Source organism: Enterobacter cloacae complex sp. S1 (genome assembly GCF_014930525.1).
In the GTDB taxonomy this organism is placed as follows: Bacteria; Pseudomonadota; Gammaproteobacteria; order Enterobacterales; family Enterobacteriaceae; genus Enterobacter; species Enterobacter hormaechei_C.
In genome coordinates this window covers 147,008-377,693 of the sequence record NZ_JADBRE010000004.1, presented here as the reverse complement: position 1 = coordinate 377,693, position 230,686 = coordinate 147,008, and the positions used below count along the sequence as shown (strand labels likewise).

General features: G+C 56.7%; 215 protein-coding genes, 2 tRNA genes, 2 other RNA genes, 1 pseudogene and 1 riboswitch (1 of these 221 only partly in view). Of the genes and pseudogenes, 110 read left to right on the top strand and 110 right to left on the bottom strand.

The features are described from left to right. Positions 1–167: non-coding RNA, 6S RNA (gene ssrS, locus IM290_RS04285), on the top strand (it extends 17 nt beyond the left edge of the window). Positions 168–191: 24 nt separating this feature from the next. Continuing rightward, the gene (locus IM290_RS04280) at positions 192–788 is read left to right on the top strand and encodes a 5-formyltetrahydrofolate cyclo-ligase (RefSeq protein ID WP_193041488.1); all 597 of its coding nucleotides are present in this window, start codon (positions 192–194) and stop codon (positions 786–788) included. 256 nt (positions 789–1,044) lie between these two features. Here the strand turns inward: IM290_RS04280 and serA are convergent, their stop codons facing one another. Both serA and rpiA read right to left on the bottom strand, forming a co-directional pair. After that, on the bottom strand, positions 1,045–2,277 hold the full coding sequence (serA, locus tag IM290_RS04275; protein WP_017692705.1) for a phosphoglycerate dehydrogenase: 1,233 nt from the start codon (positions 2,275–2,277) through the stop codon (positions 1,045–1,047). Positions 2,278–2,543: 266 nt separating this feature from the next. Continuing rightward, positions 2,544–3,203 carry a ribose-5-phosphate isomerase RpiA gene (gene rpiA / locus IM290_RS04270; protein ID WP_003860091.1) on the bottom strand — a complete coding sequence of 220 codons (660 nt, stop codon included), beginning with the start codon at positions 3,201–3,203 and terminating at the stop codon, positions 2,544–2,546. A gap of 127 nt (positions 3,204–3,330) precedes the next feature. Here rpiA and argP point away from each other — a divergent pair, with 127 nt between their 5' ends. Further along, complete coding sequence (gene argP, locus IM290_RS04265) at positions 3,331–4,224, top strand: DNA-binding transcriptional regulator ArgP (protein WP_003860089.1); 894 nt, start codon at positions 3,331–3,333, stop codon at positions 4,222–4,224. A gap of 42 nt (positions 4,225–4,266) precedes the next feature. On the opposite strand, the gene IM290_RS04260 is transcribed toward argP, so the two are convergent. Together IM290_RS04260 and argO are read right to left on the bottom strand one after the other, a co-directional pair. Further along, positions 4,267–4,989, bottom strand: coding sequence for an oxidative stress defense protein (locus tag IM290_RS04260; RefSeq protein WP_032654935.1), 723 nt, complete (start codon positions 4,987–4,989; stop codon positions 4,267–4,269). Between the two features lie 92 nt (positions 4,990–5,081). Continuing rightward, entirely contained in the window at positions 5,082–5,717 is a 636-nt protein-coding gene (gene argO, locus IM290_RS04255; RefSeq protein WP_193041489.1) for an arginine exporter ArgO, read from the bottom strand. A 200-nt stretch (positions 5,718–5,917) separates the two neighbouring features. Between argO and IM290_RS04250 the strand changes: the two genes are divergently transcribed. Further along, on the top strand, positions 5,918–6,976 hold the full coding sequence (locus tag IM290_RS04250) for an ABC transporter substrate-binding protein (RefSeq protein WP_193041490.1): 1,059 nt from the start codon (positions 5,918–5,920) through the stop codon (positions 6,974–6,976). Between the two features lie 46 nt (positions 6,977–7,022). Here IM290_RS04250 and mscS read toward each other — a convergent pair whose 3' ends face one another. The 11 genes from mscS to tkt form a co-directional block, all read right to left on the bottom strand. Then, positions 7,023–7,877, bottom strand: coding sequence for a small-conductance mechanosensitive channel MscS (gene mscS / locus IM290_RS04245; protein WP_040118073.1), 855 nt, complete (start codon positions 7,875–7,877; stop codon positions 7,023–7,025). 186 nt (positions 7,878–8,063) lie between these two features. Continuing rightward, positions 8,064–9,143 (bottom strand): class II fructose-bisphosphate aldolase, encoded by a 1,080-nt coding sequence (gene fbaA / locus IM290_RS04240; protein ID WP_017692704.1) that lies wholly within the window; start codon positions 9,141–9,143, stop codon positions 8,064–8,066. Positions 9,144–9,235: 92 nt separating this feature from the next. Then, positions 9,236–10,399 carry a phosphoglycerate kinase gene (gene pgk / locus IM290_RS04235; RefSeq protein ID WP_015571809.1) on the bottom strand — a complete coding sequence of 388 codons (1,164 nt, stop codon included), beginning with the start codon at positions 10,397–10,399 and terminating at the stop codon, positions 9,236–9,238. Between the two features lie 49 nt (positions 10,400–10,448). Then, positions 10,449–11,468, bottom strand: coding sequence for an erythrose-4-phosphate dehydrogenase (epd, locus tag IM290_RS04230; RefSeq protein ID WP_015571810.1), 1,020 nt, complete (start codon positions 11,466–11,468; stop codon positions 10,449–10,451). Between the two features lie 293 nt (positions 11,469–11,761). Continuing rightward, positions 11,762–12,472 (bottom strand): nucleoside/nucleotide kinase family protein, encoded by a 711-nt coding sequence (locus tag IM290_RS04225; RefSeq protein ID WP_193041491.1) that lies wholly within the window; start codon positions 12,470–12,472, stop codon positions 11,762–11,764. Then, positions 12,469–12,978, bottom strand: a complete 510-nt coding sequence (locus tag IM290_RS04220; protein WP_015571811.1) for an MltR family transcriptional regulator — start codon at positions 12,976–12,978, stop codon at positions 12,469–12,471. Before IM290_RS04220 ends, IM290_RS04225 begins: the two co-directional genes overlap by 4 nt. A gap of 15 nt (positions 12,979–12,993) precedes the next feature. Then, a complete protein-coding gene (gene glpX / locus IM290_RS04215) occupies positions 12,994–13,965 on the bottom strand; it encodes a class II fructose-bisphosphatase (RefSeq protein WP_193041492.1) in 972 nt (323 codons plus the stop codon). Then, entirely contained in the window at positions 13,962–15,239 is a 1,278-nt protein-coding gene (locus IM290_RS04210) for a zinc-binding dehydrogenase (protein ID WP_193041493.1), read from the bottom strand. The genes glpX and IM290_RS04210 overlap by 4 nt, the downstream gene beginning before the upstream one ends. Before the next feature lie 23 nt (positions 15,240–15,262). Further along, a complete protein-coding gene (locus IM290_RS04205; protein WP_126291047.1) occupies positions 15,263–16,642 on the bottom strand; it encodes a PTS mannitol transporter subunit IICB in 1,380 nt (459 codons plus the stop codon). Positions 16,643–16,669: 27 nt separating this feature from the next. Further along, entirely contained in the window at positions 16,670–17,113 is a 444-nt protein-coding gene (gene cmtB, locus IM290_RS04200; protein ID WP_023295399.1) for a PTS mannitol transporter subunit IIA, read from the bottom strand. A gap of 315 nt (positions 17,114–17,428) precedes the next feature. Continuing rightward, positions 17,429–19,420, bottom strand: a complete 1,992-nt coding sequence (gene tkt / locus IM290_RS04195; protein ID WP_015571818.1) for a transketolase — start codon at positions 19,418–19,420, stop codon at positions 17,429–17,431. A gap of 270 nt (positions 19,421–19,690) precedes the next feature. On the opposite strand from tkt, the gene IM290_RS04190 reads away from it, so the two are divergent. After that, complete coding sequence (locus tag IM290_RS04190; protein WP_119936175.1) at positions 19,691–20,449, top strand: M48 family metallopeptidase; 759 nt, start codon at positions 19,691–19,693, stop codon at positions 20,447–20,449. A gap of 210 nt (positions 20,450–20,659) precedes the next feature. Beyond that, positions 20,660–21,928, top strand: a complete 1,269-nt coding sequence (locus IM290_RS04185; RefSeq protein WP_032669259.1) for an OprD family outer membrane porin — start codon at positions 20,660–20,662, stop codon at positions 21,926–21,928. Positions 21,929–22,010: 82 nt separating this feature from the next. Here IM290_RS04185 and IM290_RS04180 read toward each other — a convergent pair whose 3' ends face one another. The 14 genes from IM290_RS04180 to IM290_RS04115 form a co-directional block, all read right to left on the bottom strand. After that, positions 22,011–23,651: a thiamine pyrophosphate-binding protein gene (locus IM290_RS04180; RefSeq protein ID WP_193042163.1), complete on the bottom strand. Its 1,641-nt coding sequence runs from the start codon at positions 23,649–23,651 to the stop codon at positions 22,011–22,013. 13 nt (positions 23,652–23,664) lie between these two features. Continuing rightward, positions 23,665–25,134: an aldehyde dehydrogenase gene (locus IM290_RS04175; RefSeq protein ID WP_193042162.1), complete on the bottom strand. Its 1,470-nt coding sequence runs from the start codon at positions 25,132–25,134 to the stop codon at positions 23,665–23,667. A 9-nt stretch (positions 25,135–25,143) separates the two neighbouring features. Then, a complete protein-coding gene (locus IM290_RS04170) occupies positions 25,144–25,914 on the bottom strand; it encodes an aspartate dehydrogenase (RefSeq protein WP_023295404.1) in 771 nt (256 codons plus the stop codon). Positions 25,915–25,923: 9 nt separating this feature from the next. Further along, positions 25,924–26,718 carry an SDR family oxidoreductase gene (locus IM290_RS04165; RefSeq protein ID WP_015571822.1) on the bottom strand — a complete coding sequence of 265 codons (795 nt, stop codon included), beginning with the start codon at positions 26,716–26,718 and terminating at the stop codon, positions 25,924–25,926. Then, positions 26,702–27,472, bottom strand: a complete 771-nt coding sequence (locus IM290_RS04160) for an alpha/beta fold hydrolase (protein ID WP_045347324.1) — start codon at positions 27,470–27,472, stop codon at positions 26,702–26,704. Before IM290_RS04160 ends, IM290_RS04165 begins: the two co-directional genes overlap by 17 nt. 9 nt (positions 27,473–27,481) lie before the next feature. Then, entirely contained in the window at positions 27,482–28,012 is a 531-nt protein-coding gene (locus tag IM290_RS04155; RefSeq protein WP_193042161.1) for a cupin domain-containing protein, read from the bottom strand. 10 nt (positions 28,013–28,022) lie between these two features. Further along, positions 28,023–29,279, bottom strand: coding sequence for an MFS transporter (locus IM290_RS04150; protein WP_102990567.1), 1,257 nt, complete (start codon positions 29,277–29,279; stop codon positions 28,023–28,025). Positions 29,280–29,304: 25 nt separating this feature from the next. Further along, entirely contained in the window at positions 29,305–30,492 is a 1,188-nt protein-coding gene (locus tag IM290_RS04145; RefSeq protein WP_111962325.1) for an NAD(P)/FAD-dependent oxidoreductase, read from the bottom strand. After that, positions 30,489–31,415: a VOC family protein gene (locus tag IM290_RS04140; protein ID WP_015571827.1), complete on the bottom strand. Its 927-nt coding sequence runs from the start codon at positions 31,413–31,415 to the stop codon at positions 30,489–30,491. Before IM290_RS04140 ends, IM290_RS04145 begins: the two co-directional genes overlap by 4 nt. 78 nt (positions 31,416–31,493) lie before the next feature. Beyond that, positions 31,494–32,282, bottom strand: a complete 789-nt coding sequence (locus tag IM290_RS04135; protein ID WP_045910781.1) for an IclR family transcriptional regulator — start codon at positions 32,280–32,282, stop codon at positions 31,494–31,496. A 12-nt stretch (positions 32,283–32,294) separates the two neighbouring features. Beyond that, the gene (locus IM290_RS04130; protein ID WP_193042160.1) at positions 32,295–33,044 is read right to left on the bottom strand and encodes an SDR family oxidoreductase; all 750 of its coding nucleotides are present in this window, start codon (positions 33,042–33,044) and stop codon (positions 32,295–32,297) included. Next, a complete protein-coding gene (locus tag IM290_RS04125) occupies positions 33,044–34,066 on the bottom strand; it encodes an aromatic ring-hydroxylating dioxygenase subunit alpha (RefSeq protein ID WP_193042159.1) in 1,023 nt (340 codons plus the stop codon). Before IM290_RS04125 ends, IM290_RS04130 begins: the two co-directional genes overlap by 1 nt. A 10-nt stretch (positions 34,067–34,076) precedes the next feature. After that, positions 34,077–34,385 carry a recombinase-like helix-turn-helix domain-containing protein gene (locus IM290_RS04120; RefSeq protein WP_193042158.1) on the bottom strand — a complete coding sequence of 103 codons (309 nt, stop codon included), beginning with the start codon at positions 34,383–34,385 and terminating at the stop codon, positions 34,077–34,079. Then, positions 34,382–34,705 carry a non-heme iron oxygenase ferredoxin subunit gene (locus IM290_RS04115; protein WP_003860044.1) on the bottom strand — a complete coding sequence of 108 codons (324 nt, stop codon included), beginning with the start codon at positions 34,703–34,705 and terminating at the stop codon, positions 34,382–34,384. Before IM290_RS04115 ends, IM290_RS04120 begins: the two co-directional genes overlap by 4 nt. Before the next feature lie 415 nt (positions 34,706–35,120). Here IM290_RS04115 and IM290_RS04110 point away from each other — a divergent pair, with 415 nt between their 5' ends. Next, positions 35,121–36,332: an MFS transporter gene (locus IM290_RS04110; protein WP_193042166.1), complete on the top strand. Its 1,212-nt coding sequence runs from the start codon at positions 35,121–35,123 to the stop codon at positions 36,330–36,332. Positions 36,333–36,335: 3 nt separating this feature from the next. Here the strand turns inward: IM290_RS04110 and speB are convergent, their stop codons facing one another. The 3 genes from speB to yqgB all read right to left on the bottom strand — a co-directional run bounded on the left by speB (position 36,336) and on the right by yqgB (position 39,659). After that, a complete protein-coding gene (speB, locus tag IM290_RS04105) occupies positions 36,336–37,256 on the bottom strand; it encodes an agmatinase (protein WP_017382921.1) in 921 nt (306 codons plus the stop codon). A gap of 286 nt (positions 37,257–37,542) precedes the next feature. After that, complete coding sequence (speA, locus tag IM290_RS04100; RefSeq protein ID WP_017382922.1) at positions 37,543–39,519, bottom strand: biosynthetic arginine decarboxylase; 1,977 nt, start codon at positions 39,517–39,519, stop codon at positions 37,543–37,545. Between the two features lie 8 nt (positions 39,520–39,527). Beyond that, on the bottom strand, positions 39,528–39,659 hold the full coding sequence (yqgB, locus tag IM290_RS04095; protein ID WP_057979949.1) for an acid stress response protein YqgB: 132 nt from the start codon (positions 39,657–39,659) through the stop codon (positions 39,528–39,530). A 660-nt stretch (positions 39,660–40,319) separates the two neighbouring features. On the opposite strand from yqgB, the gene metK reads away from it, so the two are divergent. The 8 genes from metK (at position 40,320) to ruvX (ending at position 47,459) form a co-directional block, all read left to right on the top strand. After that, a complete protein-coding gene (gene metK / locus IM290_RS04085) occupies positions 40,320–41,474 on the top strand; it encodes a methionine adenosyltransferase (RefSeq protein WP_003860037.1) in 1,155 nt (384 codons plus the stop codon). 416 nt (positions 41,475–41,890) lie between these two features. Beyond that, entirely contained in the window at positions 41,891–43,288 is a 1,398-nt protein-coding gene (galP, locus tag IM290_RS04080) for a galactose/proton symporter (protein ID WP_015571832.1), read from the top strand. A 58-nt stretch (positions 43,289–43,346) separates the two neighbouring features. Beyond that, complete coding sequence (locus tag IM290_RS04075) at positions 43,347–43,844, top strand: SprT family zinc-dependent metalloprotease (protein WP_015571833.1); 498 nt, start codon at positions 43,347–43,349, stop codon at positions 43,842–43,844. 94 nt (positions 43,845–43,938) lie between these two features. After that, positions 43,939–44,646, top strand: a complete 708-nt coding sequence (endA, locus tag IM290_RS04070) for a deoxyribonuclease I (RefSeq protein ID WP_193042157.1) — start codon at positions 43,939–43,941, stop codon at positions 44,644–44,646. A 51-nt stretch (positions 44,647–44,697) separates the two neighbouring features. Continuing rightward, entirely contained in the window at positions 44,698–45,429 is a 732-nt protein-coding gene (rsmE, locus tag IM290_RS04065) for a 16S rRNA (uracil(1498)-N(3))-methyltransferase (protein WP_017382923.1), read from the top strand. 31 nt (positions 45,430–45,460) lie between these two features. After that, entirely contained in the window at positions 45,461–46,408 is a 948-nt protein-coding gene (gene gshB, locus IM290_RS04060; RefSeq protein WP_015571835.1) for a glutathione synthase, read from the top strand. A 74-nt stretch (positions 46,409–46,482) separates the two neighbouring features. Further along, positions 46,483–47,043, top strand: a complete 561-nt coding sequence (locus IM290_RS04055; protein WP_006811924.1) for a YqgE/AlgH family protein — start codon at positions 46,483–46,485, stop codon at positions 47,041–47,043. Then, the gene (ruvX, locus tag IM290_RS04050; RefSeq protein ID WP_006811925.1) at positions 47,043–47,459 is read left to right on the top strand and encodes a Holliday junction resolvase RuvX; all 417 of its coding nucleotides are present in this window, start codon (positions 47,043–47,045) and stop codon (positions 47,457–47,459) included. The genes IM290_RS04055 and ruvX overlap by 1 nt, the downstream gene beginning before the upstream one ends. A gap of 10 nt (positions 47,460–47,469) precedes the next feature. Here the strand turns inward: ruvX and IM290_RS04045 are convergent, their stop codons facing one another. Continuing rightward, positions 47,470–48,450, bottom strand: a complete 981-nt coding sequence (locus IM290_RS04045; RefSeq protein WP_077580089.1) for a type IV pilus twitching motility protein PilT — start codon at positions 48,448–48,450, stop codon at positions 47,470–47,472. 17 nt (positions 48,451–48,467) lie between these two features. Here IM290_RS04045 and IM290_RS04040 point away from each other — a divergent pair, with 17 nt between their 5' ends. Genes IM290_RS04040 through IM290_RS04015 form a run of 6 tightly spaced genes read left to right on the top strand, consistent with a single transcriptional unit; the run spans position 48,468 to position 52,207 of the window. Further along, positions 48,468–49,169 (top strand): YggS family pyridoxal phosphate-dependent enzyme, encoded by a 702-nt coding sequence (locus IM290_RS04040; RefSeq protein WP_063933121.1) that lies wholly within the window; start codon positions 48,468–48,470, stop codon positions 49,167–49,169. A gap of 21 nt (positions 49,170–49,190) precedes the next feature. Beyond that, the gene (locus tag IM290_RS04035; RefSeq protein ID WP_015571838.1) at positions 49,191–49,757 is read left to right on the top strand and encodes a YggT family protein; all 567 of its coding nucleotides are present in this window, start codon (positions 49,191–49,193) and stop codon (positions 49,755–49,757) included. Continuing rightward, a complete protein-coding gene (gene yggU / locus IM290_RS04030; protein ID WP_023304404.1) occupies positions 49,754–50,050 on the top strand; it encodes a DUF167 family protein YggU in 297 nt (98 codons plus the stop codon). The genes IM290_RS04035 and yggU overlap by 4 nt, the downstream gene beginning before the upstream one ends. Positions 50,051–50,053: 3 nt before the next feature. Beyond that, a complete protein-coding gene (locus IM290_RS04025) occupies positions 50,054–50,647 on the top strand; it encodes an XTP/dITP diphosphatase (RefSeq protein WP_193042156.1) in 594 nt (197 codons plus the stop codon). After that, positions 50,640–51,788, top strand: coding sequence for a radical SAM family heme chaperone HemW (gene hemW, locus IM290_RS04020; protein WP_193042155.1), 1,149 nt, complete (start codon positions 50,640–50,642; stop codon positions 51,786–51,788). The genes IM290_RS04025 and hemW overlap by 8 nt, the downstream gene beginning before the upstream one ends. Before the next feature lie 56 nt (positions 51,789–51,844). Next, the gene (locus IM290_RS04015; protein WP_193042154.1) at positions 51,845–52,207 is read left to right on the top strand and encodes an endonuclease domain-containing protein; all 363 of its coding nucleotides are present in this window, start codon (positions 51,845–51,847) and stop codon (positions 52,205–52,207) included. Positions 52,208–52,275: 68 nt separating this feature from the next. On the opposite strand, the gene IM290_RS04010 is transcribed toward IM290_RS04015, so the two are convergent. Genes IM290_RS04010 through trmB form a run of 3 tightly spaced genes read right to left on the bottom strand, consistent with a single transcriptional unit; the run spans position 52,276 to position 54,094 of the window. Further along, positions 52,276–52,992: a DUF2884 domain-containing protein gene (locus IM290_RS04010; protein ID WP_015571842.1), complete on the bottom strand. Its 717-nt coding sequence runs from the start codon at positions 52,990–52,992 to the stop codon at positions 52,276–52,278. A gap of 56 nt (positions 52,993–53,048) precedes the next feature. Beyond that, complete coding sequence (locus IM290_RS04005) at positions 53,049–53,375, bottom strand: YggL family protein (RefSeq protein WP_003862421.1); 327 nt, start codon at positions 53,373–53,375, stop codon at positions 53,049–53,051. After that, on the bottom strand, positions 53,375–54,094 hold the full coding sequence (gene trmB, locus IM290_RS04000) for a tRNA (guanosine(46)-N7)-methyltransferase TrmB (RefSeq protein ID WP_015571843.1): 720 nt from the start codon (positions 54,092–54,094) through the stop codon (positions 53,375–53,377). The genes IM290_RS04005 and trmB overlap by 1 nt, the downstream gene beginning before the upstream one ends. A gap of 144 nt (positions 54,095–54,238) precedes the next feature. Between trmB and mutY the strand changes: the two genes are divergently transcribed. The 4 genes from mutY to IM290_RS03980 all read left to right on the top strand — a co-directional run bounded on the left by mutY (position 54,239) and on the right by IM290_RS03980 (position 58,299). After that, positions 54,239–55,291 (top strand): A/G-specific adenine glycosylase, encoded by a 1,053-nt coding sequence (gene mutY, locus IM290_RS03995; RefSeq protein ID WP_169802915.1) that lies wholly within the window; start codon positions 54,239–54,241, stop codon positions 55,289–55,291. Positions 55,292–55,317: 26 nt separating this feature from the next. Continuing rightward, the gene (locus IM290_RS03990) at positions 55,318–55,590 is read left to right on the top strand and encodes an oxidative damage protection protein (RefSeq protein ID WP_003862425.1); all 273 of its coding nucleotides are present in this window, start codon (positions 55,318–55,320) and stop codon (positions 55,588–55,590) included. A 124-nt stretch (positions 55,591–55,714) separates the two neighbouring features. Continuing rightward, a complete protein-coding gene (gene mltC, locus IM290_RS03985) occupies positions 55,715–56,791 on the top strand; it encodes a membrane-bound lytic murein transglycosylase MltC (RefSeq protein ID WP_017382930.1) in 1,077 nt (358 codons plus the stop codon). 251 nt (positions 56,792–57,042) lie between these two features. Beyond that, entirely contained in the window at positions 57,043–58,299 is a 1,257-nt protein-coding gene (locus IM290_RS03980) for a nucleoside permease (protein ID WP_015571846.1), read from the top strand. Positions 58,300–58,378: 79 nt separating this feature from the next. Here IM290_RS03980 and citG read toward each other — a convergent pair whose 3' ends face one another. The 8 genes and pseudogenes from citG to IM290_RS03940 all read right to left on the bottom strand — a co-directional run bounded on the left by citG (position 58,379) and on the right by IM290_RS03940 (position 65,652). Beyond that, positions 58,379–59,182, bottom strand: coding sequence for a triphosphoribosyl-dephospho-CoA synthase CitG (gene citG / locus IM290_RS03975; RefSeq protein ID WP_033487650.1), 804 nt, complete (start codon positions 59,180–59,182; stop codon positions 58,379–58,381). Next, the gene (gene citX, locus IM290_RS03970; RefSeq protein ID WP_126498765.1) at positions 59,160–59,699 is read right to left on the bottom strand and encodes a citrate lyase holo-[acyl-carrier protein] synthase; all 540 of its coding nucleotides are present in this window, start codon (positions 59,697–59,699) and stop codon (positions 59,160–59,162) included. The genes citG and citX overlap by 23 nt, the downstream gene beginning before the upstream one ends. Next, on the bottom strand, positions 59,696–61,219 hold the full coding sequence (citF, locus tag IM290_RS03965) for a citrate lyase subunit alpha (protein ID WP_023295416.1): 1,524 nt from the start codon (positions 61,217–61,219) through the stop codon (positions 59,696–59,698). The genes citX and citF overlap by 4 nt, the downstream gene beginning before the upstream one ends. A 10-nt stretch (positions 61,220–61,229) precedes the next feature. Next, positions 61,230–62,105 carry a citrate (pro-3S)-lyase subunit beta gene (gene citE / locus IM290_RS03960; RefSeq protein WP_023306921.1) on the bottom strand — a complete coding sequence of 292 codons (876 nt, stop codon included), beginning with the start codon at positions 62,103–62,105 and terminating at the stop codon, positions 61,230–61,232. Then, complete coding sequence (gene citD / locus IM290_RS03955; protein ID WP_017382935.1) at positions 62,102–62,395, bottom strand: citrate lyase acyl carrier protein; 294 nt, start codon at positions 62,393–62,395, stop codon at positions 62,102–62,104. Before citD ends, citE begins: the two co-directional genes overlap by 4 nt. Before the next feature lie 16 nt (positions 62,396–62,411). Beyond that, a complete protein-coding gene (gene citC / locus IM290_RS03950) occupies positions 62,412–63,434 on the bottom strand; it encodes a [citrate (pro-3S)-lyase] ligase (protein ID WP_193042153.1) in 1,023 nt (340 codons plus the stop codon). Between the two features lie 13 nt (positions 63,435–63,447). Beyond that, entirely contained in the window at positions 63,448–64,311 is an 864-nt protein-coding gene (locus IM290_RS03945) for a fumarylacetoacetate hydrolase family protein (protein WP_193042152.1), read from the bottom strand. A 17-nt stretch (positions 64,312–64,328) separates the two neighbouring features. Beyond that, positions 64,329–65,652: pseudogene (locus tag IM290_RS03940) on the bottom strand (2-hydroxycarboxylate transporter family protein). 345 nt (positions 65,653–65,997) lie between these two features. Here IM290_RS03940 and IM290_RS03935 point away from each other — a divergent pair. After that, the gene (locus IM290_RS03935; protein ID WP_015571853.1) at positions 65,998–67,635 is read left to right on the top strand and encodes a sensor histidine kinase; all 1,638 of its coding nucleotides are present in this window, start codon (positions 65,998–66,000) and stop codon (positions 67,633–67,635) included. Next, a complete protein-coding gene (locus IM290_RS03930) occupies positions 67,625–68,317 on the top strand; it encodes a response regulator (protein WP_015571854.1) in 693 nt (230 codons plus the stop codon). The genes IM290_RS03935 and IM290_RS03930 overlap by 11 nt, the downstream gene beginning before the upstream one ends. Before the next feature lie 75 nt (positions 68,318–68,392). On the opposite strand, the gene IM290_RS03925 is transcribed toward IM290_RS03930, so the two are convergent. After that, positions 68,393–70,531, bottom strand: a complete 2,139-nt coding sequence (locus IM290_RS03925; RefSeq protein WP_058687341.1) for an ornithine decarboxylase — start codon at positions 70,529–70,531, stop codon at positions 68,393–68,395. 181 nt (positions 70,532–70,712) lie between these two features. Here IM290_RS03925 and IM290_RS03920 point away from each other — a divergent pair, with 181 nt between their 5' ends. From IM290_RS03920 to IM290_RS03910, 3 genes are all read left to right on the top strand, one after another. After that, a complete protein-coding gene (locus tag IM290_RS03920; protein WP_017692680.1) occupies positions 70,713–71,426 on the top strand; it encodes a DUF554 domain-containing protein in 714 nt (237 codons plus the stop codon). A gap of 95 nt (positions 71,427–71,521) precedes the next feature. Continuing rightward, a tRNA-Phe gene (locus IM290_RS03915) sits at positions 71,522–71,597 on the top strand. Between the two features lie 521 nt (positions 71,598–72,118). Continuing rightward, positions 72,119–72,937 carry a DUF4225 domain-containing protein gene (locus IM290_RS03910; protein ID WP_063134835.1) on the top strand — a complete coding sequence of 273 codons (819 nt, stop codon included), beginning with the start codon at positions 72,119–72,121 and terminating at the stop codon, positions 72,935–72,937. Here the strand turns inward: IM290_RS03910 and IM290_RS03905 are convergent. The 3 genes from IM290_RS03905 to IM290_RS03895 all read right to left on the bottom strand — a co-directional run bounded on the left by IM290_RS03905 (position 72,915) and on the right by IM290_RS03895 (position 76,060). Continuing rightward, on the bottom strand, positions 72,915–73,241 hold the full coding sequence (locus tag IM290_RS03905) for a hypothetical protein (RefSeq protein ID WP_023298582.1): 327 nt from the start codon (positions 73,239–73,241) through the stop codon (positions 72,915–72,917). The two genes, IM290_RS03910 and IM290_RS03905, sit on opposite strands and share 23 nt — an antisense overlap. Before the next feature lie 402 nt (positions 73,242–73,643). Next, positions 73,644–75,431 (bottom strand): hybrid sensor histidine kinase/response regulator, encoded by a 1,788-nt coding sequence (locus IM290_RS03900; protein WP_086626176.1) that lies wholly within the window; start codon positions 75,429–75,431, stop codon positions 73,644–73,646. After that, on the bottom strand, positions 75,428–76,060 hold the full coding sequence (locus IM290_RS03895; protein ID WP_017382736.1) for a response regulator transcription factor: 633 nt from the start codon (positions 76,058–76,060) through the stop codon (positions 75,428–75,430). Before IM290_RS03895 ends, IM290_RS03900 begins: the two co-directional genes overlap by 4 nt. Positions 76,061–76,235: 175 nt before the next feature. Between IM290_RS03895 and IM290_RS03890 the strand changes: the two genes are divergently transcribed. Together IM290_RS03890 and IM290_RS03885 are read left to right on the top strand one after the other, a co-directional pair. Next, positions 76,236–76,550 carry a lipoprotein gene (locus tag IM290_RS03890; protein ID WP_017382737.1) on the top strand — a complete coding sequence of 105 codons (315 nt, stop codon included), beginning with the start codon at positions 76,236–76,238 and terminating at the stop codon, positions 76,548–76,550. Positions 76,551–76,666: 116 nt separating this feature from the next. Then, positions 76,667–79,699, top strand: coding sequence for an autotransporter outer membrane beta-barrel domain-containing protein (locus IM290_RS03885; protein WP_193042151.1), 3,033 nt, complete (start codon positions 76,667–76,669; stop codon positions 79,697–79,699). Positions 79,700–79,760: 61 nt separating this feature from the next. Here IM290_RS03885 and IM290_RS03880 read toward each other — a convergent pair whose 3' ends face one another. Then, positions 79,761–80,288: a LuxR C-terminal-related transcriptional regulator gene (locus IM290_RS03880; protein ID WP_045324834.1), complete on the bottom strand. Its 528-nt coding sequence runs from the start codon at positions 80,286–80,288 to the stop codon at positions 79,761–79,763. A gap of 668 nt (positions 80,289–80,956) precedes the next feature. On the opposite strand from IM290_RS03880, the gene pgaA reads away from it, so the two are divergent. Genes pgaA through pgaD form a run of 4 tightly spaced genes read left to right on the top strand, consistent with a single transcriptional unit; the run spans position 80,957 to position 87,096 of the window. Next, complete coding sequence (gene pgaA, locus IM290_RS03875; protein ID WP_193042150.1) at positions 80,957–83,395, top strand: poly-beta-1,6 N-acetyl-D-glucosamine export porin PgaA; 2,439 nt, start codon at positions 80,957–80,959, stop codon at positions 83,393–83,395. An 8-nt stretch (positions 83,396–83,403) separates the two neighbouring features. Further along, the gene (gene pgaB / locus IM290_RS03870) at positions 83,404–85,341 is read left to right on the top strand and encodes a poly-beta-1,6-N-acetyl-D-glucosamine N-deacetylase PgaB (protein WP_193042149.1); all 1,938 of its coding nucleotides are present in this window, start codon (positions 83,404–83,406) and stop codon (positions 85,339–85,341) included. After that, positions 85,334–86,665, top strand: coding sequence for a poly-beta-1,6-N-acetyl-D-glucosamine synthase (pgaC, locus tag IM290_RS03865; RefSeq protein WP_015571860.1), 1,332 nt, complete (start codon positions 85,334–85,336; stop codon positions 86,663–86,665). The genes pgaB and pgaC overlap by 8 nt, the downstream gene beginning before the upstream one ends. After that, positions 86,662–87,096 (top strand): poly-beta-1,6-N-acetyl-D-glucosamine biosynthesis protein PgaD, encoded by a 435-nt coding sequence (gene pgaD / locus IM290_RS03860; protein WP_015571861.1) that lies wholly within the window; start codon positions 86,662–86,664, stop codon positions 87,094–87,096. The genes pgaC and pgaD overlap by 4 nt, the downstream gene beginning before the upstream one ends. Positions 87,097–87,148: 52 nt before the next feature. On the opposite strand, the gene gss is transcribed toward pgaD, so the two are convergent. Beyond that, a complete protein-coding gene (gene gss / locus IM290_RS03855; RefSeq protein ID WP_193042148.1) occupies positions 87,149–89,011 on the bottom strand; it encodes a bifunctional glutathionylspermidine amidase/synthase in 1,863 nt (620 codons plus the stop codon). A gap of 183 nt (positions 89,012–89,194) precedes the next feature. Here gss and yghU point away from each other — a divergent pair, with 183 nt between their 5' ends. Together yghU and fucR are read left to right on the top strand one after the other, a co-directional pair. Then, entirely contained in the window at positions 89,195–90,061 is an 867-nt protein-coding gene (gene yghU, locus IM290_RS03850; RefSeq protein WP_003862465.1) for a glutathione-dependent disulfide-bond oxidoreductase, read from the top strand. A 76-nt stretch (positions 90,062–90,137) separates the two neighbouring features. Then, positions 90,138–90,899 (top strand): L-fucose operon activator, encoded by a 762-nt coding sequence (fucR, locus tag IM290_RS03845; RefSeq protein WP_015571863.1) that lies wholly within the window; start codon positions 90,138–90,140, stop codon positions 90,897–90,899. Here fucR and IM290_RS03840 read toward each other — a convergent pair. Continuing rightward, positions 90,889–92,436 carry a methyl-accepting chemotaxis protein gene (locus IM290_RS03840; RefSeq protein WP_110293060.1) on the bottom strand — a complete coding sequence of 516 codons (1,548 nt, stop codon included), beginning with the start codon at positions 92,434–92,436 and terminating at the stop codon, positions 90,889–90,891. The genes fucR and IM290_RS03840 overlap by 11 nt on opposite strands. 151 nt (positions 92,437–92,587) lie before the next feature. Here IM290_RS03840 and IM290_RS03835 point away from each other — a divergent pair, with 151 nt between their 5' ends. Then, positions 92,588–93,628, top strand: coding sequence for an aldo/keto reductase (locus tag IM290_RS03835; RefSeq protein WP_032649519.1), 1,041 nt, complete (start codon positions 92,588–92,590; stop codon positions 93,626–93,628). Between the two features lie 113 nt (positions 93,629–93,741). On the opposite strand, the gene IM290_RS03830 is transcribed toward IM290_RS03835, so the two are convergent. Together IM290_RS03830 and IM290_RS03825 are read right to left on the bottom strand one after the other, a co-directional pair. Next, the gene (locus IM290_RS03830) at positions 93,742–94,230 is read right to left on the bottom strand and encodes a TIGR00645 family protein (RefSeq protein WP_006811956.1); all 489 of its coding nucleotides are present in this window, start codon (positions 94,228–94,230) and stop codon (positions 93,742–93,744) included. 43 nt (positions 94,231–94,273) lie between these two features. Beyond that, on the bottom strand, positions 94,274–94,777 hold the full coding sequence (locus tag IM290_RS03825) for an ESA_00282 family adhesion-associated protein (RefSeq protein ID WP_033487658.1): 504 nt from the start codon (positions 94,775–94,777) through the stop codon (positions 94,274–94,276). A 103-nt stretch (positions 94,778–94,880) separates the two neighbouring features. Between IM290_RS03825 and IM290_RS03820 the strand changes: the two genes are divergently transcribed. Further along, complete coding sequence (locus IM290_RS03820; protein WP_032649523.1) at positions 94,881–95,285, top strand: hypothetical protein; 405 nt, start codon at positions 94,881–94,883, stop codon at positions 95,283–95,285. A 1-nt stretch (position 95,286) separates the two neighbouring features. Continuing rightward, entirely contained in the window at positions 95,287–95,712 is a 426-nt protein-coding gene (locus tag IM290_RS03815) for a cytoplasmic protein (RefSeq protein ID WP_077580040.1), read from the top strand. 78 nt (positions 95,713–95,790) lie between these two features. Here IM290_RS03815 and exbD read toward each other — a convergent pair whose 3' ends face one another. Continuing rightward, positions 95,791–96,216, bottom strand: coding sequence for a TonB system transport protein ExbD (exbD, locus tag IM290_RS03810; RefSeq protein ID WP_001251472.1), 426 nt, complete (start codon positions 96,214–96,216; stop codon positions 95,791–95,793). Between the two features lie 4 nt (positions 96,217–96,220). After that, on the bottom strand, positions 96,221–96,952 hold the full coding sequence (exbB, locus tag IM290_RS03805; RefSeq protein ID WP_003862482.1) for a tol-pal system-associated acyl-CoA thioesterase: 732 nt from the start codon (positions 96,950–96,952) through the stop codon (positions 96,221–96,223). A 251-nt stretch (positions 96,953–97,203) separates the two neighbouring features. On the opposite strand from exbB, the gene metC reads away from it, so the two are divergent. Further along, positions 97,204–98,391, top strand: a complete 1,188-nt coding sequence (gene metC, locus IM290_RS03800) for a cystathionine beta-lyase (protein WP_193042147.1) — start codon at positions 97,204–97,206, stop codon at positions 98,389–98,391. Between the two features lie 142 nt (positions 98,392–98,533). Further along, complete coding sequence (gene yghB, locus IM290_RS03795) at positions 98,534–99,193, top strand: DedA family general envelope maintenance protein YghB (RefSeq protein WP_015571869.1); 660 nt, start codon at positions 98,534–98,536, stop codon at positions 99,191–99,193. A gap of 45 nt (positions 99,194–99,238) precedes the next feature. Here the strand turns inward: yghB and IM290_RS03790 are convergent, their stop codons facing one another. After that, complete coding sequence (locus tag IM290_RS03790) at positions 99,239–100,138, bottom strand: AraC family transcriptional regulator (protein ID WP_017382749.1); 900 nt, start codon at positions 100,136–100,138, stop codon at positions 99,239–99,241. A gap of 195 nt (positions 100,139–100,333) precedes the next feature. Between IM290_RS03790 and yqhD the strand changes: the two genes are divergently transcribed. Together yqhD and dkgA are read left to right on the top strand one after the other, a co-directional pair. Continuing rightward, a complete protein-coding gene (gene yqhD / locus IM290_RS03785) occupies positions 100,334–101,497 on the top strand; it encodes an alcohol dehydrogenase (protein WP_193042146.1) in 1,164 nt (387 codons plus the stop codon). A 105-nt stretch (positions 101,498–101,602) separates the two neighbouring features. Then, the gene (gene dkgA / locus IM290_RS03780) at positions 101,603–102,430 is read left to right on the top strand and encodes a 2,5-didehydrogluconate reductase DkgA (RefSeq protein WP_193042145.1); all 828 of its coding nucleotides are present in this window, start codon (positions 101,603–101,605) and stop codon (positions 102,428–102,430) included. 86 nt (positions 102,431–102,516) lie between these two features. On the opposite strand, the gene IM290_RS03775 is transcribed toward dkgA, so the two are convergent. The 5 genes from IM290_RS03775 to IM290_RS03755 all read right to left on the bottom strand — a co-directional run bounded on the left by IM290_RS03775 (position 102,517) and on the right by IM290_RS03755 (position 109,975). Next, positions 102,517–104,691, bottom strand: a complete 2,175-nt coding sequence (locus tag IM290_RS03775) for a YgiQ family radical SAM protein (protein WP_226876023.1) — start codon at positions 104,689–104,691, stop codon at positions 102,517–102,519. Between the two features lie 130 nt (positions 104,692–104,821). Continuing rightward, positions 104,822–106,234, bottom strand: coding sequence for a cell division protein FtsP (ftsP, locus tag IM290_RS03770; protein ID WP_017384056.1), 1,413 nt, complete (start codon positions 106,232–106,234; stop codon positions 104,822–104,824). A 61-nt stretch (positions 106,235–106,295) separates the two neighbouring features. Continuing rightward, positions 106,296–107,033: a 1-acylglycerol-3-phosphate O-acyltransferase gene (gene plsC / locus IM290_RS03765; protein WP_003862497.1), complete on the bottom strand. Its 738-nt coding sequence runs from the start codon at positions 107,031–107,033 to the stop codon at positions 106,296–106,298. Between the two features lie 163 nt (positions 107,034–107,196). Continuing rightward, positions 107,197–109,455 carry a DNA topoisomerase IV subunit A gene (gene parC, locus IM290_RS03760; RefSeq protein ID WP_015571873.1) on the bottom strand — a complete coding sequence of 753 codons (2,259 nt, stop codon included), beginning with the start codon at positions 109,453–109,455 and terminating at the stop codon, positions 107,197–107,199. Between the two features lie 118 nt (positions 109,456–109,573). Next, a complete protein-coding gene (locus IM290_RS03755) occupies positions 109,574–109,975 on the bottom strand; it encodes a YgiW/YdeI family stress tolerance OB fold protein (RefSeq protein WP_003862501.1) in 402 nt (133 codons plus the stop codon). A 139-nt stretch (positions 109,976–110,114) separates the two neighbouring features. Between IM290_RS03755 and qseB the strand changes: the two genes are divergently transcribed. The 5 genes from qseB to lysM all read left to right on the top strand — a co-directional run bounded on the left by qseB (position 110,115) and on the right by lysM (position 113,743). After that, on the top strand, positions 110,115–110,774 hold the full coding sequence (qseB, locus tag IM290_RS03750) for a quorum sensing response regulator transcription factor QseB (protein WP_022649409.1): 660 nt from the start codon (positions 110,115–110,117) through the stop codon (positions 110,772–110,774). Beyond that, on the top strand, positions 110,771–112,120 hold the full coding sequence (gene qseC / locus IM290_RS03745) for a quorum sensing histidine kinase QseC (protein WP_193042144.1): 1,350 nt from the start codon (positions 110,771–110,773) through the stop codon (positions 112,118–112,120). Before qseB ends, qseC begins: the two co-directional genes overlap by 4 nt. Before the next feature lie 104 nt (positions 112,121–112,224). Next, positions 112,225–112,806 (top strand): NAD(P)H-dependent oxidoreductase, encoded by a 582-nt coding sequence (locus IM290_RS03740; RefSeq protein WP_015571876.1) that lies wholly within the window; start codon positions 112,225–112,227, stop codon positions 112,804–112,806. A gap of 30 nt (positions 112,807–112,836) precedes the next feature. After that, positions 112,837–113,151 carry a putative quinol monooxygenase gene (locus tag IM290_RS03735; protein WP_003862506.1) on the top strand — a complete coding sequence of 105 codons (315 nt, stop codon included), beginning with the start codon at positions 112,837–112,839 and terminating at the stop codon, positions 113,149–113,151. 151 nt (positions 113,152–113,302) lie between these two features. Continuing rightward, complete coding sequence (gene lysM, locus IM290_RS03730; protein WP_014885249.1) at positions 113,303–113,743, top strand: peptidoglycan-binding protein LysM; 441 nt, start codon at positions 113,303–113,305, stop codon at positions 113,741–113,743. A 32-nt stretch (positions 113,744–113,775) separates the two neighbouring features. Here the strand turns inward: lysM and IM290_RS03725 are convergent, their stop codons facing one another. The 3 genes from IM290_RS03725 to IM290_RS03715 are packed head-to-tail and all read right to left on the bottom strand — an operon-like array spanning position 113,776 to position 118,103. Continuing rightward, positions 113,776–114,963, bottom strand: a complete 1,188-nt coding sequence (locus IM290_RS03725) for a glycoside hydrolase family 88 protein (RefSeq protein WP_015571879.1) — start codon at positions 114,961–114,963, stop codon at positions 113,776–113,778. Positions 114,964–114,991: 28 nt separating this feature from the next. Then, positions 114,992–116,257 carry an oligosaccharide MFS transporter gene (locus tag IM290_RS03720; RefSeq protein ID WP_015571880.1) on the bottom strand — a complete coding sequence of 422 codons (1,266 nt, stop codon included), beginning with the start codon at positions 116,255–116,257 and terminating at the stop codon, positions 114,992–114,994. 31 nt (positions 116,258–116,288) lie between these two features. Beyond that, positions 116,289–118,103, bottom strand: coding sequence for a DUF2264 domain-containing protein (locus IM290_RS03715; RefSeq protein ID WP_193042143.1), 1,815 nt, complete (start codon positions 118,101–118,103; stop codon positions 116,289–116,291). Positions 118,104–118,269: 166 nt separating this feature from the next. Here IM290_RS03715 and IM290_RS03710 point away from each other — a divergent pair, with 166 nt between their 5' ends. After that, complete coding sequence (locus IM290_RS03710; protein WP_023295450.1) at positions 118,270–119,109, top strand: AraC family transcriptional regulator; 840 nt, start codon at positions 118,270–118,272, stop codon at positions 119,107–119,109. A 41-nt stretch (positions 119,110–119,150) separates the two neighbouring features. Here the strand turns inward: IM290_RS03710 and IM290_RS03705 are convergent, their stop codons facing one another. Genes IM290_RS03705 through IM290_RS03685 form a run of 5 tightly spaced genes read right to left on the bottom strand, consistent with a single transcriptional unit; the run spans position 119,151 to position 123,812 of the window. Continuing rightward, positions 119,151–120,026, bottom strand: coding sequence for a MurR/RpiR family transcriptional regulator (locus tag IM290_RS03705; protein WP_015571883.1), 876 nt, complete (start codon positions 120,024–120,026; stop codon positions 119,151–119,153). After that, positions 120,023–120,973 (bottom strand): iron-siderophore ABC transporter substrate-binding protein, encoded by a 951-nt coding sequence (locus IM290_RS03700; RefSeq protein WP_125914783.1) that lies wholly within the window; start codon positions 120,971–120,973, stop codon positions 120,023–120,025. Before IM290_RS03700 ends, IM290_RS03705 begins: the two co-directional genes overlap by 4 nt. Before the next feature lie 9 nt (positions 120,974–120,982). Then, positions 120,983–122,023 (bottom strand): iron ABC transporter permease, encoded by a 1,041-nt coding sequence (locus IM290_RS03695; RefSeq protein ID WP_017692658.1) that lies wholly within the window; start codon positions 122,021–122,023, stop codon positions 120,983–120,985. Further along, on the bottom strand, positions 122,020–123,003 hold the full coding sequence (locus tag IM290_RS03690) for an iron ABC transporter permease (RefSeq protein ID WP_032649559.1): 984 nt from the start codon (positions 123,001–123,003) through the stop codon (positions 122,020–122,022). Before IM290_RS03690 ends, IM290_RS03695 begins: the two co-directional genes overlap by 4 nt. Further along, positions 123,000–123,812, bottom strand: coding sequence for an ABC transporter ATP-binding protein (locus tag IM290_RS03685; protein ID WP_193042142.1), 813 nt, complete (start codon positions 123,810–123,812; stop codon positions 123,000–123,002). The genes IM290_RS03690 and IM290_RS03685 overlap by 4 nt, the downstream gene beginning before the upstream one ends. A 384-nt stretch (positions 123,813–124,196) precedes the next feature. Between IM290_RS03685 and IM290_RS03680 the strand changes: the two genes are divergently transcribed. Next, positions 124,197–126,326, top strand: coding sequence for a TonB-dependent siderophore receptor (locus IM290_RS03680; RefSeq protein ID WP_015571887.1), 2,130 nt, complete (start codon positions 124,197–124,199; stop codon positions 126,324–126,326). Between the two features lie 85 nt (positions 126,327–126,411). On the opposite strand, the gene parE is transcribed toward IM290_RS03680, so the two are convergent. Genes parE through nudF form a run of 5 tightly spaced genes read right to left on the bottom strand, consistent with a single transcriptional unit; the run spans position 126,412 to position 130,820 of the window. Continuing rightward, positions 126,412–128,304 carry a DNA topoisomerase IV subunit B gene (parE, locus tag IM290_RS03675; protein ID WP_017384044.1) on the bottom strand — a complete coding sequence of 631 codons (1,893 nt, stop codon included), beginning with the start codon at positions 128,302–128,304 and terminating at the stop codon, positions 126,412–126,414. A 28-nt stretch (positions 128,305–128,332) separates the two neighbouring features. Next, positions 128,333–128,914 (bottom strand): esterase YqiA, encoded by a 582-nt coding sequence (gene yqiA / locus IM290_RS03670; RefSeq protein ID WP_015571888.1) that lies wholly within the window; start codon positions 128,912–128,914, stop codon positions 128,333–128,335. After that, positions 128,914–129,741 (bottom strand): 3',5'-cyclic-AMP phosphodiesterase, encoded by an 828-nt coding sequence (gene cpdA / locus IM290_RS03665; RefSeq protein ID WP_141414445.1) that lies wholly within the window; start codon positions 129,739–129,741, stop codon positions 128,914–128,916. The genes yqiA and cpdA overlap by 1 nt, the downstream gene beginning before the upstream one ends. Positions 129,742–129,768: 27 nt before the next feature. Further along, the gene (locus IM290_RS03660; protein ID WP_003862516.1) at positions 129,769–130,191 is read right to left on the bottom strand and encodes a DUF1249 family protein; all 423 of its coding nucleotides are present in this window, start codon (positions 130,189–130,191) and stop codon (positions 129,769–129,771) included. Continuing rightward, a complete protein-coding gene (nudF, locus tag IM290_RS03655) occupies positions 130,188–130,820 on the bottom strand; it encodes an ADP-ribose diphosphatase (RefSeq protein ID WP_017384042.1) in 633 nt (210 codons plus the stop codon). The genes IM290_RS03660 and nudF overlap by 4 nt, the downstream gene beginning before the upstream one ends. 203 nt (positions 130,821–131,023) lie before the next feature. On the opposite strand from nudF, the gene tolC reads away from it, so the two are divergent. From tolC to IM290_RS03640, 3 genes are all read left to right on the top strand, one after another. After that, positions 131,024–132,502: an outer membrane channel protein TolC gene (tolC, locus tag IM290_RS03650; RefSeq protein ID WP_017384041.1), complete on the top strand. Its 1,479-nt coding sequence runs from the start codon at positions 131,024–131,026 to the stop codon at positions 132,500–132,502. A gap of 194 nt (positions 132,503–132,696) precedes the next feature. After that, complete coding sequence (locus IM290_RS03645; RefSeq protein ID WP_003862522.1) at positions 132,697–133,362, top strand: DUF1190 family protein; 666 nt, start codon at positions 132,697–132,699, stop codon at positions 133,360–133,362. Between the two features lie 2 nt (positions 133,363–133,364). Then, positions 133,365–134,525, top strand: a complete 1,161-nt coding sequence (locus IM290_RS03640) for a glutathionylspermidine synthase family protein (RefSeq protein WP_017384039.1) — start codon at positions 133,365–133,367, stop codon at positions 134,523–134,525. Positions 134,526–134,607: 82 nt separating this feature from the next. Here IM290_RS03640 and ygiD read toward each other — a convergent pair whose 3' ends face one another. After that, positions 134,608–135,396 carry a 4,5-DOPA dioxygenase extradiol gene (gene ygiD, locus IM290_RS03635; RefSeq protein WP_193042141.1) on the bottom strand — a complete coding sequence of 263 codons (789 nt, stop codon included), beginning with the start codon at positions 135,394–135,396 and terminating at the stop codon, positions 134,608–134,610. A gap of 130 nt (positions 135,397–135,526) precedes the next feature. Between ygiD and zupT the strand changes: the two genes are divergently transcribed. From zupT to IM290_RS03610, 5 genes are all read left to right on the top strand, one after another. Next, a complete protein-coding gene (gene zupT, locus IM290_RS03630) occupies positions 135,527–136,300 on the top strand; it encodes a zinc transporter ZupT (protein ID WP_193042140.1) in 774 nt (257 codons plus the stop codon). A 266-nt stretch (positions 136,301–136,566) separates the two neighbouring features. Then, complete coding sequence (locus IM290_RS03625; RefSeq protein WP_032672010.1) at positions 136,567–137,127, top strand: fimbrial protein; 561 nt, start codon at positions 136,567–136,569, stop codon at positions 137,125–137,127. A 76-nt stretch (positions 137,128–137,203) separates the two neighbouring features. Further along, positions 137,204–139,648 carry a fimbria/pilus outer membrane usher protein gene (locus IM290_RS03620; protein ID WP_193042164.1) on the top strand — a complete coding sequence of 815 codons (2,445 nt, stop codon included), beginning with the start codon at positions 137,204–137,206 and terminating at the stop codon, positions 139,646–139,648. Between the two features lie 9 nt (positions 139,649–139,657). Beyond that, positions 139,658–140,419, top strand: a complete 762-nt coding sequence (locus tag IM290_RS03615) for a molecular chaperone (RefSeq protein WP_193042139.1) — start codon at positions 139,658–139,660, stop codon at positions 140,417–140,419. Then, positions 140,403–141,464 carry a type 1 fimbrial protein gene (locus IM290_RS03610; RefSeq protein ID WP_193042138.1) on the top strand — a complete coding sequence of 354 codons (1,062 nt, stop codon included), beginning with the start codon at positions 140,403–140,405 and terminating at the stop codon, positions 141,462–141,464. Before IM290_RS03615 ends, IM290_RS03610 begins: the two co-directional genes overlap by 17 nt. Positions 141,465–141,508: 44 nt before the next feature. On the opposite strand, the gene ribB is transcribed toward IM290_RS03610, so the two are convergent. Next, a complete protein-coding gene (gene ribB, locus IM290_RS03605; protein WP_015571897.1) occupies positions 141,509–142,162 on the bottom strand; it encodes a 3,4-dihydroxy-2-butanone-4-phosphate synthase in 654 nt (217 codons plus the stop codon). A 105-nt stretch (positions 142,163–142,267) separates the two neighbouring features. After that, positions 142,268–142,418, bottom strand: a riboswitch (FMN riboswitch). A 120-nt stretch (positions 142,419–142,538) separates the two neighbouring features. Here ribB and ubiK point away from each other — a divergent pair. Continuing rightward, positions 142,539–142,835, top strand: a complete 297-nt coding sequence (ubiK, locus tag IM290_RS03600; protein WP_000566823.1) for a ubiquinone biosynthesis accessory factor UbiK — start codon at positions 142,539–142,541, stop codon at positions 142,833–142,835. 77 nt (positions 142,836–142,912) lie between these two features. On the opposite strand, the gene hldE is transcribed toward ubiK, so the two are convergent. The 3 genes from hldE to IM290_RS03585 are packed head-to-tail and all read right to left on the bottom strand — an operon-like array spanning position 142,913 to position 148,562. Beyond that, positions 142,913–144,343, bottom strand: coding sequence for a bifunctional D-glycero-beta-D-manno-heptose-7-phosphate kinase/D-glycero-beta-D-manno-heptose 1-phosphate adenylyltransferase HldE (gene hldE, locus IM290_RS03595; RefSeq protein ID WP_133983232.1), 1,431 nt, complete (start codon positions 144,341–144,343; stop codon positions 142,913–142,915). 40 nt (positions 144,344–144,383) lie between these two features. Then, the gene (glnE, locus tag IM290_RS03590) at positions 144,384–147,239 is read right to left on the bottom strand and encodes a bifunctional [glutamate--ammonia ligase]-adenylyl-L-tyrosine phosphorylase/[glutamate--ammonia-ligase] adenylyltransferase (protein ID WP_045327462.1); all 2,856 of its coding nucleotides are present in this window, start codon (positions 147,237–147,239) and stop codon (positions 144,384–144,386) included. 21 nt (positions 147,240–147,260) lie between these two features. Then, entirely contained in the window at positions 147,261–148,562 is a 1,302-nt protein-coding gene (locus IM290_RS03585; protein WP_047057451.1) for an inorganic triphosphatase, read from the bottom strand. Between the two features lie 237 nt (positions 148,563–148,799). On the opposite strand from IM290_RS03585, the gene IM290_RS03580 reads away from it, so the two are divergent. Together IM290_RS03580 and IM290_RS03575 are read left to right on the top strand one after the other, a co-directional pair. Next, positions 148,800–149,420, top strand: a complete 621-nt coding sequence (locus IM290_RS03580; protein ID WP_001303390.1) for a TIGR04211 family SH3 domain-containing protein — start codon at positions 148,800–148,802, stop codon at positions 149,418–149,420. Positions 149,421–149,480: 60 nt separating this feature from the next. Further along, the gene (locus tag IM290_RS03575; protein ID WP_017384033.1) at positions 149,481–150,722 is read left to right on the top strand and encodes a multifunctional CCA addition/repair protein; all 1,242 of its coding nucleotides are present in this window, start codon (positions 149,481–149,483) and stop codon (positions 150,720–150,722) included. Between the two features lie 13 nt (positions 150,723–150,735). Here the strand turns inward: IM290_RS03575 and bacA are convergent, their stop codons facing one another. Beyond that, positions 150,736–151,557: an undecaprenyl-diphosphate phosphatase gene (gene bacA, locus IM290_RS03570; protein WP_003862545.1), complete on the bottom strand. Its 822-nt coding sequence runs from the start codon at positions 151,555–151,557 to the stop codon at positions 150,736–150,738. A gap of 106 nt (positions 151,558–151,663) precedes the next feature. Beyond that, the gene (gene folB / locus IM290_RS03565) at positions 151,664–152,032 is read right to left on the bottom strand and encodes a bifunctional dihydroneopterin aldolase/7,8-dihydroneopterin epimerase (protein ID WP_015571902.1); all 369 of its coding nucleotides are present in this window, start codon (positions 152,030–152,032) and stop codon (positions 151,664–151,666) included. 107 nt (positions 152,033–152,139) lie between these two features. On the opposite strand from folB, the gene plsY reads away from it, so the two are divergent. The 10 genes from plsY to ureG all read left to right on the top strand — a co-directional run bounded on the left by plsY (position 152,140) and on the right by ureG (position 159,954). Continuing rightward, on the top strand, positions 152,140–152,754 hold the full coding sequence (gene plsY, locus IM290_RS03560) for a glycerol-3-phosphate 1-O-acyltransferase PlsY (protein ID WP_017384031.1): 615 nt from the start codon (positions 152,140–152,142) through the stop codon (positions 152,752–152,754). A 92-nt stretch (positions 152,755–152,846) separates the two neighbouring features. Then, positions 152,847–154,313, top strand: coding sequence for an MFS transporter (locus tag IM290_RS03555; RefSeq protein ID WP_193042137.1), 1,467 nt, complete (start codon positions 152,847–152,849; stop codon positions 154,311–154,313). 155 nt (positions 154,314–154,468) lie between these two features. Beyond that, positions 154,469–155,296 (top strand): urease accessory protein UreD, encoded by an 828-nt coding sequence (locus tag IM290_RS03550; protein ID WP_015571905.1) that lies wholly within the window; start codon positions 154,469–154,471, stop codon positions 155,294–155,296. A 10-nt stretch (positions 155,297–155,306) separates the two neighbouring features. Further along, the gene (locus IM290_RS03545; protein ID WP_003862556.1) at positions 155,307–155,609 is read left to right on the top strand and encodes an urease subunit gamma; all 303 of its coding nucleotides are present in this window, start codon (positions 155,307–155,309) and stop codon (positions 155,607–155,609) included. 10 nt (positions 155,610–155,619) lie between these two features. Further along, entirely contained in the window at positions 155,620–155,934 is a 315-nt protein-coding gene (locus tag IM290_RS03540; protein ID WP_015571906.1) for an urease subunit beta, read from the top strand. After that, positions 155,927–157,630 (top strand): urease subunit alpha, encoded by a 1,704-nt coding sequence (gene ureC / locus IM290_RS03535; RefSeq protein ID WP_193042136.1) that lies wholly within the window; start codon positions 155,927–155,929, stop codon positions 157,628–157,630. The genes IM290_RS03540 and ureC overlap by 8 nt, the downstream gene beginning before the upstream one ends. Before the next feature lie 9 nt (positions 157,631–157,639). Beyond that, positions 157,640–158,104: an urease accessory protein UreE gene (gene ureE / locus IM290_RS03530; protein ID WP_017384028.1), complete on the top strand. Its 465-nt coding sequence runs from the start codon at positions 157,640–157,642 to the stop codon at positions 158,102–158,104. A 9-nt stretch (positions 158,105–158,113) separates the two neighbouring features. Then, positions 158,114–158,653 (top strand): HupE/UreJ family protein, encoded by a 540-nt coding sequence (locus IM290_RS03525; RefSeq protein ID WP_015571909.1) that lies wholly within the window; start codon positions 158,114–158,116, stop codon positions 158,651–158,653. Beyond that, on the top strand, positions 158,653–159,327 hold the full coding sequence (locus IM290_RS03520; RefSeq protein WP_193042135.1) for an urease accessory protein UreF: 675 nt from the start codon (positions 158,653–158,655) through the stop codon (positions 159,325–159,327). Before IM290_RS03525 ends, IM290_RS03520 begins: the two co-directional genes overlap by 1 nt. Before the next feature lie 9 nt (positions 159,328–159,336). Continuing rightward, positions 159,337–159,954: an urease accessory protein UreG gene (gene ureG, locus IM290_RS03515; RefSeq protein ID WP_014071813.1), complete on the top strand. Its 618-nt coding sequence runs from the start codon at positions 159,337–159,339 to the stop codon at positions 159,952–159,954. A gap of 72 nt (positions 159,955–160,026) precedes the next feature. Here the strand turns inward: ureG and tsaD are convergent, their stop codons facing one another. Then, positions 160,027–161,040, bottom strand: coding sequence for a tRNA (adenosine(37)-N6)-threonylcarbamoyltransferase complex transferase subunit TsaD (tsaD, locus tag IM290_RS03510; protein WP_193042134.1), 1,014 nt, complete (start codon positions 161,038–161,040; stop codon positions 160,027–160,029). Between the two features lie 236 nt (positions 161,041–161,276). Here tsaD and rpsU point away from each other — a divergent pair, with 236 nt between their 5' ends. From rpsU to rpoD, 3 genes are all read left to right on the top strand, one after another. After that, a complete protein-coding gene (gene rpsU, locus IM290_RS03505) occupies positions 161,277–161,492 on the top strand; it encodes a 30S ribosomal protein S21 (RefSeq protein WP_001144069.1) in 216 nt (71 codons plus the stop codon). Between the two features lie 115 nt (positions 161,493–161,607). Continuing rightward, entirely contained in the window at positions 161,608–163,353 is a 1,746-nt protein-coding gene (gene dnaG, locus IM290_RS03500) for a DNA primase (protein ID WP_003862574.1), read from the top strand. 152 nt (positions 163,354–163,505) lie between these two features. Next, a complete protein-coding gene (rpoD, locus tag IM290_RS03495; RefSeq protein ID WP_015571912.1) occupies positions 163,506–165,350 on the top strand; it encodes an RNA polymerase sigma factor RpoD in 1,845 nt (614 codons plus the stop codon). A 102-nt stretch (positions 165,351–165,452) separates the two neighbouring features. On the opposite strand, the gene mug is transcribed toward rpoD, so the two are convergent. Beyond that, positions 165,453–165,959: a G/U mismatch-specific DNA glycosylase gene (mug, locus tag IM290_RS03490; protein ID WP_032649590.1), complete on the bottom strand. Its 507-nt coding sequence runs from the start codon at positions 165,957–165,959 to the stop codon at positions 165,453–165,455. Between the two features lie 124 nt (positions 165,960–166,083). Here mug and IM290_RS03485 point away from each other — a divergent pair. Continuing rightward, a tRNA-Ile gene (locus tag IM290_RS03485) sits at positions 166,084–166,159 on the top strand. A gap of 454 nt (positions 166,160–166,613) precedes the next feature. Here IM290_RS03485 and IM290_RS03480 read toward each other — a convergent pair. Together IM290_RS03480 and IM290_RS03475 are read right to left on the bottom strand one after the other, a co-directional pair. Further along, complete coding sequence (locus IM290_RS03480; protein ID WP_017692646.1) at positions 166,614–167,078, bottom strand: hypothetical protein; 465 nt, start codon at positions 167,076–167,078, stop codon at positions 166,614–166,616. Continuing rightward, entirely contained in the window at positions 167,056–167,448 is a 393-nt protein-coding gene (locus IM290_RS03475; RefSeq protein WP_017692645.1) for a polymorphic toxin type 44 domain-containing protein, read from the bottom strand. The genes IM290_RS03480 and IM290_RS03475 overlap by 23 nt, the downstream gene beginning before the upstream one ends. Before the next feature lie 206 nt (positions 167,449–167,654). Between IM290_RS03475 and IM290_RS03470 the strand changes: the two genes are divergently transcribed. Together IM290_RS03470 and IM290_RS03465 are read left to right on the top strand one after the other, a co-directional pair. After that, entirely contained in the window at positions 167,655–168,146 is a 492-nt protein-coding gene (locus tag IM290_RS03470; RefSeq protein WP_045327447.1) for an Hcp family type VI secretion system effector, read from the top strand. Between the two features lie 456 nt (positions 168,147–168,602). Beyond that, entirely contained in the window at positions 168,603–169,772 is a 1,170-nt protein-coding gene (locus IM290_RS03465) for a DNA repair protein (protein ID WP_193042133.1), read from the top strand. Here IM290_RS03465 and IM290_RS03460 read toward each other — a convergent pair whose 3' ends face one another. Next, positions 169,773–170,537 (bottom strand): siderophore-interacting protein, encoded by a 765-nt coding sequence (locus IM290_RS03460; protein WP_058686001.1) that lies wholly within the window; start codon positions 170,535–170,537, stop codon positions 169,773–169,775. 145 nt (positions 170,538–170,682) lie between these two features. Here IM290_RS03460 and IM290_RS03455 point away from each other — a divergent pair, with 145 nt between their 5' ends. Further along, a complete protein-coding gene (locus tag IM290_RS03455) occupies positions 170,683–171,177 on the top strand; it encodes a PadR family transcriptional regulator (RefSeq protein WP_193042132.1) in 495 nt (164 codons plus the stop codon). On the opposite strand, the gene IM290_RS03450 is transcribed toward IM290_RS03455, so the two are convergent. Both IM290_RS03450 and IM290_RS03445 read right to left on the bottom strand, forming a co-directional pair. Further along, complete coding sequence (locus IM290_RS03450) at positions 171,174–172,733, bottom strand: methyl-accepting chemotaxis protein (RefSeq protein WP_023295468.1); 1,560 nt, start codon at positions 172,731–172,733, stop codon at positions 171,174–171,176. The two genes, IM290_RS03455 and IM290_RS03450, sit on opposite strands and share 4 nt — an antisense overlap. Positions 172,734–172,972: 239 nt before the next feature. Beyond that, complete coding sequence (locus tag IM290_RS03445; protein ID WP_193042131.1) at positions 172,973–174,493, bottom strand: PAS domain-containing methyl-accepting chemotaxis protein; 1,521 nt, start codon at positions 174,491–174,493, stop codon at positions 172,973–172,975. 422 nt (positions 174,494–174,915) lie between these two features. Here IM290_RS03445 and ygjG point away from each other — a divergent pair, with 422 nt between their 5' ends. The 9 genes from ygjG to IM290_RS03400 all read left to right on the top strand — a co-directional run bounded on the left by ygjG (position 174,916) and on the right by IM290_RS03400 (position 184,290). Further along, entirely contained in the window at positions 174,916–176,295 is a 1,380-nt protein-coding gene (gene ygjG, locus IM290_RS03440; protein WP_193042130.1) for a putrescine aminotransferase, read from the top strand. 602 nt (positions 176,296–176,897) lie between these two features. After that, a complete protein-coding gene (locus tag IM290_RS03435) occupies positions 176,898–177,440 on the top strand; it encodes a fimbrial protein BcfA (RefSeq protein ID WP_193041876.1) in 543 nt (180 codons plus the stop codon). A gap of 71 nt (positions 177,441–177,511) precedes the next feature. Further along, positions 177,512–178,045, top strand: a complete 534-nt coding sequence (locus IM290_RS03430) for a fimbrial protein (protein WP_193041875.1) — start codon at positions 177,512–177,514, stop codon at positions 178,043–178,045. Between the two features lie 46 nt (positions 178,046–178,091). Beyond that, positions 178,092–178,802: a fimbria/pilus periplasmic chaperone gene (locus tag IM290_RS03425; protein ID WP_193041874.1), complete on the top strand. Its 711-nt coding sequence runs from the start codon at positions 178,092–178,094 to the stop codon at positions 178,800–178,802. Positions 178,803–178,862: 60 nt separating this feature from the next. Continuing rightward, positions 178,863–181,487, top strand: a complete 2,625-nt coding sequence (locus IM290_RS03420) for a fimbrial biogenesis usher protein (RefSeq protein ID WP_193041873.1) — start codon at positions 178,863–178,865, stop codon at positions 181,485–181,487. After that, positions 181,488–182,495 (top strand): fimbrial protein, encoded by a 1,008-nt coding sequence (locus tag IM290_RS03415; protein WP_193041872.1) that lies wholly within the window; start codon positions 181,488–181,490, stop codon positions 182,493–182,495. It abuts the gene before it with no gap. A gap of 9 nt (positions 182,496–182,504) precedes the next feature. Continuing rightward, positions 182,505–183,050 carry a fimbrial protein gene (locus IM290_RS03410; RefSeq protein ID WP_193041871.1) on the top strand — a complete coding sequence of 182 codons (546 nt, stop codon included), beginning with the start codon at positions 182,505–182,507 and terminating at the stop codon, positions 183,048–183,050. A 9-nt stretch (positions 183,051–183,059) separates the two neighbouring features. Further along, on the top strand, positions 183,060–183,581 hold the full coding sequence (locus IM290_RS03405; RefSeq protein WP_193041870.1) for a fimbrial protein: 522 nt from the start codon (positions 183,060–183,062) through the stop codon (positions 183,579–183,581). Then, positions 183,574–184,290 (top strand): fimbria/pilus periplasmic chaperone, encoded by a 717-nt coding sequence (locus tag IM290_RS03400; RefSeq protein ID WP_193041869.1) that lies wholly within the window; start codon positions 183,574–183,576, stop codon positions 184,288–184,290. Before IM290_RS03405 ends, IM290_RS03400 begins: the two co-directional genes overlap by 8 nt. Before the next feature lie 33 nt (positions 184,291–184,323). Here the strand turns inward: IM290_RS03400 and IM290_RS03395 are convergent, their stop codons facing one another. After that, complete coding sequence (locus IM290_RS03395) at positions 184,324–184,926, bottom strand: helix-turn-helix transcriptional regulator (RefSeq protein ID WP_193041868.1); 603 nt, start codon at positions 184,924–184,926, stop codon at positions 184,324–184,326. A gap of 42 nt (positions 184,927–184,968) precedes the next feature. Between IM290_RS03395 and IM290_RS03390 the strand changes: the two genes are divergently transcribed. Continuing rightward, a complete protein-coding gene (locus tag IM290_RS03390; RefSeq protein ID WP_033487681.1) occupies positions 184,969–185,658 on the top strand; it encodes a B3/4 domain-containing protein in 690 nt (229 codons plus the stop codon). 191 nt (positions 185,659–185,849) lie between these two features. On the opposite strand, the gene lsrG is transcribed toward IM290_RS03390, so the two are convergent. The 6 genes from lsrG to lsrA are packed head-to-tail and all read right to left on the bottom strand — an operon-like array spanning position 185,850 to position 191,535. Beyond that, complete coding sequence (gene lsrG, locus IM290_RS03385; protein WP_023295476.1) at positions 185,850–186,143, bottom strand: (4S)-4-hydroxy-5-phosphonooxypentane-2,3-dione isomerase; 294 nt, start codon at positions 186,141–186,143, stop codon at positions 185,850–185,852. After that, the gene (gene lsrF / locus IM290_RS03380) at positions 186,140–187,027 is read right to left on the bottom strand and encodes a 3-hydroxy-5-phosphonooxypentane-2,4-dione thiolase (RefSeq protein WP_017694299.1); all 888 of its coding nucleotides are present in this window, start codon (positions 187,025–187,027) and stop codon (positions 186,140–186,142) included. Before lsrF ends, lsrG begins: the two co-directional genes overlap by 4 nt. 11 nt (positions 187,028–187,038) lie before the next feature. Next, a complete protein-coding gene (gene lsrB, locus IM290_RS03375) occupies positions 187,039–188,040 on the bottom strand; it encodes an autoinducer 2 ABC transporter substrate-binding protein LsrB (RefSeq protein WP_049134857.1) in 1,002 nt (333 codons plus the stop codon). Position 188,041: 1 nt separating this feature from the next. Then, positions 188,042–189,019, bottom strand: a complete 978-nt coding sequence (gene lsrD, locus IM290_RS03370) for an autoinducer 2 ABC transporter permease LsrD (protein ID WP_047365706.1) — start codon at positions 189,017–189,019, stop codon at positions 188,042–188,044. Continuing rightward, positions 189,020–190,051 carry an autoinducer 2 ABC transporter permease LsrC gene (gene lsrC / locus IM290_RS03365; protein ID WP_193041867.1) on the bottom strand — a complete coding sequence of 344 codons (1,032 nt, stop codon included), beginning with the start codon at positions 190,049–190,051 and terminating at the stop codon, positions 189,020–189,022. Further along, positions 190,048–191,535, bottom strand: a complete 1,488-nt coding sequence (lsrA, locus tag IM290_RS03360; protein ID WP_193041877.1) for an autoinducer 2 ABC transporter ATP-binding protein LsrA — start codon at positions 191,533–191,535, stop codon at positions 190,048–190,050. The genes lsrC and lsrA overlap by 4 nt, the downstream gene beginning before the upstream one ends. 215 nt (positions 191,536–191,750) lie before the next feature. Between lsrA and lsrR the strand changes: the two genes are divergently transcribed. From lsrR to IM290_RS03345, 3 genes are all read left to right on the top strand, one after another. Next, positions 191,751–192,722, top strand: a complete 972-nt coding sequence (gene lsrR, locus IM290_RS03355; protein ID WP_015571933.1) for a transcriptional regulator LsrR — start codon at positions 191,751–191,753, stop codon at positions 192,720–192,722. A gap of 32 nt (positions 192,723–192,754) precedes the next feature. Further along, positions 192,755–194,368, top strand: coding sequence for an autoinducer-2 kinase (gene lsrK, locus IM290_RS03350; protein WP_193041866.1), 1,614 nt, complete (start codon positions 192,755–192,757; stop codon positions 194,366–194,368). Between the two features lie 129 nt (positions 194,369–194,497). Beyond that, positions 194,498–196,519, top strand: a complete 2,022-nt coding sequence (locus tag IM290_RS03345) for an NADPH-dependent 2,4-dienoyl-CoA reductase (protein WP_193041865.1) — start codon at positions 194,498–194,500, stop codon at positions 196,517–196,519. 103 nt (positions 196,520–196,622) lie between these two features. Here IM290_RS03345 and rlmG read toward each other — a convergent pair whose 3' ends face one another. After that, the gene (rlmG, locus tag IM290_RS03340) at positions 196,623–197,759 is read right to left on the bottom strand and encodes a 23S rRNA (guanine(1835)-N(2))-methyltransferase RlmG (RefSeq protein ID WP_015571936.1); all 1,137 of its coding nucleotides are present in this window, start codon (positions 197,757–197,759) and stop codon (positions 196,623–196,625) included. Positions 197,760–197,842: 83 nt separating this feature from the next. Here rlmG and IM290_RS03335 point away from each other — a divergent pair, with 83 nt between their 5' ends. The 4 genes from IM290_RS03335 to sstT all read left to right on the top strand — a co-directional run bounded on the left by IM290_RS03335 (position 197,843) and on the right by sstT (position 202,130). Further along, entirely contained in the window at positions 197,843–198,346 is a 504-nt protein-coding gene (locus tag IM290_RS03335; RefSeq protein WP_003862622.1) for a YgjP-like metallopeptidase domain-containing protein, read from the top strand. Between the two features lie 70 nt (positions 198,347–198,416). Beyond that, positions 198,417–199,415, top strand: a complete 999-nt coding sequence (locus IM290_RS03330) for a Gfo/Idh/MocA family protein (protein ID WP_003862623.1) — start codon at positions 198,417–198,419, stop codon at positions 199,413–199,415. Positions 199,416–199,666: 251 nt separating this feature from the next. Then, positions 199,667–200,632, top strand: coding sequence for a TerC family protein (locus tag IM290_RS03325; protein ID WP_193041864.1), 966 nt, complete (start codon positions 199,667–199,669; stop codon positions 200,630–200,632). A gap of 256 nt (positions 200,633–200,888) precedes the next feature. Continuing rightward, entirely contained in the window at positions 200,889–202,130 is a 1,242-nt protein-coding gene (gene sstT / locus IM290_RS03320; RefSeq protein ID WP_193041863.1) for a serine/threonine transporter SstT, read from the top strand. Positions 202,131–202,216: 86 nt separating this feature from the next. Here sstT and IM290_RS03315 read toward each other — a convergent pair whose 3' ends face one another. Next, entirely contained in the window at positions 202,217–203,704 is a 1,488-nt protein-coding gene (locus IM290_RS03315) for a UxaA family hydrolase (protein ID WP_015571940.1), read from the bottom strand. 17 nt (positions 203,705–203,721) lie between these two features. Beyond that, entirely contained in the window at positions 203,722–205,134 is a 1,413-nt protein-coding gene (gene uxaC, locus IM290_RS03310) for a glucuronate isomerase (protein ID WP_017694288.1), read from the bottom strand. Positions 205,135–205,609: 475 nt separating this feature from the next. Between uxaC and IM290_RS03305 the strand changes: the two genes are divergently transcribed. The 11 genes from IM290_RS03305 (at position 205,610) to IM290_RS03255 (ending at position 212,984) form a co-directional block, all read left to right on the top strand. Then, positions 205,610–206,908, top strand: a complete 1,299-nt coding sequence (locus tag IM290_RS03305) for an MFS transporter (RefSeq protein ID WP_003862634.1) — start codon at positions 205,610–205,612, stop codon at positions 206,906–206,908. Positions 206,909–207,105: 197 nt separating this feature from the next. Next, the gene (gene exuR, locus IM290_RS03300; protein ID WP_003862635.1) at positions 207,106–207,882 is read left to right on the top strand and encodes a transcriptional regulator ExuR; all 777 of its coding nucleotides are present in this window, start codon (positions 207,106–207,108) and stop codon (positions 207,880–207,882) included. A 341-nt stretch (positions 207,883–208,223) separates the two neighbouring features. Continuing rightward, a complete protein-coding gene (yqjA, locus tag IM290_RS03295; protein WP_003862638.1) occupies positions 208,224–208,886 on the top strand; it encodes a DedA family general envelope maintenance protein YqjA in 663 nt (220 codons plus the stop codon). A gap of 2 nt (positions 208,887–208,888) precedes the next feature. Then, positions 208,889–209,272: an EnvZ/OmpR regulon moderator MzrA gene (gene mzrA / locus IM290_RS03290; RefSeq protein WP_003862640.1), complete on the top strand. Its 384-nt coding sequence runs from the start codon at positions 208,889–208,891 to the stop codon at positions 209,270–209,272. A 143-nt stretch (positions 209,273–209,415) separates the two neighbouring features. Next, entirely contained in the window at positions 209,416–209,784 is a 369-nt protein-coding gene (locus tag IM290_RS03285) for a DUF1090 domain-containing protein (protein WP_017382428.1), read from the top strand. Positions 209,785–209,813: 29 nt separating this feature from the next. Beyond that, positions 209,814–210,119 (top strand): YqjD family protein, encoded by a 306-nt coding sequence (locus IM290_RS03280; protein ID WP_003862645.1) that lies wholly within the window; start codon positions 209,814–209,816, stop codon positions 210,117–210,119. A gap of 2 nt (positions 210,120–210,121) precedes the next feature. After that, positions 210,122–210,520 carry a phage holin family protein gene (locus IM290_RS03275; protein ID WP_003862647.1) on the top strand — a complete coding sequence of 133 codons (399 nt, stop codon included), beginning with the start codon at positions 210,122–210,124 and terminating at the stop codon, positions 210,518–210,520. After that, complete coding sequence (locus tag IM290_RS03270) at positions 210,517–210,813, top strand: YqjK-like family protein (RefSeq protein WP_003862649.1); 297 nt, start codon at positions 210,517–210,519, stop codon at positions 210,811–210,813. Before IM290_RS03275 ends, IM290_RS03270 begins: the two co-directional genes overlap by 4 nt. A gap of 247 nt (positions 210,814–211,060) precedes the next feature. Then, the gene (locus IM290_RS03265; RefSeq protein WP_006812075.1) at positions 211,061–211,453 is read left to right on the top strand and encodes a DoxX family protein; all 393 of its coding nucleotides are present in this window, start codon (positions 211,061–211,063) and stop codon (positions 211,451–211,453) included. Between the two features lie 72 nt (positions 211,454–211,525). After that, the gene (locus tag IM290_RS03260; RefSeq protein ID WP_039269693.1) at positions 211,526–212,512 is read left to right on the top strand and encodes a glutathione S-transferase family protein; all 987 of its coding nucleotides are present in this window, start codon (positions 211,526–211,528) and stop codon (positions 212,510–212,512) included. A gap of 106 nt (positions 212,513–212,618) precedes the next feature. Continuing rightward, positions 212,619–212,984 (top strand): DUF805 domain-containing protein, encoded by a 366-nt coding sequence (locus tag IM290_RS03255; RefSeq protein ID WP_015571946.1) that lies wholly within the window; start codon positions 212,619–212,621, stop codon positions 212,982–212,984. Positions 212,985–213,022: 38 nt separating this feature from the next. Here the strand turns inward: IM290_RS03255 and yhaJ are convergent, their stop codons facing one another. Next, entirely contained in the window at positions 213,023–213,925 is a 903-nt protein-coding gene (gene yhaJ, locus IM290_RS03250; RefSeq protein WP_003862655.1) for a DNA-binding transcriptional regulator YhaJ, read from the bottom strand. Positions 213,926–214,029: 104 nt separating this feature from the next. On the opposite strand from yhaJ, the gene IM290_RS03245 reads away from it, so the two are divergent. Then, positions 214,030–214,731 carry a pirin family protein gene (locus tag IM290_RS03245; RefSeq protein WP_017382430.1) on the top strand — a complete coding sequence of 234 codons (702 nt, stop codon included), beginning with the start codon at positions 214,030–214,032 and terminating at the stop codon, positions 214,729–214,731. Between the two features lie 90 nt (positions 214,732–214,821). On the opposite strand, the gene IM290_RS03240 is transcribed toward IM290_RS03245, so the two are convergent. The 11 genes from IM290_RS03240 to garL form a co-directional block, all read right to left on the bottom strand. After that, a complete protein-coding gene (locus IM290_RS03240; RefSeq protein WP_126766432.1) occupies positions 214,822–216,123 on the bottom strand; it encodes a serine dehydratase subunit alpha family protein in 1,302 nt (433 codons plus the stop codon). 20 nt (positions 216,124–216,143) lie between these two features. Next, complete coding sequence (locus IM290_RS03235) at positions 216,144–217,475, bottom strand: amino acid permease (RefSeq protein WP_017693942.1); 1,332 nt, start codon at positions 217,473–217,475, stop codon at positions 216,144–216,146. A 274-nt stretch (positions 217,476–217,749) separates the two neighbouring features. Continuing rightward, entirely contained in the window at positions 217,750–220,044 is a 2,295-nt protein-coding gene (gene pflB, locus IM290_RS03230) for a formate C-acetyltransferase (protein ID WP_193041862.1), read from the bottom strand. A 15-nt stretch (positions 220,045–220,059) separates the two neighbouring features. Then, a complete protein-coding gene (tdcD, locus tag IM290_RS03225) occupies positions 220,060–221,268 on the bottom strand; it encodes a propionate kinase (RefSeq protein ID WP_193041861.1) in 1,209 nt (402 codons plus the stop codon). Between the two features lie 30 nt (positions 221,269–221,298). After that, positions 221,299–222,630, bottom strand: coding sequence for a threonine/serine transporter TdcC (tdcC, locus tag IM290_RS03220; protein WP_006812083.1), 1,332 nt, complete (start codon positions 222,628–222,630; stop codon positions 221,299–221,301). Between the two features lie 10 nt (positions 222,631–222,640). Beyond that, positions 222,641–223,630, bottom strand: coding sequence for a bifunctional threonine ammonia-lyase/L-serine ammonia-lyase TdcB (tdcB, locus tag IM290_RS03215; RefSeq protein WP_032655731.1), 990 nt, complete (start codon positions 223,628–223,630; stop codon positions 222,641–222,643). Positions 223,631–223,726: 96 nt separating this feature from the next. Next, complete coding sequence (gene tdcA / locus IM290_RS03210) at positions 223,727–224,647, bottom strand: transcriptional regulator TdcA (protein WP_006812085.1); 921 nt, start codon at positions 224,645–224,647, stop codon at positions 223,727–223,729. Between the two features lie 672 nt (positions 224,648–225,319). Next, an RNA gene (rnpB, locus tag IM290_RS03205) (RNase P RNA component class A) lies at positions 225,320–225,696 on the bottom strand. Between the two features lie 32 nt (positions 225,697–225,728). Next, positions 225,729–226,874 carry a glycerate 2-kinase gene (garK, locus tag IM290_RS03200; protein WP_063158169.1) on the bottom strand — a complete coding sequence of 382 codons (1,146 nt, stop codon included), beginning with the start codon at positions 226,872–226,874 and terminating at the stop codon, positions 225,729–225,731. A 56-nt stretch (positions 226,875–226,930) separates the two neighbouring features. Further along, a complete protein-coding gene (gene garR, locus IM290_RS03195) occupies positions 226,931–227,821 on the bottom strand; it encodes a 2-hydroxy-3-oxopropionate reductase (protein WP_015571956.1) in 891 nt (296 codons plus the stop codon). A 21-nt stretch (positions 227,822–227,842) separates the two neighbouring features. Then, on the bottom strand, positions 227,843–228,613 hold the full coding sequence (gene garL / locus IM290_RS03190; protein ID WP_193041860.1) for a 2-dehydro-3-deoxyglucarate aldolase: 771 nt from the start codon (positions 228,611–228,613) through the stop codon (positions 227,843–227,845). Between the two features lie 367 nt (positions 228,614–228,980). On the opposite strand from garL, the gene garD reads away from it, so the two are divergent. Beyond that, positions 228,981–230,552, top strand: a complete 1,572-nt coding sequence (gene garD / locus IM290_RS03185) for a galactarate dehydratase (RefSeq protein WP_017382436.1) — start codon at positions 228,981–228,983, stop codon at positions 230,550–230,552. Positions 230,553–230,686: the final 134 nt, after the last annotated feature.

Below are 230,686 nucleotides of genomic sequence, written 5' to 3'. Positions count from 1 at the left end.
GCAAGCGGGCCAGTCCCCTGAGCCGATATTTCATACCACAAGAATGTGGCGCTCCATGGTTGGTGAGCATGCTCGGTTCGTCCGAGAAGCCTTAAAACTATGACGACACATTCACCTTGAACCAAGGGTTCAAGGGTTACAGCCTGCGGCGGCATCTCGGAGATTCCCTCTCTTTTCTTCTACCGACTACCATGACTCAACTCCCTGAAGTTTCTGCTTCACGCCAGGACATCCGTCAGCTTATTCGCCAGCGTCGTCGCGCCCTAAGCGCCGAGCAACAGGCACAGTTTGCTCAGCAGGCCGCCGCCCGCATGATGGCCTATCCCCCTGTGGTGATGGCAAACACCGTCGCCCTGTTTCTCTCGTTTGATGGTGAGCTGGATACCCAACCGCTTATCGACCAGCTCTGGCGCGCCGGGAAAAAAGTTTACCTGCCGGTTCTGCATCCCTTTAGCCCGGGCAATCTGCTGTTTCTGCACTACCATCCGCACAGCGAGCTGGTGGTGAATCGTCTAAAAATCACCGAACCCAAACTGGACGTGCGCGACGTGCTCCCGCTTTCCGGGCTGGATGTGCTGATTGCGCCGCTGGTGGCGTTTGACGAGCAGGGCCAGCGATTAGGCATGGGCGGGGGGTTCTACGACAGGACGCTGCAAAACTGGCAGCAGTACGGGTTGCAGCCGGTGGGCTATGCGCATGATTGCCAGGGCGTGGAGGCATTACCCGTAGAGAAATGGGATGTGCCGTTACCGGCGGTAGTGACGCCCAGTAAAACCTGGACCTGGTAGAACAAAGCCGGGTGGCGGCTACGCCTTACCCGGCCTACATAAATCCTCGAACATTGTAGGTCGGGTAAGCGTAAGCGCCACCCGACACACAAACCGCACGACAACTGTAGGTCGGGTAAGGCGCAGCCGCCACCCGACGCCACAGACCGCACGAACATTGTAGGTCGGGTAAGCGTAAGCGCCACCCGACACGCAGACCGCACGAACATTGTAGGTCGGGTAAGCGTAGCGCCACCCGACGCCACAAACCGCACCATCAGTACAACAGGCGCGCGCGAATCGTCCCCGGAATGGCCTTCATGCTCTGCAATGCTTTCTCGGCGATGTCTTCATCCGCTTCGATATCAATCACCACATAACCCATCTGCGAGTTAGTTTGCAGATACTGCGCGGCAATGTTAACGCCCTGCTCGGCAAAGATCTGGTTGATGGCGGTCAGCACGCCAGGACGGTTTTCGTGGATGTGCAGCAGACGACGCCCACCGTGCAGCGGCAGAGACACCTCCGGGAAGTTCACCGCAGAGAGCGTTGAACCGTTGTCGGAATATTTGCTCAGCTTACCCGCCACTTCCAGGCCGATATTCTCCTGCGCTTCCTGAGTAGAACCGCCGATGTGCGGCGTCAGGATCACGTTGTCGAACTCGCACAGCGGAGAGGTGAACGGATCGCTGTTGGTGGCCGGTTCCGTCGGGAATACGTCAATCGCCGCACCCGCCAGATGCTTACGCTTCAGCGCGTCGCACAGCGCAGGAATGTCAACCACAGTGCCGCGCGCGGCGTTGATCAGCAGAGAGCCCGGCTTCATCAGCGCCAGCTCTTCCGCCCCCATCATGTTTTTGGTGGACGCATTTTCCGGCACGTGCAGGCTGACCACGTCGCTCATGTTCAGCAGATCAGAGAGATGCTGCACCTGCGTCGCGTTACCCAGCGGCAGCTTGCTTTCGATATCGTAGAAAAACACGTGCATGCCGAGGGATTCCGCCAGAATACCGAGCTGCGTACCGATATGGCCGTAACCGATAATCCCGAGCTTTTTACCACGCGCTTCGTAGGAGCCCGCAGCCAGCTTATTCCACACGCCGCGGTGCGCTTTAGCGTTAGCTTCCGGAATGCCGCGAAGGAGCAGCAGCAGCTCGCCAATCACCAGCTCCGCCACGGAACGGGTGTTGGAGAACGGCGCGTTAAAGACCGGGATACCGCGTTTGGCGGCGGCATTCAGATCAACCTGGTTGGTGCCGATGCAGAAACAGCCAATCGCCACCAGCTTTTCCGCCGCAGCAATAACGTCTTCAGTCAGTTGGGTACGGGATCGCAGGCCAATGAAATGGGCATCACGGATGGACGCTTTCAGCTCTTCAGTGTCCAGCGCGCCTTTGTGAAATTCGATGTTGGTGTAGCCTGCTGCGCGAAGGCTATCGAGCGCTTTCTGGTGCACGCCTTCAACCAGCAGGAATTTAATCTTGTCTTTCTCCAGTGATACCTTTGCCATTTACCCGACCCTGTTTTTATCTGAACTGATGTTGTGCTGGATTTAAATCCCGTGCAGCCAACATATCAAAAAAAACTATTGCAGCAATATGAACGTTTGCGTCGGCACTCTGAAGAAAAGTCATACAGAGCAAAATGGCAGAGGAAAATGCTGCGGAAAATTACGAACGTGGCAGGATCGGCAAAAGAGGCGGAAAAACGTGACACAAGTCACCGAATTTAGCTTTTCAAAAATTTTTTAGCGGGGGGAGCGTTCCCCCCGTCAGATCATTTTACGATGGTTTTTACACCGTCAGCCGTGCCGATCAGCGCCACGTCCGCGCCACGGTTGGCAAATAACCCTACGGTAACGACGCCTGGAATGCCGTTGATCGCATTTTCCAGCGCAATGGCATCGAGGATCTCAAGGCCGTGAACGTCGAGGATCACGTTGCCGTTGTCGGTCACCACACCCTGACGGTATTCCGGACGACCGCCCAGCTTCACCAGTTGACGAGCCACGGCGCTGCGCGCCATCGGGATCACTTCGACCGGCAGCGGGAAATTCCCCAGAATGTCGACCTGCTTGGAGGCGTCCGCGATGCAGATGAACTTATCCGCAACGGAGGCAATGATCTTCTCGCGCGTCAGCGCCGCGCCGCCGCCTTTGATCATCTGCATATGGCCGTTGATTTCATCCGCGCCATCAACGTAAATGCCCAGACGGTCCACTTCGTTGAGGTCGAAAACGGTGATGCCGAGGCTTTTCAGCTTTTCCGTGGAAGCATCGGAGCTGGAAACCGCGCCCTCGATCTGCCCCTTCATCGTGCCCAGCGCATCGATAAAGTGCGCCGCCGTCGACCCCGTACCAACACCGACAATGGTACCCGGCTGTACGTACTGGAGAGCGGCCCATCCTACTGCTTTTTTCAGTTCATCCTGCGTCATGATCGTTTTGCCTGTGGTGTGAAAACTCAGGGCGCATTATAGAACACGTCGAATGGATTTCGTCTGCCACGAAGGGAAAATTGTGTCATAGTGCAGATTAAGCAAAATTAAGGAGTCAGCCAGAGCAATGAAACGTCCGGACTACAGAACACTACAGGCACTTGATGCAGTTATTCGTGAACGCGGTTTTGAGCGCGCGGCGCAAAAGCTGTGCATCACCCAGTCCGCCGTATCACAGCGTATCAAACAGCTTGAAAACATGTTCGGGCAGCCGCTGCTGGTGCGTACCGTACCGCCGCGTCCGACGGAGCAAGGACAAAAGCTCCTCGCCCTGCTGCGGCAGGTTGAACTGCTGGAAGATGAGTGGCTGGGCGATGAACAGACCGGCTCCACGCCGCTGCTGCTGTCGCTGGCGGTGAACGCCGACAGTCTGGCGACCTGGCTGCTGCCGGCCCTTGCGCCGGTGCTGGCCGACTCCCCTATCCGCCTGAATCTCCAGGTTGAAGACGAAACCCGCACCCAGGAGCGCCTGCGTCGCGGCGAAGTGGTTGGTGCGGTCAGTATTCAGCCTCAGGCGTTGCCAAGCTGTCTGGTGGATCAGCTGGGCGCGCTGGATTACCTGTTTGTCGGTTCAAAAGCTTTTGCCGAGCGCTACTTCCCGAACGGTGTGACCCGCGCCGCGCTGCTGAAAGCGCCTGCCGTCGCTTTCGACCATCTGGACGATATGCATCAGGCCTTCCTGCAACAAAACTTCGATCTGCCGCCGGGCAGCGTACCGTGTCATATCGTTAACTCGTCCGAAGCCTTCGTACAGCTCGCGCGTCAGGGAACCACCTGCTGCATGATCCCGCATTTGCAGATTGAGAAAGAGTTGAAAAGCGGTGAGCTGATTGATTTAACCCCGGGGCTGTATCAGCGCCGGATGCTGTACTGGCACCGTTTTGCGCCGGAAAGCCGCATGATGCGCAACGTCACTGACGCGCTGCTGGCGTTTGGGCATAAGGTGTTAAGACAGGATTGAAAAACTAGCCGGGTGGCGGCTTCGCCTTACCCGGCCTACGGGTTACTGAGCGGGCTTTTCAGTCGGCTCCAGCTGGAACACCACATCAACCTGATCGTCGAACTGAATGGTTGGCTGCTCGTAGGTTTCCTGAGCAGAAACCGGCGCGGCGTCCGCCTTCATCATCCGAACCATCGGGCTTGGCTGGTAGTTTGAAACGTGGTAGCGCACGCTGTAAACCGGACCGAGCTTGGTCTTGAAGCCGGATGCCAGCTGCTGCGCCTGATGAATGGCATCATCAATCGCCGCTTTACGCGCTTCGTCTTTATATTTCTCCGGTTGCGCAACGCCCAGCGAGACGGAACGAATTTCGTTCAGCCCAGCCTTCAGCGCACCATCCAGCAATCCGTTGAGCTTATCAAGCTGGCGTACAGTCACTTCCACAGTACGCACGGCGCGATAGCCTTTCAGGATGCTTTTGCCGTTCTGGTAGTCGTAATCCGGTTGGGTACGCAGGTTCGCAGAGCTGATGTCTTTTTTCGCGACACCGTTCTGTTCCAGGAAAGAGAGGTATTGCGCAACACGATCGTCTGCCTGTTTCTTGGCGGAAGCAGCATCTTTCGCCGCCACGTTCACTTCAATTGCCAGGGTTGCAACATCCGGTACCGCATCCACGCTTGCCGTGCCTGAAGTGACAATGTGCGGGCCGTTTGGCAGTTCATTCGCCTGCACCGACACCGTACCTAAACTTACTAATGCCGCCAGGGCCATCACCTTAAACTTCACTGTCATTCCTCCATGTTGCGAAGAGTGCCCTGTTAACAGGGCTCATGCCAGCAAGCTTAGCGGGTCTTGTTCAGATGTCCATAAGACAACGCTTAGTTGAACAGTCCCTGTACGTGATGAATCCCCTCTTTCGCCAGCAGGAAGGCAATAAACCACATCACCAGCCCCACCAGCGTGTTAATGATGCGCTGCGCTCTGGCAGTCCGCAGCCGTGGCGCCAGCCACGCCGCCAGGATCGCAAGACCGAAGAACCAGAGGAAGGAGGCGCTGACCGTACCGAGCGCAAACCAGCGCTTGGGCTCAACGTCCAGCTGTCCACCCAGGCTGCCGAGCACCACAAAGGTATCAAGGTAGACGTGCGGGTTAAGCCACGTCACGGCGAGCATGGTGACGATAATCTTCCAGCGCCCCTGCTTCATCACTTCGGCGCTCGCCAGCTCAAGATTGCTGCTCATGGCCGTTTTCAGGGCGCCAAACCCGTACCACAGCAGAAACGCTACGCCGCCCCAGGTAACCAGCGCCAGCAGCCACGGCGACTGCATCAGCAAGGCGCTGCCGCCAAAAATCCCGGCGCAAATCAGTAGCAAATCGCTCACCGCGCACAGCAGGGCAATCATCAGATGATACTGGCGGCGAATGCCCTGGTTCATCACAAACGCATTTTGTGGACCAAGGGGAAGGATCATGGCCGCACCTAATGCAAGCCCTTGAAAATAGTAAGTTAACATTGATAACTCTCAGGCAGTTTTCTCTACGTGCAGACTATACTGCGTGACCATCATTAGATAAAATTTAAAATTTTAATGGTTAATTAGAATCACTAATAAAACCCTGCTGTATACAATATTAAGATTTTATAAAACCTGCCCTCTCGCGACCCGGCGTATGCTGTATTGCCCCAGGCCGAAAAATTCTCACAGGAAATCATATGAAACATCAAGGCGTTGCAATGGTCATCTCCGCCATATTTGCGCTCTTAACGGCATTTCCGGCCATAGCGAATGCAGAAAAGATACTTCGCTACACGGACCACGAACCGTACGGCAATATGCGTACGCAATTTATCAAAAACGTTTTCTTTAGTGAGATTGAAAAAGAATCGCAAGGCCGCCTGAAAATTGAAGCCCACTGGAAAGGTGATATATCAAGTAGTTACAATGCGCTAAGTACGCTTGGCCAGGGCACCAGAGCTGATATTGGCATCGTTGTCCCTGAATATACAGCTGAGCAACTGCCGCTTCATCAAATATTCAAAAGCTTTCCCCTGGGGCCTGCAAACGGCGAGGCCCAGGTGCGCTTCTTTCATCGCGTGTTCCAGCAATATCCACAGTTTGCCCGCGAGCTTGGGCAGAATAACCTGGTGAATTTGCAGTTCTTCCTGGGTTATCCGGTCGGGTTCTTTACCCGTCAGCCAGACGTTAAGCTGAAGCAGCTAGAGGGAACAAAATGGCGAACCGCCAGCTTCTGGCACCAGTCATTTTTGCGCAATGCTGGCGGAGCTACCCTGGCAATGCCCTGGAATGACAAGATTACCGACGCGTTGCGCACGGGACAGTTGAATGGCCTTATGGTGAATCTCGACAGCGGAGATGACATACATGCGCAGCGCGCGGCGCCCTACATTCATTATTCTCCTGCGCTCTGGCTGGGGCATGTCTACCTTCTGGTTATAAATAAGGACACCTTAAACGCACTGGACGAGCGGGATCGTCTTGCTATTCGTCGTGCAGCCGAAACCACGGAGAAACAACTCGGTGCGGCGTTGGACAGCGGGCTGGCTTCTCTCACCACGCGTCTGGAAAACGAAGGCGCTAAGCTTCATCTTCTGAGCCGTGATGAGCAATTGGAATGGCAGAAAGCAACGCGATATCAAGAGGTTCAGGAGGAATGGGTACGGCAACAGGAAAGTAAGGGTAATACGGACGCAGGCAAATTGATGCATGAGCTACGTTTATTGCTGGAGGCTAACGCCCGGCAAAAGCGATAGGCTCAACGCCCGCATACAATGCGGGCGTTGTCTGAACTGACGGGCGTTAGTCAGCTTCTTTCACTTTTTTGAAGTTCACATCCATCTGCGGATAAGGGAAGCTGATGCCGTTGGCGTCAAAGTCACGCTTGATGCGTTCCAGCACGTCCCAGTAAACGTTTTGCAGATCGCCACTTTTACTCCAGATGCGCACCACAAAATTAATGGATGACGCGCCTAGCTCGTTCAGGCGAACGGTCATTTCGCGATCTTTAAGAATGCGGTCATCTGATTCGATGATATCGGTAATCAGCTTTTTCACCAGCTCAGTATCTGAATCATAGCCAACCCCGATAATGAGTTCATTACGGCGAACCGGCTCACGAGAGAAGTTAGTAATGTTGCCATCAATCACTTTCTTGTTTGGCACAATGACGATTTTGCCGTCTGCCGAACGCAGCGTGGTGGAGAAAATCTGCACGTTCAGCACGGTGCCCGCAGTGCCACCGAGATCAACATACTCTCCGGCACGGAAAGGACGGAACGTCACTAACAGTACGCCAGCTGCAAGGTTAGCCAGCGAGCCCTGAAGAGCGAGACCTACGGCCAGACCAGCGGCACCAAGTACGGCAATGACCGAAGCGGTTTGTACACCGACCCGCCCCATTGCCGCAATGAGGGTAAACGCAATAATCCCGTAACGCACCAGCGCAGAAAGGAAATCAGCAACGGTTGCATCGATATGACGGGATAGCATTACGCGATTAACGCCCCTGGAAACCGTACGGGCAATAATCATCCCCACGACAATGATGGCAATTGCTGCCGCAATATTCACAGCGTAACTAATCAGGAGCGCCTGGTTGCGCACCAGCCAGGAGCCAGCGTTATTGATGCTATCTACAACACCGAGATCTTCCATTTATCTTTCCTTATGCTCATAAAAACCACAAAATCTATCCCACACGGAGACAGGCAGGTCAGTAAAGGGTAAACAAAAAGCCATGATATTGCCAAACAGATCACAAAAACAGAGGCATCAGGCTATTGAAAAGGCATAAAAAAGGCCCGCATATGCGGACCTTCTTGACGCTATGAACAGCTCAAATTACAGAACGTCAACCGCGTTCAGTTCTTTGAATGCCTGCTCCAGACGAGTAATCATAGAAGTCTGGGCAGCGCGCAGCCATACGCGTGGATCGTAGTATTTCTTGTTCGGCTGGTCTTCGCCTTTCGGGTTGCCCAGCTGACCTTGCAGGTAAGCTTCGTTGGTTTTGTAGTATTGCAGGATACCGTCCCAGGTTGCCCATTGGGTGTCGGTATCGATGTTCATTTTCACTACGCCATAGCTTACGGAATCTTTGATTTCCTGAGCAGAAGAACCGGAACCGCCGTGGAAGACGAAGTTCAGGCTGTTGTGCGGCAGGTTGTGTTTCTTAGACACGTATTCCTGAGAATCACGCAGGATGGTCGGGGTCAGAACCACGTTACCTGGTTTGTATACGCCGTGTACGTTACCGAAGGACGCTGCGATGGTGAAGCGTGGGCTGATTTTGCTCAGCTCGGTGTAAGCGTAATCAACATCTTCTGGCTGAGTGTACAGAGCAGAAGCGTCCATGTGGCTGTTGTCCACACCGTCTTCTTCACCGCCGGTGCAACCCAGTTCGATTTCCAGGGTCATGCCCATTTTGGACATACGCGCCAGGTACTTAGAGCAGATCTCGATGTTTTCTTCCAGAGACTCTTCGGACAGGTCGATCATGTGAGAAGAGAACAGTGGCTTACCGGTTGCTGCGAAGTGTTTTTCACCTGCGTCCAGCAGACCGTCGATCCATGGCAGCAGTTTTTTCGCGCAGTGGTCAGTATGCAGGATAACCGGAACACCGTAGTGCTCAGCCATCTGGTGAACGTGATGTGCGCCAGAGATAGCACCCAGGATAGCAGCGCCCTGAGGAACGTCAGTTTTCACGCCTTTACCTGCGATGAACGCAGCGCCGCCGTTAGAGAACTGAACGATAACCGGTGCTTTAACTTTTGCAGCGGTTTCCAGTACGGCGTTGATGGAGTCGGTACCTACGCAGTTAACTGCTGGCAGAGCGAAGTTGTTTTCTTTAGCTACCTGGAACACTTTCTGTACGTCATCACCAGTGATAACGCCAGGTTTTACGAAATCAAAAATTTTAGACATGTTGCTTAGTCCTGTATCTTCGGCCGTTAGAAAAGGTGCGAGCTCTGATAAGCGCGCTGAAAATTGGGCAGGTTTCCCTGCCCCTGAATGGCTTACTTCTTAGCGCGCTCTTCGAGCATTGCTACTGCTGGCAGGACTTTACCTTCCACGAATTCGAGGAATGCGCCGCCACCAGTGGAGATGTAGGAGATCTTGTCAGCGATACCGAACAGATCGATAGCTGCCAGGGTGTCACCACCGCCTGCGATAGAGAACGCTTCGCTGTCTGCGATAGCATTAGCCACGATCTCAGTCCCTTTGCGGAAGTTCGGGAATTCGAACACGCCGACAGGACCGTTCCACAGGATAGTTTTTGCGTTTTTCAGGATTTCAGCCAGTTTCTGTGCAGAAACGTCGCCCAGGTCCAGAATCTGCTCTTCATCTTTGATGTCGTTAACAGACTTCAGGGTTGCAGTAGCAGTTTCTGAGAACTCGGTAGCTACACGAACGTCAGTTGGAACCGGGATATCACAGGTGCTCAGCAGACGTTTGGCTTCGTCAACCAGATCCGCTTCGTACAGGGATTTACCCACGTTGTGGCCTTGCGCAGCAACGAAGGTATTCGCGATACCACCACCAACGATCAGCTGGTCAGCGATTTTGGACAGGGAATCCAGTACGGTCAGTTTGGTAGAAACTTTAGAACCACCAACGATAGCGACCATTGGACGAGCAGGTTCTTTCAGAGCTTTACCCAGCGCTTCCAGTTCGTCAGCCAGCAGCGGACCTGCACAGGCGACGTCTGCGAATTTACCGATACCGTGGGTAGATGCCTGCGCACGGTGAGCCGTACCGAATGCATCCATCACGAATACGTCGCACAGCGCAGCGTATTTTTTGGACAGGGTTTCGTCGTCTTTCTTTTCGCCTTTGTTGAAGCGAACGTTTTCCAGAACAACCAGCTCACCTTCGGCAACTTCCACGCCGTCCAGGTAATCTTTCACCAGGCGAACCGGGCTGGACAGTTTGTCTTTCAGGTAATTAACAACCGGCAGCAGAGAGAACTCTTCGTTGTACTCGCCTTCAGTTGGACGGCCCAGGTGGGAGGTGACCATCACTTTAGCGCCCTGCTTCAGCGCCAGTTCAATGGTTGGCAGAGATGCACGGATACGCGCGTCGCTGGTCACTTTGCCATCTTTAACCGGTACGTTCAGATCGGCACGGATGAAAACGCGTTTACCTGCCAGATCCAGATCGGTCATCTTAATTACAGACATGGTGAATCCTCTCGTTGATTCTTAAAGTTTTGCAAGCGCAAGGTGCGCTCTACCTGAAACCTTTTGCGGCCATGGCTAACGTGGTGTCGAGCATTCGGTTAGCAAAGCCCCATTCGTTATCACACCAGACCAGCGTCTTGATAAGGTGCGCACCACTGACTCGCGTCTGCGTGCCATCCACGATGGCGCTGTGCGGGTCGTGGTTAAAATCTACTGAGACCAACGGTAATTCCGTATAGTCAACTATACCATGAAATGCTCCCTGTGCCGCTTTTTGCAGCAACAGGTTGACTTCACAGGCTTTTACCGGTTTTTTCACCGTCACGCTAAGATCGATTGCGGTGACGTTTATCGTCGGCACGCGCACGGCAATCGCTTCGAAACGGTCGTTAAACTGCGGGAAAATACGGGTGATCCCGGCAGCCAGTTTCGTATCCACCGGAATGATGGACTGGCTCGCCGCGCGAGTGCGCCGTAAATCCGGATGGTAGGCGTCGATTACCTGCTGATCGTGCATGGCGGAGTGAATCGTGGTCACGGTGCCGGATTCAATGCCATACGCATCGTCTAACAGTTTAATGACCGGAATAATGCAGTTGGTGGTACAGGAGGCGTTTGAGACAATGCGGTGTTCAGCTTGCAGCTCATGCTGGTTGACGCCAAACACGACGGTGGCGTCGAGGTCGTTACTGCCGGGATGGGAGAACAGCACTTTTTTCGCGCCAGCATTCAGATGCGCTTCGCCATGTTCACGGTTACCGTACACGCCGGTACAGTCCAGAACCACATCCACACCCAGTTCGCGCCAGGGCAGCCCTTCAATACTGTTCTCATGCAGCACGCGGATGGCATCGTCACCGACGAACAGCTGTTCCCTTTCCTGGCGAACGTCCCAGGCAAAGCGACCGTGGCTGGTGTCATATTTCAACAAATGCGCCATGCCCGCAGCATCCGCCAGTTCATTGATTGCCACCACGGTGATTTCCGCACGACGCCCGGATTCATATAAAGCACGAACCACGTTGCGTCCGATGCGACCGAAGCCATTAATCGCTACGCGTACGGTCATAGATCTCCTGCAAAGCTATCCCTGAGTTTGAGGTGGCTGAAAGAGTAATCCAGCGACGCCCGAAGGGGAATCCTTGCTGTCACAAACTGCGATTGATTGGTCAATTGTCGAACATTTAATCGACTGAAACGCTTCAGCAAGAATAAGCGAATCGGGGAATAAAAGGAATCTCTGTCCAGATTAAGAGCGATTTTATCTGATCTCCATCACATTTTTCCGGAATAATCCCTTTTCATCCCGCCACGTAAAAACGCGGCGGGTCGACCGGAGCCCCTACTGAAAGCCGCTGAGGATCAGACGAGTCGGTATTCGCCATTTGCCGACATCATCAGTTCAACATTGGCAGGACGGCTGTGACGCAAAACACGCTCCACGTTTGGCCCGTCGGTGCGCGCATAAAACGCGTCGGCGTCGGCCTGAGAGAGTCCGCCGGCCAGCTTACGTCCAACCAGGCGCGTATGTAAGGCTTCGGCGGGGGCGCGAATAAACAATGAAAAATCACAGTATTCCATCAGCGTTCGCCATCGTTCGTCATCAAGCAGCAGCCAGTTCCCCTCAACAATCACGACAGGGGCCGTTACCACGATTGCATCTTCGACAGGGTCGTGCGTTTGCCGGTCATACTGCGGCCAGGTACCGTCGCCCTCTTTTATCTGCCGCAGATGTTGCGCCAGCCTGTCGACATCAAAGGTCTCCGGGGCGCCTTTGTACGCGCGCAGGTTATGCGCTTCCAGCCAGACGTTGTAGTGATGAAATCCATCCATTGGCAACGTCTGAATCGGAGCGAGCCCCTCCATCTGACGAGAGAGATATTCCCAGAAGGCGGTCAGCGTGGACTTGCCCGTACCGGGCGGGGCGCTGAGAAAAACAATCGTACGTCTGCTGGCGCTGGCGAAATGCCGTTTCGCCAGTTGCCGCAGCAAAGGCTTATGAACATTTTCAATTTCGTCGTCAGGATAATGTGCTTCTACATATAGCCCATTGACCGTTAGCCCAATTTTCACGGCGTAAGTTCCTTTAAAATTGTCGTTACCGCCAGGGTGAGCGCCGTCTTGATCATTGCGGTAAAGCGCACCTCAGACCATGCGGCAAAGTCAGCAAATTTCATCGACTCCAGCGCGCTGAATAACGTCGCGTTACGGGTGATGCAATTAACGTTGCTGATAAAATCCCAGGTGATGTCATCGGCGAAGCCAGGGATCGTATCCTGCTCGTTCAGATACTGATAAAACTGCGAAAAATGCGTTATGTCGGCGTAGAGCCATTTTTCCATTTTCCCCAGCGCATAGATCAGGCGTAACGCCACATCGATGTCATCAAGCGGCCCACTCCGGGCGAGTAACGGCTTCACTGCATATTCCACGATCTCTTCATCGTTATCGACAAACAGCGACGGCAGAAAACATTTAATGCCCTGGAGTAAAAAAGACTGTGCCGTCGTCATAAATGCGAGGAGGTTATTCTGAGCATCCAGTTGCTCAAGCACATCGTCTTCTGTCAGTGTCGTCATTTGTATCTCGATAAATCACCGTGAATGCAGAGAGTCTATTATATTACACGTTCGATCTGCGCCGCCGATCAGTAAAGTTTGCGTGCGCACACCCTTCGCAACCTGTTGAATACCTTTAACCAGTTCGCCGCCAGTCACGCCCGTCGCGCTGAACAGGATGTCATTGCCCTTTACCAGTTCGCTAAGGGTATAGATACGATTGACTTCCACCTTCATCTCCGCACAGCGACGGTGCTCCTGCACGGCGACCCTACGGTTCTCAGGACTCTCCCCTTTCGCTTCACAAAAATCGATCAGCTCCGCCTGCATATCGCCACCCAGCGCTTTCACCGCGCAGGCGGAGATCACCCCTTCCGGCGCGCCGCCTGTGGTGTACATCAGATCATAGGGATTATCCTGTAAGCAGGTCAGAACGCTGGCAGCGACGTCGCCATCGGGCAGCGCAAACACTTTCACGCCCAGCCGCGTCGCCTCGACAATTGCATTTTGCAGGCGCGGTTTGTCCAGCGTCACCATCCGCAGATGCTCCAGCGGCTTGCCCAGCGCCCGGGCAACGTTGCGAAGATTCTCTGCCAGCGGGAGAGCGAGGCTGATTGCCCCGGCTGCCGCTGCGTTAACCACCAGTTTTTTCATGTACATATCAGGGGCATGAAACAGGCTGCCCTCAGGCGCAAACGCCATCACAGCCAGCGCATTGCTTTGCCCCATCGCCACCATGCGGGTGCCCTCGATGGGATCGACGGCAATATCCACCGCCGGGCCGACGCCGCTGCCGATCTCCTCGCCAATCCACAGCATTGGCGCATGGTCAATCTCACCTTCGCCGATAACGATACGCCCGCGAATCGCTATCGCGTTTAGCGCCTCACGCATGGCGGTTACCGCCAGCCCGTCGATTCGGTTTTTATCGCCGCACCCGGTTTGCGGCCAGGCGGCCAGCGCCGCCTGTTCGGTCACGCGAAAGAGCGGCCACGCCAGAGACATCATGCCTCAGCCTCCCCAATATCCACCCCAAACTGCGCCAGAAGATAGCGCTCTGCTTTTTCATTCCAGATGCCGTGAGTCTCTTCCACAAGCCTTGCCAGCTCCCGGAAAAGCGGGTCGGTTTTACCCTTTTCGGCAAAATCGGCAATGGCCGTTAACGGCATGGTGACACCGTTATAGATAAGCTTCTTGCCACCAGGAATGTCCGGCAGATTGAGCACCGTATGCGGCACCGCATCAAGGCCGCCGATGTGGGTCACCATAAACGACGGCTGGAGCTGACCCGTTGCACTCAGCGCAATCGCCTCTTTCATGTCTTCCGTCGAACCGCCGGAGGTGCCCACCACGTGGGTACTGTTGTAATGGACGTTGTAAAAATTAAATGGCACCTTGAAATTGCTGTCCGTTGGTCCGGCGAAGAAATTCAGGCACCCGTCCTCGGCGAGAAGATCGTCTGCCAGTTCAATGACCGCCGGAACCGCGGCATAGACAAACACGTCGTCAAAGCCTGCATTGTCAGTTAATGCGCGTAACGTAGCGGCAGGGTTCTCCAGTTCGGAGGTATTGACATAGATAAGCTCAATACCCTTTTGTGCCGCCAGCTCAACCGGCAGTAATTTTTTTGCCTGCGCGAGGCGGGCCTCATCAATATCCACCACCACAACGCGCGACGGCTGAATCCCGCCGTTAATCGCATAATCAATAGCGCCAATTCCCATCGGCCCGGCGCAGGCCAGAAGCGCAATATTACCTCCCGGCTTCACACCCATCCGGTGCTCATAGACATATTGCGTCGTATGATAATTGGCGTTATACGCGCCGATAATGCAGCACATGGGTTCCGCCAGCGAAGCCGCCGCAAAATAGGAGCCGTGATAAGGTAAAACGCAGCCCAGATTAATCGCGACTTCTGGAATAATCATATACGTCGCATTGCCGCCAAAATATTCATAGCTGTAGCCAGCAGAATAACCGGTCGGTAATCCCATTGCCGGTTGTAAAACAAAGCGCTGACCTTTTTTATATTTTCCGGTCAGATTTTTCCCGACCTCAACAATCACCCCGGCGCATTCATGTCCGGTGATGACCGGATGTTTTTCCAGATCGTCCGGCACACGTTTATGTTCACTGCCTAATTTCGCTGCCTTCCAGGTTGATAAACAAACGCTGTCAGAAATTACGCTCACCAGCAGTTCATTGTCGCTTATTTCGGGCAGTTCAAATTCACGGATACGAACATCCTGCTTGCCATAAATGGCAGCCACTTTCGTTTTCATAATGACTCCAGGAACCAGATAGATTAATTCGCCGTTAAATGCTTAAAGAGATCGTCAAGCTGCGGATCGCCGAGATAGTTTTTTATCAGCACTAACGGTTTGTCACTGACCCGTTTAGCGCGCCCTTCCAGGCTGGCATGGGTAACAATAATGTCCGCATCGTCAGGCACATTTTCGATGGCGTAATGTTTTACGTCGATATCTCGCCCGGCCTTTTCCAGACGTTTCCGGAATGTCGTCGCGCCCATAGCGCTGGAGCCCATTCCGGCATCGCAGACAAAAGCGATGCGCTTAATATCCCGATAAGAAAACTTGCCTTCCTGCTTCATGGCTTTTACGGCTTTGGCAGAATCATTGAAAGTATCTTCCGTTTCAGCTTCATGGCTTTTATCCATTTTTAAGATCAGGGAGGTGACTGCAAAAGAGACCAGCGTGCCTGCCGTTACGCCAGCAATCGTTGCGAGAAAAGCACCCTTAGGCGTTAAAGCGAGATAGGCGAAAATCGAACCCGGACTTGGGCCAGCAACCAGCCCGCCGCCCAACAAATTAAATATCCACGTTCCGCTCATGCCGCCAGCGATCATCGCAATCAGCGTCAGCGGTTTCATCAGTACGTAAGGGAAATAGAGCTCGTGAATGCCGCCCAGGAAGTGAATAATCATCGCGCCAGGGGCTGATTTCTTTGCCATCCCTTTGCCAAAAAAAGTAAAAGCCAGCAGCAGACCTAATCCCGGCCCGGGGTTGGAGGCCACCATAAAGAAGATGGATTTACCCGTTTCGGAAGCCTGCTGCATTCCCAGCGGATAATAAACACCCTGATCGATAGCGTTATTTAAAAACAGGATTTTTGCCGGTTCGTTAATCAGCGACAGCAGCGGCAAATAGCCCGCATGCACCAGTGCTTCAATACATTCTTTGATAAAGTTATTGGCAATTAACACCGCAGGGCCGATCACTTCAAATCCCAGCAGGCAGAGGAGCATGCCCGCAATACCCAGCGAGAAGTTGTTGATGACCATCTCAAAACCAGCGGGAATGCGTTTATCCAGCAGCCGATCGATGTGCTTAATCACCAGACCGCCGAGTGGCCCCATGATCATTGAGCCGAGGAACATAGGAATATCCGCGCCGATAATCACGCCGATAGTGCCGATTCCCCCCATCACCGCCCCACGTTTGCCACCAACCAGGTGTCCACCGGTAGAGCCAATCATCACCGGCAATAAATAGGTGATCATCGGACCGACAATTTTGGCAAAATGCTCATTTGGCATCCAGCCGGTTGGAATAAATAATGCGGTAATAAATCCCCAGGCAATAAAAGCGCCAATATTCGGGATGACCATTGCAGTCAAAAAGCCCCCAAAAGCCTGGACCTTTGCACGAGCAGACTTGTGTTCCATAATAATGTCCTGTAAAGGAGAGAATAATTATGCGCGAGCGATAATATCCGCCAACTGCTTTTCTGACTTAGCGGTTAACAACGCCGACAGTTTATCTTCTTCACATAATAATTCGCTTAATGCCTGGATAGCGCCGATATGTGAATCCGCATCCGCCGCCGATAAACCAATGAGTAATTTCACGGGCTCATCGTCGTCGGCAAACTGCACTTCCTGTTTAAGAAGCGTTAATGACATACCTGTTTTTAAGGCACCGCACTCCGGACGGGCATGAGGCATCGCTACACCCGGAGCGAGAATGTAATAAGGACCATTAGTAAGCGTCGAGGTTTTAATTGCTTCAATATAACCAGCGTTAATATAATGATTTTGCAGCAAAGACGACATGGACAAATCAATGGCTTCCTGCCAGTCCTTTGCTGCGGATTTTATTGATATTGAGGATTCAGGGAAATAATCAATTAACCGCATATATCATCCTTATTTTATTTTTAGGGTACAACGTATCGCTAAAAACAAAATACGCCTGCGGTAAAATGAAATCAAACGGGGAGAAAATAGCGAGAGTGTCAGACTGTATTTTAATAAAACGAACAAAAACAAATCGTTAAAAACGAAAAATAAAAAAGCAAGTCTATATATGTGATACCCATTGCAAATTACACACATCACGACTTTACGTATTTGTGATATAAATCACCAAATATGTATTGTTATAACCAAAAAAAATACCAAAGAAATAAAAAACGGGCCGCCTGAGCGACCCGTTCTGCCTCATTGGGAGGTTTACAGCAGTTCTTTCGCCTTAGCGACAACGTTCTCAACGGTGAAGCCAAACTCTTCAAACAGCTGTTCAGCCGGCGCAGACTCACCGAACGTGGTCATACCGACGATAGCACCGTTCAGGCCCACGTATTTGTACCAGTAGTCAGCAATACCCGCCTCCACTGCCACGCGAGCGGAGACCGCTTTAGGCAGTACGGATTCGCGGTACGCGGCATCCTGCTTGTCGAACGCATCGGTAGACGGCATGGAGACCACGCGCGCTTTCACGCCTTCGGCAGTCAGTTTTTCCCATGCGGCAACGGCCAGTTCAACTTCAGAACCGGTCGCGATGAAGATCAGCTCAGGCTGGCCTGCGCAATCTTTCAGCACGTAACCACCGCGCGCGATGTTTGCCAGCTGCTCTGGGGTACGCTCCTGCTGCGCCAGGTTCTGACGGGAGAGGATCAGTGCGGTCGGGCCATCATGACGCTCAACGCCGTATTTCCACGCCACCGCAGATTCAACCTGGTCACATGGACGCCATGTGCTCATGTTCGGGGTCACGCGCAGGGAAGCCACCTGCTCTACTGGCTGGTGGGTAGGACCGTCTTCGCCCAGACCGATAGAGTCGTGGGTGTAGACCATCACCTGACGCTGTTTCATCAGCGCAGCCATACGCACGGCGTTACGTGCATATTCCACAAACATCAGGAAGGTAGAGGTGTACGGCAGGAAGCCACCGTGCAGAGCGATACCGTTGGCAATCGCGGTCATCCCGAATTCACGTACACCGTAATGGATGTAGTTACCGGCAGTATCTTCGTTGATTGGCTTAGATCCGGACCACAGGGTCAGGTTTGATGGCGCCAGGTCAGCGGAGCCACCGAGGAATTCTGGAAGCAGAGGGCCAAACGCTTCGATCGCATTCTGAGATGCTTTACGGCTGGCGATCTTGGCTGGGTTCGCCTGCAGCTTAGCAATGAATTCGTTCGCTTTCGCGTCGAAGTCAGACGGCATGTCGCCTTTCATACGACGGGTGAATTCAGCCGCTTCCTGTGGGAACGCTTTCGCATAGGCAGCAAACTTCTCGTTCCAGGCCGCTTCTTTCGCCTGGCCCACTTCTTTTGCATCCCACTGAGCGTAGATCTCAGATGGGATTTCGAATGCAGGGTGTTTCCAGCCCAGAGCTTCACGGGTCAGTGCAATTTCCGCGTCGCCCAGCGGTGCGCCGTGGGAGTCGTGAGTGCCCGCTTTGTTCGGAGAACCGAAGCCGATGATGGTTTTGCACATCAGCAGGGACGGTTTGTCGGTCACGGCGCGCGCTTCTTCTACGGCACGTTTAATCGAGTCAGCATCGTGGCCATCAACGCCGCGCACAACGTGCCAGCCGTAGGCTTCGAAACGTGCGGCGGTGTCGTCAGTAAACCAGCCTTCAACGTGACCGTCGATGGAGATGCCGTTGTCGTCGTAGAACGCAACCAGTTTGCCCAGCTTCAGGGTGCCTGCCAGGGAGCACACTTCGTGAGAAATGCCTTCCATCATGCAGCCGTCGCCCAGGAAGGCGTAGGTGAAGTGGTCAACGATGTCGTGGCCAGGACGGTTAAACTGCGCCGCCAGGGTCTTCTCTGCAATCGCCATACCTACGGCGTTAGCGATGCCCTGACCCAGCGGACCGGTAGTGGTTTCAACACCAGCGGTGTAGCCCACTTCCGGGTGACCTGGAGTTTTGGAGTGCAGCTGACGGAAGTTTTTCAGCTCTTCGATTGGCAGATCGTAGCCAGTGAGGTGCAGCAGGCTGTAGATCAGCATAGAGCCGTGGCCGTTAGACAGCACGAAACGGTCGCGGTCTGCCCATGCCGGGTTCTGCGGGTTGTGGTTAAGGAAATCACGCCACAGGACTTCGGCGATGTCAGCCATGCCCATAGGGGCGCCCGGGTGGCCGGATTTGGCTTTCTGTACTGCGTCCATGCTCAGCGCACGAATAGCATTAGCAAGCTCTTTACGTGAGGACATTTTAACTCCAGATCGGACTGTTAAAGGCCATGCCCTTGACGACAGCGCGTTTTGGGCTACGCCGGAAAAAAGTGCCAACAATGTAACCCAAGCCGCAGGGCATGTACATGGACCATTCTTTTGCAGCTTAAGAAATCTCTGGATCATGCTCGCATGTTGCGCAATCTGCTCGCCCGCCCCTGTCGATATTCCTTATACTTAGCCTCACCGGCTTCGCTGACGGTGCACTTTTCGGATTTTATTCAGATTAACGAGTACGGAAGCAACATAATGAAAATGCGTGCAATAGTGCTGGCCCTGGGTACAACGCTCCTGCTGAGCGGCTGCCAAAATATGGATTCTAACGGTCTGATGTCGTCAGGGGCCGAGGCCTTCCAGGCGTATTCCCTGAGCGATGAGCAGGTTAAAACGCTGAGCGACCAGGCCTGTAAAGATATGGATGCAAAAGCCACCCTCGCCCCGGCTAACAGTACCTATACGCAGCGTCTGAATAAGATTGCTTCCGCCCTGGGCGACAACATCAACGGCCAGCCGGTGAACTACAAAGTCTACGTGGCGAAAGACGTGAACGCCTTCGCGATGGCAAACGGCTGTATCCGCGTATACAGCGGGCTGATGGACATGATGACCGACAACGAAGTCGAAGCGGTGATCGGCCACGAAATGGGCCACGTTGCACTGGGTCACGTGAAGAAAGGGATGCAGGTTGCGCTGGGTACTAACGCCGTTCGTGCGGCGGCGGCCTCCGCGGGCGGCATCGTCGGCAGCCTGTCTCAGTCTCAGATTGGCGACATGGGCGAGAAGCTGGTCAACTCGCAGTTCTCCCAGCGCCAGGAGTCCGAGGCGGACGACTACTCCTACGATCTGTTGCGCAAACGCGGCATCAATCCATCAGGTTTAGCCACCAGCTTCGAAAAACTGGCGAAACTGGAGGAGGGCCGTCAAAGCTCCATGTTTGACGATCACCCGGCCTCGGTTGAGCGTGCGCAGCATATTCGCGACCGTATGGCGGCAGACGGAATTAAATAATTTCAGAAGGAGGCAGTTTTGCCTCCTTTTTATTTCGCATGAATTGTTAACTTAAAAGCACGTATCGATAACACCCCTGAAAGCCCCGCCAAATCTACCCTGCCACTCTGAAATGTCTGGTCACATAATTATTGCAAAGGTAACTTTTTCCGGTAATTATCTCTTCCGCAGTTATTCAAATTAATATATCCAGACAGAGACGTTCCCTCCGTGAAAAAAGAATTATCATTAATTGCTTTAAGTTTATTTGCCGCATTACCTGCCGCCGCAAGCCAGCAATCCGACAGCAAGGGTTTTATTGACGACAGCCATCTGGATCTGTTTTTACGCAATGCGTATATCAGCCGCGACTACCATCAGGGCCAGCAGGACAAAGCCGAATGGGGTCAGGGGATCATCGCCACGTTTGCATCCGGCTATACCGAAGGGCTGGTGGGCTTCGGCGTGGACGGTATCGCGCAGTATGGCGTGCGTCTGGACGGTGGCCGCGGCAAGAGCGGCGCGGGCGGCATCGACTTCTTTAAGCAGGAAGACGACGGCCGGGCAAAATCCGATCTGGCAAAGTTTGGCGCAACCGCCAAAATGCGCATCTCCAATACCGTACTGAGCTACGGGAATCAGCGCCCTGAGCTGCCCATCGTGAATGCCGACAGCTCCCGCCTGCTGTTTGAAAGCTACACCGGCACCATGCTGACCTCGAAAGAGATCGACGGTCTGGAAGTCAACGCCGGTTACTTCACCGACGAGCAGCGTAAAAGCGATGACCGCCACGACAGCGGACTGAAGAGCCTCTCCTTCGGCGGTGCGAGCTATCAGTTTAACGACCATTTCAGCGGCGCGCTGTACGCCTCTCATAACGAAGAGGTGATGAACAAGCAGTACCTGGGCATGAACTTCAAACAGCCGTTCAGTACCGGGCAGCAGCTGGTGCTCGACTTCAACGGCTATAACTCCCGTCTCGACCAGCATTACGCGGACAGCCTCAACACGGGCCGCAGCAACACCATCTGGAGCCTGGCAGCGAGCTATATCTGGGACATTCACACGTTCAAAGTGGCGTACCAGCAGAGCAGCGGCAGTACCGGCTACAACTACGGCGGCTATCGCGACAAAGGCGGCGTGGGTGACGGCGGTAACACCATCTGGCTGGCGAACTCCTACTGGTCTGATTTCAACGGCGAAGATGAACGTTCCTGGCAGGCATCCTACGGTCTGGACTTTGGCGGCCTTGGTTTACCGGGCCTGAGCTGGACCACCGCCTACGTGCGCGGCGATAACATCAAAACCTCTGAAACCAGCAATGGCAAAGAGCACGAGTGGTTTAACCAGATCCAGTACCAGGTGCAGGATGGCCCGGCGAAAGATCTGAAGCTGAAGCTGCGCTACTCCGTACTGCGCGTCTCCAGCAACGCCAGCGAGTACAACGTGGGCGGGGACGAGATCCGCGCTTACGTGGAATACCCGTTTAACGTGTTCTGATGAAAAAAGCCGGGTGGCGGCTTCGCCTTACCCGGCCTACCGTTTTCTCCCTGTGGAAGAGGGTTAGGATAAGGGGAAACAGCTAGTAAAGCGTCTTCTGCGGCGGCCCCGCAAACTTAAGGGCGCCAATCTGCCCCATCCGCACTTCCACTACCGACGGCCCCGGCATCGCCAGCGCCTCCGTCATCACCGCATCAAAATCCTCTGCCCGCTCAACGCTCCACGCCTGAAGGCCAATCGCCTGCGCCAGCAGGGTAAAGTCCGGCGTATGCAGCTCGTTATAATACTGACGCCCGCCGAAATACTTATCCTGAATACCGCGCATCACCCCGTAGCCGCCGTCGTTCATGACCAGCAGCGTCACGTTGGCTTTCTCCTGCGCCAGCGTCGCCAGCTCGCCTAAATTGAGGCTAAGGCCGCCGTCGCCCACCAGCCCCACCACCTTGCGCTGCGGGTTGGCAATCGCGGTGCCGATCGCCATCGGCAGCCCCATACCAATCGCCCCGGCGAGGGAGTGAATGTTCATCAGCGGACCGTTAGCCCTGAACAGGCGGCTACCCCACAGGCTGCCGGACACGGTGATATCGCGCACCAGCAGGCCATCTTTCGGCAGCGCTTTCTCGATGGCATCGTTGAGCTTCGCGTAGGCGCCGCACTGCTCGCGCAGCCCCTGTTCGGCTTGCTCAACCGCCTGCTGCACCTGCGTATCCCACTGTGCGTTGCCCCACTCGCGGCCCTGAATTTTGTCTGCAAGCGCGCCAAGCACCGCTGAACAATCGGCTATCAACGTGCTATCCATCAGGTAGTTACGGCTTGCTGCCGCCGGGTCGATATCGATCTGCACCCGCGGGGAAGGGAGCTCAAGCGTCCAGGAGCGGGTTTCGTTGCTGCGCAGACGTGAACCGGCGACCAGCATAAAATCACACTGCGCAATGAGCGCCTCCACCGACGGCGAGTTGTGGAACGCCCGCAGGCTGGCGCGGTGGCTGTCAGGCAGCACGCCGCGCGCATGGGTGCTGGAAATCACGGTGATGCCCGCATCCGCCAGCTTTTTCACCGCGTCAACGCTGCCCAGCGCCCCGCCCCCCAGCCACAGCAGCGGCTGTTTTGCCTGCTTCAGCTGCGCCCACAGCGCGTCGACAACGCTCGCATCAACGCTCACACCCGACACCGGTTTCACCGGGGCGGTCACCAGCGACAGCGGAATTTTCGCCCCCTGAATATCAATCGGGATTTCCACCGAGACCGGTCCGCACGGCGGGGTCTGCGCGTCCTGGATAGCTTTATGCAGAATCGCTATCGCCTGATTCGCATTGCTGATGCGGTACGCCCGTTTTGAGCTGGCCTTCAGGAAGGTCAGCTGGTCACGGGTTTCATGGATAAACCCGGTGTCGGCGTCCAGCCAGGCTTTCTCAACCTGCCCGGTTAAATGCAGCAGCGGCGTGCAGGCATTCATGGATTCCACCAGCGCGCCTACCGCATTACCCGCCCCCGCGCCGGTGCTGGTCAGCGCCACGCCGAGGCCGGAAAAGCGCCCGTGGGCATCGGCCATGGTGACGGAACCGGCTTCACCGCGCGCAGGCACAAAGCGGATATTGCCCCGCTGCCCAACCGCATCCGCGATCGGCAGGTTGTGAATAGAGATGACGCCGTAGATGGCCTCAACCTGATACTGCTCCAGCGTTCTGGCGATGGCGTCGCCGACGGTTATCATTTCGCTCATTGCTCACCCTTTCTCAGTCGCACCAGTGGTTGACGCTGTTACCCGTCGCCAGATAAATGCTCTTTTGTTGCATCCAGGCTTTCAGCCCCTGGATACCCTTCTCGCGGCCCAGACCGCTCTCTTTAAAGCCCCCGAACGGGGTCGAAATCGCAAAGACTTTGTAGGTGTTGATCCACACCGTGCCTGCCTCCAGCTGCTCGCTGAGACGCAGGGCGCGCCCGGTATCGCGCGTCCAGATCCCCGCCGCCAGGCCGTAAACCGAGTCGTTCGCCTCGCGGATAAGCGTGGCTTCATCGCCAAACGGCATCGCCACCAGCACCGGGCCGAAGATCTCTTCCTGACAGGCGCGGGCGCTGTTGCTCAGCCCTTCGATAATCGTGGGCAGGAAAAAGCTGCCGTTTGCCAGAGCGGGATCGGCGGGTATCTCACCGCCGCACAGCACGCGGCCCCCTTCACGCTTCGCCAGTTCGACGTACTCGATCACGCTCTGGCGATGTTTTTCGCCGATCAGCGGTCCGACATGCACGCCGTCGGTAAACGGGTGTCCGACGCGCAGCCCGCGAGTTAATTCCAGCAGCCCCGCCATCAGCGGGGCGTAAATGCTCTCGTGGATAAACAGCCGCGACCCGGCGATACACGCCTGCCCCGCCGAGCTGAAAATGCCATAGCAGATCCCGCGCGCGGCCTGTTCGATATCAGCATCCTCCAGCACAATGGTCGGCGATTTGCCGCCCAGCTCCAGCGAGGCCGGGATCAGTTTTTCCGCCGCCACGTGCGCCAGATGACGGCCCGTGGAGGTACCGCCGGTAAAGGAAATTTTGCGCACGCGAGGATGGCGCGCCAGCGCATCGCCAATCACCGACCCTTTGCCCGGCAACACGCTCAGCAGCCCGGCGGGCAGCCCGGCCTGTTCAAAAATCCGCGCCAGCTCCAGCGCCATCAGCGGCGTGGCTTCGGCGGGCTTGAGGATCACCGCGTTACCGGCAGCAATGGCCGGCGCGACCTTCTGCATTTCGCTGGCAATTGGCGAGTTCCACGGCGTGATGGCCGCTACCACGCCGAGCGGCTCATAGCGGCTCAGCGTCAGCAGATCCGGCTGGCGCGGCGTGGGCAGTTCCCCTTCCAGCAGCTCGCAGGCGGCGGCAAAGTAGCGCGCCGTTCCCGCCGCGCTCATCACCAGCCCGCGCGCTTCCGCCAGCGGCTTGCCGTTATCACGGCTCTGCATCTGCGCCAGCGCGTCGACGCGGGATTCAATGAGATCGGCAACCTTATGCAGGATCTTCGCGCGCATATGCGGCAGGCTGTTACGCCATGCGGGATCGCGCCAGGCGCGCTCTCCGGCGGCTACCGCCTCCTCCAGGTCATCCAGACTGGCGGCGTTCAGCGTCGCGTTGATCGACCCGTCTGCCGGGAAGTGGCTCTGCATCGGGTTGCCGCCGCCGTGTCGCCACTGGCCGCCGATAAAAATCTTCAGATCGTCCATCGTCTCTCCTCAGCTCAGGGCCAGCTCGCGGCAGGCGCGCACCGCGCTCAGTGCCGCCAGGGTGGAGGTTTTTGGATTAGAAGCCAGCGGCAGTCCGCTCAGCTCCAGATGAAACTCGCCGAACAATCCTTCCACGTGGAGCGTGTGGGTATTGCGTTTCGTTGCCGGGTCAACCATCAGCTGCACGCGGGTGTCGTCCATCCCGACGCCGCCGAGCGCCACGGTCGCCGCCACGTTGGCGTTCGCCGGGAACAGGCGCGCCGCCTCGCGGGCGCTGCCTTCAAAAAAGACCTTTGCCTCTGACACCGCATTCAGATCGATAAGCTGCTCGGCATAGCTGCCGCGCCAGCTGGCCGGGCTTTTACGCGACTGATAGGTAACGCGCTCAAGGCCGCCCTCTTTCGCCGCCGCCAGCCCGTCGATACCGGCCACCGCACCGGAAAGCAGGGTCAGTTTTCCGCCCGCAGCGAGCAGACGCTGCTCCAGCGCGCTGTCCGCCAGCGCGCCGGTGGAAATGACGGCCAGATGCCAGCCGCGACGCAGGATCTCTTCCCCGTACTGGGCCACCGCCTGCTGGCTGGCGCATTCCAGCACCAGATCCGGCGTTTGTGCGCACGCCATCGGCGACGTCAGCGCCTCAACCGCATCGCCAAACTGGTCGTGAATGGCGGCATGGTGAGACGCGCGCGCCACGATCCAGCCGATAGCCACGCCGGCGGGCAGGCGCTCAATCACCGCCTGCGCCATGGCGCCAAAACCAATCAACATTACCTTTTTCATGATGTGTCCTTACAGATGGCGGCAGAAGCCGCCGGAAACGTCCAGCGCCGCGCCGGTGGTAAACGAGGCCAGCGGCGAAGCGAGGAACAGCAGCGCCTGCGCGGGCTCCTGCGGCTTGCCGAGGCGCGCCATCGGAATGCCGCGCTTGCGCGCGATATCCGCCGTCCACTCCGGCCAGCTCTGGCTTTTGTCCGCCCGGTTTTCAAAGCGGCGCTGCCACTGGCCGGATTCCACCATGCCGAGCAGAATGGAATTGACGCGAATACCTTTGCCCACCAGCTCTTTCGACAGCGTCAGCGTCATGTTCAGCAGCGCGGCACGAGCGGCAGAGGTGGCGATCATGTGCTCCTCCGGCTGTAGCGCCAGCAGGGAGTTCACGCAGGTAACAGAGGCAATGTCGGACTGCTCCAGCAGAGGCTGAAACGCCTGCACCGGGTTAATCACCCCGAACAGTTTGAGTTCGGCTTCGTGCAGCCACGCCTCGCGCGGGGTGTCATGGAAGTGCGCCACGTAGCCCTGCCCGGCGTTGTTGATCAGCATATCCGCCGCGCCAAAACGCGCCTGCACCGCATCCGCGAAGGCCTGAACTTCGTCGGCGTTCAGCACGTCGCAGCGGTAAGCAAAAATCTCCCCGTGAGGAAATTCGTTTTGCAGCGTCGCATGGGCGCTGGCGAGCCGATCCGGGTCACGGCCGCAGAAGGCGACTTTCGCCCCTTCACCCAGCAGCAGGCGCAGCGTTTCAAAGCCAATGCCGGAAGAACCGCCGGTGACTACCGCTACGCGCCCGTCAATTTGTGCATTCATCGCGCACCTCTTCGTTAATGCGTAAAAGCTGTTGGTTGAAAAACGCGTCGTTATCGAGATAGCTGGCGTGCCCGGCCTGCGGAATGGCGATAAACGGCATGCCGTAGCGCAGCGCCAGACCCTGAACCAGTTCCGGCTGGGTGATGGCATCCTGCTCGCCGCACCAGACTTCAAACGTGCCGGAGTAGCGTTTAAGCCAGCCGTGAATGTCGTCATGTGCCAGCATCCACGCGGCAGCGAGATAGCCTTCCGGGCGCAGCGCCCGCATGCCCGACGCGACGGTGGCGATATCTTCCGCGCGCGCGCCGGGGCGCAGCAGCTTCGCGGCGCGGGTCTGGGCGAGGATGTCGCCCCCCAGCGCCATCTGCTGCTCGCGGTTGCGCCAGACCTGCTCCCGCTGCTCCGGCGCGGCATTGCCGTACCCCTGCGCGGCGTCGGCCAGCACCAGATGAATGACGCGATCCGGGAACTTTGCCGCAAAGGCGCTGGCCACCAGCGCCCCCAGGGAATGGCCGACCAGCACTGCCTGCCAGACACCGGCGCGATCCAGCATGGCCGCCAGCGCGTCGGCGTAATCCCCCGCGTTTGCCCGCGCTACGGCCAGCATAGGGCTTTCGCCGTAACCGGGCATGTCCCACGCCAGCACGCGAAAATCGTTCAGCGCCATCTGCTTGTGCCAGGAGGCGGCGCCGGAGCTGATCCCGTGCAGCAGCATCAGCGGAATGCCGCTTCCCTGTTCACGAAAACCCGTCATCATGCCCCCTTAGCTCCGCTTCACTTTCGAAAGCGGATGGTCGGACGGATAGGTCGGGATTTCCGGCTTGTTGGTCCCCAGCATGACGCACATCAGCGCTTCTTCTTCGCCGTGGTTAAACAGCCCGCGATAGATGCCCGGCGGAACGGAGATCAGGTCACGCTCACGCAGCACAGTTTCGGTGTAGTTGTCGCCGTCCTGGATCATCAGCGTGATCTGCCCCTTGAGCATGAAGAACACCTCTTCCACGTCGTCGTGCAGGTGCAGCGGTCCTTCGCACTTCGACGGCAGCACCATGGTGGAGAAGGTAAAATGGTCCGCCTGCACGGTGTTGGTGTCGTTCGCGACGCCCGTTGCGCCGGTGCCGATGTAGCGCATCTGCGCCCGGCGGTATTTCGGGTCAAAATCGGCCTGGAACTTCAGCGCGTTCCAGTCGTATTTACGCCCTTCGAAGCGCGCGATGCGCGACTCGACCCACTCTTCCATCGTCAGATGGTCAGGTTTGATGCCCGTTTTGTTGGTTACGGTTGAATCAGTCATGACACTCTCCTCAGTAACGTCTCAGCAGCGGCAGTAACAGGACGCAGCCCACCGCCGCCATCACCGCCAGAAAAATCAGCCCGGAATCCATGCTGTGGGTGAAGGCGATAAGCGCGCCCATCACCGCCGGCGACAGCGCGCCCGCAAAGTTTCCAAGCCCGTTGAAGATACCGCCCGCCGTGGCGCTCACCCGGGGATGGGTGGCCTTCGCCAGCAGGGCGAAAATGTTGGGTGCGCCGGTGCCCCACATAAAGGTGCTAAAGCTCATCGCCGCGATGATGGTCAGCGGGGTGTCGAGATGCATCACCGCCGTCAGCCCAACGGCCGCCCCCGCCATGGAGATAAAGCAGGCCGCCGCGCGCTTATCGACCCTGTCCGAGAGCCACGCGCCAATGACCTCGCCCGCCAGCATGGCGATGAACGGCATCGACGACAGCCAGCCTGCATGCTCCAGATGAATGCCTTTGCCTTTGATCAGGTAGCCCGGCAGCCAGCCGTTGATGCCCCACAGGTAGGTCAGGAAAGCGATATTAAAGATGCAGATGATCCAGAAGTGCGGGCTGACGAACAGCTCACGCCGCGCCGCGCGCCGCTCGTCCCGGGACGCCTGCGAGGTGCCGGGTTTTGCCTCCAGGCGGATCCCGCGCAGACCAATGCGCACAAAGATAAGCACCGGCACGGTAAGCATGGCCATCACAAAGAAAGTGCTCTGCCAGCCAAAGGTGTTCAGCAGCCAGAGGGAGAGCGGGAAACCAATCGCCGCGCCAACCGGGGTACCCAGCAGCCACAGCATGGTGGCTCGCGCCTGTAAATGCTGTGGGAAGTTGTGACGTACGATGGCAAAGGCCAGCGGGAACAGCGGTCCTTCCGCCACGCCCAGCAGAATACGCAGGACGATCATCAGCGTGTAGTTATGGGTAAAGCCCATCGCCACCATCAGCACGCACCACACCGCCATCATCCCGGTGAGCAGTCGCAGCGGCGCGATTTTGTCGCCTAAACCGCTCAAAAACACCGATGAGAAGCCGTAGCTCAGCAGGAAGGCGCTCATCAAAATGCCGAGGCGCGTGGTGTCGAAATCAATGCCCATCGCCTGCTGGAAATGGGTATCAGAAAAGAGCGCCGCGATGCTGATTTTGTCGAAAAACGCCAGCAGCACGCAGGCCAGCAGCGACAGCGGGATGGCCCAGCGCACCGCTTTTTCAGGCGTGCGGGTTCCCTCACCGCTTGCCTCAACGGGCGCGGTGTTGGTCTCTAATGTGGTCATCTCTCCCCCTACGGGTGCGGTTTAGCTATCGCAGTGACATCAGTGAAAAGGTCGGGTCGGCGAGCGGGACGTCGGACAGATCCCGCCCCGCCGCCATCCAGCGCTTCGCCAGCTTGACGGTACGCGCATCGTCGAACGCCACCAGCTGCGTCAGCCGCCCGTTGTCGTCCAGCGAGAAGTACAGCGCCTCTTCACGCACGACCGTTCTGCTGCCTGGCTGCGGAATACCGAGGATCTGAATATTGTGCTGGTATTGATCCGACCACAGCCACGGCGCGTCGTCGTAGCCTGGCGCATCGGGGTTGAGCATCGCTTTCGCCGTCGCCGCAGCCTGATTCTGGGCGAAGGCCCAGGACTGGATGCACAGCCCGTAGTGATGGTGCTGGGCGACATCTCCTGCGGCAAAGATGAACGGATCCGACGTGCGTCCCTGGGCATCCACCACGATCCCGCGCCCGGTTTTCAGCCCCGCATCGCGCGCCAGCTCCAGATTGAGATCGACGCCGATCCCGACCACCACCGCATCAAAGGTTTCACGCTGGCCGTCGCAGTGGATGACCGGCAGGCCGCCGTCGTCCTCCAGCTCCAGCGCGCCGCAGCCGGTACGGATCTCCACCCCCTGCTCGCGGTGGATGGCCTCCAGGCGCTGCGACACCTCGCCGCTCACCGAGCGCATGCAGAGCGCGGGCTGCTGCTCGAACAGGGTGACCGCCACGCCGCTTTTCCGCGCCGAGGCAGCAATCTCCAGTCCGATCCAGCCGCCGCCGACGATCGCCAGTTTTTTACTTTCCGCCAGACGACTTTTCAGGCGCTGCGCGTCCTGCCAGTGGCGCAGGGTATAGACCTGCGGATGGCTGGCCCACGCCTGCGAAGGCAGGCGCGCCCGACCGCCGGTAGCGATTAAAAGGATGTTGTAACTAAGCCGCTCGCCGTTGCTAAGAACGACTTTTTTCTCATCGCGATCGACAGATTCAGCGCGCAGTGGCCGGTACCAGGCCAGGTTCAGCGCCTGCTGCACCTCGTCGCTAAACAGCCTTGGGAGCGCCGCGTCCGGCTCCAGCAAAGACGCTTTCGACAGCGGCGGGCGCTCGTAGAAATCCCACTCTTCTTCCGCTACCACGCAAATCTCGCCGTCGAAACCCTCATCGCGCAGGGTTTTCGCCGCCCAGCCGCCCGCCTGGCCGCCGCCGATAATGACAATGCGCGACGTCATACCGCCTCCGGCTTTTTCTGCTGACGGCGCGTGTCGTGGTCAATCCCGCCTTCCACCGCCCACTCGGTAAAGGAGACCAGCGAATGCTCCAGCTCACGCGGCTGCCAGTTTTCCGTCAGATAATCATCGTTGGTGTAATACTCAAACGCCCCGCCGGTCGGGCTGTTGACGTACCAGAAGTACGCCGACGACACCGGATGACGGCCCGGCCCGATAAAGGTGCTCCAGTCATGTTTATTCATCGCGATACCGCCGCCGATCACCTCGTGGATGTCGCGCACGGTGAAGGCCACGTGGTTGAGGCCGCGCTTGCGGTTCGGCAGTTGCAGCAGGAACAGGTTGTGATGGCCGCCGCGCACGCCGCAGCGCAGGAATACGGCGCGGTTGATATAGCGGTCCGAGACCTGGAAGCCGAGCACCTCGCGGTAGAATTTCTCCACTGCCGCCAGCTCTTCCACGAAGAACACCACATGCCCCACGTTGATCGGCTGGGCGCGATCGTAAACCGGGCTGGGGGTGTCGATACGGCGGGCATCGCCCCACTGGTTAATCGGCTCGACGTTCAGCTCCACGTCAGTTTGCTGGGTCACCTGCACGCGCAGCGTCATGCCGTTCGGGTCCAGGCACTCCAGCGCGTCGCCCACTTCACGAAAACCTGGCTGTTGCGCCAGCTTCGGGCGCAGCGCGTCCAGATCAGACTGGCTGGCAACCGCCCAGGTCATGCGGCGCAGGGTGTTGCCCGCTTCAAACGCGGGCGGCAGGTCGGGGCTGTCGATCGGGTTAAGCTCCACGCGCGCGCCGCTCAGGGTGGTGAAACGCTGGCCGCTGGCATCGCCCGTCAGGCCAAAATCACGCATAAATTTGGCGCAGTGCGTCAGGTCTTCCACACCAAATTCCAGCTTTTCAATTCCGGTTACACTCATCGTTCGTTGCCTCATCTGGCCCAGATTGGGCGTAAAACATGCCCGACGCAGTCAAGCGCCTGACGTTAACTCACTGATTTAACTGGCCTGTGACAAATACCCTAAGAAGCCAGAAATTTTATCCGCCGCGAGGCGAACCTCGTTTTGCAGGCGCTCGCGGTCGCTCTGCGGGATCTCCTCCGACGGCACCAGAATGCTGACCACCGCCGCCACGCGGCCGCTTCGGTCATACACCGGGTAGACGATGGAGGAGATGCCGTGGCGGAAGAAGGATTCGCCGATGACATACCCGCGGGCTTTGTCCTGCTGCACCATCTGCCACAGGGCTTCGCGGTCGTGAAGCTGCCCCGGCGTGTTGCCCGGCAGACGCTCATGCGGGAACAGCTGTTCGAAATCAGCGCGGGAAATATCGGTCAACAGCATGCGGCCCAGCGAGGTGCAGTGCACCGGCAGGCGGGTACCAATGCTGACCTGGTTGATGCGCGACCCGGCGGCGCTGACGCGGGCGATGTAGATAATGTCGCGCCCGTCGCGGATCGCCAGGTGGCTGCTGCACTGGCTCACGTCGCGCAGCTGCTCGATGACCGGCTGGCCAACCTGGGCCACGTCAAGCGAGGCGATGTACTCAAAGCCCAGGCGCAGCACGTTCATGCCCAGCGAGAAGGTATTGGTGCGCGCGTTGCGCTCCAGAAAGCCCATGAACTCCAGCGTCTGTACCACGCGGTAGGCGGTGGCCTTCGGCATATCCACCAGCCGGTGCAGCTCGGCAAAGGTCAGTTCGCGATGCTGCTCGCCAAAGGCCAACAGCAGCTGTAAACCGCGCTCCAGCCCCGGCACCAGATACTTCACTTCCCGATCGTTTGCCATCATCGCCCTACCTCAATTAAAGACAAAACCGCCGTTGACCGGGATCAGCTGTCCGGTGATGAACCGCGACAGATCGCTTAACAGCCAGACCACGCTGCCGGTGACGTCTTCCGGCTGCTGCGCCCCCGCGAGCGCGCGGCCGTTTTCGTAGAGCTGATGCCGCTCGGCCGGCACATATTCGGTTGCCTCGACGCGGGTCAGGCCCGGCGCGATGGCGTTGATTCGTATGCGCTTTTCACCCAGCTCGCGCGCCATTGAACGCGTCATGGCAATGACGGCCCCCTTGCTGGCGACGTAGGCCATCAGGCGCGGCGCGCCCCACAGCGCGGTGTCGGACGCGACGTTCACAATGCCTGCCCCTTCGCGCAGCAGCGGCACGGCGGCGCGCGTCACCAGCCAGGTGCCTTTGACATTGACGCTCATCACCCGATCCCAGAGATCCGGATCGTAATCGAGCATGTTTTTGCCGCCCACACCCGTCGCCATCGCCGCGTTGTTCACCAGGCCGTCAATCTGCCCTTGCTCGCCAATGGCGCTGAACACCTGGTCGATAGAGTGCTGATCGGCCAGATCGATAACGTGCGATTCGATCGCATAGCCCTGCTCGAGTAGCCGGTGGGCGCTCTCGGCCAGCTCGCCTTTGAGGATGTCGCACATCACCACCGCCGCGCCCTGCTCCGCGCAGGCTTTGGCAAAGTGGTAACCCAGCCCGCGCGCGGCGCCGGTCACCACGATGCGCTTTCCGCTCAGCAGCCCGTTCATCAGGCGGCTCCCTGCTGTGCTTCACGCATCGCCAGCTGCTCTTTGGCGGCCTTTTGCATCATGCGGCGCAGGCGCGAGAGGCCAACGTCGTGCTGATACAGGTACTCATGATCGCGCGCGTTTGGCGCCAGGCTCTCCAGCACCACGCGGTCCTGCTCCAGCACTTCCCAGTGCAGTTTTTCCAGCCGGTTGCGGTACATGAAGCGCCACATATCGCGCTGCCAGCCCTGTACGCGGCGGATGCGCCAGAAGAAGACGCGGCAGTTGTCGTTATCTTCCGGCACCACCATGCCGACGATAAAGAAGTGGCCGCCCGGTCCGAAGCGCTTCTTGTACGGAATGGAGAGGCGCATCCAGCAGGTGCCGCTGTTGCCGAGCTCAACCCAGTCGAAGTTGACGCCGCTCTGCCCTTTCTTCTCGAAAATAAAACCGGTTTTGGTCGGCTGGAGCACCATGTCGGCCTTGCGATCCCCTTCCGCCATCGAGTGCGACGAGGAGTGCAGATAGGTGCCGTGCATCGGGTCCATCACGTTTTCCAGCGCGTACTGGTAATTGCATTTCCACGCGGCGGTGCAGAGGAAGTTGCTGAAGTTTTCCGTGTCGGCGAGTTCATCCGGGAAGGTCAGTTCGTCCGGCTGCTGGTCCGCGGTGACGCCAAACCACAGGAAGATAGCGCCGTGCGCCTCCTGCACGTTATAGCTGCGCACGCACTGCTGGCCGACCAGCGGACATTTATCCACGGCGGGCATGTCTTTCACTTCGCCGTTGCCCGCCACCTCAACGCCGTGATACCAGCAGGCAATGCGGTCCCCGAGGTTCCAGCCCATCGACAGGCGCGCACCGCGATGCGGACAGCGGTCCTCCAGCGCCTGAACCTGGCCATCTTTATTGCGCCAGACCACAATCTGCTCGCCCAGGCGGGTGATGCCCACCGGCGCAGACTGCACTTCCCAGCTCGCCAGCACCGGATACCAGAGGCCACGCAGGCCTCTATCGAGATAGTTTTGTACGGTCGTCGTCATCGCGTTGTCCTCAGTAGCCGTTAACCTGTAAGAATGCCTGGAAGCTGGCGTTGCTCCACGGCTCGCCCTGCTGGTCGTGCATACGCACTGCGTTCAGCCCGCTTACCAGCTCCGGCAAGGTTTCAACGCCCTGTTCGAAGAGATCTTCCAGCGTGGCAATCAGGTTCACCTCCCAGCTTTCCGGCTCGCGGCTGCGGGTTTGCCAGATCAGATTCTGGTAATCACCCGGCTTATGAATGGCGCCATTACCGCCCTCTGCCGGTGGGGTAAACTGGCGGCTTTCCGGCAGCGCCGGGTTGTAGTTCAGGGTGTCGCTCATGCCACGGTCTCCTCGACGAAGGTAATCTGAATCTGGTTTTCAAAGACCCGAACCGGGTAACGATTGAGGTTGCGTCCTCCGGGGCCGTGCAGACACTGGCCGGTTTTGACGTCGAACACCGCCTCGTGCAGCGGGCATTCCACCTTGCCGTCTTCCACGAAGCCCTGACTCAGCAGGGCATAGGCGTGCGGGCATACGTCCTCCAGCGCGTAATACTCACCGTCGATCAGGTAAACGCCGATCTCTTTACCGTCGACGTTGCCGCTAAAAGGGAAATCTTCCTGTACTTGCTCTGCGTCACATACGCCTATCCAGCTCATCACGATCCTCCAGGCTTTTGTTTCATATATGAAACTCTGTTTCTTATTTAATACGGTCAATATAAAAGCGATGAATGTTTCGTCAAGCGACAATGTGACGAATTTGTTAATAGATCGGCAATTAATTAACTAAGTGTGCAAGGGATCACGAAAAAATGCAGCGATATGAAATTTTCATTATTGCAGCGTGAGAAATACGTTTTTTTGATGGTCTCTTATTTTCAATAAAACAGATTGACTTCTTTTCTTTTTACTCTCTAAAAATAAATGAACGTTACCTCTATCGCGTTTCACCTGTGAAACTTATTTTTTATTTATCTTTATTAAACAAAGAGTTTCACTGGTGAACCATTTTAGCTCCGTGACAATCACATTGATGAAAAATATAAGTTACAAAAAACGTAAGGCGGACATGATGACGGCAAGATGGCAAGGCACGATTGCGCTTTTATTACTCATTATTATTTCCTACGTCGATCGGGTAAATATCTCGGTAATGATTTTAAACCCGGAATTTGCCGAACATTTTCAGTTAAATGAAAACAGAATGTTACAGGGAATGCTGATGACCTGCTTTCTGCTGGGTTATGGCTTTTCGGCTTTATTATTAACGCCGGTTATTGAAAGCAAGCTCCATTACCGGCAGGGATTGTTAAGCAGCATTGCGATTTGGGCCGTGGTCTGCGCGGTTTCACCGCTGCTTGGCTCGCTGATGGGGATGCTCGTCGCACGCCTGATTTTGGGCATTGCCGAAGGGCCGCTTTTTTCACTGAAAACGTGCTTTATCAGCGATAACTTTAGCGCGCAAGAGATCGGCAAACCCAACGCCGTGACCGCGCTGGGCGTCTCGCTCGGGCTGGCCGTGGGCTTTCCGCTGGTGACCTGGCTGATGTCGCATCTGGGCTGGGCCGGATCGTTTTATACACTGGCGGCAATCAACCTTCTCCTCGGCGGCGGCTTAATCTGGCGTTTTCTGCCCGCGCCGCGCAAGCTCCCGACCGCGAAAAAGCCGGGGTTTGTTCACACCTTCACGCTGGCCTGGCAGACGCCGCTGCTGGGCTGGATCCTGCTGGTTGAAATCGCCACCCTGAGCTATCTGTGGGGCAGCAGCGCGTGGCTGCCCGCATGGCTGCGTGACGAGCACCACTTCTCGCTGCATGCCACGGGCATGCTTGCGGCGGTCCCCTTCCTGCTGAGCCTGGGGTCAAAGTTTCTGGGCGGCGTGCTGCTCGACAAAATGCGGCCGGAACAGGCGCCGGTACTGTTTGTGGTGGGCGGTACGTTGACGGCGCTGTCCGTGGTCGCGCTGATGCTCAGCCATCAGCCTGCCTGGCTGGCGCTGTTTATGCTTTCGGCTAACGTCTTCTGGGGGCTACAGGGAGCGGCTATTCCGGCGGTGATCCAGCATCACGCCGCGCGGGAAGCGGTGGGCAGCGCTTACGGCATAATCAATGGGATCGGCAATATCTGCGCGGCGTTTATTCCGCTGCTGATGGGGATGGTGATGAGATCGGTGGGGTCGGTCAGTTCAGGCTTTTCGGTGCTGGTCGTCTCGCAGGTTGTCACCCTGCTTGCCGGGGGAATGTTGCTGCTGCGCATGCGGCGCGCAGCAGCAATCAGCGCGTAAGGCTTATTCGCCTTTTTTCGCCGCCTGGATGTAGAGCATTTCCAGCGCCAGGGTCGCCGCGGCCAGCGCGGTGATCTCGGACTGGTCATAGGCCGGAGCTACTTCCACCACGTCCATCCCGACGATGTTCAGATCCTTCAGGCCGCGCACCAGCTTGATGGCGCGGTCTGATGTCAGGCCGCCGATCACCGGCGTACCGGTACCCGGTGCGAATGCCGGATCCAGGCAGTCGATGTCGAAGGTCAGATAGACAGGCATGTCGCCGACGATCTGCTTAACCTGAGCCAGAATATCGTCCACGCCGCGATCGTTCACCTGGCCCGCGTCGAGTACGGTGAAGCCGTTGTCTTTGTCGAACTCGGTGCGGATGCCGATCTGCACGGAGTGGTTTGGATCGATCAGGCCTTCTTTCGGCGCGGTGTAGAACATGGTGCCGTGGTCGAATTCACAGCCGTTCGCGTAGGTGTCGGTGTGCGCATCGAAGTGTACCAGCGCCATTTTGCCGAAGTGCTTCGCGTGGGCGCGCAGCAGCGGCAGGGTCACGAAGTGGTCACCGCCGAAGGAGAGCATGCGTTTACCGGCCGCCAGCAGCTTCTCGGCGTGCGCCTGCAATTTTTCGCTCATCTCACGCGCGTCGCCGAAGGCGTACACCAGATCGCCGCAGTCCACCACGTTCAGGCGCTCGCGCATGTCGAAGTTCCACGGGAAGCGGTTGTGCTCCCAGGCCAGGTTGGTGGAAACCTGACGGATCGCCGCCGGGCCATGACGTCCCCCCGCGCGACCGGACGTTGCCATGTCGAACGGTACGCCGGTGATCACCCAGTCCGCATCGCTGTCGTACGGCTGGAAGTTCATCGGAAGGCGTAAAAAACCAAACGCGTTAGATACCAGAGAGTTATCGTACTGATGACCTAAAGTGCTCATGTCCTGACCTCTTATAAAGTCGATACATTAAAAACAGATGAAAAAAAATCCCCTCCGCGTCGTTAAACCCGACGAGGAAGGGATTGATTCGTAAATTGCATATTGGGGCGAATTATCGCCGTTAATCCATACGGGTTCAAGTGAGTATAGCATTCTGCCGGATGGCGGCTTCGCCTTCTCCGGCCTACATTCGTAGGCCCGGTAAGCGCAGCGCCACCGGGCATCGGCGGCACAGCGGCCTGATGCCCTCACCCCGACCCTCTCCCTGTGGGAGAGGGAGGTTTTCTTACTCGTCTTCCAGGTAGGTGTACCCGTACAGACCCGCTTCAAACTCTTCCAGGAACTGCTGCTGCAAGGCATCGTCCAGACCGGTGTTTTTCACCTGATCGCGGAACTGGGTGAGCAGTTTTTTCGGATCGAGCTGAACGTATTCGAGCATGTCCGCCACGGTGTCCCCTTCGTCGGACAGCTCAACCTCCACGCTGCCGTCAGGGAAGACAAACACGTCAACCGCTTCGGTATCACCGAACAGGTTGTGCATGTTGCCGAGGATCTCCTGATACGCACCCACCATAAAGAAGCCCAGCATTGGCGGGTTCTCCGGATCGTACTCCGGCATTGGCATCGTCGTTGCGATACCGTCGCCGTCGACGTAGTGGTCGATTGCGCCGTCGGAGTCACAGGTGATGTCCAGCAGCACGGCGCGGCGTTCCGGGGCGTGGTTCAGCCCTTCCAGCGGCAGAACCGGGAACAGCTGGTCGATACCCCAGGCATCCGGCATCGACTGGAACAGGGAGAAGTTGACGTACATTTTGTCCGCCATACGCTCCTGCAACTCGTCGATAATCGGACGGTGCGCGCGGTTGCTCGGGTCGAGCTGTTTCTGCACTTCGTGGCACATATTCAGATAGAGCTGCTCGGCCCACGCGCGCTCTTGCAGGCTGAAGGTGCCTGACGAGTAGCCGACGTGAATATCGTGCAGGTCCATCTGGCTGTCGTGCAGCCATTCGCGCAGGGAACGACGCGTGCCCGGCTCGTGCATCTCCTGCCAGGTTTCCCACATGCTTTGCAGGGAACGTGGGGCATCGTCTGCCGGAGGCGTGGCTTCGGTGATTTCGCTACGCTCAACGCCGATGATGTTAGAGACCAGCACCGTATGGTGCGCGGTGACCGCGCGGCCGGATTCGGTGATCACCGTCGGGTGCGGCAGGCCGTGCTCTTCGCAGGCATCGCCAATCGCCCAGATGATGTTGTTGGCATATTCGTTCAGGCCATAGTTTACCGAGCAGTCAGACTGCGAGCGGGTCCCTTCGTAGTCCACGCCCAGGCCGCCGCCCACGTCAAAGCACTGAATATTCACGCCGAGCTTATGCAGCTCAACGTAGAAACGCGCGGATTCACGCACACCGGTGGCGATGTCGCGAATATTGGCCATCTGCGAGCCGAGGTGGAAGTGCAGCAGCTGAATGCTGTCCAGACGACCGCGCTCGCGCAGAATTTCCACCAGCTGAAGCACCTGGTTCGCCGCGAGGCCGAACTTGGATTTTTCACCGCCGGAAGACTGCCATTTACCGGAACCCTGCGACGCCAGTCGCGCACGCACGCCAAGGCGTGGGATCACGTTCAGACGCTCGGCCTCTTCCAGCACGATCGCGATTTCGGTCATCTTCTCGATCACCAGATAGACCTTGTGGCCCATCTTCTCGCCAATCAGCGCCAGACGAATGTATTCGCGATCTTTATAGCCGTTACAGACGATCACCGACCGGGTCATGCCCGCGTGCGCCAGAACCGCCATCAGCTCCGCTTTAGAGCCTGCTTCCAGGCCCAGCGGCTCGCCGGAGTGGATCAGGGACTCAATCACGCGACGGTGCTGATTGACCTTGATCGGGTAAACGAGGAAATAGTCGCCGTTATAACCATACGATTCCCGCGCGCGTTTGAACGCGGCGTTAATAGAACGCAGGCGATGTTGCAGGATCTGCGGGAAGCAGAACAGTGCAGGCAAGCGCTGACCCTGCGCTTCACGGGTTTTCACCAGTTTAGCGAGATCCACGCGCGCTTCCGGGACGTCCGGATCCGGGCAGACACTGATGTGGCCCAGCTCGTTAACGTCGTAGTAGTTATTGCCCCACCAGGCAATATTGTAAGTGCGCAGCATCTTGCTGGCTTCCTGGGAGCTCATCGCAACCTCCTGCATAGAACGTAGTACACCCTGTTCGCCTGCTGACGAAGGCGAAAGCGAAGACATGTCGTCAGACATAGCGAACCTCAACTCTTTGTATTAAGTGTAAAACAGTTGACTACTATCGCAGCGTTATACGGCGATAACAACCCATTAACGGCTCCATTTCCCAGCAGAGTATGCTGAAATCCAGACCGTGCGACCGGTTTCTTATTCATATCATTGTAAAACACGTATCCGAACTCTGTATGACAAGGTTCGGCGAAACCACGAGAAAACTCCTGTATTAACAAGAGCGCCCTTGTTCAGTTTTCACAAAGCGTGACCGGCTCTGGAATCCTGAGAAGCACCGAGATGGGTATAACATCGGCAGGTGTTTAGACCAGAAGTGCGGGTGGGAATCAAATGCGCGCCAGAACGGCTGCGCTGAATGAGCGGAAAACGATGGTTCATTATCTCGTATCACCTCCACGGCCGCCTCTGCTGAAACGGACCACAAGCCAAAGCTAAAAGTTCACTGCTTAACCCGGCTGGAAGTGGCGACACGATGTGTTCATCGAGCGCTTATTTTATATGAGCCGCGCGCCGCGTTTTATACCGAGAAGGTCGCTAAAAAGCAAAACAAAAATGCGCATGTTGCCAGCGTCGTCAGGAAAAATTTCCAGCAGCGTCTTCAACGCAGTGAGAGGTGAGTCAAAAAAAACTGGAAATCGGGTGAAGAAGTGACCTAAAATAGACGTCCAGATGTTAATCCATCCATACCGATTAACACTCAGACTGCCAGTGTCAAAATCCTGTAGGCCTTGGTAGAATTATCTCCTATGGCTATTCCACACAGCAGCTTGAGCTAACCAAATTCCTCTTAGGTGAAATAAAACATGGCAAAACACCTGTTTACGTCCGAGTCCGTATCAGAAGGACATCCTGATAAAATTGCTGACCAAATCTCCGATGCGGTGCTGGATGCGATCCTCGCGCAGGATCCAAAGGCGCGCGTAGCGTGTGAAACCTATGTCAAAACCGGCATGGTTCTGGTTGGCGGTGAGATCACCACCAGCGCATGGGTTGATATCGAAGAGATCACCCGTAACACGGTGCGTGAGATTGGCTATGTACATTCTGATATGGGCTTTGATGCCAACTCCTGCGCCGTACTGAGCGCGATTGGCAAACAGTCTCCGGACATCAACCAGGGCGTTGACCGTGCCGATCCGCTGGAACAGGGCGCGGGTGACCAGGGCCTGATGTTCGGCTACGCAACCAACGAAACCGACGTGCTGATGCCAGCGCCGGTAACCTACGCCCATCGTCTGGTGCAGCGTCAGGCTGAAGTGCGTAAAAACGGCACCCTGCCGTGGCTGCGTCCGGATGCGAAAAGCCAGGTGACCTTCCAGTATGACGACGGGAAAATCGTCGGTATCGATGCAGTGGTTCTTTCCACGCAGCATGCTGAAGAGATTGACCAGAAATCCCTGCAAGAAGCGGTGATGGAAGAGATCATCAAGCCGGTTCTGCCAACTGAATGGCTGAGCTCTGCGACCAAATTCTTCATCAACCCAACCGGACGCTTTGTTATCGGCGGCCCAATGGGTGACTGCGGTCTGACCGGTCGTAAAATCATCGTAGATACCTACGGCGGCATGGCACGTCACGGCGGCGGCGCATTCTCCGGTAAAGATCCGTCTAAAGTTGACCGTTCTGCGGCGTACGCTGCACGTTATGTGGCGAAAAACATCGTTGCTGCCGGTCTGGCTGACCGCTGTGAAATTCAGGTTTCCTACGCCATCGGCGTGGCTGAGCCAACCTCCATCATGGTGGAAACCTTCGGTACTGAAAAAGTGCCTTCTGAACAGCTGACCCTGCTGGTGCGTGAGTTCTTCGACCTGCGTCCATACGGTCTGATTCAGATGCTGGATCTGCTGCACCCAATCTACCAGGAAACCGCAGCGTACGGTCACTTTGGTCGCGAACATTTCCCATGGGAAAAAACCGACAAAGCTGCCCTGCTGCGTGATGCTGCCGGTCTGAAATAATCGACTGCCAGCAGTTTAAACAGGCCAGCCTTTGTGCTGGCCTTTTTTATGTCGGATGGCGGCTATGCCTTACCCGACCTACGGGTAGTGCGTTTTTGTAGGCCGGGTAAGGCGCAGCTGCCACCCGGCAATGTTTGGAACCGTTTACACCTCACTCTCTATACCCCGCTTTCAGAATATTCTCTTTGCATGATCGCATTTCTTCTGCTGTTACATTCCCTTTCAGTTAAGTCTGAAATTTGTGCAAACGCGATGCACATCAATTAATTTACCTCTATATTTTCAAAGCTTTAATTATTTTTACGGTTACAAGTCAGTGTAACCGATTACACCGTTGTGATTTGACTCACATATTTTTATGAGCCGCTCACCTACTCTTAATATCGTAAAAACTGATAACCCAACTGGAGGGCATAATGCCTGACAATAATAAACAGGGGCGTACGTCCAATAAGGCAATGACGTTCTTCGTCTGCTTCCTCGCCGCTCTGGCAGGATTACTCTTTGGCCTGGATATTGGCGTAATTGCCGGTGCATTACCTTTCATCACCGATGAGTTCCAGATTAGCGCACACACTCAGGAATGGGTGGTTAGCTCCATGATGTTCGGTGCCGCCGTCGGCGCGGTCGGCAGCGGCTGGCTCTCCTTTAAGCTCGGGCGTAAAAAGAGCCTGATGATCGGCGCGATCCTGTTCGTTGCCGGCTCACTGTTCTCTGCCGCTGCGCCTAACGTTGAAGTGCTGATCATCTCCCGCGTGCTGCTCGGTCTGGCAGTGGGCGTGGCGTCTTATACTGCCCCGCTGTACCTGTCTGAAATCGCTCCGGAAAAAATCCGCGGCAGCATGATTTCCATGTATCAGCTGATGATCACCATCGGTATTCTGGGGGCTTATCTCTCGGATACCGCATTCAGCTACAGCGGCGCATGGCGCTGGATGCTGGGCGTAATCATCATTCCAGCCATCCTGCTGCTGATTGGCGTCTTCTTCCTGCCGGACAGTCCGCGCTGGTTCGCCGCCAAACGCCGCTTCCATGATGCCGAACGCGTGCTCTTACGCCTGCGTGATACCAGCGCCGAAGCCAAAAACGAGCTCGAAGAGATCCGCGAAAGCCTGAAGGTCAAACAGTCCGGCTGGGCGCTGTTCAAAGAGAACAGCAACTTCCGCCGCGCGGTGTTCCTCGGTGTGCTGTTACAGATCATGCAACAGTTCACCGGGATGAACGTCATCATGTATTACGCGCCGAAAATCTTCGAACTGGCGGGCTACACCAACACCACCGAGCAGATGTGGGGCACCGTGATCGTCGGCCTGACCAACGTGCTGGCGACCTTTATCGCTATCGGTCTGGTGGACCGCTGGGGACGTAAGCCAACCCTGACGCTGGGCTTCCTGGTGATGGCCGTCGGGATGGGCGTGCTGGGTACCATGATGCACATGGGCATTCACTCCCCAACGGCACAGTACTTCGCCGTGGCGATGCTGCTGATGTTTATCATTGGGTTTGCGATGAGCGCCGGTCCGCTGATTTGGGTGCTGTGCTCTGAGATCCAGCCGCTGAAAGGGCGTGATTTTGGTATCACCTGTTCTACCGCAACCAACTGGATTGCCAACATGATCGTCGGCGCAACGTTCCTGACCATGCTCAATACCCTGGGTAACGCCAATACCTTCTGGGTTTACGCCGGTCTGAACCTGTTCTTTATTGTTCTCACTATCTGGCTGGTTCCTGAAACCAAACATGTTTCACTGGAACACATTGAACGTAACCTGATGAAAGGTCGTCCTCTGCGCGAAATCGGCGCACACGACTGATCCTCCTGCGGGAGGCGCCTCTTGCGCCTCCCCGCTTCCCGCTTTATGCTCTGCCCCTATGAAAGCTCCCCGTCTCCCCATCGCCATTCAGCAAGCCGTCATGCGCAGCCTGCGGGAAAAACTCGCCCAGGCCAACCTGAAGCTCGGCCGCAATTATCCTGAACCGAAGCTGGTCTATCAGCAGCGTGGCACCGCGGCAGGCACAGCCTGGCTGGAGTCGTATGAGATCCGCCTGAATCCGGTGCTGATGATGGAAAACCAGCAGGCGTTTATCGACGAAGTGGTGCCGCACGAGCTGGCCCACCTTCTGGTGTGGAAGCACTTTGGCCGCGTCGCACCGCACGGCAAAGAGTGGAAATGGATGATGGAGGCGGTGCTCGGGGTTCCGGCCCGCCGCACCCATCAGTTCGAGCTGGAATCGGTACGCCGCAATACCTTCCCCTACCGCTGCCAGTGTCAACAGCACCAGCTTACCGTCCGCCGCCATAACCGCGTGGTGCGCGGCGAGGCGACCTATCGCTGCGTAAAGTGCGGCGAACCGCTGGTTGCGGAATAATCAACTGAACTTTCAGGAACTTTCCTGATCTGACTGATTGCATACGGGAACAACATTCGTTACGTTGCGGGCTCGTTTTGACACGGAGTGTAAGATGTCCCGTAATGTTTCTCTCGCGGTCGCTTTTCTGGCGACAGCGCTCTCCGGCCATGCTCTGGCCGACGGTATTCACAGTTTCTCTCAGGCAAAAACCGCAGGCGTAAAGATTAACGCCGACGTACCGGGTGATTTCTACTGCGGCTGTAAAATTAACTGGCAGGGTAAAAAAGGGGTCGTGGATCTGGGATCCTGCGGCTATAAGGTGCGCAAGAACGAGAACCGCGCCAGCCGAATCGAATGGGAACACGTTGTTCCGGCCTGGCAGTTTGGCCATCAGCGCCAGTGCTGGCAGGACGGTGGACGTAAAAATTGCGCAAAAGATCCGGTCTACCGCCAGATGGAAAGCGATATGCACAACCTGCAACCCGCCGTGGGTGAGGTCAATGGCGACCGCGGAAACTTCATGTACAGCCAGTGGAACGGTGGCGAAGGCCAGTACGGTCAGTGCGCCATGAAGGTCGATTTCAAAGAGAAAGTCGCCGAACCGCCTGCCCGCGCACGCGGCAGCATCGCCCGCACTTATTTCTATATGCGCGACCGCTACGATCTCAATCTTTCCCGCCAGCAGACGCAGCTCTTCAATGCCTGGGACAAGCTCTACCCGGTGACGGACTGGGAATGCCAGCGCGATGAACGTATCGCCAAAGTCCAGGGGCATCACAACCCTTACGTCCAGCGGGCTTGCCAGGCGCAAAAGAGCTAACCTACACTACGGCAATTCGCTTATATCGCATGACACATGGAATTTCTGACTATGCGCATCCCTCGCATCTATCACCCTGAACTGATTACCCCAGGCGGCGAAATTGCCCTGTCTGATGATGCCGCAAACCATGTAGGTCGCGTGCTGCGCATGGGGGCAGGCCAGGCGATTCAGCTCTTTGACGGCTCTAATCAGGTTTTCGACGCTGAAATTACGCGCGCCGATAAAAAAAGCGTGCACGTGAAGGTGCTGCGTGGCGACGTGGACGACCGGGAATCCCCGCTGCACATTCACCTGGGCCAGGTGATGTCGCGTGGGGAAAAGATGGAGTTCACCATTCAGAAATCCATTGAACTGGGTGTAAGCCTCATTACGCCACTTTTTTCTGAGCGCTGCGGCGTTAAACTGGATGCGGAACGTCTGAACAAAAAGATCCAGCAGTGGCAAAAAATTGCCATTGCGGCCTGCGAACAGAGCGGCCGCAACCGTATCCCGGAGATCCGCCCGGCGATGGATCTGGAGGACTGGTGTGCAGAAGAGGAAAGCGGGCTTAAGCTCAATCTTCATCCGCGCGCCAGCGCCAGCATCAATACGCTGCCGCTGCCCGTTGAGCGTGTACGCCTGCTGATTGGCCCGGAAGGCGGCCTGTCGGCTGACGAAATTGCCATGACGGCGCGTTACCAGTTTACTGATATTCTGTTGGGACCTCGCGTTCTGCGCACTGAGACAACGGCACTCACCGCCATTACCGCGCTACAGGTGCGATTTGGCGATCTGGGTTGAAGCAAAGCCTGACCCATAACCGGAGAAGAAGATGATTAAGCTCGGCATCGTGATGGACCCCATCGCAAACATTAACATCAAGAAAGACTCCAGCTTCGCTATGCTGCTGGAAGCGCAGCGTCGCGGCTATGAACTCCACTATATGGAGATGAACGATCTTTACCTGATCAACGGTGAAGCCCGAGCACGCACCCGCATCGTTAACGTCGAGCAGAACTACGAAAAATGGTACGAATTCGGCACCGAACAGGATATTGCCCTGGCCGACCTTAACGTGATCCTGATGCGTAAAGATCCGCCGTTCGACACCGAATACATTTATGCCACCTATATCCTTGAGCGTGCCGAAGAGAAAGGAACGCTGATCGTCAACAAGCCGCAGAGCCTGCGCGACTGCAACGAGAAGCTCTATACCGCATGGTTCTCTGACCTGACGCCGGAAACGCTCGTCACCCGCAGCAAAACGCAGCTGAAAGAATTCTGGCAGAAGCACGGCGACATCATCATGAAGCCGCTGGACGGCATGGGCGGCGCGTCGATCTTCCGCGTGAAAGAGGGCGACCCGAACATTGGCGTGATTGCCGAAACGCTGACCGAGCTGGGAACCCGCTACTGCATGGCGCAGAACTATCTGCCGGCCATTAAAGACGGCGACAAGCGTGTGCTGGTCGTAGACGGCGAGCCGGTGCCTTACTGCCTGGCGCGTATCCCGCAGGGAGGGGAAACCCGTGGCAACCTGGCGGCTGGCGGCCGTGGCGAACCGCGTCCGTTAAGCGAAAGCGACTGGGAAATTGCCCGCCGCGTCGGCCCTACGCTGAAAGCCAAAGGCCTGATCTTCGTCGGCCTCGATATCATCGGCGATCGTCTGACCGAAGTGAACGTCACCAGCCCGACCTGCATTCGTGAAATCGAAGCGGAATTCCCGATCTCGATCACCGGAATGCTGATGGACGCTATCGAAAAACGTTTACAGAAATAACCTGTGACAGCGCCTGTGTTTATCCCCATACTGGGCGCTGTCGCTTTTTAAACCAGGAAACAGTACCTCTGACAATGAATTTACAGCATCACTTTCTTATTGCCATGCCTGCTCTCCAGGATCCGATTTTCCGCCGCTCCGTGGTCTATATTTGCGAATACAACGAAGACGGCGCGATGGGGATTATCATCAATAAGCCGCTGGAAAACCTCCAGGTGGAAGGCATTCTGGACAAGCTGAAAATCCCTGCTGAAGCGCGGCTGCCGGAAATCCGTCTCGATAAACCGGTGATGCTCGGCGGCCCGCTTGCAGAAGATCGTGGCTTTATCCTGCATACCCCGCCGGTTTTCTCGTCCAGCATTCGTATCTCCGATAACACCGTCGTCACCACCTCTCGCGACGTGCTTGAAACGCTGGGCACTGCCAGTCAGCCTTCTGAGGTGCTGGTTGCGCTCGGCTACGCCTCCTGGGAAAAAGGGCAGCTGGAACAAGAAATTCTGGACAACGCCTGGCTGACAGCCCCTGCGGATATGAATATCCTGTTTAAAACCCCTATCGCCGATCGCTGGCGTGACGCGGCAAAACTGATTGGCATTGATATTCTGACCATGCCTGGCGTTGCGGGGCATGCGTAATGAGCGGCACCCTTCTCGCCTTCGACTTCGGCACCAAAAGCATCGGCGTCGCTGTGGGTCAACGGATCACCGGCACCGCTCGCCCGCTCACGGCGCTGAAAGCTAACGACGGCACGCCGGACTGGAACCTTATTGAGCGCTTGCTCAAAGAGTGGCAGCCGGACGACGTGATTGTCGGCCTGCCGCTAAACATGGACGGCACCGAGCAACCGCTTACCGCCCGCGCGCGCAAGTTCGCGAACAAAATCCATGGCCGCTTTGGCGTCTCCGTTAAGCTGCACGATGAACGTTTAAGCACCGTCGAGGCCCGCGCTGGCCTGTTCGAACACGGTGGCTTCCGGGCGTTGAACAAAGGCAGCGTGGATTCAGCTTCAGCCGTCATTATCCTCGAAAGCTATTTCGAACAGGGTTACTGAGCGCCGGGGTCTACAGCCGCCCCTGCGCCCGTCGCTCCGCCAGACTCTGCTCAAAGTTCTGCATTCCCGCCTGCTGCCCCGTTTGAATAATGCCCGGCAGTTGCCAGGTTTTGCCTTCGCGGATCAGATTTGCCGCCGCCGAGGTATTCACCAGCAGCTCATACAGCGCCACGCGCCCGCCCTGGACATCCTGACGCAGCTTTTGCGCCAGAACCGCACGCAGGCTTCCCGCCAGCTGATTACGCACCGGATCTTTCTCCTGCGCCGGAAAGGTGTCGACCAGGCGCTCGATCGCCTGCGCCGCACCGCGCGTGTGCAGCGTGGCCAACACCAGATGGCCGGTTTCCGCCGCCGTCAGCGCCAGGCGTATCGTCTCGCTGTCACGCAGCTCACCAAGCAGAATCACATCCGGATCTTCACGCAGCGCACTGCGCAGCGCCTCGGAAAAGGACGGGCTGTGCTGGCCTATCTCCCGCTGCTGGATCAGGCAACGTTCGCTCTGGAACATAAACTCCACCGGATCTTCCAGGGTCAGAATATGCCCGTCCGTCTGGTGATTGAGGAAATCGACCATCGCGGCCAGGGTGGTCGATTTTCCGCTGCCGGTGGCGCCGGTGACCAGAATCAGGCCATTGTCATTGGACAGCAGCTCCGGGATCGCTCGCGGCACACCTAACGCAGAGAGCTGCGGGCACGTCAGCGGCAACAGCCGCAGCGCAATCGAAACGCCGAGCATATGCTTAAACGCACTGCCGCGCAGCCGCTGACGGCCTGCGAGGGTAACGGCAAAATCCACCTGCCCGTTTGCCCACCATGCGCCCTGCTGTTCGTCGTTGAGCCACGCTTTTAATAACGCCTCCACATCCGGGGGCGGAAACGGCGCAGGTTCAAGACGGCCTGACCTGCGCCAGCGCGGTGGCGAATCACTGCACAGGTGTAGATCGGAGACGTTATGCTTTACACTAAGGGCCACAATTTCTTCCACATCCATAGACTACTCCTCGGAAAATGAACGACATTGCGCATAACCTGGCACAGGTCCGGGACAAAATCTCAGCCGCGGCAACGCGTTGCGGCCGTGCTCCAGAAGAAATTACGTTGCTTGCAGTCAGCAAAACTAAGCCTGCGAGCGCCATCGCAGAAGCGATAGCCGCCGGTCATCGTACCTTTGGTGAAAACTATGTGCAGGAAGGCGTGGATAAGATTCGCGCTTTCCGTGAACGGGGAAATACAGACCTGCAATGGCACTTTATCGGTCCGCTACAGTCGAACAAAAGCCGTCTGGTAGCAGAGCACTTTGACTGGTGCCACACCATCGATCGTCTGCGCATCGCTACCCGTCTGAGCGACCAGCGCCCTATGGAGATGCCAGCGCTTAACGTGCTGATTCAAATCAACATCAGCGATGAAAACAGCAAGTCCGGCATTACGCTGGGCGAACTGGAGGCGCTGGCGGCAGACGTGGCGGCGCTGCCGCGCTTAACCCTGCGCGGGCTGATGGCTATCCCGGCGCCAGAGTCAAGTTATGAAAGGCAGTTTGCCGTGGCACAGCAAATGGCTGTAGCATTTGAGGCGCTTAAGGCGCGCTATGACACGGTAGACACGCTTTCTCTGGGCATGTCGGACGATATGGAAGCCGCCATCGCGGCAGGCAGCACCATGGTGCGCATCGGCACGGCAATTTTCGGTGCGCGCGATTACCCCCAATAATAAGGAAACCTGAGGAACGCCATGAAGACGTTGACTTTCCTGCTTTCAACGGTCATTGAACTGTATACGATGGCGCTGCTGTTGCGCGTCTGGATGCAGTGGGCCCGTTGTGATTTTTACAATCCATTCTCACAATTTATCGTGAAAATCACGCAGCCCGTTGTGGGGCCGCTTCGCCGCGTCATTCCGGCAATGGGGCCAATTGACAGTTCATCTCTGCTGATGGCGTTTATTCTGAGCGTTATCAAAGCGATCGTGCTGTTTATGGTCATCACTTTCCAGCCGATTATCTGGATTTCAGCCGTTCTGATCCTGGTTAAAACCGTCGGCTCGCTGATCTTCTGGGTCCTGCTGGTGATGGCGATCATGAGCTGGGTAAGCCGGGGCCGTAGCCCGGTGGAGTACGCGTTGATTCAGCTGACTGAACCGTTGCTGCGTCCGATTCGTAGCCTGCTGCCTGCAATGGGCGGAATCGACTTCTCCCCGATGCTTCTCGTTCTGCTGCTGTACGTGCTGAATATGGGTATCGCGGAACTGTTACAGGCGACGGGTAATATGCTGCTGCCGGGGCTGTGGATGGCGTTATGAGTGCAGTTAGCCCCTGCGCCGACGGGCTGGTTTTGCGGCTGTACATTCAGCCGAAAGCCAGCCGCGACAGTATTGTTGGGCTGCATGGCGACGAGCTAAAAGTCGCCATCACTGCCCCGCCGGTTGACGGCCAGGCGAATGCGCATCTGACCAAATATCTGGCTAAACAGTTTCGCGTCGCTAAAAGCCAGGTCATCATTGAGAAAGGTGAACTTGGCCGGCATAAACAGGTAAAAATCCTTAACCCGCAATCTATCCCGACGGAAGTCGCGGCTCTGAAAGAACAGGACTAAACCATGCAGAAAGTTGTTCTCGCCACCGGTAACGCCGGTAAAGTGCGCGAGCTGGCCTCGCTATTAAATGATTTTGGGCTGGACGTGGTGGCCCAGACCGAGCTGGGCGTGGACTCCGCCGAAGAGACCGGCCTGACGTTTATCGAAAACGCCATTCTGAAAGCGCGCCACGCCGCGCAGATCACCGGCCTGCCCGCGATTGCTGATGACTCCGGTCTGGCCGTGGATTTTCTGGGCGGTGCGCCGGGGATTTACTCCGCCCGCTATTCCGGGGTGGACGCCACCGACCAGCAGAATCTGGAAAAGCTGCTTGTGGCCCTGAAAGGCGTCCCTGACGAACAGCGTACCGCGAAGTTCCACTGCGTGCTGGTCTACATGCGTCACGCGGAAGATCCCACGCCGATTGTCTGTCACGGCAGCTGGCCGGGCGTGATCACCCGTGAAGCGGCGGGCAACGGCGGCTTTGGTTACGACCCGATTTTCTTTGTCCCGACCGAGGGAAAAACCGCTGCGGAACTCTCCCGCGAAGAGAAAAGCGCGATCTCCCACCGTGGACGCGCCCTGAAACTGTTACTGGAAGCACTGCGTAATGGCTAATTTGCCGCCTCTGAGTCTTTATATTCACATCCCATGGTGCGTGCAGAAATGCCCGTACTGCGATTTCAACTCGCACGCGCTGAAGGGCGAAGTGCCGCACGATGATTACGTCGCGCATCTGCTGGCCGATCTGGATGCCGATGTATCGTACGCACAGGGACGTGAAGTGAAGACCATTTTTATTGGTGGCGGTACACCGAGCCTGCTTTCAGGCCCGGCGATACAGACGCTGCTGGATGGCGTGCGCGCACGCCTGAACCTGGCAGTGGATGCTGAAATTACGATGGAAGCCAACCCCGGTACCGTTGAGGCCGACCGTTTTGTCGAGTATCAGCGTGCGGGCGTGAACCGTATCTCTATCGGCGTGCAGAGCTTTAGCGAGCCAAAGCTGAAGCGTCTGGGGCGTATCCACGGCCCGGAAGAGGCAAAGCGCGCGGCAAACCTGGCAACGGGGCTTGGGCTGCGCAGCTTTAACCTCGACCTGATGCATGGCCTGCCGGATCAGTCGCTCGAAGAAGCGCTGGACGATTTGCGTCAGGCGATTGAACTGAATCCGCCGCATCTGTCGTGGTATCAACTGACCATTGAGCCTAACACCCTGTTTGGTTCCCGTCCTCCGGTGCTGCCGGACGATGACGCGCTGTGGGATATCTTCGAGCAGGGCCACCAGCTTTTGACCGCGGCGGGGTATCAGCAATACGAAACGTCGGCGTATGCGAAGCCGGGCTATCAGTGTCAGCACAATCTGAACTACTGGCGTTTTGGTGATTATCTGGGAATTGGCTGCGGCGCACATGGCAAAGTGACCTTCCCGGACGGACGCATTCTGCGTACCGCCAAAACGCGTCACCCGCGCGGGTATATGGAAGGCCGCTACCTGGAGCGTCAGCACGACGTCGAGGCGGCGGATAAGCCGTTTGAGTTCTTTATGAACCGCTTCCGTCTGCTGGAAGCCGCACCGCGCGCGGAATTTACGCGTTATACCGGGCTGCCGGAGTCAGTGATTCGTCCGCAGATTGACGAGGCGCTGGCGCAGGGGTATCTGACCGAGTGTGATGAGTCCTGGCAGATCACCGAGCACGGCAAGCTGTTCTTAAACTCCCTTCTTGAGCTGTTCCTCGCTGAAAATCCTGAAGGCTGATTCAGGATTTTGCATCCCGTTCTGCTGGCTGAGGGAAAGGCTGGCAGAGTGTGGGGATGGAAACAATTCGTTCATACGCAAAGCAGCTCAGACGCGAGCTGACACAGGAAGAAAGACGGCTTTGGTATTTACTGCGCAGCCGCCGTTTCGAAAATTATAAATTTCGCCGACAGCACCCGGTAGGTAACTACATTCTGGATTTCGCCTGTTGCGCGGCTCGGCTGGCCGTTGAGCTGGATGGCGGACAACATGATGAAAATCAGGAATACGATCGACAAAGGACATGGTGGTTAAACCATAAGGGCTGGCACGTCATTCGATTCTGGAACAACGAACTCTGGAATAACGAAGAGGCGGTGTTAGAAAGGATCCTTGAAACGCTGCAAGCGCTGCAACCCTCACCCCGGCCCTCTCCCTGAAAGGGAGAGGGGGGCAAATCATCCCCTCGCCCCTTTGGGGAGAGGGTTAGGGTGAGGGGCTAAGTGAATTACTTCAGCGTCCCCACCAGCGCCTTCCGGCTGTCTTCCAGCGACACCACGCGTTTACACACGTCTTTGCCGAACTGCTGGAAATCGGCTTCCTGATTCTTCCACTCGTTCTGAATCGAGGTTTGCAGTCCGCCCAGGCTACCCAGTACACCCTGCAACGGATTACCGCCACCCTTCAGCACCGCTTTGGCGCCCATCTCGTTGATGCTGTCCTGGAGAATGCCGCCCATCGCCTGGTTCACCAGCTGCTGACCGTCGGCACGCACCTGATCGATCGCCTTATAGTGGAACGTCAGGCCATCAGAGCGCGTCTCGATAATACGGTTCATCTGCTCTTTCAGCTGTTTATCCAGCTTCGTCAGGCGGGTGCGCATATTGCTGCTCTCCCCCACCTCTTTGGTGATGATTTTATCCAGCGCCACGCGGCTCTTTTCAACGCGGGTCAGCGCGCCATCGTTGATCCAGGGCAGCGCGGTACGCAACTCGGCCTGGTAGTCCATCGCCTGCTCGCGCTGGGCGGCCGTCAGGTTTTGCGGTTTGCCGTTAAAGGTCACGTTGCCATCCGGCGTAATCACCAGATTGCCATTCTCGCCCTTAACCTGCACGGTTTGCGGACTCAGCACCACGTCATCACGCGGGGTGACGCTACATTTATACTCCGCATGGGCGGTGGTTCCGATTGCCAGTAAAGCAACAGCCAGCAACGTTTTGCGCATCTTTAACACTCCCTCAGACAAAATGGGCCAGCTAATGCTGGCCCGTTCTTGCTTTATTAGTCCCACCAAACGTCGAAAAGTTCGCTAACGCGGACATCTTCCAGTTTGTGGTCTTCAAGCCATTTGCGTACCAGCGCCTGATGCTCTTCGGTGCATTTCCCCACTTCCTGGGTGCAAATCAGACCTTCCCACGCCAGATAGCCGCTACCGTCGAAGGCCAGCTTGTTTGGCTCGATCACCTCGTTGATGAACGCATCAACGTCCTGATCGATCTGTTCCACACTGGTGCCTTCCGGGAAACGCCAGGCAACGGAGAAACCCACTTCCTGGAATTCTTCGATGTGCATCTTTTTACGCAGACGACGGCTACGATTCTTTGCCATTATTTCACCCTCTCGAACATTAAGTCCCATACGCCGTGACCAAGACGATGGCCACGCTGTTCAAATTTTGTCACCGGACGTGAATCTGGACGCGGTACGTAGTCGTTGCTTTCAGACTGATTTTTATACCCGTCCAGGGACGACATCACTTCCAGCATATGTTCCGCATAAGGTTCCCAGTCGGTTGCCATGTGGAAAACGCCGCCCAGCTTGAGCTTACTTTTCACCAGCTCGGCAAACGGCGCCTGAACGATACGGCGTTTATTATGACGCGCTTTGTGCCATGGGTCAGGGAAAAAGAGCTGAACCATGTTCAAAGAATTGTCAGGAATCATTTTGTGCAGCACTTCCACCGCGTCGTGACACATGACGCGCAGGTTCTCAACGCCCTCTTCGTGGGCCGTTGCCAGGCACGCGCCGACGCCCGGCGAGTGAACTTCGATACCGAGGAAGTTCTGCTCCGGGCGCGCTTTTGCCATGGTCACCAGCGAGGTGCCCATGCCAAAACCAATCTCCAGCGTCACTGGCGCGTCGCGGCCAAACAGGTCGGTGAAGTCGAGCGGTTGCTCGCTGAACTCAACGCCCATCACCGGCCAGTAGTTGTCCAGCGCGTGTTGCTGCCCTTTTGTCAGGCGCCCCTGACGGCGGACAAAGCTGCGAATACGGCGCAGCGGGCGACCGTTTTCATCAAATTCCGGTGAAATGACGTCGTTTTTCATAAAAGAGTTGTCTGCTTGTGAGAATGTTCGGGAAACGGGCATTATCCAAAGTTAAGGCTTCTATGCAAGCATGGGAAAGATCCGGTTTACAGCAGATTGACGCTGTGCTGCAATCTGCGTCCCTGATTAAGCGAATCGATGACCATGCAAGCCTCTCAATTTTCAGCCCAGGTGCTGGACTGGTACGACAAATACGGGCGTAAAACCCTGCCCTGGCAAATTGAAAAAACGCCTTACAAAGTATGGCTCTCCGAGGTGATGTTGCAACAAACGCAGGTCGCGACGGTCATTCCTTACTTCGAGCGTTTTATGGCGCGCTTCCCGACAATCACCGATCTGGCCAACGCGCCGCTGGACGAGGTACTGCACCTGTGGACAGGCCTCGGCTATTACGCCCGCGCGCGCAACCTGCACAAAGCCGCACAGCAGGTCGCCACCCGCCACAACGGTAAATTCCCGGAAACCTTTGACGAGGTGGCGGATTTGCCCGGCGTCGGGCGTTCAACCGCAGGCGCAATCCTCTCCCTCTCTTTAGGCAAACATTTCCCTATTCTCGACGGCAACGTCAAGCGCGTGCTGGCACGCTGCTATGCCATAGATGGCTGGCCGGGCAAGAAAGAGGTTGAGAAACGCCTGTGGGAGATCAGTGAAGCGGTCACTCCGGCGAAAGGGGTGGAGCGTTTTAACCAGGCGATGATGGATCTGGGCGCGATGGTCTGCACCCGTTCAAAACCGAAGTGCGAACTTTGCCCAGTAAACAACCTCTGCGTGGCGTATGCGAACCACACCTGGGCGCAGTATCCGGGGAAAAAACCGAAGCAGACGCTGCCTGAACGCACCGGGTACATGCTGCTGATGCAGCATGGCGACGAGGTGTTTCTCGCTCAGCGCCCGCCGAGTGGCCTGTGGGGTGGTCTATACTGCTTCCCACAGTTTGAGGATGAAGCCTCGCTTCGGGCATGGCTTGAACAGCGCGGCATTGCGGCCGATACCCTGACGCAACTCAACGCGTTCCGTCATACCTTCAGCCATTTCCATCTGGATATTGTGCCGATGTGGCTTCCCGTGTCCTCATTCACGTCGTGCATGGATGAAGGCAACGCTCTCTGGTATAACTTAGCGCAACCGCCATCAGTCGGGCTGGCGGCTCCCGTGGAGCGCCTGTTACAGCAATTACGTGTCGGTGCAATGGTTTAGCATCGGCAAGACAAAGAGGAATGAGTATGGCCAGAACCATTTTTTGTACTTTCCTACAGCGCGACGCTGAAGGCCAGGATTTCCAGCTCTACCCGGGCGACCTGGGTAAGCGCATTTACAACGAGATCTCCAAAGAAGCCTGGGGACAGTGGCAGAAGAAGCAGACCATGCTGATCAACGAGAAAAAGCTCAGCATGATGAACCCGGAACACCGCAAACTGCTGGAGCAGGAGATGGTGAACTTCCTGTTCGAGGGTAAAGACGTCCATATCGAAGGCTATACGCCACCGGAAAAATAATACTCTGCGGCTGCTGCCCGGCGGCGCTGCGCTTGCACGGGCCTACGGTTTCGTAGGCCGGGTAAGCGCAGCGCCACCCGGCAACAGCAACCCCAAAGCAAACACAACACGCACTCCCGGAATGATGAAAAAACTTTTAGCGCTAGCCCTTGTTGCGCCGTTGCTTGTGTCTTGTTCTTCCAAAAAAGGCGATGAATACAACGAAGCCTGGGTCAAGGACACCAACGGTTTTGACATTTTGATGGGGCAGTTTGCCCACAACATCGAGAACATATGGGGATTTAACGAAGTTCTTATTGCCGGACCGAAGGACTACGTTAAGTACACCGACGCCTATCAGACCCGTAGCCACATCAACTTCGATGACGGTACGATTACGGTTGAAACCATCGCAGGGACTGAACCTGCGGCGCATTTACGTCAGGCCATCATCAAAACCCTGCTGATGGGCGACGATCCGGGGTCTATCGACCTCTACTCTGATGCCGATGACATCACCATCTCCAAAGAGCCGTTTCTGTATGGCCAGGTCGTTGACCAGACCGGTCAGCCGATCCGCTGGGAAGGCCGCGCCACGAAATTTGCCGACTACCTGCTGCAAACGCGCCTGAAAAGCCGCACCAACGGCCTGAAAGTGATCTACAGCGTCACGATCAACCTGGTGCCGAACCACCTCGACAAGCGTGCGCATAAGTATCTGGGCATGGTGCGTCAGGCGTCGCGTAAGTATGGCGTGGATGAGTCGCTGATCCTGGCGATTATGCAGACCGAGTCCTCGTTCAACCCCTACGCGGTAAGCCGTTCCGACGCGCTGGGGCTGATGCAGGTTGTACAGCACAGCGCCGGTAAAGACGTGTTCCGCGCACAGGGGAAATCCGGCACGCCGAGCCGCAGCTACCTGTTCGATCCGCAAAGCAACATTGATACCGGTACGGCCTACCTGGCGATGCTGAACAATGTCTACCTGGGCGGGATTGATAACCCAACCTCACGCCGCTATGCGGTGATCACCGCCTATAACGGTGGCGCGGGCAGCGTGCTGCGCGTCTTCTCAAATGACAAAGTGCAGGCCGCGAACATCATCAACAGCATGGCGCCGGGGGATGTCTACTCAACCCTCACCACCCGCCACCCGTCTGCGGAATCACGCCGCTATCTGTATAAGGTGAATACGGCGCAGAAGAACTACCGTCGCCGCTAAAAAGCTACCCCTCACCCTGCCCTCTCCCAGAGGGAGAGGGCAGGGTGAGGGGACATTAGACCGCACCCATCTCATCCCACCCATACGAAAATGCTATTTGCATCACAATCCAGACTGCAAATTAATGTGGATTGCATTTTTTTGCGGGAGGTAACAAAACATATCGTTGCCAACTGATAGAATTGCATCAAATAACAACCCTGAATGTTCCCAAAACAACATATCTCCCGCTCACTTGTGAGGAAAGTAACATGAACCTTAAGCTGCAGCTTAAAATCTTGTCGTTTCTGCAGTTCTGCCTGTGGGGTAGCTGGCTGACTACACTCGGCTCCTATATGTTTGTGACGCTCAAGTTCGATGGTGCGTCGATCGGTGCCGTTTACAGCTCGCTGGGTATTGCGGCTGTCTTCATGCCAACGCTGCTCGGTATCGTGGCGGATAAATGGCTAAGCGCGAAATGGCTGTATATGCTTTGCCACCTGGTGGGTGCGGGGACGCTGTTTATGGCGGCCGAAGTGACCACGCCGGGGGCGATGTTCATGGTGATCCTGCTTAACTCGCTGGCCTATATGCCAACGCTTGGCCTGATCAACACCATCTCCTACTATCGCCTGAAATCTGCCGGTCTGGATATCGTCACCGACTTCCCGCCAATCCGTATCTGGGGCACCATCGGCTTTATCATGGCGATGTGGGGCGTGAGCTTCGCGGGCTTCGAGCTGAGCCATATGCAGCTCTACATCGGCGCGGCGCTCTCCGTACTGCTGGCGCTGTTCACCCTGACGCTGCCCACCATTCCGGTATCTAACCAGCAGAAAAACCAGAGCTGGAGCACCATGCTTGGCCTGGACGCCTTCGCACTGTTCAAAAACAAGCGCATGGCGATCTTCTTTATCTTCTCCATGCTGCTGGGCGCGGAACTGCAAATCACCAACATGTTCGGTAATACCTTCCTGCACAGCTTCGATAACGATCCGCTGTTTGCCGGGAGCTTTATCGTCGAGCACGCGTCGGTGATGATGTCCATCTCGCAGATCTCCGAGACGCTGTTCATCCTGACCATCCCGTTCTTCCTGAGCCGCTACGGTATCAAGAACGTCATGCTGATCAGTATCGCCGCCTGGATGTTGCGCTTCGGTCTGTTCGCCTATGGCGACCCAAGCGCGTTCGGCACCGTGCTGCTGGTTCTGTCGATGATTGTTTACGGCTGTGCCTTCGACTTCTTCAACATCTCCGGCTCGGTGTTTGTGGAAAAAGAGGTGAAGCCTGAAATCCGCGCCAGTGCGCAGGGCATGTTCCTGATGATGACCAACGGCTTCGGCTGTATTCTGGGCGGCGTGGTGAGCGGCAAAGTGGTTGAGATGTATACCACTAACGGCATCACCAACTGGCAACCAGTGTGGCTGATCTTCGCCGGGTACTCGCTGGTGCTGTTCTTCGCGTTCATCGCGCTGTTCAAGTACAAGCACGTGCGCGAGCCGCACGGTGCGCAGCCGATCGCGCATTGATTGTTGTGCCCGGTGGCGCTGCGCTTACCGGGCCTGGAAAACCAGACCGTAGGCCGGGTAAGGCGTAGCCGCCACCCGGCTATTTTATTCCAGAAAGCACCCACCCCACCGACAGCAAATCCGCGCTGCCGCCCGGGCTCAGATTGCGTTCAATCAATGCCTTATCCATCTTCAGCAACGCCTCGCAGTCCCAGCCGTTAGCCAGTAATTCCCGCGCGTAGCCCTGAACGTAGCGCAGCCCCTCAATGCCGCCGCGCGAAACGAGATTGCTGTCCTGATTTACCGCCATCAGGCGCAACAGCAGGCCGTGAAGCGACTGACCGTTCCACGCATCCAAAGCCTTACGCACCGTGGCAAAGCCGCTTTCTGCCTCGCCACGCGCGCCGGTTAAACCGTACAGCTGAAACTGCCGCTCCCCCGCCGTTGCCTGCCCACTGCGCCCGGCCAGCTCCCTCGCCACCAGCCCATGACAGATGTTACTTACCTCACAACAGAGGCTATCCGCAGTGATATTTTTCACACGCCCGGCGGCGAAGCAGAGCAAACCGAGGGCAAAAATCCCGCCCTTGTGGGTATTTACCCCGCCCGTGGCGGCGTACATTGCCTGCTCGCAGGCCATTCCCATTGGGCGAAGAATCCGCAACTGCCGATCGGCAGGTTTGGCCGCATGTGCTTCACCCAGTTCCGCAAACCGGGCAAACCACGGCGTAATCGCCATAATGCTGCGGACAAACAAGGCATGGTCCATATCGCGATGGGAGCCGTTATTGAGCCTGTCCACCAGCCCCGGTTTTGGCGTCAGCTCCAGCTCCTGCCACAGCGCCTCTGCGGCAAGCGCAGGGAGATCAACCGGGCGCGGTTCAGTCGCGAGCAAACCAGTCATCGATCATCTTCTCCACGCGGGAAACCACCTGCTCAGCGGGGTGATTGCGCGAACGGGAACAGGCATGAGCGGGCTCGTCACAGATCAGGCAGCGTCTGAGATTCGCCCCCAGCGACTGACGCCCGACGTGGCCGTTTTCAGGGCAGATCACATCCAGATCCCACAGCCTGCCGAGTGGGTGCGTCTGCTCCAGTTCTGCACAGTGCGCCTTAATTTCCGCCGCCGGATGCGCGATGCACCACAAGGCTTCAGGTCCGGTGGGTAGCCACAGCACCTTACGGTCCAGCACCTGCCAGCGGTTTTCCCACAGCAGCTGGTCGCACATTTGCAGCGCCACGCCCATGGTGTTGCGATAGCGAAGGCTGTCTTTGATTTCCCCGGGCGTAACCAGCGTGAGGGTGATCACCGGTTGTTGATAGTGCGCAAGCATGTCAGCCTGGCGCGCTGCGCGGCGCTCTTTCGCCGCCAGCAGTTCGTCCAGGCTGACACCCGTCCGCACGGGTGTCGCAATAGTCACACTTCCTCCTTTACCTGTCGAACGGTGTCGATCACGCTGCCGTCGCGGTAGCGGATCACCCCGACGATTTTGTCGGTGAACTCAATCGGTTTCGGTACGCCTGTCAACGAAATCGCTCGCTCATACAGCGCGTTGATATCTACAACCTTCAGCCCTGCTTCCATAAGTCGTTCGCGGATCTCCGGGCGCGCCGGGTTGACCGCAATACCGTGGTCGGTGACCAGCACGTCAATGCTCTCCCCCGGCGTGAGGCGGGTGGTAACGCGCTTCACGACGGTCGGGATGCGGCTTCGCAGCAGCGGCGCGACCACAATGGTCAGGTTGGCTGCCGCCGCCACGTCGCAGTGTCCGCCGGATGCGCCACGCATCACGCCATCGGAGCCGGTGATGACATTGACGTTAAAGTCGACGTCGATTTCCAGGGCGCTGAGGATCACCACGTCGAGCTGGTCGCAGCTTGCCGCCTTGCTGCCGGGGTTGGCGTAGACGTTGGTGGAGATCTCCACGTGGTTCGGGTTGCGCGCCAGCGAGGCCGCTGCCTGGCCGTCAAAGCACTGGGTGTCGAGCAGCTTTTCGATGAGCCCCTTCTCGTGCAGATCCACCAGGCTGCCGGTGATGCCGCCAAGGGCGAAGCGCGCCTTCACGCCGCCGCGCTCCATCTTCTCTTCCATAAAACGGGTGCAGGCGGTGGCCGCTGCGCCGGAGCCGGTCTGCATCGAGAAGCCTGGTTTGAAATAGCCAGAGTGTTCAATCACGTCCGCCGCATAGCGGGCGATCATCAGCTCGCGCGGGTTGCTGGTGACGCGCGCCGCGCCGACGCTGATTTTCGCCGGGTCGCCCACGCTCTCCACCTGCACGATGTAGTCCACCTGATCCTGCACCAGGCTGGCGGGCATATTGGGGAATGGCACCAGCGCTTCGGTCAGCAGCACCACCTTACGGGCAAAGTGCGCGTCCACCATGGCGTAGCCCAGCGAACCGCAGCACGATTTTCCGTGCGTGCCGTTGGCGTTGCCAAACTCATCGCTGCACGGCACGCCAAGAAATGCCACGTCGATGCTCAGTTCGCCGTCCTGGAGCAGCTTCACGCGCCCGCCGTGGGAGTGAATTTGTACCGGCTCGTCCATTAGCCCGTGGGAGATGGCATCCGCCAGCCTGCCGCGCATGCCGGAGGTGTAAATCCGGGTGATGACGCCACTCTCGATATGCTCGATCAGCGCGTCATTGCAGGTCATCAGCGAGCTGGAAGCCAGGGTCAGATTTTTGAAGCCCATCCGCGCCAGCAGCGCCACGACGGTGTTGATCACCCGGTCGCCTTCGCGAAAGGCATGGTGGAAGGAGATGGTCATCCCGTCCTGCAAGCCGCTGCGCTTAACCGCCTCTTCAATTGAGGCGCAGAGCTTGCGGCTGTGCTTCGCCTCGCTGTCCGCCAGCCACGGCGTCGCGCTGTGGGCGGTATCAAAGGGTTTAAGATCCCGCAGATGGGGGAAATTTACATGGAGAAGTTCTGTCTGATTCATTATGTCATCCTTACCGACGCACGCCAGAGGCCGCCGCGCGCTCCAGCACCACCTGCGCGTGGTTAATAATCGGTGCATCCACCATTTTGCCGTTGAGCGACACCACGCCCAGGCCGTTACGCTCGCCCTCTTCTGCCGCCTCAATCACCCTTTTGGCGTGATCCACCTCTTCCTGAGTCGGGGCGTAGGCGTTGTGCAGCAGGTCTATCTGGCGCGGGTTAATCAGCGATTTGCCGTTGAAGCCCATCTTGCGGATCAGGTCGACCTCGCGCAGGAACCCGGCTTCGTCGTTAACGTCGGACCACACCACGTCGAAGGCGTCGATACCGGCGGCGCGTGCGGCGTGCAGCACGGCGCAGCGGGCATAGAACAGCTCGGTGCCGTCGCCGCGCTCGGTCTGCATGTCCATCACGTAGTCAAAGGCGGCCAGCGCGATGCCGATCAGGCGCGGGGAGCTGCGGGCAATCGCCACGGCGTTGATAACGCCAATGGCCGATTCAATCGCCGCCATCACGCGGGTGGAACCCACTTCGCGCCCGCACTCCTGCTCAATGCGCTCGAGGTGGCCTTCCAGCTCGTAGATGTCGTCCGGCGTGTCGGTTTTCGGCAGACGAATAACGTCCACGCCCGCGCGCACGGCGGCCTCCAGATCCAGCAGGCCAAACGGCGTGCTCAGCGGGTTAATGCGCACCACGGTTTCGATATCCTGATACATCGGGTGCTGCAACGCGTGGAACACCAGCATGCGTGCGGTGTCTTTCTCGCGCAGGGCCACGGCGTCCTCAAGGTCAAACATGATGGAGTCGGGGCGGTAGATAAAGGCGGTAGAGAGCATGGCGGCATTGGCGCCTGGCAGGAACAGCATACTGCGGCGGAGTTTGCTCATTTCAGCGCCCCCCAGTTGATGGCCTGTTCATCGGCGGCACGCAGAAGCGCGCTTTGCAGGCGAGCGCGGATCACACAGTCCAGCGCCCCTTTGTCTTCAATAATGATTAATCCCTGGTGCACGTTCATGGCGCGCAATGTGTCGTTGACCACCTGGCGTATCTGCTCGCCAAACTGCTTAATCACTTCACTGTGGATGACAATCTCCAGCTCACCGTGAGCGGGGGCGATTTTCACCATCAGGTCGCTGGACTCCTGCGTTCCGGCCAGCGCCTCCCTTACAATATTCATGATAAATTCCTGATAGTTATGCGACTTCCGCACTCGCACGATAATGTGCTTCGAGGTGCGCGAAGGTGGAGTCCGGGACAATCTCCCGGATCCGGGAAAACTGCTGTGTCTTGAGTAAACGGCGCACTTCCGAGGCCGAAATGGCGTTGCCGGTGGCCTTGATGCGCGGCATCTCCACCACGTCGATGTGCGAGGCCAGCAGGTCGTGCAGCGTCTGGTTGTACTGCCGCGTGATGTCGCAGAACGGCTCCGAGCCGATGAAGCGGTGCGTGATGCCCAGCGCCGGGGCGATATAGTCCCGGAAGATCAGCACGTCGATCTCGCTCCACGCCTGCTGCACTTTGCCGGTCTCCTTCAGGAAGTAGGCCGGGAAGGTGGCGCGGGAGATGATGTACTGCGAGCCTTCATGCACCACCACGTTCGGCAGATGCGCCACGCCCGCACGCACCATCTCGAGGCGCGCGCTGAACGGGAAGAACGAGGCGTCTTCACGCACCACAAACAGATGCAGGGCATCGCACTGCGTCGCCGCCTGCTCCACCAGATGACGATGGCCGAGGGTGAAGGGATTGGCGTTCATCACGATCGCGCCCGTTTTTTCCCCACACCGGCGCTTCGCGCGCAGGGATCGGCAGTAGCGCGCGATCCCCTGCGGAGTGTTCTCCATTAGCACCGCGTTGTTCCCGCTCAGGGCAATCGGCCAGAAACCGCTGCGGCCAAAGCGCTCCTTATTGCACGGACGGGTGCAGAGGAAGAGGTGAAAATGGCCGCGCTCCAGCGCCGCGTTTTCCACCTCTGCAAGCAGACGCGCGCTGAGGTTTTCCCCACGAAGCTGCTCGTTGACCGCCACGCATTTGATGACGTTGGCAGCCAGCCCGGCGCAACCCACCAGCTGCGCGCCGGACCAGGCTTCGACAAACAGCGTGATGTCGTTGTCCAGGCCAAGGCCGCTGTCTGCCAGCAGGTAGCGGATCTGGCTTAAGCGTTCCGGGTGTTTCGCCACAACGGTGTGCCGAAAATCAATGGGTTGCGATTGCATGCTGCCGCCTTACTCAGTGCGCTGCCGCGAGCCCGACGGCTGGCGCTTCCAAGATCACGTTGCTCAGATGACCGATATGCTCGATCTCCACCTCAATGCGATCCCCCTCCTTCATAAACAGCGGCGGGTTGCGCTTTTTACCCACGCCGCCAGGCGAGCCGGTGATGATCACGTCGCCCGGGCTGAGACGGGTGAAGGTGCTGATGTACTCGATCAGTTCCGCCACCTTGTGGATCATGCTGCTGGTGTTGTCCTCCTGCACCATGCGGCCGTTCAACCAGGTGCGGATCGCCAGGCTGTGCGGGTCCGGGATCTCATCCGCCGTCGCCATCCACGGGCCGAACGCTCCGGTCTGCCGCCAGTTTTTCCCGGCGGTGAACCAGGTGTGCTGCCAGTCGCGGGCGGAGCCGTCCATGTAACAGCTGTAGCCCGCCACGTGGCGCAGGGCGTCGTCGCGGCTGATGTTCTCCCCGCCTTTGCCGATGATCACCGCCAGCTCGCCTTCGTAGTCGAACTCGCTGGAGTGGCGCGGCTTCAGCACCGGCTCGTTGTGGCCGGTCTGTGAATCCGGGAAGCGGACAAACAGCGTCGGGGCCGGGTTGTGCTGGTCAAACTCCTTGCGCTTGTCGGCATAGTTCATGCCCACGCAGAGGATTTTTTCCGGCTGGACAATCACCGGTAAGAAGGTGATGGCGTTCAGCGGTACATCCACCGCGTCGTTCAGAAAACGGGTGGCCTGCGCCAGCCCGTTCCCCTGCAACAGCGCTTTAAGGTCGCCATAGCGGTCGCCCAGGCGGCGGCCCAAATCAATCACGCCTTCGGCCTGTACGATGCCGTAGCTGCGTTTTCCCTGGTATAAAAAGCTTGCGAGTTTCATTGTTCTTTCCTGAAAACTTAAACGAGGAAGTTGCCCAGAATCAGCAGTGAGACAGACACGTTAATCGCGCCGCCGATACGGGTAGCAATCTGGGCGAATGGCATCAGGCTCATGCGGTTGCCTGCGGTCAGGATCGCCACGTCACCGGTGCCGCCCTGCCCGCTCTGACAGCAGGAGACGATGGCGACATCAATCGGGTGCATACCAATCTTTTTGCCAACGAAGAATCCGGTCGCCACCAGCGCGGAAACGGTGCTGACAATCACCAGCAGGTTGCTGACGGTGAACGCCGCCACCAGTTCATGCCATGGGGTAATCGCCACGCCGACAGCGAAGAGGATNNTGGGAACCCTCCAGCAGACGCGGAGAGGCGCCGTTGCAGAGCTTCACCAGCACCGCCATAAACAACATGCCCACCGGCGCTGGCAGACCAATCAGCTTGTGACCGAGCATGCCCAGCATGTAGAGCAGCACCGCCAGCAGCGCGCCCGAGGCGATGGTCGTCACGTCCGCTTTGCCGGAGAACGCAGGTTGGGAAACAGTGGCATCAGCGTTGGCGCGATTCGGCATCAGCTGGCCTTCACCGGTCAGGTGCGGGTAGCGTTTCCCGAGCTGGTTGAGGCAACCGGAGATAATGATCGCCGTCAGGCCGCCGAGCATCACCATCGGCAGCACGCGGCCGAGCGCCACGCCCTGATCCATATGCAGCAGGGTGGCATAGCCGATAGAGAGCGGGATCGCCCCTTCCCCGACGCCGCCCGCCATGATCGGCAGAATGATAAAGAAGAAGATCTGGAACGGCTCGAGGCCCAGCGCCAGCCCAACACCCATGCCGACAATCATGCCGACGATTTCACCGCACAGCATCGGGAAGAAGATGCGCAGGAAGCCCTGGATCAGTACGGTGCGGTTCATACTCATGATGCTGCCGACGATAATGCAGCAGATATAGAGGTAGAGAATATTGGTGGATTTATAGAATTTGGTCGTGGACTCAACCACCACGTCCGGCAGCAGGCCGTAATAGACCAGCGCGGAAGGGATAAAGGTGGCGCAAATTGCCGCCGCACCGAGCTTGCCGACAATCGGCAGGCGTTTGCCGAACTCACCGCAGGCAAAGCCGAAGAAGGCCAGCGTGGCCACCATGACCACAATGTCGCTCGGCAGTTTTCCGCCCAGGCAATCAATCGCAATCAGCGCGCCCGCCAGAACGAACAGCGGCAGAGGAATAATCCCGATTTTCCAGGTATCCATAATATGCCACCAGCGCTCTTTGAGCGATGGCCGCTGAATATCAATCGGGTCGTGGGTAACAGAGAATGAATCGTCAGTTGTGCTCATAATAAGCCCCTTAGTTATTTTGTGCGTTCAGCTTAGAGTCACAAAGGCTTACTTTATGTGAGGGATGGCATATTAAAAACGAAGTTTTAATGGACGCTATGGTTTTAATGGTTTCTTTTATTTAATGTGATTTACGCCTTATTTATTGCCGTGGTTTTTATGGTTTCTTTTCTTAACTGAACAAAGAAATAACATTTATTCATTTAACCTTAAGAGGATGAGACTTTCGGAAAAATCTTTTACAGGCTGCGCTGTGCAAGGGATCACAAGTTTTCGGCAAAGCGGGCATCCTGGCCTTAAAAGATGATATATTCAGCCGACCTGTTGATATCTCGCGTGATAGTTATGAAAGTATCGTTTCAGATCAAGCTGTTTATTTCGCTGGTCGCCTTTTTCTCAGTGCTGTTCGCATTACTGGGCGGATATTATTATGTCGATGTCGGCAGGCAGCTTTATCAGGAAATGAGCGCGCGCGCAAAAATACAGGCCGAAGAAATTGCGCTTATTCCTACCCTGCGAAAAGAAGTCGAACAAAAGGATATCCTGGGTATCCATGACTTTATGCAGAAAATAGCCGCCCGCAGCGACGCCAGTTTTATTGTGATTGGTGACAATAAGGGGCTGCATCTTTTCCACTCCGTGTTTGCCGACCGGGTAGGCAAAACGCTGGTTGGCGGAGATAACGACGAGGTATTACACGGCAAAAGCACCATCACCATCCGCAAGGGCGGGTTAGGCATTTCGCTGCGCAGCAAAGCGCCCATTTTTAACGACGCCGGGCAGGTGGTGGGGATTGTTTCGGTAGGCTATCTCACGAGCTATCTGGACACCATCACCGTCAGCAAGGTGGTTAATATCCTGATTGCCGCCGTGCTGCTGCTTATCGCCCTGTTTATTTTCTCCTGGTTCTTCACCCGCAGCATCAAGAAACAGATATTCTCTCTGGAGCCGCGCGAAATCGGCCTGCTGGTGCGCCAGCAAAAGGCAATGATGGAATCCATTTATGAAGGGGTGATTGCCATCGACGACGATCTCCGCATTGAGGTGATCAACCAGGCGGCGCGTAAATTATTAGGCTTACGCCAGCCCGCGCGCGAACTGCGGGGTCAACTCATCAGCCAGGTGATCGCGCCCGTTCCGTTCTTCAACGCGCAAACCATGCTTGCGAAAGACACCCACGATGAGATCTGTCGCTTTAACGATCTCACGGTCATTGCCAGCCGGGTGCGGATCATGCTGGAAGATGCGTTGCAGGGCTGGGTGATCACCTTTCGCGATCGCAACGAGATCGACTCGCTCAGCGCCCAGCTCAGCCAGGTGAAGCGCTACGTTGATAACCTGCGCATCATGCGCCATGAACAGCTGAACCGCATGACTACGCTGTCCGGCCTGCTGCATATGGGCCGTTATGACGAAGCGATTCGCTACATACAGGCGCAGTCGGAACACGCTCAGGAGCTGCTGGACTTTATCTCGTCCCGCTTTAGCTCTCCGACGCTGTGTGGTTTGCTGCTTGGAAAGGCCGCCCGCGCGCGTGAAAAAGGCGTTGAGCTGAGTTTCGACCCGGCCTGCCGGGTGGATAAACCGTTCCTGCCGCTGCTCGAATCGGAACTTATCTCGATCATCGGGAACTTGCTGGATAACGCCATTGAAGCGACCCAGCGTGCACCGCTCCCGCATGCCCCGGTGGACGTGCTGATAAAGCTGAACGAGCAGGAACTGATTATTGAAGTCGCCGACCAGGGCGTCGGCATCACACCGGAGATCCGCGACCGGATCTTTGAGCGCGGCATCACCACCAAAACGCGCGGCGATCATGGTATTGGCCTGTATCTGATTGAAAGCTATGTCACACAGGCTGGCGGTGCAATTGAAGTTGCCGATAACACCCCACGCGGTGCCATTTTCTCACTGTTTATTCCCGCCACGGGAACGGCCCGGCACCCCGTACAGGAACTGGAAGATACCGACTATGCAACATGAACTTATCGACGTACTGATTGTTGAAGACGAAAACGAACTGGCGCAACTGCACGCGGAGCTTATCGGTAAACATCCGCGCCTGAGGCTGGTGGGGATTGCCGCGTCGCTGGCCGACGCGCAGGTACAACTGGAGAGCAAACAGCCGAAGCTGATGCTGCTGGATAACTACCTGCCGGACGGCAAAGGCATCACCCTTATCAGCAACCCGATGCTCACCCGCGCCAACTGCTCGGTGATTTTCATCACCGCCGCCAGCGATATGGACACCTGTAGCCAGGCAATTCGTAACGGCGCGTTCGACTACATCCTCAAGCCGGTTTCCTGGAAGCGCCTGAGCCAGTCGCTGGAACGTTTTGTGCAGTTTGCCGAACAGCAGCGCGTCTGGAAGATCGTCGACCAGCAGAACGTAGATTCACTCTACCAATTGCAGGCGAAAAACTATCGCCTGGACAACGGCAGCAAAGGGATAGAGGAGAACACGCTGGCGCGGGTGCAAATGCTGTTTAACAACAAGGCGGCGCACTGTTTTACGGTGGATGAGGTGGTGAGCGAGACGGGCCTGAGTAAAACCACCACCCGGCGCTATCTGGAACACTGCGTGGAGGTGGGTTTTCTGACGGTGGAGATGCTGTACGGGAAGATTGGGCATCCGAGAAGGATGTACCGCCGCGCAGAAGCCTGACGCAGTATTGTAGGCCCGGTAAGCTTGCGCCGCCGGGCACTCGCCGGGTGGCGCTAACGCTTACCCGGCCTACGTTCAGACATTCAATACGTATCCATACAGCCGCTTAATCCCGTCCGCATCTTTCTCGCTGTAAACGCCCTGCAACTCTGGCGAGAAACCCGGCAGCATATTAATGCCCTCTTCCAGCGCCAGGAAATAGCGCTGTACTGCTCCACCCCAGACTTCCCCGGGCACCACACACAGCACGCCCGGCGGGTATGGCAGCGCACCTTCGGCGGCAATGCGTCCTTCGGCGTCACGAATACGCACCAGTTCGACGTTCCCGCGAATGTACTCCTGGTTGGCATCCTGCGGGTTCATCACCACGGCAGGCAGGCTCTCCTGACGGAACATCGCCTTCTGTAAATCCTTCACGTTAAAGCTGACGTAGAGATCGTGCATCTCCTGGCACAGCTGACGGATCGTGTAGTCGCGGTAACGCACCGGGTATTTCTGATAGATAGTCGGAAGCACATCCGCGAGCGGTGTGTCGTCTTCAATATGCTGTTCAAACTGCCCCAGCATTGCCACCAGCTGCATTAGCTTCTCCGCGCTCTCGGCTGGCGTCAGCAGGAACAGGATGGAGTTGAGATCGCATTTCTCCGGCACAATGCCGTTCTCGCGCAGGTAGTGGGCGAGAATGGTCGCAGGAATGCCGAAATCGGTATAGTGACCTGTTTCAGCATCAATGCCCGGCGTGGTCAGCAGCAGCTTGCACGGATCGACGAAATACTGCTCGCGGGCATAGCCTTCAAAACCGTGCCATTTTGCACCCGGTTCAAAACTAAAGAAGCGACGCTCGCTGGCGATAGCCTGTGTGGGGTGATCCTGCCATGGCCGCCCCGCCACCACCGGCGGGATAAACGGTTTGATCATATTGCAGTTGGCGATGATGGCCTTGCGTGCTTCAATGCCCAGCTCGACGCACTCCGCCCACAGCCTGCGTCCGCTCTCGCCCTCGTGGATCTTGGCGTTCACGTCCAGCGCAGCAAACAGCGGGTAAAACGGGCTGGTGGAGGCATGCAGCATGAACGCATTGTTCAACCGCTTGTGCGGGCAGAAGCGCGACTGACCGCGAATATGGTTATCCTTTTTATGGATCTGCGACGTTTGCGAGAACCCGGCCTGCTGCTTGTGGACCGACTGGGTCACGAAAATTCCCGGATCGTTCTCGTTCAATTCCAGCAGAAGCGGAGACGTTTCCGCCATCATCGGGATAAATTGCTCGTAGCCGACCCAGGCGGAGTCAAAGAGGATGTAGTCGCAAAGGTGACCGATCTTGTCGATCACCTGACGGGCGTTGTAGATCGTGCCATCGTAGGTGCCGAGCTGAATGATCGCCAGACGGAACGGGCGCGCCTCGGCGGCTTTCTGCGGCGCGACGTCACGGATCAGTTCCCGCAGCCAGGCCTCATCAAAGCAGTGCTCATCAATCCCGCCGATAAAACCAAACGGATTACGGGCTGCCTCAAGATAGACAGGCGTTGCCCCGGCCTGGATCAGCGCTCCATGATGGTTGGACTTGTGGTTGTTACGATCGAACAGCACCAGATCGCCACGGGTCAGCAGCGCATTGGTCACCACTTTATTGGCCGCCGACGTGCCGTTCAGCACGAAGTAGGTTTTGTCCGCGTTGAATACTTTCGCCGCGAACTTTTGCGCGTGCTTGGCGGAGCCTTCGTGGATCAGCAGATCGCCCAGCTTAACGTCGGCGTTGCACATGTCGGCGCGAAAAACGTTCTCACCGAAGAAATCATAGAACTGCCGCCCCGCCGGGTGTTTTTTGAAAAAGGCACCGTGCTGGTGACCCGGACAGGCAAAGGTGCTGTTTCCCATCGCCACATACTGGCTCAGGGTGTCAAAAAAGGGTGGCAGCAGGTTCTCTTCATACCGGCAGGCGGCAGATTCCAGTTCCAGCAATTCCTGTGCTTTACCCGAGATGATCGCCGTGACACCCTCTGGCACCTCTCCTGGCTCTGTTGAGAACAAAAATACCGGTAACTGAAAGCCCGTACGCTTCAGCAATGCGAGAATGCCGCTGTAGCTTTCAACAACCGTAATGACGACTGCCGCCACATCGGTGAAATCAGTGTTATCCAGCATAACTTTTTCGCGATGCGTAGAAACTTTGGATACCAGCTCACGGCTGACGGCAATTTTCATGGTTTTCATAGGCGCAAATACCCTCACCGAACGGCGAGACAGGAAGGAGAAAATTCGCGCAATCATGTCACCTTTTATTTTCAGGTGCAAGAAGGAATCAGTATGCGTTACGCCTCCCAAAGCTAAGCGTAATCAGGGACGAACGTGCCATAATCATGCAATGCCAGTGCTTAAATAACAGGAGTTAAACGTGGTAATTGGACCCTTTATCAATGCGGGAGCCGTATTGCTGGGCGGTGTACTTGGGGCAGTATTAAGTCAGCGCCTGCCGGAGCGTATTCGCGTGTCCATGCCTTCTATTTTTGGCCTGGCGTCGTTAGGGATTGGTATCCTTTTAGTGGTGAAATGCGCCAACCTGCCGGTGATGGTACTGGCGACGCTGCTCGGCGCGCTCATCGGCGAGTTTTGCTATCTGGAAAAAGGTATTAATCACGCAGTAGGCAAAGCCAAAAATCTGATTGCCCGACCAGGCAAGGCAAAGCACGGCACACACGAGTCGTTTATTCAGAACTACGTTGCGATCATTATTCTGTTCTGCGCCAGCGGCACGGGGATATTCGGTTCGATGCAGGAAGGGATGACCGGCGATCCCAGCATATTGATTGCGAAAGCGTTTCTGGATTTCTTTACTGCCACCATTTTTGCCACCACCCTCGGCATCGCCGTCGCCGCGATTTGTGTGCCGATGTTGCTTATTCAGCTGGCGCTGGCCACCTGCGCCACGCTGATCCTGCCGCTGACAACGCCAGCGATGATGGCAGACTTTACCGCCGTCGGCGGCCTGTTACTGCTGGCGACAGGGCTGCGCATCTGTGGCATTAAGATGTTTGCAGTGGTGAACATGCTCCCTGCCCTGCTGCTCGCGATGCCGCTTTCCGCGCTCTGGACGCGCTTTTTCGCTTAAGTTTGCGACGAAATGGTGAGAGAGTGTGCAGTCTGCACCGAAAGCAACAAATTTCGTTGACGCCGGAAGGAGGATCGGGTTTAATGCGCCCCGTTGCCCGGATAGCTCAGTCGGTAGAGCAGGGGATTGAAAATCCCCGTGTCCTTGGTTCGATTCCGAGTCCGGGCACCACTTATTTATAACCCTCGCTTCGGCGGGGGTTTTTGCTTTCTGAGTCAGCAACTCGTTGTTTGAACAGTAGTTACCGCCCTTATCTCTCCTCCGGCCCCGCTTCCCGGTGGTACAACTGGCGTTGTTTACCGCCTTTACCGCCACACAGAAGCAGAAAAACCTGACCTTCACCGATCTATTTGAGCATTACAAATGCACATATCAATTGGACAGAGCCCGACAGAGCGGCATCACGTATCCGTGATTACCCCCCATCGGCTAACTGTTTTATTAGATTCATCGGTGGTAAATCCATCCGGGACATCCTGAAAAGTGACCTTTCGGCGTTCCGTACACTGCTGGAACAGGCCCTGGCTAACCGCAGTAAAGTAGGCCGAGGAACGAAGCTGTAAAAAGCGACTTCTACTTCAGACACCGTAACCACATTGCTACTATATTGTGTGTGCGTTGGCACGCATGGCTGTCATGGGGGCATTTATCAGTCTAAGCAGAGGCCGGTAAAGCAATTGAGAGGAACTACAATGGATGCAGCATTACTTAACATGATGCGCTCAGATGGAAGAAATAAAGCCTGGGCGGAAACTATGGTGAATATGGAAGCCAGGAAACTGGTAAATACAGCCAACACTCTGTCGGCTTTTCATCTCAGCGATAGTTTGACTCGAATGAAGTTTGTTCAGGAAATTCGGGACCTCATAGAACATCAGTTTACGTTAGCTCGTCGGGCTAAATCAGATGAAGAATGCATGGAATGCGTTAAAATTCTCAGAGAAGAAAACAGTAACCTGCTGGAACAAGCGCGTTTATTAAGAACGAAGGCAGCGAAGCTTTACGCTAAAGTCGAGTTTATCCGAGAGAATAACAAAATTGTTGGGTATGTGATCTCGGCTGTTAGTGTTGTCCTGGCCGGTGCTGAAATAGCCGCAGGATTTACCCTCATAGGCACTATGACCCCTCTCGGGGTTCTTGCTGGTGCGATTCTGGTTACTGACGGGACAAACAGCATCAGTAAAGAAGTGGCTCGCTACGCAACTAACAACACTACCAGTGAAGGGCTGGTCGCGAATGCCGCGATGTCTACAGCTGAGTTTATGGGCTTTAGTCGTGAGAATGGGTTAGGTGTCTACAAATCAATTTCACTGGCCGCTAATGCGTACACCATTTTTGGCTTGTTACGGCGACCTGGTACCTGGCGACTGTTTCGTTATCTCCCTGCTGACTATTACCGAAAGGTGAGCACACTGAGCCGCCCGCAGCTTACAATGAAAATAGCGGGTTATGGCGTGAAAGCTAAGATTATTTTTGATCTGTTGTCCGTCAGCGACCCGTCCCAGAATTAGTCAGCATTTTACGATAACGCCAGGATTTGTAGCCAAGTTTTGCTGGCGTTATATACCAGATGAAAGGTAGTACAATCAATAATGTGAGCGCAAGTGTCAGGCTTGTATCCTTGGATGCAAGTAAAAGAGTTAAAGCCAGTATGATGAAGGCAATAATAGTTATCCACTTCATAGCCTTAAAACGATTGGCCAGGTCATGAGTTACGCTATCAAACGAACCACCGTAATTTTCAATATTGTTTTTTAACTTTTGAAGATCTCGTTTGCTAAAACCTGATTTTAAAAGTGCCTCTTCGCTGGTCATTCTGTTATCCGTCCCATAACTCACTGAAACCTGTGACGAAGTTTAACTTAATTTGGCGGATAAATCGCTACCTGACGATATTCGTCAAATTTATATATATCAACGAGTTGAAGATATCTTAGAGTATACGCTCGAAAACTGACATTATTGCCCACTGCGGAACTTCGCTGGTAGCAACTCTAATGACTCCTTCGGGGCCGTTTCCAACATCTCCCGCCCTGCCCGGTAGAAGCAACATGCAGATCACCACAGGAGGCTGAATCATGCACGATGAAATCATTAATCAGGCCCGCGAAATCCTCCCTCAGCGGCGTCAGCCATACCGACACATTGGCATCACAGCAGGACACCGCGTACTATCTGGCCCTACAGTGAAGCGCAATGCTGCTATTATCTATTCCCCTATCCACGACACCCTGACCACTGCGTCAGCAGCGCATGCAGTTTAGCCGGCTCCAGAGGCTTGCGCAGCACCAGGTACCCCTCCTGCTCCGCCTCCAGCAGAACCGGAGAATTAAATTCGCCGCTGACTATCGCGCCGCTCATATCCGGCAGACGTTCAAAAAGCGCTTTCAGGATGTCGAAGCCGCTTTCGCCCGATCGCAGGCGCTGGTCGCACAGCACGGCGAACGGCGTAAAGCCGTCGTCGATTATGGCAAACGCTTCTTCAGCCGAGGCCGCACAGCGTACGTCGATTCCCCAGACGCTCATCAGGCTCTCCCAGGCAGACGTCACCAGCGGGTCGTCATCAACGACCAGGCAGGAACCGTGCAGAGGCGCATAGCGTACCGGCGTGGCGGTATTGTCAGCGGCGGGCGGGGTGTCCAGCACGCTATCTTCGCCAGCATATTGGATAAAGCGCATCCAGAAGCGTGAGCCTTTACCTTCAATGGATTGCATTCCGTATTTCACCTTCATCAGCTTGGCACAACGGGCAACGACGGCCAGTCCCAGCCCGTGCCCGGCGCTGTCGATCTTCCATGCCAGCTCGGGGCGGTAGTAAGGTGAGAAGATTTTGCCCTTCTCTTCATCGGCGATACCGACTCCCGTGTCCCACACCTCCACCATACACTCGTCACCGCGCGGTCGGATGGCGACCAGCACCCCGCCCTGGAGCGTGTAGCGAAGGGCGTTTTGAATCAGGTTAATCAGGGACTGTCGCACCAGCAGCGGATCGCCCATCACGTCGATACGGCGTTTAGGCCGCCGGATACACAGCCTAAGCGCGCGGCTGTTGGCCTCTTCACGAAACAGCGTGATGACCGAGTCGAGCAGAGCACCGATATCCACTTTGGTCGGGGCAGAGAGGACATTCCCGGATTCTATTTTGCTCAGATCGAGCAGAGAATTGAGCATTAAATGCACCGAGCGAACGCTCTGCTGAAGGTCAAGGAGTTGCGGCGTCAGGCTGTCGTCCCGGTTTCGGTGGAGGATGGCTTCGATCAGAAAGCCCATTGCGTGTACGGGCTGGCGCAGATCGTGGCTGGCAGTGGTCAGAAACTGATTTTTATCCAGCAATGCCTGCTCCGCGTCCTCTTTGGCCTGACGAAACTGTTCCGCAAGGCGTGAGCTTTTTTCCTCAAGCAGCGCTTGCTGAATAAAGAACGCATGGGAAGTTAACGCATGGCGGTAAATCGCGAAGCCGTAAAGCAGATTCAGCATGAGCACGATGAACATCAACTCATCCAGCCGCCAGATAATACCGAGGTTCAGCACCCCCCAGGAGGCGAAGAAAAAACGCGTAAAGGTACTAATGACAGGCGTCAGATGCGTCGCATTGGCGGCGACGATGGCGGCAATGCTGATATTAAGTAACAGGAAAAAGTCAAAATTCTGCGTCTGTGGCGTAATTAAATAGAGTGATGAAATTCCCAGCCCGTGAATAAAGGCAATATTATTAATACGCGGAAGCCAGCGTCGCAGAACGTCCCTTTCACCGTTTTCTTTCGCTTCACGCTGATAGCGTCGGTGCAATATTCGTATCGCCACGGCACATAGCAGATAAATAATTATCCAGATAATCGTCGGGCCGAGTTCATCCCCAAGCATATAAATCCAGATGGCGAAAGGAATACCAACAAAGGGTACCGCACTAAAGCTGAATACCAGCCGCAGAAAGGTGTTGTTTAGCAAACGGATCTGCGCCGGAGCAGAGATACCATCATTTTGTAAGCTCTGAAAAAACCTCATTCCGACGGTTCCTGCTTGCCATGCAGGAGCGTGATGGCTTCGACCCGGCTGTTAACGCCTATCTTTTTCAATATATTGCTGATGTGTTCTTTGACCGTGGGCTCAGAAATTGAAAGCTGGGCGGCGATGCGTTTATTTGGCAGGCCGCGCATAATCATATTTAACACGTCTATTTGTCGCGGCGTTAAGTTAAATTTACTTAACTTCTCATTATTCGTCTTAACGGAAATTTCGTTTCCCTCAGGAAACCAGGTCTGATTATCAGTGAGTGCGAAAACGGCCCGCGAGAACATCTCAGGTGGCTCGCTTTTCAATACAAAACCGTGTCCCCCGGCGGCATTAACTTTGCGCCAGATATCATTATTGTCATCCCCGCTGACCACCAGGAGTCGTACCTGTGGGTAAAGTTGCTTTACTTCTTTAAGTAATTTCAGGGCCGTTCCGGAAGAGAGCCAAAAATCGATTACCAGCAAACGTGGCGGGCCATGATCCCTAATTTGGCGGTAGCAATCATCCTCATTCGTCACCACACACGCCTGCTTAAAATGGCAATGTGTAATCAGAAAATTGGCGATGCCGCTTGCTACCAATGGATGGTCATCAACGACTAACGCATAATTCTGTCCCAAAGGAGCCTCCTTTTACCTTCGCATATCTTAGAGTACAGATGAATTATTATCTACCCACCCTACTTTAGGAGGGTTTTTTCGATTAGGAAAGAGAAATATATTATTCGCTGATTTGGGTAAAAGAAAACATAAATACAATCAGTGAAATTAACTGGTTGGATATCAAGGATAATTTATGAAAAAACCACTCATCGTTTTAACCGTTACGTTGATGCTAGCCGGTTGTTCCACGTTGAAAACCGATCAGGCTATTCCACTCCTACAGGCGGAGACCGCTAAAATGCTGGGACTGGGCTCATCGGATGAAATAACCGTATCCAACGTTAATGGCGCCCAGCCGGACGCACTGGGAGGACAAAAACTCTCTTATCGCGCCACGACAGAAAAAGGGCGTATTTTCGATTGTTCATCGATGATGATGCCGGGAATTTTAGGATCTGCACCGACGCTGAGCGCGCCAACCTGTACACCAGTTGTCACACATAAATAATTAGCACCGCATTAAAAGGCGTACTGAAATAACGCCTTTTACGTTATCTGACGTATCTGAGTTTTCATATAAAAACGATGTTCCTGACATCATGCTAATGAGTACGGAGATAGCCCGTGAATAACTCTACATCACATTCTTTAGCGGTTAAGACACCGCTTTCCAGACTTTACCTCGCTCTATTTTCCGCGCCGCTGTTACTTTTTTTACCTGCCGATGTCGCGCGTGCAGCCGATGCCTTTTTTGATGGCGAGTCGCGTATTACCGAAACGCTGGGTTACACCGGAGATGTTTATGTTGGACGTAACCAACGCGGAAACCTGCTGATCGATAATGGCAAAATCACCGCCTATAACATCAATATCGGTCGGCTGTTCGACGGCAAAATTTATGAAAGCGTGGTCACGGTCCGTGGGCCAGACGCTGAGCTTAACGCGGTGAACGATCGGTACGTCCTGCGCGGCGACCTGAATCTTGGCCTCGGCACCCTGCGAGTCGAAGAGGGCGCGCTGGCGAGCGCGAAGGAGATCGTTGTCGGCACCACCCGCGGCTACGACAGCCACCTTATCGCTACGGGTGCCGGCTCTCGTGTGACCAGTAATTTTCTTAGCGTAGGCACCGATCTGGGCGCACGCTCCACGCTTGCGATTGAAGACGGCGCGGCGCTCAGCACCGCTTACGATGCGCGCATCGGCAACGGTACCGGGCCGGGTGAAACCGACACGCTGAGCCCGAAAGCCACCGTCACGGGGAGCGGCTCACAGTGGAACGTTGGCCGTACGTTGACGCTATATGGCGACCTGGACGTGCTGAACGGCGGGGTGGTTAACGTTGGCGGCGTGCAGGTGGCGGGCGTCTCCGGCGCAGGGAAAACTGCCGAACTGGTTATTGCAGGCAAGGACTCGCGCTTTACCAGCGGCAGCAGCGTGAGCGTGGGCGATTACGGCAATGGCGTGCTGTCTGTGATTGACGGAGGTTCATTTTCCGCGGGCAGCAATGCGCTAATCGTGGGGACATCGGGTTCCGGCTCGAACCGGGGTGCGCTCATCATCGGCAGCCGCGGCAATATGGACACCGGCACGGGTTTAACTGAGCCAACGCTTGGCACGGCGGGCGGCGCAGGTACCCTCGATGCGAAGACGGCAATCAGCCTGCGTGGCGGACTGTTCGGCAGCTATGTCTACTTCAACCATACCGACGGAAATTACCTCTTCAGCAACACGATGAGCGGTGAAGGTGATGTGATCAATACCTCCGGGCAGACGACGCTGAACGGCGATCTTTCCGCACTCAAGGCGAACGTAACCGCGCGGGGCGGTAAAGTCATCATTGCCAGCAATATTAATACCCAGCCAGAAGACGATATCTTTGACGTCCAGACCCTTAGCGCGGAGAACGGCGGTACGCTGATCCTCAACGCGACGGCGGGTTCAGACGTCAGCAACGGGGTGGGTTACAGCAGCGCCGCGTCAATCAAGTCCGGCGGCACGCTGGGCGGCAACGGGACGCTGGGCCAGACCGAGATCCTGTCCGGCGGACATATCTCGCCCGGCGACGGCAATATCGGTACGTTGACGCTGAAACGCTATCTGAACTTTATCGGCGAATCCTTCTATGACGTGGATATCGCAGGAGATGGCCGCAGCGACCAGCTACTGGTATCGGGCAAAACCACCATCAGCAATCAGGCTAAGGTACAGGTCACCGCGCTGGATCCGCAAACCAGCTATAAAACGGGCCAAAGCTACCGCATTTTGACCTCCGACGGGGGAATCGACGGTGAGTTCGCCGGAGCGATCTCCAAATCCGCCTTCCTCGACGTGGCGCTTAAGCAAAGCACCAACGCCGTCGATCTGACCATCGCGCAGAAAGAGACCGGTGGCGAGAATCCTGGAGGAGAAAACCCCGGAGGCGAAAACCCTGGCGGTGAGAATCCTGGCGGTGAAAACCCCGGAGGCGAAAATCCTGGCGGTGAGAATCCTGGTGGTGAAAACCCCGGAGGTGAAAACCCGGGCAGCGGCAAGCCGGGCATTTTCCAGACCGTGGCCCAAAGCAGCAACCAGTGGAATACCGCTGGCGCGCTCTCCACGCTGACGCAAAGCGGCCCGTCGCTGGCGCTGTATAACTCGCTGCTTCTGCTAAGCGCACCGGAAGCGCGCGAGGCGTTCAACCAGCTTTCTGGTGAAGTTTATCCGTCAATGCAGTCCAACCTGATCGCTGGCAGCACGCAGGTGTTTAACGTGTTAAACCAGCGGATGCAGCGCGCGTTTGATAACGACAGCCTGCCGATACCACCGTTAGCCATGTCGCTGGTGCAGCAGCCGGAGCCGCAAAACAATGGCGTCTGGGGCCAGACCTTCAGCTCCTGGAGCCGTAACAGCGGCGACGGTAACGTGGGCAAGCTGGACGGCAACACCACCGGCTTCCTGCTGGGGGCAGATCGCAAACTGGCGGACCATAACGTGCGTGTCGGCGGCTACTTCGGCTACAGCCGGGGTGATTATGACGTCGACAGCCGTCGCTCCTCAACGGATACCGACAACTATCACCTTGGTCTGTATGCGGCGGGTCAACAGGATGCGTTCTCCCTTCGCGGCGCGCTGGGTTACACCTGGCACAAGATCGAAGGCGAGCGCAATGTTGATTTCAGCGGCTTCTCGGATCGGCTGAAGTCAGATTACGACGCGAACTCCCTGCTGGCGTTCACCGAAGCGGGCTACCGTTTCGGCCAGCCAGACAGGAATATTGAGCCGTTCGTCAATTTATCGTACATCCGGCTGCATACCGACAGCTTCAGGGAAGACGGCGGTGCCGCTGCGCTGAGCGTCCGTAACGAAACGATGAACACCTTCTATACGACACTCGGGTTGCGCGGTGTGACCGAGTTGCCGAAGCACGTTAACCTCTACGGTTCGTTGGGCTGGCAGCACGCCTATGGCGATAAGAATACCTCTTCGCGCATGGCGTTTGCGGGCAGCGACGCGTTCATTACTCAGGGACAGGCCGTGGATGAGGATGTGATGGTCGGTGATATCGGCGTGAGCGTACAGCTGTCGCGTGCTGCGACGCTGGATGTGGGTTACCAGGGACAATATGGTGCGGATACCCGCGTCAACTCTGTTAACGCCAATCTGCGCTGGTCGTTCTGAATTATTTCCATTAAAAGAACCCGCCCTCGTGGCGGGTTTCTGCTTTTGGCTTCTGACGAAGCTAGGGATCGTTCCCAACCACGTCCAGCAGTTTGTTTTTAAAGATAAACAAACACGCCTCGTTGAAGTTCCCTGCCCCTAACCGCTCCGACAGCACCGTTCGCTTGCGATAGAGGCTTTTAACCGACATATTCAGCTTATCTGCAATCTCTTCCATTGACCTCCCTGCCTTCAGCAACCGGATCATTATCGCTTCGTGTCGACTCAGCCGTAAGTTAAGCAGCCATTTGGTTGTCAGACGCCTGCCTTTCATATCAAGCACCAGATTGAATAACGACGCCATATCCGGAGCCGTAAGCGACGTGTTCATAAACAGCTTCATACTGAGAAGATCCTCCTCTCGAGGACGCATATCCAGCATAACGCAGCAGATCGTTTTTCTCGTTCTGGCCGGATGGCGTATCAGGTAATCATATAAACGGAGCGGCGTACGGCTATCAATCAGTACAGTATATTCATTTGCGTCGGTATCAAATATGTTTCTGTCTATCGAACTGAGGCAAATTATATCCGGGAAAAATAGCCGCATCCCCCTGACAAGGAAACAATCCTGAGTCACTAACACTATTGAAGTCGCCACTAACCATCCCTTTTAGATTAAAGCAAGCCCGCCTCTTAAGAAACAAGAACGCTTTCGTTTATAGCGTTTTACATTAACGGCAAATGTTTTCTGGCTTTGATCATCCCTCAATATGACATTGGTGAGCTAGACTTTTTGTAGACTATCACTCAATGCCTGGCGTTAATTATAAATAAAAAAGAATTTCAGAAAAGTCACTTCTCTGAACATTAAGAATTTTTGTCATGAAACTTCCCAAACATGCACCAGAAAGTACTTTAATTAACTCAGCAGAACTTCATTTCTAATATAAAAAAACAGGAAGCAGCAAAAGAAAAAACATTTAACATCAATCAGTTAAAAAGAACAATCCTGCACTGAATTATCTAAAAAACTTACTTCTTCCAGAATTATCTCAAAACCTCCCAGCCGCTTTTCAACTTATTTATCCCTCAACATATCGGGTGTACATTAAGCCCAATCAGACCACTGAGATGAGGACTCATAATTACCTTTAAGTAAGTACCCCATAACGTAGCATCATTCAGATTTAATGTTCTCCTTTATGCCCTTTAACACAGAGTTAAAAGGCGGCCGTGTTATGCAATGGATTCACGATAAACAAATGGCAAATAGATATGGAAAGATCGCTTAGCTTCACTACGTTATTCTTTTATCGCACCACAATATTATTGCTCCTGCTTTTACTCTTTCCTGTTCTGGTTCAGGCTGATGAATCCGTTTATGAGCATCAGATACAACAGGCACGTAACGGTAATTACGCTCTGTTTCTTGATTACCTACAGCGCTATGAGCAACAGCATGCTTTAACACCCGGACAGGTTGCGGACTGGTTACAGGTAGCCTCCTGGGCAGGACGCGATGATGAGGTTATCCGGGTCTGGCAGCGTTATGGTATTTATATGCCGCTGCCCGCTCGCGCCATCGCTGCTGTCGCCCAATCCAGAAGAAACCAAAAAGCCTGGCCATCCGCCTTATCGCTGTGGAAAGAGGCGCTCAGCCTTGCGCCGGATAACGACGATTACCGCATCGGCTATGTTAAGACCCTGGCCGATGCCCGCAGAGATCGCCTCGCGCTTTCGGAAGCCCGGCGGCTGGTTAAGGACAATCCTTCTCCCGCGCACCTTGAGACGCTCTCCTATGTCTGGATGCGCCAGGGAAAAAACGGGGACCGGCTGCTGGCGGACATGCGCGCACTGAACGCCGCTCCCGGGAATAATGCCCTTCTTCGCGAGACGATCGATGCGTTAACGGAAAACCGGGTAAGCACGCCTGCACTCTGGCTGTCGCAAAGCGCGGCGATGTCTCCCGCGGAGCGCCGCCGCCTTGAGCGTAACGCCGCGGCTGAAAGGGTACGCCTGGCGGATGTGCCTGGCAGAACGGAGAAAGAGCGCCTGCGGCTGGCACAAAACGCGTTAGATCGCTATCACGCCCTGCTTTCCCGCTGGCAAAACGAACCGCAGGCGGCTGAAGACGTCGTCCTTGCACGTATCGATCGGCTTGGCGCCCTGTATGCGCAGGGTAATTACCGGCAGGTCATTAGCGAATATGAGGCGCTGACGGCCGCACAGCATCCGGTACCGGACTGGGCCATCGGCTGGGTGATCTCGGCATATTTGCAGGAGAAAAACACCGTCGCCGCCTTCTCGCTTGTGCAACGCTATCCACACTACGCCTCCGATCCGCAGGATGAGGAGCATGCGCTTTTCTACGCCTGGCTGGATACGGGGCAGTATCAGACCGCCCGCCACTACGTTGAGCGCGAGACCCGCAGCGTTCCCTGGACCCGCTACGATTTCGGATCCCCGACCGCTCAGCCGAACGATCGGTGGCTCACCGGACAGTCTCTCAAACTTAACTATTTGCTGGCGACCAACGCCCTGCCGGAGGCCGAAAAGCTGTCGTATCGTCTGGCATCAACGGCGCCGGGAAATCAGGGGTTACAGATTGATTATGCCGCCCTGCTTCAGGCCAGAGGCCTGCCGCGCGCGGCCGAGCAAAAGCTTAAACGAGCAGAGGCGCTTGAACCCGCGAATCTGGAGCTTGAAAAACAGCAGGCTTACGTCGCAATGGACCTTCAGGAGTGGCGCCAGATGGATTTACTGGCTGATGACGTAATTGCTCGCGCCCCCGCCGATCGCAGCGCCCGTCGCCTGGACAGACTCAGAGCGGTCCACCATATGTCTGAGCTGCGTCTGAACGCGGGTAAAGGATTGCACTCAGATAACCCCGTCAGCGGTAGCCACGACATGAACTGGGACGCCACGCTCTATGGCCCGCCCGTGGCGGATAACTGGCGGCTGTTTGCCGGCGCCCGCTATGCCCAGGGGAATTTCGACGAAGGTAAAGGCATCAGCCGCCACCTGCTGGGCGGCGTTGAGTGGCGCCCCCGTGACCTCACGCTCGAAGCCGAGCTCTCCAGCAACCGCTATCACGGTACAAACAGGCCGGGCGCACGGCTCTCAACAACCTACAGCCTGAGTGATAACTGGCAGGTCAGCGGTAACCTCGAACGCTTGTCACGCGCCACACCCTTACGGGCATTACGCAATGGGATCAGCGCCAACCGGGGTGAAGGTGGGGTGCGCTGGTATCAAAACGAGCGACGTGAATACCAGTTCAACGCCGCCGTCAGCCGCTTCTCAGACCACAACCGCCGTCAGGAATACACCCTCTCCGGGAAAGAGCGTCTCTGGCAGACCCCGACCCTGACGCTGGATCTCGAACCGGGGATCGCCGCCAGTAAAAACAGCCTGCGGAATACGCTCTATTACAACCCGGCACGGGATCTGTCCGTGACGGCTGCCCTGTCCGTTGACCATGAGATGTACCGCCACTACGACACCCTCTGGAGCCAGCAGTTCGTGGCAGGAGGGGGCAGCTACTGGCAGAAAAATCAGTCCGCGGGTGCCGTTACCCTGCTGGGTTACGGGCAACGCATCCAGTGGAACAACGTTGTCGATACTGGCGTGATGCTGAACTGGGATAAGCGCCCTTACGACGGCAAACGCGAGAGCAATCTCTCCGTCACGTTAGATGCGACTTTACGCTTTTAAGGATGAATATGCTGAACACACGTTTTTCTGTAAGCCTGATCGTCATCGGCTGGCTCTGCCTCAGCGCGAGCCTCTGCGCGCAGCCGCTCTCCTTTATGGCCCCTGAAAAGAGGCCGCAGCTGGAGGCCAGCAAACCCTGGCCGGAGAATCAGTTTCTGGTCCTGGCCTACCACGACGTTGAAGATGATGCCGCCGATCAGCGCTACCTCTCCGTTCGCACCAGCGCGTTAAACGAGCAGATAAGCTGGCTTTTGCACAACGGCTATCACGCCATCAGCGTGCAGGACATTCTGGATGCGCATGAAGGGAAAAAAGCGCTGCCGCCGAAAGCCGTTTTGCTCAGCTTTGACGACGGCTACAGCAGCTTTTACACCCGGGTCTGGCCCCTGCTTCAGGCCTGGAACGTCCCTGCGCTGTGGGCGCCGGTGGGCAGTTGGGTGGATACGCCGGCAAATCAAAAAGTTAACTTCGGCGGTCTGATGACGCCCCGCGATCGCTTTGCCACCTGGGATATGGTACGAGAGCTCAGCCAGTCCCCGCTGATTGAGATTGGCTCGCATACCTGGGACTCGCATTACGGCATTCCGGCCAACCCGCAGGGAAGCCGTGAACCCGCCATCGCCAACCGTTTTTTCGATAACGCGACGGGGCATTACGAAACCGATGAACACTTCAACCAGCGGATCGCCGCAGACGTACGGAAAGTCACCGATAAAATCACCCAGGTGACGGGAAAAGCGCCGCGTGCCTGGGTGTGGCCCTATGGGGCTGCCAACGGTACGTCGCTCGCTATCGCCCAAAAACAGGGCTATCAGTTGGCCTTTACCCTGGAGGACGGGCTGGGAAACGTGCGCGACCTCGGCAACATCCCGCGCCTGCTGATCGCCGGAAATCCGTCGATAAAAACCTTTGCCAACACGATTAGCCGCGTTCAGGAGTTTGACCCGGTGCGCGTCATGCATGTCGATCTCGATTACGTCTACGATCCCGATCCGGCCCAGCAGACGAAAAACATCAACAAACTCGTCCAGCGGGTCTACGACATGAAAATCAGCCATGTGTTTCTCCAGGCGTTTTCGGATCCGCGGGGCGACGGCAGGATCGATGCGCTCTATTTCCCCAACCGTCGGCTCCCGGTCCGGGCCGATCTCTTTAATTTTGTCGCCTGGCAGCTACAAACCCGCGCGGGAGTGAAAGTCTTCGCGTGGATGCCGGTTCTCTCTTTCGATCTCAGTCCAGCCTTGCCGCGCGTGCAGCGCCGGGATCGTCAAACGGGAGAGTTGACCGTGGCCGCCGAGCCCTATATCAGGCTCTCCCCCTGGAGTCCGCAGGTTCGCCAGCAGGTGACGGAGATCTATGAAGATCTGGCCCGCTATGCCAGCTTCAATGGCATCTTATTTCATGATGACGCGGTGCTGACGGACGTTGACGATGCCGGACAGGACACGACCCGACAGAAGAGTCAGCGACTTATCGGCTTTACCCGCACCCTGAGCCAGGCGGTGAAAAACATCCGTGGCCCACAGATCAAAACCGCGCGGAACATGTTCGCGCTGCCCATTATCGAGCCGGAAAGCGAGGCATGGTTTGCGCAAAATATCGATGATTTTCTGGCGGCCTACGACTGGACGGTGCCGATGGCAATGCCGCTGATGGAGTCCGTCCCGGCAGAAGAGAGCAATGCCTGGCTGACGCGTTTAGTCAAAGCCGTCGCCGCACGCCCCGGCGCGCTGAATAAAACGATTTTTGAGCTACAGGCCAGGGACTGGGCACAGAAACCGCAGCGTGCCGTAGCCGATGAACGTCTGATGGAGTGGATGCGGGTGCTCCAGCTGAACGGCATCAAAAATTACGGTTATTACCCCGACGACTTCCTCAACAACCAACCTGATATCTCACGTATCAGACCTGAATTTTCTTCGTACTGGTATCCTGACAATGACTGATCGCATTATCGCCTTCTCTATTTTGTGTCTGGTATTCGGGTTGCCGTTAGGCGTAGCCGCTCTGTTTACCGGCGAACTGATTCTGGACTTTGTCTTTTTCTGGCCGCTGTTTATGTCCGTGCTCTGGGTAACCGGCGGCCTCTATTTCTGGTTTCAGCTTGAACGGCACTGGTCGTGGGATAACGCAACACCCGCCCCCGCCTTAGCCGGTGAGCCGTTAATCTCGATTCTTATTCCCTGCTTCAATGAGGAACGCAACGCACGGGAGACCATTAGCGCCGCGCTGGGTCAGCGGTACTGGAATGTGGAAGTTATCGCCATCAACGACGGTTCTTCTGATAACACGGCGGAGGTACTGCAACAGCTGGCGCGAGAGCAACCGCGCCTGCGGGTGATTAATCTCGCGGAGAACCAGGGGAAAGCCGTGGCGCTCAAGGCCGGCGCTGCGGCGGCCCGGGGCGATTTGCTGGTCTGCATTGACGGCGACGCCCTGCTCGACCGCGACACCGCGGCGTATCTGGTGGCACCGCTGATTCAGTATCCCCACGTTGGGGCCGTCACCGGGAATCCGCGTATTCGCACGCGCTCAACGCTGATTGGCCGCATTCAGGTGGGCGAGTTTTCTTCCATTATTGGCCTTATCAAGCGAACGCAGCGGATCTATGGCCGGGTCTTTACCGTCTCCGGCGTCATCGCCGCCTTTCGCCGACAGGCGCTGGCGGATGTCGGGTACTGGAGCCCGGACATGATCACAGAGGATATCGACATAAGCTGGAAGCTTCAGCTTCGCCACTGGGATATCTTTTTCGAGCCGCGGGCACTGTGCTGGATCCTGATGCCGGAGACGCTAAAGGGGCTGTGGAAACAGCGTCTGCGCTGGGCGCAGGGGGGTGCAGAGGTGTTTCTGGTTAACCTGCGCAAGATGGCCCGCTGGGAGCATCATCGCATGTGGCCCCTGTTTCTTGAGTACGCGCTATCAACGCTGTGGGCGTTTGCCTATGGGGCGACCGTAGTGTTGTTCATTCTCAGCCATATTATCCCTCTTCCCGCGAACCTGGCCGTTGCGAGCCTGTTTCCCCCGGCGTTTACCGGGCTGCTGCTGGGCGTGATGTGCCTGCTGCAATTCCTCGTCAGTTTGTATATCGAGCGGCGCTACGAGCGGAAAGTGGCAGGCTCGCTGTTCTGGGTAATCTGGTTCCCGATGGTGTACTGGATGATTGGCCTGTTTACCACCCTCGTGGCATTTCCGAAAGTCATGCTTAAACGCAAACGCGCCCGCGCGCGCTGGATCAGTCCAGACCGGGGTAAAGGGAGCATTCAATGAACGAGAATACGTTAATTTTGACTGAACATCGGCTGGCACCGCGTCTTTTCGATGCCGCATTAACGCTGATAGCCTGGGGAGGATTCCTGTTTTTCCTGTACGCCAGGCTGTGGATGCAGTTAACCGAGGAGGGCGATCACCGCTGGAGCGTGATTATCGCCTCTTTTAATACGGTGCTGGTCTATCTGCTAATTGCCGCGTTTAACGGCTGGCTGCTGATCCTGTGGTATCAGTACAATCGCCGCCGCGCGCATGTGAGGCGGCGTCATCCGGAAATGTTGCGCCATGACGAGCTTGCCCAAAGTTTTAACGTCACGCCGCAAATTATGTCCGAGATGAGCCAGTACAACCTGCTGACGGTTTACCATGACCAGATTGGCCGGATCATTGATTTGAAGATCAGCGAGCAGCAGGAAGAGGAAGAACAGTAGTGAAAAGCCCCCGCAACATGCCCTGCGGGGGCGTTTTTATAACAGGGAGACGTTATTTATCTTTCACCACAATCAGCGGTTCAATATCGCTCTCTTTCTTCACCACCAGCGAGTCATCCCCGCGCAGACAGGTTCCGCCATAGTTCCCGCCCACGGTAAAGGTGCAGACCTGAATGTATCTGCCGTCAACTTTCGGCAGGCACCATAGCTGCTGGTAGATATTTTTGCGGTCAACAAACTTGCCGCTGGACTGGTCCAGCAGTTCGTCCTGGGCGCCGATCAGATCGATATTGCTCCCGCAGCGTCCGGCGATCGGTTTAACGGCATAACCGGTCCGTTTGAGCAGATCGTTGACTTCAAAATCGGTATCCAGCAGGTAACGGTGGTTCGGGAACAGCTGCCACAGTACCGGCAGGATCGCCTTGTTACCTGGGATCACCGTCCACAGTGGTTCAAAGACCAGCACTTCCGGGCGCAGCAGGACGTCAATCAGGCGCACTTCACCTTGCGGGTGACCGGTGCGGATAGGCACGGCGGCGTACTCGGTTTCGCTCACCTCGCGGATCTGCTCAATCGCCGTTTCCCACGCCCAGGTTTTCCATACGCAGTTGACGTGACGGCCTTCATCATCAATCAGTTGCCCGGCGGCATCCCAGCTCAGCGCCCCCAGTCCATGCAGGATTTTGGTTTCAAACCCGGCCTGGATCAGCGAGCGCTGAATAAAGAGCGCGTGGTAATCCTCTTCGATATCGTTGTCCTGCATGATATGGACGAACGGCCGCGCGTGGCTGTGCTTCCATGCGCCGGTCAGCTCCTCCAGCAAGCCTTCCGCCGGATTGTGGCCGGTGCCGCGATAGCCGTTTTTCACCCACTCTTCAAGAATGAGCCCGCCCTCGGTATGGCAGGAGGCGGAATCCGCGTTGTACTCGTAAACCTTGATGCCGCGTTCATCCATGCAGAAATCCATACGACCGGTGATCATATGGTGACGACGCCACTGCCAGGAGAGGCGCAGACGCGGCCAGAGAATTTTCGGGATGTCGAAAAGCGCGAGTAAGCTGTCGTCTTTCAGCACCTTGTCGGTGGCATGAAGGTACATCAGATGCAGTTCGTTGGTGGCTTTGATCAGCTCCTGCTCGGCGCTTTCGGTAATGGTAAAGTACTGGCAGGGATCGTTGTTAATAACGTGGCCGTTGGCGCGAACGTACGCCTGTTGCAGGGCGTCGTTTTCATTGAGCCATTTTCCGTCGAACTGACGGTTGTTCTTCAACCGCGCGCCGCTGATTTTCAGCAGCTTACCGTCGATCTCCGGCTGAGGAATACTGTGTTCCGTCTCCTCCGTCTGGATCATCCAGCCGAGGATCTCGGTATCGTTGAACGTGTCATGAAGCGTATAGCAACCATCCTCCACGCTCAGACGAAGCTCGCGCGTCCACTGCTGCCCCATCGGCAGCGGGGAGTGAATAACGTTCTGCTCGGCAATGCGCACTCTGTCATCCAGCAGCTGGGTAATGACGGCGACGTGGCCGGTCTCATGAAACTCACCGCCCTTTTGCCAGATGAGCAGCGCACCGGCCTGCGGCGCGCGTTTTGAGCCATTAGCAAAGGCCTGTAGCGGCAAAATATTGTCGTTTACCACCTGGCGCAAAAAACGCAGGGAGAAGATCTCCCACGCCATCCCGACGTCGGTAAAAACAAACCCGTGATTGAGAAACAGGAAACGGCGCGCAAACTCAACGCACTGCCATTTATGGCCCATGTATTCGTTGCCGATATAGCTGCGGAATTCCGCGTCTTCCGGGTAGTGACGCGGATCGAGACTGCCGTAATTTGAAGAGTAAATCGCCACGCCACCCGGCGCATAACCTAATAACGTCCCGAAGGGTGCGTCACTGCTTAACGTTCCTTTACGCATGTGTCCAACCTAAAACAGGCAGGCGGCAATTTTTTTGTGGGGTTGTCGTCGTCTGCACGTTGTAATTAACTGACAGAGGTGGCGTTATCATACACCCGCCCTGCCCATTACGCTCGCATCGTTAAACGGTTCCTGCATCTCCTGCTACACTGCCTCAACACAACACCAAAAAGGCAGGCCAACATGTCAGATAACACCTATCAGCCACCGAAAGTGTGGGAATGGAAACAGAATAACGGCGGCGCGTTCGCCAATATCAACCGTCCCGTCTCGGGCGCGACGCACGAGAAAGAGCTACCTGTGGGCGCGCACCCGCTCCAGCTGTACTCTCTCGGTACGCCGAATGGACAGAAAGTTACCATCATGCTGGAAGAGCTGCTGGCGCTGGGCGTGACGGGCGCGGAATACGACGCATGGTTGATCCGCATTGGTGAGGGCGATCAGTTCTCCAGCGGTTTTGTCGACGTGAACCCGAACTCGAAGATCCCGGCCCTGCGTGACCACTCCACCACCCCGCCGACGCGCGTCTTTGAATCCGGCAATATCCTGCTCTACCTGGCCGAGAAATTTGGTCACTTCCTGCCAAAAGATCCGGCAGGACGAACGGAAACCCTGAACTGGCTGTTCTGGTTACAGGGCGCGGCCCCGTTCCTCGGCGGCGGTTTTGGCCACTTCTATAACTACGCACCAGTGAAGATTGAGTACGCTATCGATCGCTTCACCATGGAAGCTAAACGCCTGTTCGACGTGCTGGACAAACAGCTGGCGCGCGGTCGTTACGTAGCGGGTGAGGAATATACCATTGCGGATATGGCAGTCTGGCCATGGTTTGGCTGCGTGGCGCTGGGCAGCGTGTATAACGCCGCCGAGTTCCTGGATGCCGGGAAGTACACCAACGTGCAGCGCTGGGCAAAAGATGTGGCGAATCGTCCGGCCGTTAAACGCGGGCGCATTGTTAACCGTACCAACGGCGAGCTGAACGAGCAGTTACATGAGCGTCATTCAGCAAGCGACTTCGATACCCAGACGGAAGATAAACGTCAGGGTTGATCCATGACCGGGCGGTTCGCCGCCCTTCTTCCACGATGAGAAAAATGCGTCAGCACGCGTGCGCAAGGAGCCTCGTATGTCAGACCAGACGCTAAAAGCGACCCGACAGCAGAGTCTTATCACCTTGCTGAGTAAAAGCGACTGGCTGACTACCGATGTGCTGGCTGAAAAGCTCTCCGTCAGCAAAGAGACGATCCGCCGGGATCTGAAGTCGTTGCAGCAGCAGGGGAAGCTTCTGCGCCAGCACGGGCGCGCGCGTCTGATTCACCCGGACAGCCGCGACAGCGGTGAACCCTTTGGCGCACGCCTGAAAAGCCATTATGCCGACAAAGCCGATATTGCCCGCCACGCGCTGGGCTGGATCAGCGAAGGGATGACCATCGCCCTCGACGCCAGCTCAACCTGCTTTCATCTGGCGCGCCAGTTGCCGGACATCGACCTCACCGTATTTACCAACAGTCTGCCTATCTGCCACGAGATGGCAAAGCGCGAGCGGATCACGCTTATCTGCTCCGGCGGAACGCTTGAGCGTAAGTATCGCTGCTATGTTAACCCGGCGCTGGTGACGCAGCTAAAAGGGCTGGAGATCGATCTGTTCATCTTCTCGTGTGAAGGGGTCGATGAGCATGGCGTCCTTTGGGATCCGTCCGAGCACAACGCGGGCTTTAAGGCGCTGCTGTTAAACCGCGCCAGCCAGTCGCTGCTGCTGATCGACAAAAGTAAATTTATGCGGGCAAGTGAAGTGAAAATTGGTCAGCTGTCGCAGGTGACACAGATTATTCAGAGCGATAAACGTCAGGCCGCCAGAGACGGCCTGACACGAGAGGTTACGCGGTGAGACGGAATTTCTGCACTGAGCGCTGGAGTTCTTCGGTCTGCCGTTCAAGTGCGGCGGCGGCGGCGGAAACCTGCTCCACCAGCGAGGCGTTCTGCTGGGTCACGCCGTCCATCTGCGTGATGGCAACGCCGACCTGAGAAATACCTTTGCTCTGCTCCTCTGACGCGGTGGCGATCTGCTTCATAATGACGGTCACTTCCGTCACGTCGCGCAGGATCGCTTCCATCGTGGTACCGGTATCGTTCACCAGCTGCGCCCCCTGCTCCACGCGGGCAACGGAATCTGCAATCAGCCCTTCGATCTCTTTTGCCGCATTCGCGCTGCGGCTGGCCAGATTACGCACCTCACCCGCCACGACCGCAAAGCCCCGCCCCTGCTCCCCGGCCCGGGCCGCTTCCACCGCGGCGTTCAGCGCCAGAATATTGGTCTGGAAGGCGATGCTGTTGATGACGGTAGTGATTTCAGCGATTTTTTTCGAGCTGTCCGAAATGCCGCTCATGGTTGTGACCACATCTTCCACCAGCGAGCCGCCGCGGCTGGCCGTACTGGAGGCGACATCCGCAAGCTGGCTGGCCTGGCGCGCGCTTTCGGCGTTCAGCTTCACCGTTGCGGTTAGCTGCTCCATGCTGGCCGCGGTCTCTTCCAGCGCGGCGGCCTGCTCTTCGGTACGCGAAGAGAGATCGTTATTCCCGCTGGAGATCTCCGTTGCCCCGCGCCAGATATTCTCGCTGCCGGAACGAATCGTGCTGACCGCTTCCCGCAGGCTGTCCTGCATGGCGCTCAGCAGCGGCACCAGTTGCCCCACGCAGTTGCGGCCAAAGGATTCAATCGGCTGGCTGAGATCGCCCTGCGCAATCTGGCGGAACTGCTGACGGATACGATCCAGCGGTTTTACCAGTATCGCCACCAGGTAGCGGTCGGTGAACAGCAGGATCAACAGACCCACGATCGTGGCGGTGATAATCACCGTCCGGGTCATGCTGGTGAGGCCGTCGACCACCACGCGCGTGCTGTCGAGCGCCTTCGACGCGGTGTTGTTAAAGTTCTCAGCCGCTGCCCCGAATGCACGGCTTAGCGGCGGCGTGACGTTGTTGGCATGCTGACGATAGCCTTCGAGCGTCGCCTGCTTCGCCTGCGCCATCTGCGGCGTCACGCCCCGATCGAGCAGCGCCTGCCAGGTGGAAATCACCTGCGCAGACACCTTTTCATCCATCGGGCCCGGAGAGATAGCTTTCATCTCTGCCAGCTTTTTACTCATGTTATCCAGCGCCTGCTGAGCAGGAGCCAGGTCCGGCGTGCCGCCCGCCGCTTTAACTTCCATCGCCCGGCTCAGGCGGGTGACGAAACGGAAATACTGATCGTTGCCCTGGCTCAGCACCGTCATTTGCCGGACCAGCTGGCGGTCAACATCATTACCATCAGAAACACGAGACAGAGACCAGGTGCTGTAAAGCCCCACGCCTGCCCACATGACACAAAAGATCCCCAGTATCGTCAGCATGACGAAACGGATGGTGAAATTACGAAGCATCTTCATTGAGTATTCCTTGCCGTGAGGGTGAATTCGCCCAGAGGCGAGTACTACCCTCTTTATCGGCAGATACCGCAGAAAATATACTTTTTTGTTATCGAGTCGGCATAGAATGAAAACGTTGTTTCGAAAATTCACCGACAAGAAAGGAGACATCATGTCCTGGCACCCTTACACTGGCCGATACGAAAACATGCAGTACCGATACTGCGGCAAAAGCGGCCTGCGCTTACCGGCACTGTCGCTAGGCCTGTGGCACAGCTTCGGTCACGTTCAGCCGCTCGATTCCCAGCGCGCGCTGCTGCGTAAGGCCTTCGATCTCGGTATTACCCACTTTGACCTTGCCAACAACTACGGCCCCCCACCAGGCAGCGCTGAAGAGAATTTTGGCCGTCTGCTGCGGGAGGATTTTGCCGGGTATCGTGACGAGCTGATCATCTCCACCAAAGCGGGCTACGACATGTGGCCAGGGCCGTATGGTTCGGGCGGTTCACGTAAATACCTGCTCGCCAGCCTCGACCAGAGCCTGAAACGCATGGGTGTGGAGTATGTGGATATTTTCTATTCTCACCGCGTAGACGAAAACACGCCGATGGAAGAGACCGCCTCCGCGCTGGCGCACGCGGTGCAGAGCGGAAAAGCGCTGTACGTCGGCATTTCGTCCTACTCCACGGAACGCACGGCGGTAATGGCCGAATTGCTGCGCGAGTGGAAGATCCCGCTTTTGATCCACCAGCCGTCTTACAACCTGCTTAACCGCTGGGTCGACAAGACCGGCCTGCTGGACGCGCTGGAGAAAAACGGAACGGGCTGTATCGCCTTTACCCCGCTGGCACAGGGCCTGCTCACCGGAAAATACCTGAACGGTATTCCGGACGGTTCACGTATGCAACGCGAAGGGAAAAAAGTGCGCGGCCTGACGGAGAAAATGCTGACGGAAGCCAACCTGAGCAGCCTTCGTTTGCTGAACGAGATGGCGCACGCGCGCGGGCAGACGATGGCGCAGATGGCGCTAAGCTGGCTGTTGAAAGATGAGCGTGTAACGTCGGTGCTGATTGGCGCGAGCCGCCCGGAGCAGCTGGAAGAGAACGTTCAGGCGCTGAATAACCTGCGCTTTAGCGAAGATGAACTGACGCGGATTGACCAGCACGTTGCGGATGGTGAGCTGAATTTGTGGCAGGCGTCGTCGGATAAATAAATAGTGCGGTCCGATGCTTTCGCCCCTCACCCTAACCCTCTCCCCAGAGGGGAGAGGGAACTTGAACACCCTCTCCCCTCTGGGGAGAGGGCAGGGTGAGGGGCATGGTGAATTTATTTCTTACTGATCTTATCCAGATACCCCATCACAAACGCCGACAGCACAAACGTCAGGTGGATAATCACATACCACATCAGCTTATTATCCGGGACGTTTTTCGCGTCCATAAAGACGCGTAACAGGTGTATAGACGAAATCGCCACAATCGACGCCGCGACTTTATTCTTCAGCGATGAGGCATCCATTTTCCCCAGCCAGTTGAGCTTTTCTTTGTGCTCGGCGATATCAAGCTGAGAGACGAAATTCTCATAACCGGAGAACATCACCATCACCAGTAATCCCCCCACCAGCGTCATATCCACCAGCGACAGCAGAACCAGAATCAAATCGGCTTCTGCCACGGAGAAAATGTTTGGCAGGACATGAAATATCTCCTGGAAGAACTTGATCGTCAGGGCGACCAGCGCCAGGGAGAGACCAAAATAGACGGGTGCGAGCAGCCAGCGAGAGGCATACATTGCGTTTTCAAAGAAGCGTTCCATAAAATCCTGTCTGCAAACGAAACCAGCGCTCAGTATATCTCAACTATACCTCGTTGGGATCCACATCCGGACGCGCATACTCCGGCCAGACCAGCGCGACCAGTTCCGGGTAGGCTTCCAGGCTAAACTCGCGAAAACACTGGCGCAGATTTAATACGTCTAAATCGGAGTACGACACCTTCTCGCCATTCAGACAGCGCTTTTTGATATTGTCGTAATATTTATAAACCGCCGAATTAAGGTCGCTACAACGGCGCTGCGCGTCGAACAGGCCGGGCGTATCATTAATTTCAGCCATTTTCATTCGCTTAATTGTCGCATGGAGAAAATCGATATATTCGTGATTTACCCGCCAGTACCAGACCGGCGTCACGGCGTTCATCAATACGGAGAAATGATCTTCCCCCTCCTCTTTCGACATCAATTCAGGCTGCGGCGGTTCACTGACGTCTTTTGACGCTTTCGGTTTATTTAACTCTTGCATCAATAAAAGCACGCCAGCGGTCAGTAATAGTAACGTTATGACCGTAAAGAAAATGCTGTTCATGGGTAGGCTCCATTTTTTTTGATTTTAAAATTGCCTCATGTTATTGTCAACGAGTCTCACCCTTTTTCCACCCCCACCTTTTTTGAAATTAAAGGAAATTAAAATGCTGCCCGACAATCTTGTCCCGGCAAAGTACCACATTACGCCTGTGGAACAGCCTTCGACGGAAGCAGATAAAGAGGCGAATTTCACTCAAGGAAAAAGAAAACTCTCCGACTATGAAGCCGACATATTAATTGGTGTTTCACGCACCGGCAAATCCCGTAATATGGTGCTCGAAGAGCACGATCGCCATTTAAAAGAGCGTTTATTTCGCGCCATCAAGATTGAAGCCTTAGTTCATCTACTAAATGATTTACAGGCCGAAGGGGAAATAGATGCCCAGACGCTAAGTCAAATAATGACCGAGAAAACGCAGCAAATAAATGAGGCCGGCAATGAAATTTGGCTTAATTTAATTACGCGTGAAAAAAACAATCCCATTTTTTATAACCTGGGGGAAGATTAACGTGAATGATGACAGCGATAATAACGTTTATTTGACTTTAGATGATAAGAAAAGCGATGAATTTATCTTAAAGCAGAATCTCGACGCCCTGAAAAAGATAAAAAATGACGAGATGACGCGAATTACGCAGGATTTGGTTTCGATTCCGGCCACGCTGGTGCGCCTGAAATGGCAGAATCGTCGGGAGATTTACGCCTTGCAGGCCAAGGAGGAGATTTACGGCGCGGTGATGAACGCCATTATTGAACAGCGCCCTGAGCTTAAAGAGAAGATCCTCGGGCGACTGGAGGCGAACTATCAGTACCTGCTGGCACGCGAGACAGCCACCCTGCGCCTGACCCGTAAACTCTCGGAAGGTCATTACCGAACTTCAAACGTGACCTGTGTAGCGCTTGATGAAGAGGCGCCGACGGCGCCTTCAGTGTGACAACAATGATTGTTGCGGAATGCAGGCCGGGTAAGGCGACGCCGCCACCCGGCAGGGAAGGCTGCAAAAGCCTTCGTTTTACTTCGCGGCCGCTTTCTCTTCGCCGACCAGACCAATCTTCAAGTATCCCGCCTGATGCAGCGTGTCCATTACCTTCATCATGGTTTCATAATCGACGGTTTTATCCGCGCGGAAGAAGACGGTGGTGTCTTTCTTGCCGCCGGTCAGCTGGTCCAGCGCCGGAATAACCGAGGCATCCGTTACCGGATCGTTGCCCAGGAACATGGACTTATCGGCCTTCACGGACAGGTAAATAGGCTTTTCCGGACGCGGCTGCGGCTGGCTGGAGGACGCAGGCAGATTCACCTTCACGTCCACCGTCGCCAGCGGTGCGGCAACCATAAAGATAATCAGCAGAACCAGCATGACGTCGATAAACGGCGTCACGTTGATCTCATGCATTTCACCGTTATCGTCCAGATTTTCATTAAGACGCATTGCCATACAATCAACCTACGCGCAGTTTGGACGCCGCATGTACCGGTTTAACGGCGCTGGCGTTCAGGTCCAGATCGCGGCTTTGCAGCAGCAGAACCTGCGCGGCAACGTCACCCAGTGTGGCTTTGTAACTGCCAATCATGCGCGCGAAGATGTTATAGATAACAACCGCCGGGATAGCGGCAACCAGACCGATAGCCGTGGCCAGCAGCGCTTCTGCGATACCCGGCGCGACGACCGCAAGGTTAGTGGTCTGCGTCTGGGCGATACCGATAAAGCTGTTCATGATGCCCCAGACGGTACCGAACAGGCCGACGAACGGGGAGATGGCGCCGATAGTCGCCAGGTAGCCGTTACCGCGGCCCATATGACGACCCACGGCCGCAACGCGACGCTCCAGACGGAAGCCGGTACGCTCTTTAATGCCTTCGTTATCTTCACTGCCTGCGGAGAGTTCCAGCTCGTTCTGCGCTTCGTTCACTAACAGGGTAGTCAGGCTTTTCGCATGGAAGGATGAGGTGATATCAGAAGCCTGATCCAGAGAGCGGGCTTCCGCCAGCTGCTTCTGCTCACGCTTGAGGCGGCGTTTTTGTGAAAGAAGTTCGGCGCTCTTGCTGAAGAAGATAGCCCAGGTGATCACGGACGCCAGAATCAGGCCGATCATCACAATCTTAACTACGATGTCAGCATGTTGATACATGCCCCAAACGGAGAGATCCGTCTGCATCAAATTATTACCCACTCTGTATCTCCAGGACGCAAATCACAAAATCTGAACGTAATAATATCAAAACGTCGTCGAATTGATAGTAGTTCTCATTAGTATTTACATAGTGCCGTAATTTTCGCTCACTTTCCTTGCGCTTACGCAGTAAAAATTTCTTATGCGAATTTTTGATAATATTTTCTGCTTATTCGATAAGCATCCGGATGCACATTCTGACAATCGTGGTAGTCTGGACGTCCAGACGTATAAAAAAAGGGTTAGCGAACATGACTAAAAAGCAGCTTGAGACCACGCTGGTGCAGGCAGGACGCAGTAAGAAATACACGCAGGGCTCGGTCAACAGCGTGATCCAGCGCGCCTCCTCGCTGGTGTTTGATACCGTTGAAGATAAAAAAATCGCTACGCGTAATCGCGCGAAGGGCGGGCTGTTTTACGGTCGTCGTGGCACGTTAACCCATTTCTCGTTGCAGGAAGCCATGTGCGAACTGGAGGGCGGCGCGGGCTGCGCGCTGTTCCCGTGCGGCGCGGCGGCGGTCGCCAATACTATTCTGGCGTTTGTGGAACAGGGTGACCACGTCCTGATGACCAATACCGCCTACGAGCCAAGCCAGGACTTCTGCACCAAAATACTCAGCAAGCTCGGCGTCACCACCAGCTGGTTCGATCCGCTGATTGGAGCCGGTATTGCCGGGCTTATTCAGCCCAACACGCGCGTTGTGTTCCTGGAATCTCCCGGCTCCATCACCATGGAAGTGCATGACGTCCCGGCCATCGTGAAGGCGGTGCGCAGCATAGCGCCGGAAGCGATCATCATGATCGACAACACCTGGGCGGCAGGTGTGCTGTTTAAAGCCCTGGAATTTGACATCGATATCTCCATTCAGGCGGCGACCAAATACCTGATTGGCCATTCCGACGGCATGATCGGTACGGCGGTGTCTAACGCCCGCTGCTGGGATCAATTGCGTGAAAACGCCTACCTGATGGGCCAGATGGTGGATGCCGATACCGCCTACATGACCAGCCGGGGCATCCGTACGCTCGGCGTACGTTTGCGTCAGCATCACGAAAGCAGCCTGCAAATTGCACAGTGGCTGGCGCTGCATCCGCAGGTGGAGCGCGTTAACCATCCGGCGCTGCCGGGCAGCAAGGGCCACGAATACTGGCAACGTGACTTTACGGGCAGCAGCGGGTTGTTCTCATTTGTTCTTAAAAAGCGCCTGAATGACGCCGAACTGGCAAGCTATCTGGATAACTTTACCCTCTTCAGCATGGCCTATTCATGGGGTGGGTTTGAATCGCTGATCCTGCCCAACCAGCCGGAGCAGATTGCGGGCCTGCGCCCGGGCGGCGAGGTGGACTTCGAGGGGACCTTAATCCGCCTGCATATTGGGCTGGAAAATGTGGACGATTTAATTGCGGATTTATCGGCAGGATTTGAGCGCATCGTGTAAAGTGCTGGCTGAAATGTACTCCCCGGACGCTATTCTGAACACCGCAAGCAGAAAAGTCTGTATGAGATGCGCCTGCGATCAACCCCGACAGGCAAAATTGGGAGTACAATAGCGTTATATCTGCTGTTCCACAGGAAAGTCCATGGCTGTTATTCAAAATATCATCACGGCGCTCTGGCAACACGATTTTGCCGCGCTGGCGGACCCGCATGTCGTCGGGATTGTCTATTTCGTGATGTTCGCGACGCTGTTTCTGGAAAATGGATTACTGCCAGCCTCATTTTTACCCGGTGACAGCCTGCTCTTGCTCGCAGGGGCGTTAATCGGCAAGGGCGTGATGGACTTCGCACCGACAATGGTGATCCTCACCTCTGCGGCCAGTCTCGGCTGTTGGCTGAGCTACCTGCAAGGGCGCTGGCTTGGAAACACTCGCGTGGTGAAAGGCTGGCTGGCGCAGCTGCCGCATAAATATCACCAGCGCGCGACCTGCATGTTTGACCGTCACGGCCTGCTGGCGTTACTTGCCGGGCGTTTTCTGGCGTTTGTTCGTACCCTGTTGCCTACCATGGCGGGTATTTCAGGCCTCTCTAACCGCCGCTTCCAGTTCTTCAACTGGCTGAGCGCCCTGCTCTGGGTAGGCGTGGTCACCACGCTCGGCTACGCGCTGAATATGATCCCCTTTGTTAAGCGCCATGAAGACCAGGTGATGACCTTCCTGATGATCCTGCCGATTTTCCTGCTGGTTGCAGGGCTGGTGGGTACCATTGCGGTTGTGATTAAGAAAAAGTATTGCAGCGCATAAATAAAAGCCGGGTGGCGCTACCGCTTACCCGGCCTCCGTTTCCCCTCAGGCTCCCTGCATGGTTCTTATACGTGACGCATCTTCCCCCGGCGTGACGCCGAAGTAGCGCTTAAACTCCCGACTAAACTGCGACGCGCTTTCATACCCGACCCGCATCGCCGCGGCGCTGGCCTTCATGCCATCGTGGATCATCAGCATCCGCGCCTTATGCAGACGGTAGGTTTTGAGGTACTGCAACGGCGACGTGCTGGTGACAGATTTAAAGTTATGGTGAAACGCCGAGACGCTCATATTGGCTTCCGCCGCCAGCTGGTCAACGCTGAGGTTTTCCGTGTACTGGCTCTCGATGCGCTTCAGCACGCGGCTAATCAGGCTGAAGTGCGTTTGCCGGCTTACCAGCGCCAGCAGCGCCCCGCCGCCCGGTCCCAGCAGCACATGGTAAAGAATTTCGCGGATAATCTGTTTTCCGAGAATACGCGCATCCAGCGGCCTTTCCATCACGTCTAACAGGCGTTCAATCGCGCAGAGAATTTCCTCCGACAGGGTCGCGGAGTTGATACCGCTTGCCGCCATTGACGGCCGGAAAAGTTCGTCCTCCCCAATCTCCATCAGCAGCTCCTGCAACTGGAGGATGTCGACGTTGACGCGGATCCCGGCCAGCGGTACCTCCTCTGTCGCGAAAGTTTCACATTCGAAGGGTAAAGGTACTGTCAGAAGCAGATATTCATTGGTGTCGTAACGGAACACGCGCTCATTGATATAGCCAATCTTATGGCCAGAAAAGAGAAACACGATGCCGGGCTGATACATCACCGGGGTGCGCGTCCCGGGCTGGGTACCGTACAGCAATCGAATATCCGGCAACAGCTCAGCCGAATCATTTCCGTTATCTATCAGTCTTTTAATCTGCGACGTTAGCTGGCGGCAGATGGCATCACGGTTCATTTTCAGTTACTCCGGGTACGGTTTCCGACGCTGACAGTGTGCGCATTTTCTTACCGTTTCTCCAGCGCGCTGTAGAAATGGGCAAGACATCGGCAGGAATGTGCATTGAGAGGATAGCGCCTGCCCGCCACAATGAGCAGCATCAGGTTGCCTTCTGCGCCACCACGATTTTTTACCCACTACAGGGAACAAGCCATGAACAACTTTAATCTTCATACCCCAACCCGCATTCTGTTTGGTAAAGACGCCATCGCCGACCTGCGCGCGCAAATCCCCGCTGACGCCCGCGTGCTGATCACCTACGGTGGCGGCAGCGTGAAAAAAACCGGCGTGCTGGATCAGGTGTACAGCGCCCTGGACGGACTGAACGTGCGCGAGTTCGGCGGTATCGAGCCTAACCCGTCTTATGAAACGCTGATGAACGCGGTAAAAATCGCCCGTGAGGAGCAAATCACCTTCCTGCTGGCGGTGGGCGGCGGTTCCGTGCTGGACGGCACCAAATTCATCGCGGCGGCGGCCCATTACGCTGACGGCATCGACCCGTGGCATATTCTGGAAACGGGCGGCAGCGACATCAGCAGTGCGATCCCGATGGGCTCCGTGCTGACGCTGCCGGCCACCGGATCAGAGTCCAACAAAGGCGCGGTCATCTCTCGTAAAACCACCGGTGACAAGCAGGCCTTTATGAACGAACGCGTTCAGCCCGTGTTCGCGATCCTCGATCCGGTTTACACCTATACCCTGCCTGCGCGTCAGGTGGCGAACGGCGTGGTCGACGCCTTTGTTCACACCGTTGAGCAGTACGTTACTTACCCGGTAAACGCCAAAATTCAGGATCGTTTCGCAGAAGGCATTCTGCTGACGCTGATTGAAGAAGGTCCAAAAGCGCTGAAAGAGCCTGAAAATTACGACGTGCGTGCCAACGTGATGTGGGCTGCCACCCAGGCGCTGAACGGCCTGATCGGCGCAGGCGTGCCGCAGGACTGGGCTACCCATATGCTCGGCCACGAGCTGACGGCGATGCACGGCCTGGATCACGCCCAGACGCTGGCGGTGGTTCTGCCTGCGCTGTGGAACGAAAAACGTGACGCTAAACGCGCCAAACTGCTCCAGTACGCCGAACGCGTGTGGAACATCACCGACGGTTCCGACGATGCGCGTATCGATGCCGCAATTGAAGCCACCCGTCACTTCTTTGAAAGCCTGGGCGTGCCAACGCGTCTCTCTGGCTATGGCCTGGACGGCAGTTCCATCCCTGCCCTGCTGGCGAAACTGGAAGCACACGGTATGACGCAGATCGGCGAGCATGGCGACATCACCCTGGACGTCAGCCGTCGTATTTACGAAGCGGCACGTTAAGCGTTTTTAGGATCCTGACTTTCGTTTTTTGACATTTCGTCCAGACTTAATGCACATCACATCGTCGGAGGTTCCCTCCGGCGATGAGCACCTGAAGGAGGAAAAATGGCAAACCAAACCGTAATCAAGCTACAGGACGGCAACGTGATGCCCCAGCTGGGGCTAGGTGTATGGAAAGCCGGTAACGACGAGGTCGTCTCCGCCATTCATAAAGCCCTGGAAGTCGGCTATCGGTCCATCGATACCGCCGCCGCCTATAAAAACGAGGACGGCGTGGGAAAAGCGCTTGCCAGCGCCGGCGTTCCCCGGGATGAGCTTTTCATCACCACCAAGCTGTGGAACGACGATCAAAAGCGTCCCCACGAAGCGTTGCAGGAGAGTCTGGAGAAACTCCAGCTCGATTTCGTCGATCTTTATCTCATGCACTGGCCGGTGCCGGCTATCGACCATTATGTTGATGCCTGGAAGGGGATGATTGAACTGCAAAAAGAGGGGCTGATAAAAAGCATCGGCGTCTGTAATTTCCAGGTTCATCATCTGCAACGCCTGATTGATGAAACGGGCGTCGCGCCGGTAATTAACCAGATTGAGCTGCACCCGCTGATGCAGCAGCGCCAGCTTCATTCATGGAACGCCACGCACAAGATCCAGACCGAATCCTGGAGCCCATTGGCCCAGGGCGGCGAAGGGGTGTTTGACCAGAAAATCATCCGTGAACTGGCGGATAAGTACGGTAAAACCCCGGCGCAGATCGTCATTCGCTGGCATCTGGATAGCGGTCTGGTGGTGATCCCGAAATCGGTCACGCCATCGCGTATCGCCGAGAACTTCGACGTCTGGGATTTCCGCCTGGATAAAGACGAGCTGGGTGAAATTGCGAAGCTGGATCAGGGCAAACGGCTTGGGCCGGACCCGGATCAGTTTGGCGGGTGATCCCCTCACCCTGCCCTCTCCCCGGAGGGGAGAGGGTTAGACCTGTAGGCCCGGTAAGCGCAGCGCCACCGGGCATTGTTACAGGTTTAACCGGTCTTACGTTTTACGTTCTTCTTCGTTCCCGCAACACCGTTCGAACGCTGATGCGCAATAGGCGTGTGCTTGGTCAGCGCCGGGCGCGTGCTGCGGTTCTGGCGGCGCGCTTCGCGCATCTCTTCCAGCGTTGGCGCTGGCACCAGGCAATCACGACGCGAGCCGATCAGGTGCTTTTTCCCCATCTCTTCCAGCGCCTGACGGATCAGCGGCCAGTTTTTCGGATCGTGATAGCGCAGCAGCGCTTTATGCAGACGGCGCTGTTTATCCCCTTTCGGCACCACCACGTCTTCGCTCTTATAACCAATCTTACTCAGCGGGTTTTTGCCGGTGTAATACATGGTCGTCGAGTTGGCGAGCGGCGACGGGTAGAAGTTCTGCACCTGATCCAGACGGAATCGACGCTGCTTCAGCCACAGCGCCAGATTCACCATGTCTTCATCACGGGTGCCGGGGTGTGCGGAGATGAAGTATGGGATCAGATACTGCTCTTTCCCCGCCTGTTTTGAATAGGTATCAAACAGCTGTTTAAAGCGGTCATAGCTGCCCATGCCCGGCTTCATCATTTTGGACAGCGGGCCTTCTTCGGTGTGCTCCGGCGCAATCTTCAGATAGCCGCCGACGTGGTGCGTCGCCAGCTCTTTGATGTAGCGCGGATCTTCCACCGCAATGTCGTAACGCACGCCGGAGGCGATCAGGATCTTCTTGATGCCTTTCAGGTCACGGGCGCGACGGTAAAGATTGATAGTCGGCTCGTGGTTGGTGTCCATATGCTCGCAAATGCTCGGATAGACGCAGGAGAGACGACGGCAGGTCTGCTCGGCGCGCGGCGATTTACAGCGCAGCATGTACATGTTGGCCGTTGGACCACCCAGATCGGAGATCACGCCGGTAAAGCCCGGAACCGTGTCGCGAATCGCTTCGATCTCGTTAACAATCGACTCTTCGGAACGGCTCTGAATAATACGGCCTTCATGTTCGGTGATCGAACAGAAGGAGCACCCGCCGAAGCAGCCGCGCATGATGTTGACCGAGAAACGAATCATCTCGTACGCCGGAATACGGCTGTTGCCATATGACGGATGCGGCACACGCTTGTACGGCAGAGCAAAGACGCTGTCCATCTCTTCGGTAGAGAGCGGGATCGCTGGCGGGTTAACCCAGATATAGCGCTCGCCGTGCTTTTGCATCAGAGCGCGCGCGCAGCCGGGGTTGGTTTCATGGTGTAAGATGCGCGACGCGTGGGCGTAGAGTACTTTATCGCTTTTTACTTTTTCGTAAGACGGCAGCAGCACATAGGTTTTTTCCCACGGCTTCGGACGCGGCGGCTGCACCACCACGGCCTTTGCTTCCGCTTTCTTCGGCTCAACCGGTTTGTTATCCGCGCACGGTAGATCGTCACCGTACGGATGTGGGATAGGGTCGATTTTGCCCGGCATATCGATAATGCGGGAATCCACCCCACTCCAGCCCGGCAGCGCCTCTTTCACCATGATCGCGGTGTTGCGTACGTCGCGGATCTCGCTGACCGCTTCACCCTGCGCCAGGCGATGCGCCACTTCCACCAGCGGACGCTCGCCGTTGCCGAAGATCAGCATGTCGGCTTTCGAATCCACCAGCACCGAACGGCGCACGGTATCAGACCAGTAGTCGTAGTGTGCGGTGCGGCGCAGGCTCGCCTCGATGCCGCCCAGGATCACCGGCACGTCTTTCCATGCTTCTTTGCATCGCTGGGTGTAGACGAGGGTCGCGCGATCGGGACGTTTACCCGCCACGTTGTCAGCCGTGTAAGCGTCGTCATGGCGCAGCTTACGGTCGGCGGTATAGCGGTTGATCATCGAGTCCATGTTGCCCGCGGTCACGCCGAAAAACAGGTTAGGCTTGCCCAGACGCATAAAGTCGTCTTTGCTGTTCCAGTCAGGCTGGGAGATGATCCCCACGCGGAAGCCCTGGGCTTCAAGCATACGGCCACAGATCGCCATGCCAAAGCTCGGGTGATCGACATACGCATCGCCCGTTACCAGAATGATATCGCAGCTGTCCCAGCCCAGTTGATCCATCTCTTCCCGGGACATCGGCAGGAACGGCGCCGGTCCAAAGCAGGCTGCCCAGTACTGGGGCCAGGAGAAGAGGTCGCGATCCGGCTGGATCAGGGAAATAGCGCTCATAATGCTTCCGAAGAAAAAATAGACAAAAGGAGCGGGATTATACGCTGGTTTACCGGGGGAAATGAAGGGGTATTGTGCGGGCTGTTGCCCTCACCCCAACCCTCTCCCACAGGGAGAGGGAGAAAGCGTTTTATGGTGCCGGATTCACCAGCATCTGCCCTACCGATCCCCTGTCCATCATCTCCAGCGTCTGGCTGTGGAACAGGAACGGGAAGTGCGGCCAGGAAGGCTGACCGTAGTAGACGAGCAGTTCGACCTGGCCATCCACCCAGACGGTATCTTTCCAGCCCCTGTCTTCCGGGAACGGCATCGCCCCGTTGACGTTGCGGATCAGGAATGACACCCCTTCAATATGGAACGACTGCGGCATCTCCGAGCGGACGGTCCAGCGCTCCCATGTTCCCTGTTGGGCGGTGATATCAATGCGGTTTACGTCCCACAGCGCACCGTTGATGCCCGGATCGTCGCCAAGGCTGATATCGCGACTGCGTACTGCCGGGCCGGTCACAATCTCCTGCGGCAGCAGGCGCATCGGCAGACTGTCGGTCACCAGCGGCAACAGGCCGGTCGGGCGCAGCGTCAGCACCAGCGTGGAGACCAGAACGCTCGACGGTTCAAAGAAGCCACGAATACGGTCAACAATGCTTGCCGCTTCGCCGCAGGTCACGGACACTTCATCCCCGTTGGTCATATCCACGAGGATCTCACGACGTTCGCCCGGTGCCAGCGCCAGCTGTTTTACCGACACCGGCGCAGGTAATAACCCCTGATCGCCTGAAATCACGTGCAGCGCGCGGCCGTCGCTCATCTGCAACTGGTAGCGGCGCGAGTTAGAGGCATTCAGCAGACGCAGGCGCACCCAGCCACGAGACACTTCGACATAAGGGCTTTGCGCGCCGTTAACCAGCAGCGTATCGCCCACAAAACCACCGCTGCCCGGCTCGCTGTACTCCGGCGTGCCGAAGTTATCCAGCCGCTTGTCCTGAATAATGATCGGGAAATCATCAACGCCGTAGTGATTCGGGATCGGCAGCGTTTTGCTGACCTCATCTTCAATCAGCCACATTCCGGCCAGGCCGTTGTAGACCTGCTGGGCGGTGCGGTTCGGGGTGTTGGCGTGATACCACAATGTCGCCGCGCTCTGACGAATCGGGAGGACGGGCGCCCAGTCGGCATTCGGCGACATCATGCGTGCCGCGCCGCCAATCAGCGGCCCCGGCACCTGCAAACCACTGACGGTCATCGCGACATTTTCCGTCGTACGGTTACTGTAGATGAGCTTAACGTCATCGCCATTCCACACGCGAATGGTCGGCCCGAGGTAGCGTCCGTTAATGCCCCATACCTGCGCGCGCGTTCCCTGGGTAAAGGACCAGTGGCTACGCTGAAGCGTGAGGAATAGCGGCTGCCCGCGACGGGATTCAATCAACGGCGGAATAGGCAGCGGCTGTTGCTGCCCGGCGGCGCTGGCTGTCCGCGGCATCGCACCCGCACAAAGGGCGATACCCGAAGCCTGAATAAACTGACGCCGACTGAGTGACATATAAGCTCCATCTGAAACGACTAACAACGCGGGAATTCGTTTTCCCTTACACGACACCGGGTCAAATCTTACCGGCGGCTTCTCGCTCTGCAACTTCTTTATCGAGCTGCGCAATATGCTGAGCCATCAGCTCGCGGCAGTGCGTGGCCAGCTCGCGCACCTGGTCTTTACCGTATTTTGAGGTATCTACCGGCGGCAGCATTTCGACAATGACCAGTCCGTTATTCAGACGGTTAAGATTAATCTTATTCGATGTATTGGAAACACACACGGGAATAATTGGAACGCCTGCCGCAATTGCAGCATGAAACGCGCCGGTCTTAAACGGCAGCAGGCCGCGACCACGGCTGCGCGTCCCTTCCGGGAACATCCAGATGGAAATCCGGCGCTTTTTAAACTGATCCACCACTTCCGCAATGGTGCCATGCGCTTTGGCGCGGTTGTTACGGTCAATCAGTAAGTTACCGGTGAGCCAGTACAGCTGACCGAAAAACGGGATCCACAGCAGGCTTTTTTTACCCACGGTTACGGTCGGCGGAAGAACAATATTTGAAGCCGTCACCATATCGTAGTTGTTCTGATGGTTAGCGATATAGATGGCGTTACCGAAATTCTCCGCCCCTTCAGGCAGACGCTTTTCAACCTTCAGGCCAAACAGCGGCGCAAGACGACCAAACATGTGGCCAAACGTCGCGACATGCTTTGGGTTACGCGGGCTGAACAGGCAATAAATCGATCCGAAAATACAGACCAGAATGCAATAAATAACGGTAAGAATGAGACGAACAATGTATAGCATAGCGACCTCTGAAGCCCTGACAGCTGACAATTATACTTCACCTGTGGCCAGGTAAGGACTTTATTACGAGCGCGTATTGTTAATCGCAACGCACGAATTAACAACGTTTTTACGGGAAATTTTATGGTAATTCCCCCTCCGGAAAGAGGGGGGATGAAACAGGTTACTCTTCGCTGTCGTCCGCTTTGCTGCGCGCCGGCGAGTCGATCTCCACGCGGTCGATTCGCTGGAGGCCGCGCATCAGTGAGCCGCGACGTCCACGCTCACCCACCACCTTCTGCAACTCTTCCGGACGCAGTTTGATTTTACGCTTGCCGACATGAATGGTCAGCGTGCTCTGCGGCGGCAGCAGGAAGAGATGCGCGAGGCCATCGACGCCTTTTGCCGCTTCCGCTGACGGGATACTGATGATCTTGTTGCCCTTCCCTTTCGACAGCTCCGGCAGATCGCTGACCGGGAACATCAGCATGCGTCCGGCAGCGGTGATCGCCAGCAGCATGTCGCTTTCGTTCTCGATGATCAGCGGCGGCATGACGTGTGCGTTATCCGGCAGGCTAATCAGCGCCTTACCAGCACGGTTACGCGACACCAGATCGTTGAAGGTACAGATAAAGCCGTAGCCCGCATCAGACGCCATCAGCAGTTTTTGATCGTCGGCCTCCATCAGCATATGGTCCACCGTGGCGCCCGGCGGCAGCGTCAGCTTGCCGGTTAGCGGTTCGCCCTGGCCGCGCGCAGACGGCAGCGTGATCGGGTCGATGGCGTAGCTGCGGCCCGTGGAGTCGATGAACGCCACCGGCTGGTTACTCTTGCCCTTCACCGCCGCCTTGAAGCTGTCACCGGATTTGTAGCTCAGACCCGGCGCGTCGATATCGTGGCCTTTGGCGCTACGTACCCAGCCGCTCTGGGAAAGCACGATGGTCACCGGCTCGGAAGGCAGCATGTCGTGCTCGTTCATCGCCTTCGCCTCTTCGCGCTCGTGCAGCGGAGAACGACGGTCGTCGCCAAAGGCGTCGGCATCGGCCTGCAACTCTTTCTTCAGCAGGGTGTTCATCTTGCGCTCGGACGCCAGAATCGCCTGAAGCTGATCGCGCTCTTTTTCCAGCTCGTTCTGCTCGCCGCGGATCTTCATCTCTTCCAGTCTGGCGAGATGGCGCAATTTCAGTTCGAGGATCGCTTCGGCCTGGGTTTCGCTGATGCCAAAGCGCGACATCAGGGCAGGCTTAGGTTCGTCCTCGGTACGAATGATCTCGATCACTTCGTCAATGTTGAGGAACGCCACCAGCAAACCTTCGAGGATATGCAGGCGCTTAAGCACTTTTTCCAGACGATGGTTCAGACGACGGCGCACCGTATCGCGGCGGAAGGCCAGCCATTCGGTGAGGATCTCCAGCAGGTTTTTCACCGCCGGACGACCGTCCAGACCAATCATGTTCAGGTTGATGCGGTAGCTTTTTTCCAGATCGGTAGTGGCGAACAGGTGGTTCATCACCTGCTCCATGTCCACGCGGTTAGAGCGCGGCACGATCACCAGACGGGTCGGGTTTTCGTGGTCCGATTCGTCGCGCAGGTCGTCCACCATCGGCAGCTTTTTATTGCGCATCTGGGAGGCGATCTGCTCCAGCACCTTCGCACCGGACACCTGGTGCGGCAGCGCGGTGATCACCACGGCCCCGTCTTCTTTGGTCCACACCGCGCGCATGCGCACGGAGCCACGGCCGTTCTGGTAAATTTTGCGGATTTCCGCACGCGAGGTGATGATCTCGGCTTCGGTCGGATAGTCCGGCCCCTGCACAATATCCAGCAGATCGTCCAGCGAGGTTTTCGGCTGCTCAATCAGGGTGATGGCGGCTTTTGCCACTTCACGCAGGTTGTGCGGCGGAATGTCCGTCGCCATGCCCACGGCGATACCGGTCGTGCCGTTCAGCAGGATGTTCGGCAGACGCGCAGGCAGCATCTTCGGCTCCTGCATCGTACCGTCGAAGTTTGGCACCCAGTCGACCGTCCCCTGCCCCAGCTCGCCCAACAGCACTTCGGCATATTTAGACAGGCGGGATTCGGTATAACGCATTGCCGCGAAGGATTTCGGATCGTCCGGCGCCCCCCAGTTCCCCTGGCCATCCACCAGCGGATAGCGATAAGAGAACGGCTGGGCCATCAGCACCATCGCTTCATAGCAGGCGCTGTCGCCGTGCGGATGGTATTTACCCAGCACGTCGCCGACGGTACGGGCGGATTTCTTAAACTTGGCGGTAGCATTCAGCCCCAGTTCGGACATCGCATAGACGATGCGGCGCTGAACGGGCTTCAGGCCATCCCCGATAAACGGCAACGCCCTGTCCATGATGACGTACATGGAGTAGTTCAGGTAGGCGTTTTCCGTGAATTCATGTAGCGCGAGGCGCTCTGCCATATCGCTCATTACGTGTGATTCCTCAACTCAGAAACCGATGGGTTTCAGGCAATATTGCCGCAGATACTACCTCATCTGGCGAGTTGAGTCACAAAGAAAAAGGGCCGCATAAGCGGCCCTTTCCGGGTTATTTGTTCAGCTTGATAACCTGCTTCACGTCGATTTCAAACTCGTTCCAGTCTTTATCGATTTTGCCCTGGAGTTCGACTTTATCCTGGGGCGTCACCGTCACGCCGTTCCAGCGCTTGTGGTCGATCTCCACCACCACCGTGCCGCTCTCATCGCGGAAGGTGTAACGGTCATCGGACAGGCGCTCGGTAATGTTCCCGCGTAGCTTCACCCAGGCATCGTCCTTCAGGTCTTTCACTTTAGCCGCGGTGGTGAGGTTGGCGTTGTTATCGACAAAGCCACCCTGCTGGGTTTGCGTCTGGTTCTGTGTCGCAGATGGGCCAGAGAAGCCACCCTGTGCAGCAAAGACAGGGGCCGTGGTCATCATCATGATGGCAGCAATTGCAGCGAATTTTTTCATCTTTATCTCTCCCTTTAATGTCGTTTCACAATCCATTAAACAGGGTAAACCTTAACAACTTCTTAAGGGGAAAATTTATTTATTTTTACTGTACAGCAGGCGCTTGCAGAAGGTTTACTGACGGCATCAAGGAGGAAATATGCGCATTTTACTGGTAGAAGACGACAAGCTCATCGGCGACGGCATCAAAGCGGGCTTAAGCAAAATGGGCTTTAACGTGGACTGGTTTACCGACGGTAAAACCGGGCAGGCGGCCCTGTACACCGCGCCGTATGATGCCGTGGTGCTGGACCTGACGCTGCCGGAAATCGACGGGCTTGAGATCCTGCGCGCCTGGCGCGAAAGCGGTAAGAGCGAACCGGTGCTGATCCTGACCGCGCGGGATGCGCTGAATCAGCGCGTCGAAGGGTTACGCCTGGGGGCGGATGATTACCTGTGTAAGCCGTTCGCGCTGATTGAAGTGGCGGCCCGCCTTGAAGCGTTGGTGCGCCGCAGTCACGGGCAGGCGCGCAGCGAGCTGCGTCACGGCAAGGTCACGCTCGATCCGGCAAGCCTTGTCGCCACACTGGAGGGCGAAACGCTGGTGCTCAAACCCAAAGAGTTCGCCCTGCTGGAACTGCTGATGCGCAACGCGGGCCGCGTGCTGCCGCGCAAGGCCATCGAAGAGAAGCTCTACAACTGGGATGATGACGTCTCCAGCAACGCCGTCGAAGTCCACGTTCATCATTTACGCCGCAAGCTCGGCAGCGAATTTATCCGCACCGTGCACGGCATCGGTTATACCCTGGGTGACGCATGAAACTGACCCAACGCCTGAGCCTGAAACTGCGCCTGACGCTCCTCTTTTTGCTGCTGTCCCTGGCGGCCTGGTTTGCCGCAAGCGTGGTGGCCTGGCACCAGACGACCGACAAGCTCGATAAGCTGTTCGATACCCAGCAGATGCTGTTTGCCAAACGGCTGCTGACGATGGACGTGGACGAACTCCGCGCCCCGGAACGCATGCGCGAGGTACCGAAAAAAGCCAAACACGGCCATCTGGACGACGATGCGCTGGCCTTCGCAATCTTCACCGCCGACGGTAGCATGGTGCTTAACGACGGCGAAAACGGGCGCGACATACCTTACCTCTACCGCCGGGACGGGTTTGATGACGGTCGGTTGCAGGATGACAACGACGAATGGCGTTTCCTGTGGCTGACTTCTCCGGACGGGAAATACCGCGTGGTGGTTGGCCAGGAGTGGGAGTACCGACAGGATATGGCGCTGGACGTGGTCAGCTCGCAGCTGACGCCGTGGCTGGTGGCGCTGCCCGTCATGCTTTTGTTGCTGATTGTTCTGCTGAGCAGGGAACTGAAACCGCTGAAAAATCTGGCGCGGACCCTGCGCTCGCGCTCGCCGGATGCGACCGATACGCTGCCCACCCACGGCGTGCCGACGGAGGTTCGCCCGCTGCTTGATGCGCTTAACCATCTTTTCGCCCGTACGCAGGAGATGATGGCCCGCGAGCGCCGCTTCACCTCGGATGCCGCCCATGAGTTGCGCAGCCCGCTGGCCGCGCTGAAGGTGCAAACCGACGTGGCGCAGCTTTCCTTTGACGATCCCGGGGCGCAGTCTAAAGCGCTGGGGCAGCTGCATGCGGGCATCGACCGCGCCTCCCGGCTGGTGGACCAGCTTCTCACCCTGTCGCGCCTGGATTCACTGGATAATCTTGATGACGTCGAACCCGTGATGATGGCCGATTTGCTGCAATCCGCGGTGCTGGATATCTGGCATCCGGCGCAGCAGGCGGGCATTGATATTCGGCTCAACGTCAACGCGCCCGAGGTAATGCGTCACGGACAGCCGCTACTGCTGAGTCTGCTGGCGCGTAACCTGCTGGACAACGCCGTTCGTTACAGCCCGCGCGGCAGCGTGGCGGACGTGACGCTGAATACCCAAAGCTTTACCGTGCGCGACAACGGCCCGGGCATTTCATCCGATGCGCTGGCGCGTCTCGGCGAGCGCTTTTATCGTCCACCGGGCCAGGACGCCACCGGCAGCGGTCTGGGGTTGTCTATCGTCAAGCGTATCGCGACGTTACATGGGATGAGCGTCTCGCTGGGCAATGCGCCGGAAGGGGGCTTTGAGGTGACCGTCAGCTGGTAGCCATTATTGCGCTGAGCGCAAAAGACTTTGCACATTCTGCTTATTTTTCCGCTCCGTCCTCGCGCGTAGAATACCCGGCATACTCTCAGCATCGAGGACAAATAATGAGCAACATTCTGATTATCAACGGCGCGAAAGAATTTGCGCACTCTAAAGGCCAGCTCAATGACACCCTGACCGAGGTCGCGGATGGTTTCCTGCGCGACGCCGGACATGATGTTAAGGTCGTGCGCGCGGACAGCGATTACGACGTGAAGGCCGAAGTGCAGAACTTCCTGTGGGCCGACGTGGTTATCTGGCAGATGCCGGGCTGGTGGATGGGCGCACCGTGGACCGTGAAAAAATACATGGACGATGTGTTTACCGAAGGTCACGGTTCGCTGTATGCCAGCGACGGCCGCACCCGCTCAGACGCGTCTAAAAAATACGGTTCCGGCGGCCTGATTCAGGGCAAGAAATACATGCTCTCCCTGACCTGGAATGCCCCGCTAGAAGCGTTCACTGAGCAAGATCAGTTCTTCGAAGGCGTGGGCGTAGACGGCGCGTATCTGCCGTTCCACAAGGCGAATCAGTTCCTGGGTATGGAGCCGCTGCCGACCTTTATCGTCAACGACGTAATTAAAATGCCGGACGTCCCGCGCTATATCGCAGAATATCGCAAGCATCTCGCGGAAATTTTTGCTTAACTGGTAGCCTGGAATTAGAAGGAGTTAATTATGCTTACCGTTATTGCTGAAATCCGTACGCGTCCTGGCCAACATCACCGCCAGGCGGTACTGGATGAGTTCGCGAAGATCATCCCGACCGTACTGAAAGAAGAAGGCTGCCACGGCTACGCGCCGATGGTGGACGCCGCCACCAGCGCAAGCTTCCAGGCGACCGCGCCAGACTCAATCATCATGGTTGAGCAGTGGGAAACCGTCGCGCACCTTGAAGCGCATTTGCAGACCGCGCATATGAAAGCGTGGAGCGACGCGGTGAAAGGGGACGTTCTGGAAACCCACATCCGTATTCTGGAGCAAGGGGTTTAAGTTCCGTGAAATTTGCCGGGTGGCACTGCGTTTACCCGGCCTACAACTTACCTCCCACGCCCGGTAAGCGTTAACGTCACCGGGCTTTTTTTATCACCTTAACACTCAACTGCTATGCTTATTCTGACTTCATGTTTAACAGGAGGATGGAATGGGACTTTTTAACTTTGTAAAAGAAGCGGGCGAAAAGCTGTGGGATAACCTGACCGATCATAAAGGTCAGGGCGACAAAATCACCGAGCACCTCAAGAAACTCAACATTCCCGGTTCCGATAAGGTTCAGGTTAACGTCACTGACGGCAAGGCCAGCGTGACGGGCGACGGGCTGACGCAGGAGCAGAAAGAAAAAATCCAGGTCGCCGTCGGCAACATCGCGGGCGTCAGCGAAGTGGAGAACAATATTACCGCGACAGATGCCAAAGATGAAGCCACCTACTATACGGTGAAATCCGGCGATACCCTGAGCGCAATCTCTAAAACCGTGTACGGCGATGCCAACCAGTACAATAAGATTTTTGAGGCTAACCGCCCAATGCTCTCCAGCCCGGATAAGATCTATCCCGGTCAGACGCTGCGTATTCCGAAAGCGTGATCGATAAGTCGGGGGTTACCCCCCGACTGTTTTTACCAGTACAGTTTCCAGCTCTGCGTAAAACGCACCAGTGCCTCAACGTAGAAGTAATCGCCCCAGCTCGCGCACTCATCCACGCCTTTATTGCTCGCCAGGTGATACACCGAGTGCTTAAGCAGCCCGTTGCCCTTCTCTTCTTTGCCCATCAGATAGTGCTTTGTCAGCGAGGACATAATCCCTTTCGCCCATTCGAGGTAACGTTCGCGATCCGGATCTGTGACCGGCAGATGTTTCACCAGCTCCAGCAGTCCACACACCGCAATTGCCGCCGAGGAAGAGTCACGCAGTGCGTCGGTGCCCACCAGCGCCAGATCCCAGTGGCAGACGTAGTCTTCCGGCAGGCGATTGAGGAAGTAGTTCGCCAGCCGTTTTGACAGGGCGATCATCGTTTCGTCGCCGGTATAGATATAGCTCAGCAGGAAACCGTAAATGCCCCAAGCCTGCCCGCGCGACCAGCAGGAGTCGTCGGCGTAGCCCTGCTGGGTGTTGCCGTAGCGCGGTGCGCCGGTTGCCACATCCATATAGTAGGTGTGGAAGGTGGAGGCATCGTCACGAATGAGGTACGTCGCGGCCTGCATGACGTGCGCTTTTGCGGCGTCGGCAAAGCGCGGATCGCCCGTCTGCTCCGTTGCCCAGTAGAGCAGCGGCAGGTTCATGTTGCAGTCGATGATCATCCGCCCGGCCTGCTCCGGATCGGAGAGATCGCCCCACGCCTGGATGATTTTCGCCTTCTCGTGGAAGCGTTCCAGCAGGGCTTCCGCCGCCAGCAGCGAGAAGCCGCGCGCCTCGCGGCTTCCGGTCAGCCGCCACGCGGCTACGCAGGAGAGCGTGTAGAGGAAGCCTAAATCGTGGGTGTTGGTGTCGTTGCGCCCGGCGATGCGCAGGCCAAACGAGCGCACGTGTTTTTCCGCCATCGCGCGGAATTTTTCCTCGCCGCTCATCTCCCATGCCAGCCACAGCTGCCCGGTCCAGAAGCTGGTGGTCCACTCCACGTTGTCAGTCAGCGGATAAAAACCGTTCTGGCAGGTTTCCGCCGGGAATTTGTCGCCGAACTCCGTTAAATGACGGCTAATCAGGTCAAGAACGTGGCTGCGCGCCGAATTCAGTTCATCGCTGAATGCGCGGGAGTCAACGGGCGCAGCGATAACAGGCAGACGTTCTTCTTTGATACGACTTAACATATTTCGGTTCCTTCTTTGACGGCGTAATTTATCGAGTTGACGTTTCTGCTACGTTCAGCGCACGAGCCCCGCGCCATTTGCTCTGACAGGCGGATAACGTAAAAGCAGAAATAAGGGTAAAGGTCAGCGCCGTTGCGCCCATGATGATATAGGTGTGCTCAAAGCCAATACGGTCATACATATAGCCGGCAGGGGAAGAGACCACCACGTTGCCAACGTAGAGCATCGCCTGATAGCCAAGTAAATACATGGTGGCATTGACGCGCTTGTCGAAATGTTCGGCGATATATTTAAATACCGACACCAGCAGGAGACAGATTTCCAGACCGTAGAGCGGTTTAAGCACGGAAATGAGCAGGTGTGAATCACACATGCCGGAAATAATCAGACGCGCCCCAACCACCAGCCCGACAATTAACAGCCCGCGTTTGGCGCCAATAAAGTTCACAAACAGCGGGACCACCATATACATGACAAATTCCATGCCCGACTGTACGGTCCCGAGATAGCCGAATACGGCGTTGCCCTCATGAATATCATCGAAGAAGGTGACGAAATAGCGCGAGAATTGCTGCTCGGCAATAAACATCATCCATGCCACGCCCGCCACGTACAGGCAGAAGGCCCAGAATTTGCGGTTACGCAGCAGGGCGTAAACGTCGGACGGGGCAATTTTCTCTTTCGTCAGCACCTCGCCTGCGTGAGCGGAGTTAGTGTTCACTTTCAGGCTCAGCAGGACAATCAGCATCACCACCGACGCCACGCTGCCGAGAATAAAGTTATACGCCGGTGAGAGGTTGAACAGCAGGCCGGAGAAAGATGACGCCACCGCCCAGCCGAGCGATCCCCACATACGGATCTGCCCGAACTCCATGCCATTCAAACGGCTAAAGCGGTCGGAATAGGATTCACACGCCGCCACGCCCGCGTACCAGGCAAAGCTTAAATAGAGCGCGCCGATAATAATCCCCAGCAGGGTATTAGACATTAACAGCGGCTGGTAAACATAAATAAAGAATGGCGCCATCAGGGCCGACATGATCACCACAAAATAGAGCAGATATTTGCTCATGCCGATCTTATCGAGAATATAGCCGTAGATCGGCTTGAGAATAACGGAGAATATCCCGTTCACCGCAAAGACGGTTCCAATCACCGATCCGCTCAGGTTGGCTTTCTGACCGAGCCAGATCGCCAGCAGACCAATACTGGCAGACCAGGTAAAGAAATAGAGAAAGATAAAGCTGCTGATTTTGTAATATTCAGTTCTGTTGGTTGTCGATGTGCTTTTCATATCATCCTCGCCGGGGTGTAGGGCCAGATTTTTATAATGTGAACGACAGCTTACGTTCGCTTCCGGGTTCGCTAATCACGACCTGGTTATGGGTTATATTCAGCTGCGGCGTCGCCGCAGCGGGCTGTTTTCCGCCAGCCAGAACGGCGCAACAGAGCCAGCTTTCCCCTTGCGGGAGGTCAGCTTTTAACAGCGGAATGGAGGCGCACTCCGCAAACATAATGCTGCTGTTCGGCGGCGTGACGATGCTGTCTGGCTGGCGCTGAATGATCGGCGAAAGATCGACAATGACGCTGCTGCCGTTTTCAGCCAACAGATAACAACCGCGTTCGCGCACCTGGTGGGCGGTTTTCATCACCGCAAAGCCGCCCTCGACGGTTTGCAGAGTGCGCGCGCTGTTGATACGGTGCAGGCGCAGGTGCCACTCCCCGAACGGGATCTGCCAGGTCGCAATCTGCACGTCGCGCCACGGCGACCAGCGCGAGAAAATGTAATTTTCATCCACCCGAACCTCGTCGCACTCGCGACGACCGCGGAAATAGTTATCTCCGTCCGCCAGCAGCAGCATGGAATCGCAGGCGGCATGCTTCAGGCCAAAACGCCCGCGCTCAAGGGTGAATCCGAAGCGGCTGGAGTAGGCAAATTTGGTGTATTTCGCTTCGGTGTTGACGTAGTTGTTCAGCTCCAGCTGACCGGCGGTGAGCATGACGACGTGCTGCGAATCTTTCGAATGCATCAGGATCTGCTGCGCATGCGGAATCACATGTTTTTCAGCAAGCGCGGGCAGCGGTTGTTCTTCCGCCTGCCAGAACGGGTGTGCTTCCGGCAGCGCCAGGATCAGATAGGTTTTCAGCGCCCAGTACGGTGAACCGGGGGAGTTGTAATCCTCGCACATCGCCAGGTTCGGATACGCAAACCCCAGGGTAAGAATACCGTCGCGATCGACAATCGACTGCTGCTGCCACCAGCGCAGATGCCGCAGCACAATGCCCTTCACGATGCCCGGGGTGAAGACGTCCAGTTGAGAAAAGGCCACCGCGCTCCAGAAGGCAACCATGGCAAAGCGGTAGGTCAGGCTGCGGCCAAACGGCACCGAGGCGCCATCGGCGGCGGACCAGTAGATAAAGTCTTCCGCGAACAGACGCGAGCGCTCGCGCAGCACCTTCGCCCTCGCCTCGTCGTCACTCAGCGTGGCGTAAATCAGGCCGTAGAAATGGAAAGCCATGGAGATGTAGTAATCTTTCGGGCGGCCGGGACCGTCGGAATACCAGCCGTCGCCGAGGTAGTAGGCGTCCATCAGCGCAAAGCGGTGGTCAATGGCGGCCCGATCGTACGGCAGGCCGGCGCGCTTAAAGCCGAGCTGGACCATAATGGCAAAATAGTTCCAGTTGCTGTCCGGCATCTGCGCGTCGGTGATTTGGTTGAGCCACGCGTGCAGGTTCATCACCTCGCGCCCGGTAAAGTGCGCGGTGAGTTTATCCCCCAGCAGAGCGAGCCCCAGACCGTAGGCCGCCATCTCCACCAGACGCTGATCGTACGGGCCGGTTTCACCCCAGTAGCCGCTGCTTTGCGGGTCGGTACCAAGCTTAATGGCAGTAAGGTACTTCTCGCTGAACGGCGTGCTTTCGCCAGATGCCATCAGCGGAAACAGCCCCCACAGCGCGCGGGAAAGTCCCTCCATCTGCGCAATATCCGCTGTGTAATGGGCGCAGGTGTCGCCCAGCGGGAATCGTGAACGGTTCGCCGGAAATTGAGTGTCCAGCGCCTGTAAAAGTGCATTCAACGACGCCACTACCTCCTGGCGTGAAGACAACGGATTTGATTTTTCTTTGTTTGCCGCCCACATCGGTTCGCCCTCGTAATCAACTGCGGCAAAGCATAGTGAATCCGCAAGGGGCAGAAATGTTAGCCATGTCACAGGCATGAACGATGAATAAACCTCCAGTTGAGAAAATTTAAAAAGGTGGTTTATAAAGACGATCAGACGGGAAAAAGTTGAGTTTTATTGCACTATGCGCGACACGCCGACATCCGACCTTCTGGAACTGATCGCCCTGAATGATACCGTGGCCTCGTTCAGCCGCCTGTTTGCCAATACGGTGCGCTACCATCACTGGCATCAGTGTCTGGAGATCCTCTATGTGGAAGAGGGCTTTGGCGTGGCGATTGTCGATAATCGTCACTACACCATGCGCCCCGGACGACTGTTTTTCTTCCCGCCTTTTACGCTGCACAAGGTCATGGTGGACGAACAGGCGGAGGCAATTTACCGCCGCACCATTATTCATCTCGACCAGCACGCGGTGCTGAAGATCCTGCGGGATTTTCCCCAGACCCGGCAGCGCCTGGAGCGGCTGTCACGCCGTGGCGGCGAAGCGTGGGTCGCCGATTTAGCCCACTGTCACCACCATATCGACCATCTGTTTAGCTGCTATAAACCGCCGATGAACGGCGAGAGCATCGCCAGCCTGCTGATCGGCCTGTTCGCGATGCTCCCCGACGATCGCGACGGTGAGCCGGGCAACAGCCAGGGGATCGCCAGCCAGGTAATGTTCTGGCTCGACGAGCATTATCAGGAGAAATTTCGTCTGGATGCGCTGGCCGAAGAGCTGGGTAAATCACGCAGTTACGTATCGCGAAGATTCCATGCGGAAACGGGCGAAAAAATTCACGACTACCTGAACACGCTAAGATTGCGTAAGGCGTGCGAGTGTTTACTCCACACGGATTCGAGCGTGCGTGACATTGCCGCACAGGCGGGATTTTCCGACGTGACGTGGTTTATCAGCGCTTTTAAAAAGGGGATTGGCGAGACGCCGTTGCAGTACAGGAAGAACCATCGTGCGGTTTGACGCCCTCACCCCAGCCCTCTTCCACGGGGAGAGGGGGAAGATCAACCGCTCTTTTTCCCCGGCTTTAATCCGCGGTGTAACTCGTTGATGCGCTTCATCGACTTGATGGTGCGCTGCGGCTCGGTGGAGGCGACGGACAGAATAATCATCTCCAGGCACAGCAGTACCGTGCCGTGCAGCGGGATTTTGCCCTTCTCGCCGCCGCGCGGGACGTGGATCACTACGCTTGCCTCTTTGCTAAAGCGCGAGTCCGTGGCGTTGGTCAGCAAAATGGTGGGAATACCCAGGCGCTTCGCTTCGCGCAGCGTGGTCTGCCCCTCCCGGTGCGCGGATTTTTGCGCCATCATTACCAGCACGTCACCGCGCTGTAGGGCAATCAGCTGTTCGGCGAGGCCAATACCGGTGCGGTTGAGCGGGATCGCAGGCAGGCCTATACGGCTAAACAGTCGCGAGGTGTACTCAGCCAGAATGCCGGATGCGCCAATGCCAAAAATAGCGACCTGTCTCGCCTGCGCCAGCAGCGACACGGCCTGCGCCATCGCGTAGCGGTTGCCCGGTTCGGACAACACCGCGCAGGTGTGCTGATGGCCTTCCAGCACAAAATCGATGCTCGCGTCGACGTCGCTGGTAAGCGTGTTTACCGTGGTGGACATCTTCTCGCTGGAGGTGACCACCGGGCCAAACCACTGCTCCAGGGTCTGCTTGAGATCCCGCAGCCCACCAAACCCAAGCGCCTGAATGGCACGCACCACGGTGGCGTCCGAGGTGTGTAGCACAGCGGCAATCTCCATTGCCGTCTGCTCCATAACCGCTTCACGATTTTCATTGATATAGCTCGCCACCTGCAGCAGACGCGGCGTCAGCTGGTGCGCCCGCGAGCGGAGGCGGTCGCCGTAGACATCAATTTTTCGGATCATCGTGCGGCCTCCGGCAGCGGACGGCCCGCTATCTGCGACTGCACCTGCGCGGCCATCAGCCCCAGCGAGGCAAATGAATTTGAGATCGCTTCCTCGCGGGAGATGAGCACGTAATGCCCGGTTCGGCAGGCGTTGAGAAACTGGCACCAGCCCGGCATCACCGCATCCATCGCCGCCAGCTCGTCCTGCGGTTTCCCGCCGGTGTCCCCGCGCCAGGTGGCAAAGACAAAATCAGCATCCAGCTCCGGCAGGCGCTCGGCGCTGACGTCGATGCGCCCGCCCTCAGGGATGCTCTCAATCAGCGGCGGGAACCTGAACCCTGCGTCGCGCAGCACGCGCCCAAGCGAGTGGTAGCTGTGCATGGCGTTGATTTTTCCCTGATTGGCCTGAATCACCGAGACGGTCAGCTTGCTCGTATCGATGGTCGCCTTTAGCGCCTCGATCTGCTCCTGATAGCGACGCTCCAGAATCTTCAGCCGCGCCTTTGTCCCGGTAAGCTGCGCCAGCTTGCGGTAGATCTCCGGCGCGCCGCCGTCGAGGTGATCGATACTCACCGTCGGGGCAATTTTTTCCAGCTGTTCGACCGGCGTGTTGCGGGTCGGCTCGGTGATGATAAGATCCGGCTTCGCCGCGGCGATGGCTTCAATATCGATATCCGCGGTGCCGATGAATTTGATGTCGGAATTATCAAAATCGATGCCCGTCAGCATGCCGCTGGAGCGCAGAAAATGGCTGCCGTCCGGTCGGGTGCGGCCATGGCTGGCGATCGGCGGCACGCCAAGCTCAATCAGCGGAATGGTGATATCCAGATCGTGCAGAGAGACGATCCGCTTCGGGTTAACCGGCACCACCACGTTGCGGTTCAGGTCGTCAGTAAACGTCTGCGTCGGCTCTGCCGCCCCTACGGCAAAACCCACCAGCACCAGCATTGCAAAAAATACGCGCATTTCTATCCCCTAAAATCGATCCCGACGCTGCCAGAGCAGCAGCAGGAAAAACGGTCCGCCAATCAGTGAAATGACAATTCCCGCCGGCAGCTGCAACGGGAGAAATGCCAGCCGCCCGACGTTATCCGCCAGCAGCACCAGCAGCGCGCCCAGTACGGCACTTCCCGTCAGCAGTGCCGTTTGCCCTCCGCGCAGCAGCAGGCGCGCCATGTGCGGGGCAATCAGCCCGACAAAGCCGATACTCCCCACGCAGGAGACGCAGGCCGCGGTGAGCACCACGGGGGCAAACACGCGCAGCAGCGCGAGGCGTGAAGTCCGCACGCCCAGCCCCGTCGCAGTGTGGTTGCCGAGCAAGGCTACGTCTGCGGCGCGTGCGGTAAAGAGCAGCAGCGCAAACGCTGGCACTGTCCAGGCAGCAGCGATGCTGACCAGCGTCCAGCTTGCTGCATGCAGGCTCCCCGCCAGCCACAGCATCGCCGTCTGGACGTCGCGCACGTCGGCGGTCGTCATAAAGACCCCCATCGCGGCGGCAAACGCCCATGACACGCCGATGCCGATCAGGATGAATCGCGGGCGCGAGATATCACGCGCCAGCGCCACTACCAGCAGCGCGGTCAGCAGCCCACCGGCCATGCCGATAAGTGGACGCCAGTACGGCCCCAATCCCGGAAACTGAAAAATCAGCAGCAGCACCGCCGCGCTACAGCCCTCTTTCACGCCGATAAGACCGGGGTCAGCAAGGCCGTTGCGGGTAATGGACTGCATGGCCGCCCCCGCCATGCCGAGCATCGCGCCGCACAGCACCGCCATCAGCAGGCGCGGCAGGCGGATATCCATCACAATGTAATGCGCATCCGCCGTCAGACGTTCAGGATAAAACAGCGCACGTCCGATGGCGGAAGCAGGAATGGGCAGCGAACCGTGCGTCAGGCCAAAACTTAGCAGCAGGAGAGCGGCAAGCGATAATACGGCCAGATACAGCAGCGCTCTCGGGCGAACCAGCGCCGAGAAGGAGAAAAATCGTACTGCCCTCAATCCAGCCCGGTTCATTTGAACATCCTTGACGCCATAAGGATAAAGACCGGCGCGCCGACTAGCGCAGTCATCACGCCGGTTGCCAGCTCATACGGCGTAAACAGCGTACGGGCGGCGATATCCGCCATCAGCAGAACCAGCGCCCCGCAGAGGGCTGAAAGCGGCACCATCACGCGCAGGTCCACCGATACCAGACGGCGAATCAGCTGCGGCACCACGAGTCCGATAAACCCGATCGGTCCGGCAACTGAAACCGCCGCGCCGCACAGCAGGGCGATGGCCAGCAGCGCGAGCAGGCGCGTTTTCAGCAGCGACACGCCAAGCCCCTGCGCCATTCTCTCGCCCAGCGCCAGCATGTTCAGCGACGGCGACAGCCAGAGTGCCAGCGCAAAACCCACGGCAGCGGCCCCCGCGGCGCTAGCGATCGTCTCGCCGATGACTCCCGCCACATCCCCCGCAAGCCAGGTCCGCATGGCCAGCAGCGTCTGTTCATCCAGAATCAACACCGTGGCGGTTATCGATGAGGCAAATGCCGACATCGCCACGCCGCACAGCGTGACCTTCATCGGCGTGAGACCGGTACGCCCGGATGAGGAGAACGTTAGCACCAGCAAAAAGAGCGCGGCGGCGCCAGCTGCGGCTATCAGAGGGCGGCCAAACGGCAGCGACAGCCCGAGGGCACTCGTCAGCACCACCGCCAGCGCCGCCCCTGCATTCAGCCCCAGGATATGCGGCTCGCCGAGCGGATTGCGGATCACTGATTGCAGCAGCACGCCCGCGACGCCGAGCGCCGCGCCCGTCACCAGGGCGGCGCACAGCCGCATCAAGCGCAGCCTGACGATCACGCTATGCTCAAAATTGCGCGGGTCGAAGTGGAAAAATGCGTCTACTACCGTCCGGGGGGCGATAACGCGCGCCCCGATGCTCAGGTGCGCAATCGCGCCTGCCAGAAGCAGCAGCGTAAAGAGAATAAAGGCCACAGACGTGCGCATCATGATTTGTCGACAGCCTGACGGAACGGCATAAAGAACGGCTTGCCGGTCAGCGGGTTAACCGACATATGCACGTCGACGTCAAACACCGCTTTGATCAGCTCCGGCGTGCAGGCGTCGCCCTCATGCAGTACCCCCTCAACCTTTCCCTGACGTAAAAAGACCAGCGAATCACCGTAATTCACGGCGAAGTTGAGATCGTGCAGAACCACCACCACGGTGCGCCCGTGCCGGCGCGTCAGCGTGTGCAGCAGTTCGAGGATCTCCACCTGGTAGCGAAGATCGAGGTACGTCGTGGGTTCATCCAGCAGGATATAGGGCGTTTGCTGCGCCAGCACCATGGCGATCCAGCAGCGCTGGCGCTGGCCGCCGGACAGGCTTTCTACCAGATGATGGGCAAACTCTGCCGTTCCGGTCAGGCGTAACGCCTCCTCCACGGCCCGCTCGTCTTCCTCGCTCCACTGGCGCATCACGTTCTGCCAGGGGAAACGTCCGCGCGAGACCAGCTCAAATACGGTTAACCCTTCTGGAAGCAGCGGAGACTGCGGCAGGATCCCGAGCTGGCGGGCGACCGCTTTGGTTGGCTGCGAGTGGATGGCTTTGCCGTCCAGCACCGCGCTGCCGCCGAGCGGCTGAAGCAGCCGCGCGAGGGTACTTAACAGCGTCGATTTTCCGCAGCCGTTTGCGCCCACCAGAACAGTCATTTTCTGCTGGGGGATCGCAAGGGAGATATCATCAACGATGATTTTTTTCTGGTAACCCGCGGAGAGGTTCTCAAGAACCAGTCCCGGCTTTTTGATGTAGTGAGCCACGTGAACGCCAACGTAAGAAAAAAAACCAACAAATAAAAATAAAACTCATTCTCTTTTGTGAGTTTGCCGCCGCTCCATGTAGTAGTCAAGCGAAGATACACCCTGTAAATCCCAGGGATAATTGAGCGTCACCGCACAAATTGAAATTCATTTTTATTAATTATTTTCAATACTTTAAACAAGAAATCGAAGCGTGTTAGCCAGAGAGAAACCTCTGTAGCGAAATTTTTATTTATTCCATTTACTACTACATGCCCTCATGCTTGAATGATTCTCAATTACAAGTCCGATGCCGTAGAGGCTAACGGACAGAGCGTAAGGGCAATGACTCACACATTCTTCCGCGAGCATTTCATCGCAGGATATTTTGGGAAAACAGATGTAATGGCTAAGTTCACACCTTCATTCGCCGGGGTAAAAGGGCGCGCGCTCTTTTCACTCCTGTTCATGGCGCCTCTGGTGCACGCAGCAGCAAAAGACGGTGAGACGCTTACCGTCACTGCCGATCCTTACGCTTCCACCGACGCCACCAGCGGCTATCAGCCCCTGAACACCTCCACCGCCACGCTGACCAACATGCCGATGCTGGACATCCCGCAGGTGGTCAATACCGTCAGCGATAAAGTACTGGAAGACCAAAACGCGACCACGCTAGACGAGGCGCTGTATAACGTCAGCAACGTGGTGCAGACCAACACCCTGGGCGGCACGCAGGATGCCTTCGTGCGCCGTGGCTTCGGCGCAAACCGCGATGGCTCGATCATGACCAACGGCCTGCGCACCGTGCTGCCGCGCAGCTTCAATGCCGCAACCGAGCGCGTGGAGGTGCTAAAAGGCCCGGCCTCGACCCTTTACGGTATTCTCGACCCCGGCGGCCTGATTAACGTGGTGACCAAACGCCCGGAGAAAACCTTCGGCGGCTCGATTTCTGCCACATCAACCAGCTTTGGCGGCGGTAGCGGACAGTTTGACGTCACCGGTCCAATTGAAGGTACGCGTCTGGCCTATCGCCTGACTGGGGAGTATCAGGACGAGGATTACTGGCGTAATTTCGGCACCGAACGCAGCACCTTTATCGCCCCGTCTTTGACCTGGTTCGGCGATGATGCCACCGTGACCGTGCTCTATTCGCATCGCGACTATAAAACGCCGTTCGATCGCGGAACGATCTTCGATCTCAACACCAAAAAGGCCGTCGACGTCGATCGCAAAACCCGCTTTGATGAGCCATTTAACGTGACCGACGGTCAGTCCGACCTCGCTCAGCTTAACGCGGAGTATCGGCTCAACAGCCAGTGGACCGCGAAGTTCGACTACAGCTACAGCCAGGATAAGTACAGCGATAACCAGGCTCGCGTGATGGCCTACGATTCAAAAACCGGCAACCTGACCCGCCGCGTGGATGCGACCCAGGGTTCGACCCAGCGTATGCACACAACGCGGGCAGATTTGCAGGGGAACGTGGACATCGCGGGCTTTTACAATGAGATCCTGACCGGCGTGTCGTATGAAAATTACGATCTGCTGCGCACGGACATGATCCGTTGTAAGAACGTTAAGGATTTCAATATTTACAACCCGAGCTACGGCAGCCTCGGCAAGTGCACCACCGTCTCGGCAGCCGACAGCGATCAAACCATCAAGCAGGAGAGCTACTCCGCCTACGCGCAGGACGCGCTGTACCTGACCGATAAATGGATCGCCGTTGCCGGACTGCGCTACCAGTATTACACCCAGTACGCGGGCAAAGGCCGTCCGTTTAATGTCAACACCGACAGCCGCGACGACCAGTGGACGCCGAAGCTGGGCCTGGTATACAAGCTCACGCCGGCAGTCTCCCTGTTTGCCAACTATTCCCAGACGTTTATGCCGCAGTCGTCCATTGCGAGCTACATCGGCGACCTGCCGCCGGAAACGTCGAACGCGTATGAAATAGGCGCTAAGTTCGACCTGTTCGACGGCATTACCGCCAACATCGCGCTGTTTGATATCCACAAGCGCAACGTGCTGTACACCGAGAGCGTCGGTGATGAAACCGTCGCCAAAACCGCGGGCCGCGTGCGCTCGCAGGGTGTCGAAGTGGATCTCGCCGGATCGCTGACCGAGAACACCAACATTATCGCCAGCTACGGCTATACCGATGCGAAGGTGCTGGAAGACCCGGACTACGCGGGCAAACCGCTGCCGAACGTACCGCGCCATACCGGCTCCCTGTTCCTGACGTACGATATTCACAATGCGTTTGCCGGGAATACGCTGACAATTGGCGGCGGCGGGCACGGCGTAAGCCGCCGCTCAGCGACTAACGGTGCGGATTATTATCTGCCGGGCTATTTCGTGGCGGATGCATTTGCGGCGTACAAAATGAAGCTGCAATATCCGGTGACGCTACAGGTGAACGTGAAGAATCTGTTCGATAAGACCTACTACACGTCGTCGATTGCGACCAACAACCTGGGCAACCAGATTGGCGACCCGCGTGAAGTGCAGTTTACGGTGAAGATGGAGTTTTGACGTAAAAAAGCCCGGTGGCGCTAACGCTTACCGGGCCTACGATCCTAACCCCCTCCCTGTGGGAGAGGGTTAGGGTGAGGGGACATCAGGCCTCAATATCCGCCATATCGCCTTTCTCCTGGAGCCAGTTACGTCGGTCTTCAGAACGTTTCTTGGCCAGCAGCATATCCATCACGGCGTTGGTTTGCTGTTCGTCTTCATCGCTGATGGTCAGCTGCACCAGACGGCGGGTGTTCGGATCCAGGGTGGTTTCACGCAGCTGCATCGGGTTCATCTCGCCCAGCCCTTTAAAGCGCTGAACGTTCGGTTTGCCCTTCTTGCGTTTGAGCTGCTCCAGCACGCCCGCTTTCTCTTCTTCCGTCAGCGCATAGTAGACTTCTTTGCCAAGGTCGATACGGTACAGCGGCGGCAGCGCCACGTGGACGTGACCGTTTTTCACCAGCGTGCGGAAGTGCTTCACGAACAGCGCACAGAGCAGCGTGGCGATGTGCAGACCATCGGAGTCCGCATCCGCGAGGATACAGATCTTGCCGTAGCGCAGCTGGCTCAGATCGTCGCTGTCTGGATCGATGCCGATCGCCACGGAGATGTCGTGTACTTCCTGCGAGGCCAGCACTTCATCAGACGAGACCTCCCAGGTGTTGAGGATCTTACCCTTGAGCGGCATGATCGCCTGATATTCACGATCGCGCGCCTGCTTGGCCGATCCGCCTGCCGAGTCCCCTTCCACCAGGAACAGCTCGGTGCGGTTGAGATCCTGGGCGGTACAGTCCGCCAGCTTGCCCGGCAGCGCGGGGCCGCTGGTCAGCTTTTTACGCACCACTTTCTTCGCCGCGCGCAGGCGACGCTGGGCGCTGGAGATGGCCATTTCAGCCAGCATTTCTGCGGCCTGAACGTTCTGGTTCAGCCACAGGGTAAACGCATCTTTCACCACGCCGGAGACGAACGCCGCACACTGGCGTGACGACAGGCGCTCTTTAGTCTGACCGGCAAACTGCGGATCCTGCATCTTCACTGAGAGCACGTAGGCGCAGCGGTCCCAGATATCTTCTGCGGAAAGCTTCACGCCGCGCGGCAGAATGTTGCGGTATTCGCAGAACTCGCGCATCGCATCCAGCAGCCCCTGACGCAGGCCGTTGACGTGCGTCCCGCCGAGCAGCGTTGGGATCAGGTTGACGTAGCTTTCCGTCAGCAGCTCACCGCCTTCCGGCAGCCACAGCAGCGCCCAGTCCACCGCTTCGGTGTCACCTTCGAAATTCCCGACGAACGGTTTTTCCGGCAGGGTCGGCAGGCCGTTAACCGCTTCGCACAGGTAGTCGTTCAGACCCTTTTCGTAGCGCCAGCTCTGTTCGGTGTTGTTTACGTGATCTTTAAAGGTGATTTCCACGCCCGGGCACAGCACCGCTTTGGCTTTCAGCAGGTGCGTCAGGCGAGAAACGGAAAAGCGTGGGCTGTCGAAGAAGCTTTCGTCAGGCCAGAAATGGACGCTGGTGCCGGTGTTGCGTTTACCGCACGTCCCGACGACCTGCAAATCCTGCACTTTTTCGCCGTTTTCAAACGCGATGTTATACACCTGGCCATCGCGACGAACGTTCACTTCCACGCGCTTTGACAGGGCGTTAACCACGGAGATCCCCACGCCGTGCAAGCCGCCGGAGAACTGGTAGTTTTTGTTGGAGAACTTACCGCCCGCGTGCAGACGACAGAGGATCAGCTCAACGGCGGGAACACCCTCTTCCGGGTGGATATCTACCGGCATGCCGCGGCCGTCGTCGATAACTTCCAGCGACTGATCGGCGTGCAGGATAACGTCCACGCGTCTGGCATGGCCTGCCAGCGCTTCGTCCACACTGTTATCAATTACTTCCTGGCCCAGGTGGTTTGGGCGCGTCGTATCGGTGTACATCCCCGGGCGGCGGCGAACCGGCTCAAGCCCGGTGAGTACCTCAATGGCATCAGCGTTATAGGTTTGCGTCATGATTTAAGCTAGCAATTCGCATTGATTGTCAGTGGCTGTGCAGTCCAAGAAAATCGACAATCTGGGTGAAATGATCTTCAAAGCCCGTGAAAGCATGGTTACCGCCCTCTTCTACAGTCTGGCGGCAGGATGCGTAATACGCCACTGCCTGGCGGTAATCCAGCACTTCATCTCCCGTCTGTTGCAGCAGCCAGATAAGATCGGGCGCTTCAAGCGGGTCGACCTGCATAACTTTGAGATCGTAAATATGGCGTGACTCTAGCACATATTGTTGGCCGGTGTAGGGGTTCTCGTTTTCGCCAAGAAAGTCCCTTAACAGCTCAAATGGCCGGACCGCCGGGTTGACGACGACAGCGGGTAACATAAAGCACTGCGACAGCCAGGTGGCGTAGTAGCCGCCGAGCGACGACCCGACAACGCCAAACGATTCGCCGCCGTGTTCAAGCACGATCGATTCCAGCATCTCTGCCGCATCCGCAGGATAAGGGGGCAACTGCGGAATAATCATCTCCACGTGGGGATGATTCGCGCTCAGCCACTGGCGAAGCTGCGTCGCTTTCGCCGATCGTGGTGAGCTGTTAAACCCATGCAGATAGAGAAGCGTCGACATCAATAGCCTTCCGAAGCGGTATCCGGGCGGAATTGAGCCCCGACCAGACGGCAAACTTCGGTGGTCAGCGAGCCATCGGCATGCAGCTCCAGCCAGCGCCAGCCCGGTGCGATGGTATCCAGCGTAAAGTTGGCGCAGTGCGGCTTAAACTGCACGCAGGTAGAGGGCGTCGCGAGCAGGCGGCGACCATTCCAGTCGAGATCCTGTTCCTGGTGAATGTGCCCGCACAGCAAATTTTTCACGCGCGGAAATTTCGCCAGTACGCCGTCCAGCGCCGCAGAGTTGCGTAAGCTGTGCTGATCGAGCCAGCTACAGCCCGCCGGCAGCGGGTGATGATGCAGCAACAGCAGCGTATTGCGATTCGGTTCGGCGGCCAGTTTTGTCTCCAGCCAGTCAAGCTGATAGTCGCTCAACTCACCGTGCGGAACGCCAAACACCTGACTGTCGAGGAGCAGAATTTGCCACTGGTCCCCCGCAAAGACACATTTTGCCGGTGAAATCCCCGCATCCTGAAGCGAACTGTACATAGCGGGTTGAAAATCGTGATTGCCCGGTAGCCAGACGCAAGGCACGCTAAAGCTCGCAATCCCTTCAGCAAAATGCTGATAGGCTGCGGAGGATTGATCCTGCGCCAGATCGCCCGTCGCGACGATCAGATCGCATGGCCGCTTTTCAGCATGGATCGCGTCAAGAACCGCCTGATAACTCTCCCAGGTGTTCACGCCCAGAAGCGTCTCATGCTTTTCGGCAAAAAGGTGGGTGTCGGTGATTTGTAATATCCTGACTGGCGCCCCACCAGCAACAGTCAGGTTCAACAGGCTTTCCAAATGGTGTCCTTAGGTAGGTTTATGACGCTAACAAACCGGAATCGCCATTGCTCCATGTGCTAAACAATATCTTAGCCAGTCGGCTAAAAACTGGTTAATTTGATGCTTTTCGTCGCGTTGATGCAACTTTTTATTCGGGTAATCATACCGCGCTTTAAAGCGAAAGATCTGCTGGCTTGAACACACTTCAGCGACCATCGCGTCATGATAAAGACGTACCGTCATCGACGGCAGGCTCCAGTAGCTGATGCTCGGCGCCGTTTGCTCAATCTCCACCAGCGTAGTGTAGCGCGTTGATTCTGTTATCGTTAACCGATACTGCGCGTTGCTCACCTGATAGCTCACCGTTTCGCCGGGCGCATCGTTTCGCGGCAGCAGGCGGCGCAGCTGGGCGAAATTGGTTTCGCACAGGCGCATCATTTCTGGGAAGTCAGGTGTATAACGCTTCATTTTTTCCACTCGTGTCGTAATGTCTGATAATGCAGCTGTAGCCATTGCAGGGCGATGACAGACGCTGCGTTGTCGATTTTCCCCTCTTCTACCCACTGGTAAGCCTGCTCCCGACTCACCACATGAACCCGAATATCTTCGTTTTCATCTGCCAGACCGTGGATCCCTTCCGCTGTCTTGGCGTCCACTTCGCCCACCATAATAGATGAACGTTCCGTTGTCCCACCCGGGCTTGCCAGGTAGCTCAACACCGGTTTCGTCCGGCCGATCGCCAGGCCCGCCTCTTCCAGCGCCTCACGGCGAGCGACGTCTTCGACCGACTCACCTTCTTCGATCATCCCGGCCACCATCTCCAGCAACCACGGCGTATCGCTGGTATCATAAGCCGCAATACGCACCTGTTCGACCAGCACCACTTCATCACGCACTGGGTCATAGGGTAGCAACACAGCCGCATGCCCGCGCTCAAAAATTTCGCGTTTGATTTCACCGCTCATCTCACCGTTAAACAGACGATGCCTGAAACGGTAAAGTTCCATTGAAAAAAAACCGCTATAAAGCGTTTCTCGTGCAATAATTTCTACATCGTTTTTGGCGAAGGTGACAGGCACGTTTTCTGGTTTTTGCATCGGTCGAGTCCTGGTAGCAATGGTGATGAAATTGTGAATTTCAAGGCTGTTTGGCTGCCGTTTGTATGGCTATATGGTAGATTGGAGCAAATTACCGCCAGATGGCACGTTACGCCAACCTTTTGGTGTGGATGATTCTGTTAGAATCGGCAATTATTTTTAATTAGATCAGCGCTAATACTGCTTCACAACAAGGAATGCAAATGAAGAAATTGCTCCCCATCCTTATCGGCCTGAGCCTGACGGGCTTCAGTGCAATGAGCCAGGCAGAAAACCTGTTACAGGTCTACCAGCAGGCACGTCTGGGCAACCCTGATTTACGTAAATCAGCGGCCGATCGTGATGCTGCGTTTGAAAAGATTAACGAAGCACGTAGTCCACTGCTGCCGCAGTTAGGCTTAGGTGCAGATTATACCTACACTAACGGTTTTCGCGATAACAATGGCATCGATTCGAATGCCACCAGCGCCTCTTTACAGCTTACACAAACCCTGTTCGACATGTCCAAATGGCGGGAACTGAGCTTGCAGGAAAAGAGCGCCGGCATTCAGGATGTTACCTATCAGACCGATCAGCAGACGCTGATCCTGAATACCGCGACCGCCTATTTCCAGGTTCTGAGCGCGATTGACGCCCTCTCCTACACCGAAGCGCAGAAACAGGCGGTTTACCGTCAGTTAGATCAAACCACCCAGCGTTTTAACGTGGGCCTGGTCGCCATTACTGACGTGCAGAACGCCCGTTCACAGTACGATACCGTACTGGCTAACGAAGTGACCGCACGTAACAACCTCGACAACGCCCTGGAAGCACTGCGTCAGGTCACCGGTAACTACTATCCTGAGCTGGCCTCTCTGAACGTGGACAGTTTCAAAACGGACAAACCGCAGGCGGTTAACGCCCTGCTGAAAGAAGCGGAAAACCGCAACCTGACCTTGTTGCAGGCACGCCTGAGCCAGGATCTGGCGCGCGAGCAGATCCGTCTTGCACAGGATGGTCACCTGCCAACTCTGAGCCTGAGCGCCTCTACCGGCGTATCGGACACCAGCTACAGCGGGTCTAAAACGACCTCTCAGGCCTATGACGACAGCAACGTTGGCCAGAACAAAGTGGGTCTCAGCTTCTCTCTGCCGCTGTACCAGGGCGGGATGGTTAACTCTCAGGTGAAACAGGCGCAGTACAACTTTGTGGGCGCCAGCGAGCAGCTGGAAAGCGCACACCGCAACGTGGTGCAGACCGTGCGTTCTTCCTACAACAACGTAAATGCCTCTATCAGCAGCATCAACGCCTATAAACAGGCCGTCGTCTCTGCCCAGAGCTCACTGGATGCGAACGAAGCGGGTTACTCCGTAGGTACGCGTACCATCGTGGACGTGTTAGACGCAACGACCACGCTGTATAACGCGAAACAGCAGCTCTCCAGCGCACGTTATCAGTATCTGATTAACCAGCTGAACATCAAGCAGGCGCTGGGTACGCTGAACGAGCAGGATCTGCAAATGCTGAACAGCACGCTAGGCAAACCGGTCCCTACGTCGCCTGACAGCGTCGCGCCGGAAAATCCACAGCAGGATGCCGCCGTTGATAATTTCACCCCTAACAGCAGCGCCCCGCTTGCGCAGCCAGCGGCAGCGCGTAGCACCGCACCTGCCAGCAGCGGTACGAATCCGTTCCGTCATTAAGCCTTGCCCGATGGCGCTGAGCTTATCGGGCCTACTTAATCGTAGGCCGGGTAAGCACAGCGCCACCCGGCGCAAAATCACACCTGAACGTAAGCCAACGTAAAGATCCCCCGCATTTCGCCCCTCTTCGCTTCATTTTCAACCACTCATCCTCTATCCTGAGCGTTATTACCACTGGGTCCTGGAAGACAAATATGAAACGGACAAAAACGATGAATCACGCGTCGTTCCGCAAAAGCTGGAACGCACGCCACCTGACACCTGTCGCGCTGGCGGTCACCGCCGTCTTTATGCTGGCAGGCTGTGAGCAAAACGACGAAACGGTTTCGCTGTATCAAAACGCCGACGACTGCGCGAGCGCAACCGGTAAAGCCGCTGAGTGTACGACGGCCTATAACAACGCCCTCAAAGAAGCGGAACGTACCGCGCCGAAATATGCCTCTCGCGAAGACTGTGTAGCCGAATTCGGTGAAGGCCAGTGCCAGCAGGCACCTGCTCAGGCGGGTATGGCACCGGAAAACCAGGCGCAGGCACAGTCCAGCGGCAGCTTCTGGATGCCGCTGATGGCGGGTTATATGATGGGCCGTTTGATGAGCGGCGGTGCGGGCTACCAGCAGCAGCCGCTGTTTAGCTCCAAAAACCCGAACAGCCCGGCCTACGGTAAATACACCGATGCCACCGGCAAGGGTTACGGTGCTGCAACGCCAGGCCGTACGATGACCGTACCGAAAACCGCAATGGCGCCGAAACCAGCCACCACCAGCACCATTACCCGTGGCGGCTTTGGTGAGTCTGTTGCCAAACAAACCACCATGCAGCGTAGTGCGACCGGCTCCTCAACTCGCTCAATGGGCGGCTGATCATGGAACGAGTCAGTATTGTTGAGCGCCCGGACTGGCGCGAAAAAGCCACCGAATACGGTTTCAACTTTCACACCATGTATGGCGAGCCGTACTGGTGTGAAGATGCTTACTATAAGCTCACGCTCGCTCAGGTCGAAAAGCTTGAAGAGGTAACCGCAGAGCTGCACCAGATGTGCCTGAAGGTAGTAGAAAAAGTCATCGACAGCGATGAGCTGATGACCAAATTCCGCATTCCGAAGCACACCTGGAGTTTTGTTCGTCAGTCCTGGAAAACGAACCAGCCTTCGCTCTACTCTCGCCTCGATCTGGCATGGGATGGCGTGGGTGAACCGAAGCTTTTAGAAAACAACGCGGATACGCCAACCTCCCTGTACGAAGCCGCGTTCTTCCAGTGGATCTGGCTGGAAGATCAGGCGAATGCCGGAAACTTGCCCGAAGGCAGCGACCAGTTCAACAGCCTTCAGGAAAAGCTGATTGAGCGTTTCGTCGAACTGCGTGAACAGCACGGTTTCAACCTGTTGCACCTCGCCTGCTGCCGCGATACCGAAGAAGATCGCGGTACGGTTCAGTATTTGCAGGACTGCGCAGCCGAAGCGGAAGTGGCGACGGAATTCCTCTATATCGAAGATATCGGTTTAGGTGAAAAAGGTCAGTTTACGGACATGCAGGATCAGGTCATCAGCAACCTGTTCAAGCTCTATCCGTGGGAATACATGCTGCGGGAAATGTTCTCTACCAAACTGGAAGACGCCGGCGTGCGCTGGCTGGAACCGGCCTGGAAGAGCATTATCTCCAATAAAGCCCTGCTGCCGATGCTGTGGGAGATGTTCCCGAATCACCCGAACCTGCTGCCTGCTTACTTTGCTGAAGATGATTTCCCACCGATGGAGAAATACGTCGTTAAGCCAATCTTCTCCCGTGAAGGGGCAAACGTCTCGATTATCGAAAACGGTAAAACGCTGGAAGCGGTTGAAGGGCCGTACGGTGAAGAAGGGATGATCGTCCAGGCGTTTTATCAACTGCCGAAGTTTGGCGACAGCTATACGTTGATCGGCAGCTGGCTTATTAACGATCAGCCTGCCGGGATTGGCATTCGCGAAGATCGCGCGCTGATTACGCAGGATCTGTCGCGTTTCTACCCGCATATTTTCGTCGAGTAAGACTTGCCCGGTGGCGCTACGCTTACCGGGCCTACGCTCAATATGTAGGTCGGGTAAGGCGAAGCCGCCACCCGACATGTTTTTACCCCACCTGCACCGACAGCATACTCAAGCTCCCCATCTCAATACCGTCGACCGGGATTGTAATAACCTCCTGACCATCCCACGCGCCTAATACATACAGCAATGGCAAGAAGTGTTCCGGCGTCGGGTTAGAGAGCGAACCGCCGTCATGATCCAGATAGTTCACCAAAGGATGTCGTTCGGCCGGCCCTTGCCAGGTCAGGTTGTCTTTTACATAGTCATTAAAGGCTGTTGCCCAGGGGTACGGCGTATTTTCACCGTGCCAGCGTACCGTACGCAGATTGTGTACCACGTTGCCACTGGCAATCAGCATGATGTCCTCATCACGAAGCGAAGCCAGCTTACGCCCCATCTCCATGTGCCATGCAGCCGGTTTGGTGCTGTCGATACTCAGTTGCACCATCGGAATATCGGCATCCGGATACATTTTGATCAACACCCCCCATGAGCCGTGGTCAAAGCCCCAGGCTTCTTTGTCCAGCGCAACCGGAACAGGGGCAAGCAGATCAACGAGCCGCTGCGCCAGCTCGGGGGAGCCCGGAGCAGGATAATGCGTGTCATACAGCGCCTGCGGAAAGCCGCCAAAATCATGAATCGTTTTTGGCGCTTCCATAGCCGTCACACCGGTACCCCGGGTAAACCAGTGCGCAGAGACCACCACAATTGCCTTCGGACGCGGTAACGTCTCACCCAGTTGACGCCAGGCACGGGTATAGACGTTATCTTCCAGGACGTTCATTGGGCTGCCATGGCCTAAAAACAGTGCTGGCATACGAGAAGAAGACATGGTGATATCCTTAGAGAAGGTGTCAATGTGATGGGCCTACATTACGCGCATTCAGGTGAAGATGAACGCAGATAACCGTGAAGATCATCATCAGGAAATTTGAATGTCAGATATCGCTTAAGGAGAATGCATGTCAGTACCGTTGATTTTGACCTTACTCGCGGGCGCCGCAACCTTTATCGGTGCGTTCCTCGGGGTACTCGGGCAAAAACCCTCTAATCGCCTTCTGGCCTTCTCGCTGGGTTTCGCCGCCGGGATCATGCTGCTTATCTCGCTGATGGAGATGCTGCCCGCCGCGCTTCACACCGAAGGTATGTCGCCTGTTCTGGGCTATGGCATGTTTATCATTGGACTGCTGGGTTATTTTGCGCTCGACCGTATTCTTCCTCACGCGCACCCGCAGGATTTAATGCAAAAAAGCGTTACCCCCTTCCCGGGCAATATCAAACGCACGGCCATTCTGCTGACGCTGGGTATCAGCCTGCATAACTTTCCGGAAGGTATCGCCACCTATGTCACGGCCAGCAGCAACCTGGAAATGGGTTTTGGTGTGGCGCTGGCCGTGGCTTTGCACAATATTCCTGAAGGACTTGCCGTTGCCGGGCCCGTTTATGCCGCCACGGGTTCAAAACGTACGGCTGTCTTTTGGGCGGGTATCTCCGGGATGGCTGAAATTCTCGGCGGCGTGCTGGCGTGGCTGATCCTCGGTAGCCTCGTCTCCCCGATTGTGATGGCTGCAATTATGGCTGCCGTGGCCGGGATTATGGTCGCGCTCTCTGTCGATGAGCTGATGCCGCTGGCGAAAGAGATCGATCCCAACAATAACCCCAGCTACGGCGTACTGTGTGGAATGTCAGTGATGGGGATGAGTCTGGTACTGCTGCAAACGGCCGGTATTGGCTAAGAATTTATGCCTCCGTTTTATACGGAGGCTATATATTATTCAAAAAAACAATCCTATATATTTCACCTATAATAACCTGAAAAATATAGACCTGTTAAAATCCCGAAAAACCACGCCTCTTAAGATAGCCTGCAAATATTAATTAAAACCATCTAAAAATATATTTAAGTCATGTTAATCGCGTCTCCCCACCCCAATTCGTATACTTCGCGAGTATTCTGAAATTAATATTCACATTATGAATCACTCTGAAAAAGGATATTTTCATGTATATGGGTAAAAAACTACTGTTAGCGACGGCTATGGCAGTCATTGTATCGGGTGCTGCTTTTGCAGATGATCAAGGCTCAGGAAAAATCAAATTCAAAGGTATTGTTATTGACGCACCGTGCAGTATCGCACCAGACAGCGTTGATAAAGAAGTCGATCTGGGTGAAGTGACCACGGCTGTTATCAACGCCAACAAAAAATCTACCCCGGTACCGGTCGATATCAATCTGGAAAACTGCCAGCTTGACGATCCGGCAGACGAGACCGACACGCCAATTACCAAAGTGGATGTGACCTTTACCAGCGCAGCGACAGACGCGGCGGATACCAGCCTGATGAGCAACACCTATGCAAGCGGTGCGCAGAACGTGGGGGTGCGTCTGCTGGATAACGCGGAGTCTGCTATCACGCTGGGAGAGGCCAACGAGGTTGAGTTGCTGGCGGGTTCAACCACCCAGACGCTGCATTTCAAAGCGGTTATGGAAGTCCCTACAGGTAAAACTGCGACGGCAGGCCAGGTTGAAGCCACGGCTAACTACGTCCTGATGTACAAATAATTCTGTTACGTCACGGCACCAGCCGACTGGTAATTCATACCGGTCGGCACTCTCTATTTACTCGAGTAACAGGATGATGACATACAAATTACAATGGATAATCATCATTGCGTCCCTGTTAATGACGAAAGTTGCCTCTGCCACCGAGTTTAATATAAACGCCATCGATAAAGATCAGCGCGGCAGCGTCGATTTATCACTGTTTAAAGATCAAATATCGGTTACGCCGGGAAGCTATTTCGTTACGGTTGCCGTCAATGATATTCCGCTGGCAAATGGCTGGCAGCTTCGCTGGCGAGAAATAAATAACGCCGTTCAGGTCTGTATTCCCCCCGAGCTGGTCGATACCTTTGCGTTGCAGGATGACATTCGCCACGCTTTGCCTGAGAAAGAGGGATGCGTTGATTTCGCCGCCAGACCCGACATCAGATTTACTTTTGAGCAAGGCAGCCAGACCCTGAAAGTGACCATCCCCCAGGCGTGGCTGCAATACCGTGCGATTGACTGGATGCCGCCATCCACCTGGGACAACGGCGTGCCGGGCGTACTGCTGGATTACAATATTTTTGCCAGCCATTATCAGCCCAATAGCGGCAGCAACAATGACAACGCCAATACCTATGGCACCGCCGGTGCAAACATGGGCGCGTGGCGGCTACGCAGCGATTACCAGTACACGCAAAGCCATACTGACGCAGGCTCGGAGCATAATGGACGTTTTTCACGCGTGTATATGTTCCGCCCTCTGCCCTCGATCGGTGCGAAACTGACGTTGGGTGAAACGGATTTCCAGTCCGCAATTTTTGACGCCTTTACCTACACCGGCGCATCGCTAATCAGCGATGAACGTATGCTGCCATGGTCGCTGCGCGGCTATGCCCCGCAGATTACCGGGATAGCGCAAACCAACGCCACGGTGACCATAAGCCTTGCCGAACGCGTGATTTACCAGAGTAAAGTGCCGCCAGGTCCTTTTGTTATTCAGGATCTTAACCAGTCGGTTCAGGGCACGCTGGACGTCAAAGTCACGGAAGAGGACGGACGCGTCAGCACCTTCCAGGTCTCGGCTGAATCCGTGCCGTTTTTAACGCGCAAGGGCCAGGTGCGCTACAAGCTCGCGGCGGGTAAAGCGCGCCAGGGCGCCTCCCATGACGTTGAAGACCACGCCTTTATGAGCGGCGAATTTTCCTGGGGCATGCTGTCGCACACCTCCCTGTATGGCGGCACGCTGGCCGATGGCGACCGCTATCGTTCCGTCGCTGCCGGGATCGGCCAGAATATGGCCTGGCTGGGGGCGCTCTCTTTTGACGTTACGCAGGCCACCAGCCAGTTGCCACACCAGCGCAGCCAGACGGGTTACAGCTATCGCATTAACTACAGCAAGCGTTTCGATACCACCGGCAGTCAGCTTACGCTCGCCAGCTACCGCTACTCAGACCCACAGTTTTTGAGCTACGCCCGCTACCTTGATTATGACGACGGTGACCGCCAGTCGGAAAAACAAACCCTGAGCGTGACGGCAAGCCAGTACATTTCGGCGTTATCCCTGAACCTGTACGTCAATATGCTGCGTCAGACATGGTGGAATGATTCACCCTCCACGACCGGCAGCATCACGGCGGGCTACAACTTTGATATGGGCCGCTGGAAGAACCTTGGCGTAACCCTGTCCTGGAGTAAAACGCATTACGACGAGGAAGACGAAAATGACGATACTCAGTTCTATCTCTCGCTCAGCGTACCGCTCGATCCCGATCATCGACTTAACTATGACCTGCGTAACCGCGACACGCTGAGCCATAACGTGTCGTGGTATGACACGTCGGATCGCAATAACACCTGGGGCGTTTCCGCGGGCGCGGAGAGCGGGAAGCCAGATTCCGGCGCGCAGTTCAGCGGGAATTATCAGCATTATTCTGCGTACGGCGATCTGAATCTCTCCGGCAGCTATAAAGCTGAAGAATATAACTCCCTCAGCGCAAGCTGGAGCGGTTCCTTCACCTCAACGGCGAAAGGCGCCGCGCTGCACCGGCGCAGCTACGGTAATGAACCCCGCGTAATGGTCAGCACCGACGGGGTAGGCAATATCCCGCTGAACATGTCGCGAGATGAGACCAACCGTTTTGGCATCGGCGTGTTACCGTCATTCTCCAGCTATTCCCCCTCCAGCGTGCAGATCAATATGAACAACCTTCCGGATGGCGTGGACGTGGACAACCGCGTCGTGACCTCAACCTGGACTGAGGGGGCCATTGGTTTTCGTCAGATTGCCACGCGTGCAGGTCGGGACGTGGCAGGTGTTCTGCGGATGTCATCAGGAACGCCACCGCTCGGGGCGATTGTTCGCCTGGAAGCAAACGATTTGCAGGTTGGGATGGTGGCCGATGAAGGCCACGTCTGGCTCGGCGCCGTTGAGCCAGAACAGCAGTTTCGCGTGACATGGGGCGACAACCAACAGTGTCGCTTCTCGTTACCTTCTCACTTAGAAAACAGTATGCAGTTGATACTGCCGTGTCAGTAAGAAATCATCATGAAATTAACGCCGATTAAAAGCCTGTGCCTGATGCTAATCAGCACAGCATTTACCACCCATGCGGCCATTAATCTGGACCGCACGCGCATTGTTTTTCCAGAAAGCGACAAGGCCAGCAGCCTGAAAGTGGACAACCAGAGCAAGGCTTTACCTTATCTGGCGCTCTCCTGGATTGAAGACGAAAAGGGGCAAAAAGAAGATACGCACTTTATGGCTCTTCCCCCCATTCAACGTATCGAAGCGGGCACCTCGTCGCAGGTAAGAATTGTTAAACAAGCCGCCACCCGCCAGTTGCCAAAAGACAGGGAATCGCTGTTTTATTTCAACCTGCGTGAAGTACCGCCAAAAAGCATCAGCGCCAGCGAGGAGCGCAGCGTGATGCAGGTTGCCATGCAGAGCCGAATTAAGCTGTTCTGGCGTCCGGAAGCGATTAGCAAAAAATCCGGCGAACTGGCTGAAATGCGAATGGAAATTACCGCCAACGCGAAAGGGCTCACGGTCCACAACCCTACGCCGTATTACATCACGCTGGCATGGCTGAGCAAAAATGCCAAAACCATGCTGCCGGGTTTTGACAGTCTGATGATTGCGCCTTTCGCCACGGCAACCGCCTCTACCGGTGATTACCACGGTAGTTATTACAGCATCGGCTATATCGACGATTACGGTGCCCTAAAAAAAGTCGACGTGCAGTGCACCGGAACGGCGCAATGTAAACTTACCGAACGGAAAATCGATAAAGATGCAAAAGCTCGCTAGTTTGCTGTTTATACTGCTGCTTTCAGCGCTGCCTTTGAAAGACGCGCTGGCGCTTAACTGCTATCTGGGTGGATCTGGCGGCCCCGTCGAGGAGACAAAAACGATCACCCCTTTTGCGATCCCCAGCAACGCTCAGGTTGGTCAAAAAATATGGGAGTCTGATGACATTAAAATTCCGGTGACGTGTGATAACAACGTCACGAGCAATTTTGAGCCGGAAGATGTCTTTGCATGGGTGAACCCTTATCCTGCCGCAACCGATCCCTATTATGAACTGGGCGTCACCTATGAAGGCATAGATTACGATGCTACAGGCCAGCCCAACGGCGTGGATACCCGCCAGTGCCTGGACAACGATAACATCACCATTTACACCCCGGATCAAATCCGCCAGATGGGTTGGGAGAATCGCATCTGCTCCAGCAATCCGGATGATATCCATATTTCACGCACGTTCGTCGCCCGATTACGACTTTTCGTGAGAATTAAGACTATGCCGCCACATGGCTATGTCAGTTCGCTCAGCGATTACATCGTTGTGCAGTTTGACGGTAAGGGTGGCGTTAATCAGATGGCCAACGCGAAGAACCTCAAGTATCACATCAACGGACTGCAAAACATTACGGTGCTTGATTGCGGAGCGACGTTTAGCATTTTCCCTGAAAATCAGGAGATCGACTTCGGCGCCTTCAGCGCGCGCGACATTGTGAATCAGCAGACGCGTATGCGCACGTTTTCAATACGAACCACCAAAGTGCAGGATGCCCAGTGCTCGGACGGATTTAAGATGGACTCGTCGTTTTACACAACCGAAACGCTTAGCGCAGACGACACCGCGGTACTGATAGGGAATGGGTTAAAGCTGCGTATTCTTAACGGAACGGAGCCTTACACCTTCAACCAGTACAAGGAGTACGCCGATTTTACGGGCGATACGATGAATGTTGAGCAAAACTACACGGCTGAACTTTCACGGGAAGAAGGGAAAGCGATTCAGTCCGGGCCGTTCGAAACCGTGGTACTGTTCAAAATTAACTACCACTAGAAACAAAAAAGCCGGGTTTCCCCGGCTTTTTCACATCAGCATGTTTAGCTGGCTTTGCGCTCGTGCGCCCGGCGATACTCAACCAGATCTTCAATCGTCACCACTGGCATATTGTGCAGTCGCGCAAAGGTGATGCACTCCGGCGCGCGCGCCATGGTGCCATCATCGTTGGTCAGTTCGCACAGCACGCCTGCGGGTTTGAAGCCAGCCAGCGTCACCAGATCGATGGTCGCTTCGGTATGACCACCACGGGTCAGCACGCCGCCCGGCTGCGCGCGCAGCGGGAAGACGTGACCAGGGCGGTGCAGATCGGATGGTTTCGCACCATCAGCAATCGCTGCACGCACGGTAGTCAGGCGGTCAGCTGCCGACACACCGGTGGTTACGCCATGCGCTGCTTCAATGGTCACGGTGAAGCCGGTACCAAAGGCGCTGGTGTTGTTTTCAACCATCATCGGCAGATCAAGCTGCTTGCGACGGTCTTCGGTGATGCACAGGCATACGATGCCGCTACCGTGACGGATGGTCAGCGCCATCTGCTCAACGGTCATGTTCTCGGCGGCAAAAATCATGTCGCCTTCGTTTTCACGGTTTTCATCGTCAAGCACCATCACACCGCGGCCTTCGCGCAGTGCATCCAGTGCATGTTCAACACGTTGAGTTGAAGTGCCAAAAGAGGAAAGTAGCGTCTGATTCATGGTAAAAAAACCTCATTAACTTTATGGTTACCAGAATCAGGGCAGTCTTAGGAGCGCCGTACAAGCGGCAAAAAAATAACGTGAGCGGGCTTTGCCCGACTGGATCGTTACTCTCTCCCATCCGGACTCTAACCGTCGGCCCCGGAATTACACCGGATCTGCTGACCTTTGAGAATTCACCCAAAGCGCTCGCGGGCTTTCAGCGTTAAGCTGATTTACCGCCGGTGGGGAATTTCGCCCCGCCCTGAGAATAAGCGAGATAACTATAACGCTATTGATTACCCTGGGCAATGCATAAGCTTCAAACAATTTTGTTTAACCCACGGCATGACGCGCTACAATAGGCACTAACACCTTTTCATCAAGGGAAACGACAATGATTGACCCAAAGAAAATTGAGCAGATCGCGCGTCAGGTTCATGAGTCCATGCCGAAAGGTATTCGTGAGTTTGGTGATGACGTTGAGAAGAAAATCCGCCAGACGTTGCAGGCACAGTTGGTTCGCCTTGATTTAGTCAGCCGCGAAGAGTTTGATGTGCAGACTCAGGTGCTGCTGCGCACCCGCGAGAAGCTGGCGCTGCTGGAACAGCGTCTGAGCGAGCTGGAGAGCCGCAATGCGCCGGAAGAAGTGAAGCCAGCGCCAGCTATTCCACCGGTGGATGACCAGGCATAAGTGCGGCCTGATGCCCTCACCCCAGCCCTCTCCCACAGGGAGAGGGTGAAAAACGAACGGGCCAACTGGCCCGTTTTTTACTGACTGTCTTTCTGGATCTTCTTAATGATGTTGGTGGTTGAACACCCGTCCTCAAAGTTGAGCACCATCACTTCACCGCCATTCGCCCAGACCTCTTCGCTACCTGCGATTTGCTCTGGTTTGTAATCACCGCCCTTCACCAGCAGGTCAGGCAGAATTCCGGCAATCAGGCGCTGCGGGGTGTCTTCTTCAAATGAGACCACCCAGTCCACCGCTTCCAGCGCGCCGAGCACTATCATGCGCTGCTCCAGCGGGTTCACCGGACGCGTTTCACCCTTCAGACGTTTGGTTGAGGCATCGCTGTTGACCGCCACAATCAGGCGATCGCCCAGCTTGCGCGCGTTCGCCAGATACGACACATGACCCGCATGCAGGATGTCGAACACGCCGTTGGTCATCACCACTTTTTCACCGCGTTTGCGCGCGGCAGCAACGGCCACTTTCAGTTCCTCTTCGGTCATGACGCCAAAGCCGGTATCCGCACGCCCACGCACCGCGTTTTCCAGCTCGATTGGCGAAACGGTGGAGGTCCCGAGTTTACCAACGACCACGCCCGCCGCGGCGTTCGCGAAGTAGCATGCTTCTTCCAGAGAGTTACCCGCCGCCAGCGTCGCCGCCAGCACGCCAATCACCGTATCACCGGCACCGGTCACGTCGTACACTTCCTGCGCCTGGGTTGGCATATGCAGCGGCGATTTGCCCGGTTGCAGCAGCGTCATGCCCTGTTCGGAACGGGTCACCAGCAGCGCAGACAGCTCGAAATCAGCGATGATTTTCATGCCGCGCTCAACCAGCTCTTCTTCAGTTTTGCACTTGCCCGCCACCGCTTCGAACTCAGAGAGGTTTGGCGTCAGCAGGGTTGCGCCGCGATAGCGCTCGAAATCGGTGCCTTTCGGATCGATCAGCACCGGTACGCTGGCTTTACGCGCCAGCTGGATCATGGTCTGCACGCTCGCCAGCGCGCCTTTGGCATAATCAGACAGCACCAGCGCGCCGATATTGCCCAGCGCCTGGCTAATACGCTCGTGTAGCGGCTCAGGATCAACGCCTTCGAATCCTTCTTCGAAATCGAGGCGGATCAGCTGCTGGTTACGCGACAGGACGCGAAGCTTGGTGATGGTTGGGTGGGTCGGAACAGAAACGAAGTCGCACTTCACGTTCACGTCCGCCAGCGACTGACTCAGGGCACGCGCCGCATCGTCAATGCCGGTCAGGCCCACCAGACGCGAATGCGCGCCCAGCGAGGCTATGTTCATCGCCACGTTTGCCGCGCCGCCTGGACGCTCTTCAATGGTGTCGACCTTAACTACCGGCACCGGCGCTTCCGGAGAGATACGGCTGGTCGGCCCATACCAGTAGCGATCCAGCATCACATCACCGACAACCATAACTCCAGCACGTTCAAACTCTGGCAGTGTTACTTTCATTCCTGACTCCAGAAAGATTCACAATTTGCGCGCGATAATATCACACTTGTTTTGTTACGCACGGTTCCACCAGCCACTTCTGCCAGCTTGTGGTCACCTGCGCGCGTTCATCGGCGAAACAGTCCAGCGCCACATGGCCCGGCTGTTCCTGTAAGGCCAGATGGTGCAACTCGTCACGAAGCGTGGTGTAGGCGCGGGTTAATGCCTGCGCCTCCTGCTCATCCATAATGTCGTTCTGTGCCAGCAGTTCCAGTATGCGCACGTTATCCGACCAGCGGGTCAGCTTCGGCTTATCGTGCGCGTGCAGCAGCACCAGGTACTGAGTGATAAACTCGATATCGGTAATGCCGCCTTCATCGGCTTTAATATCAAAGCGATCGCGATGTTTGTTGCCAAGGTGCGCGCGCATCTTCTCCCGCATTTCCCGCACTTCGGTTTGCAACGTACTGCCCTCGCGCGGGGTCGTCATGACCGCCTTGCGGATCGCATCGAACTGCGTTTTGAGCTGCGGATCGCCATACACCACGCGGGCGCGCACCAGCGCCTGATGCTCCCACGTCCAGGCTTCGTTCTTCTGATAGTCGGCGAAAGCCTCCGTCGAGGTGACCAGCATGCCTGCCGCGCCGGACGGGCGCAGACGCGCATCCACTTCATACAGAATGCCGGATGAGGTGCGGGTGCTGAACAGGTGCATAATGCGCTGGGCCAGACGCAGGTAGAACTGCCGCCCGTCAATCTCACGTTCGCCGTCGGTCATGACGTCTGCCGGACAGTCGTGGAGGAAAATCAGATCCAGATCGGAGCTGTAGCCCAGCTCCCAGCCGCCCAGCTTGCCGTAACCCACCACCGCAAAACCGCGGCCTTCGCGCTCTGCAAGGTGTTTCGGCTGCCCGTAGCGGGCCACCATCTGCACCCACGCCTGATGGACAACCGCGTCGATGATCGCTTCCGCCAGCCACGTTAAGTGATCGCTCACTTTCATTACCGGCAGGGTGCCGGCGATATCTGCCGCCGCCACGCGCAGCATCTGCGCCTGCTTAAACTGACGAAGCGCCTCGAGCTGTTGCTCTTCGTCCTCTTCCGGTACGCGCAGCAGATACTGACGCAGCTCGTCGCGGTAGGCATCCGTCGCCGTCGGCTGATACAGCGTATTCGGGTCGAGCAGTTCGTCCAGCAGCAGCGGATAACGCGCCAGCTTGTTCGCCACCATCGGCGAGGCGGCGCAGAGAGAAATCAGGTGCTTCAGCGCGCCGGGAAACTCGCTTAACAGTTCAAGGTAAGTGGTACGCGTGACGATCCCGCTCAGCAGCGGCATCATGCGCGACAGCGGCACCGGCGCATCCTCGCGGGAGCAGACATCGCTCAGCAGATGCGGCATCAGATGATCCAGCACCTGACGACCGCGTGGGCCAATGGCGCGTTTGTTCAGTTCGAAGCGGAAATCGGCAATCAGCGCCACCACGCGATGGCGGGCATCGTCGCTTAAGTGCGCCAGCACCGGCGTGGTGTCATCTTCCTGGAGCGCGTCCTGCCACAGCTCGCGCCAGTGCTCGGAGAGCGCATCGTCCTGCGATTCGCTTTCGTCGTCGCCGATCAGATCGTTAAAGATGCGGCGCACGCCCGCCATATGCGCTTCCAGCCGTTGCGTCAGCGCCGCCCAGTCATCCACCCGCATCCCCCAGGCCAGACGCGCCCGGTTCAGCTCGTCGCCCGGTAACGTCTGGGTCTGTTCGTCGTTGATACTTTGCAGCAAATTTTCCAGACGACGCAGGAAGAGATAAGAGTCACGCAGCGTTTGCGCATCGCCTTCCGGCAGCAGATGCAGCTGCTCGATAGCGCTCAGCGTCGGCAGCAGCGAGCGGGATTGCAGAGAAGGTTCACGCCCGCCGCGTATCAGCTGGAAGACCTGGACGATAAATTCGATCTCACGAATACCGCCCGCGCCGAGCTTGATGTTGTCCTTCAGGCCACGGCGACGCACCTCGCGGGCAATCATCCCTTTCATATTTCGCAGGGACTGGATCACGCTGAAGTCGATGTAGCGGCGGAACACAAACGGGCGCAGCATGGCGCGCAGCTCGTTGGCCCAGGCATCGTCGCTGTCACCCATGATCCGCGCTTTGACCATCGCGTAACGCTCCCAGTCGCGACCCTGCTCCTGGTAATAATCTTCCAGCGCGGCAAAGCTCAGCACCAGCGGACCGCTGTCGCCAAACGGACGCAAACGCATATCCACGCGGTAGACAAAACCATCCTGGGTGGGCTGATCCAGTGCCTTAATCAGCCGCTGCCCCAGGCGAGTAAAGAACTGGGCGTTGTCCAGCTCGCGACGACCGCCGCGCGTGGAGCCGTTCTCCGGCCAGGCAAAAATCAGGTCGATGTCTGAGGAGAAATTAAGCTCGCAGCCGCCCAGCTTGCCCATCCCCAGAATCAACAGCGGTTGCGGAACCCCGGCTTCGCTGCACGGCGTGCCCCACTCTTTACAGCAGGCGGCGTAGAGCCAGTCCCGCGCGGCGACAATCAACGTCTGCGCCAGCTCGCTCAATTGCTGCAAGGTACTCTCTTCGCTCACCAGCTCCAGCGCCTGCGCCCAGGCAATGCGTACCATCACCCGGCGGCGGAACTGACGCAGTACGCGCATCAGCGTGGCTTCGTCTGCCACCTCTGCCAGCGCGGTTTGCAGCCAGCCAGCATAATGCCGCCACTCGTCAGCCTGCGGCGGCGCGCTTTCCAGCTCTGCCAGCCAGTCCGGGTTGGCGCTGACGCTCTCCTGCACAAAATCACTGAACGTGAGCACGCTTTTCGCCTGCTCGCTTAACGACGACGCGGGTAACGACTCAGGCAGGCGTTCGCAAACGGTCTGCCAGTGCTGCTGTAACTGCGAAGAAAGCGGCATATCAGGGGTTCCTTGCCAGAATTAACGTTTTCCGCTGTGCAGCCAGTACGGATCCTGCGAAATGGCCTCGTTGCGGAAATGCTCGATCTCGATCTGCTGACGGGTCTCGATGGCATGCTTCAGCCCCTGCCAGTTCTCCAGCCAGGCCTGCGCCTTCACGCCCTCATACGCACCTGACAGCAGCAACATGCTGTCGATGTTACGCGCCAGGCGGGGAAGCTGATCGCCATACTGGTCGCCCAGCGGATGCGCAAAGGTGGTTCTCAGCTCGGCCGCGTGACGGGAGAGGTGGATATCCGCAAAACGTTTGAAGTTTTCCGCGATTTTGGTCTGCCCTTTCGCATCGAGGAACGTGCGCCAGCCGCGCGTCACCAGAAACTCGGTCAGCGCCAGTTTCGCGCCGGCGTTTTGCGGGCTGTAGATCGCCGTTTGTGCCGACACGTCGGAAAGCATCAGCGTTTCGGTTTGAGTGAGCAAATCACGTAAGTGAGTGCTGGCTTTACGCGGTACAATGCCGCCAAAGAGCGTCAGGGTATGACGCACCAGCCCCATAGCGGCCAGCACCTGTTTTTTGGCATTTTTCACGTTACGCGCCCACAGCTCCTCGTGGTACTGCCACTGAGAGAGCGCCAGCTCCAGCGCCGCTTCCATGCCCTGCTCAACGGAGGCTTTCGGCACAACGCGCAGAATCGGGGTTTCTCGCAGCACGCGCGGCGCATTCCCGGCGGCCAGGTGATAGCCGCGCGCCGCTTTACTCAGGCTGCCCTGACGCAGGCCAGGCTGGTTCACCAGCTTGTGCGCCAGCTTCAGCACGTCGCTCGCCTCGCCTTCCAGCAGTTCGAGTTCCAATTCGCAGATCGGCTCCTGCTCTTCACCCGCCTTAATTTCACCCCGATCAAACGCGATCTCAATGCGGCTCTTGCCTTCCGTCACCAGCCATTTTTCGCGCCAGAAATCGGTGCTGAACAGCGGTTGCGCCTCTGCCGACAGCGTTGCGGGCAGCGTCCCTTCCGGCCACACTTCCGCCGGAAAACGATCCAACTCAAGTTCTGGCTTAGTGATGTCGATATTGTATTCCGGACGCTGGTGCAAACCGCCCACCACGCGACCGGCGATTTTCATCGTCATCTCGTAGCGCCCGTTCGCACCCCGGATGCGCAGGCCCATATCGTGGTTGCGCAGCCAGTTGTCCGGCGTTTCGTAATAGATGTTGAGCAGCTGTACGGGTTCATGGTGCTCGCCGGACAGCGTATTCAGATGCTGGCGGAGCGCGTCAGCGCTGTCTTTTTCGACGATAAACTTTAATTCGATCTCTTGTGCCATAGCCTTGTACTTTTGCGTGCGTCACAGACGCGTCGATGAAGGCGAACTTCCTCGCCATTTGTTTGTCAGTACATAGTATTTTGCGCCAAATTGCCACGCAATGAGCAATTTGACGGGCGTAAAAGTTTAAAGCGGTGGAAATCATGACACAGATGATTCCGATTGATGATGAATCCTTTGCGTAGCGACACTGATACCACTACTATCGTTCCACTTTTTATGAAAATAACGACTGATATGCTTAAATTACGCCTGATTGGACTTACTTTACTCGCTTTTAGCGCCGCAACCGCGGTCCACGCTGAAGAGAAACGTTACGTTTCTGATGAACTGAATACCTGGGTACGCAGCGGCCCTGGAGACAATTATCGCCTCGTGGGTACGGTAAATGCCGGCGAGGAAGTGACTCTGCTGCAAACCAATGCAGACACCAATTACGGTCAGGTTCGTGACAGCTCTGGCCGCACCTCATGGATCCCGCTGAAAGAGCTGAGCACGGTGCCAAGCCTGCGCACCCGCGTGCCGGACCTGGAAAATCAGGTGAAAACCCTGACCGATAAGCTGAACAACATTGACGGCACCTGGAACCAGCGCACCGCAGAGATGCAGCAGAAAGTGGCGCAAAGCGACAGCGTGATCGCCGGTCTGAAAGATGAAAATCAGAAGCTGAAAAATGAGCTCATCGTCGCGCAGAAGAAAGTGAACGCCGCGAATCTACAGCTGGATGACAAACAACGCACCATCATCATGCAGTGGTTTATGTATGGCGGCGGGGTGCTTGGCGTCGGTCTGGTGCTGGGTCTGGTGCTTCCTCACCTTATCCCGAGCCGTAAACGTAAAGACCGCTGGATGAACTAACTCGTCTTCTCTGCCACACTTACGTATCATCTTGCGAAAAGATAAAACGGGAGTGTTGGCGTGAAGAGTTATCTGGTCGGTGGTGCGGTACGTGATGCGTTATTAGGTCTGCCGGTCAAAGATAAAGACTGGGTCGTGGTCGGTGCCACGCCCGAAGCGATGATTGACGCGGGCTACCAGCAGGTAGGCCGCGATTTTCCTGTGTTCCTCCATCCGAAAAGCCGGGAAGAGTACGCCCTGGCGCGTACCGAACGGAAATCCGGTTCCGGTTATACCGGCTTCACCTGCTATGCCGCGCCGGATGTGACGCTGGAGCAGGACTTACTGCGCCGCGATCTCACCATTAATGCCCTGGCGCAGGACGAAAAAGGCCATATTATCGACGTCTACGGCGGCCAGAACGATCTGCGCGACCGTCTTTTACGCCATATTTCCCCCGCCTTTTCTGAAGATCCGTTACGCGTACTGCGCGTGGCGCGTTTTGCCGCCCGTTATGCCCATCTCAGCTTCCGCATCGCCGACGAGACGATGGCGCTGATGACGGCCATGACCGACGCGGGCGAGCTGGAACACCTGACGCCAGAACGCGTCTGGAAAGAGACCGAAAACGCCCTGACTACCCGTAATCCGCAGGTCTTTTTCCAGGTTCTGCGCGACTGCGGGGCGCTGAAAGTGCTGTTCCCGGAAATAGACGCGCTGTTTGGCGTGCCCGCCCCGGCGAAATGGCACCCGGAAATTGATACCGGCATTCACACCCTGATGACGCTGAGCATGGCCGCCATGCTCAGCCCGGAGGTGGACGTGCGCTTTTCCACCCTCTGCCATGACCTCGGCAAAGGGTTAACGCCAAAGGAGTTGTGGCCACGCCACCACGGGCACGGTCCGGCTGGCGTGAAGCTGGTTGAAGGGCTTTGCCAGCGCCTGCGCGTGCCGAATGACATTCGCGATCTGGCAAAACTGGTGGCCGAGTTTCACGACCTGATCCACACCTTCCCGATCCTGAAACCCGCCACCATCGTCAGGCTGTTTGATAACATCGACGCCTGGCGCAAACCGCAGCGCGTTGAGCAAATTGCGCTGACCAGCGAAGCCGACGTGCGCGGCCGCACCGGGTTTGAAGCGTCCGATTATCCGCAGGGTCGTTTGCTGCGTGAGGCGTGGGACGTAGCGAAAGCGGTGCCAACAAAAGAGGTGGTGGAGGCAGGGTTTAAAGGCCCGGCGATCCGCGAAGAGCTGACGAAGCGGCGGATTGATGCAGTTGCAGCGTGGAAGGAAAAACGTTGCCCTCAGCCGAAAGACTGAGGGCGGTCGGTCATCAGAAGAAGACCACGTACACGGCAGCCGCGACGATAAAGCGGTAGATCGCGAACGGAATAAACGAAATACGCTTAATCAGTTGCAGGAAGGTTTTGATGGCGATCAACGCCACAATAAAGGCGGTGATAAAGCCCACGGCGAACATCGGAATGTCGCCCACGGTCAGGAAGCCGATGCTTTTGTAGAGATCCAGCGCGGTGGCGCCCATCATCATCGGCACCGCCAGCAGGAACGAGAACTCAGACGCCGCGTAACGGCTCACGCCCATCAGCATCCCGCCGGAAATGGTTGCCCCTGAACGGGAGAAGCCCGGCCACAGCGCCAGACACTGGAAGCAGCCAATCATAAACGCCTGGCGATACGTCATATCGTCCAGACCTTCCGCACGCGGGGTTTTTGGCTTCAGCACTTCGGCGGCAATCAGCAGGAAGCCGCCGACAACCAGCGCGTACATCACGTTAATCGGGTTGAAGAGCGATTTAATGGTGTCGTGGAACACCAGCCCCAGCACTACCGCCGGGATCATCCCGAGCAGAATATGAATCAGCGTCAGGCGCCCTTTGCCCTCTCCTTCACGCTGCGGCAAACGCCCGAAGTGGATACCGATCAGACCAAACAGACGTCGCCAGAACATCACGACCACCGCCAGGATAGAGCCCAGCTGAATAACCACCTCAAACGTCTTTGCGGTATCGCCTTCAAAGCCCAGGAGATGGCCAACGATAATCATATGGCCCGTACTGGACACCGGCAAAAACTCCGTCAATCCTTCGACCACACCCAGTATTGCCGCCACCAGCAGCGAGTGCATATCGCTCATCTATAAACCCCTAAAAAGATATAAAAAAACGGTGTCCCACGCGGACAACCGTGAAAGATACAGCTTTAAGACCGATATAACCTAAAATGGTTTAGCTATTATGACGTTAAATCTTTCCTTTCAGATTTGTGCCACGCTCGATAATCACGCCCACATTGGCGGCGCGCGCCACCGCTCCCGGCTTGCTTAGCTTAATGCGCACCCATGGGGAGTTAAATTTGCTCAGCAGCAGGTCTGCTACCTCTTCCGCCACGCGTTCTACCAGCGCAAAACGTTGCCCTTCCACATGGGCGATGACCGTTTCACTGATGTCGGCGTAGCTCAGACAGTCATTCACATCATCGCTTTTTGCTGACTTGCGGTTGTCCCAGCCCATTTCGATATCGAACACCAGTTTCTGCTCGATGGTCTGTTCCCAGTCGTAAACACCAATTGTGGTGATTACCGAAAGTTGCTCTATAAATACAATATCCATCACGACCTGCCTGCTTTTTGGCTAAACCGGATACCACTTCCGGCGAATTATGCGTATTATCCACAGATGCTGAGAATACAGATACATTTTCAAAACGGAACAGCGTTATGAGTGCAATCGCGCCTGGAATGATTATCCTCGCCTACCTTTGCGGCTCAATCTCCAGCGCCATTCTGGTCTGCCGCATCGCCGGGTTGCCTGACCCGCGTGAAAGTGGTTCCGGGAATCCGGGGGCGACCAATGTACTACGAATTGGCGGCAAGGGAGCAGCCGTAGCGGTTTTGATTTTTGATGTTCTGAAAGGAATGCTTCCCGTCTGGGGCGCGTATGCGCTCGGCGTCACACCCTTCTGGCTGGGGCTGATTGCCATCGCCGCCTGCGTCGGCCACATCTGGCCCGTTTTCTTTGGTTTTAAAGGCGGTAAAGGCGTTGCCACCGCGTTTGGCGCGATTGCGCCGATCGGCTGGGATCTCACCGGCGTGATGGCGGGCACCTGGCTGCTGACCATTCTGCTGAGCGGTTATTCGTCGCTGGGCGCCATCGTCAGCGCACTGATCGCCCCGTTTTATGTCTGGTGGTTTAAACCGCAGTTTACCTTCCCGGTGTCGATGCTCTCGTGTCTGATCCTGTTGCGCCACCACGACAACATTCAGCGCCTGTGGCGGCGTAAGGAAACGAAGATCTGGACGAAGCTCAGGCGTAAAAAGAAAGACGCTCAGTAAACCGTTCGTTATGCCTTATAACCAAATGTGATTTTTGTCACCTTCTGCCTGTGGTAACTGTTAGAGACACAACACAACCACACAAAAAGAAAATGGCAGAAATCACAGATTCAACTCCCCTTCCAACGGCAGGAAATACCCCGGATGGCGACATCAAGTGGGTGCGTAGCGCATCGGACGTTTCACGTCTCGTTAATGACGGCTCTCAGGGCCGGGCCAATGCCCGCATCGTGGTCGGTATCGCGCTCGGGGGAATTTTCCTCGATGCCTACGATCTCGGCGCGCTGGCATTCGGCATCAAAGACATCACCCGCGAATTTAACCTGACGCCTGCCGGTACCGGCATGGTGGCCTCGGCGATTACCTTTGGCGCGATTGTCGGGGCGCTGCTCGGCGGCTATCTTACGGATAAAATCGGGCGCTACCGCGTCTTTATGGCCGACATGGTGTTCTTTGTCGTTGCCGCTATCGCCTGTGCGCTGGCCCCGAACGAATATGTGCTTGCGGGCGCGCGCTTTGTGATGGGTCTTGGCGTTGGGATCGACCTTCCCGTCGCGATGGCGTTTCTCAGCGAGTTCGCCAGGCTGAAAGGCCCGGGGAATAAAGCCTCCAGCGTCGCAATGTGGTGCCCCACCTGGTACGCGGCCATCAGCATCTCTTATCTTCTGGTGCTCTTCTTTTACGCCGTGCTGCCGGAAAGCCACAGCGACTGGCTCTGGCGTCTGATCCTTGGCTTTGGCGCGGTGCCCGCGCTGGTGATTATCGCCATCCGCAGCCGCTATATGAGCGAATCCCCGGTCTGGGCGGCGAATCAGGGCAATCTGAAGGAGGCGGCGTCCATCCTGCGGCAGTCTTACAATATTAATGCCCACGTACCGCAGGATGCGCTCGACCAGCCCGCGCCTGTCGTGAACAAGGCAAAATGGTCGAACTACCTGAACCTGTTCCGCGGTATCTATCTGCGGCGTACCACGCTCGCCACGCTGCTGTCAGTGGTCTCCTCGTTCGCCTATAACGCCGTAGCCTTTGGCCTGCCGGTGATCATCTCCAGCTTCTTTGTGCAGTCGATGCTGACCACCATTCTGATCTCGCTGGCGCTTAACCTGCTGTTCGCGTTTGTCGGCGGGCTGCTGGCGGTGCGCTATGTTCCGCGCTTCGGCGCATGGCGGATGTCTCTGGCGGGTTATGCGTGCCAGCTTGCGGCACTGCTCGGCCTGGCGTTGATTGGCCGGCCTGACGGGGCCATGGAAGGCGTGTTCGCCGTCGCGATGCTGGCGCTGTTCCTGTTTGGTCAGGGTTTTGGTCCAGGTGCGCATACCATGACGTTTGCCTCCCTGAGCTACCCGACCTCGCTGCGCGGCGTGGGCGTGGGGCTTAACCAGACGCTGATGCGCAGCAGTTCAACGCTGTCACTGTTTCTGTTCCCGCTGCTGGTCGCCTCGCTGGATACCGCCGTGTTCTGGGTGATTGCGCTGGCGCCGTTTATCGGTCTGGCGTCGCTGCTGGCGATCCGCTGGGAGCCGTCGGGGTATGATGTGGATGCAGAGGATTATCGCTAGCCTTTCTTGCCGGGTGGCGCTGCGCTTACCCGGCCTACATTACTGAAACCGGCTCACATGAGCCGTTTTTTTATCCATAAGCGACTCATATGACAGCCTTCATTTCCGCCAGGGCATACTGAAACGTACCCCGATAGTGTGGAAATGGAAGCACCATGTTAGCAACTCAGGTCACTGATAATTCATACAAAGGCTGGCAGGCCTCGCTTGCCCTCCAGTTTTGTCATACCCCTGAGAAAACCCTTCTCCATTCCGCGCGTCACAGCGGGCCGCTCACCGTTCAGCGTCCGTTTTATCCCGAAGGGGAAACCTGCCACCTTTACCTGCTGCACCCGCCAGGCGGAATTGTGGGCGGAGATACGCTGGATATTTCCGTGCGGCTCGACGCCAAAAGCCATGCCCTCATCACCATGCCCGGCGCCAGTAAGTTCTATCGCAGCAACGGCCCGCTGGCCTGCCTCAGTCAGCATTTTTACCTCGACGAAGAGGCCACGCTGGAGTGGCTGCCGCAGGACACCATTATTTTCCCCGGCGCTAACGCCGCGCTGCGTTCCGTCTTTCACCTGCACGCCACCAGCACGCTGCTGGCGTGGGAGCTGTACTGTCTGGGCCGTCCGGTGATAAACGAAACCTTCAGCCACGGCACGCTGGAGAACCGCCTTGAGGTGTGGGTGGATGGCGAGCCGCGTCTGATTGAGCGACTGCATCTCAGCGGTGGCGATCTGACGCCCGTCGCGGACCATCCGTGGGTCGGCACGCTGCTGTTCTATCCGGCCCGGGAAGCACTTCTCGACGCGGTGCGTGCGCTTCTCGCCCCGCTGGAAAACGTTGGCGGGGCGACGCTCACCGACGATCTGCTGTCGGTGCGTTTTCTCTCCCACGACAACCTGATTTGTCAGCGGGTGATGCGCGATATCTGGCAGTCGCTTCGCCCGCTTTTAACTTCCAAAACCGCCTGTTCGCCGCGCATCTGGCAAACATAAGAGAAACGCTATGGAACTGACTCCCAGAGAAAAAGACAAGCTGTTGCTGTTCACCGCCGCGCTGGTTGCCGAACGCCGCCTCGCGCGCGGGGTAAAGCTCAACTACCCGGAATCGGTCGCGCTGATCAGCGCCTTTATTATGGAAGGCGCGCGCGATGGCGAAACCGTCGCCTCGCTGATGGAAGCCGGCCGCCACGTCCTGACGCGCGATCAGGTGATGGAAGGCGTGCCGGAGATGATCCCGGATATCCAGGTGGAAGCCACCTTTCCGGACGGATCCAAGCTCGTCACCGTCCACAACCCGATCGTGTAAGGAGCGCGTGATGATCCCAGGCGAATACCGGATCCAGTCCGGCAACATTGCTCTCAACGTCGGGCGCGAAACCCGAAGTGTGATCGTGGAAAACCACGGCGACAGGCCGATCCAGGTGGGATCGCACTACCACTTTTACGAGGTCAACCCGGCGCTGAAGTTCGATCGCGAAGCCACCCGAGGTTACCGGCTGAACATCCCTGCCGGCACTGCCGTGCGCTTCGAGCCCGGCCAGAAGCGGGAAGTGACGCTGGTGCAGGTGACGGGCGCACAGCGCATTTTCGGCTTTCGCGGCGAGGTCATGGGCGAGGTGAAACATGGCTGAGATTTCACGCCAGGCGTATGCCGATATGTTCGGCCCCACTACCGGGGATAAAGTGCGGCTGGCCGACAGCGAGCTGTGGATCGAAGTGGAAGACGATCTCACGATCTACGGCGAAGAGGTTAAATTCGGCGGCGGAAAAGTGATCCGCGACGGTATGGGACAGGGGCAGATGACCGCCGACGACTGCGTGGATCTGGTGCTCACCAACGCGCTAATCGTCGATCACTGGGGGATCGTGAAAGCGGATATCGGCGTAAAAGATGGGCGGATCTTCGCCATCGGCAAAGCCGGAAACCCGGACATTCAGCCCGGCGTGACGATCCCGATTGGCGCGGCAACGGAGGTGATCGCCGCCGAAGGGAGGATTGTCACCGCCGGCGGGATCGACACCCACATCCACTGGATCTGTCCGCAGCAGGCGGAAGAGGCGCTGGTGTCTGGCGTCACCACCATGATCGGCGGCGGCACCGGGCCTGCGGCAGGCACAAACGCCACCACCTGCACACCGGGGCCGTGGTATATCGCCCGCATGTTGCAGGCAGTCGATACGCTACCGGTGAATATTGGCCTGCTGGGTAAAGGGAACGGCTCCAACCCGGACGCGCTGCGCGAGCAGATCGCGGCAGGTGCCATCGGGCTTAAGATCCACGAAGACTGGGGCGCGACGCCTGCGGCCATCAACTGCTCGCTGGAGGTCGCTGAAGAGATGGATATTCAGGTGGCGCTGCACAGCGACACGCTGAACGAGTCCGGTTTTGTCGAAGACACGCTGGCCGCCATCGCCGGGCGCACCATCCACACCTTCCACACCGAAGGGGCGGGCGGCGGCCATGCGCCGGATATCATCACCGCCTGCGCGCACCCGAATATTCTGCCCTCCTCCACCAACCCGACGCTGCCCTACACGGTCAACACCATCGACGAGCACCTGGACATGCTGATGGTTTGCCATCACCTCGACCCGGATATCGCCGAGGACGTGGCGTTTGCCGAATCCCGCATTCGCCGGGAGACCATCGCCGCCGAAGACGTGCTGCACGATATCGGCGCGTTCTCGCTCACCTCGTCAGATTCACAGGCAATGGGCCGCGTGGGGGAAGTGATTATCCGCACCTGGCAGGTGGCGCACCGCATGAAGGTGCAGCGCGGCGCACTGCCGGAAGAGACCGGCGATAACGATAACTTCCGCGTGAAGCGCTATGTCGCCAAATACACCATCAACCCGGCGCTGACCCACGGCATCGCCCATGAGGTCGGTTCTATTGAGGCGGGCAAGCTGGCGGATCTGGTGGTCTGGTCCCCCGCCTTCTTTGGCGTCAAACCCGCCACCATCGTCAAAGGCGGGATGATCGCCTGCGCGCCGATGGGCGACATCAACGCCTCGATCCCCACGCCGCAGCCGGTACATTACCGCCCGATGTTTGGTGCCCTTGGTGCCGCACGCCACGCCACGCGGCTGACGTTTGTCTCTCAGGCTGCTGATGCCAGCGGCATTCCGCAACGGCTCGGACTGCAAAGCGCCACCGCGGTGGTGAGAGGCTGCCGGTCGGTGAAAAAGGCCGACATGATCCACAACGATTTACAGCCGAATATCACCGTTGACGCGCAAACCTATGAGGTACGCGTCGACGCCGAATTGATCACCAGCGAACCGGCAGAGGTTTTGCCGATGGCGCAACGCTATTTTCTGTTTTGAGGAGTCATGATGATCTATTTAACCCAACGCCTGGACCATGCGCATCCGATTACCGCCAGCGTCACGCTACCGATTGATGTGCGGGTAAAAAGCCGCGCCCGCGTGGCGCTGAACGACGGCCGCGAAGCCGGGCTAATGCTGCCGCGCGGCCTGCTGCTGCGCGGGGGCGACCTGCTGACTACCGACGATGGCAGCGAGGTGATCGAAGTGATCGCCGCCCCGGAGTCGGTTTCCGTGGTGCGCTGCGCCGACCCGTTCCTGCTCGCCCGCGCCTGTTATCACCTGGGCAATCGTCACGTACCGCTGCAAATAATGCCTGGCGAACTGCGCTACCACCACGACCACGTCCTCGACGATATGCTGCGTCAGTTCGGGCTGGAGGTGACCTTCGCCAGCCTGCCATTTGAACCGGAAGCGGGCGCTTACACCAGCGATGCCCACAGCCATAGCCACTCTCACGCTCATTCACATTAAGGACTCATCATGCGCAAGTACTTACCGCTGTTACTGCTGGCTTTTTCCGTTCCCGCGCTCGCGCATCCCGGCCACGGGACCGACAGCTTCCAGGCCGGATTTCTCCATCCGCTGACCGGGCTGGATCACCTGCTGATGCTGACGGGGGCTGGCGTGCTCTCCGCCCTGAGCGGCCGCAAGCTGCTGTTGCCGTTAGCGACGCTCGGCATGATGCTTGCTGGTGCCGTTGCGGGCAGCCTGCTCGGCGGCTTTAGCGGCATGGAGATGCTGATTATCGCCTCGCTGGCGGTCTGCGGCGTGATGATGTTTAAGACTGAAAATCGCCTGCTGCTGGCGGTGCCGGCCCTGGCGATGTTCCACGGCTGGGCGCACGGCGTGGAGATGTCCGGCCACAGCTTCTGGCTCTTCACGAGCGGGTTTATGTTAGCCAGCGCCACGGTGCTGTGTGCCAGCTTCGCGGCAGGGCTGCTGCTGCGCCGTCACGACGGCCTGCGTAAAACCTTCGGCGGCGGGCTGATCGTCTCCGCCCTGCTGGCGCTGATGAGCTGATGGAGCACGCCCGCCAGCGGCTGCGCCTGATGCAGCTCTCCAGCAGTAGCCTGCCGGTCGGATCGTTTACCTGGTCGCAGGGGCTGGAGTGGGCTGTCGAGGCCGGGTGGGTCACGGACGCTGAGGCCTTCAGGCGCTGGCAGATCCAGCAGATGGAGCAGAGCTTTTTCTGCGTCGACCTGCCGCTGTTTATCCGTCTTTATCAGGCCTGTGAGCAACGCGATCTTACAAATGCAAAACGCTGGACGGCATACCTTCTCGCCTGCCGGGAAACGCGCGAGCTGCGAGAAGAAGAGCGCAACCGTGGGGCGGCCTTTACGCGACTGATTAAGAGCTGGGAGCCGGATTGTCCGCCCGAATGGCTGCCGCTATTTATGCAGAGCCAGCTCGGCGGCATGGCCTGGCTCGGCGTGCGCTGGGGCATTAGCGCGCGCGAGCTGGCGCTGAGTCTGGGCTACAGCTGGATAGAGAGCGCGGTGATGGCGGGCGTCAAGCTGGTACCGTTTGGGCAGCAGGCCGCACAACAGCTGATTATCGACCTGAGCGACCATTTTGCCGCCGGGTTTGAACAGGCATTTTTACGTGGCGACGACGCGCTGGGGGCCGCTACGCCGCTGTCGGCCATCGCCTCCGCGCGCCATGAAACCCAATATTCACGACTATTCCGTTCCTGAGGAGTCAACATGGCTGATTACAAACATCCCCTGCGCGTGGGCGTGGGCGGCCCGGTAGGGTCGGGCAAAACCGCCCTGCTGGAAGCGCTCTGCAAGGCGATGCGCGACACCTATCATCTTGCGGTGGTGACCAACGATATCTACACCAAAGAGGATCAGCGCATCCTGACCGAGGCGGGTGCGCTGGAGCCAGAGCGCATCGTGGGCGTGGAAACGGGCGGCTGCCCGCATACCGCCATCCGCGAAGATGCCTCAATGAACCTGGCGGCGGTGGAAGCGTTGAGCGAGAAGTTCGGCAATCTGGATCTGATCTTCGTGGAAAGCGGCGGGGATAACCTGAGCGCGACCTTCAGCCCGGAGCTGGCGGACCTCACCATCTACGTCATCGACGTGGCCGAAGGGGAAAAAATCCCGCGCAAGGGCGGGCCGGGGATCACCAAATCCGATTTTCTGGTGATCAACAAAACCGACCTCGCGCCGTACGTGGGGGCGTCGCTGGAGGTAATGGAGCGCGACACTAATCGCATGCGCGGCGAGCGTCCGTGGACGTTTACCAACCTGAAGGCGGGCGACGGTTTAGCGACGATCATTGCGTTTCTGGAAGAGAAAGGAATGTTGCGGGTGTAGGGTGGTTTATTGCACGTTAGCACACGTGGATCTTGTAGGCCCGGTAAGCGCAGCGCCACCGGGCAAAGAAACTCACGCCTCCGGCAGTTCCGCCAGCGGCCAGCGCGGACGCACAGACACGCTCAGGTCAGCCGTTGCGCCGGCGTTCAGACGCACCATCCCGGCGTAGGCGATCATCGCCCCGTTATCGGTACAGAACTCCGGACGCGCATAGAACACTTCCCCGCGACGCTTTTGCATCATCTCAGCAAGCTTCGCGCGCAGCGTGCGGTTAGCGCTGACGCCACCGGCCATCACCAGGCGCTTAAAGCCGGTCTGATCCAGCGCGCGCTTGCACTTGATCATCAGCGTATCCACCACCGCGTCTTCGAACGCACGGGCGATATCGGCACGGGTCTGCTCACTGTCGTCATTATTGCGGATAGTATTGGCCGCGAAAGTTTTCAGGCCAGAGAAGCTAAAATCCAGCCCCGGACGGTCGGTCATCGGGCGCGGGAAGACAAAGCGCCCTTCCGTTCCCTGTGCGGCCATTTTCGACAGCATCGGGCCACCCGGATAATCCAGGCCCAGCAGCTTGGCGGTTTTGTCGAAGGCTTCACCGGCCGCATCGTCGATCGACTCGCCCAGCAGCGCGTACTTGCCAATGCCCGTTACGCTTATCAGCTGGGTATGCCCACCGGAAACCAGCAGCGCCACAAACGGGAACTCTGGCGGATTGTCTTCCAGCATCGGCGCCAGAAGGTGCCCTTCCATATGGTGAACCGGAATGGCCGGAACATCCCACGCGAAGGCCAGCGAACGCCCTACCGTTGCGCCGACCAGCAGCGCGCCGACCAGGCCCGGCCCTGCGGTATAGGCCACGGCATCAATATCTTTTGCACTCAACCCGGCCTCTTTAAGCGCCGCCTGAATCAGGGGAACCGTTTTACGCACGTGGTCACGAGAGGCCAGTTCAGGCACGACGCCGCCGTAGTCAGCGTGCAATTTCACCTGACTATACAGCTGGTTGGCCAGAAGCCCTTTTTCGTCGTCGTAAATCGCGATGCCGGTTTCATCGCAGGATGTTTCAATACCCAGTACACGCATGACTTGTTTTACCTCGTTTCAATACCGCGCAGTGTAGAGCCTGGGCGGATTGTTGTAAAACTTTGTTCGCCCCAGGAAGAAGCCTCGTGTATACTCCTCACCCTTATTAAAGTCCCTTTCAAAATCGCATCGGTGCTTTACAAAGCAGCAGCATTTGCAGTAAAATTCCGCACCATTTTGAAATAAGCTGGCGTTGATGCCAGCGGCAAACCGAATTTATTAAAGGTGAGAGTTACATGCCGGTAATTAAAGTACGTGAAAACGAGCCGTTCGACGTAGCACTGCGTCGCTTCAAACGTTCATGCGAGAAAGCAGGTGTTCTGGCTGAAGTTCGTCGTCGTGAGTTTTATGAAAAACCAACGACCGAACGTAAGCGCGCTAAAGCTTCCGCTGTGAAACGTCACGCGAAGAAACTGGCTCGCGAAAACGCACGCCGTACTCGTCTGTACTAATCTGTTGAGGGCCACAGCCCTCAATTGACAGACAGAGTTGTAGTCGTAAGGCCGTGCTTCCGGAAGGAATGCGCGGCTTGTTTTCGTTTATAAGTCGCTTAAATTTTTGGGGCATATGGCCGGAAGAATCCCACGCGTTTTCATCAATGACCTGCTTGCCAGAACCGACATCGTCGATCTCATCGACGCGCGGGTGAAGCTAAAAAAGCAGGGCAAGAACTACCATGCGTGCTGTCCGTTCCATAACGAAAAAACCCCCTCTTTCACCGTAAACGGTGAAAAACAGTTCTACCATTGCTTCGGCTGTGGCGCACACGGTAATGCCGTCGATTTTTTGATGAACTACGACAAGCTCGAGTTCGTTGAAACCGTCGAAGAGCTGGCGGCGATGCATAACCTTGAAGTGCCGTATGAAGCAGGCAGTGGGCCAAGTCAGATCGAGCGCCATCAGCGGCAAACGCTGTACCAACTGATGGATGGCCTGAATTCGTTTTACCAACAGTCTCTTAAGCACTCTGCGGCTGAGCCTGCGCGTCAGTATCTGAACAAGCGCGGACTGAGTGACGATGTGATTGCGCGTTTCGCTATTGGTTACGCCCCGCCCGGCTGGGACAACGTGTTAAAGCGTTTTGGCGGCAATAGCGAAGATCGTAAATCCCTCATCGACGCAGGCATGCTGGTCACCAACGACCAGGGACGAAGCTACGACCGCTTCCGTGAACGGGTGATGTTCCCGATCCGCGACAAGCGTGGCCGGGTGATAGGTTTTGGTGGTCGCGTGCTGGGTGATGCCCTGCCGAAATACCTTAACTCCCCGGAAACCGATATTTTCCATAAGGGCCGCCAGCTTTACGGTCTTTATGAGGCACAGCAGGATAATGCGGAACCTCCGCGTCTTCTGGTCGTCGAAGGCTATATGGATGTTGTTGCGCTGGCGCAGTACGACATTAACTATGCCGTTGCGTCGCTGGGAACGTCCACCACGGCGGACCATATCCAGCTGCTGTTCCGCGTCACCAACAACGTGATTTGCTGTTACGACGGTGACCGCGCAGGACGCGACGCCGCCTGGCGAGCGCTGGAAACCGCGTTGCCGTATATGACCGACGGGCGTCAGCTACGCTTTATGTTCCTGCCCGACGGTGAAGACCCGGATACGCTGGTGCGTAAAGAGGGCAAAGCGGCGTTTGAAGCGCGGATGGAGCAGGCTCAGCCGCTCTCCACGTTTCTGTTTAACAGCCTGATGCCGCAGGTTGATTTGAGTACCCCTGACGGGCGCGCGCAGCTCAGCACGCTGGCGCTGCCGTTAATCAGCCAGGTGCCCGGCGAAACGCTGCGCATCTATCTGCGTCAGGAGTTAGGCAACAAGCTCGGCATTCTGGATGACAGCCAGCTTGAACGTTTAATGCCGAAACAGGCTGAAAACGGCACGGTACGCCCCGCGCCTCAGCTAAAACGCACAACCATGCGTATACTGATAGGGTTGCTGGTGCAAAACCCCGAACTTGCTCCGCAAGTGCCGTCGCTGGCGGGTTTGAACCACGAAAAATTGCCCGGGCTTGGCTTATTTTCAGAATTGGTCAACACTTGTTTGTCTCAGCCAGGTCTGACCACCGGACAACTTTTAGAGCATTATCGCGGCACAAAAGAGGCCGCTACCCTTGAAAAACTGTCGATGTGGGACGATATAGCAGATAAGGATATCGCAGAAAAAACGTTCACCGACTCGCTCAACCATATGTTTGATTCGATGCTTGAGTTGCGCCAGGAAGAGTTGATAGCTCGCGAGCGCACCCATGGCCTGAGCAGCGAAGAACGCCGGGAGCTCTGGATGATTAACCAGGAACTGGCGAAGAAATAAAAAATTTAACGGCTTAAGTGCCGAATATCGATCGGGAAGCCCCCGGCAGCCGCACTGAGAGGCAGCGGCAAAAATATAAGTACGCCCTCGCTTTAAAGGTTGGCAGCCCATCGCCGACACCAATCAAACGAATTAAGTGTGGATACCGTCTTATGGAGCAAAACCCGCAGTCACAGCTGAAACTTCTTGTCCAACGCGGTAAGGAGCAAGGCTATCTGACCTATGCCGAGGTCAATGACCATCTGCCGGAAGATATCGTCGATTCAGATCAGATCGAAGATATCATCCAAATGATCAATGACATGGGCATTCAGGTGATGGAAGAAGCACCGGATGCCGATGATCTGTTGCTGGCTGAAACCTCCAACAACACTGACGAAGATGCGGAAGAAGCTGCTGCACAGGTCCTGTCCAGCGTGGAATCTGAAATCGGGCGTACCACTGACCCGGTCCGCATGTACATGCGCGAAATGGGTACTGTTGAACTGTTGACCCGCGAAGGCGAAATTGACATCGCAAAACGCATCGAAGACGGGATCAACCAGGTTCAGTGCTCTGTTGCCGAGTACCCGGAAGCGATTACCTATCTGCTGGAGCAGTACGATCGCGTTGAAGCGGAAGAAGCGCGTCTGTCCGATCTGATCACTGGCTTTGTCGACCCGAACGCTGAAGAAGATATGGCGCCAACCGCCACTCACGTCGGTTCTGAGCTGTCTCAGGAAGAGATGGATGACGACGAAGACGAAGATGAAGAAGAAGAGGACGACAGCAGCGACGATGACAACAGCATCGACCCTGAACTGGCGCGTGAGAAGTTTGCCGAGCTGCGTACCCAGTACGAAGTGACGCGTGACACCATCAAAGCGAAAGGCCGCAGCCATGCCGCCGCTCAGGAAGAGATCCTGAAGCTGTCTGAAGTGTTCAAACAGTTCCGCCTGGTGCCAAAACAGTTCGACTACCTGGTGAACAGCATGCGCGTGATGATGGATCGCGTACGTACCCAGGAACGTATCATCATGAAGCTGTGCGTTGAACAGTGCAAAATGCCGAAGAAGAACTTCATTACCCTCTTCACCGGCAATGAAACCAGCGAAACCTGGTTCAACGCCGCTATCGCGATGAACAAGCCGTGGTCTGAAAAGCTGCACGACGTGAAAGAAGACGTACAGCGCGGCCTGCAAAAACTGCATCAGATTGAAGAAGAGACCGGCCTGACCATCGAGCAGGTGAAGGACATCAACCGTCGTATGTCCATTGGTGAAGCGAAAGCCCGCCGTGCGAAGAAAGAGATGGTTGAAGCGAACTTACGTCTGGTTATCTCTATCGCCAAGAAATACACCAACCGTGGCCTGCAATTCCTGGATCTGATTCAGGAAGGTAACATCGGTCTGATGAAAGCGGTAGATAAGTTTGAATACCGTCGTGGTTACAAGTTCTCCACCTATGCTACCTGGTGGATCCGTCAGGCGATCACCCGCTCTATCGCAGACCAGGCGCGTACCATCCGTATTCCGGTGCATATGATTGAGACCATCAACAAACTCAACCGTATCTCTCGCCAGATGTTGCAGGAGATGGGTCGCGAGCCGACGCCGGAAGAGCTGGCTGAACGCATGCTGATGCCGGAAGACAAGATCCGTAAAGTGCTGAAAATCGCTAAAGAGCCAATCTCCATGGAAACGCCAATCGGTGATGATGAAGATTCGCATCTGGGTGATTTCATCGAGGATACCACCCTCGAGCTGCCGCTGGACTCTGCCACCACCGAGAGCCTGCGTGCCGCTACGCACGACGTGCTGGCTGGCCTGACCGCCCGTGAAGCCAAAGTGCTGCGTATGCGTTTCGGTATCGACATGAACACCGACCACACGCTGGAAGAAGTGGGTAAACAGTTTGACGTTACCCGCGAACGTATCCGTCAGATCGAAGCGAAGGCGCTGCGTAAGCTGCGCCATCCGAGCCGCTCTGAAGTACTGCGTAGCTTCCTGGACGATTAATCGGCCCTGAAATGAAAAAGCTCCCAATCGGGAGCTTTTTTTTTGTTTATTCCCTCTCCCTGTGGGAGAGGGTCAGGGTGAGGGCATCAGGCCGCAGAGGAGCTAAAGCCCCCTCACCACCAGCGCCTCATCCAGTTCCCGATACGCCTCCACCAGCTTGTCCAGCGTCGCCCTGTTCAGCCCACTCGGGTTCGGCAACACCCAAACCTGCGTTACGCCAATGGTAATGTTCTGCTTACCCCACCTGGCACCGCGCTGGCTGAACGCCTGCTCGTAGGCCTGCTTGCCGAGGATCGCCAGCGCCGCGGGCTGATAGTCTTCAATTTTCGCGATCAGCTCACGTCCGCCAGCGCGCAGCTCATGCAGATTCACTTCGCTTGCCTGTACCGTGGGTCGCTCGACCAGCATGGTGATGCCACAGCGCGTATCCAGCAGCTGCTGCTCTTCTTCCGGCTTAAGCTGTTTGTCGGTAAAACCGGCCTGGTGGATCACCTTCCAGAAGCGATTTCCCGGATGAGCAAAGTGAAAACCGGTGTGCGCCGATGACTTACCCGGATTGATACCGCAGAACACCACCCGCAGGCCAGGGGCCAGAATATCGTTGATCATCTCTACTCCTGTCTATGCATCTTAAGATAAGTATAAAGGATTGATTATGCGTTGTTTATAAAAACAGCAGGCAGGTGTGAATGGCTGGATTGCTGAGGGGAGTTACTTTATAATTCACCGCCACGGCCCCTTAGCTCAGTGGTTAGAGCAGGCGACTCATAATCGCTTGGTCGCTGGTTCAAGTCCAGCAGGGGCCACCAAATACAGCAAGGGCTGGCGGGGAGTTACCCACCAGCCTCTTTTTTCTAGGGATATGCCGGGGATATTCCAAAAAATTAACCATAGTGTTTTATAGTTAATTTATTACCGTTCATACACTCCTGGATCTAATCAGCTTCATGCAGTAACCACTATTGCAAGGGGTATGAATGAAACGGATCTTCATCACTGCTTCGGTTCTGCTTGCCCCCCTCAATAATGCTTATGCTGGCTGTTCTGCTGCCAGCTTTGCGGCGTGTTCTTCCCTGGCAACATCAACCGGGTCACGTCCACGTCCCAGCCACTGGCCGGGCGGGGCAATCACCCTGTTCGAACCCGGTGGACAACCACAATGTACTTCTGCCCCATGAACGGCTACGGGTACGCCGTGAAAACTTACACGCGGCTCATCGGATCATTGACCCGACCGCAAGGGATTTTTAAATAAATATTTATCTATCGACTAAATTTCCCCTTGTCCCAGCTCTCGCCACGGGCCGTTAAGTCAATTGACGGCGCGGCCGCTATTCCCTCAGCATCATAAAAAAATGCGGACGTTGTAAAGCTGTACACAGTGCCGTGAACAGTAAATGAGATATTGTTGCCTATGCCTTCAACTTTTGCGCGGGCGGTATTCGCTGTAAGCGTGGGCGCTATATGTTGTTTTTCGAGAGCCACCAGCGGATCACCGTCAATCTTACTCGCTAAAAAATAACGATACACTTCCCCGGTGGTCATGTTCGAGCCGTCATACTCAGTAATGTATAACCAGGTCCGGGGCGTGAGCTGGCGAACTTGATATAGCCGATCACTAACAGTTAAACGCTGTATATGTTGGAAATAACAGTACCCCGCGACCGCCAGGGCCATAAGAATAGTGGCGATCCAGTGCAGCGTCCTAAAAGTGATGCTGTTTAACATAGTCGATGCCTTGCTTTATCCAAAATTGGTCAATCGGATCATCACCAAACGGCGGGGTCCCCGTGAAATTACCCCATTCGGGTCTTGATGTGCCGGCTTTCCACTGCGCCGCGCCGGCAGCAATAAGCAAAATCTTTGCAGGGATGCACGCTGCATAACCCACAGCGCCGTAATGGAAATTCCCGAAGTCAGCATAAGCCCGTTTATGTTGTTTGTAATCCCACGGCCCGCCGTTTCTTACTCGCTCATAAAACCACGTATACGTAAGCGGGGCGGCCATATTCTGGACTTCGTGACGCGCCCGCGCGAGCCTTATGTGTTCGCGCAATATCTCCAGCCCGCGGGGTGGATAAATCGGTATACATGCCATCGTTCTTCCTTTCTGCCAGGCAAAAAGGGCAACATAAGAGCAATAACGGTAATGCGTACTGCTGAAGATCAATTTATTAATTTTATTTGCAACATCAATAAGTAACGAAATTAAATAACACGAACCTATAACACAATTTGTATCACCTGCGATCCGTATTTAGTCATTAATGAGGGTTTACCCTCAATGGAAATGGAGTTTTAAAAATGGCTATTCCTGCTTATCTATGGCTTAAGGATGATGGCGGCAACCCGATTAAGGGATCTGTGGATGTTCAAAATAGAGAAGGTAGTATAGAGATCCTCTCTTTTAGTCACGGCTTGTTAGTTCCGACCGATAACAACACCGGCAAGATCACCGGCACGCGCTTACATGCACCGCTCGTAATTGAAAAAGAGTTTGATAGCTCCAGCCCGTATCTCTACAAAGCGGTAGCCACCGGCCAAACGCTGAAAAGCGCAGAGATCAAGTGGTATAAAATCAACGATGCGGGCCAGGAGGTTGAATATTTCAATATGCTGCTTGAAAACGTCCGGGTAGTCAGCATTAACCCCGTCATGCATAACTGTAAAGAGCCAGCGTTACAGATACACAATCATAATGAGGGAATACAGCTCCGCTATGAGCGGATCACCTGGAAGTATTGCGATGGGAACATCCAATACTCGGATGCGTGGAACGAGCGGGTTACAGCGTAAAAAAAGGGCGGTTAATCCGCCCTGTATTGTTTTTAGTGCCAATTCTTTCGCCCCCTCGGTTTGCCAGCACGTAGCCTCCCCTCGATGGCAACACCCCGCGCGATTACCTGGTGCCAGCTCTCTGCACTTCTTATACATTTGGGGTGTTTTAATCATGCTTAATGCTGTTAAGCATTCTCTGGCAGTTATTGCGGCGTACCGCTGCCGCTGCACGCCTCCAGAACCCCAAATTTTCGAGTTTCTCGGTTCACGCATTCAAAAGTGAACTCTAAGGTCACATTTAACCCCGTGCTCCCCGTTCCAGAAGGAAGATTCAATAACTCTCACTCTTTCACAAACCCTAAAAACTAAAGAAATCCCCCATCGCGCCGATCATCATCCGTGTGTATTATTTCCTGTAGCTTTTACAACAACTAACCTTATCTCAAATACTTAAGCGCCAGAGCGAAAGGCATCATGAGCACACCGATCAAACGGCTAGAAATCATTAAAAATGCTATTGAGCTGGAAGATGACGACATCATCCGGAGCCAGCTGAAACGTCTCAAAGAGGAAGCCTTTGAAGATGATCTCCTGTCCATCGTCGCGGCGCTTGAGCAGAAAAACTACACCGCAGCCCTTCGCGCTATCACCGCCTGGCTGCAAAGCCAGCGCGCCGTTACCCCGTGGCGTGACCCACAGCTGGCGGCCAGCAAGCTGGAGCTGAAAGCCCTGGAAGAGCGTCTGCGCGATCTGATTGATCGCCGTAACGCCCGGGTACAGCAGCTTGATGAGTTCAACGATCTCTATTTCTCCCGCCTCGGGCCGTTGATGCAGCAGATCCTCGCCCTGCGTAAAACGCTGGCGGAGCTTAACCTGCGTCGTCAGCAGGCGGAGACGCGTCGTCGGGAAGAGGATTACCGCCGCTGCCAGGACTATATGGCGCAGGCCGTAGAGGTTCTGACAACGCTCACCCGGCGCTGGCGAGATCTGCCTGCGGATTCCGTTCAGGCGGCAGAGGCGCGCAAACATCTTCAGCAGCAAAGCAATCTGATTGCCAACCTGCTGGCCGAAGCAATGGAGCTGGAGACCGGTTTAACGCGTGAAGAAGAGCCGGCACGTCAGGCGCGCGATGAGGCCAACGAAGAGTACAAGAAGTATCGCGAACAGCATCATGATGCCGAAGTTCGCCTGCGTAAAGGCAAGGATCTCTCTGAAGAGGATCGGAACGAGCTGAAGCGGCTCTGGCGTCAGGCGAGCAAGCTATGCCACCCGGATCTGGTTGCCGATGATTTAAAAGAGGAGGCCAACAGGATGATGGTGCAACTCAACCAGGCCAAACAGCGCGGCGACGTGAAGGCCATTCGCTCGCTGGTCGCCCGTCTGCAACAAGGATTCGAACCGATGATGGCAAGCGACAGACTGAACGACCTGGAACGTATTCGTAAAAAGATGGCGCAGGTGCGTGAGCAAATCGACACCCTGGTGAACGAGCTGGCAGAGCTGGAGAAGGAAGAGTCCTGGCTGCTCGTCTCGTCGCTCAGCAATATGGAAGCCTACTTTGCCCAGCAGGAGAAAGCGCTGAAAGAGGTATGCGCCTCGCTCGAACATCAGGTGAGCGAAGCGCAGCTGGATCCCGCTGCCTGATTATTTGGCGTGCCAGTACGCGCTGGCACGCACCAGCTGCGGGTCAATTGCGTCGTTTTCAAACTGACGGCTCAGGCGTTTCACCACCTTCCCCTCTCCGGTCAGCCAGATAAAGTAATCCTCTTCCGGCACGGCCAGCGCGGCAAGATGGTCGGCCACCGCCTGCTCGTTGTGGCCGATAACCCAGGTGATGTTGAACCCGCTCAGGTGCGCCAGATAGTCCTGATACGCCGCATCGCCCACGGTGACGATGGCGTGGATCGCCGGGCGAACAGGCAGTTTTGCGATGCCTTCTAAACGGCGGCGCAGCGCGGGCATCCCCGACTCGTCGCACACGTACAGCTGCCAGGCGTAATCTTCCGGCACCACCAGCGAACCGCGCGGCCCGCCGATGGTCAGCTTGTCGCCCACCTTAGCCTCTACCGCCCAGTTGCTGGCAATGCCGCCATCATGAACGAAGAAATCGAGCGCCAGCTCATGTTTTTCGTCATCGTACAGCGGGGTATAGTCACGTGCCTGCGGACGCGTGCCGTCGCCCCAGTCGATGCCTTCATCGGTCACCACAGGCGGCACGAAAGTGGTGCCCGGTGCCGGGAAAAAGACTTTGGTATGGTCGTCAAAGCCGCGAGAGCTAAAGCCCTCCAGCGCCTCGCCGCCTAGCACAATGCGCTGAAATCCTGCGCTGACTCGCTCAGTGCGCAGCACGTTCAGCTCACGAAAACGCAGGTCATTGCGGACACGTTGAGGGTAACGGGTAGATGCCATGTTGATGCCCTTCTCAGGTGAATACGATATATCGGAATGAATTTTTAATGATAATGATTGCTATTAACTAAGAAATCAAGATTTTTTAGATTACATCTGAATATATCTTAGATATAGTTTAGATATATCAAATTGAGGGAAAAACATGCGACACGAACACGACGGCGGCGGACGCCGGCCACGATTTTTTGGCCATGGCGATTTGCGGCTGGTGATCCTGGATATCCTGACCCGCAACGCGAGCCATGGTTACGAACTGATCAAAGAGATCGAAAACCTGACTCAGGGACATTACACGCCAAGCCCTGGCGTGATCTATCCGACGCTGGATTACTTGCAGGATCAGGCGTTTATCACCATTACCGAAGAAGAGAACGGCCGTAAGCGGATTGCGATTAACGCCGCCGGAGAACAGTGGCTGGAAAATAACCGGGAACAGCTGGAGCAGATCCAGACGCGTATCAAGGCGCGCTCCGTCGGTTTCCAGCTGCGCAAAAACCCGCAGATGAAGCGGGCGCTGGATAACTTCAAAGCGGTACTGGATCTGAAGGTTAATCAGGGAGAGCTCAGCGACGCGCAGTTGAAACAGATTATCGGCGTGATTGACCGCGCGGCGCTGGAGATCTCCCAGCTGGATTAAGCCAGCACGCCGTCGCTCACGCGGAACACGCGGACCAGCTCTTTCAGGTGCATGGCCTGTTCGTTAAGGGATGCCGCCGCCGCAACGGACTCCTCCACCAGCGCGGAGTTCTGCTGGGTGGTGGCGTCTATCAGGCCAATCGCGCTGTTGATCTGCGAGATGCCTTCCGTCTGTTCATGGCTGGCCTGGCGAATCTCACGCAGGATTACGTCCATCTCCTCCACGTTGCCGACCATGCCGTTGATAAGCCCGCTGGCTTTCTCCACAAGGTTCATGCCGTCCTGCGTCTGGCTTGTGGAGCTTTCAATCAGCTGGCGGATCTCACTCGCAGATGTTGCACTTTTCTGCGCGAGCTGGCGTACCTCGCCCGCCACCACCGCAAAGCCGCGACCATGCTCACCCGCGCGCGCCGCTTCGACCGCCGCGTTTAGCGCCAGAATATTAGTCTGGAAGGCAATGGCGTCGATCAGGTCGATAATGTCGGACATCCTGTTCGATGTTTCGTTAATCAGGCGCATCTTGCTGGTGACCTGCTTCATCATCTCGCCGTTGTTTTTGACCACGGCAGCCGCATCGGCAGACAGGTTCGTCGCTTCTCCGGTGTGGGACGCGGTGTTCTTCACCGTAGCGGTGATCTGCTCCATCGACGCGGCCGTTTGTTCAACGGAACTGGCCTGCTCCTCCGTGCGGGCAGCCAGATCCTGGTTTCCCGCGACAATCTGCGCGGCGGCGCTGGAGATGTTTTCCGATCCGGTTTGCACCTGCTGCACAATCTCCAGCAGGCGCGTTTTCATCTCCATCAGTGCGGTGAGTAGCAGTCCGGTTTCATCTTTACCGTGCGAGATAATGCTGCCGGTGAGATCGCCATCGGCAATGGCCTCCGCAAAATTCACCGCGTCGTTCAGCGGTCGGGTAATGGATCGCACAATGAACCAGCCAGTCAGGCTGGCTGCCGCGACGCTGAAAAGCGTAATCAGGACCAGCAGGAGACGATTGGTGCGGAAATCGCCTTCCACCTGCTCGCCCGCACTCTGCATTTCATGGTCCTGGATCGCAATCAGCGCCTGCACTTTCGCTTTATAGGACTGTTGCAGATTCAGGGTGTTGGTCATCATTTCGTTTATCGCGCCCGCACGGTCGTTATTCTGCACGGCCTGCAAAATGCGGTAGCGCGAGTCAAGATATTGCTGGCGTACGCCGTGGATATCGGCCAGCACCTGTTGGGATTTTTTATCCTTGAGAGCGTTGTCCAGCTCGCTCAGGATTGCGGAGATGCGCTCGCTGATCGCCTTCAGACGCTGCTCTGATTGCGCCGTGTACGTTCCCTGTTCGTCCAGCAGCATGAGCTGCTGCGTGCTTATAAACTCCTGGAAGTTGTCGATTAACTGGTTCGCTTTTACCGTCGTTGGATAGTCGCTGGTAAGGATGGTTTGCATTCCATTGTTTGCCCGATTCAGGCTCATCAGAGACAAGCTTGCGCTGACGACCATCAGGACAATAAATAATCCAAACGCCAGAAATAATTTCGTGCCGATCTTTACGTCATGTATGAACATATTTACCCCATCGATGTGATTATTTCTCAGACGATCGCTGTTATCGACAGGAAACACGCTAACTTTATGACTTTGATCGTTTTTTTATTTTTCACTCTCAATGAATCTGGATCGTGACAATTAAAAATCGGGCGCTTTTTTTAGTTATTTAATATTTCATTAACAACATAACTTATTCTGAAAAACAAAAAAGCCGTTTACCCAGGAGGAATAAACGGCTTTATCGAAGCATGCATTTCTTAATGCAGCACGGTAACCGCATCTTCAAGGCGTCCGGCCCGGTGCTTAACCATCGCGGAAATCTGCGCGCTCTCTTCGACCAGGTCAGCATTTTTCTGCGTAATGCTGTCCAGCTCTGCCACGGCACGGGTCAGCTCTGTCAGGCCTGTCGCCTGCTCTGAGGTGGCGTGGCTGATCTGCGCGATAAGCTGCGTGACGTTTTTCACCTGCTCGACAATATCATCCATGGTACGTCCCGCGGCGTGGACCTGATCGGCGCCCGACTGCACTTTGCTGGCGCTGGCGTCGATCAGCTTGCGAATATCGTTAGCCGCGTTCGCGCTGCGGCTGGCAAGATGACGCACTTCGCCCGCCACCACCGCAAAGCCTTTACCCTGCTCGCCGGCGCGTGCCGCCTCAACCGCGGCGTTCAGCGCCAGAATATTGGTCTGGAAGGCGATGTCATTGATAAGCGAGGTAATAGAGCCAATGCGCTGGGTACTGTCGGCAATGTCATCCATGGTTTTCACCACGGTCTGCATCACGGTGCCCCCCTGCGTGGCCGCGCTGCTGGCGGCCATCGATAGCTTGTCGACTTCGGCTGCGGTCTCAGAGTTACTCTGCACCGACGCCGCCATCTGGTTCATTGTTGCCACGGTCTGCTGCACGTTAGCCACGGTCTGGCGCGTGCGGTCGTTGAGATCTTCATTGCCCTGCGCCAGCCTGTCGCTGCCGTCGCGCACGCTCACCACCTGGCTGGAGACGTCGTTGATCAGCCAGCGGCACATCAGCCCCAGCTGTCCGACGGCCCGCAGCGTTAGCCCCAGTTCATCGCTGCGGTTAAGATGCTGCACGCTGTTACGCTCTCCGGTAGCGACCCTGAGCGCCTGCCGTGCGACGTTTTCCACCGGGCGGACAATCTGTTGCTCAAACACCAGGGTGCCAAGCAGCATCACCACGGCTGCCGCCACCAACGAAGCCCAGCCCGCGGCACTGGCAACCAGCGTTACGGCCATCACCGCGAAAAGTACCGCCATTACGCTACGCACGCGCCAGCGCAGCGGCATCGCCGGTAATTTGCCGAGCCAGCCTTTGCGCACCACCAGCCCTTTATGAATGCGTTTTTTGCAGCGTCCTTCGTTGAGCGCCTTATAAAGCGGCTCCACCGCGGCGACCTCGTCCTGCGTGGCGCGGGTACGAATGGACATATAGCCCGTCATCTGGCCGTTACGCACCATTGGTACCGCATTGGCACGTACCCAATAGTGATCGCCATTTTTACGTCGGTTTTTGACAATCCCGCTCCAGGGTTCGCCCTTTTGCAGCGTGTACCACATGTCGGCAAAAGCCGCTTTCGGCATATCCGGATGACGCACAATGTTGTGCGGTTGCCCGAGCAGCTCCTGGAGCGTAAAGCCGCTCACTTGCACAAAGGTGTCGTTAGTGTGGGTCATGTAGCTGTGGAGGTCGGTGGTCGACATAAGCGTGGTGTCATCGTCCAGCGGATATTCATTCTGGGTGACATAGTCAGGAGAGGACATAGTGAGCATCCCTTGCAGGTTATTTGAATGTTAATTTTGTGGCTTATGTTTTTTCGGCGATAAAAAATTTATCTTTAGTTGTTAAATATGATTGAGATCGCAAATCTCGGTTAAACCGCACTTTTCGTACGTTTTTCTAATTAATTGATTTAAAATACTTTCGGCATGAAACTACCTACAAAGCATGATACCCCGGCGCACACTTAAGGCGCATTCCCTGCCCTGGAGCAGTGCAATTGACGACACCCCATCCCCGGCTCGTTATCCCTTATCCCATGCGGCGCGCGATGGCATGATTAAATATTGTGCAACTTTGATTTCACCTGGCGTTTATCCCGATTTTTGTTAAGGCATCTGAGGTGGCGTAATCCCTGCAATACTTAACTCAGTATCATGTGATACGCGATCCCCGGGAGCATATTTTGAACAGGTTACCTTCCAGCGCCTCGGCTCTTGCCTGTACCGCGCACGCACTGAATCTCATTGAGAAGCGAACGCTTGATCATGAGGAGATGAAACAACTTAACCGTGAGGTCATTGATTACTTTAAGGAGCATGTGAATCCAGGTTTTCTGGAGTATCGCAAATCTGTTACCGCCGGCGGGGATTACGGAGCCGTAGAGTGGCAAGCGGGCAGTCTGAATACGCTTGTCGACACCCAGGGACAGGAGTTTATCGATTGCCTGGGTGGTTTTGGTATTTTCAACGTGGGGCACCGTAATCCAGTTGTGGTTTCCGCCGTACAGAATCAACTTGCGAAACAACCTCTCCATAGCCAGGAACTGCTCGATCCGCTTCGCGCCATGCTCGCGAAAACGCTGGCGGCCTTAACGCCCGGTAAGCTGAAATACAGCTTCTTCAGCAACAGCGGCACGGAATCGGTCGAAGCGGCGCTCAAGCTCGCTAAGGCGTACCAGTCACCGCGCGGGAAATTCACCTTTATCGCCACCAGCGGCGCGTTCCACGGGAAATCCCTGGGTGCTCTGTCGGCGACCGCTAAATCTACCTTCCGCAAGCCGTTTATGCCGCTGCTGCCGGGCTTCCGCCACGTGCCGTTTGGCGACATCAACGCCATGCGCACCGTGCTGAGTGAATGCCGTAAAACCGGCGACGACGTGGCGGCGGTGATCCTGGAGCCGATTCAGGGTGAAGGCGGCGTGATCCTGCCGCCGCAGGGCTATCTGCCCGCCGTGCGTCAGCTGTGCGATGAGTTTGGCGCGCTGCTGATCTTCGACGAAGTGCAGACCGGGATGGGGCGCACCGGCAAGATGTTCGCCTGCGAGCATGAGAACGTTCAGCCGGACATTTTGTGCCTGGCGAAAGCGCTCGGTGGCGGCGTGATGCCGATTGGCGCAACGGTCGCCACTGAGGAGGTCTTCTCGGTGCTGTTCGATAACCCGTTCTTACATACCACCACCTTTGGCGGTAACCCGCTGGCCTGTGCGGCGGCGCTGGCCACCATCAACGTGCTGCTGGAGCAAAACCTGCCCGCGCAGGCGGAGCAGAAAGGCGACATGCTGCTGGACGGTTTCCGTCAGCTGGGCCGGGAATATCCGGATCTGGTACAGGATGCGCGCGGGAAAGGGATGCTGATGGCGATTGAGTTCGTTGATAACGAAACCGGTTATAGCTTCGCAAGCGAGATGTTCCGCCAGCGGGTACTGGTGGCGGGAACGCTTAACAACTCGAAAACCATCCGCATTGAGCCACCGTTGACGCTTACCATTGAGCAGTGTGAGCAGGTGCTGAAGGCGGCGCGTAAGGCGCTGGCGGCATTACGTATTGCCGTAACATCCGCCTGAGCATTTATTTTTCCTGCCCTTTTAGCAGTATCAGGGCGATATGCAAAGAAATCCCTGGGATATGCCAGGGATTTCTTTATGCAGTCAGACTGATGAATAATGTGCATGAGTGCAAACACGGTTCATCATATAAATTTAAAATATTTCTTTATGTAATATCAGATTGTAAAAGCAACCGGATAATAACACCGCCGTATTCCCAATACATGTCCGAATAATGACAGCCGTAACGTCTTGCATTATTAACAAAACCACGATGACATTCATCGCAGACATTAATAAAACCGACCAACGAATAGAAATGCGGTTCTGACGGCGTACAATATCATTCAAACAAATAAATTATGAGTTAATTTTATATTTAGTAAAACTAATAAAACATCAACCCATTATCACATTGATATAATATTATTTAATCCGTAGAATCCCCTCATTCATCAGCGCAGTGGCGGATGATATAAAACCAGTAACAATGCCCTGGGTAAAAATAATATATTAATCTAAAAATATATCCTATACCACTGCCTCGAAAAAAAATTCACATGACATTGTGAATATATTATTTCAATTGACAGCATGATGTTTATCTAAAAAGGATTTGTATGAAAAAGCAAGTTATAGCAATGGTTGTTACCGGCGCGCTGGCTGGCGGCATGGCAATTAATGCGCAGGCCGATACCGTTACCGTTTCCGGCGGGACCGTTAACTTTGTCGGCCAGGTGGTAAACGCCGCCTGTTCCGTCGCGGCTGACTCCGTAGACCAGACCGTTACCCTGAGCCAGGTGCGTACCGTCAAGCTGACAACGGTAGGCATGCAGGCCAATCAGAAAGAAGATTTTAAAATCGTTCTGGAAGATTGCGACGCCACCGTTAGCCAGAATGCCGCCGTGATCTTTAACGGCCAGCAAGACCCTGCTGTAGAAGGCAGCCTGGCGAACACCGCTGGCGCAGGCTCGGCCAAAAACGTTGCGCTGCAACTGTTCGGGCCGGACGGCCAGGCGCTGAACATTGGCGATACCTCCTCCAACGTTAAGCTGATCAACGGCGAAAACATCATCCCGCTGAGCGTGGACTACGTGGCCACAGGCGCGGCCGAGCCGGGCAATGTCTCCTCCGTCGCAACGTTCCAGATGGTTTATTCCTGATTCGTTAGCCGATCTCGCTTCTTCGCCTGCGGGCGGAGAAGCGTTGTCCGGCAAGCGTTAGAGAGTTCGCAATGCAGCAATCCATAAATCGGGCGCTGCTGATAGTCGGCACTGCGCTTTTTGCCGTATTGCCAGCCGCGGCAAATGACGATGGAAGCGTGACCTTTCAGGGTCAGGTCGTCAATGCGGCCTGTTCCGTCAGCATGGATTCCCAGGATCAAATCGTGCATATGGGACAGGTACGCAACAGCCAGTTCATCGCCGCCGGAGACTGGGCCAAACCGGTACCTTTCTTCATCAAACTGGAAGCATGCGACACCAGCGTCAGCCAGCGCGCCGGGGTGCTGTTTAGCGGCGAGTCTGACGGCAAAGATCCCCAGGTTTTTCGCGCGGGCTATGGGCCTGGCGCCGCCACGGGGATTGGTATCGGTCTTTTCGATGCGATGGGGAACCCGGTAAAGCCAGACACCGCGCCCCCCTGGTACAGACCATTGCAGAATGGTGAAAATCGGCTGAGCTATATCGCCAGGTATCGCGCTACAGAAGATAACGTCAAAGCCGGCACCGCTAACGCACAGGTCTGGTTCACCGTTTTCTACCAATAACTGACTCACAGGCAAGATGCCAGACACATGAGAAACTGAGGGAACAATGCGTATTATTACTTCACGCTGTAAACTGACTCGTCTGATAGCTGGCGCGCTAACGGCTCTGTTCGCGATGGGGATGGCCGGTTCTGCCAGCGCAGGCGGTATCGCGCTCGGGGGAACCCGCGTGATTTATCCCCAGGGTGATAAGCAGGCTTCATTAGCCATTATTAACTCTTCAACGAATACCACTTTTTTAATTCAGAGCTGGGTGTCCAACGCCGAAGGGGCAAAATCAGCGGATTTTGTCATTACGCCGCCGCTGTTTGTTATCCATCCTAAAAAAGAGAATACCCTGCGTATTATGTACGTGGGCCCCGATCTGCCTGTCGATCGTGAAAGCGTTTTTTATCTGAACAGCAAAGCCATTCCTTCCGTCGAGAAAAATAAGCTTTCCGGTAATACGCTACAAATTGCCACCCAGAGCGTTATTAAACTTTTTATCCGGCCGAAAAAATTGCCGTCGCTCTCTATTGACGCGCCCAAAACATTAACCTGCTCGGTCGCGAATGGAAAAGTCACTATTACCAATCCATCACCTTATTACGTTTCGCTGGTGCAGTTTTTCGTCGGCGGCACGCATCTGGCAAATAACATGGTAGCGCCCAAAAATAACCTGGTGGTGGAGATCCCCGGTGGCGGCACTGGCAGCGTGAGGTTTCAGACCGTTAATGACTTTGGTGCCAACACGCCCGTTCAGTCATGCACGAAATAAGTCGTATACGGCGTTACGTATAGCGTTTTGTCATTAAAAGCCTCGCAGGTAAGGGAAGACATGAAGCGTGTTCAGCCACGAAGATTTAACGCGCTCGTCAGAGCGTCGCTAACGCCGCTGGCGTTGACGATTGCGGGACTCCTTTCGTCCATCACCGTGCGCGCGGAGTATTTTTTTAACCCGGCGTTTTTGTCGAGCGATCCTTCCGCCGTGGCGGATCTCTCCCGTTTTTCAACAAATGGCCAGGCGCCGGGCGTCTATCGCGTGGATCTCTGGCTGAATGGAACATTTGTCACCACCCGCGATATCAACTTTATCGCCAGAACCGTAACGGACGGAGCCGTACAGGGCGACGACACGGGGCTAATGGCCTGCCTGACGCCCAAAGCGTATGAAAACCTGGGCGTCAACGTTCAGGCATTCCCGGCGCTGGCCGCCGCGAAAGCCGACAGCTGCGTGGACATTGCCGCCATTATTCCGGCCGCTGCCACTCTCTTTAATTTCGAACAGCAGCGTCTGGAAATCAGCATTCCGCAGGCCGCATTACGCAACAACGCGCGCGGCTATATCCCGCCAGAACAGTGGGATGAAGGTATTAACGCTCTGCTGCTGAACTATAACTTTAGCGGTTCATACAGCCGCGATCGCAGCGAAAACGGCACAACCAACAAAAACTATTTCCTCGGCCTGAACAGCGGGGTGAACCTTGGCGCGTGGCGTCTGCGGGACTACTCGACGTGGAACTACTATAACAGCGATGAGAACCGCCATAGCGAATGGGAACATATCAACACCTATCTTGAGCGGACGGTGATTCCGCTAAAGGGCAGACTGACGGTGGGCGATAGCTATACCTCGTCGGAAATCTTTGACAGCCTTCCCTTTCGCGGCGCGCAGATCGCCTCGGACGACAACATGCTGCCAGACAGCATGAAAGGCTTTGCGCCCACCATTCGCGGAATTGCCAAAAGCAACGCACAGGTCACCATCAAGCAGAACGGCTATACCCTTTACCAGAGCTACGTTCCGCCCGGCGCCTTCGCCATTAACGATCTCTTCCCAACCTCCTCCAGCGGCGACCTCACGGTAGAAGTGAAGGAGACGGACGGCAGTATCTCCCGCTATTCCGTCCCCTACTCCGCCGTACCGCTCCTCCAGCGCGAAGGGCGAGTGAAGTACGCCCTGACGGCGGCAGAGTACCGCAGCAATAACGGTCAGCAGGACGAGGTGAATTTTGCCCAGGGCACGCTGATTTGGGGGCTACCGCACGGCGTAACCGTCTATGGCGGCTCACAGCTTTCCGGCGATTATCACGCGCTGGCTCTTGGCGCTGGCCTCAATATGGGCAACTTTGGCGCCGTCTCTTTCGACGTTACCCACGCGCGCAGTACGCTGGCCGACGACACCAGCCATACGGGGCAGTCTCTTCGCTTCCTGTATGCCAAATCCCTCAACAAGATGGGTACGAACTTCCAGCTGCTGGGCTACCGCTACTCCACGTCCGGGTTCTATAACCTGGATGAGACAACCTACACACATATGCAGGGCTATACGGGCGATGCGGAGCAGGATGACGCGAATGAGGCCACGAACTGGCTGGACTACTACAACCTCAACTGGACTAAACGCGGCAAGCTTCAATTCAATATTTCGCAGCAGCTAGGCAGGCTCGGCTCGCTGTTCGTGACCGGAAGCCAGCAGAGCTACTGGCACACGGACGACAAAAACACGCTCGTCCAGGTAGGGTACAGCGGTACCTGGGCCGGGATCTCATACAGCCTGACCTACAACTACAACAAATCGCCGGGCATGTCAGATAGCGATGAGATTTATGCGATTAACCTTTCCTTCCCGCTTAGCCAGTGGCTTTCACCTGCCAATGACGTCAGTCAGAAGCGGAACTACGCCTATGCCACCTACGGCATGAGCGCCAATAAACACGGAGAAACGTCTCAGAACGCAGGGATTAACGGCACGCTGCTGGCGGAGAACAACCTTAACTACAGCGTGCAGGAAGGTTATGCCAGCCAGGGGGCTGGCTCGCAAGGTTCCGCCAGTCTGGAATACGATGCCGCCTACGGCAACGCCAGCCTGGGCTACAACTACAGCGATAACGGCGATTATCGGGAAGTGACCTACGGCCTGAGCGGAGGCGTGGTAGCCCACCGCAACGGCATCACCTTAAGCCAGCCACTGGGTGATACCAACGTGCTGATTGCCGTACCGGGCGCGGCGGACGTCAGCGTCGAGAATGAACCCGGTATCCATACCGACGGACGCGGCTATGCGGTGGTGCCTTACGCCTCGGCATACCATCTGAACAGGATGGCGCTGGACGTTAACTCCCTCTCAGACGCCATGGATATCGATGATGCCGTCACCAGCGTGGTGCCGACCCATGGCGCCATTGTGCGCGCCACGTTTAACGCCCGTCTGGGCGCACGCGCGCTGGTAACGCTGCGCTACCACGGCAAGCCGGTGCCGTTTGGCGCCATGGTTTCCCGCGACGATAACGGCAGCGACACCATCGTAGGCGAAGAGGGCGAAACCTACCTCTCCGGCCTGAGCCAAAAGGGAGTGTTGAAGGCGCAATGGGGAGAAGGGGCGGATAAGCGCTGTACGGCCAACTACCACTTACCTGAAAGCAAACAGCCGCTGCTGCGGATCATCATGGAGTGTTCATAAATGAAATTAAGGATGATGCTTCTCCCTGCCGCCGGGCTACTTTTTTCGCTCAGCAGCCTGGCCGCAACATGTAAAAACGCTAACGGCGGAATTTCCGTGGTGAATTACGATCTGACCACCACGCTCACGACGGATCAAAACAGCAAGGGCAACGGTACAGAGCTGAACCGAACTCAGGATATTCACGTTAACGCCACCTGTCCCCCAGGCAACTGGGAGAAGCGTACCTATCGTACCTATATCTCACCTTTCCCCGTCGTCAAAACGGAAGGCGAGTGGAAATATTTACAGCTTGATCCGGATTATATTATCGGTGCGATGAAAATCCATGATGCCACCATCGGCGATTTTTATCCGCCGGTGGAGTATGTCCACATGGGGGGGCACGACGAGGTGGACACGGGCGGTGTCTTCCCGGTGAACGACAGCAATCTGACCTTCAAAATACAGATTGTCAGGCCGTTCATCGGCTCGGTCGTAATCCCGCCGAAACTGATGTTTAACGTCTATGTCACCACGACGGAAAATGACCGGCCCACCGTAATCGTTTATCAGATCACCTACAGCGGCGTGATAACCGTCCCGCAAAACTGCGTGATTAACGCCGGGCAAACCGTCACCGTCGATTTTGGGGCACTCTACCACGGCGATTTCACCCAGGCCGGACAGCGACCCGACAGCGTAGCGCCAAAAACCTTTACCGTACCGATCGAATGCAACGCTGACGTCAACTCACCGGCGCAGCTCACCCTGCGGGTTCAGGGGACGGCAGACGCTCGTTTCGCCAACGCGCTGGCGACGGATAACCCGGACGTGGCCGTCGTCGTGACCAGCCCGCAGGGCGAGATCCTTCGGCCAAACGTGTTCTCAAGCAGCGTCCCCTTTACCACGGATACGTCAGGACGCGCGGACGTGACGCTGCAAGCCTACCCCATCAGCACCACCGGGCAGTCGCCGGAGCTGGGCGTCTTCAGGGCGCTGGCGCTGTTACGCATTGATTTCGCCTGAGGAAGCGTAATGACCATTTCATGGAAAAACGCCGTATGGCTGAGCGTGGCCCTGTTAACCCCGCCGCTGGCGAAGGCTGACGACACAAGCTTTAATGTGCAGTTTATCGGCACCATCGTCGGGGAGTCCTGTAACGTCGATACTAACAGCGCAGAGCAAACGATCGACCTTGGTGAATTTACGACAGAGGAATTTCCGCGCGTAGGCGCCACGACACCGGAAAAGCAGTTTGCCATCACGCTCAAAAACTGCACCCGCGCAATCGGCGGCACGACCGTCTGGTTTACCGGCGACGCGGACGCCAACGATCCCACGCTGCTTGCCCTCTCAGATACGGGAAAAGGGACGCAGCACATGATGGCGACCGGGCTGGCAGTCGAGCTGCTCGACAGCGCGCGGGCGTCTGTCCCGATCAATAACACCGAGTCGTCGCTATATCCCCTGCGGTCGGGCGATAACACGCTGACCTTCTTCCTGCGCTATAAATCCACGCTGCCGACGGTCACCACCGGCAACGCCACCGCCGTGATGTATTTCGATCTGCTTTACCAGTAAGGAGACAGAATGACGATCCTGAACAGGTTATTTATCTGCTGCGCGCTGCTGTTGTCAGGCAAGACGCTCTCCCATGACGGTACGGTCTATATTACCGGCGTGGTGAAAGGCAAAACCTGTATTGTCTCCCCCGGCTCGGAACAGCTGGTAGTGGAGATGCGTGATGTGACGGCCCGCCAGCTGGCCGGGCAAAAAAACGAAACGCCCTATGAGCCGTTCACTATTAACCTTGAAGCCTGCGGTGCCGGGTTATCCGCCGTCAGCACCCATTTTGAAGGCACGCCGGACGGTAACAATAGCGATCTGCTGGCCCTGACCGGTGGGCCGGACTATGCAACCGGCGTGGCTATCGGCCTCTATAATCCTGATAAATCGCTGATCGCCATGGGGGATGAAAGCCTGCCGTTCGCGATAAGCAATGACCAGACCACCCTGGCGCTGCATTTTTACGCCCGCTACCTCGCCGTGACGAACGCCATCACGCCGGGGGTGGCCAACGCTGCCACCACTTTTGTGCTGACCTATGCGTGAGGCCAGCCTGCTGAAAAAAGCGGGGATAGCCCTGCTGACCGCTGCGTCTTTCTGGCTCTTGCCTGCTCAGGCCGGGGTGGTAATTGGCGGCACGCGGTTCGTCTATCCTCAGGCTCAGCGCGCTATCAGCGTCACCGTGCGTAATAAGTCCTCGCTGCCGTATCTGGTTGGCACAAAAATTTATCGCGGCGGCCGATGGCCCGGGGTACAGCAGCCCCCCGAGGCGGCCACCGCGTGGTTTACCGCGACGCCGCCACTTTTCGCACTCCAGCCCGGACGTGAGAATAAGATCCGTCTGTTTCGCGCCGATGCGCCGCTTCCTGCCGATCGCGAAACGCTCTTCACGCTAAGCATTGCCTCCATACCGGCCAGCCAGCGTCACAGTGATAACGTTCAGATGGCGGTACGCTCCAGCATGAAGCTGATTTATCGCCCAGAGGGGCTTCAGGGCGAACCGGCGCTGGCCTACCGTCAGCTACGCTGGCAGTGGACCGCCGACGGGCTGGCGGTAGAAAACCCGTCGCCTTATTACGTCACGCTGTTTCAGCTTTCCGTTAACGGAACGCGGGTGGATAACGCAGGCGTTGTCGCCCCCCTGAGCCAGCGACGAACGGACTGGTGTAAAGGGGCTGACAGGTGCCAGCTCACCTGGCAGTCGCTGAGCGATGAGGGGCGGATATTGCCCTCGATCGCCCGCACGGTGAAATAATTGCTCGCGGAGTATCCCGGCAGCGGACCGACACTAGCGGTGAAACTCCGCTACCGTCATGGTAAAGCGCAGCACTTTTTCTCCCTCATTGGCATAGCCGTGCGCCGCTTCCGTTTTCGCTACCGCCGACGCGCCAGCATTAACCTGTACCACCGTCTCGTCCACCGTCAGGGTTAACATGCCTTCGTTCACGTGCAGCAGCTCAAAGGTTCCCGCCGGATGTCCCGGAGAGGTGAAAGTCTCTCCCGGATGCATCTCCCACTGCCACAGCTCAATCATGTCCGGGCCTGCGGTGCCTGCCAGCAATCTGGCATAACCGCCCTGTGCGCCCTGCCACAGAACCGGGATCGCCTCTTCCTGAATAATGTGTACCTGCGGCTCGCTGGAGACGTTAACGATGTCTGCCACCGAGACGCCAAGCGCGGCGGCCAGTTTGCACAGAATGGCAATGCTGGGGTTGGCAGCCCCTTTTTCGATCTCCACCAGCATGCCTTTGCTGACGCTGGCGCGGCGGGAAAGCTCGTCCAGCGACAGCTTTTTCTCTTTCCGCCAGCTGCGGATACGGTTCGCCACGGCCAGGCTTACCTGGGCAACATCGGCGCCCGCATCGGTCATTATATTGACTTTATCAGTCATTGGTCACTACCATGGTATAAAACAGTCAATACAGGATTATTTATGTCTCTTCTAACACCGTCAATAGATTCGCGACTTGTCGGGATCGCGCCCGGCTTTCGGGCACTGAGCATTCTGGTTGAAGCTGCCCCGATTACCCAACCGGAGGTTGCGCCCGCTGCGCTGGCGCAGGCCTGCCAGCAGATGCTCAATGATGATGTGCCCTGGGCAGAAAATCATCTCGCCGCCTGGGATGAGGTGTTTAAAGCCTTTGGTGCAAAACCCAAACGTACGCCCTGCTCGGCCTCGGCCCTGCGCAAGCGCGTGATGAGAGACGGTTCGCTGCCGCCGCTCGACCCGGTGGTGGATGTCTATAATGCCATCAGTATCCGCTACGCTATTCCGGTAGGGGGAGAAAATCTGGCGGCTTACTCGGGAGCGCCGCGCCTGACGCTGGCCGACGGCAGCGAGCCGTTTGATACCTTTAAAGAAGGTGAGCCGGTTGTAGAAAATCCGGAGCCAGGCGAAGTTATCTGGCGTGACGATCTCGGCGTCACCTGCCGCCGCTGGAACTGGCGACAGGGGGTACGCACGCGTCTGGACAGCCAGGCGCAGTCCATGTGGTTTATTCTCGAAAGCCTGCCGTCGATGCCGCTGGCGGCATTACAGGAAGCTGGCGATGAGCTGGTGAGCAATCTGCAAAAGCTGATGCCGGGCGCGACTGCGCGTGTTCAGTTGCTGGAGCTGGCGTGAACAACGCCGGGTGGCGCTTCGCTTACCCGGCCTACAAATACTGCATATGTAGGCCCGGTAAGCGCAGCGCCACCGGGCAAATACCGCACCATCTCGCCCCCGTAGGCCCGGTAAGCACAGCGCCACCGGGCAAACACCGCACCATCTCGCCCCCGTAGGCCCGGTAAGCGCAGCGCCACCGGGCAAAGCCGCTACTCCGGCAACAACCCCACAAAACAGCGTTTTTTGCGCGGCTCTGACATCAGCTCTTCAAGCTTATCCACGCACGCCAGATAGTGTGGCGTTTGCTTATGCGCCAGCACCGCCGCTTCGTCTTTATAGGCTTCGTAGATAAAGAAGCGGGTTTTCACCCGCGGGTCCTGCAAGACATCAAAGCGCAGGTTTCCCGGCTCCTTGATGGCCCCCTCGTGGTTGGCGCGAAATACCTCCAGAAACTCGTCCACCCGCTCGGGTTTAATATTAATCTCCACCAGCGTCACGTTCATTTTGCTTCTCCCTGTTTCTCTTCCTGCCAGAACTGGAACGCCTCCCGGGCGCTCATGTTCTCGTGAACGACTTTCTTCACCGCCTTCAGCATGGCGAGTGGCGCGCTGGACTGGAAGATGTTGCGCCCCATGTCCACGCCGGATGCGCCCTGGTCAATCGCCCGCCAGCACATCTCCAGCGCCTCGTGCTCCGGCAGCTTTTTGCCCCCGGCGATAACAATCGGCACCGGGCAGCTGGCGGTCACTTTTTCAAAGCCCTCGTCCACGTAGTAGGTTTTGACGAACTGCGCTCCCATTTCGGCGGCGATGCGGCTGGCAAGCGAGAAATAGCGCGCGTCACGCGCCATCTCTTTCCCCACGCCCGTCACCGCCAGCGTCGGCATGCCGTAGCGCGCCCCCGCATCCACCAGCTTGATGATGTTGTTGATCGACTGATGCTCAAACGGGCTTCCGATATACACCTGCGCCGCCACCGCGCAGACGTTCAGGCGCAGCGCGTCCTCCATCGCCACCGCCACGCACTCGTTGGACAGCTCGCCCAGAATCGAGTTACCGCCGGAGGCGCGCAGCACCACCGGTTTGTTCGTGGCGGCTGGCACCTGGCTCCTGAGGATGCCGCGGGTGCACATCAGCACGTCGGTTTCACCAAACAGCGGCGCGATGGAGAGATCGATACGCTCAAGGCCGGTGGTCGGCCCCTGAAAGTAGCCGTGGTCAAAGGCCAGCATCACCGTGCGGTTGCTCTGTGGGTTGAAGATGCGCGCAAGCCTCGACTGCATTCCCCAGTCCAGCGAGCCGCAGCCCTTCAGGGTGTACGGCACATTCTGCTGCGGCGTGCCGATGCCAAAATCCTTGCCGTCTTTGATGTCATCTAAATCAGCCATTTGCTCCCCCGTCAGAAATCGTATTTGTTGATGTTCTCTTTGGTGAACACCACCCGCTCCGGCAGCAGCACGATGCCGTTGCCCTTCGCCTCATACTGGTAGCCCTGCACGCTGTTCGGCTCGACCTTCAGCGTCCCGATATCTTTCACGTCGACGCTGTCGCCAGGGTTAAGATCGCCTTTTTTCAGTAAACGATCGGCGACATTGACCGCAATTTTGCCCTGTTGCACCACATCCCACAGGCCGAAGGCTTTCACCGTGCCGCGCTCAACGTACGGGCGCATCACGTTCGGCGTGCTGAAGCCGACAATCGCCACCCCTTCCCGTTTCAGGTTTTCCGCCGCCTGTGCCGCGGCTGGCAGGGCGTTGGCGTCCGGGGCGATGATCGCATCCAGATCCGGATAGGCTTTTAAGATCCCTTCGGCGGTTTGCAGAGATTTGGTGGCGTCGTTATAGCCAAACTGGGTCGTCACGATCTGCCACTGAGGATGATCTTTCTCGATTTTGGCCTTCGCCTCTTTCACCCACTGGTTCTGGTCGGTAACGGTCGGGCTGGAGTAGAAGAACGCCACTTTCGCGTTCGGTTTGGTGACCTGCTTGCCCGCCATGTCCACCAGCAGGCCGCCGAGCTGTTCCGGCGTGCCCTGGTTGATATATATGCTGCGGCACTCCGGTTTGGTGTCGGAGTCCCAGGTCAGGACCTTCACGCCGCGCTGCATCGCGCGCTTCAGCGCCGGGCAGAGACCGTCCGGCGACACGGCAGAGACGATGATGGCGTTATAGCCCTGGTTGACGAAGTTATTGATGAGCTGCACCTGGCCGGAGACGCTCGGCTCGGTCGGGCCGTCGTAGGTCACGTCCACGCCAAGATCTTTCCCCGCCTCTTTCGCGCCGTTGCCGCCGCTGGTGAAGAATCCCACGCCTACCAGTTTCGGGATAAAGGCAATGCGGTCCGCCGCTTGCGCCGAAGCGAAGCTGAGGGCCATTGCCAGGACGAATAGTTTTGTTTTCATCTTATGCTCCGGATAGTTTTCTGAAGAGAGAACGCACCCATTCGCGGTGCAGACTCAGCGAACGTCCCATCACCACCACAACCAGCAGCGCCCCTGACAGCGCGCTTGACACCTGGTTGGGGATGCCAACCATCTGTAAACCCTGTTGCAGGTACCCCACCAGCAGCGCCGCCAGCGCCGTACCGACAACCGAACCTGACCCGCCGTAGATATTCGCCCCGCCGAGCACGGCGGCGGTGAGCGCGGGCATGAGTAAATCGCGCCCCAGATCCGATCGCGCGGAACCGAAATAGGAAACCATCACCAGCGCGGCAATCGCCGAGGCCACCCCCACCAGGCCGTACAGCGCGTACGGCATGCCGTTGACCGACAGCGCCGCATAGCGCGCCGCGCGCGGGTTCTGCCCAATCAAAAACAGATGCCGACCAAAGCGCCCGCGGTGGGTAATCAGCCAGAAGAAAGCGGTAATCACCGCGAACAGCACCAGCGGGATCGGCAGGCCCACCACCGTGAGGTTAGCGAAGGCGGTAAAGCTATCCGGGAAGCCGCCTATCCCCTCGTAGCCCGTCGCCCCCGCCATGCCGGAGAGCAGCAGCGCCCCGCCGCCGTAGAGGTAGAGCGTGCCGAGGGTAATGACCAGTGGGCTGATGCCGGTGTAGTGGATCAGCGCCGCATTTACCAGCCCGCACAGCAGGCCGAGCAGCAGCGTCAGAGGGATGGCAACCGCCATCGGCCACCCTGCCTGCATCATCACCCCCAGCGCGATGGCGCACAGGCCGATGGTTGAGCCGAGGGAAATATCGATCCCGCCGCTGATAATCACAAGCGTAAGCGGCAGCGCCACGATGCCAATGCAGATAAAGTCGCTGGTGCTGAACAGCAGCATGTTGATATCAAGCATGCGCGGGTTGATGGCGCCGAAGAGCAGGATCTCCAGCACCAGTAAAATCAGCAGCGCGCTTTCCCAGTTAAGCCTCATTTACGCCACCTCTTTTTTGCGTTTAGGGAACGGGGTAACGTGCTTTCCCCCTTTGTTACCCGGCTGGAAACGGCTGTATTTCAGCGCCCGCTGATGCCGTGAGAGCGCCTGACGCAGCCGCCCGTCGAGCACCAGCACACCCAGCAGCACCAGCCCGGCGATAAAGTCGTTCCACCACGCCGGGAGTCTGAACAGCACCAGCACGGTATCGATTTGGGTGAGGAAGAACGCGCCGAGGAAGGCGCCGACCAGCGTGCCGGTGCCGCCCAGCAGCGAGATGCCCCCCAGCACGCAGGCGGCGATGGCTTTCATCTCCAGCCCGCTGCCGGTCTGGTTGGGTACAAAGCCAATCTGCGCGGCAAACACAATTCCGGCGCAGGCCGCCAGCATGCCGTTGAGTGTAAAGGCGATCATGCGGGTGCGGTTCACCGCCACGCCCAGCTGGCGCGCGGCGGCGAGGTTATCCCCCACGGCGTAAAAATCACGTCCAAAGGCGGTGCGCGACAGCGTCCACGCGCCTGTGGCCGCGATAATCAACACCAGCATGCCGAGCGGCGAAATGTCGATGGCGGCGGGCTCAGAGAGAGATTTCAGCCCCGGCGGCAGCCCTTCTATCCACTTCCCGCCGGTCCACAGCAGCATCGCCCCACGATACAGCCCCAGCGTGCCGAGGGTGGCGACAATCGCCGGAATGCGCAGGCCCACCACCAGAAAACCGTTGAACGCCCCCGCCAGCGCGCCGAGCGACAGCGCGAAGAGAATGGAAACGGGCAGGCTGTAGCCGCCGTTCAGCGCCACGCCGACGGCAATAGCGGAAAGCCCGACGGTGGAGCCGACGGAGACGTCAATATTGCGGGTCAGCATCACCAGCGCCGCGCCGATAGCCAGCAGGATCAGGATCTGCGAGCTGGCGAAGATCATCCCCAGCGTCTGTAAGCTCAGGTAGGACGGGTTCAGCGCCACCAGCACCGCGAACAGCGCCAGAATGGCGAGAAACGCGCTCAGCTCGCGGTTTTTCAGTAAGATCTTCATGATTGCCCTCCAAACGCCAGCGCCATCATCCGGTCGAGGGTGACGGCGTGGCGCGGCAGCTCGCCGCTGAGCACGCCCTGATGCATTACCAGCACCCGATCCGCAAGGCCGGGAAACTCATCGAGATCGCTTGAGATCATCAGCACCGCCACGTTTTGCGCCGCCACGCTTTTCAGCAGCTGATAAATATCGGCGCGCGCCGATACGTCCACGCCGCGCGTCGGTTCATCGACGATCAGCAGCAGCGGATTGGCCTCCAGACAGCGCGCCAGCAGCACCTTCTGCTGATTACCACCGGAGAGCGTGCGCACGGTTTGATCCGCATGGTTGAGCTTGATCCCCAGCGCCCGGTGATAGCGTTCCACTACCGCAGACTCCCGCTTTCGCTGCTGCCAGAGCGACGGCTCGTTCAGCGCCACGGTGTTCCAGCGGATCGGCGCGTCGAGAAACAGGCCGGACACCTGCCTGTCTTCCGGCAGATAGACCAGCCCTTTTTGCAGGCGTGAACTGACCGGATCGGCGGTGATCTCATGGCTCTCCAGCCACACCCGCCCGCCGCGAACCGGACGCAGGCCGTAGAGCGTTTCGGCAAACTCGGTGCGCCCGGACCCCACCAGCCCGGCCAGACCGACGATCTCCCCGGCGTAAATCTCAAGGCTGAGATCGATAAAACCCTCCCCGGTGAGCGTTTCCACGCGCAGCACGGGAAAATCCTGCGCCTGGGTGCGGCGGTTGCCCGGCAGCGCCAGCCACAGCTTTTGCGTATCGCTCAGGGATGTCTCCCGGCTTACCGGCGTCATGGCGGCGATCAGGGCAGTATCGTCAAACTGCGCGGTTTCGCCGCTGAGCACCACCGCGCCGTCGCGCATCACCGAGACGTGACTCGCCAGCTGCCGAATCTCCGGCAGCTTATGCGAGATAAAAACAATCCCGACGCCAAGATCCTGCAAGGCGCGGATCTGGCGAAACAGCCGTTCGGTTTCACCGGGCGTCAGCGAGGCCGTGGGTTCATCAAGGATCAGAATTCTGGCGTTGCGCATCAGCCCGCGCAGGATCTCCACCATCTGCTGGTCAGCCACCTCGAGGGTGCTGGCGGTAGCGTCGAGGTTAAGCTGGCATTGCAGCTGTCGGAGTTTTTCCGCCAGGCGTTTTTCCCGATCGCGCTCTCGCGGCAGACGAAACAGGATGTTTTCCCGCACCGTCAGGTTGGGAAATAGCAGCGGCTCCTGCGGCACCAGATAAATGCCTAACCTGTGCGCCTGCGCCGGGGTAAGCCGTGCAAAAGACTCACCCGCAACCGAAAGTTCACCGCTATCCGGGGTTTCTACCCCGGCGATGATCTTCATCAGCGTCGATTTTCCCGCGCCGTTACCGCCCATCAGCGCATGCACCTGCCCCGCAAGCAGCGTGAAATCAATGCCTTTTAAGACCGGTACGCCTGAAAACTGCTTGCTGATATCACGCGCGTCGAGAAGTGGTGTCATCATCGCTCCGCTATTGAACAAATGATTTTTAGATTTAATAATGTTCAAAAGCGTAGACGGTGAACTATATTTACAACCGTGCAGGGATCACAGTTTTATCGATTGAGATTCAGATAAAGCGGAAACGATCGAAAAGATCCGTTTTGTCGCGTGGCTCACATTTTCACGTCGCACCATCACGAACATATGATCTAAATTTTTATAAGAGTTCAATTATGAGCGATAAACGCACTGCGGAAGAAGGACGGTTTGCCGGGCTGGCACTGGCGGAAGAGGAGCTGGTGGCGCGCGTGGCCTGGTGCTACTACCACGACGGGCTGACCCAGAACGACATCGGCGAACGGCTCGGGCTGCCGCGTCTGAAGATCTCCCGCCTGCTGGAGAAAGGCCGTCAGTCCGGGGTGATCCGCGTGCAGATCAACTCCCGCTACGAGGGCTGCCTGGCGCTGGAAACCGAGCTGCAACAACGATTTGGCCTGAAGCTGGTGCGCGTGATGCCCGCCCTGAATACGCCGCCGATGAACGTGCGGCTGGGCATTGGCGCGGCACAGTCGCTGATGGGCGTACTGCAACCCGGCCAGCTGTTAGCGGTGGGCTTCGGTGAAACCACCATGAGCAGTCTGCAACACTTAAGCGGTTTTATCAGCTCGCAGCAGATCCGCCTGGTGACGCTCTCCGGCGGCGTCGGGCCGTATATGACCGGTATCGGCCAGCTGGATGCAGCCTGTAGCGTCAGCATGATCCCCGCCCCGCTTCGCGTGTCATCCGCTGAAGTCGCCGGGATCTTAAAGCGCGAAACCAGCGTGCGGGACGTGATCCTCGCCGCCACCGCGGCTGACGTGGCGGTGGTCGGGATTGGCTCGGTAAACCAGCGCCGTGACGCGACGATACTGCGCTCCGGCTATATCAGCGAAGGTGAACAGCTGATGTACGCCCGTAAAGGCGCGGTGGGCGATATCCTTGGCTATTTCCTCAATGCCGAAGGGGAATGCGTTGAGGAGCTGGAGATCCACAAAGAATTACTGGGCGTCACGCTCGATGAACTGGCGCAGCTGCCCACCATCGTAGGCGTGGCCGGAGGGGAAGAGAAAGCCGATGCGATTTATGCCGCACTGAAAGGTCGCCGTATTAATGGCCTGGTGACGGAAGAGACGACAGCCCGCGCGGTGCTGGCTCTGGCCGGATAAGAGCAGCCCTGCGCCTGACACGAGGCAAGCTCATGAGTTACCTTTTAGCGTTAGATGCAGGGACAGGCAGCGTTCGCGCCGTGATTTTTGATTTACAGGGCAACCAGATTGCCGTTGGCCAGGCCGAGTGGAAGCACCTGAGCGTGGAGAACGTACCGGGCTCGATGGAATTCGACCTCGACACCAACTGGCGGCTGGCCTGCCAGTGTATTCATCAGGCGCTGGAGCGCGCACGGCTTAGCGCGGCGGATATTCAGTCCGTCGCCTGCTGCTCGATGCGCGAAGGGATTGTGCTGTACGACCGCAACGGCGAGGCTATCTGGGCCTGCGCCAACGTCGACGCCCGCGCCAGCCGCGAGGTGGCTGAACTCAAAGAGATCCACGACTACCGGTTTGAATCCGAAGTGTATGATGTTTCCGGCCAGACGCTTGCCCTCAGCGCCATGCCGCGCCTGCTGTGGCTGGCGCACCATCGTCCGGATATTTATCGTAAAGCCGCCACCATCACCATGATCAGCGACTGGCTGGCGGCGAAGCTCTCCGGTGAGCTGGCGGTCGATCCGTCCAATGCGGGCACCACCGGCATGCTGGATCTCTTCTCCCGCGACTGGCGTCCGGCGCTGCTCGACATGGCCGGGCTGCGCGCCGATATCCTCTCCCCGGTGAAAGAGACCGGCACCGTGCTGGGCGCTGTCACCAAAGAGGCCGCGCAGCAGAGCGGCCTGCGCGAAGGCACACCGGTGGTGATGGGCGGCGGCGACGTGCAGCTGGGCTGTCTGGGGCTGGGCGTGGTCCGCGCCGGACAAACGGCGGTTCTCGGCGGCACCTTCTGGCAGCAGGTGGTGAATCTGCCGCAGGTGCGCACCGACCCTGAGATGAACATCCGCGTAAACCCGCACGTCATCCCCGGCATGGCGCAGGCGGAGTCGATCAGCTTCTTTACCGGGCTAACCATGCGCTGGTTCCGCGACGCCTTCTGCGCCGAAGAGAAGCTGATTGCCGAACGAATGGGAATGGACACCTACTCCCTGCTCGAAGAGATGGCGAGCCGCGTCCCGGCGGGCTCCCACGGCGTGATGCCGATCTTCTCCGACGCGATGCATTTTAAGCAGTGGTATCACGCCGCGCCGTCGTTTATTAACCTCTCCATCGACCCGGAAAAGTGCAATAAAGCGACGCTGTTCCGCGCCCTGGAAGAGAACGCGGCCATCGTCTCGGCCTGCAACCTGGCGCAGATTTCGCGCTTCTCCGGCGTGACGTTTGAGAGCCTGGTGTTTGCGGGCGGCGGGGCCAAAGGCGCCCTGTGGAGCCAGATTTTAAGCGACGTTACCGGGCTGCCGGTGCGCGTGCCGGAAGTCAAAGAGGCAACGGCGCTCGGCTGTGCCATTGCCGCAGGAGCTGGCGCGGGGTTGTTTGCGGATATGGCTTCGACGGGCGAGCGGCTGGTGAAGTGGAGCCGCGAGTTCACGCCGAACTCGCAGCACCGCGAGCTGTACGACGGCATGATGCAGAAATGGCAGGCGGTCTACGCCGACCAGCTTGGGCTGGTCGACAGCGGGCTGACGACGTCGATGTGGCAGGCACCGGGGTTAGTGCGGGCATCCCCCTCACCCCGGCCCTCTCCCTTAGGGAGAGGGTTAGGGTGAGGGCATCAGGCCACACCAATATTTGAATCCCATCACATTCACCGCATTCCCCTTTTCCCTTTTACTCCCCGCTGGCTAAATTAGTAACTCATCCGACCACATAACAATAATTTTACATTGGAAGAGAGTATGAGCCGCTACCCGTCGTTATTCGCCCCTCTCGATCTGGGGTTCACCACCCTCAAAAACCGCGTGCTGATGGGCTCGATGCACACCGGGCTGGAGGAGCGTCCGGACGGGGCTGAACGTCTGGCAGCCTTCTATGCCGAGCGCGCGCGCCACGGAGTGGCGCTGATTGTCACCGGCGGCGTCGCCCCTGCCCCTTCCGGGGTGACGATGGAGGGCGGCGCGGTGCTGAACGATGCGTCACAGCTTGCGCATCACCGGATTGTGACCGACGCGGTTCATAAAGAAGGCGGCAAAATTGCCCTGCAGATCCTGCACACTGGCCGCTACAGCTATCAACCGAATCTGGTCGCGCCGTCGGCCATTCAGGCACCCATTAACCGTTTTAAGCCGCATGCCTTGAGCCACGACGAGATCCTGGCGCTGATTGACGATTTCGCCCGCTGCGCGGCGCTGGCGCGCGAGGCGGGATACGACGGCGTTGAGGTGATGGGCTCAGAAGGCTACCTGATCAACGAATTCCTCGCCGCCCGCACCAACCAGCGCGACGACGAATGGGGCGGCGACTATGCCCGCCGGATGCGCTTTGCCGTGGAGGTGGTGCGCGCGGTGCGTGAACGTGCGGGTGCGGATTTTATTATCATCTTCCGCCTGTCGATGCTTGACCTGGTGGAAGGCGGCGGCACATTCGACGAAACCGTACAGCTGGCGCAGGCGATCGAAGCCGCAGGCGCCACCATCATCAACACCGGGATTGGCTGGCACGAAGCGCGCATTCCGACCATTGCCACACCGGTGCCGCGCGCGGCATTCAGCTGGGTAACGCGCAAGCTGAAAGGCATCGTCTCCGTTCCACTGGTCACCACCAACCGCATTAACGATCCGCAGGTGGCGGAGGATGTGATCTCACGCGGCGATGCCGATATGGTATCGATGGCGCGCCCGTTCCTTGCGGATGCCGAGCTGCTGTCCAAGGCGCAGAGCGGCCGGGCGGATGAGATCAACACCTGCATCGGTTGTAACCAGGCTTGTCTGGATCAGATCTTCGTCGGCAAGGTCACCTCCTGCCTCGTCAACCCGCGCGCCTGCCATGAAACCAAAATGCCGGTCGTTCCGGCGGTCAATAAAAAACGTCTGGCCGTGGTGGGCGCGGGTCCGGCGGGGCTGGCGTTCGCGGTCAATGCCGCATCGCGCGGGCACAGCGTGACGCTGTTTGATGCGCTGGCGGAAATCGGCGGGCAGTTTACTATTGCCAGACAGATCCCCGGCAAAGAGGAGTTCTACGAAACGCTGCGCTATTACCGCCGGATGATCGAGATGACGGGCGTCGATCTGCGGCTTAAACAGTTTGTCAGCGCCGCAGATCTGATCGGTTTCGACGAGGTGATCCTCGCGAGTGGGATCGCCCCGCGCACGCCTGCGATCGAAGGCATCGATCATCCGAAGGTATTGAGCTATCTGGATGTATTAAGGGACAAAGCGCCGGTTGGCGAGAAGGTGGCGATCATCGGCTGCGGCGGGATCGGTTTTGATACCGCGATGTATTTAAGCCAGCCGGGCGAAGCCACCAGCCAGAACATCGCTGAGTTCTGCGTGGAATGGGGCATTGATACCAGCCTCAGTCAGTCCGGTGGTTTACGCCCGGAAGGTCCGCAGCTGCCGAAAAGCCCGCGTCAGATTGTGATGCTCCAGCGTAAAGCCAGCAAGCCGGGTGAAGGTCTGGGAAAAACCACGGGCTGGATCCACCGCGCCACCCTGCTCTCGCGCGGGGTGAAGATGATCCCCGGGGTGAGCTACCAGAAGATCGACGACGACGGGTTGCACGTGCTGATCGGCGGCGAACCGCAGCTGCTGCGCGTGGATCATGTGATTTTGTGCGCCGGGCAGGAGCCGAAGCGGGATCTGGCGGATCCGCTGCGTGAGGCGGGGAAAACGGTGCATTTGATCGGCGGGTGCGATGTGGCGATGGAGCTGGATGCGCGGCGGGCAATTGCGCAGGGGACGAAGTTAGCGCTGGAGATCTAGAGCATTGCCGGGCGGCGCTTCGCTTGCCCGGCCTACGGGTTCGAGGCCATTGTAGGCCCGGTAAGCGAAGCGCCACCGGGCATCAGGCCGCACATACCCAATCTTACCGACGACGCCCCAGCTTCACCGATTTCAGCACCACGAATTTGTTATTGGTGGCTATGGTGACGCAGTTACCGAAAATCTTCTTCAGCTTGTGGAAGTAGTCCAGGTGGCGGTTGGCCACGATATACAGCTCGCCGTTGATTTTCAGGCAGCGGCGCGCGTGATGGAACATCTCCCACGCGACGTTATCCGTCAGGGCGTGCTTCTGGTGGAACGGCGGGTTACAGAACACCGCGTTGAAGCGGAAAGGCTCCACGCCCGACAGCGCGTTGTTGATCATAAACTCGCAGCGATCCAGCGCTTCAGGCAGGTTGGTTTCCACGTTCAGACGGCTGGACGCCACCGCCATTGGCGATTCGTCGCTGAACACCACGCTGGCCTCCGGGTTCTTCGCCAGCAGCGTCAGGCCAATCACGCCGTTACCGCAGCCGAGATCAACGATTTCCCCTTCCAGGTTTTCCGGCAGATGTTCCATAAAGAAGCGTGCGCCGATATCCAGACCGGTACGGGAGAAAACGTTCGCGTGGTTGTGGATAGTCCAGTCGGTACCTTCCAGTTTCCAGCTCAGCGTTTCTGGCGCGTCGGCCAGCGCCGGTGCGCTGAAGGTACAGTTGATCAGGCGCGCTTTTTTCCAGGCAAGCGTAGTGGTGGTCGGGCCGAGCACTTTCTCGAACAATTCCAGCGTCGAGGTGTGAATATCGCGCGCTTTGGCACCCGCGATAATACGCGTATCCGGCGTCACGACCTTACGCAGCGCGCGAAGCTGCTGCTCCAGCAGCGCCATGGTTTTGGGCACTTTAATCAGCACCACGCCCGGCGCCTGCGGGTAGTCCGCGGTGCTGTCGAGGAACTTCACGCTGGATTCTTCGATATCGTTGTGACGCAGGTTTTCACGCGTCGCCAGCTCGCTTAAGTAAGAATCGCCGATACTGTAAGGCGCATGTTCCGCCAGCGCGCAGGCCAGCGCGCCAAACGCGTCATTCAGGATCAGAACCGGGCCGCTGATTTCAGTCCCATCCAACTGTTGCAGCAGATATTCATCCGCCGCTTCCCACGCCTGAAGCGGGTTAACGTCGTCCGTTTCCGGGAAACGTTTAAGGTTGAGTGAACGGAAACCGTTGTCTAAGTGGCTCATCGGCCCTCCTGAATGGTAAAATTTGGCGTATCCCTGAAAAGGGTGCGTGAGTATACCCGTTTTCACACTATTTTGGGGTTTTGATGAACCAGCTGACTTATCTCCAGGGCTATCCGGAGCATTTACTTTCCCAGGTTCGTGACCTGATTGCCGCGGGAAAGCTCGGCGCGGTGCTGGAAAAACGCTACCCGGGCACGCATGATTTCGCGACTGACAAAGCCCTCTGGCAGTATACGCAGGATCTGAAAAACCAGTATCTTAAGAGCGCCCCGCCGATCAACAAGGTGATGTACGACAATAAGATCCACGTGCTGAAAAACGCGCTCGGCCTGCATACCGCCATCTCCCGCGTACAGGGCGGCAAGCTGAAGGCCAAAGCGGAGATCCGCGTCGCGACCGTCTTTCGCAATGCGCCGGAAGCCTTTCTGCGGATGATCGTGGTGCACGAGCTGGCGCACCTGAAAGAGAAAGAGCACGACAAAGCGTTCTACTCCCTGTGCTGCCATATGGAGCCGCAGTACCACCAGCTGGAGTTTGATACCCGTTTGTGGCTGACGCATTTATCGTTAAAGAGTAATGCGCAGTAGCGCACGCGAAATGTCATGATGACGTGCTACAGTGGCTTTAGGTTCCCTGCTACGGAGTACGTAAACGTTTATGATACGTTTCGCAGTCATCGGTACGAACTGGATCACGCGCCAGTTCGTCGACGCCGCCCACGAAACCGGCAAATATAAGCTCACCGCAGTCTATTCCCGCAGCCTTGAGCAGGCGCAGAGTTTTGCGAATGACTACCTGGTTGAACATCTGTTCACCTCGCTCGATGAGATGGCGCAAAGCGACGCCATTGACGCGGTCTATATCGCCAGCCCGAATTCTCTGCACTTCCCGCAAACGAAGCTGTTCCTCAGCCACAAAAAGCATGTGATCTGCGAGAAGCCGCTGGCCTCGAATATTGAGGAAGTGGAAGCCGCCATTGCGCTTGCCCGCGAAAACCAGGTGGTGCTGTTTGAAGCGTTCAAAACCGCCAGCCTGCCGAACTTCCTGCTGTTGCAGCAGTCCCTGCCGAAAATTGGCAAAGTGCGTAAAGCCTTTATCAACTACTGCCAGTATTCCTCGCGCTACCAGCGCTACCTGGACGGCGAAAACCCGAACACCTTTAACCCGGCCTTCTCGAATGGCTCGATTATGGATATCGGTTTTTACTGCCTGGCCTCCGCCGTGGCGCTGTGGGGCGAGCCGCACGGCGTAACGGCCACCGCCAGCCTGCTGGAGAGCGGCGTGGATGCACACGGCGTTGTGGTGCTGGACTACGGTGATTTTAGCGTGACGTTGCAGCACTCGAAGGTCAGTGACTCCGTACTGCCAAGCGAAATTCAGGGCGAAGACGGCTCGCTGGTGATCGAAAAAATCTCCGAATGCCAGAAGCTAAGCATCGTTCCCCGCGGCGGCAAAGCGCAGGAGCTGACGCAGCCTCAGCATATTAACACTATGCTCTATGAGGCAGAGGTCTTCGCCCGTCTGGTAGAAGACAACGAAGTGAACCACCCCGGGCTGGCGATCAGCCGCACCACGGCGAAGCTGCAAACGGAGATCCGCCGACAGACTGGCGTGATCTTCCCCGCAGACGGCGTGAATGTGGAAGCCGTCGCGTAAAACTGTGTAATGAAATCGTGCAGACCATTGACGAAACCGATGGTCTGACATAATTTGTTACCTGCAAAGGGGAGTAACTTCTTCGCCGGTGGATCGTCATTACGATGCGTGCAAAACCGCATCCGGTCGCCGGGCAACCTTCGTGGTTGTAAGTGAGACCTTGCCGGAAGGCGAGGTCTATGCATAAAAAGCTAACGGCTATCGTCTTCTGACCATGGCCGTTTTTGTTTTTTATGTGTAAGGAAAATAGTATGCATTCTGTCGGCACTCCAATGCTGTGGGGCGGATTCGCGGTTGTCGTGCTCATCATGCTGGCAATCGACCTCTTTTTGCAGGGTCGTCGCGGCGAGCACGGCATGAGCGTCAAGCAAGCCGCCGTCTGGTCGCTGGTATGGGTTACCCTCTCACTCCTCTTCTGCGCCGCCTTCTGGTGGTATCTGGCCTCAACCGAAGGCCGCGCGGTGGCCGATCCTCAGGCACTCGCCTTCCTCACCGGCTATCTGATTGAAAAAGCCCTGGCGGTTGATAACGTCTTCGTCTGGCTGATGCTGTTCGGCTACTTCGCCGTGCCTGCGGCTCTGCAACGTCGCGTGCTGGTGTACGGCGTGCTGGGCGCTATTGTCCTGCGTACCATCATGATCTTCGCCGGTAGCTGGCTGATTACCCAGTTCGAATGGCTGCTGTATGTATTTGGCGCGTTCCTGCTGTTCACCGGGGTAAAAATGGCGCTGGCGAAAGAAGACGATACCGGTATCGGTGATAAGCCGCTGGTGAAGTGGATCCGGGGTCATCTGCGCATGACGGACAAGATCGAGAGCGAGCATTTCTTCGTGCGTAAGAACGGCCTGCTGTTCGCCACCCCGCTGCTGCTGGTGCTGATTCTGGTCGAACTGAGCGACGTGATTTTCGCGGTGGACAGTATCCCGGCTATCTTCGCGGTCACTACCGACCCGTTCATCGTGCTGACCTCGAACCTGTTCGCCATCCTCGGCCTGCGTGCGATGTACTTCCTGCTGGCGGGTGCGGCAGAGCGCTTCTCAATGCTGAAGTACGGTCTGTCGGTGATTCTGGTGTTTATCGGTATCAAGATGCTGATCGTCGATTTCTACCATATTCCGATCGCCATTTCGCTCGGCGTGGTGTTTGGCATTCTGCTGGTGACGCTGATTATCAATACCTGGGTTAACCGCCAGCACGATAAGAAGCAACAGGCTTAGTGCAACGTTCGGTGCGGGCTGATGCCCTCACCCCAACCCTCTCCCACAGGGAGAGGGTGAAAAGCGCAGCGCCACCCGGCACTTTCGTTAACCAATAGTTAAAAAACATGACGCAACACGTAAAATCCAGCATTTTACGCTTCCCTCCGTACGCGCTTTCCCTATACTCGACCAGGCAAACATTTACTTACATCCGGACATAAATGTGACCTAGAGCACATCCGGGATGGAACGCAATTTCACTTAAGGAATCTCCATGACCCCATCACTATCTGGTCTGTTGGCGCGTTTGCCGCGCGGCAGCCTCGTTAAGCAAATACTGGTTGGCCTGGTGCTCGGCGTCGCGCTGGCACTGATCTCAAAACCTGCCGCCGAGGCCACCGGCCTGCTCGGCACGCTGTTCGTTGGTGCCCTGAAAGCAGTCGCGCCGGTTCTGGTTCTGACGCTGGTGATGGCTTCAATCGCCAACCATCAGCAAGGGCAGAAAACCAATATCCGCCCGATTCTGTGGATGTACCTGCTGGGTACGTTCTCCGCCGCGCTGACTGCAGTCGTAGTGAGCTTTATCTTCCCTTCCACGCTGCAGCTGACTACCGGCGCAACCGACATTACGCCGCCCGCGGGTATTGTTGAGGTGGTGCACGGCCTGCTGATGAGTATTGTGGCAAACCCGATTCATGCGCTGATTAACGCCAACTACATTGGCATTCTGGTGTGGGCGGTTGGCCTTGGTTTTGCCCTGCGCCATAGCAATGACACGACTAAAAACCTGATCACCGACGTTTCTAACGCCGTGACCTTTATTGTGACGGTGGTGATCCGCTTCGCACCGATTGGTATTTTTGGTCTGGTCGCATCGACGCTGGCAACAACAGGTTTTGGCGCATTGTGGGGCTATGCTCAACTGCTGCTGGTGCTGATCGGCTGTATGGCCGTTGTAGCGCTGGTGATTAACCCGCTGCTGGTGTTCCTGCAGACCCGTCGTAACCCGTACCCGCTGGTGCTGATGTGCCTGCGCGAAAGCGGCGTGACCGCCTTCTTCACCCGCAGTTCGGCGGCGAATATTCCGGTCAATATGTCGCTGTGTGAGAAACTGAACCTGGATCGCGATACGTACTCCGTATCGATCCCGCTGGGCGCAACCGTCAATATGGCGGGGGCGGCAATTACCATCACGGTGCTGACGCTGGCTGCGGTCAATACGCTGGGTATTCCCGTGGATCTGCCAACGGCGCTGCTGCTAAGCGTGGTTGCTGCGCTCTGCGCCTGTGGCGCATCCGGCGTAGCGGGCGGCTCCCTGCTGCTGATCCCGCTGGCGTGCAATATGTTCGGCATCCCGAACGAGATCGCCATGCAGGTGGTGGCGGTAGGCTTTATTATTGGCGTATTGCAGGACTCCTGCGAGACGGCGATCAACTCCTCCACTGACGTGATGTTCACCGCCGCCGTGTGCCAGGCGGAAGATGCACGTTTAGCGAAGAACGCCCTGCGCAGTTAAAAAGACAAGCCCGGTGGCGGCTACGCCTTACCGGGCCTACAGGATTTAGTAGGTCGGGTAAGCGCTAGCGCCACCCGACAAAGCACTTATAGCGTCACACCACTCTTAAAGATCGCCAGCTCGCGGAAGTCGTTCTTCTCGTTGCAGGTCTGCCTGCCGCTGGCAAATTCCACAATCGTGTCCACGAATTCGCTCAGCAGCTGTGGCATCGCTTTGCCGTGGATCAGCTGGCCGGCATCAAAGTCGATCCAGTGTTTTTTCTTCGCCGCCAGCTCGCTGTTAGTGGCGATTTTCACCGTCGGCACAAATCCGCCGTACGGCGTGCCGCGCCCGGTACTGAACAGCACCATGTGACAGCCCGCTCCCGCCAGCGCACTGGTGGCGACCGCATCGTTGCCCGGTGCGCTCAGCAGGTTCAGACCGTGCGTTTTCAGCCTTTCACCGTAGCGCAGCACGTCCACTACCTGGCTGGCGCCCGCTTTCTGGGTGCAGCCCAGGGATTTCTCTTCCAGCGTGGTGATCCCGCCCGCCTTGTTACCCGGCGACGGGTTCTCATAAATCGGCTGGTTATGGGCGATGAAGTACTGTTTGAAATCGTTGACCATGGTGACGGTCTTCTCAAAGGTCTCTTCGTCGCGGCAGTGGCTCATCAGAATGCGCTCTGCGCCGAACATCTCCGGCACTTCGGTCAGCACCGTGGTGCCACCGTTGGCAATCACGTAATCTGAGAAGCGGCCCAGCATCGGGTTAGCGGTAATGCCGGAAAGCCCGTCAGATCCGCCGCACTCCAGGCCAAACTTCAGTTCACTCAGCTTGCCCGGCTCGCGCTTGTCGTGACGCATCACCTCATACAGCTGGTGCAGCTGTTCAACGCCCGCTTCCACTTCGTCGTCCTGGTGCTGACACACCATAAAGTGCACGCGCTCAGGATCGAACTCGCCCAGCGTGTCGCGGAAGGCGTCGACCTGATTGTTTTCACAGCCGAGGCCAATCACCAGCACCGCCCCCGCGTTCGGGTGACGCACCATATTTTGCAGCATGGTGCGGGTATTGATGTGGTCGTCGCCCAGCTGGGAACAACCGTAGGTATGGCTGAACAGATGCACGCCGTCGGTGCCTTCAGCATTGTTGGTCTCTTTCAGGAAACGCGTCTGAATTTGACGCGCGATCCCGTTCACGCAGCCGACGGTCGGGAGGATCCACAGTTCATTGCGGATCCCCACCTCCCCGCTGGCGCGGCGGTAGATCTGCACCTCACGATCGGCCGCCTGTCCTTCTTCTGCCTGGAAGTCAGGTTGATAGCTGTACTCGTCCAGATCGCTGAGATTGGTGCGGGTATTGTGGGAATGAATGTATTCACCCGGCGCAATATCCGCCAGCGCATGACCGATGGGCAAACCGTACTTCACCACGTTCTCCCCTTTCGCGATGGGGATCAGGGCAAACTTATGTCCACGTCCAATGGCCTGGCGTAACGTCACCGACTGGTTGTCGAAGGTCACTTCCGTCCCTTCGGCTAAATCGGCCAGCGCGACGGCAACGTTATCCAGCGAATGGATTTTGATGTATTGCATATCAACCTCAAACGGCCTTAGTTCAGTTCAATGGCGAAGTAGTCACGCGCATTGTTAAAGCAGATGTTTCTCACCATTTCGCCCAGCAGCTGGATATCCGCTGGCGCTTCGCCCGCGTGCACCCAGCGGCCAATCATCTGGCACAGAATGCGGCGGAAATATTCATGGCGGGTATAGGAGAGGAAACTACGGCTGTCGGTCAGCATGCCAACGAAGCGGCTCAGCAGGCCGAGCTGCGCCAGCTGCGTCATCTGACGCTCCATGCCGTCTTTCTGATCGTTAAACCACCAGCCGGAACCGAACTGCATCTTGCCCGGCATCCCTTCGCCCTGGAAGTTGCCGATCATGGTGCCCAGCACTTCGTTATCGCGCGGGTTCAGGCAGTACAGAATGGTTTTTGGCAGCAGGTTTTGCTCGTTCTGTTTGCTCAGCAGTTTTGACAGCTCTTCCGCCATCGGACGGTCGTTGATGGAGTCAAAGCCTACGTCCGCGCCCAGCAGTTTGAACTGACGCTGGTTGTTATTACGCAGCGCGCCGATGTGATACTGCTGAACCCAGCCGCGACGGGCATATTCCGCACCGAGGAACACCAGCACCGCGGTTTTAAACTGCGCCACTTCGTGCTCGCTCAGGGCTTCGCCGGAGAGACGACGCGCCAGAATACTGTCCAGCTCAGCTTCACTGGATTCCGCGAACAGCACTACGTCCAGCGCGTGGTCAGACACTTTACAGCCGTGTGCGGCAAAGTGATCCAGACGTTTGGTCAGCGCGGTTTGCAGATCGTCAAAGCGACGAATGTCGGTATCCGAAACTTCCGCCAGCTTCGCCATGTAGTCGTTAAAGGTCGGCAGCTCGATGTTGAAGGCTTTATCCGGGCGCCAGCTTGGCAGCACTTTGATGTCAAACGTGCTGTCCTTCGCGACAACCGCGTGATGTTCCAGAGAGTCGACCGGATCGTCGGTGGTGCCCACCATCTTCACGTTCATCTGCTGCATGATGCCGCGCGCCGAGAAGCTATCCTGCGCCAGCAGTTCGTTGCACTGATCCCAGATTTCATCCGCCGTGGCGGGAGAGAGCAGCTTGCCGGTGATACCAAACGGACGACGCAGTTCGAGGTGCGTCCAGTGGTATAACGGGTTACCGATGGTGTGGGGAACGGTAGCGGCCCAGGCGTCAAACTTCTCGCGATCGGTCGCGTCGCCGGTACACAGGCGCTCGGCCACGCCGTTGGTGCGCATTGCGCGCCACTTATAGTGGTCACCCTTCAGCCAGATATCATACAGGTTTTTGAAACGGTAATTTTCGGCAACCTGCTGCGGCGGTAAATGGCAGTGGTAGTCGAAAATCGGCTGGTCTTTTGCGTAGTCGTGGTACAGGCGGCGAGCAAATTCGGTATCTAACAGAAAATCGTCGGTCATAAACGGTGTCATTATCGTCTTCCTCATTACGGGAGCGTCAGAAAGCTTATGTTCAGATGCTGCAAAGTTATCACACCAATTTCCAGAGTCCGACGTTTTTTTCGTGAGTTAGATCAATAAACGTCGACAAATAAATTACCCTCAAAGGGGTAAACCCTCTCGCAGACCGCGCCAGTTCTGGCTTTGCGCGCGCCGCATAATGTCCCTACAAAGATTCACACTTTTGTGATGTCACTCACCTTTTAAAGTTGTATGACAAGTTATCTTTTCGCCGTCGCAAACTATAAGCCGACGGAATGCATTACCGATGTTTGAGACATCGGATTTAACGGTACGGAAGCCGACTTAGCACGATTACTTATGGCAAGGTTCGGGCCGTTCCGGGACAGGTTCCCGGTTACGCCCCTCCCGTTACAGAACAGCTCCCGGCAACGGTTGAGTTGTTGCCGTGTCCCGACACGGAAATAACATAACGATGAGGTTTTACATGCGTAAAATTAAAGGGTTACGTTGGTACATGATCGCACTGGTGACGCTCGGCACCGTGCTGGGCTACCTGACACGTAACACCGTGGCAGCAGCGGCGCCAACGTTGATGGAAGAGTTACATATCTCCACGCAGCAATACTCTTACATCATTGCGGCTTACTCTGCCGCTTACACCGTAATGCAGCCTGTTGCAGGTTATGTTCTTGATATTCTGGGTACAAAAATTGGTTATGCCTTCTTCGCTGTAGCCTGGGCCGTCTTCTGTGGAGCGACCGCGCTGGCCGGCAGCTGGGGCGGACTGGCGCTGGCGCGTGGTGCGGTAGGTGCTGCCGAAGCGGCGATGATCCCCGCGGGTCTGAAAGCCAGCTCTGAATGGTTCCCGGCAAAAGAGCGTTCAATCGCTGTCGGTTACTTCAACGTAGGCTCCTCCATCGGGGCGATGATTGCTCCGCCACTGGTGGTGTGGGCGATTGTTATGCACAGCTGGCAGATGGCGTTCATCATCTCCGGTGTGCTGAGCTTTGCCTGGGCCATGGCGTGGCTGATCTTCTATAAACACCCGCGCGATCAGAAAAAGCTGTCTGACGAAGAACGTGACTACATTATTAATGGTCAGGAATCTCAGCATCAGACCGACAACGGCAAAAAGATGTCCGTCTGGCAGATCCTGGGCACCCGTCAGTTCTGGGGTATCGCCCTGCCACGCTTCCTGGCAGAACCGGCCTGGGGTACGTTTAACGCCTGGATCCCGCTGTTCATGTTTAAAGTTTACGGCTTTAACCTGAAAGAGATCGCGATGTTCGCCTGGATGCCAATGCTGTTTGCTGACCTGGGCTGTATCGTCGGCGGCTACCTGCCACCGCTGTTCCAGCGCTGGTTTGGCGTGAACCTGATTGTGTCCCGTAAGATGGTGGTCACCATGGGCGCCCTGCTGATGATCGGCCCGGGCATGATCGGCCTGTTCACCAGCCCTTACGTGGCTATCGCCCTGCTGTGTATCGGGGGCTTTGCTCACCAGTCTCTGTCTGGCGCGCTGATTACGCTTTCTTCCGACGTGTTTGGTCGTAACGAAGTCGCCACCGCCAACGGCCTGACCGGGATGGCCGCCTGGACCGCAAGTACCCTGTTTGCGCTGGTGGTCGGCGCGCTGGCGGATACGATTGGTTTCAGCCCGCTGTTCGCGGTACTGGCTGTCTTCGACCTGTTGGGTGCGGTGGTTATCTGGACGGTGCTGAAGAGCAAATCCGCCGATGAACTGGCGAAAGAGTCCCTCGGGGGACCGGCGACGCAGAGTTAGCGTTGTTGTGCCGGGTGGCGGCTCCGCCTTACCCGGCCTACAAAACCCAATAAAATCGTAGGCCGGGTAAGCGCAGCGCCACCCGGCAAAATCTTCTCAAAAGCCGCCTCCGGGCGGCTTTTTTCATGGCGAAATATGGAGAGTGGCACGCAAAAGTGGTATAACAAATCATTCGCCGTACCCTGCCTGGAGCGCATATGGAAATCACCGAATCACGTCGTTTATATCAACAACTTGCCGCCGAGCTGAAAGATCGCATCGAGCAAGGGGTCTATCTTGTCGGTGATAAACTTCCCGCTGAGCGTTTCATTGCGGATGAAAAAAGCGTCAGCCGCACGGTGGTCCGCGAAGCCATCATCATGCTGGAAGTGGAAGGGTATGTTGAGGTACGCAAAGGTTCCGGCATTCATGTGATTTCCAGCCAGGCGAAACACTCCCCCACCCCGGACGAAAGTCTGGAGTTTGCCAGCTACGGTCCGTTTGAGCTTCTCCAGGCTCGCCAGCTGATTGAAAGCAACATTGCGGAATTTGCTGCGACGCAGGTGACCAAGCAGGACATCATGAAGCTGATGGAAATCCAGGATCACGCGCGTAAAGAAAAATGTTTCCGCGATTCCGAATGGGACCTGCAATTCCACGTCCAGGTCGCCCTTGCCACTCAGAACACGGCGCTGGCGGCAATCGTTGAAAAAATGTGGACTCAGCGCGTTCACAACCCGTACTGGAAGAAATTGCACGATCACATTGATTCCCGTACGGTAGATAACTGGTGCGACGACCACGACCAGATTCTTAAGGCTCTGATTCGTAAAGATCCGCATGCGGCGAAACTGGCAATGTGGCAGCACCTGGAGAACACCAAACAGATGCTGTTTAATGAAACAAGTGATGACTTTGAATTTAACGCTGACCGCTATCTTTTTGCCGATAATCCGGTCGTTCACCTCGATACCGCGACCAATCTCGCAAAATAATCCCCCGAACGGCTGGCAGGCGCACCGCCGCGCCTTCCGGCCAGACAGGGTAAGAAAACCTCTATAGTGTCAGCCTTTGTAAAATTTCTCGCTCCCCTCCGTGGCTTACGCCAAAATCGTGTTTCCCCTCAAATTCTGTGACGCAGAACGTCGGGCTTTGTTACAATTGGATTCACTTCGTTATTTTGTAAGTTAGTGCTTGCTAACCAGCCAATTAACAGGGAACAGTGTTGGCCACACATCAATGTGTCCGCGAGCGACCATAATGAAATCATAACAATGTCGCCGTGCTGTTTTCCCGAATGACAGGCGTGACGTTAACCGATTTCCAGGAACACTGAATGGAACTTTTGACCCAACTACTGAACGCCCTCTGGGCTCAGGATTTCGAAACGCTGGCCAACCCGTCCATGATTGGCATGCTCTACTTTGTATTATTTATGATCCTGTTCCTTGAGAACGGTCTGCTGCCTGCTGCCTTTTTACCGGGCGACAGCCTGCTGGTGCTGGTTGGGGTGCTCTGTGCAAAAGGGGCGATGGCTTTCCCGCAAACGGTCCTGCTTTTGACCATTGCCGCCAGCCTGGGCTGCTGGGTAAGTTACATTCAGGGGCGATGGCTGGGTAACACGCGAATCGTTCAGAACTGGCTTTCGCACCTTCCGGCCCATTACCACCAGCGAGCGCACCACCTTTTCCATAAGCATGGGCTTTCCGCCTTACTGATCGGCCGCTTTATCGCATTCGTACGCACCCTGCTGCCCACCATTGCGGGCCTGTCCGGCCTGAGCAGCACGCGCTTCCAGTTCTTTAACTGGATGAGCGGCTTGCTGTGGGTTCTGATCCTGACCACGCTCGGCTACGCGCTGGGTAAAACGCCTGTCTTTATGAAATATGAAGACCAGCTGATGTCTTGCCTGATGCTACTGCCCGTCGTTCTGCTGGTGTTTGGCCTGGTCGGGTCCCTGGTCGTACTGTGGAAGAAGAAATACGGAGCCAGGGGTTAACGATGGTTATCTCCCCGCTCGCGCTGCGCCGCTTCTCTTACGCTATCGTCGCGCTGATGATGTTCAGCGCTCTTATCCTGCTGTGGTCTGCGCTACAGCATCAGGAGTCGACGCTGGCTATCCGTCCTGTGAGCCAGGGAACCAGCGTGCCGGATGGTTTTTCCATCTGGCATCATCTGGACGCAAACGGGATCCGCTTTAAGAGCATCACGCCGCAAGACGATGTGCTGCTGATAAAATTTGACTCCAGTGCGCAAAGCGCCGCGGCGAAAGCCGTGCTGGACCGCACGCTGCCGCAGGGTTACATCATTGCGCAACAGGATGATGACAGCCACGTAGCCTCCTGGATGTCACGGTTACGCGACACGTCGCATCGATTTGGTTAACGACTAAGATTCCGAATATTTTCACCTACTTTGGTGAAACTCCCGTTTACTTACTATGCTTAAGTACGCGGAGCACCCCTCAGATGTTCTCCGCATAGTTCTGGAACACGGCTTACGCCGTAACACAATGGAAGGTTTCTATAATGAAATACCGCATCACCCTGGCTCTGGCCCTTTTTTCTTTAAGCACAGCTTCCTTCGCTATGTCTCTTTGTCAGGAGAAAGAACAGGATATCCAACGCGAAATCAGTTATGCCGAAAAGCATAACAATCAGCACCGGATCGACGGGCTGAAAAAAGCGTTGAGCGAAGTGAAAGACAACTGTACGGACAGCAAGCTGCGTGCCGATCATCAGGAAAAAATCGCTGAACAGAAGGACGAGATAGCCGAGCGCCGTCAAGACCTACAGGAAGCGAAAGAGAAAGGTGATGCGGAAAAAATTGCCAAGCGCGAGAGGAAGTTGCAAGAGGCGCAGGACGAACTGAAAGCGCTGGAAGCTCGCGATTATTGAGTTAACGGAAATCTCAACAGGAGAGAATCATGTCAAAAGATACAACTTCAGAAAATCTGCGCGCTGAACTGAAATCCCTGGCGGACACGCTGGAAGAGGTGCTGAACTCTTCTGCGGATAAATCGAAAGAAGAAGTAAGCAAACTGCGCAGCAAAGCGGAGCAGGCACTGAAAGAGAGCCGTTACCGTCTGGGTGAAACCGGTGATGCGCTGGCGAAACAGACCCGCGAAGCGGCAGCGCGCGCAGACGAATATGTACGTGATAATCCATGGACGGGTGTGGGTATTGGCGCCGCAGTGGGTGTGGTGCTGGGTGTCCTGCTGACGCGTCGTTGATTATGGAAGATCCACGTCACGCACAAGGGCCTGCTAAAAACGTCCTCGGCATCGGCCAGCGTATTCTGACGACGCTGGTCGGGATTGCCGAAACGCGCGTCCGGCTTGCGGTAGTGGAGCTGGAAGAGGAGAAAGCCAACCTCTTCCAGATGCTGCTCATGCTTGGGCTTACGATGCTCTTTGCCGCGTTTGGTCTGATGAGCCTGATGGTGTTAATCATCTGGGCTATCGATCCACAGTATCGTCTGAACGCGATGATTGCGACTACCGTGGTTCTGCTGGTGGCGGCGCTGATAGGCGGTATCTGGACCCTGCATAAAGCGCGCACGTCGACCTTCCTGCGCCATACGCGCCAGGAGCTGGCCAACGACCGCGCCCTGCTGGAGGATGATAAGTCGTGAGCGACAAAGCCGAACGTCAAAAGCGGAAAGCGTATCTGTTGAGCCAAATCCAGCAGCAGCGGCTGGATCTGTCTGCCAGCCGTCGCGACTGGGTTGAAGCCACGCATCGGTTTGACCGCGGCTGGAACACGGTTCTGAGCCTGCGCTCATGGGCGCTGGTCGGCAGCAGCGTGATGGCGATCTGGTCGGTTCGGCATCCTAACATGCTGATCCGCTGGGCACGCCGCGGCTTTGGCGCCTGGAGCGCCTGGCGTCTGGTGAAAACCACGCTGCGACAGCAGCAGTTGCGCTAGCCTTCTTGCCGGGTGACGCTGCGCTTACCCGGCCTACGATTGCATGTAGGCCGGGTAAGGCGTAGCCGCCACCCGGCAAAACCCCCTCCCTTACTCAATATCTTTGAAGAAGATTAACAGTTTTCCTTGCTAACATTTGCCATCCGCCCCGTTTACACTCCTCTCCATCGACAGCAAAGACGCGGTATCTACCCGAATTTGCAAGCAAATAACGTTTAGCCGCTGATGTGGTTTCCTGGAGAGTAAAATGAAAAAATTAGAAGATGTTGGTGTACTGGTAGCGCGTATTCTGATGCCTGTTCTGTTCATCACCGCAGGCTGGGGCAAAATTACCGGCTATGCGGGTACTCAGCAGTATATGGAAGCGATGGGCGTGCCGGGGTTCCTGCTGCCACTGACCATTCTGCTTGAGTTCGGCGGCGGCCTGGCAGTGCTGTTCGGTTTCCTGACCCGCACCACGGCGCTGTTCACCGCAGGCTTTACCCTGCTGACCGCGTTCATCTTCCACAGCAACTTTGCGGAAGGCGTGAACTCCCTGATGTTCATGAAAAACCTGACCATCGCGGGCGGCTTCCTGCTGCTGGCTATCACGGGTCCGGGCGCCTACAGCATCGACCGTCTTCTGAATAAGAAGTGGTAAGCAGGCTATACTGATTACATTCAAAGCGAGGAGACATCTCCTCGCTTTTGCTATCTGACGGAGGAGTAAAAAATGGGACAACTCGTAGACGGCGTCTGGCAGGATGTCTGGTATGACACCAAATCCACCGGTGGACGCTTTAAGCGCTCTGTTTCGGCCTTCCGTAACTGGCTGACCGCCGACGGCGCACCCGGCCCGAGTGGCGAAGGGGGCTTTGCGGCGGAAAAAGATCGTTATCATCTGTATGTTTCTCTCGCCTGTCCGTGGGCGCACCGCACGCTGATTGTGCGCAAACTTAAAGGTCTCGAATCGTTAATTCCGGTTTCGGTGGTCAACCCGCTGATGCTGGAAAACGGCTGGACGTTCGACAGTGGCTTCCCGGCCGCGACGGGTGATGAGCTTTATCATCACGATTTCCTGTATCAGCTCTATCTGCGCGCCGATCCGCACTACACCGGACGCGTAACGGTGCCTGTGCTGTGGGACAAGAAAAACCAGACGATCGTCAGCAATGAATCCGCTGAAATCATTCGCATGTTCAATACCGCGTTTGACGCTCACGGTGCACGCGCCGGGGATTACTACCCGGTTGAGCTGCGCGAGAAAATTGACGAGCTGAACGGCTGGATCTACGACAACGTCAACAACGGCGTCTACAAAGCGGGCTTTGCCACCAGTCAGGAAGCGTACGACGAAGCGGTCGGCAACGTGTTTGGATCCCTGGAGCGCCTGGAGCAGATCCTCGGCCAGCATCGTTATTTAACGGGCGATCGCCTCACCGAAGCAGACATCCGCCTGTGGACGACGCTGATCCGCTTTGATCCGGTATATGTCACCCACTTCAAGTGCGACAAGCATCGCATCAGTGATTACCTGAACCTGCACGGTTTCCTGCGCGACATCTATCAGATGCCGGGGATTGCGGAGACGGTCAATTTTGACCATATTCGCACCCACTATTTCCGCAGTCATAAGACCATCAACCCAACGGGCATTATCTCCATTGGCCCGTGGCAGGACCTGGATGAACCGCACGGGCGCGACGTGCGTTTCGGATAATTATTTAGGGAATCAATTGATTCCCTTTTTTAATTCACAGCATACATCTATCCTTACCTCGATCGCTTAGAAAACAAGTGATTGACTGATTAAGAGGCAAGGAAAAATGGACTGGTATTTAAAAGTACTGCGCAACTACGTTGGATTTGGTGGCCGTGCCCGCCGTAAAGAGTACTGGATGTTCGTTCTGGTGAACTTCGTCCTGATTATGGTGCTGGGCATTGTGGACAAGATCCTCGGCTGGGAACGCGAGGGGGGTGAAGGCATTCTCACCACCATTTATGGTGTGTTAGTTCTGCTGCCTTCATGGGCCGTACTGTTTCGTCGTCTCCACGACACCGATCGTTCGGCGTGGTGGCTGCTGTTGCTGTTGATCCCGCTTATCGGCTGGATCGTGATTTTGATTTTCAACTGTCAGAGCGGGACGCCGGGCGAAAACCGCTTTGGTCCGGATCCTAAGGCAAGCGCGTAAATTCTGCCCGGTGGCGCATACGCTTACCGGGCCTACGCTTATTTGTTGTGGTGGGCAAAGAGCTTGGGAATTTCACGCAAACACCACGATTTGGCTTCGCCCATGCTGTCGCGACGCCACGCCATAATGATATCCACTTCGCTGGTGTATTCCGGGCTGACGACGCGCAGCCGCCCTTCTGCAATGTCCTTTTCGACAAACGGATACGGCATAGTCGCCACGCCCAGCCCCGCCAGGAGCGCCTGTCGCTTATCTTCCAGCGACGTTACCGTCAGTCGCGGCTGTTTATCCAGCAACTGTACCGTTAACACCGGGCGCTCTCGGGCGGTATCCGCGACCGCCACACCGCGGTATTTCACGCGCGTTACCTCAGAGAGCGGCTCCGGCTCCTGATGGATAGGGTGATCCGGGGCGGCGACGTAGACGTTCATCACGCTGTACAGTTTGCGCGAATTGATTTCTGACGATGATCGGAAATGCATATCCGGCGCAATCACGATATCCGCCCTGCCCGTCTCAAGACGCTCCCACGCCCCGGCCAGCACCTCGGTGATGATCGACAGCTGGGTATTGGCTTTCGCGGCCAGTCTGTCCACCAGCGGGAACAGCGCCTCGGTGGGCACCAGCGCTTCGGTCACCAGCGTCAGATGGGTTTCCCAGCCGCGGGCCAGCGCTTCGGCATCGGTCGTCAGCTTATCCGCCGCTTCCAGCAATACGCGGCCGCGCTCCAGCAGCATCCGCCCAACGTTGGTGAATTTTGTTCGATGACCGGAGCGATCGAAGAGCACAACATCCAGCTCCTCTTCCAGCTTTTGCATGGTGTAGCTCAGCGCAGACGGAACGCGCCCCAGTTCATCTGCCGCCGCGGCAAAGCTGCCGCGCCTGTCAATCGCGTCCATGACGCGAAGCGCCTCAAGCGTCAATGCTCTCTCTTTAGCCATCTCGTTCTCATTCAGGAAATTTGAACATACCAGGCAGAATATCTGGCTAACAATGCAGCGTCCATACCTTTACCATTGATTTAGTGTAAAGAGAGGTCAAGTTTATGATTACGACAAGAACAGCGAAACAGTGCGGACAAGCCGATTTCGGTTGGTTGCAGGCCCGCTACACCTTTTCCTTTGGACACTACTTTGACCCTAAACTCCTCGGTTACGCTTCACTGCGCGTATTGAATCAGGAAGTGCTCGCCCCGGGCGCGTCCTTCCAGCCGCGCACGTACCCTAAAGTCGATATCCTGAACCTGATCCTGGAAGGCGAGGCAGAATACCGCGATAGCGAGGGCAATCATGTTCAGGCAAAGGCTGGCGAGGCGCTGTTAATTTCCACGCAGCCAGGTATTAGCTATAGCGAGCATAACCTCAGCAAAGACAAAACGCTGACCCGCATGCAGCTGTGGCTGGATGCCTGTCCGGAGCGGGAAAATCCGCTGGTGCAAAAAATCGATCTGAAGGGCGGTAAACAGCAGCTGATTGCCTCGCCAGACGGCAGCAAAGGCAGCTTGCAGTTACGCCAGCAGGTGTGGCTGCACCATATCGAACTGAAAAAAGGTGAACAGGCGAGCTTCCAGCTTCATGGCCCGCGTGCCTATTTGCAGTCCATTCACGGAACGGTGCATGCGGTCACGCATACGGAAGAGAAAGAAGCGCTCACCTGCGGTGACGGGGCGTTTATTCGTGACGAAGCGAATATCACCCTGGTTGCCGATACGCCGCTGCGCGCGCTGCTGATTGATTTGCCGGTGTAAAGAACGCTACCCGCCCCTCACCCTGGCCCTCTCCCCAAAGGGGAGAGGGAACGATCGAGCCCCTCGCCCCTCTGGGGTGAGGGGAAATTTTTACACCTTACTCGCCATAATCTCAATGATCTGCCGGTCCGTCGCCTGCATTGAGCGGCACGCCAGAGCGCACAGGTTAGAGATAGACTGTTCCACGTCGTGCGCCACAATCCCCTCGTTACCCGTCACGGCAGTATCATCCAGCGCCATCATCACGGCTTTCCAGGCGCTGGTGACGCTGGTCGAGACCTTCATTGCGCAGCTGTTAGAAGCCCCATCGCAGATCATCCCGCTCACGTCGCCGATCATACTGCCGATCGCCATGGCAATAGTCTGGTAAGAACCGCCCATCAGCCACGCCATCCCCGCCGCTGCCCCCATTCCGGCCGTTGTCGCCGCGCACAACGCGGACAAGCGCGGAAGCTGGTAATGGATATAGATAGCCGACAGATGCGAGAGCATCAGCGCCCGCGCCAGCCGTTCGTCATCGGCCTGAACGTGCTCAGCCACCACCACTACCGGCATGGTGGCGGTGATGCCCTGATTCCCGGAACCCGAGTTGCTCATCGCCGGCAGCGTCGCGCCTCCCATGCGGGCATCCGAGGCTGCGCTGGTGCGGATAATAATGTCTGATCCCAGATCCTGCGCCATCCAGCCGCGTGCGCGCTGTTTATTGAGCGTCGCGCCAATATGCAGCCCCCAGTTGCCACGCAAACCTTCGCGGGAGAGCGCATCGTTCAGCCGCCCCGCATCGAGGATAAAGCGGATCGCGTCGAACGGCACCTGCTCTACAAACTCAAGGATCTGCGACAGCGTGGTGGTCGAGAGTACCGCCAGCGGATCGTCGTTGTTCTGGCTCTGACGATCGTCAAGCCTGAAGCGCGTTTCGCCCTGACAAACTACCTCCACCACGCGAGTGTGCCCGCCAGCGATGGTCACCATCGCCGAGGATTCACCGACGTAAACGCAGGCGCGTGAATAGAGGATCTCCTCGCACGGCTCCTGCAATTTCACCTGCACCAGACCCGCGTTCAGCAGTGCTTTGGCGCGCGTTAGCGCCTCGGCCGACGCGTCTTTCAACACCTCCAGCCCGGCGTGTGCATTACCGCCTGTCGCCCCCAGCGCGGCCGCGATGGGTAAACCGACCATACCGGTGCCGGGCACCGTTACGCCAAGCCCGTTTTTCATCAGGTTCGGCGATACCCACGCCTCGATACGCGTCACCTCACCGTCAAGCTGTCCGGCAGCCATCGCGCACGCCAGCGCCAGCGAGACGGGTTCGGTACAGCCCAGCGCAGGCTTTACCTCTTCCTGCACAGCGCGAATAAAATGGTTCCATAAAGGATTAATTTGCTCAGACATCGTTACGACCTTATTTAACCTCATGAGAAGGCGAGGAAAGGAGAAACACAAAGCAGCAGCCCGGTAATCACAATAATCACCAGCGATACGCCTTTATATTTATGAAGTGCGGGCACTTTGTAGACCAGCCACGCCGGAATTAAGCAACCCACCATCCCGAAAATAGGGCTACAGATGGAGGTGAAGCTCAGCACCGGCGCGTTTAACACAATCGCGCTCCAGGCAAGCAGGATAGCGAACAGCATAATCCCGCGCTGGACGGTGCTTTCATTGATTTTCTCCGCCGGCATTTTGCGGCGCAGGATGTTCATCACGATGCCCTGCGTCGCCTCACGAAAGCCGAGATAGACGCCAAAGAACGCGGTCATCACGGCAAAAATGTTGAGGATCACGCTGACGATTTTGACCCAGCCCGCACCGTCACCGCTGATGAACTGTGCTGCGATTGCCAGGGCGGAAATATTCTGCTCGTAGGCTTTTACCGCCTCGTCGTGCCCCATCGCCAGCGTAAAGGAGACCGCGTAGAAAAAGACCGTCACAAACAGCACGCCAAAAGCGATATTCATTGCCCGCAGCGCCTTATGACGCGCCACCTCTACGGATTTTTCCCGTGAACGATAGGAAATCACCATCGGGCTTAATGTCTGAATAAACAGAATGGAGGTTAAGGTGAAAGGCAGCGTAATAATGGCGTTTTTAATCAGCAGGCCCATCGGCGGCAGCATACCGACGTTGGCTAAATGCCAGAGGCCAATCATCGAAAGCCCCAGCGCCGCAACCACAAATAATTTGGTCAGCACCATCAGGCTGGAGACTTTAAACAGCAGTTTTTCACCGCGCGACGAAATGGCGACCAGAATGCAGATCAGGAATAAGCCGTAGAACGGATTTTCCGACAGCAAACCGTCGGTTACGCCGAAGGTGTGTAGGTAGGATGCGCTGTCGTTGGTGATAGCCGTGGAATAGACAAACATCCAGATCACCAGCATCACGAAATAAAGCGCACCCAATAAGATGCCCCAGTTTTTACCTAAATAACCGCTAATGACGCTCGGGTAATCTTTGCATTCCGGTGATTCCGCCAGCGTATTAATAAACAGGCGCTGGAACAGGTACATAGCCGGATAACCAATTATCGACGAGAGTAAAAACACCCACAGCCCCATTAACCCGACCTGCACAGGAAGAAAAACGATGCCCGCGCCGATAGCCATCCCGATACTCATGATGACCCAGCCCGTATCGGTGCTGTCAAATTTGATCGCCTCTCGCCATTCGCTTTCGCTCATTCCCGCCCGCCTTGCCGCAGGGGAATCACTCACAATCACACTGCTGTTTGTTGCCATATTCATTGGGCACTCGCTTATTTTGTAGGGTAACTGGTTGTTTTTATAAGGTTCCGATCGCCAGCGATTGCGAGTCAGAGGGTGCAGGTGTGAGTTATTGATATGGGAAGATCATATCCGGAGCGCGGGAGAAAAAAGTCACAACTTTTATAGGGTTTCCCTAAAGCGAGAGAATAATATTACTTCGGGATAGCAGAAAGGAGAGTAAGTTTTCTAAAATTGACGACGTTCACAAAATTAAAAGCCTCCCCATTTGAGGAGGCTGAAGATGAAGCCTGTATTACATCGCCTGCGTAAACGTCCTCGAAATCACGTCCTGCTGCTGCTCGCGCGTCAGGGCGTTAAACCGCACCGCATAACCTGAAACGCGGATCGTCAGGTTCGGATAGTTCTCCGGATGGGCAATGGCATCCAGCAGCATCTCCCAGTTCATCACGTTGACGTTCAGGTGTTGCCCGCCCTCAATGGTCGCTTCGTGGTGGAAGTATCCGTCCAGCAGCCCGACAAGGTTGGTTTTGCGCACCGGCTCGTCCTTGCCCAGTGCCTGCGGCACGATGGAGAAGGTGTAGGAGATCCCGTCTTTGGCATAGGTGAACGGCAGCTTGGCGACCGAGGTTAACGACGCCACCGCCCCTTTTCTGTCGCGCCCGTGCATCGGGTTGGCGCCAGGCGCAAACGGCGTGCCGCCGCGACGTCCGTCCGGCGTGTTGCCGGTCTTCTGCCCGTAAACCACGTTGGAGGTGATGGTCAGGATCGACTGCGTCGGTACCGCGTTGCGGTACGTCGGCAGCGCCTGGATTTTCTTCATAAAGCGCTCAACCAGATCACAGGCGATACTGTCCACGCGATCGTCGTTGTTGCCGTACTGCGGATAGTCGCCTTCGATGACGAAATCGACCGCCAGACCGGTATGGTCGCGCACCGGTTTCACCGTGGCGTACTTGATGGCCGACAGGGAATCCGCCGCCACCGACAGCCCGGCAATGCCGCAGGCCATGGTGCGGTAGACGTCCCGGTCGTGCAGCGCCATCAGCGAGGCTTCGTAGCTGTATTTATCATGCATATAGTGAATGAGATTCAACGCGCTGATGTACTGCACCGCCAGCCAGTCCATGAAGTGATCGAGGCTCGCCATTACGGTGTCGTAATCCAGTACCTCATCCAGCAGCGGCTCGGTTTTAGGCCCCACCTGGATCTTCAGCTTCTCATCCACCCCGCCGTTGATTGCGTACAGCAGCGTTTTGGCGAGGTTGGCGCGTGCGCCGAAGAACTGCATCTGCTTGCCGATCACCATCGGGCTGACGCAGCAGGCAATGGCGTAGTCGTCGCTGTTGAAGTCGGCGCGCATCAGATCGTCGTTCTCGTATTGCAGCGAGGAGGTGACGATCGACACCTGCGCGGCGTATTTCTTGAACGCGATCGGCAGTTGTTCGGACCAGAGGATCGTCAGGTTTGGCTCCGGCGCAGGCCCCATGGTGTGCAGGGTATGCAGGTAGCGGAAGCTGTTTTTGGTCACCAGCGTACGGCCATCCAGCCCCATGCCGCCAATCACTTCCGTGGCCCAGATCGGATCGCCGGAGAAGAGCGTGTCGAACTCCGGCGTGCGCAGGAAGCGTACCATGCGGATCTTCATGATGAAGTGGTCGATCAGCTCCTGGGCCTGCACCTCATTCAGCCTTCCTGCCTGCATGTCGCGTTCAATGTAGATATCAAGGAACGAGGCCGTGCGCCCCAGCGACATCGCCCCGCCGTTCTGGGATTTCACTGCGGCAAGGTAGGCAAAGTAGACCCACTGCACCGCTTCCTGCGCATTCATCGCCGGACGTGAAATATCAAAGCCATAGTTCGCCGCCATCTGCTGGATCTGGAGCAACGCACGTTTATGCTCCGCCAGCTCCTCGCGCAGGCGGATCGTGGCCTCCAGATCTTCTCCGCGCTCCAGTTTCCCCTGGAGATCGGCGAACTGAAGTTCACGCTCGCGCACCAGATAGCTGATGCCGTACAGCGCCACGCGACGGTAGTCGCCGATGATGCGTCCGCGCCCGTAGCCGTCCGGCAGACCGGTCAGCACCCCCGATTTGCGGCAGCGCATCATCTCCGGGGAGTAAACGTCAAACACGCCCTGGTTGTGGGTTTTGCGCAGGTCTGTGAAGAGATATTCAAACTGCGGATCCATCTCGCGACCGTAAGCTTCGAACGAACTGCGGATCATGTTGATCCCGCCGTACGGATGCAGGGCGCGCTTGAGCGGCTTGTCGGTTTGCAGGCCAACGATCGTCTCCAGCTCCTGATCAATATAGCCCGGCCCGTGCGCGGTAATAGTAGTGGCGATGTTGGTGTCAAAATCCACCGGGGCGTGAGTAGCATTCTCCTGACGAATGCCGACCATCACCTTCTGCCACAGCGCCGTCGTTGCTGGCGTCGCCTGCGCGAGGAAAGCTTCATCGCCTTCATAAGGGGTGTAGTTATGCTGAATAAAATCGCGCACGTTAATGGCGTTTTTCCATTCTTCACCGCGAAACCCGGCCCATGCGTCGCTGTAAGGCGCGACGCCCGTATCGATTGTTACTTTCATCAGATTCTCGCTTTATCAGGCGTAAGCCGCAGCCGGAGTAACCTTCCCAAGACGGAGGGCATCCAGTGCGATCATTTTTTCTTCATTGGTAGGGATCACCGCGCAGGCCGCGCGGGACGACTCGGTAGAGATCACGCGCTCGCCCGCGCTGCCCGGCAGGGCATTTTTGGACTCGTCGAGGATGATGCCAAACACCTTAAGATGCTCCACCACCAGCGCGCGGATAAGCACGGAGTTCTCACCGATCCCGCCGGTAAACACCACGCCATCCAGACGGTGCAGGGACGCGGCATGACCGGCGATATGTCGCGCAATCCGGTGGACAAAGGTCTTTATTGCCAGCCGCGCCCGCTCGTTGCCGTCATGCCAGGCTTTCTCCAGCGCGCGCAAATCGGAGGAGATGCCAGAGATCCCCAGCAGCCCGGACTCTTTGTTGACCACGCGCTCCAGATCCTCGAACGACTGGCCGGTCTGCCGGGCAATCCACGCCATCGCGCCAAAATCCACGTCGCCGCAGCGCGTGCCCATCACCAGTCCTTCAAGCGGCGTCATCCCCATGGACGTGTCCACGCTTACGCCGTTACGCACCGCGCAGATGGACGCCCCGTTGCCGAGATGGGCAATCACCAGGCCGCTGTCATCGGGAGAGAGCCCGAGAAGCACGTGCGCCTGCGCCGACACGTAGCGGTGAGAGGTGCCGTGGAAACCGTAGCGGCGCACGCCCAGCTCTTCAAAATAGCGGTACGGCAAGCCGTACAGATACGCCTGCGGCGCCATGGTCTGGTGGAAGCTGGTATCAAATACCGCCACCTGCTGCACGCCGGGGAACAGGCGCCCGGCGGCTTCCACGCCGCTCAGGTTGGCGTAGTTATGCAGCGGCGCCAGCGGGGAGACCTGGCGGATCTGCGCCATCACCTCTTCCGTGATCAGGGTCGACTCGCTGAAGAGGTCGCCGCCGTGGGCAATGCGATGGCCAATCAAGGCCACGCTGCCCATCAGGTTGCGTTTCTCCAGCTCCAGGACGATGGCGGCCAGCGCCCCTTCGTAGTCCTGGTGAGCCAGTCTGACCGGCTCACCCCCATTCACGGAAATAAAGGCTTTTTCTGTGTTGATGCCGTCCGCAATGCCCGTCATCAGGGCATCGCAGCCTGCGGCGTCCAGCACCGAGAACTTAACAGAGGACGATCCGCAGTTAATGACCAGTACTACCGGAAACTCAATCATGGTATGGCTCCGCTCTTCCTGAGCTTTGGTTTAAAACAGTTTGTACACGATGTTCAGAATGGTCAGCAGGCCGACCACGGTTACGAAGATGTTCTCGGTCCGGCCTTTATATTTCGCCAGCGCAGGCGCCTTGCGGATGGCGTACATCGGCAGCAGGCACAGCAGAGAGGCGATAATTGGCGCACCCATGGCTTCAATAAGGTCCAGGATGTTCGGGTTGGCGTAGGCCACAATCCAGGTGGAGCCCATGATGAAGACCATGCTGATGGTGTTCAGCTTGCCCACGGAGACTTTCTTCTTGTCGCCCTTGTAACCGAACTTGAGGATCAGACCGTTCAGCCCCTCCAGCGTGCCCAGATAGTGGCCGAAGAAGGATTTAAAGATAGCGACTAGCGCGATGATGGAGGCGCCGTATTCCAGCACCGTGGCGAACGTGGATTTACTGCCTGACATCGACGCGAAGTGGTTCGCCAGGTAAGAGAGCACCGGAATGTTCTGCGCTTTGGCGTCCGCCATGTTCTGCGGAGAGAGCGTAAACAGGCAGCTAAAGGCGAAGAACATCACCACCGCCACCATCAGCAGGCTGGCGCGACCAATGATTTTGGAACATTTCTGCTCGGTAAACTCTTTCCCGAACTCTGGTTCGTACTCTTCGCGTTTGGAGACCACAAACGAGGAGACGATAGGCGAGAAGTTGAAGGAGAAGACCATGATGGAGATCCCCAGCCATACCGTGACCAGAATGCCGTCATGACCGGTGAAGGCGATATCGCTCAGGTTAACCTGGTCGATCACCGCCGAGTTCCAGTACGGGATCAGCGAGAGAGAAATTAATACCAGGCTGGCGATGAACGGGAACACCAGGTAGCTCATCACTTTCACCATCAGGTCTTTACCGAACCAGATAACAAAAGCCATCAGCAGCAGCAGGAACAGCGCCACCACGCCGCGGTTCAGGGCGGGCATCTGGAGCTGGTTTTCCCAGAAGGTCATAAAGGTGTTGGTAATGGTGACGCCGTAAATCCACAGCAGCGGGCAAATGGCAAAGAAGTAGAGGAAGGTGATCACCACCCCGCCGGTCTTACCAAAATGCTCTTCCACCGTTTCGGTGATGTTGCCGGAGACGTTACTGCCGGACAAACACAGACGCGCCAGCGCGCGGTGGCAGTAAAACGCAATCGGGAACGCGAGTACCAGCATCAGCAGGATAGGGATCAGGCCGCCAAAGCCTGCGCGGATGGGGAAGAACAGCACGCCTGCGCCAATGGCGGTACCAAACAGGCCGAGCGTCCAGGTGGTATCCGATTTACGCCAGGTGGACGTTTTAGTCTGGCCAACGATAATGCTTTCTGTGTTGCTCATAAGTCATCCTTTATGCGTCAACGAAGCCGGTAATTTGGGAAACACGGGAGAGATCGATATTGCCGCCGGAAATAATGCAGACGGTTTTTCGGCCCTGAATATAGTGGTCCAGCTTGCCGCTTAATAACGCCGCGCACGCCAGCGCACCGGCACCTTCCGTGACCACCTTATTTCGCTGAATAAGCGCGATCATGCTGTTGCGAATCTCGTCTTCGCTGACCAGCACAATGTCATCGACTAATTCACGAACAATTTCGAAGGTTAAATTACCCGGGCGAGACACGTCGCAGCCGTCAGCTAATGTGCCGGTAATACGATGACTGGTTATTTCTCCGGCCTGATACGATGCCGCCATTCCGTGCACATTTTCAGACTGCACGCCGATAATATTGATAGTTGGGTTGATGGATTTAATTGCTGTCGCAATACCGGCAATTAAACCGCCGCCGCCGATGGGGACAATCACGTTATCCACGTCATATAAATCTTCGAGGATTTCCAGGCCGATGGTGCCCTGGCCGGCAATGACTTTCGGATCGTCGTAAGGCGGGATAAAAATGCGCCCTTCCATCTCGACGATTTCGCTCACTTTGGCGATGGTGTCGTTAAAGTTCTCGCCGTGCAGCACCACTTCGGCAGAGTAGTCACGCGTGGCGGCAACCTTGGATTTCGGCGCGCCCATCGGCATGACCACTTTGCCGTCGATGCCGAGCATGGCGCAGGAGAGAGAGACCCCCTGCGCGTGGTTCCCTGCGGAACAGGCCACCACGCCCTTGCGTTTTTCCGCATCAGTCAGCGAGCTTAATTTATTAAACGCCCCACGTATTTTAAACGAACCGGTACGCTGCATATTTTCAAATTTCAGGAATATCTCACCCTTACACCGTTCGCTCAGATAATTCGAGCGCGGCATACCGGTTTTATAGATCTTTCCCGCCAGTCTTTTTCTGGCGTCCTGAATATCTTCAATGGTCACCGGGAGATCGTAAGTAATGTGCATAATATCCTCGTTATAATAATTCATTGTTTTCAGGCAAAGTCAGGGTATCAGAGCGTTAAAAAGCGTCGCTCCGGGTGTTTTAAATCATCATTATTTCTATCGTCGTTTTTCGATATTCATCGACGAATATTGTTTTGCCAGTTCAACTAATACTGACGCCGATTTTTTAATACTGTAATTTTTTGACCACACGGCGGCATAACGCGCCACGGGTAATTCATCTTCCACCGGCAGAACAATAAACTGGTCCGAGCCGAATGGCGCAATCATGTCACGGGGGATCACCGTCAGGTAATCGGCATTGAGGACAAGGTTATAGATGGTGACGACGGAATCGGTCTGGACGATGTTTTCAATGCTGATGTGGTTGTCTTGCAGGGTGGTCAGGAGTTCGTTGTAGTAGCCCATATCGGTTTGCGGCATCACCCACTGCTCGTGCGTGAGCGATGCCAGTCTGGTCGGGCCGGTGCACGTTCGTGATTTACTCGCCACCAGCACAAACTCGGATTCAAACAGTGGCTCAACGTGAAGATCCTGAAGCTGCATCCCGTCGCTCAGCGTGCCGATGGCGAAATCCAGCCGGCCATCGCGAATGGCGGGCAGGAATGAAGAGAGCTGCGCTTCATACATTGAGACGCGCGCTTTCGGGAACACTTCCTTGAATTTTTTGATCATCCCGGACAGGAAGGTGAAGCCAATCAGCGACGGATAGCCAAAAGAGACGTCCATGACGGTACTGAAACTGAGGCTGTTGATCTCGCTCACCATGTTTTTCATTTCGCGGGTGATCGACTCAGCGTAGGACAGCAGCACCTGACCGGCGGCAGTGAGTTTTACGCCGGTGTTCTTACGCACCATCACTTCCACCCCAAAGTAGGATTCGATGTCGCTGATGATTTTGCTGACGGCAGGTTGCGTCAGCCCCAGTTGTCTTGCAGCAGAACCTATGGAGCCACTTTTGATGACTTCCTGAAATACCACGAGGTGCTGTGTTTTCGGTAGAATAATAGTATTCATAATATTCTGCGCTTATTTCCCTATGACGCAGCGGATTCTACCCAATATTGTTTCAGGGGGTATGTGCTGTTACTCACAATTTGCCAGGACGCTCTGTTTTCAATCGCACCCTAAATCTATTTATGTCTTTAAAAATCAAGTGCTTATCACAATAAAAATACGCATTTACGCTGATATTGATCAATAAAAAACGCGGTAATAAATTTATTTTATGGCAATAACCAGCGTGAATTTTTTTGCCTTAAAAATATTAATAAAGGCTATCTTTCAGGCAATTAAAGGTTAATAAAACACCATTATTCCTTTAAAACATTTTTGTGGTTTATCAACTTTACCAGGAATATTTATTCACTTTCCGGTTAAAGAGTGGGATATATCACACATTCACCAGAAGAATGTTTTTAGATTCAATATTAAATTATCAAATGAATAACATTCGGCATCACTGACTAAACATTTACAACATCTTCTCAACACTAAAATTTTCTAATTTTATAGCGTTAAATTTTGTGATTACGATCATGCGCAGCAGATGAGAGGAACACACAGTCAGGCAAATAGTGAAATGTGCTTAGCATCGCAAAATTGAGAATTGATGTCTTTTGGCGCTTCGCTTACCCGGCCTGCAACCTTCTGAAAGCAAAAACCCCGCCGAAGCGGGGTTTCGTAAGAAGTTGAAGCTGACCGATAAGCCGGGTTCTGTCGTGGACAGTCATTCATCTAGGCCAGCAATCGCTCACTGGCTCAAGCAGCCTACCCGGGTTCAGTACGGGCCGTACCATGTGAACCCCTATTTGGCCTTGCTCCGGGTGGAGTTTACCGTGCCACGGACTGTTACCAGCCGCGCGGTGCGCTCTTACCGCACCCTTTCACCCTTACCTGATCCCGCTTGCGCGGGCCATCGGCGGTTTGCTCTCTGTTGCACTGGTCGTGGGTTTCCCCCCCAGGCGTTACCTGGCACCCTGCCCTGTGGAGCCCGGACTTTCCTCCCCTCCGCCCGTCTCCCCCGAAAGGGACGACGACGAAGCGGCGACTGTCTGGTCAGCTTCGGCGCGCAGTATAGAGGGTTTGCGCGCCGCTGTCACCCCTGGCTACGCATGCCTACCTGCAATGTGGCCGCGATATTCCGCGAGGCGCGGTAAATGTTGTCATATGCTCCCTGGAACGCCTCTTCCAGTGAACCGATACTGGTCAGTACGCTGAACACCGCGTCGATGCCGTACTGATGCACCACACCCACATCCTGCGTCAGACTTCCGGCAATCCCGATCACCGGCTTATGGTATTTTTTGGCGACGCTCGCCACGCCGACGGGCACTTTGCCATTAATGCTCTGGCTGTCGATGCGCCCTTCCCCGGTCAGCACCCACGTGCAATCGTGAATATGTTCTTCAAGATTGAGCGCCTGAGTGACAATCTCGATGCCGCTTTTCAGCTCAGCGCCCAGGAAGGCCATCAGCGCCGCGCCCATGCCGCCCGCGGCGCCAGCCCCCGGAACCCGGTTGACGTCAATGCGCAGTGATTTTTTGATCACCCCGGCGTAGTGGCTAAGATTGGCGTCGAGTTCGAGGATCATCTCCTCCGTGGCGCCTTTTTGCGGGCCAAAGATACGCGACGCGCCGCTTTCACCCACCAGCGGATTCGTCACGTCACAGGCGACGCGGATTGCGCATCCCTGAAGACGCGGATCGAGATCGGAAATATCAATCCGGTTAAGCGCCATCAGGCTGCCGCCGCCGTAGCCGATCTCCGTCCCGTTCGCATCCGTAAACTTCGCGCCCAGCGCCTGCATCATACCCGCGCCCCCATCGTTGGTTGCGCTCCCGCCGATACCGATAATGATGTTGCGCGCGCCTTTATCCAGCGCACTGAGGATCAGCTCCCCCGTCCCGCGCGACGTCGTGACGAGCGGGTTACGCTGCGCGGGAGGAACAAGCACCAGGCCGCTGGCGGCGGCCATCTCGATAAACGCGGTGGCACCGTCGCCCGAGATCCCCCAACTGGCCTTCACCTTTTCCCCTAACGGGCCGGTGACGACAGCCTGCTGCCAGGTGCCCTGCGTCGCGGCGATCATCGCTTCAACCGTACCTTCTCCGCCGTCAGCAACGGGAACAGACACGTAATGAGCGTCGGGGAAAATTTCCCGAAATCCTTTTTCTATCGCCTGCGCCACCTCGGTGGCAGACAGGCTTTCTTTATAAGAGTCTGGCGCGATTACGATTTTCATAGTTGTATGCCTGAGCCGTAGGCCCGGTAAGCGTAACGCCACCGGGCGGGACGTCATTAGCGAGCAATTTCAACCTTCGCCAGTTTTTCGTAATAGCACGCTAACGCGCTGTGATCGGCGGTGCCCAGACCGTCCGCACGCAGCGCCTGCATCATCTCCATGACGGCGGCAGTCAGCGGCAACTGCGCGCCCACGCCGTGGGAGGTATCCAGCGCATTCGCCAGATCCTTAATGTGCAGATCGATGCGGAAGCCCGGCCTGAAGTTACGATCCATCACCATCGGCGCCTTGGCATCCAGCACGGTGCTGCCCGCCAGACCACCGCGAATGGCCTGATAGACCAGATCCGGATTAACGCCCGCTTTGGTGGCCAGCGTCAGCGCTTCGGACATGGCCGCGATGTTCAACGCCACAATCACCTGGTTTGCCAGCTTGGTGACGTTGCCTGCACCAATTTCACCGGTGTGCACCACGGAGCCGGCCATGGCTTTCATCAGGTCGTAATATTTGTCAAACACGGCTTTATCGCCCCCCACCATCACCGACAGGGTGCCGTCGATGGCTTTCGGTTCGCCGCCGCTGACCGGCGCATCCAGCATTTCCACGCCTTTCACTTTCAGCGCCTCGCTGATTTCGCGGCTTGCCAGCGGTGCGATAGAACTCATGTCGATCACCACCAGACCCGGCTTCGCGCCGTCGATAATGCCGTTCTCACCCAGCGCCACCTCTTTCACGTGCGGGGAGTTTGGCAGCATGGTGATAATCACGTCGCACTGCTCAGCAATCGCTTTTGCGGTTGTCGCCGTTTCTGCGCCAGCCGCAATCACCTCTGCCACCGCGTCTGAATTACGATCTAAAACCACCAGTGAGTAACCTGCTTTGATGAGGTTTTTGCTCATTGGTTTGCCCATGATACCCAGGCCAATAAAACCCACTTTCAGCGTCATAATCTGTTTCCTCAATGATGGTTATTTTTTAAAAGCGTCCGCTAATTTCTGCGTGGCGGCGCGGAATACGCCGAGATCGCTGCCCACGGCGACAAACGTTGCGCCCCACTCCAGGTAGCGGCGGGCATCGGCTTCCACTGGCGCCAGAATGCCGCACGGTTTACCGTGCGCTTTGGCACGGGCAAAAATGTGCTGAATTGCGCGCTGCACGTCCGGATGGCTGGCGTTGCCCAGATGACCAAAGGCGGCCGCCAGATCGCTCGGGCCGACGAAAATGCCGTCTACCCCCTCCGTCGCGGCAATAGCGTCGACGTTATCGACCCCCTGCTGGCTCTCGATCTGAACCAGAATGGTGATGTTCTTGTTGGACTGAGCGAAATAGTCCGGCACGGTGCCAAACATGTTGGCGCGGTGCGAGACGGACACGCCGCGGATCCCTTCCGGTGGATAGCGGGTCGCCGCCACGGCCAGCACCGCTTCTTCTTCCGTTTCAACAAACGGGATCAGGAAGTTGTAGAAGCCGATATCCAGCAGACGCTTGATGATCACCGGCTCGTTGATGGGCACACGCACCACCGGCGCGCTGTGGCTGCCTTTCAGCGCCATCAGCTGCGGAATAAACGTGTTGATATCGTTTGGCGCATGTTCGCCGTCCAGCACCAGCCAGTCGAACCCGGCCAGGCCCAGCACTTCGGTGCTGATGGGGTTGGCCAGCGCAGACCAGCAGCCAATCTGAATCTGGTGCGCCGCGAGGGCCGCTTTAAATTTATTCGGGAAGATGTCGTTACTCATTACTTATACCTTTTTTAATTCCGCAGTTTTAGCCAGTAGCTTTTCTTATTTATTCCGACTCAACGTCAGCGTTATATTTATTTTCCTGACTGAATTTTGGCGTTATAAAATCGTCATTCAGTATAATCGTCACCACCCGGCAGCACATTGTCTCAATGCTCAATTTTACAACGGGAGTGGCACGCTATTTTGAGCATATGCCCAACACAGTGGGCGCTGATGCACAGAATCAACGATTAGTGGTTCGGGAGCGATCGCGATCACATTCTCACCTTTCCTCTCCTGGCATTCTTTATTTCCTCAATAAGAAACAATTAACCATCTGGCTATATTTAGTATCAGATATTTTGCTGGAGAAGAGTGAACAATGGCCGATATTGAAATTCGACAGGCGTCGCCGACGGCGTTCTATATAAAAGTGCACGATACCGATAACGTGGCGATTATTGTCAACGACAATGGCTTAAAAGCTGGCACCCGCTTTCCGGATGGCCTGGAGCTGATTGAGCACATTCCGCAGGGGCATAAAGTCGCACTGGTCGATATCCCGGCGCAGGGCGAAATCGTGCGCTACGGCGAAGTCATCGGCTATGCGGTGCGCGCTATCCCGCAGGGTAGCTGGATTGAGGAGTCGCTGGTTGAGCTGCCCACCGCCCCGCCGCTGGAGTCGTTGCCGCTGGCTACCCGCGTCCCTGAGCCGTTGCCTCCGCTGGAGGGTTATACCTTCGAGGGTTACCGCAACGCGGATGGCAGCGTGGGAACCAAAAACCTGCTTGGCATCACCACCAGCGTGCATTGCGTGGCGGGCGTAGTGGATTATGTGGTGAAAATTATTGAGCGCGATCTGTTGCCGAAATACCCCAACGTTGACGGCGTGGTGGGTCTTAACCACCTGTACGGCTGCGGCGTGGCGATCAACGCGCCCGCAGCGGTCGTGCCGATCCGCACGATTCACAATATCGCCCTTAACCCTAACTTTGGCGGTGAGGTCATGGTGATTGGTCTCGGCTGTGAAAAATTGCAGCCAGAACGCCTGTTGCAGGGTACTGAGGATGTGAAAGCCATTCCGGTTGACGATGCCAGTGTTGTGCGACTTCAGGATGAACACCATGTCGGCTTCAGATCGATGGTCGACGACATTTTACAGGTGGCAGAGCGCCATCTGGAGAAGCTGAACAAACGCCAGCGTGAAACCTGCCCGGCCTCTGAACTGGTCGTTGGGACACAGTGTGGCGGCAGCGATGCGTTTTCCGGCGTCACCGCCAACCCGGCAGTCGGTTATGCCTCCGATCTGTTCGTGCGCTGCGGCGCCACGGTGATGTTCTCCGAAGTCACCGAAGTACGTGATGCTATCCACCTGCTCACGCCGCGCGCCGTCAACGAAGAGGTGGGCAAACGCCTGCTGGAGGAGATGGCCTGGTACGATAACTATCTCGACATGGGCAAAACCGACCGCAGCGCCAACCCGTCTCCGGGTAACAAGAAAGGCGGCCTGGCGAACGTGGTGGAAAAGGCCCTCGGGTCGATTGCCAAATCCGGCCAGAGCGCGATTGTGGAAGTGCTCTCCCCTGGCCAGCGACCAACCAAACGCGGTCTGATCTACGCGGCAACGCCTGCTAGTGATTTCGTTTGCGGCACCCAGCAGGTAGCGTCCGGCATTACGGTACAGGTCTTTACCACCGGGCGCGGCACGCCGTACGGCCTGATGGCGGTACCGGTGATCAAAATGGCGACCCGCACCGAGCTGGCAAACCGCTGGTATGACTTAATGGATATCAACGCGGGCACCATCGCCACCGGGGAAGAGAGTATTGAAGAGGTGGGCTGGAAGCTGTTCCACTTCATTCTGGATGTGGCAAGCGGGCGGAAGAAAACCTTCTCCGATCAATGGGGATTGCATAACTCGCTGGCGGTGTTTAACCCGGCGCCGGTGACCTGATGGCCCCTCACCCTGCCCTCTCCCCACCGGGGAGAGGGTAAAAAACCGCACCGGGCAGTCCCCTCCCCCCTATGGGGCTGAAGGTTCCCCACAAAATAATGCCTGCACAGACGGCCCCCTCTCCCTTGAGGGAG

Coding starts and splice junctions, on each gene's coding strand:
- IM290_RS04280 (WP_193041488.1), top strand. CDS start 192: ATGACTCAACTCCCTGAAGTTTCTGCTTCACGCCAGGACATCCGTCAG.
- serA (WP_017692705.1), bottom strand. CDS start 2,277: ATGGCAAAGGTATCACTGGAGAAAGACAAGATTAAATTCCTGCTGGTT.
- rpiA (WP_003860091.1), bottom strand. CDS start 3,203: ATGACGCAGGATGAACTGAAAAAAGCAGTAGGATGGGCCGCTCTCCAG.
- argP (WP_003860089.1), top strand. CDS start 3,331: ATGAAACGTCCGGACTACAGAACACTACAGGCACTTGATGCAGTTATT.
- argO (WP_193041489.1), bottom strand. CDS start 5,717: ATGTTAACTTACTATTTTCAAGGGCTTGCATTAGGTGCGGCCATGATC.
- IM290_RS04250 (WP_193041490.1), top strand. CDS start 5,918: ATGAAACATCAAGGCGTTGCAATGGTCATCTCCGCCATATTTGCGCTC.
- mscS (WP_040118073.1), bottom strand. CDS start 7,877: ATGGAAGATCTCGGTGTTGTAGATAGCATCAATAACGCTGGCTCCTGG.
- fbaA (WP_017692704.1), bottom strand. CDS start 9,143: ATGTCTAAAATTTTTGATTTCGTAAAACCTGGCGTTATCACTGGTGAT.
- pgk (WP_015571809.1), bottom strand. CDS start 10,399: ATGTCTGTAATTAAGATGACCGATCTGGATCTGGCAGGTAAACGCGTT.
- epd (WP_015571810.1), bottom strand. CDS start 11,468: ATGACCGTACGCGTAGCGATTAATGGCTTCGGTCGCATCGGACGCAAC.
- IM290_RS04220 (WP_015571811.1), bottom strand. CDS start 12,978: ATGACGACACTGACAGAAGACGATGTGCTTGAGCAACTGGATGCTCAG.
- glpX (WP_193041492.1), bottom strand. CDS start 13,965: ATGATGTCTCTGGCGTGGCCGCTCTTTCGCGTGACCGAACAGGCGGCG.
- IM290_RS04210 (WP_193041493.1), bottom strand. CDS start 15,239: ATGAAAACGAAAGTGGCTGCCATTTATGGCAAGCAGGATGTTCGTATC.
- IM290_RS04205 (WP_126291047.1), bottom strand. CDS start 16,642: ATGGAACACAAGTCTGCTCGTGCAAAGGTCCAGGCTTTTGGGGGCTTT.
- cmtB (WP_023295399.1), bottom strand. CDS start 17,113: ATGCGGTTAATTGATTATTTCCCTGAATCCTCAATATCAATAAAATCC.
- tkt (WP_015571818.1), bottom strand. CDS start 19,420: ATGTCCTCACGTAAAGAGCTTGCTAATGCTATTCGTGCGCTGAGCATG.
- IM290_RS04190 (WP_119936175.1), top strand. CDS start 19,691: ATGAAAATGCGTGCAATAGTGCTGGCCCTGGGTACAACGCTCCTGCTG.
- IM290_RS04180 (WP_193042163.1), bottom strand. CDS start 23,651: ATGAGCGAAATGATAACCGTCGGCGACGCCATCGCCAGAACGCTGGAG.
- IM290_RS04175 (WP_193042162.1), bottom strand. CDS start 25,134: ATGGACGATCTGAAGATTTTTATCGGCGGCCAGTGGCGACACGGCGGC.
- IM290_RS04170 (WP_023295404.1), bottom strand. CDS start 25,914: ATGAAAAAGGTAATGTTGATTGGTTTTGGCGCCATGGCGCAGGCGGTG.
- IM290_RS04165 (WP_015571822.1), bottom strand. CDS start 26,718: ATGAATGCACAAATTGACGGGCGCGTAGCGGTAGTCACCGGCGGTTCT.
- IM290_RS04160 (WP_045347324.1), bottom strand. CDS start 27,472: ATGACGGGTTTTCGTGAACAGGGAAGCGGCATTCCGCTGATGCTGCTG.
- IM290_RS04155 (WP_193042161.1), bottom strand. CDS start 28,012: ATGACTGATTCAACCGTAACCAACAAAACGGGCATCAAACCTGACCAT.
- IM290_RS04150 (WP_102990567.1), bottom strand. CDS start 29,279: ATGACCACATTAGAGACCAACACCGCGCCCGTTGAGGCAAGCGGTGAG.
- IM290_RS04145 (WP_111962325.1), bottom strand. CDS start 30,492: ATGACGTCGCGCATTGTCATTATCGGCGGCGGCCAGGCGGGCGGCTGG.
- IM290_RS04140 (WP_015571827.1), bottom strand. CDS start 31,415: ATGAGTGTAACCGGAATTGAAAAGCTGGAATTTGGTGTGGAAGACCTG.
- IM290_RS04135 (WP_045910781.1), bottom strand. CDS start 32,282: ATGGCAAACGATCGGGAAGTGAAGTATCTGGTGCCGGGGCTGGAGCGC.
- IM290_RS04130 (WP_193042160.1), bottom strand. CDS start 33,044: ATGAACGGGCTGCTGAGCGGAAAGCGCATCGTGGTGACCGGCGCCGCG.
- IM290_RS04125 (WP_193042159.1), bottom strand. CDS start 34,066: ATGACGACGACCGTACAAAACTATCTCGATAGAGGCCTGCGTGGCCTC.
- IM290_RS04120 (WP_193042158.1), bottom strand. CDS start 34,385: ATGAGCGACACCCTGAACTACAACCCGGCGCTGCCGGAAAGCCGCCAG.
- IM290_RS04115 (WP_003860044.1), bottom strand. CDS start 34,705: ATGAGCTGGATAGGCGTATGTGACGCAGAGCAAGTACAGGAAGATTTC.
- IM290_RS04110 (WP_193042166.1), top strand. CDS start 35,121: ATGACGGCAAGATGGCAAGGCACGATTGCGCTTTTATTACTCATTATT.
- speB (WP_017382921.1), bottom strand. CDS start 37,256: ATGAGCACTTTAGGTCATCAGTACGATAACTCTCTGGTATCTAACGCG.
- speA (WP_017382922.1), bottom strand. CDS start 39,519: ATGTCTGACGACATGTCTTCGCTTTCGCCTTCGTCAGCAGGCGAACAG.
- yqgB (WP_057979949.1), bottom strand. CDS start 39,659: ATGAATAAGAAACCGGTCGCACGGTCTGGATTTCAGCATACTCTGCTG.
- metK (WP_003860037.1), top strand. CDS start 40,320: ATGGCAAAACACCTGTTTACGTCCGAGTCCGTATCAGAAGGACATCCT.
- galP (WP_015571832.1), top strand. CDS start 41,891: ATGCCTGACAATAATAAACAGGGGCGTACGTCCAATAAGGCAATGACG.
- IM290_RS04075 (WP_015571833.1), top strand. CDS start 43,347: ATGAAAGCTCCCCGTCTCCCCATCGCCATTCAGCAAGCCGTCATGCGC.
- endA (WP_193042157.1), top strand. CDS start 43,939: ATGTCCCGTAATGTTTCTCTCGCGGTCGCTTTTCTGGCGACAGCGCTC.
- rsmE (WP_017382923.1), top strand. CDS start 44,698: ATGCGCATCCCTCGCATCTATCACCCTGAACTGATTACCCCAGGCGGC.
- gshB (WP_015571835.1), top strand. CDS start 45,461: ATGATTAAGCTCGGCATCGTGATGGACCCCATCGCAAACATTAACATC.
- IM290_RS04055 (WP_006811924.1), top strand. CDS start 46,483: ATGAATTTACAGCATCACTTTCTTATTGCCATGCCTGCTCTCCAGGAT.
- ruvX (WP_006811925.1), top strand. CDS start 47,043: ATGAGCGGCACCCTTCTCGCCTTCGACTTCGGCACCAAAAGCATCGGC.
- IM290_RS04045 (WP_077580089.1), bottom strand. CDS start 48,450: ATGGATGTGGAAGAAATTGTGGCCCTTAGTGTAAAGCATAACGTCTCC.
- IM290_RS04040 (WP_063933121.1), top strand. CDS start 48,468: ATGAACGACATTGCGCATAACCTGGCACAGGTCCGGGACAAAATCTCA.
- IM290_RS04035 (WP_015571838.1), top strand. CDS start 49,191: ATGAAGACGTTGACTTTCCTGCTTTCAACGGTCATTGAACTGTATACG.
- yggU (WP_023304404.1), top strand. CDS start 49,754: ATGAGTGCAGTTAGCCCCTGCGCCGACGGGCTGGTTTTGCGGCTGTAC.
- IM290_RS04025 (WP_193042156.1), top strand. CDS start 50,054: ATGCAGAAAGTTGTTCTCGCCACCGGTAACGCCGGTAAAGTGCGCGAG.
- hemW (WP_193042155.1), top strand. CDS start 50,640: ATGGCTAATTTGCCGCCTCTGAGTCTTTATATTCACATCCCATGGTGC.
- IM290_RS04015 (WP_193042154.1), top strand. CDS start 51,845: ATGGAAACAATTCGTTCATACGCAAAGCAGCTCAGACGCGAGCTGACA.
- IM290_RS04010 (WP_015571842.1), bottom strand. CDS start 52,992: ATGCGCAAAACGTTGCTGGCTGTTGCTTTACTGGCAATCGGAACCACC.
- IM290_RS04005 (WP_003862421.1), bottom strand. CDS start 53,375: ATGGCAAAGAATCGTAGCCGTCGTCTGCGTAAAAAGATGCACATCGAA.
- trmB (WP_015571843.1), bottom strand. CDS start 54,094: ATGAAAAACGACGTCATTTCACCGGAATTTGATGAAAACGGTCGCCCG.
- mutY (WP_169802915.1), top strand. CDS start 54,239: ATGCAAGCCTCTCAATTTTCAGCCCAGGTGCTGGACTGGTACGACAAA.
- IM290_RS03990 (WP_003862425.1), top strand. CDS start 55,318: ATGGCCAGAACCATTTTTTGTACTTTCCTACAGCGCGACGCTGAAGGC.
- mltC (WP_017382930.1), top strand. CDS start 55,715: ATGAAAAAACTTTTAGCGCTAGCCCTTGTTGCGCCGTTGCTTGTGTCT.
- IM290_RS03980 (WP_015571846.1), top strand. CDS start 57,043: ATGAACCTTAAGCTGCAGCTTAAAATCTTGTCGTTTCTGCAGTTCTGC.
- citG (WP_033487650.1), bottom strand. CDS start 59,182: ATGACTGGTTTGCTCGCGACTGAACCGCGCCCGGTTGATCTCCCTGCG.
- citF (WP_023295416.1), bottom strand. CDS start 61,219: ATGAATCAGACAGAACTTCTCCATGTAAATTTCCCCCATCTGCGGGAT.
- citE (WP_023306921.1), bottom strand. CDS start 62,105: ATGAGCAAACTCCGCCGCAGTATGCTGTTCCTGCCAGGCGCCAATGCC.
- citD (WP_017382935.1), bottom strand. CDS start 62,395: ATGAATATTGTAAGGGAGGCGCTGGCCGGAACGCAGGAGTCCAGCGAC.
- citC (WP_193042153.1), bottom strand. CDS start 63,434: ATGCAATCGCAACCCATTGATTTTCGGCACACCGTTGTGGCGAAACAC.
- IM290_RS03945 (WP_193042152.1), bottom strand. CDS start 64,311: ATGAAACTCGCAAGCTTTTTATACCAGGGAAAACGCAGCTACGGCATC.
- IM290_RS03935 (WP_015571853.1), top strand. CDS start 65,998: ATGAAAGTATCGTTTCAGATCAAGCTGTTTATTTCGCTGGTCGCCTTT.
- IM290_RS03930 (WP_015571854.1), top strand. CDS start 67,625: ATGCAACATGAACTTATCGACGTACTGATTGTTGAAGACGAAAACGAA.
- IM290_RS03925 (WP_058687341.1), bottom strand. CDS start 70,531: ATGAAAACCATGAAAATTGCCGTCAGCCGTGAGCTGGTATCCAAAGTT.
- IM290_RS03910 (WP_063134835.1), top strand. CDS start 72,119: ATGGATGCAGCATTACTTAACATGATGCGCTCAGATGGAAGAAATAAA.
- IM290_RS03905 (WP_023298582.1), bottom strand. CDS start 73,241: ATGACCAGCGAAGAGGCACTTTTAAAATCAGGTTTTAGCAAACGAGAT.
- IM290_RS03900 (WP_086626176.1), bottom strand. CDS start 75,431: ATGAGGTTTTTTCAGAGCTTACAAAATGATGGTATCTCTGCTCCGGCG.
- IM290_RS03890 (WP_017382737.1), top strand. CDS start 76,236: ATGAAAAAACCACTCATCGTTTTAACCGTTACGTTGATGCTAGCCGGT.
- IM290_RS03880 (WP_045324834.1), bottom strand. CDS start 80,288: ATGCGGCTATTTTTCCCGGATATAATTTGCCTCAGTTCGATAGACAGA.
- pgaA (WP_193042150.1), top strand. CDS start 80,957: ATGGAAAGATCGCTTAGCTTCACTACGTTATTCTTTTATCGCACCACA.
- pgaB (WP_193042149.1), top strand. CDS start 83,404: ATGCTGAACACACGTTTTTCTGTAAGCCTGATCGTCATCGGCTGGCTC.
- pgaC (WP_015571860.1), top strand. CDS start 85,334: ATGACTGATCGCATTATCGCCTTCTCTATTTTGTGTCTGGTATTCGGG.
- pgaD (WP_015571861.1), top strand. CDS start 86,662: ATGAACGAGAATACGTTAATTTTGACTGAACATCGGCTGGCACCGCGT.
- gss (WP_193042148.1), bottom strand. CDS start 89,011: ATGCGTAAAGGAACGTTAAGCAGTGACGCACCCTTCGGGACGTTATTA.
- yghU (WP_003862465.1), top strand. CDS start 89,195: ATGTCAGATAACACCTATCAGCCACCGAAAGTGTGGGAATGGAAACAG.
- fucR (WP_015571863.1), top strand. CDS start 90,138: ATGTCAGACCAGACGCTAAAAGCGACCCGACAGCAGAGTCTTATCACC.
- IM290_RS03840 (WP_110293060.1), bottom strand. CDS start 92,436: ATGAAGATGCTTCGTAATTTCACCATCCGTTTCGTCATGCTGACGATA.
- IM290_RS03835 (WP_032649519.1), top strand. CDS start 92,588: ATGTCCTGGCACCCTTACACTGGCCGATACGAAAACATGCAGTACCGA.
- IM290_RS03830 (WP_006811956.1), bottom strand. CDS start 94,230: ATGGAACGCTTCTTTGAAAACGCAATGTATGCCTCTCGCTGGCTGCTC.
- IM290_RS03825 (WP_033487658.1), bottom strand. CDS start 94,777: ATGAACAGCATTTTCTTTACGGTCATAACGTTACTATTACTGACCGCT.
- IM290_RS03820 (WP_032649523.1), top strand. CDS start 94,881: ATGCTGCCCGACAATCTTGTCCCGGCAAAGTACCACATTACGCCTGTG.
- exbD (WP_001251472.1), bottom strand. CDS start 96,216: ATGGCAATGCGTCTTAATGAAAATCTGGACGATAACGGTGAAATGCAT.
- metC (WP_193042147.1), top strand. CDS start 97,204: ATGACTAAAAAGCAGCTTGAGACCACGCTGGTGCAGGCAGGACGCAGT.
- yghB (WP_015571869.1), top strand. CDS start 98,534: ATGGCTGTTATTCAAAATATCATCACGGCGCTCTGGCAACACGATTTT.
- IM290_RS03790 (WP_017382749.1), bottom strand. CDS start 100,138: ATGAACCGTGATGCCATCTGCCGCCAGCTAACGTCGCAGATTAAAAGA.
- yqhD (WP_193042146.1), top strand. CDS start 100,334: ATGAACAACTTTAATCTTCATACCCCAACCCGCATTCTGTTTGGTAAA.
- dkgA (WP_193042145.1), top strand. CDS start 101,603: ATGGCAAACCAAACCGTAATCAAGCTACAGGACGGCAACGTGATGCCC.
- IM290_RS03775 (WP_226876023.1), bottom strand. CDS start 104,691: ATGAGCGCTATTTCCCTGATCCAGCCGGATCGCGACCTCTTCTCCTGG.
- ftsP (WP_017384056.1), bottom strand. CDS start 106,234: ATGTCACTCAGTCGGCGTCAGTTTATTCAGGCTTCGGGTATCGCCCTT.
- plsC (WP_003862497.1), bottom strand. CDS start 107,033: ATGCTATACATTGTTCGTCTCATTCTTACCGTTATTTATTGCATTCTG.
- parC (WP_015571873.1), bottom strand. CDS start 109,455: ATGAGCGATATGGCAGAGCGCCTCGCGCTACATGAATTCACGGAAAAC.
- IM290_RS03755 (WP_003862501.1), bottom strand. CDS start 109,975: ATGAAAAAATTCGCTGCAATTGCTGCCATCATGATGATGACCACGGCC.
- qseB (WP_022649409.1), top strand. CDS start 110,115: ATGCGCATTTTACTGGTAGAAGACGACAAGCTCATCGGCGACGGCATC.
- qseC (WP_193042144.1), top strand. CDS start 110,771: ATGAAACTGACCCAACGCCTGAGCCTGAAACTGCGCCTGACGCTCCTC.
- IM290_RS03740 (WP_015571876.1), top strand. CDS start 112,225: ATGAGCAACATTCTGATTATCAACGGCGCGAAAGAATTTGCGCACTCT.
- IM290_RS03735 (WP_003862506.1), top strand. CDS start 112,837: ATGCTTACCGTTATTGCTGAAATCCGTACGCGTCCTGGCCAACATCAC.
- lysM (WP_014885249.1), top strand. CDS start 113,303: ATGGGACTTTTTAACTTTGTAAAAGAAGCGGGCGAAAAGCTGTGGGAT.
- IM290_RS03725 (WP_015571879.1), bottom strand. CDS start 114,963: ATGTTAAGTCGTATCAAAGAAGAACGTCTGCCTGTTATCGCTGCGCCC.
- IM290_RS03720 (WP_015571880.1), bottom strand. CDS start 116,257: ATGAAAAGCACATCGACAACCAACAGAACTGAATATTACAAAATCAGC.
- IM290_RS03715 (WP_193042143.1), bottom strand. CDS start 118,103: ATGTGGGCGGCAAACAAAGAAAAATCAAATCCGTTGTCTTCACGCCAG.
- IM290_RS03710 (WP_023295450.1), top strand. CDS start 118,270: ATGCGCGACACGCCGACATCCGACCTTCTGGAACTGATCGCCCTGAAT.
- IM290_RS03705 (WP_015571883.1), bottom strand. CDS start 120,026: ATGATCCGAAAAATTGATGTCTACGGCGACCGCCTCCGCTCGCGGGCG.
- IM290_RS03700 (WP_125914783.1), bottom strand. CDS start 120,973: ATGCGCGTATTTTTTGCAATGCTGGTGCTGGTGGGTTTTGCCGTAGGG.
- IM290_RS03695 (WP_017692658.1), bottom strand. CDS start 122,023: ATGAACCGGGCTGGATTGAGGGCAGTACGATTTTTCTCCTTCTCGGCG.
- IM290_RS03690 (WP_032649559.1), bottom strand. CDS start 123,003: ATGATGCGCACGTCTGTGGCCTTTATTCTCTTTACGCTGCTGCTTCTG.
- IM290_RS03680 (WP_015571887.1), top strand. CDS start 124,197: ATGGCTAAGTTCACACCTTCATTCGCCGGGGTAAAAGGGCGCGCGCTC.
- parE (WP_017384044.1), bottom strand. CDS start 128,304: ATGACGCAAACCTATAACGCTGATGCCATTGAGGTACTCACCGGGCTT.
- yqiA (WP_015571888.1), bottom strand. CDS start 128,914: ATGTCGACGCTTCTCTATCTGCATGGGTTTAACAGCTCACCACGATCG.
- IM290_RS03660 (WP_003862516.1), bottom strand. CDS start 130,191: ATGAAGCGTTATACACCTGACTTCCCAGAAATGATGCGCCTGTGCGAA.
- nudF (WP_017384042.1), bottom strand. CDS start 130,820: ATGCAAAAACCAGAAAACGTGCCTGTCACCTTCGCCAAAAACGATGTA.
- tolC (WP_017384041.1), top strand. CDS start 131,024: ATGAAGAAATTGCTCCCCATCCTTATCGGCCTGAGCCTGACGGGCTTC.
- IM290_RS03645 (WP_003862522.1), top strand. CDS start 132,697: ATGAAACGGACAAAAACGATGAATCACGCGTCGTTCCGCAAAAGCTGG.
- IM290_RS03640 (WP_017384039.1), top strand. CDS start 133,365: ATGGAACGAGTCAGTATTGTTGAGCGCCCGGACTGGCGCGAAAAAGCC.
- ygiD (WP_193042141.1), bottom strand. CDS start 135,396: ATGTCTTCTTCTCGTATGCCAGCACTGTTTTTAGGCCATGGCAGCCCA.
- zupT (WP_193042140.1), top strand. CDS start 135,527: ATGTCAGTACCGTTGATTTTGACCTTACTCGCGGGCGCCGCAACCTTT.
- IM290_RS03625 (WP_032672010.1), top strand. CDS start 136,567: ATGTATATGGGTAAAAAACTACTGTTAGCGACGGCTATGGCAGTCATT.
- IM290_RS03620 (WP_193042164.1), top strand. CDS start 137,204: ATGACATACAAATTACAATGGATAATCATCATTGCGTCCCTGTTAATG.
- IM290_RS03615 (WP_193042139.1), top strand. CDS start 139,658: ATGAAATTAACGCCGATTAAAAGCCTGTGCCTGATGCTAATCAGCACA.
- IM290_RS03610 (WP_193042138.1), top strand. CDS start 140,403: ATGCAAAAGCTCGCTAGTTTGCTGTTTATACTGCTGCTTTCAGCGCTG.
- ribB (WP_015571897.1), bottom strand. CDS start 142,162: ATGAATCAGACGCTACTTTCCTCTTTTGGCACTTCAACTCAACGTGTT.
- ubiK (WP_000566823.1), top strand. CDS start 142,539: ATGATTGACCCAAAGAAAATTGAGCAGATCGCGCGTCAGGTTCATGAG.
- hldE (WP_133983232.1), bottom strand. CDS start 144,343: ATGAAAGTAACACTGCCAGAGTTTGAACGTGCTGGAGTTATGGTTGTC.
- glnE (WP_045327462.1), bottom strand. CDS start 147,239: ATGCCGCTTTCTTCGCAGTTACAGCAGCACTGGCAGACCGTTTGCGAA.
- IM290_RS03585 (WP_047057451.1), bottom strand. CDS start 148,562: ATGGCACAAGAGATCGAATTAAAGTTTATCGTCGAAAAAGACAGCGCT.
- IM290_RS03580 (WP_001303390.1), top strand. CDS start 148,800: ATGCTTAAATTACGCCTGATTGGACTTACTTTACTCGCTTTTAGCGCC.
- bacA (WP_003862545.1), bottom strand. CDS start 151,557: ATGAGCGATATGCACTCGCTGCTGGTGGCGGCAATACTGGGTGTGGTC.
- folB (WP_015571902.1), bottom strand. CDS start 152,032: ATGGATATTGTATTTATAGAGCAACTTTCGGTAATCACCACAATTGGT.
- plsY (WP_017384031.1), top strand. CDS start 152,140: ATGAGTGCAATCGCGCCTGGAATGATTATCCTCGCCTACCTTTGCGGC.
- IM290_RS03555 (WP_193042137.1), top strand. CDS start 152,847: ATGGCAGAAATCACAGATTCAACTCCCCTTCCAACGGCAGGAAATACC.
- IM290_RS03550 (WP_015571905.1), top strand. CDS start 154,469: ATGTTAGCAACTCAGGTCACTGATAATTCATACAAAGGCTGGCAGGCC.
- IM290_RS03545 (WP_003862556.1), top strand. CDS start 155,307: ATGGAACTGACTCCCAGAGAAAAAGACAAGCTGTTGCTGTTCACCGCC.
- IM290_RS03540 (WP_015571906.1), top strand. CDS start 155,620: ATGATCCCAGGCGAATACCGGATCCAGTCCGGCAACATTGCTCTCAAC.
- ureC (WP_193042136.1), top strand. CDS start 155,927: ATGGCTGAGATTTCACGCCAGGCGTATGCCGATATGTTCGGCCCCACT.
- ureE (WP_017384028.1), top strand. CDS start 157,640: ATGATCTATTTAACCCAACGCCTGGACCATGCGCATCCGATTACCGCC.
- IM290_RS03525 (WP_015571909.1), top strand. CDS start 158,114: ATGCGCAAGTACTTACCGCTGTTACTGCTGGCTTTTTCCGTTCCCGCG.
- IM290_RS03520 (WP_193042135.1), top strand. CDS start 158,653: ATGGAGCACGCCCGCCAGCGGCTGCGCCTGATGCAGCTCTCCAGCAGT.
- ureG (WP_014071813.1), top strand. CDS start 159,337: ATGGCTGATTACAAACATCCCCTGCGCGTGGGCGTGGGCGGCCCGGTA.
- tsaD (WP_193042134.1), bottom strand. CDS start 161,040: ATGCGTGTACTGGGTATTGAAACATCCTGCGATGAAACCGGCATCGCG.
- rpsU (WP_001144069.1), top strand. CDS start 161,277: ATGCCGGTAATTAAAGTACGTGAAAACGAGCCGTTCGACGTAGCACTG.
- dnaG (WP_003862574.1), top strand. CDS start 161,608: ATGGCCGGAAGAATCCCACGCGTTTTCATCAATGACCTGCTTGCCAGA.
- rpoD (WP_015571912.1), top strand. CDS start 163,506: ATGGAGCAAAACCCGCAGTCACAGCTGAAACTTCTTGTCCAACGCGGT.
- mug (WP_032649590.1), bottom strand. CDS start 165,959: ATGATCAACGATATTCTGGCCCCTGGCCTGCGGGTGGTGTTCTGCGGT.
- IM290_RS03480 (WP_017692646.1), bottom strand. CDS start 167,078: ATGTTAAACAGCATCACTTTTAGGACGCTGCACTGGATCGCCACTATT.
- IM290_RS03475 (WP_017692645.1), bottom strand. CDS start 167,448: ATGGCATGTATACCGATTTATCCACCCCGCGGGCTGGAGATATTGCGC.
- IM290_RS03470 (WP_045327447.1), top strand. CDS start 167,655: ATGGCTATTCCTGCTTATCTATGGCTTAAGGATGATGGCGGCAACCCG.
- IM290_RS03465 (WP_193042133.1), top strand. CDS start 168,603: ATGAGCACACCGATCAAACGGCTAGAAATCATTAAAAATGCTATTGAG.
- IM290_RS03460 (WP_058686001.1), bottom strand. CDS start 170,537: ATGGCATCTACCCGTTACCCTCAACGTGTCCGCAATGACCTGCGTTTT.
- IM290_RS03455 (WP_193042132.1), top strand. CDS start 170,683: ATGCGACACGAACACGACGGCGGCGGACGCCGGCCACGATTTTTTGGC.
- IM290_RS03450 (WP_023295468.1), bottom strand. CDS start 172,733: ATGTTCATACATGACGTAAAGATCGGCACGAAATTATTTCTGGCGTTT.
- IM290_RS03445 (WP_193042131.1), bottom strand. CDS start 174,493: ATGTCCTCTCCTGACTATGTCACCCAGAATGAATATCCGCTGGACGAT.
- IM290_RS03435 (WP_193041876.1), top strand. CDS start 176,898: ATGAAAAAGCAAGTTATAGCAATGGTTGTTACCGGCGCGCTGGCTGGC.
- IM290_RS03430 (WP_193041875.1), top strand. CDS start 177,512: ATGCAGCAATCCATAAATCGGGCGCTGCTGATAGTCGGCACTGCGCTT.
- IM290_RS03425 (WP_193041874.1), top strand. CDS start 178,092: ATGCGTATTATTACTTCACGCTGTAAACTGACTCGTCTGATAGCTGGC.
- IM290_RS03420 (WP_193041873.1), top strand. CDS start 178,863: ATGAAGCGTGTTCAGCCACGAAGATTTAACGCGCTCGTCAGAGCGTCG.
- IM290_RS03415 (WP_193041872.1), top strand. CDS start 181,488: ATGAAATTAAGGATGATGCTTCTCCCTGCCGCCGGGCTACTTTTTTCG.
- IM290_RS03410 (WP_193041871.1), top strand. CDS start 182,505: ATGACCATTTCATGGAAAAACGCCGTATGGCTGAGCGTGGCCCTGTTA.
- IM290_RS03405 (WP_193041870.1), top strand. CDS start 183,060: ATGACGATCCTGAACAGGTTATTTATCTGCTGCGCGCTGCTGTTGTCA.
- IM290_RS03400 (WP_193041869.1), top strand. CDS start 183,574: ATGCGTGAGGCCAGCCTGCTGAAAAAAGCGGGGATAGCCCTGCTGACC.
- IM290_RS03395 (WP_193041868.1), bottom strand. CDS start 184,926: ATGACTGATAAAGTCAATATAATGACCGATGCGGGCGCCGATGTTGCC.
- IM290_RS03390 (WP_033487681.1), top strand. CDS start 184,969: ATGTCTCTTCTAACACCGTCAATAGATTCGCGACTTGTCGGGATCGCG.
- lsrG (WP_023295476.1), bottom strand. CDS start 186,143: ATGAACGTGACGCTGGTGGAGATTAATATTAAACCCGAGCGGGTGGAC.
- lsrF (WP_017694299.1), bottom strand. CDS start 187,027: ATGGCTGATTTAGATGACATCAAAGACGGCAAGGATTTTGGCATCGGC.
- lsrB (WP_049134857.1), bottom strand. CDS start 188,040: ATGAAAACAAAACTATTCGTCCTGGCAATGGCCCTCAGCTTCGCTTCG.
- lsrD (WP_047365706.1), bottom strand. CDS start 189,019: ATGAGGCTTAACTGGGAAAGCGCGCTGCTGATTTTACTGGTGCTGGAG.
- lsrC (WP_193041867.1), bottom strand. CDS start 190,051: ATGAAGATCTTACTGAAAAACCGCGAGCTGAGCGCGTTTCTCGCCATT.
- lsrA (WP_193041877.1), bottom strand. CDS start 191,535: ATGACACCACTTCTCGACGCGCGTGATATCAGCAAGCAGTTTTCAGGC.
- lsrR (WP_015571933.1), top strand. CDS start 191,751: ATGAGCGATAAACGCACTGCGGAAGAAGGACGGTTTGCCGGGCTGGCA.
- lsrK (WP_193041866.1), top strand. CDS start 192,755: ATGAGTTACCTTTTAGCGTTAGATGCAGGGACAGGCAGCGTTCGCGCC.
- IM290_RS03345 (WP_193041865.1), top strand. CDS start 194,498: ATGAGCCGCTACCCGTCGTTATTCGCCCCTCTCGATCTGGGGTTCACC.
- rlmG (WP_015571936.1), bottom strand. CDS start 197,759: ATGAGCCACTTAGACAACGGTTTCCGTTCACTCAACCTTAAACGTTTC.
- IM290_RS03335 (WP_003862622.1), top strand. CDS start 197,843: ATGAACCAGCTGACTTATCTCCAGGGCTATCCGGAGCATTTACTTTCC.
- IM290_RS03330 (WP_003862623.1), top strand. CDS start 198,417: ATGATACGTTTCGCAGTCATCGGTACGAACTGGATCACGCGCCAGTTC.
- IM290_RS03325 (WP_193041864.1), top strand. CDS start 199,667: ATGCATTCTGTCGGCACTCCAATGCTGTGGGGCGGATTCGCGGTTGTC.
- sstT (WP_193041863.1), top strand. CDS start 200,889: ATGACCCCATCACTATCTGGTCTGTTGGCGCGTTTGCCGCGCGGCAGC.
- IM290_RS03315 (WP_015571940.1), bottom strand. CDS start 203,704: ATGCAATACATCAAAATCCATTCGCTGGATAACGTTGCCGTCGCGCTG.
- uxaC (WP_017694288.1), bottom strand. CDS start 205,134: ATGACACCGTTTATGACCGACGATTTTCTGTTAGATACCGAATTTGCT.
- IM290_RS03305 (WP_003862634.1), top strand. CDS start 205,610: ATGCGTAAAATTAAAGGGTTACGTTGGTACATGATCGCACTGGTGACG.
- exuR (WP_003862635.1), top strand. CDS start 207,106: ATGGAAATCACCGAATCACGTCGTTTATATCAACAACTTGCCGCCGAG.
- yqjA (WP_003862638.1), top strand. CDS start 208,224: ATGGAACTTTTGACCCAACTACTGAACGCCCTCTGGGCTCAGGATTTC.
- mzrA (WP_003862640.1), top strand. CDS start 208,889: ATGGTTATCTCCCCGCTCGCGCTGCGCCGCTTCTCTTACGCTATCGTC.
- IM290_RS03285 (WP_017382428.1), top strand. CDS start 209,416: ATGAAATACCGCATCACCCTGGCTCTGGCCCTTTTTTCTTTAAGCACA.
- IM290_RS03280 (WP_003862645.1), top strand. CDS start 209,814: ATGTCAAAAGATACAACTTCAGAAAATCTGCGCGCTGAACTGAAATCC.
- IM290_RS03275 (WP_003862647.1), top strand. CDS start 210,122: ATGGAAGATCCACGTCACGCACAAGGGCCTGCTAAAAACGTCCTCGGC.
- IM290_RS03265 (WP_006812075.1), top strand. CDS start 211,061: ATGAAAAAATTAGAAGATGTTGGTGTACTGGTAGCGCGTATTCTGATG.
- IM290_RS03260 (WP_039269693.1), top strand. CDS start 211,526: ATGGGACAACTCGTAGACGGCGTCTGGCAGGATGTCTGGTATGACACC.
- IM290_RS03255 (WP_015571946.1), top strand. CDS start 212,619: ATGGACTGGTATTTAAAAGTACTGCGCAACTACGTTGGATTTGGTGGC.
- yhaJ (WP_003862655.1), bottom strand. CDS start 213,925: ATGGCTAAAGAGAGAGCATTGACGCTTGAGGCGCTTCGCGTCATGGAC.
- IM290_RS03245 (WP_017382430.1), top strand. CDS start 214,030: ATGATTACGACAAGAACAGCGAAACAGTGCGGACAAGCCGATTTCGGT.
- IM290_RS03240 (WP_126766432.1), bottom strand. CDS start 216,123: ATGTCTGAGCAAATTAATCCTTTATGGAACCATTTTATTCGCGCTGTG.
- IM290_RS03235 (WP_017693942.1), bottom strand. CDS start 217,475: ATGAATATGGCAACAAACAGCAGTGTGATTGTGAGTGATTCCCCTGCG.
- pflB (WP_193041862.1), bottom strand. CDS start 220,044: ATGAAAGTAACAATCGATACGGGCGTCGCGCCTTACAGCGACGCATGG.
- tdcD (WP_193041861.1), bottom strand. CDS start 221,268: ATGATTGAGTTTCCGGTAGTACTGGTCATTAACTGCGGATCGTCCTCT.
- tdcC (WP_006812083.1), bottom strand. CDS start 222,630: ATGAGCAACACAGAAAGCATTATCGTTGGCCAGACTAAAACGTCCACC.
- tdcB (WP_032655731.1), bottom strand. CDS start 223,630: ATGCACATTACTTACGATCTCCCGGTGACCATTGAAGATATTCAGGAC.
- tdcA (WP_006812085.1), bottom strand. CDS start 224,647: ATGAATACTATTATTCTACCGAAAACACAGCACCTCGTGGTATTTCAG.
- garK (WP_063158169.1), bottom strand. CDS start 226,874: ATGAAAATCGTAATCGCGCCAGACTCTTATAAAGAAAGCCTGTCTGCC.
- garR (WP_015571956.1), bottom strand. CDS start 227,821: ATGACGCTGAAAGTGGGTTTTATTGGCCTGGGTATCATGGGCAAACCA.
- garL (WP_193041860.1), bottom strand. CDS start 228,613: ATGAGTAACGACATCTTCCCGAATAAATTTAAAGCGGCCCTCGCGGCG.
- garD (WP_017382436.1), top strand. CDS start 228,981: ATGGCCGATATTGAAATTCGACAGGCGTCGCCGACGGCGTTCTATATA.